We start from the raw sequence: 204794 nt of genomic DNA on the forward strand, positions 1-204794 counted from the left end.
CGATTCGATCAAACTGAGTGCTGCACCGGATAGTGTGAACGAAGGCCAGAGTGCTGTTATCACCGCTACTTTCCCGCATAACTGGAAAGCCGGTAAAGACTGGGTGATTAATCTTGCTAAAAATGCGGTATCGTCTACCGTGGCTGATAGTCGCCATGGCGCTATACCAGCTACCGTAACGATTGCGAACAATACAAATGCCGGCACTACAGGTGCTATCACTACCAGCACTAATGCCATATTGGATGATGAGGGTGCTATCATTGTGGATGGCAATAACGGCAATCAACAGATGCCGGCCAGCAGTACTTCTATCTACATTAAAGATCTTACGGAAAAACAACCCGGAGCCAGGAAGATGACGCTGACTCCCGATGCTACACTGGTACCGGAAGGTAATAAAGTGATGGTACATGTATCGGTGCCTTATGCTTCCACCAAAGATGTGACAGTGCAGCTGGCGGTTAACAATGCAGCGACTACGGCAAAATCCGGTGACGACTATACGTTGTCGGCAACATCTTTTGTATTGCCGCATGGCGCTACTTCTGCCGACTTTGAACTGCTGCAAACCCTTACAGATAAAGTGCTGGAGAATAGTGAAACCCTGGCGGTAAATGCTACCGTGACGGGTTATACGGTGAATAACCTGAGTTTGTCGATCAAAGATCTCACCCGCACAGATCCGGCTAATCTTAAGCTGAATGTGACCGTGTTTAAGTCGCCACTGGTAGAAGGAGACAACGGCGCAGTAACGATCAGCTTACCAGCAGGGGTTACCACTACGATACCTATTCAGATCCAGTTGCCACAAACCGGCGGTACTGCCGAGGCAGGGCCTGATTACGGGCTGGCTACTGCGGTAACCCTGGATAGCAGCAGTGTGAGTACCCTGTTAAATATTAAGAAAGATAACTTTACAGAAGGCCCGGAAACAATTATGATTTCTGCTGCAGCGGCTGATGGTATCAGCACCTACAATATTGCGATGCCTGTGTTGACCATACAGGATGATGCAGCGCAATATCCATTGCCATCAGCGATATTAATACACACCAGTATGGCGGCAATTGACGAGAATGGACAAGGTACTGTATTGAGTGTACAACTGCCAAATAATCTGCAGGCCGGTAAGGATATTACAGTGCATGTTAATAAGGACAATACGCTGAGTACTGCCATCAATACGGATCATACCACATTACCATCTCCTTATGATATCGTGATCAAAAAAGGACAGAATGCCGGCACACATCCGTTTGTACTTAAAGCATTGAAAGACCTGATACTGGAAGATGATGAAACCGTGGTGTTTAAAGGAAGTATTACGGATCCTGTTTTCAATACAGCTGCAGTGAAAGATACTGTAGTCACCATTAAAGACAGAACGCATGATGATCCGGCCACCGGACTCATACATCTTACCGCAGTAACTACGGGTACGCACGTACTGGAAGGCAACACTTATACGATGAATGTTGCGCTTGCGCCAGGTGTTACTTCCGGTAAGGATATTAAGGTAGCAATAAATACAGGCGCGGGTTCTGTGGCAACAGCAGGAGACATCAGCAGCTTGCCTGCTACCGTAACTATCCCCGCGGGTGCAGCCGGCGTGAACTTTAGCTTCCAGGCTAAGACCGACTTTATACTCGAAAAGCCGGAATTATTATGGATCACTGCAGCGCCGCAGAATTTTGCAGGCATGAAAGGTGATAAGTTATCAGTTACCATTGACGATGCCACCAGGCTGGATGTGAATAACCTGAAAATGGAGGTGCGTATAGACTCGTCCGTTATGCAGGAAGGAAACAGCAGCGATGTAACAATTGGATTTATAAACAGCCAGATCACTTCTTCGGAAGATGTTATTGTCAATATCTCCAGGAACCTGGTATCTACTGCAGATGCAGCGGATTACAGCGGCCTGCCTGCACAGGTAACACTTGCTGCCGGCGAGCATAATAAAGTATACCAGCTGAAGCTGACGGATGATAAGGTACTGGAAGGAGACGAACAGCTGCAGCTTATTGCCCAGTTGGGAACTGCGGGTTATACCCTTTCACAACCAGGATTGCTGCAGATTCCGGAAACAGGAGATATGCGGGTATTATTGACGAAAAATACGGATGCTGCGGAACCGGCTACGAATGGCGCTTACACCGTTAAGTTGCCAGGTAATGCTACCGCCGCAGCAGATGTGAAAGTGGTGTTCTATGTGAGCAGCATTGTTGGTACAACCAATATAGCACCGATACAAACAGCGGCAGTGATACCGGCAGGGCAAAACAGTGTATCCGTTCCCGTGAATGTGATAGACAATAAGGTGATTGAGGGGGATGAACAGGTAAAAGTATCGCTGATGCTGGCACAAATGAAACGCTTTGGTAAGAATATAGCGTTTGATGTGAACGACCGTGATACGGTATCGTTAACGGTGCATGACGATGAAGCAGATGCTCCGGGTCGTGAAATGAAAGTGGAGAAAACCACAGATGCCACTGAGCCGTCGACTGCAGGCACCTTCCGGGTTCACTTTACAGATACGCAGTTATCGGCCACCAAAGATGTGAACGTGGCTTATACCATTGGGGGCAGCGCTATCGCAGATACCCGCTACCGGAAACTGAGTGGTACGGTATTAATTGCTGCGGGCCAGAACGGCGCCGACATTAAAGTAGATCCGATCGATAATACCATTGTGGAAGGAGATGAAAATGTACAGGTGAAACTGACAACAGTGAGCAGTAGTCTTGCAGGTGTTACCTGGCCATTATCGGCTACTGCCACAGCGGATGTGATCATACATGATAATGATACCCTGCTGGTGGAATTGTCGGCCACTGCCAGCTCCGTAGCAGAAGGCAACGCGGTACAGTTTACACTTACCTCACCGGCATCGGCCGCGCATGATATCCCCATCCGGATACAGGTGACCCAAGATGCAGCACGCACCTTTACGGCGGGTGAAGGCACCGTAACTGGTAACATTGTTACCATCTTAATGCCGGCTAATGCTAAACAACACACCTTCACCATCACTACCGGAGATAACGATATTAATGATGACGACGGCTATCTGAAAACGACCATTCTGCCATTTATTGGTGGCAGCAGCACACTGGTGTATAAGGCGGGCGACAAGGATACCGCAAGGGTAACCATCACCGATAATGATCCGCTGACAATGACCTTTACCGCTGATAAATTCAGTGTGAAAGAAGGTAATAAGGGAGAAAATACACCACTGCGGTTCAATGTACAGTTAAGCAGACAAAGCTCACGTGCCATCACAGTGAACTATGATTTCGAGGAGTCGACTGATGGAGTATCTTATCCTTATATGGACTTTAAAGCTACACCGGGCGTTGATTTTGACAATACTGTCAAACAAACGGTGATTGCTCCGCTGACCACTATTGGCCAGATAGCGGTTAACATTAAAGGGGATACCACCTTTGAACAAAATGAAACCTTTATCCTGAAGATGATTTCGGTAACCGTGCCATCAGGTCAGCATGTACCGGTGATCGGTGATCCTGGTAAAGCCACTGGTATACTCCTGAACGATGATGCGATGTGTAAAACCTGTGATACTGATGGAGATGGATTAACAGATGGACAGGAAGATATAAACGGTAATGGTGATCCGTTTGACGACGACACAGATGGAGATGGTATCCCGAATTTCCTGGACCTCGACTCTGATGGGGATGGGGTATCAGATGCTGTGGAGAAATTCACCACCGATGGTCGCCAGATCAACAACAACAGTGGTAAGATCCGCGTACATCCGGCCATATCACCGAATAATGACGGTTTAGGCAATGATGTGATGTATATCGAGAACATTGAAAAGTATCCGAACAACGAGGTAGTGATATTTAACCGTTGGGGTGGTACAATATTCAAACTGAAGAATTACGATAATAAGTCCAACAACTTCAGGGGACGTTCCAATGCCGGCGGTAATGTGGGTAATGATGTGCCGGATGGTTCTTACTTCTATAACATAGAGGTAATGATTGATGGTAAGAAAGAGCGTTACACCGGGTTTATTGTGATTAAACGTTAATGGACATACGAAATTTATTAGTGAGATGAGTTTGACAAAATTTTTAAGCTGATACCTATGAAAGAGCGTCTTATGAAAGCTTTAGGGGTTGCTATCTTCTGCTGGTGTTGCTGTTTGCAGGCGACTGCGCAACAGGAACCACTGTATTCGCAATACATGTTTAACGGTATGATTATCAATCCGGCTTATCCCTCTATGGACGAATCCTCCAGTCTTACAGCGGTGGGGCGTAACCAGTGGGTAGGGGTTGATGGTGCGCCTAAAACGGCCACAGCTTCCTTCTATACGCCTATTAAGGCCACCAATACCAGTTTTGGTGTTTCGCTGATGAATGAAAAGATCACCGTGAATTCACAGACGGAGGTGAACTTTAACGTTTCTCAACGGGTAAAGCTCAATGAAAAGATTTACCTGGCTATGGGAATCAAGGGAGGTATGTCGCAGTTCCGGGAGAATAACAGCGCACTGTCGACCACGGATCCTGCGTTTGCGCAGAATCAGAGTTATTGGAAAACAGATGTAGGCTTTGGGTTTATGTTGTTTACTGACCGGTTTTTCATCGGGATATCTTCACCTACTTTCAAAAGCTTTGACCTGGGGAATAGTGTGAATAAAGTAGTGGTCGCTTCTCACTATTACCTGCAGACAGGCTACCTGATCAATATTAACGATGATGTAAAGCTGAAACCCAATGTGCTGTTAAGACAGGTGAAAGGAACCGGGTTCCAGTATGATCTGAATGCGAATGTGTTGCTGAAGAACCTGGTGTGGCTGGGAGCCTCATGGCGTTCGGAAAAAACAATGACCGGTTTGGTGCAGGTACAGGCCACCAAAAACCTGCAGATCGGTTATTCGTATGACACGCCTATGCAGTCGAACCTGAAGGGCGCGCAAACGGTGTCGCATGAGTTGATGGTGAACTACCGTTTCTCGTGGTCGAAGTGGAAAGTGGTGGCGCCAAGGTATTTCTAATAATAAAAAATCAAGAATAGTATGCGAAAAGTTAATTTCTGTTCCCTCATACTTTTCCTGAGCATTGTTTCCCTGTTTGTTTCCTGCAGTTTTGTTAAGGATCATGTTCAAATGGGAGGCTTAGGGAGTATGGCCAAAGTAAAGCGTGCCGAGCGTCTTTACAAAAGGCAAGAATACGAGCGAGCCATCTCACTGTGTAATGAAGTCATTAATAATGGAAGTAGTGAAGAAATATTGCGAAGGGCAAAGTTACAATTAGCGAGGGTTTATTTTGAAACCAGGCAGTTTGAAAAAACCATTAGTCTGTATGATGAGCTGTTGTACAAACCGGAAAAAGATATACTGGTAACAGATGTTGCCAATTATATTGATCTGCTGAAGCGCACCGGCAGGGTTGTGAAAGCCCGGCAGATAAGCGAGGTGTATGCCAACAACTATAAGAACAACGCCCGTTTTGCCAACCTGCAGGCATCCCTGGTAAACTATTATAGTTTTTTCAACCGCGATTCTATGGAGAATATCCGGGTGGATAGTTTACGGTTAAACTTGCCCGGGTATCAATACGGGCTGGCATTATACCAGAGCAACGTGGTATTCCTTTCCAATGATATAAAGAAGAATGAACAACAATCTTTCTATACCAATTCCAAACTATACCAGATTTCAGAAGATGGGGTAGAACCTTTCAACAATAGTTTGAAGGGTGTTTTACAAGTGGGACCTGCATCGTTTTTTGATAACGGGAAAAGAGTCATCTATACTTCCAACCGGTTTACCGATGTGAAGAACGATAAAAATTCCTATATCAATTATAACAATGGTACCCAGTTGTTATCTGCTATTTATCAGCCTGAACACGATATGTGGAGCAAACCGGTACCGGTTAAACTGGGAAAAAACACGGAATCTTACTCTTTCCTGCATCCATCAGTTGCACCGAATGGTAAACGTTTGTACTTTGCATCCGATATGCCTGGCGGTCAGGGTGGTACAGATATCTACTACGCTGACTGGGACAAAGAGGAAAAGCGGTGGAAAGCGCCGGTGAACATGGGTACGCAGGTAAATACCAATGGAAATGAACTGTACCCTTTCGTGGTGGGTGATAAATTGTTCTTTTCTTCTAACGGCCTTCGTGGCTTTGGCGGACTGGATATATTTATGATCAATATCAAAAAAACGGAAGAAGGTACCGTACATTTGCCGTATCCTGTGAATACACAGTTTGACGATCTGAACCCGGTACTGGACGAAAGCAAACTGTTATTATACTTTACATCAGACCGTTCGGGAGCGCATGATAATGATCATATCTATGTGTTAAACCTGAAGAAGAATCCTTTGAAACAGCTGGACCTGCCTTATCCCGGCAAGCCAGTAAAAGAAGACGACAAAGTGCCTTATACCATGAATCAGACGGACAGCCGTCAACAGCTAACTTTAGTAGGTAATAAACAGTATGATCACCAACCTGTACAACAACAGGCGGCTCCTGCTGTTGCAAAACCTGTTCCCGCAGTAGCCGTTGCCGTTACCCCTGAGCGTAAGGTGGTGGATTATTCCGATGATATAAAAGACAGTTCTCCTGAAGTAATTCCCTGGCAAACGACCAACCCCGGAAATGGGAACGCCGGTTCTTCATCTGCCAATAATTATACTACTACTGTGCAGGTACAGACCGGTCATGCTGCTTATAGCAGCCCGGAACTGGTTTCCTGGCAACATGCCGGCAATACCACTTCCGCCTTTAACGGTGGCGGCTATACGCTGGTGAAAGACAGTGCAGTGAAAGCGCTGGAAACGCTCTGGAGAGTACCGGGCGTGATTTACTATGACCTGAACTCTTATGTTCCGCAGGACCAGGAGTGGCGTAAGCTGGATTCTATCTTCCAGATATGGAAAGCCAATCCGCGCCGTATTATCCTGGTAAACGGCCATACTGATATTATCGGTACAGAAAGATACAACCTGTCGCTTTCAAAAAGCCGCGCCGTATACATACAGGAATGCCTGTTGAGCAGGGGAGTGGATGCAGACAAAATAAGGATCAATTACTTTGGTTCCACCCGTCCGGTGTGGGTAGCCAGGCAATATAACCTGAGCAGCGACAGGGATGTATTTATACACCTGCAGGGTGTGAACAGAAGATGCGAGATCAGGATTCTATAATTTATTTATCGGTTATTTTTTGCGTATATCAAACTAATACAAATGAACAAAATTTCCTCACTAATGCTTTTACTGGCGATGGGCACACAAGCCTTCGCACAGGAAATGCCTGTTGTGTTTAACAAGAGTTTTAGTGCTCCCAAAAACCAGTATAAGAAACTGGCGATTGCGGAGAACAATACGATTGTTGCTATCGGCGGCGGACTGGATAATGGTTGTATCACCAAATTATCCGCAACAGGAAACCTTATTTACAATGCCAAACTGAATAAGGGCGGACTGGTGGCTTACCAGGACCTGCTTTTATTGCCTAAGAATGAGCTGGTGGCAGTAGGTGGTGGTACCATTGCTTATGGCAATGCCCGTATTACCAAATTATCGGCCACCGGAGAAGTGGTATTTGACAAGAGTATTGGAAATGGTCAGGGTGGTTATTTTACCCGTATCATCACAGATCGTCATGGTAATTATATCACCGTTGGGGTGGATGGCAGCAAGCCTGCACAGGCACGCATCACCAAAATGAGTCCTGACGGTAAAATTGAATTTGACAAAGGATTTGGAGCACACAACGTATTTACCAATGTATTGATTGATGAAGATGAAAACATTGTTGCTGTAGGTGGCGACGTGGGTGACGGACAGGGAAAAGCATACATGGTAAAAGTAGATGGTAAGGGAGAAAAACAATTTGAGCTTTCCTTTGGTAAACCTGGCGCTACCTTTGAAAAAATGTTGTTGCTGGAAGATGGCGCTGTACTGGCTATGGGCGGTGGCGCTTATGGCACGGGCAATGCCAGCCGTATTGCAAAAGTGAATGCGGAAGGACAGGTAGTATTTGACAAAGAGTATAGCACTGTTGACGGTAAATTCAATGCCATTAAAGTAAATGACCTGGGTCAGATCTTCGCCTGTGCAGAAGAAAAAGATAAAGGCCGTATTGTGAAACTGCGTCCTGATGGAACCGAGCTGTTTAATAAAGAAACAGATGCTGCTTTATACGCATTGGAAGTAGGTAAAAATGGTAAGGTAGTAGCTGCCGGTGGTAACGTTAGCAACAACACCGGTAAAATTGTAAAACTGCTTCCTGATGGAACAGCAGTGGTAGACAAAAACCTGGGTGCTGTTTTTCAGCACCTGTTGCTGACCGAAGATGATGAAATTTGTGTGGTGGCTAAAGATGGCTACCGCATGATTAAGCTGAGCCCTGATGGCGACATGATGTTTGACAAGCAACTGGGTAAGTATGACGCAAAAACCAGCCTGGCTTCTTTGCTGATGAGCCCTTCCGGCGAAATCATTGCAGCCGGTGGCGGTGACGAAGATGGTAACCGTATTATCAAGATCAGCCATGGCGTATCGATCAATGATATTGCTGTTTCTGAGCCGCTGAATGGTTTATCTAATGCTACCCTGACCATTACTTTGTCCGGGTTTTTGAGAAGCAATGGTGTTCGTACGCCCGTTAACGTGCATTACAAAACCATCCCGCATAAAGGTGGTGCAGGTGCGGCCGATTTTGATGTAACAGAAGGTACTATTTCTTTTGTACCATCTGAATTTGCAGCTGGCGCCATTATATCCAAAACCATCCAGATCCCTGTAAAAAGCGATAACCTGCTGGAAGGCAAGGAAGCTTTCCACGTAGAAGTGATGGATGCATCAGAACTTTATCTTACTAAATCAAAAGGAGAAGTAACTATCCTGGATCAACCGGCGATGGTGAAATTTATTGGCGGCAACAATGGCGCAGAACCTGCAACAGATGTCGTGTTTTCTGCCGGTTTATTTAAAAGAGATAATACCCCGTTGATAAATGCTACTTCCAAACCAGTTCGTTTAACCTACAAGTTTGGTAATGGTACCGCATTGCCTGGTGCAGATTTCGTGAGCAGCATCAAAGCACCGTTTGTGATCGACAGTGGTGCAACTACTGCCAGTCTGAGTGTAAAAGTAAAAGACGATAACCGCTTTGAACTGGCGGAAACCGTGGTGTTGGTACTGAGCGAAATTAAAGCAGAAAACGAAGCGGTGGTAGGTTACAACGGCGATGTCACTTCTATTTCTGCCTCCCAGTACATACAGGATCAGGCGGCTTATATTACCCTGGTAAAACTGACCGACGCCAATGAATCGGCTACTGCCCCGGTGAGTATGTTTAAATGTATTTTGGTAAAAGCGGCTGACCAATCTGTACAAACCAATTGTACCGGCAGTGATATCAACATCTTCTTTGGAGTGGATTCTGCCAGTACCGCAGCGTATGGTAAAGACTATGTGATCATGAATGGTGACATGGTGAAGATTACCGGCGACTGTGCCTTCAGCGAAACCGACATACAGGTGGCGCTGGTAAATGACCGTGTGAAAGAGATTGATGCGCTGGTGGCGGTTAGATTGCGGGATGCAACAGCAGCTGCCAACGCAGGGGTATTGAAAATTTCCCCTGAACTGAAGTTAAACAAAGCCATAGCAGTTATCCATGATGATGATAACGACGAAGGCACCGTGCTGACAGCTAAATAATAACGGCTTGGATCAATAACCGATATACGCGCTTCAGGCACACCTACTTCCCGCATAGTTTACTATGCGGGAATTTTTTATTGAGCGGAAGGCCAAAAGCGGAAAGCAAAAAGCTATTGTAGCGATTGGCAGGAGCGGATATTAAACTACCTGGCGTCCCTGTCAATTGCTACAATAGCTTTTTGCTTTTCGCTTTTGGCCTTTTGCAATTAAAAAGCAGCATCTTTTATATTAAAATATAAAAGATGCTGCTTTTTTTTAGTATAGATAAAACCACTGATTAACAGTTATCGTACATAACCCTATAAAACAATGTATTTTAAGAGTTGTGTCTTTTAATGGTTAACTTGGGAATAGCCTGGTATCTCCTTACCGGGCTTTTTTTATAGCGGTTTACGCATCACAAAGTCTTCCATCAGGTAGCCATTACCGATATCCGTATTTTTCTCTTTATAAACGCTGAAGCCTTGTTTTTCGTAGAAGAGTTTGGCTTTATTAAAGCGGTTTACATCCAGTTCCAGGATGCTGGCGCCGCTTGCTTTTACACGTTCTGCCACTTCCGACAGCAGAAATTTCCCCACGCCCTTGCCCTGGTAGCCGAGGTCCAGGTATATTTTATGCAGTTTATAAACATCGGGTGTATCTGTGGTGCTATAGGCGGCAAAGCCGATTGGTTTCTCTTCGTCGAGCAGAATAAGGAAGCGGTGCTGCAGCTCGCTGATTTGTTTGGTCAGTGCTGCGGTGCTGTACATCATCACGATCATATATTCGATCTGTTCCGGTGTTAATATGGGCTGGTAAGTTGGGCGCCATATTTTTTCCGTCAGCTCCTGTATAACCGGGATATCATTTACTGTTGCTGTTTTGATATGGTACATAGTGTTATAAGCTATTATGTTCCCTGAGGATATTTTCGATGGTTTCTTCCAGGCGGTCCAGGGGGGTATATCCCCTGGCGCAGAGGTAGAGTTGCTTGCCGGTGTCGAGGATGGCGGCGGGGTATCCGGTGATGCCCCAGTTTTGTACCAGCTGAAATTCCTGGTTGGTTTCGTAGCGATAATGTTCCTCGTGCAGGCGGCTGATAAATTCATCTTCCGGCAGGCTGAATTTTTTTATGAGGGAGCGGTAAGTGCTGTCGTTATTCAGGCTCTGACCGTGATAGTTGAGGGCTACCTGCATATCATGGGCGAAGGTGAGGGCATTTTCCGGCTGGTATTGTTTAAATACGGTGAGGGCGATGCTTGGTTTCTCCGAATCCATGATTTCTTCCGAAGGAAGCAGTTTTTCCAGGAAAGCCTGGCCAAACTTCACGCCTGTCATGGACTCTACATTGGTATGTTCCCGTTGGATGTAGGTGGCCATGGAGGAGAACGGGTGGCGGTTATCGCCGGTGATCATTCCGCCGGAGAGCACATCGAACGCCATGTCGCCATTACTGCGTTCCTGCAGCTGCTGCACTACCGGTGTAAATCCGTAGCACCAGCCGCATAGCGGGTCAAAAATATATATAAAGCGCATTTTAGCTGTTAACTTTTAGCAGTTAGTAGTTAGATGTTTGTTGGTCAAAGGTAGTTAAAAGCGGAAAGCGGAGACCCCAAACCGGGGCCCTAGCTTTCGGCATTATCGGGGCTGTGTTCCTCCTCAAAAAAATGCTGTTCATGCAGTTTTTTCGAGAGGGCTTTGTCTTTTCGTATAGCCCTGATGGATAGTCGCGCCGCAAAAAACAGGGTAATTACGGAGGCGCCCATAAGGAAGATATTATTCCCGAGGAAGAGGAAGAAATCGAAGCTGCCGTGGAAGAAAACCGCTATCAGCAGGCCCTGCAAGAGGAGGAGGCTGCTTTTATGCGGAATAAACTTCGCCATGCCGGCATAATAACCCATGAGTATAGCAAAGGTAGCATGTGCAGGTACAGAGAGGAACATGCGGGCCACGCCGGTACCGAATCCATAGCGGCCTACATAGGCGATATTTTCCAGTGTGGCAAAGCCCATTCCTATCATTACGGCGTACACAATACCATCCATTGGTTCGTTGAAAGCTTTTTTGGGATAGGCATACAGGCGCAAGACCAGGAATTTGGCCAGTTCTTCCGATACGCCTACCACGCCATAGGCAAAGGCGGCGGTGCCGGCGATGGTGCCGTTATTTTCGCGCAGGCCCAGCGTAAGGGCGAGTGCTTGTACACACAGGGGCAGTACTACGCAGCCCATGCCCAGCAAAAAGCTTTTTATCAGCAGTCCGGCGGGCTCCCGGTCGTATTTATCCATGAGATAGATAAACAGGCAGATGGCAAATCCGGGAGCTACCGCCAATCCCAATAGCATCATGGAAGCAGATTTTTTTGTTGTCTGCGTTGCAGCAGGTAATCGTTCAGCATGTCAACAGTGTAACTGCTTAGATTGTTTGCTTTGGTGATACCGCCTTTCTGAGCGGCGAGTGTGCCGTAATGTATATCATTGAATCCGTGTATGCTGTGGGCGTCAGGGTCGATGGAGATCATTACCTTTTTCTCTATGGCGTATGGGAGCCAGGTCCAGTCGATATCCAGGCGGCGTGGGTGGGCATTGAGTTCAATGACCACGTTGTTGGCGGCGCAGGCGTCGATAACGGCTTTATGATTTACCGGGTAACCGTTGCGGCTCAGCAGCAGCCGGCCGGTCATGTGCCCGAGTATGGTGGTATGTGGATTTTCGATGGCTTTCAGCAGGCGGGCCATTGCTTTTTCTTCTGTCATTTTGAGATTGGAATGGACAGAGGCAATTACAAGGTCAAATTTTGCCAGGATTTCGTCCGGGTAGTCCAGTGCGCCATCATTGAGAATATCCGATTCTATGCTTTTAAAAATGCGGAATGGCGCGAGTTTTTTATTCAGTGCCTCTATTTCTGCATGTTGCGCGAGTACTCTTTCAATACTCAGCCCGTTGGCATAGAAGGCGGTGCGGGAGTGATCGCTGATAACGAGGTATTCAAGTCCCTTTGCTTTGGCGGCGAGGGCCATTTCTTCGAGGGAAGATTCGCCGTCGCTCCAGTTGCTGTGGGAGTGGATGATGCCTTTGATATCAGCTGGCTGGATAATTTCCGGCAGTTGATGTTGTTGGGCCTGTGTTAGTTCATTGTTGCCTTCGCGCAGGAAGGGCGGAATAAAGTCCATGCCGGCAGCGCTGAAAATAGCTTCTTCGGAGGGGGCGTGGTGAAGGAATGCAGCGCCGCCTGCGGTATTGAATTTATCTATAAACGCCGGGGAGCCGGTGGTAGTAAAGAGTTTGGAGTAGAAGTTTGCCGTATCGCAGCTATGAGTGATGATTTTCAGTTTTTCATCGAGTTGCCACACCAGGTTATCCGGGTTGGTGGTTACCAGTTCGAAGCCCGGGAGGGTAGCCAGTTGCTGGCTGACGGTTTCCGTGGGGGCGGCGATGAGTACTTCTATTTCATCGATGATGATGCTGTGGCGGCGGAATGCGCCGGTGACGGATACGGGTATGGGGGCCAGCAGTTGTTGGAGTTGTTTTTCCAGTTGCTGACCGATGGCGGCTACTTCCGCATAGAGGAAGCGGTGCCGGTTGGAGAGATAGAATTCTATGTTTTGCCGTATGCTTTCCTGGGTTTTGGCGCCAAATCCTTTGAGGAGCATGAGGCGGTTTTCGTTACAGGCATAGAGGAGTTCCCCCATGGATTCTATTTCCAGTTCTTTCCAGATGGTGGCAATTTTTTTTGGTCCCAGGCCTTTGATCTTCATGATTTCGAGGATACCGGCGGGGGTAATTTCCAGGTAGTGATTGAGCAGGGAAAACTCCTGGGTTTCCAGCATTTCGAGAATACTTTTCCCGGTAGATTCCCCGATGCCTTTGATGCGGAATATTTCATCCTTTGGGGTTTCTTTCAGCTGCGAGGGCAGTTTTTCTATGGTAAATGCCGCGCTGGCGAAGGATTTGGCTTTGAAGCTATTTTCTCCGTGAATATCCATCAGTTTGGAGAGCAGGGAGAAATTATCGGCGATTGAGTAATTATCCATGCGGTAAAAATACGGAGATCATGTGGATTTTTGTCTTGCCCAGGATTAGATTGATTTAGATGATTTAGATGATTTTTTTATTGTGATTATAATTTGATTTTTAAAAGATTCAGGAAGATATCAATAAAGATTCGCTTATATCTTCCCGAATCTTTTAAAAATCAAATTATAATCACAATAAAAAAATCATCTAAATCATCTAAATCATCAAAATCATCAAAATCATCAAAATCAATCTAATCCTGGGCAAAAAAAAAGATCCTGGCGATATCGCCAGGATCCTTATAACTACATTTTGTAAATCCGATCTTAGTTAGCCGGAGTTGCAGGAGTTGCTGGAGCGGCAGCTGGTGCTTTTTTAGGAGCGGCTTTCTTCTTAGCAACTGGTTTTTTAGCTGGTGCAGCTTTCTTTGCAACGGCTTTCTTCTTAGCTGGAGCGGCTTTCTTAGCAGCAGCTTTCTTTTTAGGAGCAGCTTTCTTAGCAGCAGCTTTCTTCTTAGGAGCAGCTTTCTTAGCAGCAGCTTTCTTAGGAGCGGCTTTCTTAGCAGCAGCTTTCTTAGGAGCAGCTTTTTTAGCAGCGGCTTTTTTAGGAGCAGCTTTCTTAGCAGCAGCTTTCTTCTTAGGAGCAGCTTTCTTAGCAGCAGCTTTTTTAGGAGCAGCTTTTTTTGCAGCAGCTTTCTTAGGAGCAGCTTTCTTTTTAGGCGCAGCTTTTTTAGCAGCCGCTTTTTTAATTGTTGCCATTGTTTTTTGAATTTGGGTTAGTAAAAAAAAAGGGTATTAAAAAAAACTTTATGGCTAACACTGATTAGGCTTCCGCCTGAGCAGTGGTATCAAATGCTTTAACAGAAACGTAAGTCTTGTTTTCGCGACCTTTTCTGAATTCCACTACACCGTCTGCAATTGCGAAAATGGTAAAATCTTTACCAACGCCTACGTTTTGACCTGGATGATAAACAGTACCTCTCTGGCGAACGATGATGTTACCGGAAGTAGCTGGCTGACCACCAAAGATTTTCACTCCCAGCCTTTTGCTGTGGGAGTCACGGCCGTTCTTTACACTACCTTCACCTTTTTTATGTGCCATTGTATAATTACTTTAAACTTGTCTAATAAAAAAATTCAGCTTAAAACGAATTAAGCTATTTCATTGATTTTGATTCTTGTAAAGTGGGTTCTGTGACCAACTTTCTTTCTGAAGCCTTTTCTTCTCTTCATCTTGAAAGCGATGACTTTGTCACCCTGAACATGAGCCAGAATCTCTGCTTTTACTACTGATTTTACATCAGTGCCTACGGACAGCGTACCAGCATTATCTGTTAACAGTACATCGGAAAACTCCACTTTGTCTCCAATATTTCCTTGTAACTGCTGTACAAAAATTTCCTGGTCTTTTTGTACTTTAAATTGCTGACCTGCGATTTTTACAACTGCAAACATAATTATCCAAAATATAATTTCCGCAAAAGTAACCTTTTGTTTTCTAATAGACAAAGTTTTTCGGTCTTTTTTAAATCACAATGTATAAACACATGTGAAGGACCGACAAAAGCTTAATCTTTTCAAAGATACATACTTTCTTGAATTTTAAATTATTTTAACAAATTATACTTTGCTGGGGCGGGCCGCTGTATGCACATCTTTATGCTATTTCCGGATCATTTAAAAACAGCTATCTTGCTGTGCAATGCAACGCAAATTTGTATACTTTTGTCGTTTACGCGAACAAACGCAGATGAGGGAGGGAATTACGAATGACGAATTATGAACTACCTGATAGGGGCCAGATCCGCCACTGTCAGGTAGTTCATAATTCGTAATCCGTAATTTTTCTCGCTTTAGTCTCTCAATCATAAAACAACAGGCATGAAGTTTAAATCACTGCTGGCCAAACCATTTGCTTCTATCGTACATAATAAGATAAAGAAGGAAATGTTAAGGGCGGTAGAAGATCAGGATACTATCCTGCAGGAGCTGATAAAGACAGGCAAAAAGACAGAATTCGGGGCAGATCATCATTTTAATGCTGTACAAACCCATGAAGAATTTAAGCAGGCTGTGCCTTTAAGGGATTACGAGCAGTTTAAGCCATATATAGAAAGAATAAAGGAAGGAAAGCAGAATGTACTGTGGAAAGGACAGCCGATTTACCTGGCAAAGACCTCCGGTACCACCAGTGGTGTAAAATATATACCCATCTCCAAAGAATCTGTTAATAATCATATAGATACAGCACGTAATGCATTGCTGAATTATATGGGAGAAACGGGTAATACCGCCTTTGCGGATGGAAAAATGATCTTTTTATCCGGCTCCCCGGAGCTGGAAAGGGTAGGAGGCATTCCTACCGGCCGTTTGAGCGGGATCGTTAACCATCATATTCCCCGTTACCTGCGCACCAACCAGTTGCCGTCGTACGAAACAAACTGTATAGACGACTGGGAAACCAAGCTGGACAAGATAGTGGAGGAAACCATTAACCAGGATATGACCCTGATCAGCGGGATACCGCCATGGGTACAGATGTATTTTGACCGCCTGATGGAACGCAGCAATGGCAAGCGGATCAAAGAGATATTTAAAAATTTTGATGTGATGGTGTACGGCGGGGTGAATTTTGAACCTTACCGGGCCAAATTGCTGGCTTCGATAGGGGGCCCCATCCATACCGTGGAAACATTTCCGGCTTCCGAAGGCTTTTTTGCCTTCCAGGACTCCCAGGAGCAGGACGGACTGTTACTGAATACCAATTCCGGGATCTTTTATGAATTTATTCCTGCACAGGAAATTTTCAATGAAAATCCTACCCGTTTGTCGCTTAAAGATGTGCAAACAGGCGTAAATTACGCCATGGTCATTAATAATAATGCCGGATTATGGGGTTATAACCTCGGTGATACCGTGAAGTTTATTTCCACTAATCCATACCGTTTGCTGGTGACCGGTCGTATCAAGCATTTTATTTCTGCATTTGGAGAGCACGTGATAGGAGAAGAAGTGGAGCATAGCCTGATGAAGGCGGCGGCAGAAGAAAATGTGCATATCACAGAATTTACTGTAGCCCCGATGGTGCAGACCAATGGTGAGTTGCCATACCATGAGTGGTTTGTAGAGTTTGAAAATATGCCGGCGAACCTCGCTGCCTTTGCGCAGAAAGTAGATGAAAACATGCGTCAGAAGAATATTTATTATAATGATCTGCTGACGGGTAATATATTGCAACCCCTGAAGATAAGGACTGTCCGTAAACAGGGCTTTATCGATTATATGAAAGCGATTGGAAAACTGGGAGGTCAGAACAAGGTACCTCGATTGAGTAATGACAGGAAGCTGGCAGATGAACTGACGGCTTATTTACAGCAGTAACCGGCGATTCAAAGCGTAGCAGCTGTTTGGTTATTACCGGCAGCTGGTTCTTCATTTTTTGTTAACTGTAAAAAAGTAAATCACCGTAATGAATAAACGAAAGATTGCCATATTCGGATCAACCGGATCCATTGGCATACAGGCACTGGAGGTGATCGCTGCGCATCCCGACAGATTTAGTGTAGAAGTACTCACCGCACAGCAGAATGCAGACCTGCTTATTGAGCAGGCGCTGAAATTCAAGCCCAACGCGGTAGTGATAGGCAGTGAAGCGAAGTATAAGCAGGTAAAAGACATTTTATTTGATAAAGGCATTAAAGTATTTGCCGGTCCGAAGGCCATGGTGGAAGTAGCTGCCTGGAGCTCTATTGACATGGTGCTGGCGGCTATCATGGGATTTGCAGGATTGGCGCCTACTTTATCTGCCATTGAACAGGGGACCCCGGTGGCATTGGCCAACAAGGAAACCCTCGTAGTAGCGGGAGATATTGTGATGGCGACTGCGCGCAGGAAAAATGTGCCCATTATCCCGGTGGATTCTGAGCATTCCGCTATCTTCCAGTGTTTGCTGGGAGAGCCTTTCAGCAAGGTAGAGAAGGTAATTCTCACTGCTTCCGGCGGTCCTTTCCTGGGTAAGAAACCCAATTTCCTCATCAATGTAAAGAAAGACCATGCCCTGCAGCATCCTAACTGGAGCATGGGCGCCAAAATAACGATCGACTCCGCCACCCTGATGAATAAAGGGCTGGAGATGATTGAAGCGCGTTGGTTGTTTGGCCTGGCGCCGGAAAATATCGAAGTGGTGATACATGCACAATCTATCATCCATTCCATGGTGCAGTTTGTAGACGGCTCCCTGAAAGCACAGATGGGATTGCCGGATATGAAACTGCCTATTCAGTATGCCCTGGGCTATCCTGACCGTTTGGCCAACGATTTCCCGCGGTTTTCTTTCCGGAACTATCCTTCGCTCACTTTTGAACAGCCGGATACCAAAACATTCCGTAACCTGGCGATTGCCATTGAAGCCATGCATAAGGGCGGAAATGCTGCCTGCGTGATGAATGCTGCTAATGAAGAAGTGGTGAATGCCTTCCTGAAAAACAGGATCGGCTTCCTGCAGATGACCGAAGTAATCGAGGAAACGCTGGTTAAAATACCATTTATTGAAACCCCGACCCTGCACGATTATTACGAATGCGATAATGCCGCACGCGAACATGCTGCTTCCCTTATCAATTCTATCGTTATATAAATTGTCAAATAAAAATTAACAAAGAGTTTTGCCGGAATATGTATTAAAACTGATATATTAGGCAGATTAAAGCAGAAAAAATTAAATGACTACAGAGGTAATATTGGTGAAAGCCGGACAGTTATTACTGTCACTCTCTATTTTGGTAGTATTGCATGAGTTAGGCCATTTTATCCCGGCCAAGTTGTTCAAGACCAGGGTGGAAAAATTCTATTTGTTCTTTGATCCATGGTTTTCCCTTTTTAAAATCAAGAAAGGAGAAACGGAATATGGCGTCGGCTGGCTACCGTTGGGAGGATATGTAAAAATATCCGGGATGATAGATGAGAGTATGGATAAAGAGCAGCTGGCTAAACCGCCGCAGCCCTGGGAGTTCAGGGCAAAACCGGCCTGGCAGCGGTTGATTATTATGATTGGCGGGGTAACCGTTAATATCCTGCTCGCCTTTTTCATATATGCGATGCTGTTATGGCATTATGGAGAAAGTTACCTGCCGGTAAGTGAAGTTAAATACGGTATTCAGGCCGATTCCCTGGCAAAAAGTATTGGTATCAAAGACGGGGATAAGATCCTGACCATTGACCACCGCGCTATCAAATCGTTTGAATCCATTCCCGGAGATATCATTCTGCATGAAGCTAAAAGTATACAGGTAGACCGTGACGGGCAGGAAGTAAATATTCCTATCCCGGAAGGTTTTGTGAGAGGGCTGCTGAAACAGAAAGTACCTTTTGCGATGCCGCGTTTCCCGTTTGTAGCTGACAGCGTATTGGCCGGAAGCGCCGCTGCCAAAGTAAATGTGCAGAAAGGTGATCAGCTGGTAGCCATCAATGGCTTGGCCGTTCCATATTATAATGACTTTGCCAAAGAGATCCGCAAGCATAAGAACGAATCCGTAATTGTGAGCGTATTGCGGGGAAAAGATACGATCAATATGTCGGCCCAGCTGTCTGAAAAAGGCGAGTTTGGCGTATATCCAAAAATTCCGTTCACTTACGCCACCAAACATTTTACCTTCCTGGAATCGTTCCCCGCAGGGTTTAATAAAGGCATCGATAAGCTGATGGATTATGTAAGACAGTTCCGTTTGATCTTTGTTTCCAAAGAAGTAAAAGTGACAGAATCAGTTGGTGGCTTTGGCAGCATTGCCAATTTGTTCCCGGAAGTATGGGACTGGGTTTCCTTCTGGCAGCTCACCGCTTTCCTGTCTATTATCCTGGCATTCATGAATATCCTGCCTATTCCGGCGCTGGATGGTGGTCATGTGCTCTTCCTGTTGTACGAAATCATCACCGGCCGCAAACCGAGTGAGAAGTTCCTGGAATACGCACAGATCGTAGGCATGGTGCTGTTGTTCAGTGTGTTGCTGTTTGCAAACGGACTGGATATCTGGAGAAGTATCAGTAAATGGTTTTCTTAACAACAATGGATAAATTGTTTTAAAGAAAGTTGCAGGAGTAATTCTTCTGCAACTTTTTTATTTGATACAGGAAGAAAAAATCGTATCTTTGTGTGCTATTTTACCGGGGATGCCTGGTTTTGACAGCATAGATCTTTGAAAGTGTAAGCATGCCGTGCGTTGGATAATTAGCACGATAATCTGAATATTCAAACTCTAATTGGCGAATCTAATTACGCCATGGCTGCCTAATCAGAGATTAGACATCCATTATAGCCGCCTGAAGTTGTTGCCTTATGCGACTTCCGCCGCTGAATCATAAACCCATAGGGATAGGTATTCATGGTTTCTGTGAGTGAATACTGAAGCTACAACGGATACGGACACGGTTGGTTAGTTACGCCCCTGCCAGGTCCCGACAACTCAATGCGTAAATAAGCATGTAGAAAGCTTTCGGCGAATATGTTTGGACGCGGGTTCGATTCCCGCCATCTCCACCTTTGGACGCGGTTTCATTTTACCGCTTTTCAAGATTTTAAAAGTCACTGATTTTCAGTGACTTTTTTTATTTCTATAAGCTCAAAAAAGGACATTATTGTTGATAATTCGGTTAGTAAATCGGTTAGTCTTTTGTCTGCGGATTCACTAACCGAATTTTTCGGAAATCAGTGAAGATCTTCTTAGTAAAGGAGGGTTCGATCCCGGAAAAATAGGTGTTTGTCGATCCTTTTCCGGCTTAATGGCAAACCGACAACAAACCAACGGAAAAGCCTATACGCCAGATTAACAATAGAAGGTGTTCGATCCTCTTTGAGGTAGTAGCAGATGCCACGGCCCAGCCGGATAATCTTCTTTTCAGCTGTAAGCCGGTGCAAGGCAAGACGCACAGCAGAAAAATCTCCCAGGGCGCTTTCTTGTTTCCATGCCAGATTTGAGGACTTACTTATCAAGGTCGGGCGCTATCTCCCTGACCGCTGCACTGGTTGAAACTGGAAAATTTTTTCTATCCAGTGGGCCCATGTAGTTAAGCACACTATTGCCGGTTGCTTTGCCGGTTATAGCTGTCGAGGCCTGTACAGTAGCAATACTGCTGCCTTCCATCGAAATCAAAAAGTCCTGGGTCTTCAATTGTGCTCCCTTAAATATTGAAGAGCCTTCCACTTGAAGTTTGGCCTGATCGGCATGGCCCTTTAAGATAAGGGTGGCTGAGGCATCTATTTTTCCTTTTAGCAAATGGAGCTGAACTTGTCCTTGTAAGCCCGAGGAACCACTGAGATTCAGCTCAAGTTCCGGCTGCTTAAATGTTCCCGCTAATACAACATTAGCTGATCCGCTGAGCTGTATATTCTTTAATTGTGGCATACTGAGCCAGACCGAAATCTTGTTTGGATTTTCACCGGCTTGCATACCGGTGTGAACGCCGGAATATCCCCAGTTATAAGCGTTGTTTTCTTCCAGACGAATGGTTAATATACCATCTTTGACGGTTGTTTGTACAAACTTGAAGATCCTGGTTTCCGGTACCCCAACTTTTACCAGTGAAGTGCTTTCATTGGTGATCACTATATCGACCGATGCATCTGCGATAACCGCATTAAAGTTACCTAATTTGCGTTCCTCGATCACAAGCTTAGTTGTTGTATCCCTAGGAGCAGAAGCTTGTAGATCGGGAAGGTGGAATAAGCTAAAAAGGAGAAGACTAACGAAGGCTTTTGGATAATTTTTCATGATGCCAGATTGAAATGAATAATATTGATTATGTATTCGTTTTGATTGAAATGGCTATTGTTGATCTATCCGCTCATTACTGAGTTTTTTAACTTCAGGCTTGGCTAATGTTTTTCCGAAGGAATAACTGAGTGCAATAGAAAAATATCTGGATTTAATCTGAGTATAAGCATACTGCTCATAATAAGCTGAATTGATTGTATAACCGTAGTTTTTGGTTTTGAATACATCGTAAATATCCAGGTTCATCGTCAGCCGCTTACCAAACAGGCTTTGCTGGATGCCTGCATTGACACTGCCAATACCTCTTCTTTTAGCCTGGAATTCATAACTATTGGAATTATAGAAACCTGTTAAGCGAAAGAGCGTTTGTGGACTAAGTGTAAAAGTATTGCGCAAAGAACCCGAGAAGTAAGGTTTAGGTTTATAATAAATATTGTTGAGGCTATCAGTGCTTAAATACCCATTGGATAGACCGATATACGAATTGAGCTGCCACCAGCTGGTGATTTTATGACTGTAAATGACCGACAGTGCCAGATTTTTCATGTCAGTCGCATTGGTATTGGTGGTAATGACATGGTTATATACCGGGCTATAGGTCGTAATGGGATAGATATAGGAATCCTTCGTCTGGTTATAAGCCAGTGTCAGGATGATCGAATTGGCAGAAGTCCACTGGTTGGTGTACTGCAATTCCAGTTTATTGCTGTAAGCAGGTTTTAAAAAAGGATTACCGGTTTGATAATTATTGGGATCGGAGATATTCACAAAAGGATCTAACAGATCATAAGGCGGACGGTCAATTTTTCGGGCATAAGAAAAATCTATACTTTGGAAATCTGATAATTTATACGAAAGGGTCGCATTGGGAAACAGATTTCCATAGTCCTGTCTATGAGCCTGTTTAGTCGTGCTGCTGTTTATCCGAACGGTCGAATATTCATAGCGCAATCCCAGGCTGTAACTTAGCTTTTTAAAATGCTGTGTATACAGGGCATAAGCAGCGGAAATATTCTCTCTATACTTTAAACTACCGGATAAAAGCGGGGCTCTGTTAAACTCAGTGGTAGCGAAATCAAAAAGGTCTACGGAATTATCGTTGTCAATCACCGAGTAGGAGGCTTTTAGCCCGAAAGCAAGTTTGCGTTCAGCACCTAAAGGTAAAGTATAGTCTGTCTGTACCTGCGAAGATTTATAGATCCGGTTAGCATTACTCTGCTGGAGCAGCGAACGTCCAAAGTCAGGCTCCTGATCAGGGGAGAAATAGGAACGCGAGAAGTAATTAAATGGATTAAACCTGGTTTTGGTATAAAAACCACCAAGACAGAACTGCTCATCTTTTTGTTTGAAATTCCTGGTGTAATTCAGATTATAGGTATAATAATTTCCATTGTAATTGACCTTTTCATCCTGTAAAAAATAGCCCGATGGTTTACCCTGCCGATCCAGATTATCCGACCGGAGTATGGTTGGGAATCTGTTGTGAAATAAAGGAAAGTTAGCAGCAACATTGAGATAACTAGTGGAATCAATGGCATAGTTAATTTCAATCCTGGGATTCAAAACTTCTTGTTTTTGTGGCATTTGCGCCCGCTGAATGTTGACGGCATTCTCCGGATTACCTTGTTTGTTTTGAATATAGTTGTTCCGCAGATACAGGTCTTTGCGATATAAATAAGTCAGGCCAAATGAATAGGTAAATTTATTTTTCGTATAATCTATATTCAAGCCATTCCAGGTACCCGGTAAGGTTTCATATTTGGAAGCGATAGTTCCAAAGAAACCCTGACTGTATTTGTTTTTTAATTTAATATCAATTAGACCACCACCGGTGAGGGCATCATATTTAGCTGAAGGATTGGTATTGACGGTGATGGCTACTATCCGTTCAGCGGAGATGCCTTTCAGGTAATTCTGCAATTCCTGACCGGATAAATTTAGCAGTTTACCATTGACCATGATCCGGGCAGTATTTCCTTTGAGCTTGATATCATCACTTTCTGCACTCACTCCCGGAACTTGAGCCAATAAGTCCACTGCTGTCCCGGTTTTGTTGATACTTTTGTCATCGGGATTAAACTGGAAGCCACCTCCAAAACTTTCAATCAGATTTTTTCTACCACTTACGGTCATTTGTTCTAATCTAACAGACTTAGGTTGCAGCAGAATTTGCCACACGGTATCGATGTTGCCGGATGAGAGATGAACATCTTTGGAGTAAGCCAGATAGCCCATCATGCTTACCCCTAAAGTATATGGCCCAGTGAAGATTGATCCTATGACTATCCTTCCGTTTTCATCCGCTTGTTGGGAAACTGTTTTCCCTTGTGCAGACTTTAATGAAACAATGGCATAAGGGAGCGGTTGACGATTATTGCTGTCAGCTATCACAGCTTTAAAGGATATATTGGAGACTTGTTGCGCAAAGCCGAGTATTGGAATGAGCATGCCGATGGCTACTAGAAATGATTGTTTCATAGCACCTAAGATTATATTAAGCAGTAAAATAGTAGTGGATTAAGTTCCCGTTGTAATGTTTCCTTAGCGGTTTTCTGACAAGGCACGAACGCTTTCCAGGTCGATCTGATCCCCGATGAAGCTACTGACTGTCAAATGCCCCCAGGCTATAGAGACAACCGCAATTTCTTTAATGAGCTGTTTGCCGCGTGTATAAATAATGACGGTAGAATTGGCGGTTACTTTACGGTAATATTGGTCATAACGCCGGTCTTTTTTGACTTGCTGATCTAATTGTTCAAGCATGCTGCTTGTAAATTCAGGGGTCACCGGCATGCTTAAATTCTTATAGGTTTTAACCTGTTTCATGATTCTGGCGATAGAAGGGTGCTTCCAGGCTTCCTTATCATTCAACCTTTTTACCATCGCTTCTCCCATCATCTGGGCGTCATAGCCCGGCATTTTAGCATAGGTGGTAAAATAGGCATCAACAAAGCTATCGTCAGCTTTACCACTGTTCCTTTCCTGACCAAAGGCCAGGTTAAAGGAGAGCGATAGGAGAAGCAGGATGATAAATTGAGCTTTCATAATTAATTGTTTAAGCCGGGTATAACCGCGTTTTTAACTGCGTTATTCAGATTTGCGTCGGCCTGATTCAAGAGATTTGAAATTCGCATCAGGTCTGCCTCCACATTTTGTTGCAGCAGGGCTTCTGCTTTGTTTCTTTCATAGCGCCTATAGCTTTGGCTGATCGCAACAGTCGTTAACGCGAGAATTGCCACGGCAGCGACCTGACGCAGCGTTCTTCTCCAGACTGATAATCTGTGGATACGGCTTTCTGATGAAGAAGTCCTGAACTCCTGTATTGGAGTATCCAACAGCTTAAATTCATTTACGGCTTGAAAAAAGGGCTGCTCGGAGACCTGTTGCGCAGGATGCTGTTCCAGGTATTGCTTTAAAGCGCGTTCTTCCGCCAGGGTCGTTTCTGCCGCGTAGTATTTTTCTAATAATCGTTTCAGTTCCGCTGCTTCCATCATTTCTGAGTATTTGTTTTGATAAATTGTCTGCCCCTGAAGAGGTAGACCTTCACTTGTGATGCTGAAATCTCCAGAATCTCTGCAATCTCTTTGTATTCCAACTCCTCGACTTCTCTTAAATAAAGGATGTTTTGTTGCAATTGGGGTAAGGGTTGGATCATGCTGAGGAATTGATGCTTCAGATCATCGATCACCATATGCTTTTCAATCTCATTGGGCTGGGGTTTCTCCGTCAACTCACCCAGTTCCAAATGCAATCGTCGCTGCCGGGCCTTTTGGAAGTTCAGGTAGGTGTTGCGGGTGATCCGCATCCCATAAGCTTCCATGTTTTCCCATCTTTCCCATTGTTCCCGCATTTCCCATATTTTAATCAACGTATCCTGATGAATATCCTTAGCATCGCTCACATTTTTAGCGAGCGAATAGGCAAACCGATACAGTTTGGATTGACTACTCAAGAACTTTTCATACAGGCTTTGGTTCATATCTATTAGGGAGACAATTTGAAATCATCAAAAGTTACAATTCTTGAAAATTTTTTTTTGACCCGGTATATTATCGAAAGCTGATAACTTTCAGCTTGCTATTTAATCGGCTTCAGGTTGGAAATATGAATTGAATGCATGATTCTAATTTTAAGCATAAAGATGATAACATTCTAAATAGAAAAGAATGAACAATTCAATATTTACTAAGATTAAGGGAAATCCAGCGGTTAAAGTAATCGCTTTCTTACTCGTGGCACTAGCGATAACTATAAAAATCGGTGTATTAGGGTATGAATTTGTTCAATGACTAAAAGCGCATTAATCTACCGTGTTAGGTAAGCACTACGGTTCCCAACCAAGTTGCTATTTCACAATTTGCGGAGATTAATCCCAATGACTTTATAATTAGCCTTAAGTTTAATTGTTATTAACAAACCGGTAACAAAAGTAGTACTGTAGCCCCGGATTAATACTCCCGATTATGTGAATTTTTTAATATTATTGTGGTTAATACCAAGACTAATCAGTTAATTGCCAACCATAAATCATCATAGCGATCGCCAATTACTCCTGCAGATATCTGAAGGGGATGAGCAGGCATTTGCTACGCTTGTAAAAATGTATTCCGGTCTACTTTTTACATATCTGTTCAAACTCACCAAAGATCGGGATATAGCATCTGATGTGGTGCAGGAGATTTTCACCCAGTTATGGCTGACCAGGGAATCGCTAAAAGGAGTGGAAAGTTTTCGTTCCTGGTTATTTGTCATTTCCCGGCATCACGCAGTTAGGATGCTGAAAAATATCGATCGGGAAAACAGGATAAGGCAAGAATGGCATCAGCTAACGCAAACCAATTCTATAAACGATGAAGCGCGGGATCAGGCTTCTTTAAAGGAGGCCTATGATGCATTGGTGAATAAGGCCATTGACCAGCTTCCACCGCAACAGAAGAAAGTTTGGATATTAGCCCGGATGAAAGGAAAGAAATATGCTGAGATAGCAGGGGAAATGAATATCAGCCGGGAAACGGTAAAAAAGTATCTTCAGATTGCCTCTTCATCTATCGTAGATCATATCAAAAGTCAAGGCCTGCCTATCATCATCGCGTTCCTGATTATGGAATTGTAAATTTTTTTTCCATCCGATACCCCCTTTTTTATGGAAGCCTACTCCTAAGTAAAACACGCTTTCTTTTGAATCAAATTAATTGGCCGTGAATAGCAGACTGCAACATCTTTTGGAACAGTGGTCAAATGACCAGTTTACCGAGGCAGACAAACAGGAGCTTATTGAGATGCTGCGATCGGCATCTGCCGAACGGGAAATCATTCCTGTACTCCAGGATATGTGGGAAAAGACGGAAGATGAAGGTCTGTTCAGCGAGGAGCATCAGCAAACGATCATCAAAAATATCCTGGACCGTTATCCGGCGGGCGAGTTGCCGGATAAAAAGGAGATCGTGCCGACTATGTATGCTATTCACCGGACTCATTTTATACGAAGATGGAGATGGGCTGTGGCGTCGTCTGTAGCGCTTATAATAGGAATCGGGGCTTATTATTGGTATCAGCATATGCAGGGGAAACGACCGGTTGATATGGTGCAGTCAACAACGCGTGTTCAGCCTGGCCAAAATGGCGCGCTCCTAACCTTATCGAACGGGTCGCAAGTACTTTTAGATACCTTACAAAACGGTAGAATAGTATTACAGGGGGGAGTTGTAGCCAGGATCAGGAATGGGATACTGCTTTACGAAGGAACGGGATCGGAAGTACAATACAACACTATTTCTACTCCGAAGGGCAGACAATTTCAGCTGCAATTGTCGGATGGGACCAACGTGTGGTTGAACGCAGAAAGCTCAATCCGTTATCCGGTGACATTTGCGGGTAATGAAAGACTTGTTCGTATTATAGGAGAAGTTTTCCTGGAAGTAGCTCAAAATCCCTCCATTCCTTTTCGGGTAGACGTTAATGGAAGTACCTGGCTTGAAGTACTCGGAACGAGTTTTAATGTGAATGCTTATGAAAATGAAGGGGCTATTCGGACTACGTTGCAGGAGGGATCTTTGAGGGTAGTGGGGGATCGGTTCAACGGGCATTTGCAAAAGGTGCTTTCCCCCGGACAGCAGGCCCTGACGACCAAAGGGAATGCGGATATCCGGGTGTTTGACGATGTAAATGCCGCTTCAGTTACTGCCTGGAAAGATGGCGTATTTGATTTTAATAATGTTCCGCTGGAGGAAGCTATGCGACAACTGGCAAGATGGTATGATATTGAGGTGGTTTATCAACAACCGGTTCCGAAAGTGCAACTGGGCGGTACCATAAAAAGAAGCCTGCCCTTTGCCGATGTTTTGTATTTCCTGGGTAAGGTAGGTCTTCACTACAAATTGGAAGGAAACAGGAGGTTGATTGTACTTCCGTGATGATTTTTAGATTTATAATTTGATAAATATCATAGTGATGAAATGATAGATAGCTGGCCGTTTAACAAAAGCCGAAGATGTTTGAACATCCCCGGTAGGTATAAGGTCAGCCAATGAAGCAACTTGATTCGAGATAACTGCCATTTACCAACCAAACTATTTACGAAGTATGGAATTTTTTGCTTTTCACCAGCCGTCGGGGCTTGGATTAGCCCGGCGTGGCTTTATCCTTCACACCGTATCAACCAAAATGCCGTTAGCAATGAAACTAACATTTTTTTCATTGATTATTTTTTTTATTCAGTTGCAAGCTGCAGGACAGTCGCAACCTATCACGGCGAACTTACACAGTGAGCCTTTGCGTAACGTGTTTAAGATTATTGAAAAACAAACGGGAATGACTGTTTTCTATAATGAGGAACACATTAAGAATACCCACCTGGTGACTATTGAAGCTCGCCAGATGCCATTAGGTGATTTTTTAACCATCATTTTAAAACCTGAGAAACTCGATTATGAAATAAAAAAGAATAATGTGGTGGTAAGCCGGATTGATCCCGGAGTTCCTGAAAAAGATGGGAACCGATCTGGTCCTCAATTGCCAAAGATGAAAGTATCAGGAACCATCACGGGTTCAGATAAAAAACCTTTACCGGGAGCCACCATCCGGATAAAAGGCAGCCAGTACCTGGTTTTGAGTGATGAAAAGGGGATGTTTCAGATAGAAGCTGAAAAAGGGGCAATACTTTTGGTAAGCTTCGTTGGCTTTAGTGAAAAAGAGGTGAAGGTTAATGATGCGCAAATGATATCGATTGTGCTGGCGCCTTCGGAGCAAAAGCTGGATTACGTGGAAATTGTTTCTACGGGCTATCAGAATATTACCAGGGAACGAAATACGGGTTCTGTGGCAAAAGTGGATATGAATACCGTTGTTAACAGATCCAGCAGCACCAATATCCTACAAAGACTTGACGGGTTAGTACCCGGTCTTGTCGTAAACAACACACCCGGAGGAGAGCCACTGCTGATTCGTGGTTTAACTTCGCTCAACTCTACAAGATCTCCATTGATCGTGGTGGATGGAGTGGAATTACCAAGTGATAATACCAGTGATGGATCACGTAACAATGTATTGAATAGTGCTAACCCGATTGCCAATATCAATCCCCAGGATATTGCAGATATCACTGTACTGAAGGATGCCTCTGCTGCTTCCATTTGGGGGGCAAAAGCAGCTAACGGAGTAATCGTCATTACTACCAAAAAAGGGAAAATGGGGCAAAAATTACAGGTGGACTATGATGGTTATTATAATTTTCAGGGTAAACCAGATCGCGGCTATATTCCAAAAATGAACAGCCGGGATTTTATTGCTACCGCAAAAGAAATCTTTCCTCAATTCGCACCTTATTATGACTGGAATACAGTACAGGCATTGGCCCCGGTTCCTCCCCATCTGCAAATTCAATATGATGCGTATCGGGGGCTAATCACCAGTGCGCAGGCCAATAAGGCGCTGGATAGCCTGGCAGCCATTGATAACAGGGGGGAAATTGCTAATAGTTTTTATAGAAATGCAGCCACTACCAACCATACCGTTTCCCTTTCAGGAGGAGGAGACGTTTACGGTTTTTATGGATCGTTCAGCTATACCGGCATTCAGAGCAGTACACCGGGAGAAAGGAACAACTCGTATAAATTAAATGTCAGGCAGGATTTCAATTTCAGCAAAAGGCTACAGTTGTCAGTGGTCACTGATCTTACCAATACGGTAATGAGCACTACCAATCTCGGTATAGGGATTATAGCGCCGGATGTTTCCTTTGTACCTTATCAGCGTTTTCTCAACGATGCGGGAAGTCCGCTGCCAGTAAACTTTCTGGGAAACTACAGCGATTCCCTCAGGCTTGATTATGCGGCCAGGAGTCGCGTTAACCTGGATTATGTTCCCCTTGACGAGTTCAACAGAGGGTATTCTAAAAGCAGCAACATATCCGGAAGGGTGGTGGGCAGTGCGAAATTACTTTTGCTGAAGGGCCTGCGGTTTGAAGGTACTTATGGTTATCAGACATTTTCGAGGAACAGCCGCACTGTTCAGTACCAGGAAAGTTATGCGGTACGAGACCAGCTTGTTGGTTTTACGCAGGCTCCCAATATAAGCAGCACCCCCAGGTATTGGTTGCCGAAGGACGGAGGGATGCTCAACGTGAATAATGCGTCTCAGAAAAACTGGACAGTAAGAAATCAGCTGATATTCGACCAAAACTGGGATCCGCACCAGATTACCATTATGGCGGGACAAGAAGCAACAAGCGCTACGCCAGTTACGTCTACAGCAACGTATTACGGGTGGGATGATCAGTTGCAGGTTTCCCGTCCGGTAAATATTGATACGTTAATGAAAGGGATTAAAGGGACGGTACCAGGCAGACTGGGGAAAGTATTACCGGAAAATAATGTAGGTGGGGGAGAAGGCGCTATCGCAAGAACAACCTCTTATTATTCCACCGTAGGATATATGTATCAATGGAAGTATGCGCTGAATGCGAGTTGGAGGATTGACGAAAGCAATTTATTCGGCCTGGCCAAATCTGCTCAAAACAGGCCGGTTTATAGTATAGGTGGCAAATGGTTGATGAACAGGGAAGACTTCATGAAATCGCTTGCATGGCTGGATCGACTGCATGTGAGGTTCACCTATGGAATAACGGGTAATGCACCCAGGCCCGCACAGGCTGCCTCTTTTGATATCCTGCAAGCCTCTTCAAACGTAAACTATGTAACAGGCGTAGGTTTAATTGTCGGCACACCGGGTAACGATAAGCTTACCTGGGAAGGAACAAGGGTTTATAACACAGGGCTGGATTTTACTGTTTTGGGTGGCAGATTGGGAGGTTCAATAGACGGCTATATAAAAAAGACTACAGACCTGATAGGTTCACTGATGACGGCTCCGCTGACCGGATATCCCACTGTTATTGGAAATTACGGAGACCTTGAAAATAAAGGGATCGAATTCAGCCTGAATTCTCTTAACGTCATTTCCCGGGATTTTAACTGGAATACCGCCCTGAACCTCTCTTACAATAAAAACAAGATAACGAGGATGGCAGCAGCCAGTGCTATCACAACTGGTACTGATATGATCGGTACCCCCTTCGTGGAAGGTAAACCTGCATATGCCGTATTCGAGTTTATAAATGGTGGACTAAACGCTGCCGGAGATCCGCAAATTATTCAGGCCGATGGAAAAATCCTTTCTGATAAAAATGGATCCAAACCAGAGGATGTTCATTTGGCGGGAACCTCCCAACCTATTGTGACCGGTGGATTATTCAATACTTTCTTTTATAAGGGTTTTCAATTAGGCATTAACATCAGCTTTAATTTAGGGCATGTGTTGTTCCGGGATTTCAATGGAGTTTGGCAGGAACCTCTGTACCAAAACAACATCCAGCCTGAATTTGCCAATCGCTGGAAAGTGCCGGGAGATGAGAACAGGACAAATATCCCGAGATACGCCTATAATACCACCATTGATAACGGGAGAAATATCTATTACTACACCTACTCTAACCTGAATTCATTTGACGCCTCCTATGCAAAGATCAGGGAGATCACGCTTTCCTATGACGTGGCCAAGGGATTGGTCCGGAGAATACACGCGGAAGGATTAACTTTTAGAGCACAGGTATCCAATCTTATGCTCTGGAAGAAGAACCACCTGGGAATCGATCCCGAGTTTCAATCACCAGCAGGTAACAGGAATATTCGCACAGGACAAGGCACCATTACCATTGGTGCACACCTTACTCTTTAATTAAACCAGCTTTAAGATGATGAGATCCATTCATAAGGTATTAATACCGTTTCTATTTATACTACTGCTAATCCAGACCTCATGCTCCAAAGACTTCCTGGAAATTGAGCCTAAAGGCTCCCGCGTGGCCAAAACAACATCGGACTACGAGCAATTGATGAACGCCGTGAGTCTCCAGGTACTCTATGCCGCATCTTTGTACCAGGGCGATGAAATGGCAGCTCAGCAAACTTATATGGATGCCGCTTCGATCAGAACGCAACGGTTGTTCAGATTTGAAGAAAGGGTGTATGATGACGATCAGTTACCATCCGAAACCTGGCATCTCGGCAGCATCTATACCTTCAATAAAGTTATTAACGAAGTAATGCAATCACAGGGAGGAACAGATCAGCAAAAGAAGGCGATCCTCGCGGAGGCCAAAGTAGGCAGGGCGCTTTGCCATCTTTATTTTCTTTCTGATTATTCCTTACCCTATAATGCGGCTACCGCTGCTACCGATTTAGGTGTGCCACTGCTGACAAAGGCAGATGTAACGCAAACAACGTTTGTGCGGGCTTCCGTTCAGGAAAGCTATGATTTCATTATAAAAGACCTGGTAGAGGCATTGCCAGATCTTGGCCCGTTAACACACCGGCGGAAGTTTTCCAGGATAGCGGCCGAATTCATACTGGGCCGTGTTTATTTGTATATGGCAAAGTTTGATGAAGCCAGCACACATGTAGATGCGGCATTTGCGGAACTTGATAAGGCTACCATACCCCTGGCATTATACGATTACAATACCGTGCTTGATCCTAATGAAATTGACTCGTGGCTTCCGGACTTTGGATTTGGGCTTTCCAACTACCCACTGGCAGCGAATAATGCTGAAGTGATGTACAATCTCAGTATGATCAATTTTCAATTACAACAAGCCAATACCTATGTATTTTCCCCTGAAACAGCAGCATTGTACGATCCAATGGATAAACGGCTGCTGCTGTTCTCCGGAAATGAAATGTTCAATCCGGACCAGGTATTTCCGCGTGGAATGAGGCGCTATTCAGCGTCTCTCTTCTCCGGGTTGGAAGTAGGTCCTTCTTTACCGGATCTTTATCTCATGCGCGCAGAGCTAAAAGCAAGAGCGGGCAATCTTACAGGGGCAAAGAGCGATCTGGAGTTTTTGCGCTCTAAAAGGATGCCCGCAAATATCGTAGCCATTCCTTCGAGCATAGCGGGAGATAAGGAAGCGCTGGTTCGTTTTATCCTGGACGAACGTATCCGGGAATTTGCCACTTCCGGCATGCGCTGGATGGATATGCGCCGCCTTTCAGTAGACCCTGTTTATGGTAATACGGTTAAGTATACACATAAACTTTATGACGATGCCGGTAATGTAGTGGCAATATATACGCTAAAGCCGGAAAGGTTTGCCTTGAAATTCGGCCAACGAATGCTGGCCGAAAACAAGGGATTGATTGAAAATAAGTAAACGGATGGATATGAATAAAACAATCATTGCAGCAGCTTTCATGCTCATGGCCGCATCGGTACATGCACAGGTTGCTTGTATTATAAAAGGAGAAGTAGCAAAGGGACATCCGGCAAAGCGTGCCGTGATAGGTTATGAGGATGATAAAAAATATAAAACCGATACGGTAAATATTAAAGGAGGTCGGTTCGGGTTTACGGCTTCCGCTTTAAGGCCGGCGCTGGCACAAGTTACGCTGCTGGTGCCACCACCGCCGGGGAAACGCCGTCACAAAGAATCGGAAGAGAACGAGGATCAGTATACGTCAAAAAATATGGCCCTGTTTTATCTGGAAGAAACGATCCATGTGCAATTTGATACTGCCGGCATGGCAACTGTAACCGGGGGAGGCAAAGAACAACGGGCCTATGAAGCTTTCGTTGCTTTTGGTAAGGAAAACGAGAAGAAGGATAAGGAAGCACTTTCTTTTGAAAAAATGGTGACTGCTTTTATTGAGAAATATCCTGATGCGTATATCAGTTTAGACATGATGGAAATGTTTGCGGGCGTTATTCAGCCGTCAACGTTTGAACCTATGTATCTGGCGCTGAGCCCAAGGCTTAGGAATACAGACAAAGCTAAAGACTGGAAAACAAAGCTGGATGAAGCGAAGAAGTTGGATGTTGGTCAGCCGTCGATCGACTTCACACTAAACGATGTACAGGGAACACCCGTTTCTTTGTCTTCTTTCAGGGGGCGCTATGTTTTGCTCGACTTCTGGGCAAGCTGGTGTGGACCATGCCGGGCCGGCCACCCCGAATTGATTAATGCTTACAACAAATTCAAGGGTGATAAATTCGAGATACTTGCCGTGTCTCTGGATGATAAAAAGGCTGCCTGGATGAAGGCCATCCAGGAGGATAAGTTGCCGTGGAAACAAGCCAGCGACTTAAAAGGTTCGTCGAGTAAAGCGGCCAAAATGTACAACATCACCCAGATCCCGCAAAACCTGTTGATAGATCCTGCAGGGGTGATTGTTGGCAGAAATCTTACTGGTAAAAGTCTTGAAGAGAAGCTTTCTGACGTACTGAAATGAATACTATAAAATAACCTGTTTAAATCATTGCCTGTAACTGTGGCAAATACAGGACAAAAATGAATGATCTATGAGAAAGATGTTTTTAACCGCTTGCCTATTTGCTATGGCGTTGGTATCCTATGCGCAGGATTTTACAGTAAAAGGTAAGATTGAAGGGATCGATAAGTCTGTCAATATCACGCTCTCATATGGCGGGAAAGAATTAACGCAGGTATCAGGGGATGGTGCTTTCTCTTTTAAGGAGAACTATATACCTGTTGACGCCATACTAAAAGTTACGCCCCATCATCCAACGCTGGCTATGACAGATACGGCTTATTGGTCCTGGGCGATGACGCAGACACATTTGGTAGGAGTAAAAGATTTCTTCCTCGAAGGAGATGTCTCCATAACAGGAACCGTTCAGGAGATGACGGTGCAAGGTATAAACCAGGAAATGTATCAGGCATTCCACGCGAAGGAACGGGCGTTAGAAAAAGCGCAGGATTCACTTAGGGGCATGGGGAGAAGTAATAAAGGAAATGATTCGGAGGATGATGATACTGAAACGGAACCTGTTGAAAGGGAGCCGTCAGCCGCTGAAAAGCAGTTGTTGAAACAAGTGAATGAGCTAAGACTACAGTTTGTTGCTCAGCATCCCGATAGTTATTTCAGCCTTAATCTGGCGAGCGAACAAAGTTCGGGTGATGTAGCCACCTTCAACCGGATGCTGGGTCTGCTGAGTGAACGGATGCGTAAAACAACAAGATATGCCGGTTTGAAAAAAATGTCCGACGGTTTCGCGATGAGAAAAGTAGGCAATCGTGCGAAAGGATTTACATTAAAGACAGCTGGAGGCACGCCGGTCTCTTTGTCATCCTATAAAGGCAAATATGTATTGATCGATTTCTGGGCAAGTTGGTGCGGGCCTTGTCGTGCTGAGAACCCCAACGTTGTACGTGCTTATAAGCAATTCAAAGACAAGAATTTTGAGGTGTTGAGTATTTCGGTGGATGCCGACAAGGTTGCCTGGCTGAAGGCTGTAAGAGAAGATGGATTACCGTGGACGCAGGTGATCGATTTGAAAGGAGGCCATTCAACAGCGATGGCTTACGCCGTTACTGGTATTCCTGATAATGTATTGGTAGATCCGAAAGGAACTATCATTGCGACCAATTTGCGTGGTAAATCCCTGCAGGCCGCATTGTCTAAATTCCTTAAGTAAGAAAGGGAAGTTGTTGAGGAGAAAGAAGATGAAAACCCGTTGATGCCGACTGTAATCATTCAAAATTTATAAAACTGTTTAATTTGAATCTGATGAAAATGAGAAAGTTAATCTTGCTGTTGTTGATTTCCAGTTCTGTTTTCGCACAACAGGCAAAATCCACGAAATATAACTTTCAGGATTTTGCTTTGATTGTGAATGTGGAAGACCAGGAGAGGCAATACAATGAAATGCTGAAAGCAAACCCTGTCGACCCGGCGAAACCGACCATGTATGGGGAATATCGTGCGCAACTGGCACTAGGGTGGCTCACCAGAGGTAACTTTGAGCGGTACTGGTATTATAAGAATACCAACCCGAAATTCAGTGTACTCCAGCTTACCTATCTGGCCTACGCAATGGAGTATCTGCTTGATGCCAATAAGAACCCTGCTGAATTGGAGAAAGTGTCAGGAGGAATATTGAAGGATATTGAGGCTGGAGCGATAAGCGATGAAATAGGAAGAGCGCAGCCTATTATGGAAGTAAATGCTACTGTCAATGCCCAACTAGGGAATATAGAAACTGCTGTGAAACTGCTGGCTAAGTCATCGGAGGTCAAAGGGGCTATTCGTGATATGAAATATTTCAGGGATTCAAAAGCCAATTACCTGAACCGTTATGCCATCGTGATGTCGGCAGCCGGCAAAAATCAAATCGCATTTGATACGCTGAGCAAGGCTTTCAGGGAAGCTGAGTCCAATCCGGTTATGGTGAATACGTTCAGGGAGGTTTATAAAAAATTGAAGGGTAATGAAACTGGTTTCGAACAATATCTCAAATCCTTGCAGGACGAAGCTTATGAGGAGTGTTACAAAGAGGTGGAAAAATCCTATATCGCATCTTCCAAAAAAACACTGGATGGTTTTTTCCCAAATCCCCGTAAGGAGGAAGGCCCAATGAAGCTCTTTGAGGCCAAGCAACCTGTAAAAGATATATCATTGCTGGATTTGAACGGCAAATCCGTTAGTCTTGGCGACTATAAAGGAAAGGTATTAGCTTTAGATTTCTGGTCTACGTTGTGTACGCCTTGTGTAGCGGCTTTCAGCGGATTTGAACGTGTGGTGGCTGATTATAAAAAAGATGTATTTCAAATGTTTGTGGTGAATCTTTTTGAAGATCAGGCTACTGTAAAATCATTCGTGGCAAAAAAAGGAATAGCCCTCGATGTTTTACACGATGAAGAAAACAAGGCATACAATATTCAGGGAACCCCCACTAAAATCGTTTTTGATCCTTTGGGTAATATAAGGTTCTATAGCGCCGGATATGCTGGTTCTACGGACAGGGAATATTATAAATTGAAGTCCATGGTGGAGATCACGAAAGCCAGGTACAAAGGATAATATAACGGACAGCCATCAGATTTGATGGTAATTGAATTTAGAAATTCTAAAATGGCTTTCACCCTGTAACTAGTATGTATGAGATCAGTGTTTTTTTTGATATTAATAAGCCTTGCCGCTATTTCCGGGTTTGCGCAGAATTCCCACCCGGTTTCCTGGAAATTTAGCAGCGAATCCACCGGGCCACGCACTTTTAAAATTAATTTTGTGGCTTCCATCAAAGAGCCTTTTCATATTTATCCCCAGTCTTTTGATGGTGGATTGGGCATGCCTACTACTATTTCGTTCGAGGAAAATGCCAACGTTGAATTGATAGGAGAGATGGAGGAAAAAGGTGTTGAATCTTCAAATGGAGAAGCGGTAGCTTTCTACGCGAAGGCTGTTACGTTTTCACAAACCATTAAACTCAAGACTGACGTGAAAACAACACTGCGTTTCCGGATCAAATACATGGCTTGCAACAATCAAATGTGCCTTCCTCCATCATCGAAGGAATTTACGTTGGTGATAAACGAAAAAGGGGGTGTTGCTGTTGCAACCGAGGAGGAGAAGATAAGCCTGATATCGGATAAACCTGAAGTGGCATTGAAATATGAGGATTTTGTGTTGCCCGATACAGAAGGAAAAAAAGTCTTTACCAAAGTAATTACATCGGGGAACAAATATACGTTCATCGATTTCTGGGCGAGCTGGTGCTCGCCATGCAGGGCGCAGGCTAAAGCGCTTGTGCCGCTCTACAATAAATATAGCAAGAAGGGTTTTGGTGTAATTGGCGTTTCTCTGGATACGGATGCGGCAGCCTGGAAAAAGGCGATCAAAAACGATGGTTACACCTGGACCAATCTCAGTGATTTGAAAGGGTTTGATTCCCCCATTAGTAAAAAATATGGCATTAAAGCTATTCCCAGGAATTTCCTGATCAATAACAAAGGTGTTATTGTAGCCAGGGACCTCCACGGAAAAGAGCTGGAAGCAAAACTAATGGAACTGTTTAACTAAATGACAGGAGTTTTCCTGATTGCAGCGCATTAACCGACTGGCGCAATTCCTACCGGAATTCGCTTATTAAATCCAATTAAACCTACCTGAATTGAAAAAGTTATTTATAGCCGGGTTGTCAATAATACAACTGACAGCTTTCGCTCAGGGTAATAGTAAGTTTACCATCAAGGGTAACTACCGTACCGGTAATTCTTCCGGAAAGGCATACTTAGCGTATACGATGAATGGTAAATCCATAATTGATTCTGTTGAGTTGAAGGACGGTTTTTTCAAATTTGCAGGCAAGACATCCGCTTCGCCCGTGCCTGCTACATTGACCTTTGATACAAAAGGTGTTGGGAGAACTGAAAGCCTGGAACAGATAACTGTTTATCTTGAGCCGGGTACCATTAACGTTAAGACGAATGGAGCCACAGTTATAGGATCACAGGTAACCGGAACCCCTTATAACAATGATTATAACGATCTTAATAACCTGGTTGACGCGGGCATTTCACATATGACTGACGAGGACAGGCGGTTCATGGAAGGAAAGGTGTCACCGCTGTCAACACAAGATTATGAGACCAAAGTGGCACAGTTCCGGAAGAGGTTCAGCGATATAACTTCAGATGCCTATGTTAAGTTTATAAAATCCCACACCACATCCATGCTAAGCCTGGAGTTGTTTCCTAAGGTTGCTTATGAGCAACGCTATGAGGTGGTGAAGCCTTTGTTTGATGGATTATCATCCAAAATCAAAAACAGTGCGGAGGGTAAGAAATTGGCAGGGAACCTGGAAAAAATGAGAGTGCTGGCAATAGGGCAACCCGCGCCGGACATCGAGCTTGCCGATACAGCAGGTAAGCTGGTTAAACTATCTTCGTTTCGTGGTAAATATGTGCTGCTGGACTTCTGGGCTTCCTGGTGTGGTCCTTGCCGGGCTGAAAATCCCAACCTGGTTAAGGTCTATAACAAATTTAAAGACAAGAACTTCACTATTATTAGTATATCACTGGATAAGTTTGATAGTAAGGCATTGTGGTTGGCAGCTATAAAAAATGATGGTCTTTCATGGCTTCAGCTTTCTGACCTGAAGTTTTGGGATAGTGCCGCCGCTAAATTATATGGTGTCCAGGCAATTCCTCAGAATTTTTTGATTGATCCTAATGGAATCATTGTTGGGAAAACCTTGGTTGGAAATTCGTTGGATGCTAAAATGAGTGAAATTTTTTATCCTGTAAAAGCTGTCAATTAGCGTAAATCCTAAAGGTTTAGCGATGGAGGATGTTGGGAAGGCGGCGGCTTTTTTAGAAGTTATCAAATTATATCATAATTTTGCGCTGAATTGATTAGCCTTTTCATCCTTTCAGTTGTTTTACTATGAAAAAAGTCATTGCTCTTGGGCTCATTTGTCTGTTAACCTGCACCGCAAAGGGACAGTTATTTGACCGTATTAAAAATAAAGTGAACCAAAAGGTCAATGATGCGGTAGACAAAACGATCGACAAAACGATCGACAAGACGGTAGATAATGTCGGCAAGAAGAAGGAGAAAACTCCTTCCAATGTTCCTGTCGGAAATGATAATACCGGCAATGCGGACAATACAGGCGTTGCTTCGACCCCATCAGTTGCTGCAGGCCCTAACCTGGATGTTAAATCCTACTCCAGATTTGATTTTGTTCCCGGCGCCAAAGTGATTGTCCAGGACGACTTTTCCCAGGATGCTATCGGCGATTTCCCTGCCCAATGGAATACGCGCACCAGCGGTGAGGTCGTAACGGTCAACAACCATCCCGGTAAATGGCTGAGCGTTAGGCAGGACGGTGTTTTTTACCCGGAGTATATCAGTAATCTCCCGGACAATTTCACCTTACAGGTAGATGTAATGGCGACCAACGGCGTTGCAAGTATCAGTAGCTTCAGCATTGGCCTGGTGCAGGCAAAAACCGATGATGAGAAATTTGCTGCAGGGGAATATTCTTCGCTCAGTATCCCGGGTTTCAAGATCAGCCTGTCGCCGGCTAACGGCAGCAGTTCCGGAGTAGGCACTTTGTCTTACAGCAGTAACCATGTCAGTTCAACCAGTGTGGATGCAGCAGAATTCCGCGTTCCTAAAAAGAATATGGTGACCGTTTCCATCTGGCGTCAGAAACAACGGATACGGGTATATCTTGACAGCACAAAGGCGCTGGATCTTCCCCGTGCGCTGGATGCTACCGCTTTATTGAATTCCGTGTTTTTCTCTGCCTATGCACCGGATTTCAGTAAGGAAGGAGGCGCCTATTTTGTAGGGAATATCCGTTTGGCTGTTGGCGCTCCTGATACCAGGAACAAACTGATCACTGAAGGTAAGTTCATCACGCATGGCATCCTGTTCGATGTGAACAGCGATAAAGTACAGGCGGCTTCCTATGGCTCATTGCAGGATATTGCCAATGTGCTCAAAGAAAATGCTTCCGTTCGTGTAAAGATCATCGGTCATACCGATGCTGATGGAGAGGACCAGCCTAACCTGGACTTATCCAAACGCAGGGCCGAAGCTGTAAAAGCCAGCCTGACCCAGGTATTCGGTATCGATGCCGCCCGCATGGAAACAGATGGCAAAGGAGAAACACAGCCTATCGATAACAGCAATACAACCGCTGCCAAGGCTAATAACAGGAGAGTAGAATTCGTTAAGCTCTGATTAAAAATATTGAACTAAATAAAAAGGCCCCGGTGTTGATCCGGAGCCTTTTTATACGGCGGAAGGATTAGTGTGCGGTTGTTTGCTGCGACTTTTTTGTTTCCTGATACTTCTTATTTCACAATCATCCCGGTTATTCCTCCTATTATATCATTTAAACTTACAGGCTTTTCGTTTTTCCAATAGGTGGCGATGCCATCAAGATAGCCACCCACATAAACGTCATTTCCTACCACTGTGATGGCTTTTACCCCGGCACCTGAAGCTTCGTTCCCATTGGTTAACCGGACTGCTGTTCCATTTTTCCAAGAAACAACGACATTGGCGCCGGCTTGGGTTCTGTCGATCCCGGCCACGTATACATCGTTGCCGGATGCGGCAATAGCACTGGCCCTGCAACCATTCGGAAGGGTGACATGCTCACCATTTTTCCAGTACGCCGCAACTTCTTCCCCGGCTGCATTGATTTCAAATCCCGCCACATACACGTCATTGCCGGATATGGCAATAGCATGAGCCTCTGCGCTCTTCCTGCCGTCGGTCAGCGCTGTTGCTTTTCCATTCTTCCAGCAGGTAGCCACATATTCTCCCTGATCACTTACCTGGTAACCGGCTATATAAACATTCTCTCCGCTAACGGCAATTGCATTCAATTTAGTGTCCTCCCCCAATGAAGTGCCGGTTCCATTTTTCCAATACATAGCGCGCTTTCCATCATTGCCGATCACATGCACATCTGAACCGGACACGCTGATGCCCGTTGCTTTGGCATATGTTTTCCCATCGCTGAGTGTGATCGCTTTTTTATTTTTCCAATAAGTGGCAACAGGTTCTCCTGCATCATTATCCTGATACCCGGCAACATACTCATCATTTCCGGATACTGCTATTGCCGACGCCCCGGCATGTGTTTTACCATCCGTTAACTGGATCATCTCTCCATTTTTCCAATAGGTCAGACCTCTTTTACCAGAGTAGTCATCATATACCAGTAGCAGCGAAGGAGATGACTGTGCCTGAAGAACAGCGCTGGTGACCAATAATAATAATAACAAGGGGCCTGCTAATCGTTTAATCTTTCTGATCATTTTTTACTTTTTGTGCGTGATATTTTTGTATACCAGGAAAACTGAGCTATTTCAAGCCCTCAAAAATAGGTGGTTAATGTTGGAAGTTTCATTTTTATACGACTACAGATATACTACTGTCGCCTCAACAGGTGGCTACAAAACGTCTACAAGGCCTGTTACAACATGTTATGCGGTGGGGGAAAGGAGCATGAAGTGAATATGCCTGATGGATTTTTGAAAGGGGATTTATTTTAGTACGTTATCCTGCCTAAATATTTTCACTGCAGTCACATTACGGCCATAGGCATTTAGTTTTAGTTTATTGTTTATTTTTTAACTCAAATTCTATCCAACATGAAACACTCTAATGGGAGCTACATTAGCTCCGTATGCTGTCTTGTAGCGTCAATGTTCCTCTTTTCCTCCTGCTCAAAGAAAGACAAAGATCCGAACGGATTATCGCCAACATCCCCTGTTAAGGAGATGACCAATTACCTGGTAAGCCAGGGGTTTGATGAGCAACATATTGTTTTTGACAAGGACCGCGTTGTTATCGAAAGTGATATCATCATGACCATTCCTGATCTTGAACAGCGCGTTGCTACCTGGAAAAGAGAAATCCAGGCGGGTGTACCTCAAACAGAACAACGGAGGAACACTTATATTGTAAGCAATGCTTATAATGCTAACATTAAATTCTACATCGACCCTGCAGTGCCTGCCAACTGGAGAACGGCAATACAGGGAGCGGTGAACAACTGGAATGCTGTGAACGGCACCCGTTTGGGGATGTCTATTGTAACCAGCCAGGCCAGTGCGAACACGCGGATTTTTATGGGTTATGAAAATTCAAACTGGATTGCCAGGGCCTATCTGCCAGGATCAGATAGCAAGCCCGGCGTAACCGTGGAGATCAATTCCAAATACAATGACCTGGCGGCCAGCCAGAAGTTGTTCGCAATCACCCATGAGTTTGGCCATACCATTGGCTTCCATCACACCAATCAGACTTCCGGTACGCATATTCCCGGAACTCCGACGGTAGATGCAAACTCTGTAATGAATTCGTTCGTGCTTCCATGGAATGGGTTTACCGCCGGCGATATTCTTGCAACGCAGATTTTATATCCGCAATAGACTGTAAGTGGGACCAGGTTTAGGGCTGGTTGAAGTATTTTCAGCCAGCCCTTTTTAGTTGATATTATTATATCACTATCTTGTGATAAGATTTTATTCCGCCCCGTAAAAACATCGATGGCCGCCAAACTGGCGGCCATCGATGTTTTTACGGAGGTGTTGTATACTTTATTTTACCGCTTCGCTTTTGAAAAATGTGTCCACTTCTTTCACCCATAAGTCCGGTGTTTCCATGGCTGCAAAGTGACCACCTTTATTCATGACGGTAAATCGTTTTAAATTTACTTTTCTTTCTGCCCATTCCTTTGGTGTAGGCGCATCGCCGGGGAATATGGCCACGCCGGTGGGGGTATTCACTTTTTGACCGGAGGCCTGTGGTTGATGGGCAGCTACTCCGTAGGTGCGCATCGAAGAGTTGATAGTTTGGCTCACCCAGTAGATCATGATATTGGTGAGCAGTTCGTCTTTTGTAAAGTGGTCTTCAATGGTGCCATCCGGTGTGCGCCAGGAATTGAATTTCTCCACGATCCAGGACGCTAGGCCTGTTGGAGAATCGTTCAGGCCAAAGGCCTGCGTTTGCGGTTTGGTGGCATGTAACATGGCGTATGCGCCTTCCCTGTACCACCATTGCTGGATAAATTGTCCGAATTCCTGCTCGGTTTTAGACATCTTGCTCCAATCTTCGGAACCATCAGGGTAGCCTACATCTGTCAGGTGGATGGCTGCTACGTTTTCAGGGTAGAGATTTGCGAGCGACTTGGTGATACCCATACCCACATCTCCGCCTGCCGCGAAGAACGTTTTGTAACCGAGTACTTCTTTCATCAGCGTTGCGAAAATTTTTGCCGAGCCATCGTCCGTCATGGCTACCCGGCTGGAGAAACCGAAACCGGGAATGGAGGGGATCACCAGGTTATAGTTATCAGTTAATAAAGGAATAACTTTATAAAAACGGTAGAAGCAATCAGGCCATCCGTGCACAAGCAGTAAGGTTTTGGCATTTGGGTTTTTGCTTTTGATGTGGAGAAAGTGAATGGTAAGACTGTCTATGTCTACCGTGAATTGTGGAAATTGATTAAGTGCAGTTTCCTGTTTACGCCAGTTGTACCCATTTTGCCAATAGGTAACGAGGCTTTGGAGAAATACAGGATCTGTACCATAATTCCAGCCTGCGTTTTCGGGTGCGTCAGGCCAGCGGGTCTGCCGGAGGCGGTTTTGAAGGTCATCCAGCACCGTTTGTTGCACGTTGATTTTGAAAGGTTTTACAGCAAACATATGATCATTGTTTTTAGGTTGCGCATTCGCGGTTAATGTGATAGCTACGATAGTCAGAAAAAAGATGATCTGTTTCATGGGTTTTTATTTATAGAACAAACTTAAAACCGGTTTGTGACAGCTGTAAGTCAGTTGACTTTCTGCAATCTAAAAAAAACTTTAAAAAAACAGTAAGGCAGGGATTTTGTGGCGAGGGAAAACTGTACCTGATATTTTATCTGCAGCATCACCTAAAAAATAGCATTATGGCAAACATCAAAGCTGTTGAAGGAGCGGGGAACCACCAGGTGGTTTCACCGGAAGAATGGCTGGCCGCAAGGCTTGAGTTGCTTGAGGCCGAAAAGGAACTGACCAGGCGCAACGATGAGCTGGCAAAGCGACGGCAGGCCTTGCCCTGGGTAAAAATCGACAAGGCATACCTGTTTGAGACAACGGAGGGAAAAGTAAATCTGGCTGACTTGTTCCGTGGCCGATCCCAATTGCTGATCTATCATTTTATGTTTGGGCCCGACTATGAGGCAGGCTGCCCAAGCTGTTCGGCTATTGCGGATGGTTTTAATGGGTTTGCCGTACACCTGGCCAATCACGATGTAATGCTGTGGGCGGTATCAAGAGCGCCGCTGGAGAAATTGCTGGGTTACCGGGAGCGGCTGGGCTGGACCTTTCCATGGGCGTCGTCCAACGGCAGCGATTTTAACTATGATTTCAACGTTACGTTTACAGAAGAACAACAACGTTCTGGAGATATTGACTATAACTACCGGAAACCCGTTTTTGAGTGGCGCCCCGGCCAGGAAGGTGGCGGTACTGAAGCCGAGGACAAATTTGCGGCAATGTGTGGAACAGATACCGCAACCTATCATCGGGAGAGACCAGGTATGAGCGCGTTTGTACTGGAGAATAATAGTATTTATCATACTTACTCCACCTACGCCCGCGGCGTGGATGCGTTATGGGGAATGTACCAGTGGCTCGACCGCGCTCCCAAAGGCAGGAATGAAACCGGTGTGTGGTGGCGCCGGCATGATGAATATGGCGAGAGAGCTTCCCCTAAAACCGGTTCAAAAGATTGTTGCGCTTAATGATCATCCATCTTCATAAATACTTAAAAGGCTATAAACCATCGATTTATAGCCTTTTAAGTATTTATGAAGATGGGAACTATTTCACCATCAATGCGGTTCCTTCAAACGCAATTCCTGGCCAGCCATGTGTCATAAATTGCCTGATATTTTGATGATCTGTCGCTTCCGGATGATCTAACACAGATTGATAATGTTCTGCAAACAGGTAAAGCGTGTCTTCTTTACTCAGGTTATTTAGTTGAGCAAAGGCAAACACTTTGGCACTTCCCTGGTTTTGTGTGGCTTCATTGTAGGCATCCCCGTTTTTAAAGGCTGTTGGCTGATGCTGATAAGCCGTTTCAATAAATTCAATTACCTCTTTGAATGGGAGCGTATTCTCTTTTAATTTTTTAATCAGTGTAATTATTTGTTCTTTCATATGATCTATTTAAAATCAACGGCAGACGGTGATTACCACCTGGCCTTTTCATTTGACACGCAAAAATAGACATTTAAAAATCTTTGTTATACTTATTCCTGTATTCAACCTGCATTAAAAGGGGGGAAATCTTCCCGGAAAAAGGGTGTTTTTCCCGTTGTGCTTATAACTGTATATCCTGAGATTTGTTGTAAAATGATGGCGTTAATGCTTAACTTATGGAACCTTGTAAGCACGCACTATTTATTTATCCTTAATCCAAAATTTACAGTTATGGCTGACCAAAAGAACCCCGGTATCGTTATTAATTTTAATGCAGAAACGAGCAAATTTAAAGTGAAAGATTTCGCAGGCGCGCAGGTAATCTGTTCAGAGAGCGCAGAAAATGAAATTGAGCTGGAAGTAAGATTTAAAATAAAGGTGAAAGGATTACTGAAGCCTGCACCATTTGACCCCAATGAGATTGACCCTATAGGCGAAAATCACCTTTACCTTCCATTTGACAATGCAGATGAGAAAAGCATTAATTACCTCGGCTTCAATAGCATCGTTAATGTGCTTGATCCGGATCCTGGTAGTGCACCTGCCATGCTTAGCTTCGGTTTCCCTAACTCGGGTAAAACCAGATGGGGAAAGAAAAGGTGGGGAATGGATTTTAAGATAGAAACATTGAAATCGAAGTTCCTGTAAAGTCCCCCTGGGGGACTTTTTTTATTGCTATACATAATCGCCCATGTCCATGGTCAGGTATAGTTTCACAAAATCATCCCAGTTTTGATTGACGGCAAATTTATTATCATAATAATAATCTAAGAGATCTTGCAACATCGGCTCCGTGTCAGTTCCGAGAATACGGTTTCTGCGCGGAAAGAAAATACCGAATGATCTTGGGTAATTAGGTGAGTCGTCCTGGTAAGTAGTAAAGGGCTTTCCAACAACGGTGCTGTCGGATGCTACTATTACTTTCTGCAGATTACCCTGCAGGGGGTATGGTATCGGTGTGCCCAGGCCTTTGGTCAGATCGGTCAGGAAATTTGAAAGATCCAGGAAAGCATATGCATCACTGCCCATACCGGCAAACGGACCATTATCACGTACATCATATATGTAGTAGCCAAGCTTTTTCTGGTTGATTTCAGCATTAATGCCGCTAATAAACTGTTCTGCCAAAGCAGATACCTCGTCGTATACCAACTGGTAATCCTTCAGGCTATTAAGAGACAATGCCACGTTCCCATTGTCGGCATTGGGAGCGTTCTGCTGTAGTGTTTTTTGCCGGATCAATGAATTCACCACCGTTTTAAAAAATGCTTCAACGGCGATACCCGGATTTTCTGTTAGCTTTTCGAACAGTTGCTTATAGGATAATCCATATGTTGGAAATCCAACTTCCGTAGAACAGAGATACTTGGTGACGTTCCTTAGTGCGTACCCATTTTCAATGCTTTGCATATAACAGTTTACCTGGATGATCAGGTCAAAGGGGATGTTATCAGTATACCGGAGTTGATATTTTTCCTGTGCTTCACGAAATTCCGTTGCTATAATGTCTGCCAGCTGAAAGCTGGTCAGGTAATTGATCACCGGTTGTTCGACTGTATAATTCTCAATGAGTGCGTTAAATTTTCCATTATACATTTTATTAACGCTCATTTTAAAATTATGGGCCCCGACAGGTTTAATCTTAAAATTGTTGGTCTTAAAATTATTGGCTGCAAACAAGAGTGCCTGGTTGATATCTTCTCCCATCTTAATTTCGAGCTGCTGAAAAAGGTGCGACAGATCCGGATCGTTTCCCATTTTCACATTGTGGGCAATTTCCATAAACCTGTTTTGCCGCAGGGCCGTGGTCATAATTCCAAAACCTGCGCCATGCCCTATTGTAATCATGAAATAGCGGCCGGATTGAACGGGAACGCCGTTGTCTTTTAAAACGTATTCCCTGAAGAAAACAGGCAGGGCGCCCGTTTCCCGGTCCGTAGTATAAAAGTCTTTCCCTTGGAGCGGTATTTCCCGTTCTGTTTGCCCTTTTTGATATATTTTTACCTTACAGGTATTATCTTTATCTAAACAAAGGAAAACGTACCTGGTGTTCTGCACCGAAGAATTAATGGACTCAAAAATTTGACCGGTAAAATTGTCAACCTCGTTCCCTACAAATTGAACTATTGCAACAATGGTTAGATCGAAAAAAGCCATAATCAGATTTGTTTTAGTAGTGATACTATTGGGGTTTGCAAATAAGATATGGTGTCAATCAAAAGAGATAGTTTCGCTGAATTTGTTTACACAGGATGACGGCCTGGCCTCATTAAATATAAGAAAAATTATCCACGATAAATTTGGTTTTCTCTGGATTGCCACGCAAGGTGGCCTTAGTCGTTTCGACGGCCATACCTTTACCAATTACCGGGCGTTTGACCGCAACCCATTGCATAGCATATTGAACAACGATGTGGCGGATATTTCGTTTTCGGAAGATGGCCGGAAGCTTTTTGCCGTAACGCCCTATGGCGGCGTTTCAATACTGGATGTACAAACCGGTAATGTGGTTAAACAATGTCCGCTGACCAGTCTTCCCGATGGTACCCCCATCACGGTTACAAAATGCATTGCCAACGGAGAAACACTTTTTATTGGTACAGATGAAGGATATTTCCTGAAGTATAGCTGGCCCCGGCAAAAAATTATGCAACAGGTATTTTTTAAAACCCCGGGGAAGCTGGCCTACATCATATCTAACTATATCTTATCTAAAAACCGCATCAGCATATTTTTGTCTACCGGCGAAACCTACCAGTATTCAACGGACCTGCAGCTTTTGGGTGTGAGAACATTAGACCCGCAGCCTGACCGGGTACAGGGCTTTGCGGTGAACCGGGTAATCTCATTGAGCGATAGCATTTATTTATTGGCTACCAATAACGGACTGCTTTGTTACAATATGGCCGCTAACATGCCGGCGGCCGCTCCTGCAGCTTATGTATCGATAGCCGCCTTTTTTAAAGGCACCCATTGCAGGGGGCTGTATCTTCATGAAAACAACCTGTGGGTGATCAGCAATAACCGTTTATGGAGATGTACGCTTAACAACCATCGGCTGACCGAGTATATTGCGGCCAAGGACCCTGAAATGCTGGCCTGGCTGAGTGAATCAAAGGGAGTGATGCAAACGGAAAGCACCCTGTATCTTATTTCCGGGAACGGGCTTGCCGTGATATCAGACATTGACGGCCCATTCACGGCGTATTATAAGTCTTCAGACGGCAAAGTGAAAATACCACTTTCCTATGCCATGTGTAGCGACCGGGATTCTGCGCTCATCATCGCTGCATCGGATGGCATTTACAGGGAATATCAACATGAACTATTTAAAATTTATTCCGGGCACGATGTGAATTTTGTTGCGCCGCTTACGCCTGATTTCCTGATGGCATCTGCATCCGGGAAAACTTTTCTGCTGGATCGCCGTTTCCGGGAAGTCAGCATTACAAGCGTTTTTCCTGAGTTATCACCGCTGGAGCACGATCTTATAATAAGCAGTGTAAATATTGGCGATAGCATCTTTTTGTTTGCCAGCGATAACGCCAACGGTATTTATTTCTGGTATCCAGGAAGAAAACGGCTGTTGACCGTGAACACCGCCAGCAGGCCTCTTTCTTTAAGATCCAATACCTTAAATACCTTGTATGCTACAAAGGATAAATCACGCGTTATTATACTGTGTGATAACCAGCTGTCGGTGTATGATATCAATGCCGGAAAAATTGTTCCCATTCCACTGGTAAACCCTGCCACCTCCCAGCCCCTCAATATTATGCTGGATATCTGCGAGGTGGGTAACTATTTCTGGGCTGCGGTGTATGGCACCGGTATCGTGCAACTGGATCGGCAATTCCGCATCGTAAAAATCTACGGACTAAAGGAAGGTTTGCCTACCTCTGAGCTCTACAAAATTATCCCGGTAGCTAACAAGTTGTTTGTATCTAGTAACCGGGGTATTTTGTTGTTTAATACGGATAACAAAAATGTGCGTTTGTTTACAAAAGAAGAGGGATTGCAGGCCGATGAATTTGAAGAGTATAGCGGTTTGGCGGCCAATGGTATGGTGATTTTTGGTGGTGTTAATGGTTTTACCAAGATAAAACCCGCCCTGGTCCGGGAAAATAAACAACTTCCTTTTTTTTATTTCACTCATGTTGCAGTTCAAACCAAGGATAAAAGCCGGCAGGCGGATTCAAGTGATCTGCTGATTGACCGGGTGGCGATCCCAAATAACTGGCTGCAGGCTACATTGTCTTTTAAAGGGATTAATTACCGCAATCCTTCAAAGTTATTTTATCAATATCGCATTAAAGAGAGAGATACCAGCTGGATAGACCTGGGCAGGCAGGACTTTATTACACTTATAGGAATGGGGCCGGGGACTTATCACCTGGAGGCAAGGGTGGCAAATGAAGATGGGTATTACAGCATGGTGAGGGGATTAATCATTACCATACAGCCGAAATGGTTCCAGACCTGGTGGTTTTACCTGGGCGTGTTATTGTTGCTGGGCGCGGTGATATACGGCCTTTATAAATGGCGTATCCGGCAGCTGCAGCAGCAACAGGAACGATTAAAAGAAATGCGGCAGGAGATTGCGGGCGACCTGCACGATGATATCGGCAGTGTATTAAATGCCATCAAATTATTTACTCACCTGGCAGAACATTCACCGGAGAAGCAAACATATTTTCAGCACATTAAAGCCTCTTTAAAACAGGCTTCGGAAGGTCTGCGGGATATGATCTGGGTACTGGATGATAATAATGACGGGGCGGATGAGCTGCTAAACCGGTTGCAGTTGCAATTGAACCCGATTATACAGGCGAGTGCAATTGAACTGGAGCTGAAAAGAAATTTTGAGCAACCGGTGATATTGGGTAAGAGGGAAAAGAGGAACCTTTTAATGATCACAAAAGAAGCGGTCAACAACAGTCTTAAATACGCCAACTGCAGTAAAATTACTATTGGGTTTGCAGTATTGGATGGCACCAGGACACTTTCCATACAGGATAACGGCCAAGGCTACTCGGAGCAAACGGTAGTGATGGGGCATGGCATAAAAAATATACGCTATCGTGCTAACCAGATCAGTTATGAGGTGCGGATTGAAACCGGACCGGGTAAAGGGGTTGTATTTACACTGGTTTCGCGGATTTAAATCTCGATCAGTTTATTTTTTATGGCGAATAGTACCAATCCAACCCTGGTGCTTATGTCCAGTTTTTTGAAAAGCGCATCCCTGTATCCATCTACCGTGCGCTCGCTGACAAACATTTCCTTTGCGATTTGCTGGTATGTTTTTTCGCTGCAGGCGAGTTTTAAAAACTGTATTTCCCGTTCGGTTAGTTTGGTAAAAATGGGCAGCGGATTTTTTTCGTCTACCAGGTGATTAATCGATTGCATCACCTTGCGGGTAACAAGGTCGTTATAATAATATCCCCTGCTCATGATTTCATCAAAGGCGATCTTTAATTCGGAGGGGTCTGCATCTTTGAGTATATATCCTTTTGCGCCGTGTTTGATCATTTTAATGATGGCTGCTTCCGATTCCAGTGTACTTAATGCCAGTACTTTGATATCGGGGAAATGCAGTCTCAGGTGTTCGGCCGTTTGGTAGCCATCCTTACCCGGCATGCTGATGTCCATCAGTACGATGTGGGGCAGGTGATCGGGATCGAGTTGTTTGATCAGATCGTCGCCATCTGATGCGGTGAACAATACCTGGTGATTGGGGAACAGGTTAATCACCACTTCCAGTCCTTTTCTGAGCATGGCGTGATCGTCGGCGATCGCTATATATCTTGTTTCTTGCATAAAAAATAAATTTGAATCAGGGGCGAGGCAACACTACAAGTTACAAAAATCAGTCGTTTTGGCGTTTGTTCATTTGAGGGTATCCGGAAAAGCAAATGCCTGAACCTATGCCCAGGCACCTGTTTTTGGGGCTAACACTTCCTGTTAGTTGCCAATATTGGCGGTAACGGCAAATATGCCCAGGAAGTTGCCGTTTTCGGGATCGTATTTTAGTGTGAGAGGCAACCACAGCGATTTGAAAACATTCACTCTTAACGTGGTGTTTAGCGTGAATACATGTTTTTCCGTGCCGGGAGCCACCGTGCCGAATTGCTGATCATATTGTGTAAAAAGTTTGAATTCCATTTTTGATTCTTTCTCTTCTGTTTGCATGAGTACTTTGTTTACACCCAGGCTGGCAGACAAAAATTTGTTATTGTAATTGCTGGTCTTTGACACCGAGTCGGGGCCAACTTTGAAAGAAGCATTGGCTTCCAGTTCCCAGGGTTTACGTTCGGGGTTGCCGGTGAGTCCTACGGTAAAATAGGTGGCAGCGTAGTATTCGGCTTGTTTACTTACGCGATCGTATGATACAGAAGGGCTGAATGTCCAGAGCGGTTTGTTGCGGTATTGGGCTGCGATGTCAGAATAAACGGTTTGGAAGGCATCTTCACCTGCTTTAATACGTGCGGTGTATTGGGCGATTTCTTCATCACTCATGGTAAAGAGCGCATTCCGTTCAGCAGCTACTCCCGCTATAAAATCGGGGTCATTCAACGCTTCTTTTACATAGGGGTGTAACTTGCTGTAGTCGTCCTGGGCATCCGCCTTGTTGATCGAATTTGTAATTTCCGTGTTAGTAGCAAAATTATTCATGGCTTCCGGGTGCCGGTGTGAAATAATATTATGCACACTTTTCTTAAACGCACTCATAAAGAAGCTTAACTGCCGCAGGCGCTGAGTATTGGCCATGTCCATCCGTGATAGGGTAACGTCCTTTTTATTAAGCAGGGTAATACTTAATCCACCGCTGTATTTAACGATATTGTTACTGCTGTCGCCGGTAATGGTAAAATTCAGTGATGTCCATCTCAGCCTTCTTTCTGCTTCATAGCTCCTGGCGGGCATGCCGTTATGACGGAAGATAGAGTCGAGGCCATAAAAGGAAGAATTCAAAGTAAAGCTATGCCCGCTGCCCAACAGGTTATCGAGACTTGCCCGGAAAAAGCTGGTTAATATATCTTTTGAGTTTGCGGTTCGCTGCTTGTTTACTTCCTTATTGATGGATTTCATACTGAAATCGCTTTGACTAAAGCCGATGGTAGCGAAAAGCAACAGGGCTATGGAGGCAATAAAAAACTTTTTCATAAGAATCGTTTTAAACGTTTGTTTGGATAACATAACCAGGAGTAAAGCTGGTGTTGGTGAATGAGGCGGTTTGCGGATTGGTATTCTGAAATTCGCCGCTGATTTTTATGTCAAAATCGCCTGGTGTAAACCCGGAGAAGTCAATGTTGTAAATGGTATCGGGTTCAAGATCTTTTAGTGTTTCCTTAAACGAACCGGTGTATGATTTTTTAAAATCATAAGGGTTAGGGAGTGCGTTGGAGCGGAATACATCGAGTACAACAAAGTCATTTGGGGTACCGCTGAATTTTCCTTCAATAGTTATCTTTTTCATAGTAAAGTGTTTAGTGCCTACTCTTAGTCCCGTTTTCGGCATACCGGGGTTATTTGAATAATGTATCGAGGAGTGACTGAACAATGCTCACCAGCAGCGGAGAGGAGGCCACGAGCAGGCCACTGAAATGCCCGAGCGGGTTCTTTAAGGCTTCAAACCACTTCGTGGGTGTTTGTTCAATACCCTGGAGATTTACTTCACTGAAGCGCATTTTTGCAGGTACGTATACCAACAGCATAATAATGGTATAGAGTCCGCCATACAGGTAGATGAAATCTGCCCGTGCAGGACTGTAGCCCCAGTCGCTGGCCAGCATTTTTACAAAGTCAAGTGAGTTCACGGTACTGAAAAGTGCGCCTGTGCAGAGTATCTGGAGTGATAACAGGCCGGCTGATAACAGGAAATAAGTTTGGAAAATGGCGGAGAGTTTTTTGAATAGCTCCGTTTGTTTTGTTTGCTCCTCCTGGGCCTGCAGCAATTCTTCCTGGCTGCTGCGCAAAGTATCCGCGTCTGCCTGGTCCACGGTGAGCTGCTTTTGTGCGGTTGCTTTACGGGCGGAGATCAGTGGTGTGGAGAAATAACTCAGCATGGAAGCGGTGTAAACGAATCCACCCAGGCAGCAGGCGCCGGTGATACAGCCAATGATTGTTATCCATGATGTGGTTTGTGTTATGTGTCTGTAGAAATAGAGGGGTTTGATGATATCGTCATCGTAAAAGGTGAGTCTCCAGATGACCAATGAAATCAATATGGATACCAATGCCGCGAGGCAAAGCAGAAAATAGTTTTTGTTGTTAAATTTCGGCACACCCTGGTCTTTGAACAATTTGTTGACCCGGTTGGCTGAATGCAGCGCGGTAGAAAATGCCAGGAAGCAGAAGCTGCAAAAGACAAGTACAAGTAGCATCCAGGTGCCCGCCTGCGGATATTTTGTAATAAATGCCACGTCGGATCTTGCTTTGCGGATACTGAACTGTGTACATCCCTGAAGTTTCAACGGAAGTGTTTTGTCTTTGAGTGTATAATCAACAAGGGGACTTACCCAGGTATAGCCATCTTTTGTAAATAATGTATCCCAGTATCTAATGGAGTCCGGTGTGACCTGGAAGTGCAGAACCTTGTTAACTGCATCGAATCCCAGGGAGTCTACCTCTGGCAGATCTTCATAGTAATCTTTATAAACATATAATTTCTCCAGGGTACTGGTATCCAGTTTTTGCTGTGCAATCAACGGGTCTGCGGACTGCTGTGTTTTCGCATCTCTTTTTTTGTCTGTCAGCGAATCCACTATTTTACGTTGTTTGCCTATTTTAGTTTCGTAGGCGCTGGTTGTGTCTTTTACACAGGACCAGGCCAACTGGCTGGGAGTATAAACGACTTCATGAAACACCGAAGCCGGTTTTCCATCAAACTGGAAGCTACCATAGAAAAGAAGGATGCAGCCTGCAAAGAATCCGGCCAAACCGGTCAGGGACAGATAGCCTACACGATAGTCGGGAGTAGGGGTTGAGGATGGAGGTTGGGGAATTTGTTCTGACATAAAAAACTATTTATGACTCAAATTTCCCGCTTATGGCGCCGGGATACAATCGGGAAAAGACGGAAAAAGGGGAGGGGGATTTCACGGGGGTACCTGCAAACGAGGTCCCCGGGATGAGCAGGAGGAGGTGTCCTGCCAGGGACAGTTTTAAAAATTCTTTTAAGCATCTGAATGAAAACAGATTATCTTTAGGGTACCAACCATTGCATCTATTTTTTATGTCCCAGTATGATATACATACAGATGAGCAACTCATAGCGCTGCTTAAGTGCGGTGATGAAGCGGCTTTTACTGAAATTTATGATCGCTACTGGAACCAGCTTTACAGATCCGCCTGTCGTAAGAAAGCGGATAAGGAGCAGGCCAAGGAAATAGTGCACGATGTATTCCTGGATATCTGGAAGCGCCGGGAATCGCTAACGATCGGTCATCTGTCTGCCTACCTGGAGCAGGCTGTCCGTTTCAGGCTTATCAATTACATCAACCGGAATAAGATCCCTGCTTTTTTTGATTTATTTGAAACGCTGCTCTTTTCCCCTTATGAGGCCGACCAGGTATTGAAGCAAAAGGATTTTATAAAGCTGCTGGAAGGTTGGATAGATGTATTGCCGGATACCCAGCGCCGGATCTTTATACAATATTTCCTGAAAGAGCTGTCTGTAAAGGAAATAGCTGTTGAAATGAACCTCTCGCCAAAAACCATACAGAATAATTTAAGTCTTTCCCTCCGCCATCTGCGTACCCGGTTTGGTACGTTGCTAACCATTTTACACTTTTTTATCTGACAGCGGAAAAAAAGTTATTTTTTTCCGGGAAGCTGCGTTCTTTTTTGTGACTATACTAAAAAGGCGTTTTATGCAGCTTTCTGACTGGCACCAGAAATATTTGCTATCCATACTCAAAAAATACGAGGCAGGGCAGGCGAGCCCGGCTGAAGTGCGTTTTGTTGAAAGTTATATGGATAGCCTGGATGACCTGGATAACGGGTCAGACAATACGGAGGACGGCAGCGGGCTGCAGGAAGAGATCAGGGCGGAGCTGTTGAAAAGCATTCGCCGGCCTGCTGGCGGCTGGGGAGAAATGCCTCTCGCAAAAGCGAAGCAAACGCCCTTCCGGCGCAGGATGCAGGTGTGGGCCGCCGCAGCAGCTATCGCTTTGCTGGTAGCAGGTGGCGGTATGTATTGGTGGCTGCAACATGCCACGAAAACGGTTCACCCGGAACTGGCGGCCAGGAAGGATATTGCGCCCGGAAGCAACGGCGCTGTGCTGCATCTTTCTGATGGCAGTACACTGGTGCTGGACAGTGCGGGTAATGGTACCGTGGCCGTACAGGGCCAGGTGAGGGTGGTAAAGGAGAATGGAATGATTAAATATGAGGGACGGGCCAGCGAGGAAGTATATAACGAAGTGACCACCGATAAGGGCCGGCAATGGAGAATGGTGTTACCGGATGGAACCGGGGTATGGTTGAATGCAGCCAGCTCTATCCGCTATCCGCTGAGTTTTAATGGCAAAGAACGAATCGTGGATATTAAGGGGGAAGTATATTTTGAGGTGGTGCATAACGAAAAGCAACCTTTTAGAGTGCGGGTAGGTAAACATGTGATAGAGGATATTGGTACGGCGTTTAACGTCAATGCCTATGCCGACGAGCCGGTCATGAAAACGACGCTTATAGAGGGGCTGATACGGATCAATGGAACATTGATGAAGCCCGGGGAACAGGCGGAGGCAAGCACAGGGCAGGAGCAGGTAACCGTGAGTAAAGTAGAGAACCCGGCCGATGCCATGGCCTGGATAAATGGCCAGCTTTCCCTGGAAAGTAACAACCTGCCGGCGCTTCTGAGAAAAATAGCACGATGGTATAATATCGAGATAAAAATTGAGGGAACGTTACCGGAAACCGGCTTTGTAGGCATGATAGACCGGAACGTAAATTTATCTGACGTAATAAAAGCACTAACTATTTATGGCGTTAACGCGCGCCTGGAGAACCGGACACTAATCGTTTCCGCTAAGTAAAAATTTATTCATCAACCAAAAATTATCTCATATGACAACAGGATAGTTGTTAGGCTACCGGTATGCCTGTAAAAGAAGGCCGGAAGTGATTACGACTCACCCCCGGCTGTATATTCAGGGTACCTTATCAACCAAATCTGCTTAAAGGACCTCGTTTTAAAGTACCACCCGAACAAACCAAATTTATGAAACTTATTGTTAATGGGAATGCCCCTGTGGGCAGGGGAGAATTATTGTCCCTTTTAATCTGGAAGATCATGCGGCTGACTATATTATTACTCATCATCGCACTGCATCTGAGCGCTAAAACCTACTCTCAGTATATTACTATCAAGCGGGAAAGCCTGACTATAAAACATGTGCTCGGCGAAATAAAAAGGCAGACCGGTTACTCCTTTATTGCGGATAATACGTTACTGGAGAATAATACGGAGCGGTATCTGCAGCTGAAGAACGTGACTATGAGAGAAGCACTGGATGCCTGTTTAAAGGGATTATCCTATACTTATAGTATAGAAGATCACCTTATTATTATCAGGCGTGTGCCCAACGGGATTTTTCCGTCCATTCCGCTGCAGATGCTGGTGGCCAGCACTATTCGCGGCCGTATTACTGATGACAACGGGAAGGCGTTGGCTGGTGTCAGCGTACGTGTGGAAGGGAAAGCCATGGGGGCTATTACTAACGAGAACGGGGAGTTTACGCTGACAGGCGTGGCAGAAAATGCTACCCTGATCATTGGCAGCGTAGGGTATGAAACGCAAAAGCTGAAAACTGCCGGCAAAAGTTATCTCACCATTGTATTAAAAACAAAAACCAACCTGCTGGATGCGGTAGCCGTAGTATCTACCGGCTACCAAACCATATCAAAGGAACGCGCCACCGGTTCCTTTGATGTGATCAGCAAATCGCAACTCGACAAACCAGCGGTTAATATTGCCCAGCGGCTCATCGGTACCACCGCCGGTATGCAAGCCAAACTGGACGTTGATGGAAATCCCACCTTTGAGATCAGGGGAAAAACCAGCTTATATGCCAATGCTACGCCGTTGGTGGTGGTAGACGGTTTCCCTATCCAGGGCGATTTTAACTCTATCAACCCGAATGATGTAGAAAGCGTGACCATCCTGAAGGATGCGGCAGCGGCATCTATCTGGGGCGCCAGATCCGCCAATGGCGTGATTGTTATTACCACAAAAAAATCGGCCCACGGCGTTCCGTTACGGGTGGAATTCTCCGCGTTTAGTCGCATCGGTAGTAAATTTGACCTGGGATATGTAAACCCATTGGCATCGTCTGCTGAAACAGTGGAATATGAAAAGCTTGCGTTTAACAAATGGGGTGGCATCGTGAACTCCGGTGATCTCATGTCCGACTATGGCGACCAATGGTCACAGGCCAGCGTGGCGCTGAGCGAAAACTATCTCGGCTACCTGTCTGCCGCCGACCGCGACGCCGTATTGGAAAAACTGAAGACGCAGGATAACCGTTCGCAGATATCGAAAAACCTGCTGGCTAACCCGCTGGATCAGCAATATAATCTTACCCTTTATGGTGGCTCTCAGCGTATGAGTAATGTATTGTCCCTGTTGTTCGGAAAAAGGCAATCGAACTTCAAAGGAACAAATGTGAACAATTACATGTTTAATTACCGCGCCAATGCCAACATATTTAAATGGCTGGACTTTAATGTCAACGCCATGTTGCAGTATAACGATGCGCATAACAATGGTGTAACGCTGGACGATATCCAGGGATTATCGCCTTATGATATGCTGAAGAATCCTGATGGTTCTTTGACTAATATCAGCCAGTATTACTGGCCAATACTGAACCGGTTTGTACCCATGAATAAATTTCCCTACCCCGACTGGACCTACAATCCAATCCAGGAAGTGGCTAACCGGGATATTACCGCCAAACAGTTAAACGCCAGGATGCAGGCTGGGCTCACATTCCGGTTGATGAAGGGGTTATCGTTCGACAGTAAAATTCAGTATGAATTGTTTAACACCTTTAACCGTGGGTTATACAACGATCAGACCTTTTACGTAAGAGACAGGGTGAATACTGCCGCCAGCTGGAACCAGTCCACCGGCGCCATTACCCTGAACCTGCCCAAAGGCAGCATACTCACGCAGAGCAGAAGCAAGGCTGAATCCTATAATTTCCGTAACCAGGTTAACTTCAACCGCAGGTTTGGAAAAGAACATGAAGTAAATGTGATCGCCGGGTCGGAAGTTAACAGTTTCGTTACCCAAAACTTTGGCAATCCAACTACCTACGGTTACAATGATCAAACCCTTACATTGGGTACATTTCCGAACGGGCCGGGAGGCACTTTTTCACCCATTAAAAACTGGCTGGGCTATAATCAGACCTTCTCCTACACGAATACATTCTCTTACGCAACAGAAAGATATTTTTCTTTCTATGTCAACGGCGCCTATACATTCAGGAATAAATACACAGTGTCCGGCAGCTACCGCACAGATGCGTCTAACCTGATCACCGACGATCCGCAGTATCGCTATGCACCTTTCTGGTCGGCAGGCCTGGCCTGGCAGCTACAAAAGGAACGCTTTATGTCGGCTATTTCCTGGATCGATTGGTTGAATGTGCGGCTCACTTATGGATTTAATGGTAACGTGGATAAGTCTACCGCCTTCCGCCCGTTGATTGCCACCACGGCCACGCCGGATGTTTATACGCAGGACTTTAAGGCTTCCATTTCCAGCTATGGCAACCCTACGCTCCGTTGGGAAAAAACAGGTACCTGGAACTTCGGTCTCGACTACACGCTTTTCAATGACAGGCTGCATGGTAAGGTAGATGTTTACAATAAAAAAGGCAGGGATCTTATTGCTGAATTATCCATTCCGGCGGTAAACGGCACTACCTCCCAGAGGTTAAACAATGCCGAAATGAGCAACCGTGGGATAGAAGTTACCATAGGTACCAGTCTCCCTATCAAAGGGAATGACATCATGTGGAGAGGGGATCTGAATTTTTCCTATAATAAAAACAGGATCACCAAACTGTTTGTAGCTAACTATCCTGCCTATACGCTGTTTTCCGGTGGCAGCGGCGCCTATGTGGAAGGAAAAGATGCGAGTACACTCTGGAGCTTCCAGTATGCAGGCGTATACGACAAACAACCTTATGTAAAAGGCGCGGGGAAGGACATGTATAACTTTACCGGCTGGACTCCCGGCGATGGCAGGGACTATATGCTGGATATGGGCACACAGGTAGCGCCTTACACGCTGGGCATGGTGAACTCCTTTAAACTGTACGATTTTGATGTATCGTTTATCATTACCGGAAAATTTGGTCATGTGTTTAATCGTATGTCGTTCAACTATCCCGTACTCTGGGGATCAAGGGTGTTGCCTAACAAGAAGCTGGGCGAAGTAATGAACGGCGACCCTATGAAGATTGTACCGTTGCCACAGAATGATGATGAACCTAAATTTTATTTCTGGGATCGTTTTTATCCGTACATGAGCTACCTGGCTGCCAACGCATCGCATATCCGCATGCAGGAACTGAACATTACTTACCGTCTGAAAAAAAGACTGACATCTGCGATGCACATTGGCGGACTGCAGTTCTATGCACAGGGTAACGATCTTTTTACCATCCTGGCCAATAGTTACGGAGAAGATCCGGAGTATCCGCTGGGAGGTATGAAGCCTCAGCCCAAATTTACATTCGGACTTAAATTAACGCTTTAAATCTGCCATCATGCTGATCAATAAAATATACCGCTTGTTGCCGGGTATGGCGCTGCTGACTTTACTCAGTTCCTGTGATAAATACCTGAATGAACAACCATCCAAAACTTCATCGCTCGTTGTAACTACCACCGCGCAATTGGATGCGTTGTTGAATAATTATGGCACCTTTTACCGGGAAGGTAACAGAACCGCCATTTATAGTACTGATGATGCAGATCTTCCACTGGCGTTGTATAATGCCCGCCCTTCCACATTTTCCATGGCGCAGGTGGAATTTACGCTCTGGGATATTAACAATCTCCCGGATGACGGCCGTGAATCGTTCTGGAGTAACGAATATAAAAAGATCTTTAACGCCAATATGGCCCTTTCCTATGTGGATAAAGTGACCGGCACCGAAGAAGAAAAAGCAGTGATAAAGGCAGATGCACATTTCATCAGGGCTTACAGCTATTGGGTACTTGCCAACACCTACTGTTTGCCTTATACAAATGCCAATAAGCAGGAAGCCGGTTTGCCCATCAAGCTGGGCACCGGTTTTGAAGAACCGGTAGCACGCCAGCCACTGGAAAAAGTGTATGACCTGATCGGGTCGGACCTGGCAGAAGCGTTAAAAACACCTGTATCACTGGCTGCTGGCGGAACACCCCGTCATTGGCGCGCCAGCAAAGCAGGCGTAAACGGCTTTGCAGCACGCTATTATTTAAACCGGAATAACTATGCAGAAGCACTGAAACATGCCAATGCAGCATTAGCGGAATACAGCCGGCTGGTGGATTATAATACGGAAATGAAGTATGGAAATGATGGGAACATAACGATTAATGCCGGTACGCCGAATGCACAAACGGTGACCATTAAATATCCGTATACCCATAACAACCAGGTGGATATGACAGACATGATAGGCTGGAAGGAGTTCCTGTATTTCAGGATGCTGAACCATGAATCGTGGTGGTATATACCCAGCAAGGCATTACTGGATTTGTACGACCATGATCATGACCTGCGTTATGAATATCATATCGTTGAAAATTATTCTTACGACCGTGGTTTGATCAAACCGGCGTACAGTTACCCCGGGTACGTTTTCTTTTTTAAAGACAGGATACCTTCGGGTCCTACCGTTGCCGAGATGTTGCTGATCAGGGCAGAATGCCAGGCGAGGAGCGGTAATATCGGCGATGCAATGACAGCCTTAAATACCCTGCGTGCAAAACGTATGAAGCCGGGGCCCTGGGTTGATGTTTCGGCGGCAGGAAAAGATGCTGCCATAAAACTGGTCCTGGAAGAACGCCGTCGTGAAATGCCTTTTACGCAACGTTGGTTTGATATCAGGCGACTGAATAACAACGAGGATCCAAATGATGATGTAGTACTCAGCAGAACATTTTATCCGTATAACAGCGCACAGGTAGCAGTGGGAGAACCCACCAGAACGTATACGCTGCCTAAAAACGGAAGACGTTTTGCCGCACCGCTTCCCCGCACAGAAATTATATCCAGTAACGGTTTAATTGAACAGAACAAATATTAAAAACCCATCCATATGACTTGTAAAAAAATTATCAATACCGGCGTAGCTATGCTGCTGGCAGGGCTGCCGGTTATACCCGCCCTGGCACAGGAAAGGAAAGCAAGTATCAGCGAGTTAAAAGCGGTGATAGCAAAGTACCCGGATAGCCTGGGAGCGCATCAGCAGTTTATTGAAGCATTCCGTAAAAGTATTCCCAATGCATCTTTCCGCAATGGAGATTCTGTTGTATCGTTATTGAAAGGACAGTATGCGCAGTGGGCAAAACAATTCCCTAAATCGGCCACAGTGCCGTATGCATTGGGAGCCGCCTTTGCTGATGTAGAAAGTCCGAAAGCAAAGCCCTACCTGTTAAAGGCCGTAGCATTGAATCCTCAGCTGGCCCCGGCCTGGATGGACCTTGCTATTGATGCCGACCGTTGGGGAAACCAGGACGGAGCAAGAGAATATATGGGTAAGGCATCGGCCGCTGATCCTTCAGATCCGGGGTATGCTTTTTATTATGCCATGGATTTTGAGCATGTTGACGGGAAAAAGTGGCGGACCATGTTGTATGACCTGGCCAAAAAATTTCCGCAAAGTGAACGCGGGGCACAGGGTTTATACTGGCTGGGCGCCAGGAGCAGGGATACTGCAGAAAAAATAATGGTGTATGAGCAGATGCGTGCCGCTTATCCGCCGGCAAAGTTCAGCTGGTCGTCGGGTGGCATGGAGGATCTGTTCAGCATCTACCTGAAAACCAATCCCGCAAAAGCGGCAGAACTGGCGGCTGCCCTGAAAGGCCAGGAAGGCTGGGGGGCAAAGGATACCCTGGCCGGGAAGATTGTAACGATAAACGGCCTGTTGCAGCAACAGCAATTCAGGGAGGCTGCCGGGATGCTGGCAGGCGTGAAGCTGCCCCGCTACACAAGGCTGACCACCTTTATCGCCCAGCTGAAAGCCCAGGCTGCGCACGGCATGGGAAATACAACGGACGCGTATAACGGACTGGCCACTATTTATGCCAAGGAACCAACAGATGATTTATGGAAAGGACTTGAAGTGTATGGAAAAGCCCAGGGCAAAGATCAGCAGCAGATAGAAAATGATATATGGCAGATAAGACAGCAAACCATTAAACCTGCGCCGCCTTTTAACCTCGGATTGTATACTTCCTCCGGAACTGCTTCCCTGGCGGATTATAAGGGGAAAGTAGTGTTGCTGACCTTCTGGTTTCCGGGTTGTGGTCCCTGCCGCGGAGAATTCCCGCATTTTCAAAATGTGATGGACAAGTTTAAAGGACAGGATGTGGCCTATGTAGGCATTAACGTTTCGCCGGACCAGGATGAATATGTGGTGCCGTTTATGAAAGGAACAGGTTATTCTTTTACCCCGCTGCGCGCTGATGATGATTGGGCAGCGAAGGTATATAAAGTACGCGGAGAGCCTACCAATTTCCTCATTGATCAAAACGGTCAGATGGTGTTTACAGACTTCCGGATAGACGGTAGTAATGAGCGGACGCTGGAACTGATGATTGGCTCGGTGTTGAAAAGAAAATAGTTTCCTTCAGCCCCATTTATATTTTAGGAGGCCACTGATTTTCAGTGGCCTCTTTTGTTGCCCTAACCAGTTACATCCTCTAATGCGCCAGATAATAAATAAAACCCGCGAATCGCTGGTTAGCACTCCCGGCGCTGTAGTTAAAGCATATATTTCGGGTATTGTTTAGCCTTAAATTCTCACCATATGTCTTTCACCCAAAAAAAAAACTACATAAGATTAGTATCCATTTGCATGTTGATGACCAGCATCATCTTTGTTGGTTGTAAGAAAGAAGGTGCCCAGGGACCGGAAGATAAGTACAGTGCCCTTTTTAAAGACAGAACCTGGAGTGGTGAATTTAAATATGCCAACAAGTTCATAACGGAGCCGTTTAATATGACCTTTAAAGGAGACGGTACTTTGATTTGGAGAGAGTACTCCAATACCTACGGTGGCAAGTATACCATTGATAAAAATGCCGGTATTATTACGTTTGGCCTTAATCCATCCGCCTCGCAGGTGTCAGCAAAAATTGCCTTAGAAGGAAAACTGACAGATTTTACCTTTAACCAAAGCGAATGGAGAATTATCCATAGCGAAATCAATAACGCCGAAACAGAGCGACAAATAGAAAATACGGCCTGGGAAGGAATTACCTATGATGAAGATGGGAACGGCAGAGGCGCACATTTCAACTTTCTGACAAACGGGCAGGTACATATTCCGGCAGGTGGCCTCGGGGTTAATTTTGAATCCACTTATTATTATTCACGTTCATCAGGAACACTGCGATTTCAACATGACAAGACTAGTGGCTCCATCAGGGTAGCGGGTACGTTATTTTTTGTATTTATGGCAGATAGCAGTCTGAAAGGATACGAAGTAAGGCAGCTGTGGGTCAACGGATCACTGAACGGAAGGTATCTCCACAATTTTACTGTTTTCAAACAATAGTGTTGATAACGTAACCATATCCCGGCCACCTCAATACTTTGCCCATGTTACATTATCGCGTGGGAGACAAAGACCGCGTCATGCGCTTTTAGCACCATTCTGTCAAACGAAAAGAATAAATCCCAAGTGCCGGAAGATACCGGTAACAGTCCTTGCGTACCTGCTTTCTTGTTCCCTCTGCGCGCAAAGCGTGCTCCGGCATACCTGATTTTCACCATACTACCAATCAAGCTAAGGCAAGATGCCCAACTACAGCACTATCCCCGTTGCTGCTGCTAAAGCTGTGTCAATTTATTTTTTGGAAGTTTCAAACCCTGAAATTATATTTGTAGGATAGTATAGTATAGAATAGAACAGAATAGTATAGTTAGATAAAAAGCGCGTTATGAATTTGGGTTACCATATTTCCACGATTCATTTTTTCCACCATTCGAATCCATTTACGTTTTAAATTAAAGAAAATGATTGCCAGACATTTGGTGAAATGCGTAATGGCATTTCTCTCCGCGTTTTGTTTGTGTGTAGCAGGTTATGCACAGCAAAAACCATTCAAAGGTAAAGTCATCAGTTCCACCGACAAATCGCCACTACCCTTTATATCTGTCGTAGTAAAAGGCACCACTACCGGCGCCAAAACAGATACCGAGGGCCAGTTTGTGCTCAGCGCCACCGGCGGGAAAAACACGGTAATAGTGTCCGGCATCGGTTTCCAGCAGCAGGAAGTAGTGCTGACAGATGATATGAATATCATCTCCCTGGTACCTGCTATTGAAAACCTGGGCGACGTGGTAGTAGTGGGATACGGTACGGCGAAGAAGGCTACCTTAACCGGTTCCGTGGCGGCAGTAAAAAGCGCGGAGATACTGAGAAGTCCGCAACCCAATATCTCCAACTCATTGGTAGGCCGTATGCCGGGGCTTATTGCACCCAATACCAGCGGTGAACCAGGGTATGATGATGCCCGCCTCCTGATACGGGGCATTGCCACTACGGGTAATTCCGCCCCCCTGATTGTTATTGACGGCGTACCCAATGCGCTCGGTGGATTTTCACGCCTAAATGCCAGCGATATAGAAAGTGTCAGCGTTCTGAAAGATGCGTCTGCAGCCATTTATGGCTCCCAGGCAGCTAACGGCGTTATACTGATCACTACCAAAAAAGGCGATGCAGGTAAAACAAACTTTAACTTCTCCCTGAACCAGGGTTTTATTAAACCTACCCGCTTACCGGAATTTGTAGATGCCGCCACCTATGCCGCCATCGTGAATGAAATCGGTTATTATAATAATCCTTCGCAGGGCACGCATCAACGTTATTCCGATGCAGAGATTGAATTATTCAGGAACGGAAAAGATCCCGTGTCCTATCCGAATACCGACTGGGAAAAGGAGCTGATGAAGCCACTATCGTCTCAAACCTCCGCCAACCTGTCCTTCTCGGGCGGCAGTAATAAATTATTGTATTATATCTCCGGCGGCTTCCTGAACCAGGACGGCCTGTATCGTAACAGCCCGCTGAACTATAAACAATATAATATCCGCGGTAACTTCGATATCAACTTCTCCTCCAAATTCAAGGCTACCGTACAGTTATCCGGTCGCCAGGAGGAAAAGACCGCCCTGGCTGGTTTTGGCGCCTCTAATGTATTTGAATTCCTTTACCGCACCTACCCAACACTGCCTGCTTACTATCCAAACGGATTGATGGGTGCCGGTGTGGAAATGGGTAAAAATCCACTGGCAATGGCGCAGTTATCCGGCGCGGATAAAAGACCCATCACCACGGGAAGCGTGATCGGTAAAGCCAGTTATGAATTCTTTAAAGGATTGTCTGTAGATGGGATGGTATCTATAGACAAGCGTTTTGAATTTGATAAACAGCTCGCGAAAAACTGGATCGTATACCAGTACGATAAAGGCGGGCAAACTTACAACCCGGTTAAAGGCGGTCCTAATAATCCTTCTTTATCAGAGAGCCAGATCAACTACACCCTGCTGAACTCTTTCCTGCGTTTGAGCTACGATAAACATTTTGGTAAACACCAGCTCAGCGCTTTCGCAGCGGTGCAACAGTCTAAAACAACCTACGAAACCTTTGGCGCGGCCCGTCAGAACTACATCACCACCCTGTTGCCGGAGCTGAGCCAGGGCGGTGCGTTGCCAACAGATGCCAGCAACTACGGCAGCAGTTATGTGATCAGCCGCAGAAGTTACTTTGGCCGTATCAGCTATAACTATGCAGAAAAATATTTGCTGGACGTACAGCTGCGTGAAGATGGATCTTCCATTTTTGCACCGGGAAAACAATATGGATTTTTCCCCAGCGCCATGGCTGCCTGGCGTGTTTCGGAAGAATCCTGGTTTAATAAAAACAGTGTTAATAGCCTAAAGATCCGCGCTTCCTACGGCCTGCTGGGTAATGAAAATATTGCCCCGGATCAGGGACCGGGTTATCAATACCTGCAAAACCTCAACCTGCAAACGAATGTGTTGAGTACGGTAACCAACGCCGGTCAGCCTTATGGCGCCAATATTCCGACCATTGTATATGCCAAACTGGCCAATCCCAACATCACCTGGGAAACCGCTAAAAAAGCCAATATCGGGATAGACGCATCGCTGTTTGATCATTTCAATGTAACGTTGGATGTATTCAGTGAAACCCGTGATAATATCCTGGCGCCGAGAAATTTAAGTATACCCGGTGTGAGCGGTATCAGCAGCAACCAGATCCCGGACGAAAATATCGGTAAGGTAACCAACAAAGGCTTTGAGGCATCGGTGATGTATGAAACCCGCTTCAACGAGGTGAAATTCAATATTGGCGGTAACTTCAGCTTCATCAAAAATAAAGTAATATTCCTGGATGAAGCTCCGTCTACGCTTTCTTACCAGAAAGTAGAAGGGCATCCGATCAATGCCGGTTTATACTACCGCAGCATCGGTATTTTCAGGGACCAGGCGCAGGTAGATGCCTTGCCCCATGCGCCGGGCACGCAACCGGGAGATCTGATCCTGGAAGATGTGGACGGCGATAAACAGATCACCGCAGCAGACCGTGTGAGGGTAGACCAGAACAACATCCCGCAAATCGTATATGGTATTACGTTAGGTGCATCCTGGAAAAGTTTTGACGTAAATATTTTGTTGCAGGGACAGGGGAATTCTGCACAGTACCTGCTCTGGGAATCCGGCGAATTTGGTTCCTTCCTGAAAGAATGGGCCGATAACCGCTGGTCTCCCCAAAATCCGGATGCTTCCTGGCCACGCCCGGTATCCCGTCCCAACTCCAGTAACCTGGGCGCCTATCCCAGCACCTTCTGGAACTGGAACACTTCCTTCCTTCGTCTTAAAAACGTAGAGATTGGCTATAACCTGCCAGCCTCCCTGTTATCCAAAGCATCTATTAAAGCAGCCCGTTTTTATGTGAATGGCTTTAACCTGCTCACCTTTACCCGTGTAAAACAAATAGATCCGGAAGGCACTGATGGCAGCGGATATTTTTATCCGCAGCAGAAAGTGTTCAACGTTGGCGTGAACGTGAATTTTTAAGGAGCGGAAACAAATCATTTATTATTTCAACTGTTAAGCAATGAAGACAAAACATATTTCACTGATCCTGGCAGCAGCGGGCCTTGCAGCGCTGGGAGCATGTAAAAAAGATTTCCTGGATACCACGCCTACCAGTATCATCACCGACGCGGCGGTATGGGGCGATTCCTCACTGGCTGAAGCCTACGTTACCGGGAGATATATCGGTGTGGGCGGTAACAACGACGGCGGCAAGCCGGGCTTTGGAAGGGCCTTTGAAGATGCCTGGATGAGCTCTGTAACAGACGAATCGATGGTGGTATGGGATAATAATACCTGGTTTGTACAACAAGGCGCCCTTACACCCGACAGAACAGGCTGGATGAGCGATACCTGGATCAGGAGCTACCGCAGCATCCGGGAAGTTAACTATGCGCTGGCCAACATCGACAAAGTACCGATGAGCAACTATGGAAAAGACCGGCTCAGGGGTGAGTTACATTTTATACGCGCCTACCGCTACCAGGACCTGATCCGTAATTTTGGTGATGTGCCTATTGTGGGCGACCGCGTATACAACCTGGAAGATACCAACTTCGATTCCCTGTATGTGCGTAAACCGGTACAGGAATGTATTCAATATGCCATCAGCGAACTGGATAACGCCGCTGCCCTGATGCAAAATAAAAGCTACCCGACCGGCCGCGGTTCCTATGAAGCAGCGCTGGCGCTGAAAGCGCGGTTGCTGTTATATGCAGCAAGCCCTTTATACACCAATAACGCCGGTACTACTGCCAAATGGGCTGCCGCCGCTGCTGCTGCCAAAGCAGTAATGGACCTGCACAAGTTTTCACTGTTTAATGATTATAAAACGTTATTCACCATCAGTGGAACTACGGAAGATATTTTTGAACGTGTATATTCTCCTACCAACGAACACACCAACCTGGAGCTGGTAAACGGCCCCAATGGCTATGGTGGCTGGGGTGGTAATACACCCATACAAAACCTGGTAGACGATTATGAAATGAAAGACGGTTCCCGCTTCGATTGGAATAATCCAGTGGAAAAAGCTAACCCTTATCAGAACAGGGATCCGCGTTTTTATGCCAGTATATTATATAACGGCGCCCCTTACAGAACCCGTACGGTGGAAACTTTTCTGCCTGGTGGTAAAGACAGCAAAGACGGTAACGGAAACTGGAATACCAGTCCTACCGGTTACTATGTAAGAAAATATATCAATGAAGGCAACCCGGTTGAAAACCCTAACCAAACGGCTTATCAGCCCTGGAAATATCTGCGGTATGCAGAAGTGCTGCTGAACTACGCAGAGGCGCAGAATGAAGCCGCAGGACCTGATCAGTCGGTGTACAAAGCGGTGAACGATATCCGCGCAAGAGCCGGAATGCCGCAGTTGCCGGCGGGGCTTTCGAAAGACAGTATGACCAGCCGTATCCGCAACGAGCGTCGTATTGAGCTGGCCTTTGAAGAACACCGGTATTTTGATGTGCGCAGGTGGAAGATAGCTGCTGTTACGGAAAATGTGCCCGGGTATGGCATATTGCCTGCCAAACAGGCCAATGGTACTATTGTATACAACAGGGTCATTGCGTTAGCCAACCGTAAGTTTGATGGTACCAATAACAAAAACTATTGGGTGCCGATTCCGCAATCGGAAATCAACGCATCCGGCAGAAAACTTCGTCAGAATGCGGGGTATTGAGACCCGTTATTGTTTTAAATTTTTTTTCATGATATCATTCATCCGTTTGAAATATGCCACCTGGTTATTTGTGATGGGTTGCTGCCGATACGCTGCCGCACAGGATTCCAGGCCGTTGATTATTCCTGTGGAATCAAAACACCAGGCGCTTGTGCTGCAGGCAGATGCCAAAGGACAATTGTCTGTTATCTACTTGGGCGCAAAGTTATCCACCAGTGAAGAGTACCGGAAGGTGCCGGCAGCTTATCAGCAAACAGAAGATTATTCTGAAGTATCCAATGCGGCCTATTCCACTGCAGGTACCAAAACCCTTTTTGAACCTGCTATTGCAGTGACCCATACCGATGGTAACAATGGACTCGATCTGCGCTATGTTAGCCACCAGGTAACGGCGCAGGGAGCGGATGTGGAAGAGATCAGCATCCTGTTGAAGGATCCTGTATACCCGTTTGAAGTAACACTGCATTATAAAGTATATAAAGCAACTGACGTAGTGGAACAATGGTCCGTGATCCGGCACATGGAAAAAGGCAATGTAACGCTGCAGAAATTTGCATCTGCCAATTTATACCTGAAGGCCTCCCGCTATTGGCTGAAACAGTATCATGGCGATTGGGCCAAAGAAATGCAACCCGAGGAATCGCAGCTGACGCATGGTATTAAAACCCTTGATTCCAAACTGGGCACCCGCGCCAACCTGTTCCAGCCGGCGGTGTTTATGGTATCGCTCGATCAGCCGGCTACGGAAGATGAAGGCCGCGTGTTATACGGCGCCGTTGAGTGGAGTGGTAATTTCCGGGTAGATCTTGAACTCGACAACCTGGATAACCTGCGTATTATAGCGGGTATCAATAATTATGCATCTCCCTATATTTTAACACCAAATACAGCTTTTGAAACCCCGCCTTTCCTGTATACTTTTTCTGACAAAGGGAAAGGAGATGCCAGCCGTAAACTGCAAAGATGGGCGAGGGATTATAAACTGCGGGATGGCAAAGGAGAACGGCTCACCCTATTGAATAACTGGGAAGCCACTTATTTTGACTTTGATGAAACGGCATTGAAAGGTTTGCTAAAGGATACGAAAGACCTGGGCGTAGACCTGTTCTTGCTCGACGACGGATGGTTTGGTAATAAATATCCACGCAACAGTGACCATGCAGGGTTGGGCGACTGGCAGGAGAACCGCAAAAAGCTCCCTCATGGTATTGGTGCACTGGATAGTATGGCGCAGCAAAACGGGGTGAAATTCGGTATCTGGATAGAGCCGGAAATGGTAAGCCCGCAAAGTGAGCTGAACATCCAACATCCGGATTGGGTACTAAGATTACCGGAACGACCGGAACATTATTTCCGTCACCAGCTGGTGCTGGACCTCAGTAATCCGAAAGTGCAGGATTTTGTTTTCCGGATCGTGGACTCCCTTTTTATCAAAGCGCCGAAGTTGTCCTATATCAAATGGGATTGCAATGCGGTGATCTATAATGCCTGGTCTGCCTACCAAAAGCAGCAGCAGTCGCAGTTGTACGTAGCATATGTAAGAGGCCTGTATAATGTGCTGGCAAGAGTACGGGCCAAATACCCGGCAGTGTCCATGATGCTTTGTTCCGGTGGCGGCGGTCGTGTGGACTATGGGGCGCTGCAATATTTTACCGAATACTGGCCCAGCGATAATACCGATCCGCTGGAAAGAATCTACATCCAATGGGAAAATTCTTACTTTTATCCCGCCATTGCGAGCGCTAATCATGTTACTGACTGGGGTAAACAGCCTATTAAGTTCAGGGTAGACGTAGCAATGATGGGCAAACTGGGTTTTGATATTGTAGTAAAAGATTTAAAAGAGAAAGACCGGGCTTTTTGCCGGGAGGTGATCGACAACTATAATATTTTGAAAGATGTGATCTGGCATGGTGACCAATTTCGCCTGGCAGATCCAAACCGGGGGAGCATAGCAGCTGTCATGTACCTGGATGAAAAGAGAGCAAAGGGAGTACTATTTAGCTACCTGGTAAATTACCGGTACGGACAGGGCAGTCCGTTGCCTATTCGTATGAAAGGATTAGATCCCGTAAAGAAATACCGCTTGAAAGAAATCAACCTTTATCCGGGCGAAGCCTCCACCATTGCGGAGGATGCCATATTTACCGGGGAGTTTTTAATGAATATCGGGTTTAACCCGCAGCTGAATCTGAAAAGAACCAGTGTAGTCGTGGAGTTTAAAGAAGTATCCTAATCATATATCTATGAATAATTTTCAGTTGGAAGAACATCCCCATCAACGTTTGAATATCTTAACCGGTGAATGGGTGCTGGTATCGCCACATCGTACCAAACGGCCATGGCAGGGAAAAGTAGAGAAAGTAAATAAAGAACCGCTGCCTGCTTATGATGCCGCTTGCTACCTCTGCCCGGGCAACAGCCGTATGGGAGGGGATGTGAATCCTGACTACAAAGCTCCTTTTGCTTTTACCAACGACTTTGGCGCACTCATGGCCGATACACCGGCAGGTGAAGTATTAACCGACAACTTATTACATGCCCGTGGTGTAAAAGGTACCTGCCGCGTTATTTGTTTTTCACCCCGCCACGATCTGACACTTCCTTTACTGGACACAGCAGATATCCGCAAGGTGATTACCTTATGGCTGGAAGAATACCGGCAACTGTCTGCCGACCCGGCGATAAAGTATATCCAGATTTTCGAAAACAAAGGCGACATCATGGGATGCAGTAATCCCCATCCGCACGGACAGATCTGGGCAACGAGTGATATACCCGCAGAACTGATTAAGGAAACATCTCACCAGAAAAAATATTATGATGCTACCGGCAAAAGCCTGCTGGAAAGCTATGTGACACTGGAACTGGAAAAGCAGGAGAGGATTGTTTGCGAAAATGAGCATTTTGTGGCGCTGGTACCTTTCTGGGCAGTATGGCCTTTCGAAACCATGATCGTCAGCAAGCGGCATGTACCGGATATGACCCATTTTACCGAAGCGGAGCATATGGCGCTGGCAGATATTTTAAAAAGATTGACCATCAAATATGATAATCTTTTTGAAACGTCTTTCCCTTATTCTGCCGGTATGCACCAGGCGCCGGTAAACGATGGCGCGCATCCGGAATGGCACTGGCATATGCATTTCTATCCTCCATTGCTGCGTTCAGCTTCCGTAAAAAAATTTATGGTAGGCTATGAATTACTGGCCAGTCCGCAGCGCGATATCACACCGGAGTGGGCTGCAAAGAAATTGCAGTCGCTGCCGGAAGCACACTATTCCCTGTAAAAATTTGTAAGTATAGAAAAAAGATAATAGCTTAGTAGGATAGCGTAGTACAGACCCGGTGAGTTTACAGTGAACAATCATTAACCTTAAAAAAAGAAGGCGCTCCTGCGGGAGCGCCGGCAATTTTCCATACATGCAGGACGTATACGAACAGATCCACGAGCTGGAAGGAATCCCAGGTTTATCCAAGCATGAGCAATTCGTTCATGGGATTATCAATGCCATCAATTCAAAATTGCTGTCAAAAGGGGATGCCTTGCCTTCCGTTAATAACCTGATCGGTGAACTTGGATTTGCAAGGGAAACAATTGCCAAAGGCTACAAGGAGCTGGTGGAAAGAGGTATCGTGGTATCGCGTAACCGGAAAGGATTTTTTGTAAGCAGCGATGATACCGGGCAGCAACTGAAGGTGGCATTGCTGTTGTTTGCATTTGATACCTTCCAGGAAACGTTCTATAAAACGTTCCGGGCCAACCTGGGAGAGAATATACAGCTGGACGTATTTTTTCATCATAATAACATCGAGGTTTTTGAGAGTATCGTTACAACGGTGAAAGGCCGTTACGGCATGTACGTGGTAGCGCCTATTCCGCATCCTAAAACGGCGGAAATCCTGAAGGTACTACCTATGGATAAGTTCCTGATGATTGACCGCTACGAGCCCATGAATGCTGACTACTCCTACATTGTACAGGAGTTCGGGGAATCGTCCTATAAAGCATTTACTACCTTAAAAGATACGATCCGGAAGTTTGATGAAATGATCTTTTATTACCGGCCGTCTACCGATACGCCGATTGAAATACTGAAAGCGTTTAAACGCTTTATCAAGGACAATAAGATCAACGGTGTGATTAAAACAGAATATGTACCCGGCACTGTTGCGAAAGGAAAAGTATATTATACTATCAATAATACGGAGTTGTGGGCTATCCTGAAAGATTGTGTGGGAAAGAAACTGACGTTGGGGAAAGATGTGGGTATCCTGTCTCACAATGATGATGTAGTAAAGGAAATTATCTGTAATGGTATTACCACCTATTCCACCGATTTTAAGCTGATGGCGGAAAAAGCCGCTGTTTTTGTACTGAACCGGGAGAAGATCCAGGAAGTGCTGCCCACGGTGCTTATCAGGAGAAAATCGTTGTAGACTGTTGCGGGTACAGTACTAATAGTCGCAGAAAGAAGCCGTCTCAATATGAATGTTGAGACGGTTTTTTTATTTTACATGATTAGAACGATTAATGGATAGTTTTTTTTAAAAAAAGTAACGTTAACAGTCCCGTTAATGCATTTATTAAGTCGTTTGTTAACCTGGTCCGCTTTTCTTTGTATGACTACTATTGCTGAGCATCCTGAAAACACCCGTTATCCGTCATCAACATCCCACGTATATGAAAAGAAAGATCTATTTGTTTGTACTATTGGCAGTTGCCTGTGTATCGGGTAGCTGCAGCAAATCGTATTTACCAGCGGAATCTTCTGCGGAGCCCGGCGATGGTAAGGCAAAAGTTAATATAGCCCTTGCCGTTACTCCCGGTGCACCGGGAGATCCTAATCTCCGGTATTTTGGCCGCTGGGATTTTAGCAATTCCAGCCAGTATAAAAGTTACTGGGGAGGCGCTTATGTCCGGATGAAATTTACCGGTACTACGGTAAAGATCAGGGTGGGTAACGCCACCAACTATTTTGCAAAAATTGACAACGGTCCCTGGGTGAGTTATCTGAATGCCAGCGGTACCATTAATTTAACGTCTGTGGCCTTATCGCCGGGTATGCATACGATAAGTGTGGCGCAAGGGAAGGATTATAATTACCTGTTCGGCTTCCAGGGGTTTGTACTTGATCCCGGCGCCACTACCAGTGTGCCTGCGGCATCCGGCCGGTTGATTGAGTGGATAGGGGATTCTATCACCGCCGGTTATACAGATGCGCAGGCCAATGTTTCCGGTTATCCGTGGGTATGTTCCGAACTGCTTGGTACGGAGCATACCCAGATTGCCTATCCGGGTATTACACTGGTAAGTGGATATGCCACGCAGGGCAGTATGGAGGTCCAGTATTTTAAATTGCAGAACTCTTCTTACACCAATTCTCCCGGCTGGGACTTTACACGGTACACGCCCAGGATCGTTGTAATCAATCTCGGTACAAATGATAATAACAAACAGGTGCCGGATGCACAGTTCCAAAGTGCCTATATCTCTTTCCTGGCTAATGTGCGTACTAAATTTCCACAGGCCGAGATCTTTGTGCTGAGAACTTTTATTGGCGTGAAAACCGTGCCTACTGCGGCTGCCGTTAATGCGAGGATCGCTGCGGGCGATAACAAACTGCACTACATCAACACCAGCGGCTGGCTTAGCACTGCCGACTATACGGATGGGTTGCACCCCAGCGTGGCCGGAAATATTAAGGCGGCTAACCTGATAAAACCAATCCTGGCGCCATACCTAAACTAAGGTGCAGTTACATTGTGCGATATCACATTTCTTTTTCACCAAATCTCAACCCACGTAGTTATGAAAACATCCTCTTTTCGAAATTTAACGTCTATGAATTGTTTAGCGCTGTTACTACTCCTGTCAGTGAGTTGTACAAAAAAGATGACACAGGAACCGGATACGGCTAGGCCTGCGTCTGTTCACCAGGCCAGCCTGGCCGCCTTCCCGGTATCGCCTGTTGGCGATGTGGTAGGCAAGCTGGTGGTAGGCTACCAGGGATGGTTTGCCTGCAAAAATGATAGCTCGCCGCGTAACAGCTGGGTACACTGGGGCAGCAGTCCCGGTGGCAATGCGCCATCTCCCGGCTATCAAACCTTTGAGCTCTGGCCGGATACGCGGGAGTACACCACTACTTTTGCTACCGGCTATGCGAACCTTGGGAACGGGCAGCCAGCGAAATTGTTTTCTTCCTGGACCCGGCAAACCGTTAATACGCATTTCCGCTGGATGCAGGAGTATGGTATTGACTGCGCCGCCATGCAGCGCTTTGGAAAAAGTGATGCACAAAAAGATGGTATTGCGCAAAGGGTAAGAGATGCAGCGCAAGCTTACAACAGGAAATTTTACGTGATGTATGACATCTCCGGATGGACAAATTTCCAGGCAGAAATAAAAACTGACTGGACTAACGTGATCGTAAACACGCTGCACCTGACCAGTTCCCCCGCTTATGCCAAACAAAACGGTAAGCCGGTGATCTGTATCTGGGGACCGGGCGTAAGTGGCCGCCCGGGTAATGTAACCTCGTGGCTGGATGTGATTAATTACTTTAAAAGCCAGGGGTGTTATGTAATAGTAGGCGGGCCGAGGGACTGGCGTGGGCAAACCGCTAACCTCCCGGCTTTTGATGCCTGTAACATGATAATGCCCTGGGCTACCGGCACTTTTTCCAATATTGCAGGCGCCAACAATTACGCCAGCGTGGTAGCAGCCGATTTTGCCTATTGCAATGCACATAATATCGATTACCAGGCGGAAGCCTTCCCGGGTTTTGCCTGGTCCAACTGGAAGGGTGGCGCTCCTAACCAGATACCACGTTTGCATGGTGACTTTATGTGGCAGCAGTTTGCCAACATCCGCAATGCAGGCGTGCCCAGTGTGTATGTAGGGATGTTTGATGAATATGATGAAGCTACCGCCATTGCCAAGGCGGCGGAAAATGCTTCGATGAAACCGACTAATCAATATCTCCTATCGCTCGATGCCGACGGGGTAGCGGTATCGGCCGATTTCTACCTGCGGCTGACGCGCGACGGTGCAAAAATGATCAAGGGGCAAACGGGCCTGGTATGGTCGCACCCAACGAGTCATCAGTGATAAGGGAGCGAGTTGTGTCTTTATAAAAATAACCGGCCCGGACATGTATCCGGTCCGGTTAATTATGCTTCCACCGGTTCTTCCTGTTCTACGATTTCATGAATCAGGCCCAGGTAGGCGTTCCCCATCTGCTCAAGACAGAAAGTCTCTTTCGCTCTGCGGTAGCCTGTTTCAGCGAGCTGCAATGCCAAACGCTTATCGCTTAACAGAAGATCCATGGCCAGGTATATATCTCCCGGATCCAGGTACCGGCTGCCTTTTTCATTATACCGGATGGGTACCTTTAAGCAATCTACCCGGTCATCAAACATTTCATCCAGTCCATCTACACCACTGACTATTAACGGTACCTGCCAAGATCTCATTTCAATAGCGGTGAAACTACATTGCTCCATAAGAGATGGTAACACCCCGATATCGGCTATGGCATACCATTTCATTACCCAATCCCTGGTCAGGTAATCGGTTAATGTTACTTTTGACCAATATGGCATAGCTGCTTTTATTACCTCGCCCAGTGTACCAGTGCCTGCCATTACTAACCTGGCGTCAGGATGTTTTGCCAGCAGCTTTTTAAATGCTGCTACCAATGGTATAACGCCTTTATTGGGCGCCACTCTTCCTGAGTAAAGTATGATTTTCTCGTGTGGGCCAATACCTAATTCCCGCCTGGTGGCCTCTTTGTCGATACCTGTTAACTCAGGCATTTTTATACCATTGTAAATGGTGATCAGTTTATCCGGCGGCACCTCGAGATGCCGGCTAAAAAAGTTTTGCGCATGATGGGTTACAGTAATGGTTTTATCGGAGCAATTGACAAGCTCAAGTTGATCGAGAGTGATGCTGAATGCTTCTCTTGAAAAATTGATATTACCGTTTTTCCATTCATTTGCAAAAATATCATCTGCTACATTCCTGTAATCCTTCCATAGCCAGCCATGATGAACATACATCACCTTACAGGGGTAGTAATCCCTGATATGATGAAGTAGCTGCAACTCGCCCAGGGAATTGAACCAACATACCATATTTTCCTTATTTCTTAAATATGGGTAAGATAGCTGGATAATTCTTTGTGCCAGTGACCGGTTAATTTTGGTATGTTCGTTGGCGAGGAATAACCCGTTTTCCGGACAGGGAATATAGATCATTTCAACCCCGTCCTGCTGCACAACTGTACATTCGCTGTATTTTTCGGTTTCGGTAAAAACAATTGTTATGCTGATGTCCGGACTCAGTTTCAAGTAGTTCAGGAGTTCGAACATATGGGTACCAATTCCGAAAAACCCCTGCATTCTGTCACAATAAAAAAGGACCAGGTTTATTTTTTTATTCATCGATGCTGGTTTTAGTACGTTTTTATTTACAGATCACTTCTTTCAAATACCATCAGGGAATTGCAGAACCACTGATAGTAGGCGCTCAGCCTCAGTTTATTTTTGCTCCGGATATTCTCTTTAAATCCATAAGTTTTCATTCGATTGATGACATATGAATTATTGCGGCAGTTTACGTGCCCGTCGCCATCCTGTCCTTCTACCGCCCAACTGAGGATAATCAATCCGGATGCGTTACTGGTAAGGTTTTCTATGAATACTGTTTCGAATGCTTCGGGGATATGTTCGCCTACTTCCAGGCAGAGAACACAGTCGGCAGGCGTTTCAAAGCGAACCGGTCTTGCAAGGTCCAGTACCGAACAGGCGGTACCGTCATTCAGTATTTTCATAGAAATAGCCGGGGTATTAGGGTTGCCGTCATACCCGGTAACATTGAAATTTTGTTGCCTAAGCTCCTTTACGTAATAGCCCGGACCGCATCCCAGATCGATGATCGTATTACACTGCTGCTGTTTTAGCAGGTCGGCAACAGCGTCACACAGGCGATGGTCAAAACAGTGTCCTTCCTGGTCGGTACTTTCCCAGAACCCGGTTTCATGTATGCTAAATGACATATGGTTGTTGTTTAAGCTGGTTTAATCCGGTAATCCATGACCATCCTGCTATTTCCTTCTCGAGCTGTGCTTTGGTCATGCCACATATTCTTAAATACTGGGTATAACTGTTTAATTCATGCGTGTCGTCCAGGAACCAGGAATTTTCAGCTCTTTCATGCCATAAATGATAGAGCCGGCCATCAGCACGATGTACCTGGTATCCCAGTTTCCTGATTCTTTTAATCCTTTCCGCATCATCATGGCCCCAGCCCCTGATATGTTCATTTTCAAGACCGCATTTGAGATAGGTTGACTTGCGGAAAACAAAGCAACCACCTACAGAATTACGGGTATTAATATGATAATAGCTGTTACCCTCTTTTAGTAAGCTAATATTCCTATGTCGGAGAAGTAATCGTTTGCTGTATATATCCAGATCGGTGAAGGTGCCATCGTATGGTAAAGAGAAATGTACGGTACCGGACCTGATATGGTTAATAGCGGAAAGCAATTGCTCCGGGGGAATAATCACGTCAGCATCGTACAGCACGCAAATTGGGGCTGTGGATAGGTTTATCAGCTGGTTGTTGATGGCGGTACGGGCAAAGAGTTTATCCGTGTTATACTGGAAAACGCAATTACATGCTGTAGTGATGTCCTTACTCAGCTTAGATACCTGGTCATTTTCGCATATGTAAATAGCAGTGGAAAAATATGATTGCAGGTAACTTACAATGTATGCCAGGTTTTCCAACCTGCTGGCACTGTCTATACGAATGGGAATAAGAAAGGCAACATCCTGCAGATCTGTAAGGGTATTGTTCATATAGAAAATATCAGTTGTTAATACCAAAAATTGATAGCCAGGAATAGTCGCCCGATTCAATGCTGTGTAGCGGCAAGGCCAGCGAGGGAACGCCATTCTCCAGACCGGTGCGGACCGCATTTACGCTGCGGTCAAATGGGAATATTTCTTTCATTGACCGCTTACCCAGGTTTGAATATAGCTGTTGGAAAAGTTTGTCGCTTTGTGTGACCGATGCAGCTCTTTTATACCGTACCGCCAGTTTTTTTGCAAACAACATTTGGAGCGGAGCGGCAATATCTACTGTTTCGAAGTTTGCGGCTTCAAATTTGTTAAACCAGGTATCGAGATGCAGTAGGAATGTTTCGCTGTTGATGAGATCACCAGGCAGGCCTGCAATTTCGGAAAGCACAAGATAGCCGGTTGCATCTGGCAACAGGTTGCCGCTTCCCACCAGCTTATCCATTAAAATATTGGCGAAGCGGATTAGCAGCGAGGCTGTTTCCGGCTCATAGATATTTTCTGCAGTAACGTTACAGAGAAAGCAGAGAATGCCAGGTAACCCGGTAAAAAAACTGGTATTCGTTACCGGTATATGTCCGCCCTGGTATAAGATCCAGATCTGTTCTACGCATGCAATTACCGCTTCTTTGTATTTTAGCATCATCAGTGGTGAAGAGGGTGAAGAAGAACGGATCCTGTGAAGGAAATAAAGCCCTAAACCACTCAGTCCTTCGGCGATACCAGCCTGTTTTAATGTGCCTCCATATACCAGCCCCAATAATTTAGGTTCTACCTCTTCGAGAAGGTCCGATACATTCTCCTGCAGGTACCCGGATGAAGCCAGGAACTCCAGCATAACGCCCATTCCAGAAAGGCCGTTGCCGAAGGTAAGCGGTGTAAATACGCTGGTTTGCAGCAGCATTTCCTCGAGGTGGGTATAGGCAATATGGTCAATCCAGTCAGCTTCAAACTTTGACCTGTTCAGGTATAAATACAATATGGCGGCTGACTTACCATTCAACAAACCAATGGTATCACTGAAACTTGTATTCAGAATAAGGTAGTTAATAAAGCGATGGCGGCAGGAGCGGTCTACGTCAATATCAATTTTCATGGTGCATAATATTTAAGCTGGAGAATGGATCTAATGCGAACCAGGTGGCTGGTTTGTCGTTGTTTTAATTTTTATTGATAATGAATTTCCGGGCATCTTCAACGGCCGACTTTCCTTTTACTTTTCTGTCGGCATACTTCCTGTCAAAATTAAAAGATATACCTGCACGGATATTCATCATATCATTGACAGCGTAAGATTTGAAAAGAGTATTTGTTGATTTGAGAGAAAATTTGTTAGTATACAGCACATCACTCCAGTTGAGAAACAAGCTGAAATTTTTCCGAACGGGCATGGAAAAGCCCATATCCAGCTGTCCGTATGGCCGGAGGGAAACGACATCAGTTAGCTTTTGACCGCTGATAAAATAGAATTCGGCGCTTATTGCCATTCCTTTTGTATTTGTATAGTAAACACCGGTATTAACAAAACCGGATAGGAAGGAAATATCGAAGGGGTACAGGCGATCGTTGTTGTTCCAGTGCTGGAATTGCATGATTGCATTGATAGCAGCATAGATATTTTCGCCAAAAGATTTATTGTAAGATCCACTCAGTACAAATTCGTTAGCTGTTTTCAGGTTAATAAGACGGTCGCCAACAAAATTTAAGCCGGCATCAAACAGGGAGTAGTGCATGATCTTATTTTCTGTATAGCTCCAGTATAGTGTAGTTGTTATATTTTTTAAAACTGGGAAGGAAGCCCCGACCTGGTGTGTGGAATAGGGCATTATGGATGCGTTACTGACTTTATCGGACAGGCCGTCCTTTGAATCGCCGGCAAACGCAAATGAGCCGGCATAAGGGGTACGGAAGGTTTTGTTATAGAAGAATGTCAGGTAATGATTATTTTTTGTTGCAATAGCGTATGTGATGGCCGGCAACAGGCTGGTAGCCCTGAAGGTATTTTGACGATCTGCACCCGCGTCTTTATTGTTATAGTGATAACCCACCACTTCAATGGAATAGGTCAGCATATTTCCCTTCCTGAAAGTATTTGTTCCTGACAGGTAGCTTCTGAATTGTGACTGGACGATGTTATTCACAAAGGAAGAATCGGTATTGGCACTACCTGGCAGATGATAGCGGTATTGTGTGCCTACCGGATTAGAAAGGCGGTTGTATGCTGTCCTGAATTTTATTAACCAGTTTTTTTTCCTGCTGCTGGTTATTTCTATTTTACCAAAATAGAAGCGCGCATTATTATCCTGGTTTGTCAGCTGGTTGCCGGAGACCGTATTGAAGGTATAATTGTTGTTGTTATTCAGTGTGTTGTTGGTGGCGGTGAGTCCGCCATTTACATCCATATTCAGTTTGCCGGAGTCCAATGATTTGGACAGATAAAGATTATGCGTAATCAGGAACAACCGGTTTTTATCGCAGGAGCCGCTATTGATCAGCTCATGCGCAGCAGAGGAGGTTGATTCACCGGAATTGCTGCTACGTTCCATTTTTAGTTCCTGTTGTATGCCGGCCGTAGTGGTGGGGGAAAGCGATGTTTCAAATAGTGCGTAAGATCCGGCGTACTGTTTTTTAGATTTATATGCAGACTTGTTGTCGAATCGCTCGGAAACGCCCTGCCGGTTTGAGTTGAAACTACCTTCAGTATAAGGTTTCCGGTTGTCGGTACCAGCTTCCGTGTAAATCTGTAAGCTGGAGTGGCTGCTTTGCAATTTAAAAGAAGGAGTGATGGCGCCAAACACCATTTTTCCGACAGTAATACTTCCATCAGCAGCAATACTGTAACCAGGTGAGTTGTTGGGTTTGAGAAATATGTGCATTTCAGCGGCGTTGTACTGAACCGTTACCCGCCTGATATCTTTTGCCGGCAACCGCAATAATTTTGCGTTATCTATTAAAATACCTGCAGAAGTATCGGAGGCGTGCAGATAAAGATGGCGGATAGCGTTGCCTCTTACGGAGATATCGTTTTCCATCACATATACCTCCGGTATAGAACGGATAATGCTGGCTGCCTTTAGCTGCGGAGCCAACATGGCTTTGCCGGGTATAAATTCAGTGAGGTCGCCCGCCTGCCGGATACTGGATTGGGTGACTGCATTTACGGTAACCGTATTCAGTAAGGTAGATTTCGGGTTCAAAACAATGTCTTCTATATTTTCGTTTGCAGGAATGGCCATCGTTTTTACATATACTTCAGCTGAAAAATGGGTTACCTTTAGGGTAACATGACCTTCTTTGCCGGCGTTGATACGAAAGCTGTAATATCCCGCTGAATCAGTGATATGGCAATTCCAGAGGGTATCATTTCCCATGGTGGAGACACAAATATTACAGCCTGCAACAGGTTTTCCCATATTGTCAACAACTCTTCCCTTTATCGCTACCTGTCCAAAATGGACCTGGCAGATCAACATCAGGAAAATTATCAACAGGCTACATCGCATTTCCGACAATTTTCAGGTTCTCTATTATATTGGAACTGGTATCCCTCACCGCTATTTCAACCAGGAATGCTCCCTTTTTACCCTGGGTGTTCAGGATAACCTTTAATGTATCTGCCACATTTCTTTTCAGTAATTTTGATTTATTGCCCGTCAATAATGTACAACCGCAGGATGGTTCAAAATTGATTGTCTGGGAAGTTTGCATCCGGTCATCACCTTTGAAATTAAAGTTTACAGGATATAAAGAATCGCTCTTTACTGTGCCCAGGTTATATTCTTTTGAAAAAAAGATAACCGGGTTAAATGACGCTGCTTTGAGCTTTTCGCTTACGGATTTCTTATGGAAGAAGTATCCGAAGCTGGCTAAAAGCATAATAACTGAGACGGCGAAGAGTATTTTATCTTTCATATTGTGCGATATAGAATTTTATGGAATCCTGGTTGAAGTATGCGGAGGCCTTGGGTTTACAAATGAATTTGGTATCGTCCAGGGGTAGTGAGATACCTTCTATTTCTTCCTGTAACGGAAGTGATCCGCGACAGCTCATATCATTACCGATGACCATCAGGTAGCATTTGCGGTATTGCGCAAATAGTTTGCCCCTTTCCGCCGTACTTACTGTATAGTCATACAACTTATTGTACTGTGCTGAATCCAGCCCCTGTGCATAGGAAACGAAGATGCCATTGCTGGTCATTTGCATGCCTGTTATTTGCGGGTTCTGACTGGTTAATGCTATAATATCTTTTGCTTTATTACTACGCTCCAGGCCACTGATGGTAGTATTAAAAAGATGTCTGAGGCTCCAGACGGAATCCTTTGAAATAGCGTGGTTTTTCAAGGAAAAAAAGTAAAGAAGGGTATCTGGTGAAACGGCCATTACACCTGCATTTTTTTCCTTGTTGTAATCGAAGAATACGGAAGATTGCCCCATATTTTTATGCGAGAATGAGGAAATATCGGGCAGTTTGCAGGTGGCATATTTCTTATCCCTGAATAAATACAGGGATATGGGAGATAGCTCTGCCACAGCATCTGTTTCCGAGTTGTATTTCGGTTTATCTTTTGAAAAAAGCTGCGATAACATAGCTGTGTCACCGCCGTCTGTATAAACTATTCCCATTTTATTATAAGCAGAATAGGCACCGGATATTTTACCGCAGAGGAACCGGTTGATCAGTTTTTGGCTTTGGATGTTATACACCAGTATTTCATTCCGATAGGTGGCATAGATGTTTCCGTGAAACAGCGCCACATTATACATACCTTCCTTACTATCCAGCGGGTTCAGGTATTGGCCAAAGTCAATTTTGTTTGAGATTGACCGGGAAATCATGTCATAAACAATCACTGTTTTAGCGCCACGTGCCGGCATAATTAATAACTGTTCTTTATTATCTGACAATGCAACGGGGATATATTCATTAAAGCCGCTCACTTTGTCTTTTAATACAAATGAGTCTACTATATTAAGCGTCGATTTTCTATCAATTGTAGCGCCATTGACAGTATGTTGCTCTGTATCCCATCCGCCTTTGCAGAATGCAAAGAGGCTGATGACGGTTAATATGAGAAATGATTTTGTGCGCAGGGTCCCATTCATTTTAAGCTATATTTTTAATGGCGAATCAGGGGAGTGGTGAAAATGAGGAATGCTTCCCTGACCGGGGAAGCATTCCTTCATCATCATTAGCTGATGCAGTAGCAAGTGCTGGCTGGTGCTGTACAGTCGCATGCGGGCGGAACGCCGATTACGATTGCACCCGGTTTTTTGGCGGTAGTAGCAATAGCTTGTGATTCAAAAGAAAAAGAGGTAATCAAACCTACTGACATTGCAGTTACAGCAGTTGCTACGCTGATTTTTTTCAGGGCATTTTTTTGTTTCAACATACGTGAAGTTTTTAATGATTAAGAAAAGAAAAAAAGACTTTGTCTTATATATTTTGCAGACAATAACCCGCTGTTCCGGTGGCGTTTACTCCAACGGTAAAAATGTGACGCAAAGAAATATCTTATCTATCTGGAACTGGTGGCATGTGACATACAATTGTTTCCAATAGAAGAAAATATGCTTCTAATCTGCCTGTTGGGCAGGTATATAAAGCGTTAAACAGAAGAGGCGAACATCACCTTCGACGGATCAGTTAATTTGTTGACTGGCTGAACATAAACGTAAAGGATTTAAGAAATTACAGGACTTCTTTTATTCCTGCTCATCAACGTGCTTATAATGTTATTGGCGCTGAGCAGGCCAAAGCGGGCTTCGTTACATGCTGTTGTTACAGCAGTAAATAGTGTCTCTACAGGTCATAGTTTAATGATTATGCGTTCACTGAATTGTCAGATTTTTTCATTGCTTATTATTTCAGTCCTGTAAAATTGATTGCAGGGGTTCGGAATAGTATTTTGGCATCAGTTCCAAATGGCTCGTCGATTTCGTCTTTTGGGTACTATTTCTTTTACCGGGTTACACAGGGTCGGGTTACACGGGCTGCATATCTAAGATAGATATTTTTTCTAAGAAAGATTTATTTCCGCAAGATTTTTTTTAAGGAGAACAATTTGTTTTCAGGAGAGGTAAGATTGTTTATTGTTTATGTCAAGATTGTTTATTTACCTGAGTATCATTTTCAGGGAAATGGATATGTCGGGGCCAGTTTAATGATAAAGTAACGGGCCCGGACGTATGCCTTTATTGTATTTATGCGGATACTAAACTTTCAACGCCTGCCTGTTTCCTTAAATTCATTAATGCATAGCGTACCCTTCCCAAAGCAGTATTGATGCTGATGCCCACGGTATGTGCTATTTCTTTATAACTCAGATCGGCATAGTAACGAAGTATCAGTGCCTCGCGTTGCTGGTCAGGCAGCCGATCCAGCATGACGTTGATTTCTTCGGTGATCTCTGCTTTGATCATCCGCTGTTCCTGGCTATGCTCTGATAGTTCCATGCTATCGCCCAGCTCGTCGTTGTAGCTAACAACTACCTGTGGCCAGGTATGTGCTTTTCTGAAATGACTGATGCACGCGTTGTGGGCGATTCTGACTGCCCAGGCGAGGAAGCGGCTGTTATCCACATAGTGGCCGGATTGTAGCGCGTTTACAATTTTTATAAATACTTCCTGGAAAATATCTTCTGCCAGGTTACGGTCTCTCACCAATAGTACAATGGTGGTGAAGATCCTGCTTTTGTGGCGGTGTACCAATGTGGTAAACGCCGGGTTGTTTCCTGAAATATACAGGCGGATTAACTCCTGGTCTGTAAGGTTACTATATAGGTTCATGCTGGTTTCGTATAATGTTGTCAATGGATTTTGAAATGGGGCCGCCTTCAAAAAGGCAGCCCTGTATATACTGGTGGTTGTATTAGCCAACCTAGTCCTTAAGATTTAAATATTTTTTTACCTGGCTGTAATCGTTCCAGTCAATACCCGCGGCTGATCTGGCGTTTACGCCACCTGGAATAATCACATACCGGTACTGGTAACGTTTGTCGGTAGCGGTGGTACTGATAGGTGCGTTGGCAATCAGGTCAATTTTACCGGCAGAAGCTACAAATCTCACGAGGTAGCCATATTCATCGACATATGGTAATGGCTGTACGAAGGAAGTAGCGGCAGTACCCAGGTTGATGTATACGTTGATAGATGCATTAGCTAATAACGGGGCAGTAAGTTTAGTGGCGGTAAGTGTATAGCCGAACAGGATGGTATTAATACTGCCATCCTGATTGCGGATGGTATCCACGGGTGCAAACTTAACGTCCTGCCAGGCGGAGTAGATCACATTGGCGCTGCCTGCAGCACCTGAATCGCCTTTAGGCCCGGTGGAGCCGGGAATACCTGCAGGTCCGGCCGGTCCGGCAGGGCCAGCGGGTCCCTGTGCCCCATCTTTGGAGCAGGCCGCAAAAAATAGTACAACAGCAGTGATGAATGCATAGGGCATAAAGCGTGTAACCTGTTTCATAATGACAATTGTTTGTTTTTTTTATTGATGAATGAAAAAATAAAAGAATGAATGTTGTTACCATACGTTCCGCGGGCAGGTGTCGCCGTACTTGTTGCCCAGCAGAAATCCGATCATGATTTCATGCGTACCTTTAGTAACGGTGTTTAAGGAAGATGCCGTATAGTCGTAAGCGTAACCGATGTTGAACTGCGAGCTGATGTTGACGCCAAACATGGCTGCCACCCCGTCATGCAGCCGGTAAGAGGCTCCCAGCCAGAGCCGGTCGCGGTACATAAAACGGGCGTTGATATCTATGCTCAGCGGCATGGCAGTAATCATTTTTAGCATTACTGAGGGCATCACATTGAGATCGTCGTTTATCCATAACCGGTAGCCCGTTGTAAAGAACAGGTGTGGCACCAGTTTACCGCTGTAAACAGAATCACCTACTACCTTTCCGTTATCGAACCCTATTTGCTGCGGAATAATATTCTGCACTGACAAGCCGGCGAAATAATCGGCGGAGTAAAGCCATAGTCCTGCATTGACCTCTGGTTTCCATTTGTTTAATACACCGGAACTACTGCCAAGCACAGGATCGGAAGGATCAAAGAAGGTTATTTTGCTGGCGTCGAGACTTACCTGCTGCATCCCTATCCCGATACCGGCGCTCACGCTGGTCCTGGGAGAAAGGTTGATATGATGCGCGTAGGCGCCTGTTACGGAAAACCGGTTCAGCGGCCCGGTTCTGTCGTTCAGGACAGTGATCCCCACACCGGGATGCGGAGCCGGCGTGGTATAGTCCTGCCAGTATGCCTTTCCCCGGGGATTGTTGCCTTCGGGGTCGAACCCGGTAGGAGAGGCGGTGCTGTAGTCCGATTTACGCAAAGGTCCCTGCAGGGTGAGGTAACTCGTTACCGGCGAGCCTTTCATACCTACCCACTGATGCCGGTGACTTAAACGCAGATCCCAGTAATTTTCAATGCCTGCCAGCGCCGGATTGAGAATAAATGGATTCATGATATACTGCGTATAATGTGGTTGTTGCTGCGCCTGTGCAAAATGCAGCAGCAGCGCAAACCATCCTGTGAGCACAATGTTTTTCATGGATCAGTAATTTTAGGTGAAACAGCCGGGCTGTTACTTTTTAATAATGGTAAAAGCAGTTCTCCTGTTTTTCTGTCTTCCTTCCGGGTTGTCGCTGCCATCTTCCAGTGTATTCGGTGCTACCGGTTGGGTAGCGCCATAACCTATATAAGTGAGTCGTTCCCGGTCAATACCTTTGCTCACCAGGTAATCCACACAGCTCTTGGCGCGGGCTTCAGACAGGCGCTGGTTTAGTTTTGCAGCACCTTTACTATCGGTATGTGCACTCAGTTCTATGTGCATTCCGGGATTGGCGCTGAGGAGATCGACCAGTTTATCTAACGAAGCATAGGAGGCTTCCTGTAAGGTGGCCTTGTTGAAATCGTAATACACATTTTCCAGCACTACCGGTGCTTCCGGCGTAATGATCTTCACCAGGCATAATACCGGTATGGTCATAGTGGTGGTGTCATCATTAGCCGGCAGGGTTACCTGTTGCGAATTTGTCGTATATCCTTCTGCGTTGGCAACCGCTTTCAGCGGCAGAAATTCAGGGATGCTAAAGGCGTAACTGCCATCCGCCCCGGTTTGCCGGGTAAATACCACTTTATTGCTGATGGTATCTATGATATTGACGGCAGCTCCGGCCAACGGAGTCTGGTTGTCGCACGACACCACCGTTCCACTGAGTTGTTTTAAAGGCCTGTTCTTGTGTACAAAAAATAATTCCAGGCAGCATTCTGCGGCACGGTCTGTACCCAGGAGTACTTCATCCAATAGATTTTTGTTGTTGCTCCTGCTGGTGAAATAGATATCATCCTTCACCGAATTCACCGGGTACCCCATATTTACAGGGGATTTCCAGTTACCAACATTTCCTTTGCTGGAGAAGAAATCATATCCGCCCATACCGATCCGGTTATCTGCCGAGAAGATCAGGGTGCCGGTAGCTGCGTGGTAAAACGGCGCCTGCTCATTACCCGTCGTGTTGATAACTTCACCCAGGTTGCCTGTTTGCAATGGCTTGCCATTTTCATCCAGCGTAGCATACCACAGGTCAAAACCGCCGTATCCGTCGGGCCTGTCACTGGCGTACAACAATGTTTTTCCATCTCCCAGCAGATACGGTTGCTGGGTATTATTACCTGCGGTGTTTATCATCGCATCCATGGGTACCGGATCGTTCCAGTGGTCCCCGTTTTTGCGGGCAATATAAATAGCGGATATTTTTTTGCCATGGTCTATATGCCAGCGGGTGAGCAACAATAGCTGGCCGTTGGGTGATAGACATGCGGCGCCCTGGTGCAGTCCTTCCGGCTGATCCAGCTGCAGCAAACGGATATTGGATACCTGTCCGGCGTTGTAATCGGCCGTATAGAGGCGATTGATATAGGTATGATTTTTCTGGAAAGAACTATCCGGCCTGGTAGAGGTGAAAACCAGGCTGCTGGTATTGCTCCACAACGGGGCATAGCTGGCGCCGGTGGTATTCAGCGCCGGTGGCGCTTTTATTACGCTGTACTCCGACAGGTCTTTTTTATGTAACTGCGTAGTGATAAATTCCAGGTTTTGCAATTCTCTTTTTGCGGCCTCAGTGAATTTATCGTTGGTGCTATGGTCGTGAAGGAAATTGCGGAACGCCTGGGTGGCTTCATCATATTTAGCCAACGCCCGCAGGGATACTGCGTAATAATAAGCCGCCAGCGGAAAACTGGTCTTGTCCAGTTCCATTACTGATTCGTAATGTGGTGCAGCTTTACCATAATTATGCAGGTTGCGGTAGCTCTCTGCCAGTTTGTAAACGGCCTGTTGCTCGCTGCTTACCTTTACTGTTTTATTTTTAGTGACGGATACCGCTGCATAGGGCTTATAGGTATCCGGTTTCACGGTTTTATTCCGGGAGCCGAGGTACTTTTCGTAATAGGTGGCAGCTGAATTGTAATCGGCTTTACTGTAGTATTGATCGGCTGCTTTCAGGTAGTTATACGTAAACTGCGCGTACGATGCCATAGCCGATAACAGCACTGCCGAGGTAAAGAATATTTTTTTCATGGGATACTGTTGCTTTAAAGTTGATTACAATCTTGGACAAACGAATTCCACATCAGGTGTTCTTACCGACCTGCGGCCGATGAACGTCAACGATATTTCAAAACTGTTGGAGCCGCGCGCCATTTTGCTGAGGTCGGATGTATTGATATCATAGCTGGCGCCCAGCATCATGTTTTTATAAATGAATCCCGCATGTGTGGTGATGGCATCTTTATACCGGTAGTTTAGTCCAAGCAGGAAATCAGTTCCGGGAGCGGCATTCAGCTGGCCATAAGCGCCGATCATTTTTTCCTGGGCAGGTCCCTGCTGCATAAAAAGGAAGTTAGGAGTAATACTCAGTATATCCGACAGGGTTAGTTTTACGCCACCGTGAACATTGAAACGCATCGGGAAGCGGGCATCACCTTTTGCACTGAACTGGTCCTGTGGTTTGGTGAGATGCATGACGGAGAAGCCACCATAGATATTGAATTTTTTCCCCGGGGTAGCGTCATAGTACAAGGCGCCGGCGCCGGCATCAAAGGAGGCGGCGGAGGTGCGTGTAAGCGCATCGGATACCGGGTTGCCGGGGTTATAACCGGTTACCGGATTCCATTGCTCTCCATAGGTTAGTTTGGAGGGGTCGAACCTGCGTTGTATCAGGCCGAGCTGCAATCCAAAGTTCAGCTGATGGTAGTGGGCCGCATCCAGTTTTACCCCGGTATAGGCTGCACTTACATAGGCGGTGGTATAGTTGTAACCGCCATCGCCGGCAGTTTGATTTAACACACTGGCGCCAATGTTGATATTACGGCTGGTAGGTATTTCCCCGCTGACGCCATACGTTTTAAACGGACTGATGTTACCCCACTGGGTGCGATAAATGGCCGCAATCCGGTAGTCTCCGTCAAATACGCCTGTCAGCGCAGGGTTTAACCACGACGGGTATACGTAATACTGCGAAAAGTGAGGATCTGCCTGTGCCATCAGCCGGGTGCCCGTGCATGTGGCGACTACAAAAAGGACCAGGGTTGCAATGATTGTTCTCATTTACAATATAATTTGATGTGAATGATTTACTTTACCTGATAATTGTTACATAACCTGTTATAGGCGCCATGCCTGCCCTGAGCCGGATTACATAGTAGTACGTGGCCATTGGGAGTACATTGCCTTTGAACCGGCCATCCCACGGTACGTTGTAACCGGTAGAGCGATAAATTCTTTCTCCATACCTGTTGAATACTTCCACGGTACTTTCTGCATAATCAGCCAGGTTGGTGATGATCCAGGTATCGTTGATATTATCGCCGTTAGGTGAAAAGGCAGTGGGGGGCGCTACCGGTTTCAGCACTTTCACCGTCATGCCGTCGCGCGCCATACAACCGTGTTTGCCAATAGCCGTCAGCGTATAGGCGGCATCGTGCATAGCGGGGATTACGGGCGACAACAAAGTAGGATCGGGGAAATCTGCCGCCGGGGCCCAGGCAAATTGCAGGTTTACAGAATCGTTGGCTACGGGTTTAAAGCTAATGACGGTACCCTGTGGCACCACAAAAGACGGTCCCGCATCGATTACCGGTTGCAGGTAAACAATAACGGTGCTGCTGTATGCAGAAGATCCGCAGCCCGATTGGTTGGCTACCTGGAGTTGTACGCTGTATTCACCTGGCGCCGTATATTTTTTCACCGGGTTTTGTTCGGTGGAAACGGTTCCGTCGCCAAAGCTCCATTGCCATTTGTTGATGCTGCCGGTAGCATCTGTGCTCTGATCTGAGAATACATTGTCGGTGCCCTGGCAAAGCGTATCCGGTGTTACCTTAAACGAAGCAGTGGGCTGTCCGAAGAAGGCACTCAGCGTTTTGGCAGCAGAATCTTTACAACCATATGCGCTGGTGGCCACAAGTTTTACATCAAATGGTCCAAAGGCCTTGTATTGCCAGGTTGGATCTTTTGCGGCAGAGCCGGCGCCGCCATCACCAAAATTCCATTGATAGGCGAGGCTTGTTTTATCTTTCACAGTGGTGAGGTTGGCAAAAGCAGCGTTACCATCCGGCATACAAACTTTAGCAGGAAGGCTGAAATCAGCTACCGGTAAAGGATGTATCGCTATCATCGCTTTGGCGGTATCGCTGGTACAATTATGATCACTTACTGCTACCAGTTTTACGAGGTAGTTGCTGTCTTTCTGATAAGTGATGGTAAAAGGATTGTTATTGGTGTTGTTTTTCTGTGTGCCGTCTGCCAGGTCCCATTTCCAGTTGGCAATGCTGCCGGACGGGATCGTAGAGTGATCGGTGAACACCGTATTTTGTCCCAGGCAAAGATCTGCGGCTGCTGTGAAAGCTGCTGCAGGTTTGGGATACACTACCATCGTAGTGGAAATGGAATCGCTGCAACCGCTATCGGTATTAAATACGTACCAGATAGTATGTGTGCCTGCCCCGGCGCTTGCCGGTGTGAAGTTGCCGCTTGAATCCGTGGCAGGACCGCGATAGTAGCCTTTCCCGGTTACCCCGTTTTGTATGGCAGCTTTACCGATGGCGACAGTTCCCGGCGTATTTACACAAACTCCTGTCAGTGCAGCATATGCCAGCTGTGGTTTTAGTTTAAAAGTAGCCGTTACCGTAGTATCTTTCGTACAGCCTTTATCGGTAGTAACACTGTATTTAATAGCATAAGTACCAAACTTCGTATAGGCGTGTGTGGGATCTTTCACCGCGGCAGTATTTGGATTTGTGCCTGTAGCATTGGGATCACCAAAATTCCAGGCATGTGCGGTCAATGTTTGCGCATCCGGTACGGTGGCGCCGCTGGTAAATTGTACCAAACCTCCTACCGGTAAGCAATCGCCGGGATAGCTAAACAAGGGGGTAGGCTTAGCATATACGGTGACTGTTTTGGATACCGTATCACTCACACACAGCTCGCTTACTTTTACCACATGTTTGATGGTGTAAGTATTATGATCTTTGTAGGTGATCGTTTGTGCGGCGCCGGTAGTGGCAGTTAGCACCGAGTCGTTGCCAAAATTCCAGTACCATGATTTCAGCGGTGCGGTACCGCCATATGTGGATGCATCGGTAATTTTCAGCACGCCTGCTTCGCAGAGTGTGGCGGCATCCGTGGAGAATATTGCTACGGGCTTAGCCACAGTAGCTACCTGGAAAGCAGTATCTCCCACACAACCATCCCTTGATATAACGGTCAGCTTAACTGCGGTGGCGCCTACCGGGAATACTTTACCAACGCGTATGCCGCTGTCTTTTACCGCCCCCGGGAATTCCCAGTTCCAGCGGTCAATCAAAGGAGTTTTCAGGCTGGTATCTCCCTTAAAATACACCGTGTCCAGCGTACACCCGGTATGCGCATAGGTCATTACAGCACGGGGCTTGCCTTTCACCTGGATGGTAAAGCCTACTTTTTCCGTGTTGTTACAATTTTCTATGCTGGGATGTGTTGACATCACCGGGATATCATATTCACCGATGGTGCTGAACTGGTAAGTGCCGGGTAAGGAATATTTATAGTAGGTAATACCATTGACCAGCACTGTGCCGGTATTGACCGGGGCATTCACCGTTACATCGGTGTTGGGTGTAATAGCGGTGCCGAGGGCGCTGAGCTTCCATACCATTTTGGTGGGCTTGTAAGCCATTAAAATGGATAGCTCCACCGGCGTATTGGTACAGGTAAAATCATTGGATGTTTTGGAGGTATCATAACTGTTATGAATAGATCCTATTGCGTTGAGGTTATTGATCAGCGTGCCGGCATTGTAACCATAGCTTTCCACACTACCCAGGCCATATGTTACCGCAGTAAAGGCGGAGTCGCTGCTCACAATACATTGTGCCGGTGCGGCGGCCCATCTTTTTATCACCACCGTATACCCGTTCAGGTTAGGGTGCGGATAGGCAAAATCATACAGGGGGCTGCCATCAATACGTAACGACGTAAGACCCGCTGTAGGAATGATCATGGTGAGATAGTTGGTTTCTATAAACTCCCGGTCGTTCCGGTAAAAACCAATGCGTTTAATAGCCTGTTCTACCGGGCTTACATAGATCATTTCCGGATCACCGAGTCCGCCGTTATTACCACAGGCGCCGGAGGAGGACATGAACTGTGCTACCAGTACAGGTTTGTTAGACTCAATATAATCGGCAGTGTTGCTTACAAACTCGTAATACGAATTGGCGATCAGGCCGGTAAGGGTAACACCATTTCTCTTTACGACAGTAGTCGGATCTTTTACTGCGACCTTATAAATGTTATACTGCAGCGTGGATGGTATATCGTCTTCCGAAGTGGGCGCTGTCAGGTAGCGTTTACCCCATGCCTGGAAAGGAAAGATCTGTTGGATATTATTATCGCCGCTGCTGCTGCTGTTGTTACAGGTGATAGCGGTGCGGCTGCTGCCGGAAAATACCGCTACGGGATAGCATTGTCCCAAAGGGTTACCGATGGACTTGATAGTGGTACCGGTTAGCTGCCGGCCCTCACCGCCGCCAAGAGAGGCGCCTACCAGCTGGTAAATATCGCCGCGGTTCAATGTAACGGTGAAGGGGACCCCGGCGGGGCGGCCATTACGGGTGAGCACAGCTGGTGTTATTTCCACCAGGGTATTATTCTGATTAGCGATCACAAACATCCAGGAGAAACAGTCATCTGCATAGTTCTGCATGCTGTTCACCGAGATATAAGAGTAGCCCCAGGTTTCTTCCGGCATTAACATGGTAGCGCCTGAAGAGGCGCTGCCATAGATATGCGCATAGGCTACGATGGGCACATTACTTTGTATGTGAATAGACTTACCGGTAAAGATTCCCTCTCCGCCGGTGCCGCCAAAAGAAGGCGGAAGGGAATAGAGCCTGGCATCAATAGCGCCCGATTTCGGAATCAGGTCTGATGCAATCACCGTATTGGCCGGAATATTATAGGTACGTGTCCAGCTGGTACCGGTGATACTAACCGTAACGGTAGCCGGCTGTTCAGCACTGAGATACAGGATCATTTCCTGGCTGTTGCTTTGCCCCATTTCCATGAACTGATGGTGTCCGTAGCCCACCCAGAAGTCTTTTCCTTTATTGGAAAGATTCTGGGCGTATGCAACAGTGGCTACGAACTGAAACAGGCTCAGGGATATGGCAAGCAAAAGTGCTTTGTGATATATTAGCTTGGTTGACATCTGCTTCAATTTTTCATCTTGAAATGATTATTGTTTGATGATCATCTTCGACGTCCTGGTTCCATCTTCAAAAATGGTTTTCAGCATATATGCTCCACTCATGATATCCTGCACATACAGCTGGTTACGTTTGCCCGTTGTCGTTACCTTTTTAACGGCTTTGCCGTCCATGGTGTAGAGTATCAGTTGCTGAACGGGTTTGCGTGATTGTATATTCAGGGCTGCTATTACCGGGTTTGGATATACAAGCACTGATCTGTTGTTGGCAGCGATACTGTCCATTCCCTGCGGAGGCAGGATGGTTGCATTGGCACGAGGCCAATGCAACATCATACATCCTGTGGCAAACAACAGTTTTGCTATAGTGATTTTTTTCATATAACTGTTTTAGCGGATCAGGTTAATGACTCCTTTCTTTTCTGTTTTGCTGCCATCCGTGAGGGTAAGGTGACATACATAGATGTACACGCCGGAAGGCAATGCTTTTCCTTTGTATTGTCCATCCCATCCTGTTGTTTGGTTATTGGATTCAAATACTTTTTCACCCCACTGGTCAAAAATGGTCATGTGCATTTGTTTGATGATATAGCCATATACCAGCAGCACATCATTTTTGCCATCATTGTTGGGCGTAAACGTATTTGGAATGTAAATGCCGTCCGGTAAGGTTTTGCCTTCTGCAGGCAGTGATTCCTTGTCTTCGCAACCTTTGGCCCGAACGATCAGCTTAACTGTCTGCACCGGTTGTAAACCACCGATAATATGTACCAGCCCTTCTCTGCCCGATGAAGGCAGGGTCCAGGTGGTGCCGCCATCAACAGATACTTCATAACCGGTGGCGTTGGCGATGGCCTTCCATTTAAACCGGATCATATTCACCCCGGTACTGTCTACTGTAACTACCGGTGTAGCGAGAACAGGCAGCACATGCACAATGGCTTTGGCGCGGGCCGCTCCGGGACATCCGTGGGTGAGTGTTTCGAGATAGTAGATACCGTCGGTTGAAACGTTATTGATCGTATAGTCGTTGCCGGTATGCAGGAGGTTACCTGCAGCCGGTGCGTCGTACCAGTTATACAACACGCCCGGTTCCGGATTTTTAGCCGACAGGGTTACATTAGTGCCACTGCATACCGTCATGGAGTCTTTTACGATCTGCGCAATAGCAGGCGCGTATACTTCCACTTCTTTGGTGGTGTCGCCTACGCAACCTTCAGCGGCTACAATACTTAATTTTACCTGTTTCACGCCGGGGTATCTGTAGTATTTCAGGGTGTCTTTTGCGCTACCCAGGGTAGAGTCGCCGAAGTTCCATTTCCAGCTGCTGATCGCTACGCCGTTGCTGGTAGCTGCGGTTCCTTTGAACAGGGCGCCGTCGTTTAAACAACCGGTGTAATCAACACTGAAGTTTACTACCGGTGCGGGGATCACTTTTATCTGCAGAATACTTTCGAAGCTGTTGCTGCAGCTTTCAATGTCCGGATGTGAAATCAGGATAGGCACATCATACAAGCCGGGTTTGCTGAAGACGTAGTCAGCAGGTACGGTAAAGCGATAGTATTTACGTTCATTGCTGATCATGGAATCTACCGGTACCGGGTTGTTTTGTACGATGTCTGTTTTAGGCGCCAGGCTGGCTACCTGGCTGAATTTCCAGGTGATGCTGGTTGGTTTCACCGGTATCAGCATGGAGAAGCGGAATGGTGTTTTGGCGCAGGTGTAGGTATTGTTCTGACCACTGTTGTTCATCACGTTGTTGAATGATGGCAGGATGTTCAGATTTTTTACCAGGGTACCGGCGTTGTAGCCATAGCTTTCCACACTGCCAAGACCATAAGTGATGGCGGTAAAGGCAGAGTCGCTGGTAACAGTACATTGTGCCGGTGCGGCGGGCCAGCGTTTCACTACTACCGTATAGCCGCTGGCATTAGGATGCGGATAGGTATGGTCAAACGTGGCGCTGCCATCGATCAGCAGGGAAGATATTCCTCCCGTTGGTATAATGAGGGTCAGGTAGTTGACGGTGATCGCTTCCTGTGTATTGCGGTACAGCCCCACTTTTTTGATACCCTGTTCTACCGGGCTCAGATAAATCATTTCCGGATCGCCGTTGCCATTGGTATTGGCGCAGCTTCCGCTGGACGACATATACTGGGCCACCATGATGGGCTGGTTGGCTTCAATGTTGCTGGCCGTATTGCTTTCAAACTGGTAGAACCGGTTATTGATCAATCCGGTTAATGCGGTGCCATTTACTTTTACCGCGGTAGCAGGATCTTTCACCAGTACGCGGTAGATATTGGTCATAAAGGAAGCGGCGCCGCTACTGTTGGAGGTAGGCGCTGTAAGGTATTTTTTACCCCAGGCCTGTGACGGGAAGTTTTGCTGGATCAGGTTATCGCCTGAACCACCTGCTGCCCCGCCGCAACCAATGCCGGTACGGCTGCTGCCGGAGAATACCGCCATCGGATAGCATTTGCCGTCTTCATTGATCACAGACCTTACACGGCTGCCCGTGAGATCGTATCCTTCGGAGCCGCCACCCGGCATCATCGCACCGAGTACCTGGTACACTTCTCCCTTATTCAGTGTAACCGTGAACGTTGTATTGGCTGGTTTGCCGGCCAACGTTGGTACGGAAGGCGTAATTTCTACTTTGGTATTATCGTAGTCTGCTATCACATAGAACCAGGAATAGGTATCGGTACCGTAATTCTGCCTGGACGACATCGTGGCATATTCGTAACCGTAAGTACCTACGGGCAACAGCATGGTGGCGCCGGAAGAAGCGCTGCCATAGATATGTGCATAGGCTACAATGGGGACATCACTTTCTATACTGATGCCTTTATCAGACAAACCCTCTTCAATAAGACGGGCATCATTTAAACCATTCTTTGGTATAATTTCCGTAGTGATGGTTTTGTTGGATGGAATATGGTATACGCGTTCCCAGCTGGTACCATTGATACGTACAGTAACATTGGCAGAATCCTGTGCATTGAGATACAATACCATGTTCTGGGAATTATCGCCGGTGAAGAACTGGTGATGGCCATAGCCTACCCAGAACCTTGTACCCCGGTTGGAGCTGTCGGCCGGTTGCAGTAACTGCGTGTTTGTAACGCCGCCGTTCAACCCGGTGAATTTATCCAGGAAATGCAGCGAGCTGTCCCTGATCACATTCGGGATATCGTATACATGGCTTAGCGAATCTACGATCCAGGTATTGGTATTGTCGGTACGGCCCATCCTGATGTCTTTCTGACGTTTGATAAAGCCTTGCCATGGATCGAGATAGAACTGATCGATATTAAAGTTGTATTGTCCGTTGGCCGGTGTTACGTCCACATCGGTATAGAAATACATATGTGCGGTACCGTTAGCCAGGTTCGGAGGCTTAATACCGGAGTAACGTCTTACTGCAATATTGGTAGGGATAGCAGTACCCGGGTTCCAGGTGATTTTTGTTACGGTATCTGTACCAAACATAAATGTTTGTGTAACGCCAGGCGCCGCAGCGGCGGGGAAGGCAGGTAACACAGGTGGCACCGCTGTTGGCAGGAATTCATATGCGCCCATATCGGGTACGCCATCGGTCAGTTTAACCGGTCTGGCGGCGCCGTTGATATCTTTATCGTTACCTTCTATCTGCACACCACGGCCATGGATAGCCCATACTTCAGGGTTGGCGATAGCGGGTTGCAGCGTGGTATCATTGACAAACGCAGGTTTGTAAACAATAGAATTGATATCGAGGGTATCTGCGCTGATATAGTCATGCAGGGTAGCATAGGCGCCTGCCGGTGTGGCCTGTTTTACCAGTATGGTGCCCTTGGTATACAGCGTGTTGTAATCGCTCTTCAGGTAGAGCGGGTTGGCCACATACATAGCCACGCCACTGGTATCCGATGCGAAGATGTTGTTTTTGATCTTTACATTACCATAGTAGGTACTGGTATGCCTGAAGTAGGCGGCGTAGTTGTCGCCCGTAGTAACAGCGGAGCTCAGCACGGAGTTGTTATAGTAATTGAGATTGGAGCTGCTTTCGCTGTAAATACCATAGGCATTGGTGCCACTTGATTTCAGACTGATCACATTATTGGAAATAGTGGCAGCTTCGGTCTGATAAACTTCCAGTCCGCGTACATCACCGGTGATATTTCCTCTTGCAGTAATGCGGTTACCGGTAACCAGGCCTTTTATACCTGCGTTGGCTTCTGCACTGTTCAGATAAATACCATGGATATCATCGGCGGTATTGCTCATGCTGATTTTATTGCCGGAAATAATATAGCCGTTGGTGTTATCTGTATGAATACCATAAGCGTCGGAGGCAAGGTTACCGCTCATGTTCACCTGGTTGCGCTGAATGATCAGGCTGTCGGTGTATTCGACATAGACGCCGTTTACATACGATTGATCCAGTTTATTACTGTCGAGTACCAGGCCGGGTGTAATGTAACTGTAGGAGGCTGACCAGTAAATACCGTTGGCGCCGTTGGTGATCGTATTGCCACTGATCACGTTGCCGGTACCGGTGCATTCGTCTCCGTATATACCGCTCACCGCGGTGCTGGTGCTGGTGGTAGCCGGCAACGGAATGATACAGGCGGCAATGCTGTCATAAGAAGAGGTGTTGGTATATACCACGCCTCTTGCATTAGCGGTACCTGCCGGTTTAATGGTAATAGCTTTCCAGGTAACGTAATCTACACTGTCCAGCTTCAGTACATAGTTTAATGCACTGGTGCCGGTGTAGGTGAGTGTTACGGCAGCGGCATTGTATGTTTCGCTGCTGAAGGTAACCCTGTTTACCGCTGATGCACCGGGAATATGGTGCATGGTAATTTGTTCGGTGTAGGTACCTGTTTTTGCCAGGAAGGTAACGGGACCGGCTATACCGCATTCCAGTTTGGAAACAGCGCTGCTGAATGACTGGAAGTTGGTGGTGCTGGTAGGCAATGCCGGGTTAATGGTATAAACACCTGCCAGCAACGGTGGATTCAGGTTAGCCTTTACCGTAGTAGAATAGGCCGTGTCGGTACCTCCGCACACGATCCGGCAGCGGTAATAGTTTTCAATACCAATGGTAGTATTAAATACGCTCACGTACAGTGTATCGCTGGCGTTTACCCATGGACCGGAAGCAGCAACCGAACGTTGCCACTGATAGGTTTGGGTACCACCGGTGCTGTTGCCTGTGAGGTCGAGCTTAATACTGGTGCCCATACATACCGGTGTAAGCGGGAATACACTGGATGTACCAGGTACTACAGGCTTGCTACAGTTGGGTATGCTCACTTCGTAAGCTCCCATATCCGGCCTGGTGGCGCTTCTGTTTGCACCGAGTATGTCTGTGGTAATGCCCACCGCTTTGCCCGTGTTATCAAGGGGAGATATTACCGGGGCATAGTTGCCGGCAACCGGGTCGGCAAATACGGGCGGAACAGCGAGTGAATTGCTGTCCAGTTTGGTACCGGCAGTCCATGCCGCCAGGGTTGCATAGTCAGCACCGGTTTCGCCGGTGTAAGCGGTATTGAAATCACTTTTTACAAAGATGTCATTGTAATTGGAAGTCATTACAGTACCGTTGCTAATGCTCAAACCTGTTCTGTTGCCCTGCCCTGACCTGCTCACATCGAGGATGTTATCATAGAACTGTATCCCTGTGGCAGTACCTGACTGGTAGAAGCCGGTGCTGTTGTTGGAAGAAGGATTATTACCATTGTTCAGCACAATAGTATTGTGATAGTAGTAGATATAATCGGCGCTGTAATTGGAGAAGCCATACTGTGTGCCATCCCCGCTGATATCGTATACCAGGTTGTTGAAAACCTTAGCAGGATTGGAGGAGGTGGCATCTGCATAGGAAAACTCAATTCCATATACCGTGGAAGTACTGGCAGGTGCACCGCCCAGCATATTATGGATGCGGTTATTACTCACAACTATATCTGCGGCCTTGTTTTCCACACCGATACCATATATGGAATAGCTGTCGCTGTTGCGGCCAGGCCTGGAGATATCGTTATGATCTACCAGTGTATTAGTAGCATAACTCAGGGAGATACCGGTTTCGTAAAACTCTGTAATGGTATTGTTACTGATGCTGTTGCGCGTAGCTGGGGCTGCGGTTTCTGCATAGATCGTGATACCATAATACCCGCCGGTAATTTTATTTTTTGAGAAGATGTTACCGTCGCAACCGTTATTGGTACCGCTGGTAGGACTGGTTTCACTGCCATTCACTACGATACCGGCATATTCGTTGTAGGTAGCGGTGGCATCTGTCAGGATATTACAGCGGGTAACTTTGTTGCTGTCGGCATTGTTCAGCAGTTGTACGCCATAGCCATAATCACCGCCGGTAGCATCTATAGTAAGACTGTCAAAAGTAATATGATCGGCGCCCCGCAGTTTGATCACCGCTCTTTCATTATCATCGGCAGGCGCAAATTTTATCGTATTACCGTTACCGTTAAAGGTAATGGTATTGACAGCGGACGTGCCTGCGATAGAATCCAGCACCAGCTGTTCCAGGTACGGACCGGAAGCAGGTGTTACATTAATCACAATGGGTCCTTGTATACCGCATTCCATCGCCGCTTTAGCTGCATTGAAGCTGATAAAGTTGGTAGCGCTGGCAGGAACATTTTTATTGATGGTGTAGGTTCCTGCGGGGAATGCCTGGTTTACGGTGAGCAGTATGGGTTGCGAGTAAGCGGTATTGCCACTGCAGGTAACGGCTACACGATACCAGGAGGTGATCACTGCCGTGATCACGGTATCGGGATTGCTGAGCACACTTCCAACCGGCGTGTAGGGGCCGGCAGCAGCAGCTCTCTGCCATTGGTAGGTTTGTCCCAGTCCAATGGAGTTGTCCGTCAACGTTAAAGCTACTTTCCTGTTTACACAAATCACCGAAGGACTTACCTGTGCATTACCGCCCAATGGTGGCGTAACACAGGGGCCCGGCGTGAATTCATATGCCCCGATATCCGGTGTGCTGGTGCTCCTGACAGCATTGTTAATATCGACGGTGATATTTACCGGTGTTCCTTTATTATCGATAGAGGCGTTGGCCGGTTTATAGTTGCCGCTGCCGGCAGATACGAACAAGGGATTAGAGCTAACGGAGTTGCTGTCCTGCTTAGATGCTGTTTGCCAGTCGAGCAAACTGGCGTTGTTGGCGCCATAATACCCGGTGTTATTGGTACCTCCGCTAGCCGCCAGGTAGTAATCGTTCCTGTTGGCATGAATGGTACCATTGGTAGCACCGAAGTAAATGCAGTATTTATTGCCGCCGCCGGTGCGTGTTACCGAGATCAGGTTGTTTACAAATTCAACGCCGTCTGCTTTGGAGGTCTGGTAAAACCCGCGGGTGGTGTAGGTAGCAGAGGTAGTGGATGCACCGTCCAGCGCAATGGTATTATGATAGTACCATACATTGTCTGAACCGGAGTTATAGATACCATATACATCTCCCTTACCCGTAAAGTTATGCAGCAGGTTATTACTCACCACATTTTCCAGCTGCGACAGTGCGTCGGTGCTGGAAAAATAGATACCATAAGCCGTGCTGGTGCTGTTGGGGGCGCCGCCGAAAGGATTGCGGATAATGTTGCGGGTGATGTTTGCTTTTGTGCTGAGATCTGTAAAATAGATACCGTAGAATGAAGTGACATTGCTGCGGGTAGCTCTGCTGATAGTATTGTTTTCGATCAGGGTGTTAAATGAGCCGGTCACATAGATACCATAGCTGTAAAAGTTACTGATCTTGTTATTGATGATTTTATTATTTCCGTTGGCGAAGGTATTGCTGCCTGTCAGGACAACACCATAGTATCCGCCATTGATATTGTTATCTGCGAAGGTGTTGAAATCACATTTTGCTTCGCCGGTAGAAGTAGCAGAAGTAGAGTTGCTGATAACGATACCTGCATTGCTGCTGGACGAAGAGGTAGTATCCAGTAAAAAGGTACAGTTGCGGATAGCATTATAATCTGCGTCGTTGGTCAGATGCACTCCCCATCCATTATTGGTGCCGGTGGGTTTGATCACGAGATTATTGAAAGTGAAATAATCGGCATCAGAGAGTTTGATCACCGCAGGTGATGCAGCGGTGCCGCCGTAAGTGAGCGTATCCCCGTTACCGTTAAAAGTAATGGTATTGGTGGCAGAGGCGCCGGGAACAGGGCTGATCAGCAGCTGTTCGTTATAGGCGCTGCTGCCTGCTGCTACGTTGAATATAACAGGACCATTGATACCGCATTTGATCCAGTTATAGGCATCGTTAAAAGAAGCGAAGTTGGTGCCGCCTGTAGGCAATGCTTTGTTGATGGTAAACGTACCGGATATTGCCAACGGCGAGTTGACTGCTACGCTGTTGGAAGTAGCGGTGGCATTGGAGGCAACACAGGTTACCCTGCAACGATAGTAGGTGGTAGCCGCTTGCTTGGTTTCCAGCCTGTTGGTGGTATCGTTGGGAATATCTGTCCAGGTAGTATTATTGGAAGATGATTGCCATTGATAATGTATCCCGGATGCGATCGTGGTACCGGATAGTGTAACAGTAACCTGGCCATTCATACAAACGGTGGCGGGACTGGCGGTGGCAGTGCCGGCAGTAGGTGTGCCGGTACACGCAACAGCAGGCGTCCAGGAGAATTTTATATCCGGACGGGTGGTCATGCTACCTGTATTACTGGTACTGGTGGTACCGCATAAATAGTTGAGTCCATCGGTTCTGTAGGTATGGGAGCCGTTAAAGGAAAGACCTGTTGTAAAAGGTATTTCAGGGTTATGGGTATACGTAGTGCGCGCATCTGAATCAGGGGCGCCGTTACATATTTCCACCACGATATTGTCAGTTCCGTTCCAGAAGAAATTGGAAGCAAATGTCAGGATATTGATACCTGTTTTAGGCAGGTAATCTACAGGGCCGTACACCTGGTTGCTGACGGTAATCCAGCTGGTGCCGCTTAATGTAGTATCGGAGGTGACGCCGATTTTAATCGTGTATTGCTCAATGGTATCGGTAGCATTGAGATTAAGCACATTAAATTTCAGGCCGCTGATCACACCGGGCGCCATGCCTGCTTTATGGAGTTCGGCCGCACGGTAGAGAAACTGGGCGCGGCTGCCTTCGTAGTAATCCTGCATAGGGCAGGGATATCCCAGGTCTGTATTTCCTGAAGTGCTGTTGCCAATACTGATATCTGTTTGGGCCGATAACCTGGCTACCAGCATCAGCAGTACTCCTATAAGTAATGTTGTTTTATATAGATAACGAACAGTACAATTTCTCATATGAGGCTGTTTTTGGATTTTGTTGTTGCGGTTAGAAAGTCTGCCAGCTGATCCACGATTTGCCATCTTTTGCGTTGACCATATCATAGGTGGACGCGCTGGTTTGTACCAGGTAGTAGCCCTGCGGTTCGGCCATCCGTGTTCTTGTTTTTTGCACGGCGGTAACGTAGTTGGCGGGATCTCCATAAAAACCATCGTCGTTGAAAACAATCCGTCCATCGTTGGTGAAAGAGGGTGCGCTGTAACCCGGACCAAACTCTATACTGTTCTGCCCATTGTCCTGCCTGATTACAAACCCGAGGAGATCCAGTGAAGTGCCGGGGCCATTTATTTGCGGGTAATAGGTGAGAAATGCATAGTTCGGCAACGCGGTAATATGATAAGCATCGTCTTCGCCATCTGCATGGAAGCCGCTAACGGTTACCCAGTACTTTTCATTCTGTAATGCGTATCGGTACCAGCGTTTAGCCGCCGAAGGGTCAATCACCAGCGGGGTAGCCGTATTGGTGATGGTGGCCGGCTTACCGTTAACAGTAAAGGTGATGGCCCCATTTTCCCACTTCACCTGGTCAAAGCTGCTGATGACGGTATTATTAACCTTGAATGCAGGCATCAATGTGATACCGGCAGGCGTATAGGTGTAACCGGTAGTTACCTGTTGCGGTTTCCCGTCGGCAATCCAGCTAAAGGTGATCCGGTGCAGGTATTGATCGATGCTTACATCATAGTCGCCGGAGTTGACAGACAGCCGGTGAAAGTAGGTGAGCAATGCGCCGATACTGTCTATAGACCGGTTGATTTTATGCTGCAGGTAGTTGGCCTGGTCCTGTTGCGTAGCTTTTATCAGCACTGCTTTGCTGCGGTTGAAGCGGCCGGTGAGCCAAACGGAATCGCCCTGGGCGCCGTTGATGGCAAACTCAAAGTCGGAACCGAGCCCATTGCCGTATGTGCCACCGTTATGACTGGCATCCGGATCGCAGAGTACATGCAGATAAGAGTAGGTATCGAACAACAGGCAGGGCTGCTGTAATGCTTTCAATCGCCAGCTGCTCTCACGTACGTTATCGGTACTGGTGGCATCGAAGTCGGAAAACATCTGTACCCGGTTGGCATCAGAGAAAACAAAATAGAAGCTGTATACGCTTCCGGGAACGCCTGCCGGATATACCAGCGCCTTCCAGCCATAGGGGGCGCTGGTAAGCACCCGCTGGTAGTGTGACAACGTATCGTTGATGCGATCATCCGGGGATTTATCGAACACGGGATCTGTTTCCTTTTTACAGGAGCTGATACCGGCCAGGATGAATAATAAAAAGATCAGGTTATTTCTCATACTATTATTTTTACGCTTGCGGCGCGTTGCTTTTTAATAGAGTAACTGGTTGATTTCTCTTCTTGTGCGTGTTTGAAGGCTATAGAAGTCGATATGCCATACAATAGAGAAGTAGCTCACTACGAGCGCTTCTTTTTGTCGCAGCCGTGATTGTGCTTCTGCTTTTGACACGCCGTTGATGCTGGTGCCGTTTGGAATACTATTGACAACGGCATCAAAACCAGCCTTTCCTTCTACCAGCATGGTGGAAATCATTTCCACAAAATCTTCATCAAAACTGGCCATGGAGTAGGGGGTAACAAAGCCATCGCGGCGGGCTTCCATATCAGAAATGTTGTTCCAGTTACCGGTATAGAAGCCGGCGCAAACGCGCTTAAAGGCAACGGGATACATCACCGTTTGGTGCAGGATATGCCCGAACTCATGTTCTATTACATGGAACATTTGTTTTACGTTGGCAGAATCAGAAGGCCGGTATCCTTCCATTGATTTGGTAAGGAAATCGTTGACGAGGTACAGCACTACCTTGCGGCCGCCTTCTGCTGTACCAAGCGTAATGGTGCCGTTTTCGTTCCAGCTGGCGCTGCCCGACAGTATGAAATATTTGGGGCAGTACTTTTTGAAGAAAACAGCGCCGGCTTCAGCGATATAGGTATTCATCCATACTTTCTGAATAGCCGACATGACCGGTATTATCTTTTCTTCTTTGGGTGGCACCAGTGTTTTGTTCAATTCAAATTCGAACTGGTCCCATTTGTATTTTACGGCAATATTAAAAGGCACGGTCAGGGTATCATGCAACCATTTATCCAATGGTGAGTTAACCCAGGTATCGCCGCCAAGGCCGGGAATATTTTCCACATTGCCCGGGTCATCTTTCTTGCTGCAGGCCAGCAGCAAGCACAGGGGGATGATGAGTAATAATGCTTTCATTTTGTTGATGTATTAATGTTGGTTGTATCGCTATGTTATCTCGGGTTTAATGCTATTCCTGAAGTGGTGGCAGCTGCCGGGATCTGGAACAGGCGGCGGTTGTCATCGGCCTTCAGTTCCAGTGTTTGTCCTTCCCTGGTAATGTGTATCACCGGCATTTTATATCGTTGCAGGTCAAACCAGCGCTGTCCTTCCTGCAGGTACTCGGCCCGCTTGAAATCCAGGATGGTGCGGATGGAGGCGCCCCTGGCGTCAGCGATGCCATAAAATTGCTGCATGGCCGACAGGGTGATGGTATGTTGCGCGGCGTTGTAATTCCTGATACGTTTGCTGGCGAACAGATTCAGATCTGCCAGTACAGCGCTGGTGTTGTTAAGCCAGGCATTGGCTTCGGCGCGGTTAAACAATACTTCTTCTGTTGTGAACAAGGGCGTCATCACATAGGGCTGCCCGATGGTGGCATTCACAGAATTTTTCACGAAGTATTCTGTTAGCTTCGGTACAAAATAATCCTGCGAGCCATAGTAGTATAATGGATACGACCATGCACCACCGGTTACATTGCGACCCAGTATCTGGGCTTCATGTACATAGTCGAGATCGTAGCGCATCCTGCCGCCGTTGCGGCCCCACAGGGAAGGCGCTTCTGCGATCAGGAGGTTGGCTTTTTCGCTGGCATTGGCGTAGAGATCAAAGATCTGCGCGGGCGACATGCTGGCATAGGTGCCGTTCCATTGACGCATGTTGTTGGCCACATCGTTATTGGAAAAGGTATGGTCAGCATAGGCTATTACTTTCGGATAATCTTTCTTAAAAAGATAAAAGCGGGTGGCAAAGGCGTAGGCGGCACTTTGATTAAAATGATAACGGGGAACGCTATACGCATCATCGCTGATAAGCGGTAAGCCGGATAGCAGATCCTTTTCCACCATGTCATATACGTAGGCAACTGTCTTACGTTCGTATTGCTTTATCACCACGGTTTCCGGTACGGTTACATAGGGAATGCCGGGATCATTGGCGGCGGTGGCGGCATCATAGCTTTTGGCAAAAATGTTTACGAGCATAAAATGCGCATAGGCTCTTGCCAGCAAGGCTTCACCCCGCTGATGTTTGTAGGCGGAGGGATCGGCCGCTTTTTCACAGGCTGTTAACGCCTGGTTGGCGGCGGCGATGGCGGTGTAACAGGCTTTCCAGTAAGCTTCAGGGGAATCTTCCTCAATCCACTGGATGTCATTAAACGCGTAGGCGTCCTGGTTAGGACGATAGTATATACCAACACCTTTATCGCCTACATTGTCTGACATGGCTTCACACATGGTGATGTAGCTGGCCTGCGGGTAGGCGGTTCCAAGGAGTTTGCTCACCTTGGCCGGTGTGCTGAGGTCCGTCCAGGTACTGTCAGGTACCTGTTCCAGGTACTTTTTGCATCCTCCGGCAAGCAGTGAGGTAATTGCCAATACGCCGATGATGACGGGTTTTATTTTTCGTTGAGTGGTAAACGTTATATAACAGGTTGACATATATCCTTTTTTAAATACCAACTTTTAATGAAAATGTGAATTGCTTCTGAATAGGCTGCGCTACACCGCCGGCATTGAAGAACTCGGGATCCTGGCCCTGCAGCCTTTTGTCTGCATAGAGCAGCCAGGGATTAATGGCAGCGGCGCTTACCGCTACGTTGCTTAACCCGGCACGCCTGGTGAGTTCTCCGGGCAGCTGGTAGGTCAGCGACACTGTTTTCAGCCGGATGAAATCACCTTTGGCCACTCTTTCCGTCGAGTAGTTGTAATTGTTGTAGGGATGAGCGCCGTTGAGCAATATTTGTTCAAAGGCATCCAGTATAGATGGAATATGTGTGGTGCCTTCATCGCCCGGCATCACCCAGCGATCGTAAAATTCCTTGGGCATGGCATCAAGGTCGGAGTAGCTTGTTTTGAAGGCAGGGTACAAGCGGATCTTATTGCCAAACTGGTAAGTAAAAAATATATTCAGTGATAAAGCTTTATAGCGGAAAGTATTGGAGAAACCACCGGTAATCGGGGGATCCACCGGACCCTGGTATACGAGGTGACTGGTGTTTAATGATTGCAGGTCTACGTCGGCACTCTTTGCGCCATTTTGATTAATAAATGAAGGAGCGCCTGACTTGGGATCGAGACCGGTATACTGGAGCGAGAAAAGGCTGTGTACCGGGTACCCTTCTGTGTTACCGCCTTCCGCCACTACGAGGTCAAAGATGCCGGGGATATTTTTTGCGTTGGTAATTTTGTTGGTGCTGTAACCAAAAGTAGCGTTGGACTTCCAGTTCCAGTCTTTAGTCCGGATGATATCTCCGCCCACCATTATTTCTATACCCTTTGAATTCATATCGGCATAGTTGGCGGCTTTAAACATTTCGCCACCGATACCGGAGGTTTTGATGCGGCTGATCAGGTCAAAGCTTTTACGTGTGTAAGCGTCGATGCTGAAGTTGAGGCGGTTATTAAAGAATCCGCCGTCGATGCCGATGTTGGTGGTATAGAGTTTTTCCCAGGTGAGATCGTCGTTCTGCAGATGTGACAGCCGGATAACGGATTCTACTTCAGACAGGTGCGGACGATTGGTATTAACGGTTTGGTATACGATATTGGAATTGGTAGCGGGTCCCATGCTGGCGGTTAAACCGTAGCTGGCGCGAAGGGTCAGGTAGTCCAGTTGCCGGATGCGTGCTGCAAAACTTTCCCTGTCTATATTCCAGGAACCGGCAATGCTCCAGGTAGGGAGCCAGCGGGCTTTTCGGGATTGTCCCAGCCGGTTGGAGCCATCGTAGCGCCCGGTGGCTGTAAAGTTGTATTTATTGTTGTAGGCATAGGTGCTGGTGGCGTAGAACGCGGCGAAGCGGTCATAGTCCCTGCCCATACCGAAGTAGGGAAAGTTACTTTCTATGGTTTGTTTGAGTATACGATAATCGGTAAAGGTGGCGCCGCCATTTTCATACTGATAGCCATAGCCGGTGTTGGATGCGTTCTGTCGGTCGGCGTATTTTACCTGTTGTCCTACCAGGACATTCAGCTGATGTTTTTGTGCGAAGGTGTCGGAGTAGTTGAGTCCGTTGCGGAAGTCGTAGTTCAGCAGCTGGTCTTCTGTGCGGTTATAAAAACCTCCGGCCGGCAGTACTACAATCGGCAATGCATCCGGGTTATCGGGGTCACGATATAGAAATTTATTTCTTTCGGCGATGGTGGCGTTGCCGGCTGCGCGGTAGGCATTGGCCATATTGGCATTTTCCGTGATCTGGTGTTCCCTGGAAGATTTCACATACCGGATAGCGCCGGTAAATTCGTAGCGGATATTTTTGGTCAGTTTCCAGGTGAGGTCGCCCTGCAGGCGCAGGTCCATCATGTTGAGGTCGAGATAATTATTTTTGAGTTCGTTGATGATATTGAACGGTGCATAATTTCTTCTGAAGTATTCCAGTCTTCCGCTTTCGTCATAAGCGGTTAATGTGCGGCTGGTATTAAGCGAGTAGCTGAATGGATTGATGTCAAAATCGCGGTCGTACTGGCCTTCAACCGGGTTGCTGCTGCGTGTCAGCGCCCCCGGCGCTTTCTGGCGGCGAACGGAAGCCAGTGTGGAGAACCCTGCGGAGAGCCTGTCGGAAAGTTTATAGCTGTTCCGGTAGTTGAGTGTATAGCGTGTTACTTTATCCGCCAGCGTCCATCCGTTGTCACTAAAAAAACTGGTAGAAAAATACGACTGTGCTTTATCGGTTCCTGATGAGATGCTGAGGGAATGTTCCTGCACAAAATTATTCCGGAAGAGGAGGCCAAACCAGTCGGTGTTGGCTTTGGCGTAGCGCAGTAAAAATGCTTTGCGGTGTTCAGGATCGTTTTCTACGGGAAAGTTACCGTTGTTGTCCGCATCCAGTTGTTCATACAGTTTACCAAATACGCCGATATCGCCCTGGGAAAGTATATCCGAGTTGAGGATACCTTTTCTTTCCAGTTCGGCCAGTACGGACATTTGTTGTCCGGAGTTCATGATATTGAAGTTGCGGTAGTTGGGTTTCAGCTGCGTACTGAAGTTGCCGCTGTAGTTAATAACGGGCTTGCCTGCACGGCCTTTTTTGGTGGTGATTACTACCACACCATTCATGGCACGGGCTCCATATAGTGCTGCTGCGGCAGCGTCTTTAAGAATGTCAAAGCTTTCGATGTCGTTGGAGTTGAGGCCGGCTACTGCAGAACCCAGCAGGGTGGTGGGATCTCCGCTGGAGAGCTGGTCGTTGGAGATATTGACCACATCTTCCAGTACCACGCCATCTACTACCCACAATGGCTTGTTATCGCCATTGATGGAAGTAGCTCCGCGGATGCGGACTTTGGGTGCGGTACCAAAAGTACCGGAAACGTTCTGGATGGCTACGCCGGCTACCCGTCCTTCGAGCATGCGGCTCACATCGGTGAGTCCGTCGATTTTTACATCTTCTCCTTTGAGCCTGGTGGCGGCGCCGGAGAATTTTGTTTTATCGATGCTCTGGAAACCGGTGACTACCACCTCCTGCAGCCGGGTAGGCTTTTCTTTCATCACGATGGTGAGCACGCCGCTTTTGAAGGAAGCAACGCTGATTTCCTCTGTTTTGTAACCGGTGTAGTTAAATACCAGGATGGCATCGTTGGCTACTTTTTTGAGTTCAAATACACCCTTTTCGTTGGTGGTGACGCCGCGGGAAGTGCCTTTGATCATGATACTGACACCGGGGAGCAGCTCTTTCTTTTCGTTGGTAACCATGCCTTTAACATCAGTAACGGGAATGGACATACGCAGTAACGTACCTGTAACTGATAGTGAAGCCGGTTTTTTGCTGTTGTCGTGCTTAATAACTACGCGGTCGTACATCACGCTGTAGGAAAGAGCATAGGGCGTCAGCAGTTTGTCGAGCAGGTCGCCTACTTTCTCATTATGCGCATTTACACTTACCTTATTCACATCCAGGGCCTCATTGCCTACAAATACAAAGGAAACTTCAGCGAGATTGCCGATTTTTTCCAATGCATCTTTAAGGATGACATTCTTTAGTTCGATCGTGATTTTTTTGTCGAGCGCATCCTGCAAGCCGTTTCTGGCATGGGCTTTTGTTACTGCGAGCAGGAGTAGTAAGCAATAAATAAATGAAGTTTTTCTACGGAACATAAGTATATTTTATTGGTTTCGTTCAGGCCATAGGATCTCCGTTCCGGTTTCTGGCTAAAACCGGGCAATAGACGGACAGCTGCATGCGCAGGTGTTTTTTAATTGACTGTATGGTGGCTGTCTGTTAGCCGGACAGTAAAGAGTTAATCGGTATCATGTGCGATGCAGTTTTTGGTTGAAAATAATGTTACAGTCTATAGCTATGGTAAGTATGGGCAACAGGCAGCCATTTGATTCAATGTGTTGCATTGATCAATCAAGTTAACCAGCATGAAGTGCATTCAGGCTAAAGGCCACCAGGATAGTATACCAGACTTATAGTGTTTTCTTTCTCAGAACCGGGTTCAGTTTCGTTGATAGCAATTCATTTTGAATATAGTTTGGTTAACGATATTTCGGTTGTTTTCGTTTATTTGCAGTTCCCGCCAACAATGATATATCCGTTGCCGGTACTGTCTTTCCTGACTTTGGTATCTAATGAAAAAGCGATTAATGCAAGCGCTTTATCTACATCATCTGTTGTATTAAAAGAGCCATAAAATCTGCACTGTGCGGATTGTTGATCTGTTACCACCGGCACGTTATAATAGCGTTGCAGGTCGGTGGCTACTTTGGATAAAGGGTCTCCTTTGTAAATAAATTTGCCGCTCATTTTCTGTGTAAAAAAACGTACGTCTTCGGTGGCGTCCTGTAGCTGCAGATCCTGTGATGCCGGGTTGTATACCGCTCCCTTGTTGGCGGTGAGCACCAGTTGCCCGTTTTTATGGGACTGGTTTTCACGGGTATTTACCTGCACCATCCCGGATACTACTACTACTCTGGCCATTTTCCCTTCGCGTACTTCCATATTAAAGGAGGTCCCCAATACGGTTGTGTTAATCAGCGAAGAGGAAATAATAAAAGGATGCTTCGCATCGTGGTTGATTTCAAAAAAGGCTTCTCCCTTTAATACTACTTCCCTGTTCTTGCTGTCGAAGTTTTCCGGATAGCTGATGCTGGAGGCCTTTTCGAGATGCACCACAGAACCGTCGGGTAACTTCACTGTTTCTCTTGTTGTGGTAGTGGCGAATACCTTTTGTTTTACCCGTTCCTGTAATAGCATATACCAGGCGGCGCCCGCCAGCAGCAATACCACGGCTGCTGCGGCAATTTTTTGTTTATACAGACGGAATATACCTTTGAAAGAACTATCGTTGATGCCTATACGCTGGTGGATATTTTTCAGCATCCGTTCGGACAGGCGTTTGTCTAATATTTGTTTTGCCGTTAACAAGTCGGCTTCAAAATACTCTGTGGCTGCTGTTTCCAGCTCTGAAAGATCGTTGGCTTCCAGGTAATCCGCCATCCACTCCTGCTCTGCGGCAGTCCAGGTGTCTTTCTTTAACAGTTGTTTGAGATATTCCTTTCTGTTGGGCACTAGCGTGATGGTTTAATCTAAATACGCGTGGTTGACAAAAACGGGTGGGTCTTTTCCGGATTTTTTTTGAGAAATACAAATATTAATTTAAACATAATATAAAATTCATTGGTTGAATTAGGAATCATGGTAGTTCAGGAATAGCAATAGCAGTACAATATATTTATGGTCCCCGTTGCGTTGCATATAATCATTCAGTTTGATCATGGCGGCCGATAGATGTTCTTTTACTGTATTCCGGGAGATATTGAGTTCATGGGCTACTTCTTCATAAGTTTTACCTTCCAGTTTACAGCGGGTAACAATGGTTCTTTTTTTGGGAGATAATTTTGAGATGGCCTGTTCCAGTAAATGATACTGTTCTTCGTCGATGTTCTTTCGCTCAATGGCTACGGGGTCATCGGCATCGGCCTGGAAGACGTTTTTATGAAAAGCCTGTTCGCGGAGTTTCTTTCTCACGAAAGAAACACACATGTTAAAGCTAATCACAAATAGCCATCCGCTGACGGATTGGTCGGGTTGTATGTCCTGTCGCTTTTCCCATAGGCGGGCAAATACGTCCTGCAGGATATCTTCTGTTACCACCTCATCTTTCACAAACTTGAAAATATTGCGGTACACCGCCTGGTGATATTTCCAGTACAAGGTATCAAAGGCGCTTACTTCATGATTTTGTAATCGCGTTACTAATTCAGCATCTAGTATATTCATATTTCTTCTTTTATATAAATCATATCGTGGAATACAATTTATATGGCTAGAAAAAAGCCAGGTTTCCCAAAGGCAATGGCCATCAATTCTGCTGTATAAATTAGTAACAAATATTATTATTTAATAAAGAAATTCGTATTAACTATAATTATAAATCGTTATAGGCGTATACAGAAGGATAAGCGCAAACAAGGTGGCGTGTTGGTGGAGGGCTGGGAGCGGGTTTAGGGATGAGGCAGGCATTTTTGGTTGCGGCAATTCAGATAAATATGCCTTTGTTGGGAAAATACGGTTCGCAGTTCTGAGGAGAAATGAATAAATTCTTTCTTTTTTATTTGGAATATGGCTATAATAGAGGTTGTTCCTTTTTGGATGAACATACTTATTCAGGCATGGGAATTTATTCCGGCTTCTTTGGTAAAAAACTTAAACGTTGTAAATATATGAGACTGTTAATCCTTATATCACTGATCAGTAGTTTTTTAAGCTGTAACCTGGAGAACTCAAAATTTGTACGAAAGAAAATTGATAATAATGACATCTCCATAAAATGGTATTATTATAGTTACATCACCAACGGCAGCCCCGACTTTGTAGTCGTGGAAAAAAATGGCAAGGAGAAAGAGATTTACAAAGCAACAGGGACTGTTTTGAATGTGATGCTGAAAGACCATAACATTGTCCTGAGGACGGTGGGACCATCGGAAAGTATGATATTTACAAAGCATGTAGAGGAAGAAGTATTTGGATATAAGATTACGTTAGATACTACGGGTACTTATCACGAAAGGAGATTAATACCTGATGGAATAAAAGAAGGATGGTGGTAGAAAAGTAAGCGCACCCTTTTTACGCTGACAAAAAAGGGCACGCTTTATTAATTCATTTTATTCATGAAACACCGGCATCGCAGGGAAGAACCATCCGTTATAGGTCAGCGTTTTTTTCAACGTAGCCGTGCTGGCATCATAGATCAGCACCCTGTTGATACTCCCGGTGAACGATCCGTTCAGCGTAGTCACCACCAGCTCATTCTTCTCTTTATTATACGCAGCGCCTGCACCATAGAAATATTGACCGGTTGGCAGCGTAATAAACGGCGTGGTCAGCGACGCAGCGTTGCCAATCACATAGCGGTATAATTGTGTGCCGCCGGCAAAACCGTTATTACGCACGATGTATACGGCGCTGTCCTGGGTAGAGGCGGTAATGCCCGCATGGCGCCATGCACCCCATGGCGACGGAACCGTGAATGGCAGTTTGATAGCGGTACGGGCAAGGGTTGACGGGACAATGCGGATCAATGAATCTGCATTGGTAGCATATACGGCTCCGTCTTTACCCGCAGCAAAAGCGAGATTGGCAGCGCCGAATTTTTTCACCACGGCATAGGTGCTGCTGTTCAGCGCTACGATACCATCTGTTTGAGATAATACAAAAATATAACCGCCTGCTTTCAGCATATCGCCGGTATAACCCGCCACGCCGCTTATTTTGGTGCCTACCGCCAGGGAAGGCAGCGTAATGGGATATACGCCGTCGCTGGCGCTTAACAGGCCATGTGTAGCATCTACCCCCAGGAATGCATGCCCGTCGTTGCCGGGAAGAGTGGCAATACGACCTGTTTCTACCATGGTGCCGCCATCAGTTACCACGAGCGGGCCACCGGCCTTTACCACGATGTAGAGTTTGTCGTTGAAGAAGGTGGCAAATTGCAATGTGTTGGAGGGGCCGCCTAATGCACCGGTAGGATTTTCCAGCTGGTAAACATTTTGAACGAGACTATCGCCGCTGTAGGAATAGAAATGCAGGTCGCCGGTGCCATGGCCAAACCATCCTTCGTTGGCAATAAAGAAACCGTTCGCATATTTACCGGTGATCAGCGATGCGGTAACACCGGTTTTGCTGTTGGCATCCAGCTTTTGGAGCTGTGACGGCTGCAGTGCATCTTCTTTTTTACAGGAAGCGACGAATAACGCAAGGGTTACAAATAAAGAGGACAATAACTGTTTTTTCATATACACGTTGTTTGATTGATGACATACCTTTCCCTGTCCGGATTTTTGGTCCGGAAAAAAACAACAGCAACTCAGCGCCGTAATGTTAACAGCGTAATGCGCCCAGGGGTAAATAATACTTACACAATAGAAATATAATGCCTGTTATAGGCTTACATTCCCGGCCTTTCACCCGAAAGCGCTGAATGATTGATCACATCTGGCAGGTCTTCTGGCTTTCCTGCTTTCCCGGGGAACCTTCCCATCTGCTGGGCAGGCAGACAGTGGTATGGAGTATCCGGAAAAACGATTCATGTTAATCATGAATGCAGGATCACAGCTACGGGGATAGCTCCGGTATTACACCGGATTCCCTTTTAATCCGCCGGAGGCGGAACCAATTGTGGATGCAAACGTACGTGAAGTATCAGTAAAATCCAAAAGGAAGGAAGTGGTGCTGCAGGACACCGGAGGGTCAAAAACAAAAAGGTGTTTCTTTTGAAACACCTTTTTGTTTTATAAAGTATCCGGATCAAATCATCCCTTCATCTGCCATGACTTTGTTTTTGTAAAAGCTCTTATGCCCTGGTGCGATAACGTGGCGCCAATACCTGAATGCTTCCTGCCGGCCCATGGCAGTCCCGCAGTTACGCGGTCGCAGCAGTTCCAGTAACCGGTGCCGCTGTTGATCTGCGACAGGATCGTTTCTGCCCTTTCCTGGCTGCTGGAATATACAGATGCTGTTAGTCCGTATTCAGTATCATTCATCAGGGTTATCGCTTCTTTATCGGTCTTTACTTTCATGATTCCAATTACGGGACCAAAGCTTTCTTCCTGCATGATCTTCATTTTGTTGTCCACATCTGTGAGGATGGTGGGTTCAAAATAGTTGCCATCATGCACAATGCGTTTGCCACCGAGCAGCAGGGTGGCGCCTTTTGCCCGGGCTTCATTCACCTGGTTTTCCAGGATCTCTAATTGTTCCGGCCTGGTGAGTGCGCCAAAGTATACGCCATCGTCGGTGGGGAAACCCAGTTTCCAGGAGCGTACTTCTTTTACAAAGGCGGCTACATATTCGTCGTACACATTTTCGTGTACGTATATACGTTCTACGGCACAGCAGCTTTGCCCGTTGTTGTAAAAGGCGCCGTCGGCGGTGGCGGCAGCAACGGCGGCAATGTCAGTGATGTCGTCGGCTACGTAGAGCGGATCTTTGCCTCCCAGCTCCAGCTGACAGGGCACCATTTTGGCGGCCACTTTTTCGTAGATGTATTTACCGGTTTTATAGGAGCCGGTAAAAAAGTAACCGTCACATTTTAATTTCAACATGAAGTCGCCTACTTCTTTCCCGCCGATGGCTACCCTGAATGCATTTTCATTCACGCCGGCCCTGGCTAATAGTTTTTCTATTTCAAGGCCGGTAAGGGTAGCATATTCCGATGGCTTGTAAAGCACAGCATTACCAGCCAGCAGTGCAGGAATAAAAACATTTACGCCTACGAGATACGGATAGTTCCAGGCAGAGATATTGCAGATCACGCCCAGCGGTTCATAGGAAATTTTTTCTTTCAGATTTTCGGTGTTGGTGACCCATTCATCTGAAAGATATTTTTCCGCATTATCCAGCATCCATTGGATGCGGGTTCTGGCGCCATTGATTTCATTACGGGATTGTTGCAGTGGTTTGCCTGTTTCTGAAGTGAGTATGCCGGCAAGTTTCTCTATGTGTTTTTCCAGCAGCTCACTGAATTTGGCGATAATTTTTATACGGTCGGCCAAACTGGTTTTCACCCACTGGGCTTGTCCTACTCGCAGGAACAGGAATTTATCCGTCAGTCTGGAGTCGATGTCTTCCCGTATAGATTTTAATAATGCCCCGGTGGCAGGATTCACGATTCTCATTTTGTATGATTTCTTACAGCTTTAATAAATTGTACTTTGATCTGTTGCGAAAGCGGATTGGCTTCTTTTCCAGGCATTCTCTCCGGATGCCACTGCACGCACAGCATAAAAGCTTTGTTTGTTTTATCCGCGAACTCTATTCCTTCTATAATATCATCGTCGGAAGTGGCGCTGATCATCAGGTTTTTTCCCAGGTGTGCCGGGTGAATAGCCTGGTGGTGAGCGCTGTTCACCTGTCCTTCTTCCTGGCCGGTAACGGTGTGGAGCAGCGTGTTTTTCCGGATATGTACCTTATGTATTTTATCGGCAATATCTTTTTTGTGTACCTGGTTGGCGGCTTCTCCAATGTCTTCATATACTTTACCGCCTTCAAGAATATTGATGTACTGTAATCCGCGGCAAATGCCCAGTACGGGGATTTGTTGCTGCTGTGAATATTCGTAGATCTTTTTTTCGAAGGCATCTCTTTCCGGTGAAAATTTTGCCGGCTGATGGGGATAGTTTTCTGCCCCGCCATAGTAGGATGGTAATACGTCGATCCCGCCCGTTAATACAATGCCATCGCAGGCAGGCAGGTCCTCGATATTGTTACTGAGATAAGAGAGGATAACCAGTTCTATGTCATCTCCCAGATCTTCGGGGGTGAACCAGTTTTCATAATTGGGGGCACTGGCTTCGGTTAAGCTGATCCCTATCTTTTTCTTCATGTCTATAGCGCGTTTAGGTACAACTGTTTGAAATCTTCCCTTGATACCGGTTTAGGATTATTGGGATGGGCAAAGTCGGCCAGGGCCAGGTCTGCCAGCGTTTCTACATGTGTTTCTTTTACGCCGATATCACGGAGGTGATGCGGGATATTTACTTTTGTATTCAGATCAAAAAGATACTGTACTACGGCATCGCCTGTTTCTTCCTTCAGCTCCAGGGTTCTGGCTATGCGGCGGAACTTATCTTCAAACCCGGCAATATTGAACTGCATGCCATAGGGAATGTTTACTGCATTGGCGAGACCATGATGTGTATCCAGCAGCGACGACAGCGGATGGGCCAGGGAGTGTACCACACCCAGTCCTTTCTGAAATGCGATGGCGCCCATCATAGAGGCCATGAGCATATTGCTTCTGCTTTCAATGTCGGGCTGGTTGGTAGCTTTTACGAGCGATTTATTGATAAGATAGATACCTTCCAGCGCAATACCATCGCACAGCGGATGCGGATTTTTTGCGAGGAATGCTTCCATGTTATGTGTGAGTGCATCCATGCCGGTAGCGGCGGTAATAAATGGAGGCAGCTCCATGGTGAGTGCAGGATCAGCAAATACTATTTTCGCCATGAGTTTAGGCGAGAAGAGAATTTTTTTCTGGTGGGTTTCGTCATCTGCGATGATCGCACTTCTGCCCACTTCGCTGCCGGTGCCGGCGGTGGTAGGTACGGTAATGAAATGGGGCACGTCGTTCGTCACATAGATATCGCCGCCAACCAGGTCATCGTATTTAAAAAGATCTTCCCGGTGGTTAATACGGAGCACAATAGCCCTGGCTACGTCGATCGCAGCGCCGCCGCCAATCCCGATGATGCAGTCGCGGTCTGTGGCATCCCACAGGTCTGTGCCTTTATACACATCACTCTTTACCGGGTTTTTGTGGATATCACTGAATACTTCCACCGACAGGTGATGTGCATGCAGGTCGGCTGTAATCGCTTTGAAAAAGGAGAGACCCGCAACAATTGGGTCAGTAACGATCATGGGTCGTTTAAGCCCGTTCTGCTGCAAGTAAACAGGTAATTCTTTTATAACGCCTGCGCCAAAACGGATGGTGGTCGGAAAATTATACTGGTATGCCATATGCTGATGCTTAGATGATTTCAAAATATCTTTTCAGTTCCCAGTCGGTCACTGCTTTTGCGTATTGTTTCCATTCCCATTCCCTTGTTAACGTAAAATGTTCCACAAAGGACTCGCCAAATAACTCTTTCGCTACGGCCGACTGCTTCATTTGTTGTGTGGCCATATGAAGGTTCTGTGGTAATACACCATTGGAGGTGTCTTTGTACCCATTGCCAATGGTCGCTTCTTTTGTCAGGGAAAGTTGATGGCGTATCCCGTATAGTCCGGCGGAGAGACAAGCGGCCAATGCCAGGTAGGGATTGGTATCTGATCCTACAACCCGGGTTTCCAGCCGGGTGGCTTTACTGTTGCCGGGTAATGCCCGGAGGGCAACGGTTCTGTTATCGATGCCCCAGGTAAGCGTAGTAGGCGCCCAGGCGCCCTCCACGAGGCGTTTGTAGCTGTTCACCGTAGGCGCTATCATCGGCAATATATGTGGTAAGCAATGTAACTGTCCTGCTATATAGCTTTTCATGAGTGCGCTCATTTTATGCGGATCCTGCTCATCATAAAATAAATTGCGCTTGCTGTCCTGATCCCATAAACTCTGGTGTACATGCCCGCTACAACCGGGAAGGTTTTCATTGATCTTCGCCATGAAAGTAGCAAGTATGCCATGTTTATACGCTATTTCCTTTACCGCCGTTTTAAACAAAACGGCTTGGTCGGCCGCCGGTAAAATGGCGGCGTATTTAATCGCCGCTTCGTATACGCCTGGACCGGTTTCTGTATGCAAACCTTCCACGGGGATATCAAATTTTACCAGCAGTTCAAAGAGACTGCTCATAAATTCGTTCTTCAGCGCGCTGCGCAAAATGGAATAACCAAACATGCCGGGCGTTAAAGGCGTCAGGTCCTGGAACTTTTTCTGATGCGCCGTATCTGGTGTTTCTGCAAAGTTAAACCATTCAAATTCCTGCGAAAAATAAGGTGTAAATCCGAGGCTGACGGCATCATTGAGCACTTTGCGCAGTAGTTGTCTCGGACAGGTATACACGGCGGTATCATCTTCCATTACAAAATCACCCAGGAAAAAAGGCACATCATTTTCCCAGGGTATTTTACGGAAGGTGCTGAGATCTATTTTTACCTGGGCATCGGGGTAGCCGGTATGCCAGCCGGTGTATTTAACGTTGTCATATACTACGTCGCCCATGTCCCAGCCAAAGGTGACATCACAGAATCCCAGCCGGCCTTCCACTACAGAAGCAAACTTTTCTGCCGCAATATATTTTCCTCTTAGTACCCCGTCTATATCGGTGACCGCTACTTTTACCTTGCCTGAAGGATGCTGTTTTATATACGCTAATATTTCTGATGTAGTCATGTATGGGCGGGTTTAAATATTTTATACAACAAAAAGGCGATGGCTAATATGGAAAAATAGATCACTCCCAATGTCAGATTGAAAATGAACATAGCAATAATAGACACCGTGGCAATTACCAGCGATATCAACGGGAACCATGGATAGAACGCCACTTTGAAGGGACGTGGCAATGTGGGTTCCCGTTTTCTCAATATGATAATTGATACCATGGAAATGATATAAAGGGTGAGCGCGCCAAAAACGGATACGATGATGATTTCCGATGTTTTACCGGAAAGCAGGGCTAAAATACCAATCACCATATTACCGATGAGCGCATTGGCGGGCGTATGAAAGCGCCCTGATATTTTTCCCAGGAAAGCAGGCATATTGCGTACGCGGCCCATTTCGTAGGTAGAGCGTCCGGCCGCGAGGATAAGCCCGTGAAAGGAAGCCACCAGCCCGAATAAGCCTACGGTGATCAGCAGGTGATACATAGGGTGATTGGCGCCTGTTATTTTTGCCAGCGCCAGGGGGAGGGGAGAATCGGAAGTTTCGCCGCTGATGCCGTTTTTGTAAACGATGGCTTCCCATCCGGCGATACCCGTAGCGGTAATAAATATAAGTATACACAATATAGCCAGGGTGAGGATGGCCCAGCCAAAGCCTTTGCTGATATCCCTCTGCGGATTCTTGGTTTCTTCCGCCACGTTGGCGATACCTTCAATACCCAGGAAAAACCAGATGGCAAAAGGGATAGCGGCGAAGGCGCCGCCCCAGCCGTTGGGAAAAGCGTTGTGGGTAAGGTTGACAGCCTGGAATCTGGGAACAGATAACCCGGAGAAAAGGAGCAGTTCTCCTACGGCAAAAATGGTAACGATCACTTCAAAGGAAGCCGCTGCTTTCACCCCATAAACATTTAACGCGGTAAACACAAAATAGATAGCGATGGCGCTGGTAAGGATAGGTACTTGTGGAAAAAACGCATTGAAATAAGCGCCGATAGCGAAGGCGATGGCCGGAGGCGCCAATATAAATTCGACTACCTGGGCAATGCCGGCAATAAAGCCGATATTTTTTCCCATTGCCCTGTTCGCATAATCAAATACGCCGCCCGCTTTTGGAATAGCGCAGGCCAGCTCCGCATAACTGAATGTAAAGGTTACATACATCACCATGATCACAAGGGTGGCAATGGCCATCCCCCCGGTGCCACCCTTTTCAAGTCCAAGATTCCAGCCGAAGTACATACCTGAAATAACGTATCCTACTCCAAGCCCCCAAAGCATAAAGGGGGTCAGTGTTTTCTTTAAACCCTGGTTTTGTGTCATTTGAAAGATCTCTGTTGTGTGTATGTGTAATATAATATAAAATAAAATATTTTTTAACGAAGTATTTTGGGAGAGAATTTAATAGCGGGGTCGTTTATCTTTACGTACATATCTACATATTACCACATGAAACTGATCGCAAACGGGCGCATATGGATTGAAACGGAAGAAGGCCCTTTTCTGGGCTATGGGAGAATTGAACTGCTGGAGAAGATCGGTGAGCTGGGCTCGCTGAGAAAGGCGGCCATTGCCATGAAGATTTCTTACCGGCAGGCCTGGGATTTTGTAGACCAGATGAATAAACGCACCAACCGCCCCCTGGTAGTGTTTGAAAGGGGCGGTAAAAATGGCGGAGGGGCTGTACTGACGAAGGAAGGAGAACAAGCTATTGCATTATTCCATCAGCTGAACAATGCCTTCCAGGATTTTCTGGCGAAGGCAGTTGCCGGTATCAATAAATAGATGCCTATTCTTTTGCAAATCGTACGGTCATACTTCTTACCTCCCAGATCCAGCGTGCAGGTTTCTTTTCACCCGGTACTACAATACGGAATGGTCCTTTGCCGGCTGGCAAAGGTTGACCATCCATTTTATCAGCCAGTATAATCACCCTGCTGGCAAAGGTGCTGTCCAGCTCAGGCAGGGAAAATAATACTTCATATCCATCGCCTGATTTTACCAGCAGGTACTTCGACATATTTTCTCCCCGTAACTGCGCACCCAGTGTAACACCCGCCTGCTGCAGGATTTCGTAAACCGGTACGCCCGAGTACCGGTGTTCTTTTCCATCCCGGTCGGCGGCGGTTACTTCCACATTTTTCATGCGGCCAATATCTGCTGCTGTCAGCTTCAAAGGGCGGCTTACTTCTCCTTCAACGGAAATACCGGTCTGCGCCTGCACAGCGGAGGTGAATAGAACAGCGGTTGTAATAAAGGTGATAAGTTTATGCGTCATGATCTGTTAGTTAAAAGGATTTGAAAACTGCGGGTTGCTGATAAATGCCGAATCTGTGAGCAACTGTAAAAAAGCAATGATATCTTTCTTTTCACTACTGCTGAGCTTCAGCGCAGTACCTCCCGCTTCGTTGGAGGTATTGCGGAGTACCGGGCTGAGAGCAGCACTGTTGATAATATGATCGCTGTAATGATCCAATACTTCCTGGAGCGTGCGAAAACGGCCGTCGTGCATATACGGGGCGGTCAGCGCAATATTGCGCAGGGTAGGCACCCGGAACCGCCCCCGGTCTGCCGCCAAACCGGTCAGTTTTTCCCTGCCGGGATCGGCTGGTAAACTATCCAGCCCGTTATTATGAAACGTTTCTATAAATAACTTCGGACCGCCATGGCAATGAGCACAGTTAGCGCCGCGGATATTTTTTTCCGGATCGGGCGCCCGCATAAACAATTGCATGCCGTTCATCGCGGCGGCATCGGGTTGATACTGTCCGGCCAGGTAACGGTCGTATGGCGCGCCGGCAGAAATCAGTGTTCTCTCGAATTGGGCCAATGCTTGTATGATCTGTTGTCCGCTGATGCTGTCGTTGCCAAAGGCGGCACGGAAAAGTCCCGGATATAGGGTGGAATGTTTTAATTTTTGTGCCGATGTTTCCAGGGACTGTCCCATTTCATGTGGGGCGGTGAGTGGCGTAAGCACCTGTTGCTCCAGGCTGCCCGCCCTGCCATCCCAGAAAAAATTCCTCACCCATAACAGGTTGGCGAGCGACATGGCATTACGGTCTGTAGGCACCTGGTCAACCCCGGTGCTAAAAGTTTTGCCGTCTGTAAATGCCAGCCGCTGCTGATGACAACTACCACAGGAAATTTTGTTACCGGCAGAAAGCCGTGTTTCGTAGAACAGTAAACGTCCCAGGTAAACGCCTTCCCGCGTGAGCGGATTGTTGGCCGGTATATTGATCCGGTTACCAAAATATGCCGGGTATTCAGGCGTGAACGGCGTTGTTGTATAAGCCATCCGGCTACCCCGGAAGGGGAGAGCCGCTAGTCCAAGTAAAATAATGTACCCGCATTTATTCATCTCACTAAAAATAGGAATAATTGAAGAGCGCTTTTGCAAAATAGTTTCTGCCCTGTTCCGGATAGCCTTCCGTGAGCATATAATTTTTATCAAAGATATTATTAACGCCGCCCTGCACCTTCAGCCAGGAAGTGATCTTTATCAGTGCGCCGGCATTCAGCAGGAAAAAGCCGGGTGCCTGCGTGCCATAGCTGGTGCTATACCTGGCTGCATCGTACTCTCCGTTCAGCAGGAAATCAAACCGCGAAATATTATACTGCAGCCAGCCCACCGTTTTATGCTCTGGTACATCCGTAAAATGAAGATTAGGATTGTCGAGGTTTTTTCGCCTGATAAAGGTATAGTTGGCGCCCGCTGTAAAGTTAACGGCTACACGCCAGGTAATTGCGGCTTCTGCTCCGTAATAGGCCGCCCTGCCTTTGTTTTGTGATTGCGACAGCCATTGGTGTTTTGCCGTATCATACACTACATTGCTCACATTCTGGATAACGTTGTGGATACGGTTATAAAATACCGATCCATCCAGCGTCACATTTTTGATCCGTGTATCGTTATACTGCAGCGCAAAATTCAAAGTATTTTCCGGTTGCAGGCCAGGGTTGGGAATAGCCGTTCCCAGTTTATAAGAGTAACGGTCTTTGATGGTCGCGAACCGCGTCATACGATCGGCGGAAAAAGTAAGTAAGCGTCCGCTGATAAAAACATACATGAGCTTAACCTGTGCGTTCACCGCATGGCTGTTGTTCGAAGGAAAATCGGTGATGGTTTTTGTTTGACTGTTATAATTTTGCGCTTCCAGGCTTTGGCGGTAATTAAACGCTGCGCCACCCTGCAGCGTCCAGTGTTCATTAAACGTATGCTGATCAGTAATACCGGCGGAGAAATTATTATCGGCCGATCTTCTTTCAGGTTCTCCTTCATTATGCTCCCGGTGTACATCCTGTTTGAAATGTACCGATGCTTTTAAAAGGTTGGCGGCAGATAGCGTTTGCCCGTATTCGATATTGCCGCCAAACGTATAGTCGTTGTAGTAACTGCTGAAGGCATATGGTTTTTTCTGTGTCGTATAACTGGCGTCATCAAAGCTCTTTAACAGGTTTACAAAACGATCGTAGAACAGCCTGGTTTTGAGGCTGCTCTTTGCCGTCAGACTGCTGTTGGAGAGAACGTAAATACTTTCTTTGTTCCATTTGGGCCATTGCCAGTAACGCGGGCTTTTGTACTGCGAATTCAGTGTATCCGTTCCCGTATATACCGGCGATCCTTTGCTGCCTTCCTGGTGAACGTAGCCGACGGCCAGCTCATTTTTATCGTTTGGCGTGTAACCAAGTTTGAATCCATATCGCCAGTCGTTATTATAGGAATTTTCCCGCTGGTGTCCATCTTCTGTTTTGGTAGATGTGAATTGGTTGGAGAGGTTATAATAATCGCGCTGGTAGCGGGACAGGTCGGCCTGCAGGTAGAATTTTTTCATGCGGCTGCCGATGTTGATGGCTTCTTCATGGCCACCGGTGAGCCAGCCGGCAGTGGCATTGATATCCAGTTTGTGTATCGGTTTGGAAGAAATGAGATTGATAACACCGCCCATGGTGTTGGGACCATACAGTACAGAGGCGCCACCTTTTTCCACTGTTATTTTAGAGAGATTGAAAGTGGTAAAACGGGCGAGATCCACATACCCGTCATAGGGCACATATACCGGCACGCCATCGATGAATACAGGTGTTTGCCGGAGATCAAAACCGCGGAGATAGATCATGGATTCATTCCGCGGTCCTACGTTCGACTGGGTGATACCCGGCAACAGGTTAAGGGCCGTGGCGGCATTGAGGCGATGGAATTGCCTGATTTGTTCCATGGTTACTGTGCTGGCGGAATCGAACCGGTTGCCCCGGGCAACAACTTCACCGAGAGAAAATATCCTGTTGCTGTCTTGTGCCGACTGTGCATGTACCTGTGTGATAACAGCCATCAGCAGGAGAATAGTCGTAAACGTCTTTTGCATGTAATTGTGGTTGATAATTTTCGTTATTCATTTTTTTGAATAACGATAGAAAAATGATAACAATTGTTGCGATAACAATAAAATAATGACAATAAAAGAGTTTGGAAAGTAGGGTGTATGAAATGCAATGATAGGGAGAAAATGGGGAAATTGCAACTATGGGTGTTGGAGAAAGATAATAATATGCGGAAATAATGTCTGAAAAACACTTATTTTAACCGTTGGTTTAAACAAGAAATTCCATGTTAAGAAACAAACCAGTACTCAGTTTCCTGCTATCGCTAACAGTACTCTCCGCATACGCACAGTCATCCGCTATACAACTTAATCAATGCGGTTTTTATCCGTACGCGCCTAAAATTGCCGTCGTTACTGTTCCTGTAACGGCTAACCGGTTTTACATTGTCCAGCAGCATGATACCGTTTTCCGGGGCATGCTTGGTAACGAGCAAAATTCTGCCTGGTCCGCCACAAAAACAAGGATCGCCGATTTTTCCGCCCTCACAAAACCGGGGCGTTACAAGGTGGTGGTACCTGGTGTCCCATCGTCATATGTGTTTACTATTGGCAACGATGTGCAACAGGCGGCCGGCATCGCGAGTTTAAAAGGCTACTACTATCAGCGCACAGATATGCCGTTGGAAGAGCGCTTCGCGGGGCAGTGGCGCCGCGCCGCCGGACACCCGGATACCCGGGTACTGGTGCATGCAGGAGCGGCCAGCCCGTTGCGGCCGGCAGGTACGGTGATAGCAACACCCGGCGGCTGGTTTGATGCCGGCGACTATAATAAATACATTGTCAATTCAGGTATTACCATGGGCACGCTGTTGTCGGCCTATGAAGATTTCCCCGGTTATTTTAAGCAACTGCCTACCAATATCCCGGAAAGTGCAGACGCAATACCGGATATTCTCAATGAAGTGATCTATAACCTGCGCTGGATGCTCACCATGCAGGATCCTGCTGATGGAGGGGTGTACAATAAGTGCACCAATGCTGCCTTCGATGGGATGGTGATGCCGGGGGTAACAAAAGCGCCACGGTATGTAGTGCAGAAAGGGACTGCTGCCACGCTGGATTTTGCCGCTGTAGCAGCCCAGGCAGCACGGGTGTTGAAAACATATGATGCTGAACTGGCCGATAGTTGCAGCCGGGCGGCCGTCAAAGCCTGGGGCTGGGCATTGCAGTTTCCCGCGTTGGCGTATAACCAGGATAGCCTGAATAAAGTATTTCAGCCGGCAATCACCACCGGCCCTTATGGCGATCGTTTCTTCCAGGACGAATGGTTATGGGCCGCAGCTGAACTATACCTCAGTACCCGCGATCCCCAATACCTCCAGGTAGTACAACAGCGTATAGGCGATCCGGTGAGTTTGCCCGCCTGGTCCAACGTAGGCATGCTGGCTTACTATTCCTTTCTGAGGAGCAAGGACCTGCCAACAGCGGCAGCCGGCATCGCCGGCCGGATGAAGCAGCGTTTACTGGCATTGGCCAATGGTTACGTGGAAAAGGAAAGCACCAGCGCTTTCCGGACGGTAATGGGACAAACAGCCCGTGATTTCATATGGGGCAGTAACTCCGTGGCGGCCAACCAGGGTATTGTATTGCTGAATGCGTATATGCTTACCCGTGACCAAAAGTATATAAACGGGGCGTTAACCAACCTGGATTACCTGCTGGGCCGTAATGCCACGGGATATTGTTTTTTAACGGGCATCGGCAGCAAATCGCCGGTACATCCGCATCACCGGCCTTCGGTAGCGGATGGCATAGAAGCGCCGGTGCCGGGATTGCTGGTGGCAGGACCTAATCCGGGTATGCAGGATAAATGCCATTATGAGTTTACGGCCCCGGAAACAGCTTATGCAGACATTGATTGTGCCTATGCTTCCAACGAAATAGCGATTAACTGGAATGCCCCGATGGTATACCTCGCTAATGGCATAGAAGCATTAAAACAACAGGCCGGCTACGTTCATACACGCTGAGCCATTTCACTTCTCGTATAGGAAGTTTGGTCAATATTTCCCGTTATAAACGGGGAATGAGGAAATTGTACGCCTTTACGGCAAAAATCTATTACCATATTCCGGGAATTGATGCTTAAATTACAGGGGTATAAACCGATGCTTAGATGAAACCTGGAAAAATAATCCCCGCCGCTATCACCATCTTCGGCGCCAAAGGGGATCTGACAAAAAGAAAGCTGATTCCGGCACTTTATAACCTGTATACCGATAAACATCTGCCGCCCTTATTCACCATCTATTGTGTGGATTTCCTGGCGGAAGATGAAGCAGCCTTTAAACAGGATCTGCTGGCAGGTATTAACGAGTTTAGCCGGAACGGAAAGGCCGATGAGAAAGAATGGGAAGGATTTGCCAAAAACATTCATTACCTGCAGGGTGATTTTCTGAAAACAGAAACTTATACCAATCTCAAAGATCAGCTGACGGCCTTTGAAAAAAAGCAGAAACAAAGCAGCACCCGCGTATTTTATTTCGCAGTAGCTCCCCGCTTTATTGAAATCATCGCAGAAGGACTGTATAAACATGATCTTTGCAACCGCGATGGACTCGATCGTATTGTGGTGGAGAAACCTTTTGGTACAGACCTCGACAGCGCCAAAAAGTTAAATCGTTTCCTCGGAAAACGCTTTGCAGAAAAACAGATCTACCGTATCGACCATTACCTCGGTAAGGAAGCGGTACAAAATATTATGGCTTTCCGTTTTGCCAACTACGTATTTGAACCACTGTGGAATAAAAAATATATCGATCATATACAGATCAGCGTGGCAGAAGAAGTAGGCGTGGGCAAACGCGGCGGATACTACGATGGCAGCGGCGCCTTGCGCGATATGGTGCAAAACCATCTTTTACAGTTGCTGTGTATTGTGGCCATGGACTCCCCCAAATTCTATAAATCTGAACTGATCCGCGATGCCAAAGTAAAAGTGCTGAAAGATATCAGGCAGTATACACCGGCACAGGTGTTGAAAAATGTGATCCGCGGGCAGTATACCGCGGGCAATGTACATGGCACACCGCGGCCTCCGTACCGGAAAGAAGAACATGTATTATCCACTTCCAATACAGAAACCTTTGTAGCAGCAAGATTATTTATCGATAACGAACGCTGGAAAGGAGTGCCTTTCTTTTTGCGCACCGGTAAATCTATGCCTGTACAGTCTTCCGTGATTGTAATACAGTTTAAAGATTCTCCCCATAAAATTTTTAAAGATGATATCACGCCCAACAGGCTTATCATCAGTATACAACCGGAGCTGGAAATAAGTTTGTTGTTTGAAAGTAAAGTGCCGGGGCTGAAAATGAAACTGAAGCCCGTAGAAATGGACTTTACCTACCAGGAATCCTATACCGAAACAATCCCCGAAGCATACGAAGCATTGCTGCTCGATGTGCTGGATGGTAATCCTACTTTGTTTATGCGTGCCGACCAGGTGGAAGCTGCGTGGAAAGTGGTAATGCCGATTGTGGATACCTGGAAAAAATATCCGGCCAAAGAACTGCATCTGTATAAAGCAGGTACCTGGGGACCTACCGCTGCAACCGTATTACTAAAACCTTATGCAAAAGATTGGTTCCGGTTATCGGCCAGGGAAGAGAGTATAAAGTAAACGCATATACGAAAACGCCTCCGCACAAGGAGGCGTTTTTTTTTTGCTTTGAAAACCATATGTTAACCGTTAGATCCGCCGGAATAGTGATCAGCAGCCAGATACGGTTGTAACTGCTTATCTGTCAATATTATTGTGTGTTCTACTTATCGAGAAAATAAATTTCCATTTAGGAATCTTATTTATTTATACTTTTATTTCATTGAGCGTAAACAACGACTTTTTGAGAGTACCCTATCACGAAAAAAAGGATTTTTGAATCAATTCCGCTATATGTTAACAAGCTAGTTTTTTACCCGAAACCTTGTGTTTGAGATTCTGTGTAACCCGAATTAAAAAGAGCATTTATTTTTTTTCAACCAATAACCGTATCAGTATTACTGCTGCATTGATGTGCTGTAAATCATGATTTTTTACGAACTGTCAACTTAAAACAAAGCCGTTTCCGCGTGTCTTGTTTTAACGGAATGCTGGATGCTATTCAGCTATCGATGCCGTATGGATACCTATGGAATTTGTATTCATATCTACCCAAAAATAATCCCCATGTTAACATCTCTATGCGCTATTTCATTACGGCGTTATAAAGGTTGCCTGCTGCTGGTATGGATGGCTGTTTGCAGTCATGCCGCAAGAGCACAGGAAACAAATGCCGGCTTTCCGAAAGACAGTGCGGCAACGGTGAATGCTCCTCCTGTTCCCTCAAAACTGGCTGCTCAATCTTTAAGAAAATGGTCCGCTTACAAAGCGCAGCTGATGCGGCGATCCGGGAAACAACTGAATGCCATCAAGAAAACAGATCTCGACATCTACCGGAAATTGTTTGCCTTCGACAGCATCGCTGCAAAGAATCTCTACCCGGAAGGGCTTGAAAAAATGTATGACGACAAGATTGCCGGTATTAAATCGAAATCTTCCACTGCCCTCAATTCCGTGACGGGAGCGTATCAGCCTTATGTAGATAGTTTACGTGGCATCCTGTCTTTTGCCGACAAATACAAGCTGGGGGGCGCCGCTGGTAAAGTAAAGGAGTCACTGGCAAGTATCAACGAACTGCAGGGAAAACTCCACGAGGCCGACCAGGTCAAAGAGTTTATACAACAACGGAAAGCGATGATCAAGGAATATTTATCGCAATACAAATCACTGCCCTCGGGCTTAAAGGATTCGTACGATAAATTAAACAAGGATCTCTACTATTATTCCGCACAACTGAGGGAGTATAAGGAGTCATTAAATGATCCCGATAAAATGCTGAAGAAAACGCTGGCGCTGATGAATAAGGTGCCTGCTTTCAAAAGCTTCATGGAAAAGAATTCCATGCTGTCGGAATTATTTGGCGGCTCTGCTGGAGCAGAGAGTGTGCTGAGAGGCAGCGCCGACCTGGTAACGCGGGAACAGATACAATCGCGCATACAGACACAGCTCACCGGCGGAGGCGCCAGCGCTGCCGGCGCCCTGTCGCAGCAACTGAGAGCCGCCCGTCAGCAGGTAGATAACCTGCAATCGAAGGTGATGGCTAACGGGCAGGAAGGAGGAAACGTAGATCTTCCCGATGGCTACACTCCCAATAACCTGAAAAAGAAAACACTGTGGCAACGGCTGGAGTATAGCTGGAACCTCCAGAATTTACCGGCTACCAATGTATTGCCGGTAATATCAGCGCTTGGTCTCAGCGCCGGATACAAAATTTCAGAAAATGCTGTAGCCGGTATTGGCGCTGCTTACCAGCTCGGATTGGGTAAAGGTATCAATGAACTGAAATTAAGCAACCAGGGCGTAGGACTGAGAACGTTCTTTGATATGAAACTGAAAAATACTTTCTGGCTGAGTGCTGCCGCAGAAGAAAACTATATGCATGAATTTTCAAAAATAGAGGAGATCCGGCATTTGCAACACTGGCAAAAGAGTGCGTTAATCGGCATAATGAAGAAGACAAAGATCGGCAAGCAAACGAACAGTATACAGGTACTCTTTGATGTACTGGCCAGCCAGCAGGTTCCCAGAGGCCAGCTTTTGAAAATCCGTCTCGCACATAAATTATAAAACCCTTCCCTTTAAACATTCAATAGCAATGCCCTATTCATTAAAATTGCTCAAAAAACTAATGGCGTTCATTGCCTGCTGTTTTTTCCTGGCGCCTTCCTATGCGCAAATAAACAGCGGCCTTGTACTGCCATCGCCTAACAACCGTTTTCTTGGAAATACGGCGGCTTTATCTTCTACCTCCGATGTAGGGGTAGACTTGTACACAGGATCGCTCATGGTAAACGTTCCGCTTTGCCAGGTGGTATCCAAAGACTTAACCATCCCTGTTTCCCTCAGCTATATCGGAGGCAAAGGGATTAAAGTACAGGACTTTGCCAGTCAGGCTGGATTAGGCTGGCTGGTAAATGCCGGAGGCAGCGTATCCCGCGTGGTACGCGCGTTTCCCGATGAACAATCAAACGGCTACCTCGGAACCGGGCATGCTGGTCAGCAGGTGGCTGCCTGGAAAGTCAGCGGCGCCGCATTGCCAGGCTCTTTTACTACCACACCGCCAACAAGCGATGGTGAACCGGATGTGTTTTTTATTAAAACACCCTTCTTCAGTTTCCAGTTTACATTCGACGAAAATGGTAATGCAGTGGTGTCTAATAACAATGGCGTGAAAATTATTCCCCGGAATTTTTTTAGCACCTCCAATTATTCCAACAGCTCTTTTGAGGCGATCGATGAAAATGGTACCCACTACTATTTTGGTTCTACCAGTGCATCAAAGGAGTACACGAATGCTACCATCTATGGCAATTCCAATACTTTCCCCAGTTCCTGGTACCTGGATAAAATTGCCACCTTCAATGATAAGGATGTAGTTACTTTCGATTACACCGCGGCGCCCGGCAACGACGCCCTGAATCACTATGGCGGCACCGTTACCTGGAATGCCTTTAATTCCAACTACGATACAGCCACACCCGTTACTACCACACTGGTACCACCGAAATATCTTTCCCGGATAAACGGTGGCTATGGAAAAATTGACTTTACCTATGCGTTTGATCGGCTCGATGATCCCAATGCTGCCAGGTTAGTCAACATCGTTCAATCCATTAATCAAACACCTTTTACGCTGAATACCTATACGTTTAGTCAGAGCTATTTTGGCTCGCCTTCAACCGACGCTAACCGCCTCCGGTTAAGACTCGATAGCATCCGGGTAAAGGGAAGCACCAGCACCACGGCTACTCCCATTACGATCCGCTCCTTTACCTATAACCTGGATCATCCCATTTCCAGCCGGAAAGCCTTCGCAGAAGTGGATTTATGGGGATACCAGAATTTTTATATACCAAAAACATTTACGCCTTTCCCGGGAAACAACAGGGACCCGGATCTGGCAGGTACTTTACTGGGTGTGTTAACAGGTATTAAAGAATTATCAGGAGGAAGCTGGAACATCCAGTTTGAACTGAATGACTTTAATAACAGCAATGCCAATAAAACGGTAGGCGGACTGCGTGTAAAACAGTTGTCCCAAACAATGCCCACCGGCGAAAACCTGTACAAGACCTACAGCTACACAGACGCAAGTAATATTTCTACCGGCAGGATATTCAGTCCTTCGTATACAATTATCGGGTATATCTGGGGTAGCGGTATAGGCGCCATTAACCAGGTGTTGTCTGAATGTCCGTCTGAAGTATATGACCTGAATGGAAATTTTGTTGGTTATTCTTCTGTAAAAGTTACAGAAAAAAATGGAGGCTATACCGTAGCTACCTTCTCTAATTTCAACGACTTCCCGGATTTGCTGAACTACCTGGATCCGCAACAGCAGAATGCAGTGCCGGATGTTACCTCTTCCACCAGCTATGCCTTTAAAAGGGGATTGCCACTCAGTGTAACCGTTTACAATGCGGCCAACCAGAAGATTTCGGAAGACCTGACACCGCTTACGGCTTATACAGCGTTAACCAGCCCGGCAGGGAAAAAATCATGGGGATATAAATGGAATACGGTATCGTATAGTCTGCCCGGTACTTCAGGGTATAATTCCTACAGCTCTGTTTATTTTACGCCCTATGAAAACTACCGGCTTACCACGCAGGTACACAGGGATTATGACCAACTGAACCCGTCGGCATTTTTGGAAACAACCACTACCTATACCTATTCCGCCGCCGATCTGCGACAGGTGAAAACCGCTACCACCATCGATTCCAAAGGGCAAACTTTTGTGAAAACCGTTTATCATCCGGGCGACAATGACATACCCCGGTTGGCAGCAGGGGAGCAGACTATTGCTACCGCCCTGGCAACCGCTAATAACGTAAGTGCGGTCATCCATCAAACGGAAAATAAAAATGGCAGTACAAGGGAAACACATAATACTTATACCGCTACGCAGATGGGAAGCGTACAGAATTTGTACCTGACTAAATCAGATCTCTATATCGGCGGTACCGCTATCAAACAGAAAACATTTAAGTATGATCCTTCTTCTTCCAATCTTTCAAGTGTAAAATTAACAGGAGGAAAGGCTACTGCTTACCAGTATGGTTATGATAACCTCTTACCCATCGCTGCCATAGATAACGCGGAAGATAATTTTACCATTTCATCGGCGCTGACCACGCAATATGGTTCAGTATGGACTACCGGTAACCAATACACGGCAACATTCACCAATGATGCGGTGGGGAACATTGTGTTGTCAGCCGTAGCATCGCCGGGTGAAACCTATAGCATCAACTATACTTTATCCGGCGCCGGCTCCGCATCCGGTACTTTATGTATCGCCCGATCTTCCACCACCTGTTCCAGCCCTGAATCGGTAACATTACCTAATATGCCGATAGGGAATTATACGATCACTGTTTCGGCGCAAGGTGGCAGCTCACCTTTCCACGGTGTGGGATATAGTTATAGTTACCTGAAGCCGGTGGTTACCGCTGCGCGCGGCTTTTTCTATGAAGGATTTGAGTCCGGCTCCAATACCATCCAGGGAAGCGCCCATGGAGGCAGAGGCTACTTCAGCGGTACTTACACCGTTAATTTCCCATTGCCGGATGCGCGGAAATATTTCCTGCAATACTGGACCTGGGTCAATGGCAAATGGTCCATCAGGCAGCAGGTATACACCGGTACTGTAGCCATTTCCGGCGTATTGGATGATATCAGGGTATTCCCTTCAGATGCCCTGCTCACCACCTTCAGCTATGACCCTCAGGTAGGAAAAATCAGTGAAACAGATCCTGCCGGTAATACCGTTTCCTATGAGTATGATGGATTGGGCAGGTTAAGTATTATCAGGGATAACGATAAAAATATTATCAGTAAAACATGCGTCAATTACTACGGTGGTCCTAACGGTTGCCCTGATGCACCGGTATACACCAATACGGTTTATACCAGGACATTCACCCGGAATAACTGTGCTGCCGGATATGCGCCGGGAGATGTAGTGTATACTGTTCCGGCCGGGAAATACAGCTCTGTCATCAGCCAGGCAGATGCCGATCAGCTGGCCGCCAACGAGGCTAACCTCAACGGGCAAACGAATGCCAATACGCTGGGCACCTGCTCGCTGATCTATAACAGCGCAGCTAAAAGCGGCGACTATACAAGGAACAATTGCCCCGTTGGATTTAACGGCACCACGGTTACCTATTCCGTTCCCGCTGGCCGCTATACTTCTATCATCAGCCAGGCAGATGCTGATCAGAAAGCGATCAACGACGTAACCACCAACGGACAGAATTATGCCAACACCAACGGATTGTGTAATTCTTCCCAGGTTCAGAAATATGGCTCCTTAACTTATAATGGCACCACGTCGGCTACCTTCACTTCTACGATACCCGGCGATATCAATTTGTCATTGAACGGAGAGCCACTCTATTACTATTCAATCTCCTATTCGCTTACTGGCGCAGCTTCCAGGAGTGGTACCCTGTGTGTGACCAGAACAAGTTATACCTGCGGTTCTCCGTCCAGCATTGTATTGAGCAATATGCCTGCAGGAACCTATACTATCAGTATATCTTCCAGCAGTGGCACTTCTCCTTACCGGACGTTAAACTACAGCTACTGGGGAGCGCCGTGATATCACGCGTGTTCACCGTACTAAGTCAGGGATATATGATCTGTTCCAAACAAAAAAAATATTATGAAGAAAAGTTTCATGCCATATAAAATGATCACTGCCGCAATTGTGTTGAGCTGCATATTGATCTTCCCTCTTCAGGCAAGAGGGCAACAAACACCACCGGCTCCTTATACGAGCCAGCTGCCGGTTAACAGCGTGCGTACCTGGAAAGCAAAAATTCCTATCGCTGCCGCCTCGACTATCAGTACAAAAACCAATGCGGAAGTAGAGCAGGTAACGGAATATACCGACGGATTGGACAGGCCCATTCAAACAGTGGTGAAACAAGCCAGCCCGGGCGGCTTCGACCATGTGATACCACATGTATACGACCTCTACGGAAGAGAACAGCTTCAATACCTGGCGTTTCCTTCCACTACTACCACCGGGGATATGAAATTGAATCCCATCCAGCAGCAGGTAGCCTTTTACAATACTTACCTCGCAGGGCAGACCGGAGAAACCAATGTGGGGGCCAGCAGCTTAAACTGGGCATACACCCAGCAGGCATTTGAAGCTTCTCCGCTCAACAGGGTTACTTCCAGCCTGGCAGCCGGTGCTAACTGGGTGGGCACCGCCACGCATACCACCAGTTCCCTTGCAGTTACCAATACCACCACAGATGCGGTGCGTATATGGAACGTAGCGGCTGCCCGCGGTAGTCTGCCTGCTACAAGCGCGGTATACGCGGCGGGTAAATTGTTTAAAACAATTAATAAAGATGAACAGGGACATCAGACAATAGAATTTAAAGATAGCTACGGACAGCTTATCCTGAAAAAAACACAGCTGACCGCCACTGCCGACAATGGCGCTGGCAGCGCACATGCCGGCTGGATAAACACCTACTATGTATACGACGACTATGGTATGGTACGCTATATTATACCAGCCGCCGCAGTTAAACAAATTGATGGCACCTGGTCGGTAACACAGGCATTGGCGGATGAGTTGTGTTATCGTTTTGAATACGACAATGCAGGGCACCTGGTCATCAAAAAAATACCCGGTACACCCGCAGCAGGTGCGGGCGAAGTAAGAATGGTGTATGATCAGCTGGACAGGTTGGTGATGCAGCAGGATGGAAACCTGCGCTCACAGCAGAAATGGGAATACTTTAAGTATGATAATCTCGACCGTCCTGTAGAAACAGGTTTGATCACCGATCCCACTAATTACAATAATCTCGACGCACACCTCAATGCGGCAAAGGTCAGTACTGCTTATCCCAATGTTGCATCTTATACTTCAGAGATGTTGCGACAAACATTTTATGATGATTATTCCTGGATGAACAGCACTACTGCTTCTACACTCACTGCTACTATCAATAGTACGGCCAACGGAACAGGCAACAGTAACTTCCTGACGTCTTATAATACTGCTCCCGATTATGCACAGCCCATGACCCAGAGTATTATGACTGCGGGCAGGCAAACCGGTAGTAAAGTGAAAATTATTGGTACTGCCAGTCAGTATGAATACACCGTGAACTTTTATGATGACCGTGGCAATAATATCCAGGTGCAACGCATCAACATTACCGGCGGTACTGATATTGCCACCAGGCAGTATAACTGGCAGGGACTGGTGATCGGTGACCTGGCTACGGAAAACAAAGGAGGAACCAATGCACAAACGCATCTGCTGTTTTCAAAAAATACTTATGATGCCAACAGGCGCTTGCTGACGGTGACCAAAAAACTCACTTCCGGCGCTATTACCACTACTTCGGTGATAGCTTCCAATACTTATAATGAACTGGGTTTACTGAAAAAGAAAGTGCTGGCGCCTGCCTATAACAGCAACGCCGGCCTGGAAAGCCTGAACTATGATTATAATATCCAGGGATGGCTGCTGGGAGTAAACAGAACTTACTTATCCAATGCCAGCCAGAACTATTTCGGATATGAAGTAGGATATGATAAGGCTGCGTCTGTGGCAGCGGGCAATAGCTATACCACACCTGCATTTAACGGCAACACCGCCGGCGTAACCTGGAAAAGTAAGGGAGATGGGATCAACAGGAAGTTTGATTACACCTACGACAACAGTAACAAGCTGTTAACATCACCATTTCTTCAGAATTCAACAGCAGCTACCTGGGACAAAAGTTATATCGACTTTTCGGTTAACAATATAGGTTATGATGTAAATGGAAATATTTCCGCGCTGAACAGAAATGGTTTCCAGCTTGGCGGTTCCGCTACCATCGACAATCTTACCTATTCGTATATGAATGGTAACGTGAGCAACCGCTTACTGAATGTGATGGATGCCGCCAATAACGCACAAACAACGTTAGGCGATTTTCATTATCCTACCGGTAAAACATCTGCGCAGGTAGATTATACCTACGACGCGAACGGGAATTCACTTACAGATTATAACCGCGGCATCACCAGCAATATCAGTTATAATACACTGGACCTGCCCCAGACTTTCAGCATTGGCACCAAAGGCACTATACAGTATGTGTATAATGCATTGGGGGAGAAACTGCAGAAGACAACCACGGAGAATAACGCCACTGTTAAATACAATAACGTTAGCTATACTACTAACGTAACCACCACTACGCGTTATATCAATGGGTTTACTTACGGATCTCTTGCTTACAGTAATGCCGCCCTTGCCCCGTTGCAGTTTACAGATAAGTTGTTGTTTGTAGGACATGACGAAGGTCGTATCAGGGCGCTTTACAACAATGCCTCAGCGCCCGCTACACTCACCGGTTACGCTTTCGACTATTTCGTTACCGACCAGCTGGGTAATACCCGTATGGTGTTGACGGATGAAGCGCAAACTGATGTTTATCCCGCCGCCACCCTGGAGAATGCAACCTACAATGGCGGAACTGCACAGGCTTTTGAAAGCCAGTTTTATGATATCAAACCGGCCAATATAAAGTCAGGTACCACACTGCCATGGCTGGCCAGCGCCAGTGGCGGGGTTTACCAGAACCAGAATAATAATGGAAATCCAACTAATACCGTAAATCCTTACAGTAATACAACCGCCAACAGTGATAAGCTTTACCTGCTGAACGGACAAACAGGCGATAAAACAGGATTGGGGATAACGATCAAAGTGATGGCGGGCGACAGAATTTCCATCTTGTGTAACAGCGTATGGCATAGCACAGGTGTAGCACCCACCAGTTATCCCATTACTTCTGCGCTGGCGTCGTTTGTAAATGCCTTCGCGGGTACAGCAGTGGTTACTTCCAGCTTGCACGGTGTTAGTACCAACCTTAATAGCGTAAGTGCTACAACGGTTCCATTAAACACCATGCTGGGAAGCACGCCTAATCAGCCTAACCCAACGGTAGCGCCCAAAGCGGCTGTTAACTGGATATTGTTTGATAACCAGTTCCGGCCCGTGAGTAATGGTACTGACCTGGTCAGCAATTTACCGGATGTGGTAAAGCGCCATTCGAACCTTAGTCAGCCAATGAGCAAAAGCGGCTATCTCTACATTTACTGCAGCAATGAAAGCAACCTGGATGTATATTTTGATAACCTGCAGGTGGTGAATACGAGAGGGCCATTGCTCGAAGAAACGCATTATTATGCAGATGGATTAACCATGGCCGGTATTAGCGACAGGGCGTGGAACAAGCTGCCCAACCGCTACGGCTACCAGGGGAAAGAAGCGCAAACGCAGGAGTTTACGGATTATTCCGGTTTGGAAATGTATGACTTCGGCGCCAGGTTCTATGATCCGCAGCTGGGCGCATGGCATAATCCGGATGCTTCCGATCAGTATGGAAGCCCTTACATGGCCATGGGAAATAACCCCGCGATGTTCGTTGATCCTGATGGAAAAGATGCGATACTGGCTGCTATCATTATCACCGCGGTATTCTCCGGGTTGCAGAAAGGGTTATCAAATGTTATGGATAACAAGAGCTTCTTTGGTGGATTCTGGCGTGGCGCCCTGGTAGGAGGAGCTTCAGCGGCCCTTTCGGCCTACTTCCCCGGCGGCGGTTCGTTTATTGAGCAAATTGCCTGGGGAGCAGGAAAAGGTGTGGTGATGGGGGCAGTGAGTGCAGCAGTATACAATGAAAACCTGTGGAAAGATGTGCGTAACGGGTTTATCTCCGGTAGCATCACGGCTGCTGCTTCCGCAACAAAAGAATCTTATACCAATATGAAAGCCGGGTACGGATGGGGTACCAACGATGGCCGGATGAATAAGATGGTAGGGGATTTTAAAAATGCAACTACGGACGCGGCAAGAATCGCGGCAGGAGACAGGGCAACCGGCTATGTGGCGGAGAAACTGAATATCTCCAAAGCCGATGTGAGATTCTCCCTGTCGCAGTCTAACCAGATGGTTATAAAAGATGTTCAGCATGGAACGATCACCATTGGCCCTGATGCATTTAAATTCCATGGCGGATATTTAAAGCAAACTATCAAGGGGGCGTACAAAGACTACATGAAAGAATTTAAATTAAACCTGAAGGCGCCTTCCGTGAAACCTAAAACAGGCTTTACTTATGTGCCTAATAATGATTTCATGTTCAGGGATCTGTTATTTACAGAATCGTTCCTGCTCATGGGCGGTAAATGATGTGATTACCGTAAAAAAGAAACGGCGCCTTTATACAGAGGCGCCGTTTCTTTTTTATGTATAATGATCCTCAGGGCGTATACGTTACGCTGCTGCCGTACAATATGTTGGAAACACCTGAAAAATAAGTATGCTTATCGGTACTGGTGAGGTTATACCATAAATACACACCATAGCCATTATTTTTTGTTTGTGTGGCCAGTGAATTAGCGGTGCTCTGACTGGTGGCCTGGATATCCACTGCAGCGGGTCCCAGGTTGCTCTTAGGTAGTCCTGCTACATTTGGCACAGAATAGCTGCCATAAATAGCATTCCAGCTGTAGTTAGCTAAGTCGCCTATTTTTTTACCACCCCAGGAAAGCCGGGAAGCTGCCGGGCCATAGTAGTAAAATGAAATGATTTTGGAAGGCATTAGTTTACGCAGTTCATCCACCAGCATTACAAAGGAACTGTCGTTGGGTTGTGTAGTACCGTTGTTGCCATACTCTGCGTATTCATCATCAAAATCAATTCCATCCAGGCTGTAGTAAGTAACGGTGTCGCTGAGTTGTTTTGCAAAGGCGGCAGCGGCAGTTCTGCTGGTGAAATTACAGAAGCCGGCGCCCTGGTGGTTACCCAGTATAGAGAGCAATACTTTCATGCCTTTGTTCTGTAAAGGCACTATTTGTGTAGCCCTGTTCACCAGCACATTCGATACATTGGGATTGTTGGATAATACCGCCTTGTGGGTGGTGGTATTATAGTTGATGTTGGCAGCAAAGATGATGGCAATGTCAAACAGTTGTTGTCCGCCGGTAGTTAGCGTGTACTTGCCTGTATTCAGTAAACTATTGCTGTTTACTTCTACATAACAAACAGATTTGCCACCTGCTTTTGTAACAGTTTCAGTGTGGGCGGATGATTTACCTCCGCTATTCAGCGGATCGTTTTTTTTGTCATTTTCTTTCCGGCAGGAAGTGGTGAAAAACAGGGCTGCAGCCGCAGTAGCGCCTACGGCCATCAGCCGCAGGGTGTGGAGTTTGGGTTTCATTACCAACGTGTTTAGATGATTAAAAAAATGGGTTCAGTTTTTGGTTGTGGGTTTCCAGGCTTGTGGATCTAATAACAGGTATGCTCGTGCAATGCTCAGGCTAACGTTGAATGTTATATAACCGGTGACTGGCAACCTGGCCAGCCACCGGTGGGTGGAATATTATTTTATTTGCCGGTATCCCACCAGAGGCGTGTACCGCCATTATCCCCGGTGCCGCCCAGCAGTTTAACGCCTGCTGCAACGGTGGCGGGATTGGTGTTGTATTCATTTTGCGGATAAGGCAATCTCCTGATTTGTACAGCAGTTGAGATGGCGCCGCCGCTGTTGTTGTGTATTACAGGGAACAACTTTGGAAAGCTTGTCCTGCGGAATTCTGTCCAGGCTTCCTGTCCTTCAGGGAACATGGCCAGCCATTTCTGAGTAATGATACGTTCCAGTTTTACGCTATCCCGCGCAGCATTATCCCATTTAATGGTGATCTTAGACGGGTTGGCAATGGTGTCCTTTAACCTGGGGTCAACAGAGGGGGCAGGGCGGCTGCTGTCATTGTTAAGATAACCGCCTGGCGCCGCTTTCCACTGTGCCATAGAAGTGGTAATACCTTGCTCATATAACTGTTGCATGGTTCCGCCTGCGTTGGACCAGCCGCGGTATACCGCTTCTGCCCGCAGGAAATATACCTCTGCCGCTGTCATCAGTTGCACCGGTGTTTTCAATGTAAAAGAGGGCGTGCCGTCGTTGGTATTGAGAGAGGAATAACCAACATAATCTTTTTTATCATTAGCGCCGGTGATGCTGCCCATGCGGATACCAACATATTGGGCGGGAAAAGTAGCATCGGTTGATTTATCCATGTACTTTCCTACGCGCGGATCGTTAAAGCCGGTCAGGAAGCATTGCAGCGTGGCATTGATACGGGTATCGGCCCAGTTCTGGGCAATAAATACCAACGGGTTGGTGAAATCGCCGGTTACCTTTACCAGCATGTTATCGGCATTGTCTGTCAACACGCCGCCATTGGCAGGGTCCATCGCTTTTTCAGCTTCCTGTTTTGCCATATTCTTGTCGGCCTCGGAGATGTGCATGGCGAGGCGTAAGCGGAGTGAATTGGCAAACCGCAGCCATTGGGTAAAGTTACCGTTGTATACGAGGTCAAAGCTTCCGAAATTAAATGGCAGGGCCGTGCCGCTGCTGATCTGGGTGCGTAACGCTTTGCTGGCGGTATCCAGTTCCAGGAAGAAACGTTTGTAAATATCCTGTTGGCTGTCGTAAGGAACAGTGCCCGTCTCACCAACACGGCTATACGGAATAGGGCCGTAAATATCAGTTACACGACTCATACCTGTTACCTGTAAAATTTGCGCTACTGCCCATACTGCCGGGTAAGTGTTTTCAATACCTGTTTTCCGGAGCCTGGCAATAGGCGACATAATGCTCAGGTAGCCTACTTTATAGGCTTCTCCATTCCAGCCGCTTACCAGTCCGTAGTTCATATTGGTGTTACCACCAAATGGATTGGGCGACATAAAGTAACCGGAGAAACAATCTGCATTCAGGTTTTGCTGCACCTGGAAAGAGTTCGGATCTCCACCACCGGAGAAGTTGTAAATAGCCATCTGGGTAGACTTCAGATACAGGCCCAGGTTATTAAAATCTGCGGCCAGCTGATCTTCTGTTACGCCGGTATTATTCGTATTATATCTTTCGAAATTTTTTGTACATGCACTCAGGCCAGCCACCAGCAATGCTACCCCGATCCATAAACCGGATTTGTAGCTATGCATTTTATTTGGAAATTTCATCGTTTGTCAGTTTTTGCGTGAATGATTTTAGAAAGAAGCATTTAATGTAAGACCATAGCTGCGGGTAGCCGGTAACATAAACACATCTACACCTCCAAGTCCGTTTGAAGTAGACATGGTTTGCTCAGGATCAAAAGGTGCTTTCTTAGAGAAGTAAAACAGGTTACGGCCGGTCAGTGAAAACTTCAGCGTTTTCAAAAATGAATTGGATACCGGTACGGTATAACCTAATGCAGCTTCTCTCAGTCTTACAGTGGTAGCGCTGTACAGGTACTCTGCGGAAGCGCCTTCTCTGCCGCCTGCTACTGAATACCATTTTTGTGCATCTACGGAAGTAACAGGTTGTTTATCCGCACCAACACCGTTTACTTTAACGCCACCGGCATCGCGTGCATCGCCACTGGCTTTGGATACGCCATAGTAATCCATCATCGCCTGGGTAACTGACATGACTTTACCGCCAAATTTACCATCGATCAGGAATGACAAAGTGAAGTTGTTATATACAAAGTTGTTATTCCATCCCAGCTGCCATTTGGTATTGGCATTGCCGAGGTATACCATGTCGCCGCCCTGTTTAATAGGCTTGCCGTCTTTATCGATCATTACGCGGCCTTCTGCATCGTGCTGCAATACCGTACCATAAATATCACCAAAGGAACCACCCACTTTAAACTGGGAAGCATAGTTGGCGCCTGAAGCGCCGCTTAATGTAAAGCGGTCCGCCAGCGGCGACAGCTCTATGATCTTATTGTCGTTAGTGGCAAAGTTGAATCCTGTGTTCCATTGCAGTTTGGTATGACGCAATACGTCATAACGCAATATCGCTTCCACACCCTGGTTCTGAATGTTACCCGCGTTAATAAAGTAAGTATCAAAGAGGGTAGCATTAGGTGCATTAATCTGCATGGTTTGGTTGGTGGTATTTGTTTTATAGTAGGTGAGATCTATACTCAGTCTGCTATCAAAAAAACGCCATTCTGTTCCCAACTCCAGTGATTTTGTTTTTTCGGGTTTCAATGTACGGAAAGGCGCGGCTACGCTAACAATGGGTGTACCGCCGGTACCTAATGTGTTAGGCGCAGGATTACTCTGGTAAGTTAAAGGCGAGTTACCTACTATGGCGTAGGAGCCGCGTACTTTAGCATAGGTAATCTGTTCCGGCAGTTTTGTCAGCTGGCTCAGTAATACGTTTAAACCGGCAGAAGGATAGAAGTAAGACATCTGCGGCGTAAACGCCAGGTTAGAAGCCCAGTCGTTACGGGCAGTCAGATCCAGGTACAACCAGTCTCTATAAGAAATGTTGGCGCTGGCAAAAACTGATTGCCATTGTCCGTGATTTTCCAGTTGTGTACCGGAATTACGGCCATTGAGTGTTTTAATATTCTGAACAGTGAAAACGTTCGGTATATATAAACCATCCTGTCCGGAGTTAAGGAATACGCCGGTTGTTTTTACATCGCGGATGCTTCCGCCTACAACGCCTGTGATTTTAAAATCATTTACAGGTATGTTGAAGTTGGCAATCAGGTCACCATACTGTTGCGTGGTGGTACTGTTGTTGTAATTGTATAAACCATTGGCCGGGGCTACTGCTTTCTGCGAGCTGGCGTAGATTTTTTGTTCATATACATCGCTGATACGGTCAATACTTCCTCTTGCCTGTACATTCAGCCAGGAATTGATATCGTATTTCAGGTTGGCATTAGCCAGTATCCTGTTGCGGGTAAGACTATTGGTATTGCGGTTCAGAATCCACCATGGATTCTGCTGCACATCTTCATCAAATGGCCAGTTTTGTGCGTTCAGGAAGTTCCTGGAAGGATCTGGTTTTTCGAACTGATCTTTATAAGGTCTGATATCCTGGCCGCGCGGGAACAAATATAAGCCAGTAAGCGGATTGAAATACAAACCGGAAAGTGGTGTGTTGTCAATCTTCTGGGTCATATAATTGATGTCGGCAGAAGCGGTCAGTTTATCATTGAGGAATTTTCCTGTTTCTTTAAAGTCCAGGTTATGGCGGCCGAGTTTATTGCCTGGCTCTATGCCCCTGGCAGAGGTATTGGCATAAGAGAAGTAGGTCTGCATTTTCTCTGAACCGGCGGAGAGACTGATAGCGTTGGTAAAATTGGTGCCATTCTGGAAAAAAGTAGAGAGGTTATCAGGAGCACTGTTGATTTTATCTCCCCAGCTTTGAGCAGAACCTTGTTTGGTGGTATCGTAGTGATTCTGGAATTCGGGCTTATAAGCTGCCTGGGTAATGTTGAACCCGGAGGAGAAGTTGATCACAGTGCGACCGGCTTTACCGCTTTTGGTAGTAACGATGATGACGCCGTTGGCGCCCTGGCTGCCATACAAAGCTGCTGCGGAAGCGCCTTTCAGCACCGAAATGCTTTCTATGTCTTCCGGGTTCAGGTTGGAGATAGGATCTCCGCCATCGTAGGCAGTGCTGCCACCGTATATGCTGGTAGGCTGGTTGGTGAGGGTATTGTTCATGGGTACCCCATCGATTACATACAGGGCCTGGTTGCTGCCGAGTCCTGATTTGTTACCGCGGAGAATTACCTTGGCGGAACCGCCTACACCGGAGGCGCTGGAGGAAATCGTTAAACCGGCTACTTTACCATTCAGGGTGTTTACCAGGTTGGCGTCTTTTGCTTTGGTGAGCTCCAGGCCATCAAGTTGCTGGGTGGAATAAGTAATGGATTTATCGGTTCTTTTAATACCGAGTGCCGTTACTACTACTGCCCCCAGCTGGGCGTCCTGGATGGCCATGGTTACCTGTATATTGGTTTCGGTGCCCACGGTGATCTGTTTGGTTTCATACCCCACAAAGCTGATGATCAGGACATTGCCGGGATTGGCCGCTACACTGAAGGCGCCTTCCACATTGGTGACGGTGCCTTTGGTAGTACCTTTTACCTGGATAGATACACCGATGAGGGGTTGTCCTTTGGCATCGGTAACCTTTCCCTGAATGGTGATGGGCTGTACCGCTTCGATGCCTGTTGCTACTGTGGCGGCTTTGGGGCTGATCACGATTGTTTTGTCTACGATGCTGTAGTTAAACAGTTTGTTATTCAAACAGGCGTTCAGCACCTCGGAAAGGGTGGCCTGATTCATATTCAGGTTTACCGGAGGTGCTTTCTCCAGCAATTTTTCGTCATAGATAAATTCATAACCTGTCTGGCGGCTGATACTGTTGAACACATCATAGAGCGGAAGGCGCTTCCCTTTGATGGTAACAGACTGGGAGAATGTTTTGGCGCTCAGATTAAGGGTGAATACCAGTGTCAGTATTGCAGTTAATCTCATAATTAACAATAATTTTCTTTGCATAGGCCCTCCTTTACAGGGGACTTTGCAGGTACCAAGTAGTTCCATACTTTTGTGTTGTTGGCTTAATAATTCAATTTTCTAAATGATTCAGGGAGTTGGGTTGCCATCTATCGCCGGGAGCATTGCAGTGCTTCCGGTTTTTTTACAACCGGTAGTGGAATTAATCACGTCTTCATAACATACAATAGTTTTAAAATGATGAATTCATAAGTGGACAAATAGCATTGTTTACTGTGGATCGTATGGCCTTACCAGGATCCTGTTGTCGTTAATATCAAAGTGAACGCGTTTTGTTGTTGACAGTATTTTGAACAGGGAGCCGGCATTTTCGCGCCGGGAAATGATCCCTGTTAAACGGATGTCTGACAGATCACCCTCGTACATGACTTCTATATTGTACCACCTGGCTATTTGCCGCATGATGGTTTGTATGCTGGTATTGCGGAAGCGGAATTTGCCGTCTTTCCACGCGAGTGTTTGTTCCAGGTCTGCTTTTTCGATCAGGAAGTCCGGGCTGCCTTTACTGAGGTTACCGGCGAAACCGGGTTTCAATATACTTTTCATATGGCCGTTCACCAGTTGTACGGCGCCGCTTTCGAGGGTAGTGGTAATGGCTTCTTCATCCGGATAGGCCATTATATTGAAGCTGGTACCCAGCACATTTACATCCATGTTGGATGTTCCCTTTACTTTTACACGAAACGGTTGCTGCGCATTGGCGGCAATCTGGAAGTACCCTTCTCCCGAAATCTCCACCAGTCTTTCTTTCCCGGTAAAAGCAGTAGGGAAGCGGATGCTGCTGGCGGCATTTAACCATACCTTGCTGCCGTCGGCCAAGGTAAGCTGGTATTGTCCTCCGCGCGGCGTTACCACCGTATTATACACCACTTCTGAAGGAGCGCCTTCCGGTTTATAGGCCAGTCCCTCGTCTGTATTAAGGATGCTGGTATTGCCCTGTTTGGCCAGTGCACCAATATTGGCACTGTCGAGCGGAATGGTTTTACCATCTGCGAGTACCAGCATCGCCTTGTTGCTGCCGGGTTCCAGGCTCTGCCTGCTTTCGGTGGCTACCGGTGTGGCGGGCTGCTGCCATTTTATATAAAGACCGCCAGCTGTTAATACCGCGCCGAGCACGGCTGCTGCCGCTGCATAACGTAGGATACTGATACTGCGGGTTGTTTTTTGCGGTGCTGGTTGCAGGATGTTTTGCAGTATCGCTGTTTCATCTTCCTCTTGCCAGCCACTGTCTGGTACCGCACTGTAAAGGGCTGCCAGTATATCTGCTTTGATTTCCGGCTCATAATCGCCGTCTGCCACAATGGTTTTAAGCCGCAGCAGTTCTTCCTGGCTGATCCGGCCCTGTTTGTATTTTTCCAGTAATAGCTGTACTTCCGTCGTGGACATATTCAAAGTTTAGGAAGGTTGATAGGGGTAAAGACGAGCGGCAAACAAAAAAGGAGTATCCCGGGTAAAAATTTTTTTGGGGGCGGGGGAGAAGGGAACCGTTAGCGGAATAACGTAATCAAAATCAATAGCAGGGGCAGCATATCATTTTGTATCCGGGCCTTTACAAAAGCGCGTACCGCGTTCATGGCCAGGCTCATTTGTTTTTTAACGGTGTGAACAGAAATATTCAGCTGCATGGAGATTTCTTCGTTGCTCCAGCCCTGTTTTCTGGCCAGATATACTTTCTTCCTTTCGGGGGGTAAACCAGCTACCGCCTTATCTAGTATCGCATCGTATTCCCGCTGTAACAGGAGATGGTCCGTATCGTTTTGGGTGGCGGGCTGGTTCTTAACATGAAGGTCGTAAGCTTTCAGGCGCACCAGCTGTTTTTTGAAACCATCATAGATATGGTTACGGGTAAGGATAAAGAGATAGTCGCGGAAGCTTTTTACCTGCTGCATATCAGCTCTTTTCAGCCACACTTTCATGAATACTTCCTGTACAATTTCTTTTGCCAGCCCGTTATCTTTCAGGTAAAGCATGGCCACATCAAATACCTGCTGACTGTAATGCCGGAATATAAGGGTATAAGCCTCCCCGTCGCCCGTGGCAACCCGCGCTAGTAGTTCTTGCTCATGCGGTAGGGAGATATTTGGCAAAGTTGTTGGTTTATACGCCCTTACAAAATCAATAAACAGGGTAAATTTAGGGGACCGGAAATTAATAATAAAATAATTTATACAGGGAGAGACCTGGCGCGGAGGATTTACAAATTAAATGAAATTATTATGTAATTTCAGCAGATGCGGGAACGTTATTCAGAGATGTCACTGCAATCGTCACTGCAGTATCTGCGTATTTTGCTGCTGTCACACAATAGACACGAACCGGGGTTACTACGCATTTACAATGCGCTTGCAAGGTATATATTACACTCATAATACTAAATGCTACCCTCTTATGAACGATTTTAAATTCTGGCAGATTATTGAAGACGCCTGGGCTGCATCACCATCTCTACTGGAAACACGGAACATGGTATTAAAAACCAATGACGCCATTCTGATAGAAGATCTGACCGGGGAAGTATACGGTGCTATTACCAATAATATCCGGGATCTGTTACTGGAACTCAATAAAGAAGAACTGACCGCTTTTAATCATCTCATGGAAGAAAAACTCTTCCGGATAGACAGGGAAGATATTCATGAATACACGGACGGATCTGATGACGGATTTCTCTATTGCCGTTGTTTTATTGTAGGGATGGGCAGGGGTTATTATGAAATGATTGAAGAAAATCCTTCCAAAGCTACCTGTGATGCAGAGGCCGAAATAGTTGGATTCATTGGCTATATGGTATACCAGGAATTATTTGGCGAAGAATTTGAACGTAACACCATACACTGTATTGAAACCTGTTCCAACGCAAAAGGATGGGAACGCGAATAAAAAGGATAGCTATGGCAGAAGAAATTTATGGTATCGATAAAGATCATGCACATCCCAGGGCAACCGAACTGATTCCGGAAGATTTTTTCTGGGATTGTATGGATGAACTGGCGCCTTTTGGCTCCGAGGAAGGAGATGTTGCGCTGGCCGATTTCCGCGAATGGCGGAGATTCAACCGGACTACACCGCTGATGGAGTACCTGAAATCTGTGGTCGAGTCGCTGGGGAATATGAGATTTGAAGACTACAATGAAGAGCTGCTTGACAGGGATCAGATGAAATGTCAACTGGAAGACCCCTCATTTAATCACGACTACTACATCTTTGCCCTGGATACAACTATTATCGCGGCAGGATTTGGACAACTGGTGGATGAAGGAACCATAGATGCAGCCATCAGACCTGTGGTCAGCATCGCGCTTGAACGGCAAATTGCCTGGTCGTTGTTATCAGAAAGCTGCTCCTATGCAGAACAGCATATCGGTTATCTGAATATCATGCAACGCGCACTGGAAGAAATATAAAAGTGTGCATTAGTTTTCTCAAATGATGTCGGAATTCCTCTTTGATCAATATTAAAGCAGCACATAGAATATAGCTGCATGTTTGTTTCCCGCATCTCCGTATACGCCCGATTCTTTATTACTATTAAGCTGAAGGAAAGTTTATTTTCAAGTTAAAATTCACATGATGTAAATGAAGGTAAACCTGCCTATTTTAACTTTTAAGTTAAAATAAGGCGGATTCTAATTATCTTTGTAAAGCAGGCAATAAGTGAATTACGAAATAGTAGAACTGGAAAATTTATCAGGTAGCCAGGCAACCATCTATTCTGTGATAATGGAAAATGATGAGGTTACCCTCTTTGATCATTTCATACTTGAAAATAGTGCCACAAACAGAGATGAAGTGAAATTTATTTTGGGAAGATTACTGGAAATAGGAGAGAACACCGGGGCCAGAGATATTTTCTTTAAACACAATGAAGGGAAACCTGGTGATGGCGTTTGTGCTTTATATGATCTTCCGGACAGTCAACTTCGTCTGTATTGTATAAGATATGGTAACTCAGCAGTGCTGCTGGGTGGAGGAGGCCCTAAATCGCGCAAAATAAGATCCTGGCAGGAAGATCTCAAACTCTCCAGGGAAGCCACTAATATGATAAGAATTTCAAAGGATATATTAGAGAGAATGTTGGATGGTGAGATAAGATGGTCCGGAGATGGTATGCAATTATTAGGAAACTTAATTTTTTCAAATGATGATGAAGCATAAAAAATCAGCAAGAAAATATAATAGTGCACCTGCTGGTAATTTGTTAGGAGAAATTAGCGCCCTGGAGGCAATGCAGTTAAAAACTAAAATGTCTTTGGCAGCTCGCCTGGATGACCTCCTTAAAGCAAAAGGCTTAGGGAAAAGTGAATTTGCGGAAATTGTAAAAAAGAATCCATCTGAAATTACGAAATGGTTAAGCGGAACACAAAACTTTACGCTTGATATTTTAGTTGAAATAGCGGTAGCCTTAGGTGTTCCGGTTACCGAATTATTTGTGGAGAAAAAAGCAGATCGGATAAATTGGATTCATCTTTCTGTAAACGTTAAAGAAGTGGAACAAAGCATTCAGTATAAAACACCTTCATACATTGTAGAGAGTGTTCATGAGCGTTGCTGGCATAATGAACAGGAAGTCCATCCATCCCACGTTGTATTTACTGATAAATTATGTCAAAAATAAAACAGGCCAAACATTTTTCTGAATTAAAGTTGGAAGCAATTGAATTGCTGGGCAATTCATTGCATTTGCCCGGTTCTGATATATCATTGAATAGTTTTCATTTCAATATTGATATTGATAATAAAGCAGATCATGATAGTATGCGGTTGTTTGCAATTATCAGTATTGAAATATTAAGTGAAGATAAAAACCATATTTTAGGAGCGGTCGCACTCAGCTGTATTTACACAATAAATAATTTTGATGAACTTGTAAAGAATGATTCAGGACAGATCACGGGTATGCCCAAAAAGTTGATAGAAAAAATAAATGCTATTTCCTTAGCCACTACCAGAGGCGTTATGTTTTCCATCTTCAAAGGAACATTTTTACATAATGCCTTGTTACCAATTATTGATGCTCAAACAATTCCAGCCTGACACATGATCACACTCAATGATAAAACATACACCTGCCCGGTCGATGTTACACTGGGCTTTATTGGTGGTAAATGGAAACTGCTGATCCTTTTTCACCTGCATTATTTCACAAAAAAAAGCTACGCGGAAATCAGGGATAACCTACCCGGTATCTCAGAAAAAATGCTGAGTCAGCAATTGAAAGAATTGGAAAGGGACAGGTTGATCGAAAAACAGGTCATCTCGAAAAAGCCCTACAGGGTTGAATATAGTCTCACCACAGAAGGGAAATCTCTTTCTCCGCTGTATGAGTTTGCCAGCAAATGGGGAATAGCTTACCTGGAAAAGCATGGTATCGACTATATCCGGGATCAACATTTATATAAATAACTGCCTAATGATGCGCTGCCGTAATAATTTCCCGCTCCACGCCCGGCAGTTCCATAACAAATGCAGCACCATAGGCAGTACCCGGTGTTTGATAACCCGGTTTCCACTGATCGTTAAAGATCTTTTGCGCTATCAGCAAACAGCTGTGCATGGTAACGGTATAACCATCCGGACAACTTAATTTTACGGTCGCTTTTCTCCCGGCGGTATTATATACCTGCCCCCATACCAGGCTGTAAGCCTCGCTGCGCATGGCGTCGGTAGGACCCGCCGGCCGCCGGTCAATTTTCTTTTTGATAAAATTCCGCATCAGCGGCGTACGCAACAACCAGTTGAATAAACCCTGTAATTTTAACAGGCGGTATATGTTGATGGAAATGGCCGTGTAAGAAGTGATATTAGGGATACGGGTACTGAAATAGGCGGTAGACACATCTCCCCATGGAATGCTCATCGTAAAAAGTTTTTTGGAGCCAAAGTCAATCCATCTGCCCTGATGCCCCAGCGGTGCATGGAGAATACGGCCTCCTCTTCTAACAGCACCGCCTTCACCCAGTTTATACGCCATCGACATCGCTGTACCATGTGAAACGCCGGCTCCCGATGCGGCAAATGCTAACTTCAGATCGCTGGCATCAGGCATCAATGTTTTTAATAACACCGCTATGCAATCCGTTGGCACCACATCAAAACCTGCTCCCGGTAACACCATAATACCAGCCTCTCTGGCGGCCTGGTCGTATTCCCGCAGCATTTCAAAAACGCCGATATCACCGTTGATATCCAGGTAATGGGCGCCAGCCTGTATACAGGCCTCTACCATAGGCCGGGCGGTTAAATGAAATGGACCGGCGGCGTGGATCACAAACTTTACTTCCTTTAATGCCTGTATAAGCGCAGTAGTGTCGTCCAGGGAAATTACCTTGTAAGGCAGTTCCAGCCTGTTCGACAGCTCCTTTAACGGAGCTTCTCTTCTGCCCGCAAGAATAGGTTGAAGATCATATTGCGCTGCATACCTGGCGATCAGTTCGCCGGTGTACCCGTTAGCGCCGTAAAGCAGGAAGGAGTTTTGTTGCATCCCGGAAAATACGAAGAAACCACGTGTAATGAACGGTTGGCTGAAATAAAGTATTTTCCGGAAGATGATAAGCAGGTACAGGCCTTTCTTTTCTGCAAATGAAATCCTATTTTGTATTAAACCTGTATACGCAATTATAAACCTGTAATTAAAACCCGCATTATGAAAATGCTATCTGTATGCTTTGCGCTGCTGCTTTCCTGCCTGGGAGTGCTGAAAGCGGAAGAATCACCTGTCGGCGCCTGGAAGTCAGTATCGGGAGATGTTACCTCCGTATTGCTGATCACGCCTACCTGGTTTACTGTTACCAATTACGAGGAGAAAAGTTTTATCGACAGCTATGGCGGCACCTGGAAGCAGGGCCGCGCCGGAGAAAGTAACATCACCATCTATTTCAATACAGCCAACCCTTCACAGGCGGGGCAAAACGCCAATGTACCGGTAACCATCGAAAATGGCCGCCTGGTAACCAGCAACCCCGGTGGTGGCAAACAGGAGTGGACCCGCATCGATGACGGCGCCGGCGCCCTCGCCGGTAACTGGCGCATCACCTCCCGGGAAACAGATGGTAAAATGAATCCTATTCCCTTAGGAGCACGGAGAACATTGAAAATCCTGACCGGCACCCGCTTTCAATGGGTCGCTATCAACGTTGACTCCGGCGAATTTTTTGGCTCCGGCGGCGGTACCTATACTTTTGAAAATGGTACCTACACGGAAAAAATCGAATTTTTCTCCCGTGATAACTCAAGAGTAGGCGCGGTACTTTCTTTTAAAGGCGCGGTTAACGGCAATGACTGGGATCACAGCGGACTTAGCTCCAAGGGCGATCCCATCCATGAAGTATGGAGCAAGGAATAAAAAAAGAATTAGGAATTAGGAATTACGGATAGTCAGGAAGATCTTCCCGATTATCCGTAATTCCTAATTCTTTCATCACCACCCTATGCCGTAATCCTCTCCATGATTACTGCTGCCACCCCATAAACTACCATGTGCCCGGTCTATAAAAATCGCATTTACAGGCCCGCTGGTACGATCGCCAAAGCTGAGATGGTAACCCATTTGCTCCAGCGCTTTGCGCGTTTTTTCACTGGTATTATTGTTCAGAAGAATGCTTCCCGGACGGGGTTCCCGGTCTTTAATAGTAGTGCCGCCCAGCGATAACCACAACTGGTTGGTATTAATGTTAGCCGCTTCAGTGGCCTGTTGTACCGTCATTCCGAACTCCACCACATCCAGGAAAAATTGTAACAGGTTCTGATCCTGGGTATCGCCACCCTGTACGCCGAAGCAAAGAAAAGGTTTACCTTCTTTCAGGGCAAGGGAGGGGGTAAGTGTCACCCGGGGCCTTTTACCCGGAGCAATTACATTGAACGGACACAGTGCCGAATCCAAAACAAAGCTTTGCGCGCGCTGGCTCATGCCTACACCGGTTTTACCGGCAATGCAGGCCGGCAGCCATCCTCCGCTGGGTGTAATAGATACTACCCATCCTTCTTTATCAGCCGCTTCCACGCTGGTGGTTCCTCTCCACAAACGGTCCATGTAGGCACTGTCTGTTGTATTGGAGGCATATATATGATCAGGGTCCGGGGCCGTCTGCAAAGAAGCCAGGTGTGTTTGTTCTGCAGCGTGTTCGCGGAAAGTAGTGGCATCGTGTTTCGGCACAAATCCTCCGGGCTTACGGCCGCTGGTAGTATCTGTCAATAGCCCGCGCTCTTTTAGTAAATGGAGGTACGGATTTGTTTTCCCTATATAAGGATACGGATCACCGGGACCGGCGCCGGCATCGTTTTGTGCCGTATTGATCTGTTGTGCCCTGGCTTTTGCATAGTCCTTATTCAGCAATCCCTTTATAGCCGGATTGGTATTAAAGGCGGGATCTCCATAATAGAAATCACGGTCGGCAAAAGTGAGGTTCATCGTTTGATACAGCGTATGGATGTATTCGGTGGAATTATATCCCATCGCCTTCAGGTCAAAATTTTCAAGGATATTAAGACTTTGCAGCAGCATTGGCCCCTGCGTCCATTCCTGGAGCTTATATACTTCTATGCCTTTATAATTTATATGCAGTGGCTCTTCTTCTACGGGTTTCCACCTGGCCAGGTCTTCCAGGGTAATTAATCCACCCTGTTCCTGGCAGCCACGTACAAATTCCCGGGCAATATCACCTTTGTAAAAACGGTCGTAAGCGGCCATAATTGCCTCTTTACGGCTCTTGTGCTTACGGAGTGCGTCTTGCTCTGCTTCCACCATTTTCGTGAGCGTGGCCAGCAGGTCTTTCTGCACAAAAATTTCACCCGCTTCCGGCGCTTCTCTTTTTTGGCCGGGATGTGTCAGGAAAACAGCCTTACTGTAAGGCCATTCTTTAATATATTTTTTGCCGCGTTCAATGCTGTTGGCGGTTTGTGCTTCTATCGGGTAACCGGCGGCCATTTCCATGGCCGGGGCCAGCACTTCCTTTAAAGAAAGCGTGCCATATGCTGCCAGCATGTAACAAAGCCCTCCGGCGGTACCAGGTGTTACGGCCGCCAGCGGCCCATATTCCGGTGGGAAATCATATCCTTTGCCTTTGTAAAAGGCAGGCGTGGCGCCGGTGGGCGCTACACCCAATGCGTTGATGGCAATTACTTTCCCGTTCTTCGGATTATAAATAAGGGCCTGCGTTTCACCGCCCCAACTCAGTACATCCCACATGGTACAGGTGGCTGCCAGCATAGCACAGGCGGCATCTACGGCATTGCCTCCCTTCTGGAAGGTCATGGCGCCTGCCGTAGCCGCCAGCGGTTTGCCGGTAACGGCCATCCAGTTTTTGCCGTGCAGCGGCGGCTTCTGCGTTTGCTGAGCCTGTGTGCCGGAAAAAGCACCCGATAATAAGGCGAGGATAAGTAAGCGTTTCATACAACTAATTTAAAGCATTATTTTAACCGTCGCGAGTAGCTGACCTGTATGCCGCATGGTATGCTCGGCTGCATGGAATAGTAGTCCCAGCACGGTAGAAGGCAGTTGCTTCCTGCCTACTCCCCGGAATTCAGTGAGGGTCGCTTCCGGGGTAATGGATAATTGCAGCAGTGCCTGGTGTACCTGTGCATTGAAGCGGTCGAGTAACCCGGGAAGCGTGTCTGTCGGTTTTCCTTCGTTGCCCAGGTAGGCCAGCTGTTCCGCCGTCAGCGCTTCCGCGCGGGCATAAGTCAGCAACCGGTCCAGCACCCCGCTGATATGCTGCAGGTGAAAGCCCGGCGAAGCCACGTTGGCAGGTCTTTCCCATAAACGCGCTTCCGGAAAATCCTGCATCAGGTCATTTACTTCCAGGTTAGCCTGCAACAAAGCATGGGCAACCGGCTGCAGTAACGGGGGGATATTGTCTACCGGCCCGCTCATCCAATATTCAGTGGCCATTGTCTCTTCCTTTGAGTACCGGTGTTATTATACTTCTACGGCATCGTATACAATCACCTTTTCCCACAGATGTCCGCAGTTTTTAATAAACTCCAGGTGGATAGGGTGAGTCTGATAAGTAGCCTGTCCTGCCAGGTCACTGAAAAACATCAGTTCTGACACTGCCCAGCTGTTATCCACTACATCCCGTTTTTCGGTACTCGCTGTCACGCCTACACGTAACTCACGAACGGTTTCAATTTTGGAGAGGGTTTTCACACCGGCTATCAGCTTGTCGCGGTCTTCTTTAGAATCCGGGTTCTTCAGCCAGAAGAAAACATGATGTACAATCGGGTATTTCTTATCCATATTTGTTGTGGGGATTGCTGCTGCAGCTGCTGTACCGGCGGCAAGCGCTGCTGCGGTTCCTAAAAATTTTCGTCTGTTTGAAGTGCTCATATGGGCCAGTTAAGGCGATGAAAATAATAAAGATCTGCGATTTATTATAATAATGCCTGTCAGGTGCACACTTATCTGTTGGTCTGCTAATGGCTATCCCCCTGGCAACGGCTCATTCCCTGAATTGTGACAAACGGCAGCGGCAAATAGACTTTTTTCCTTTATTTCATACCGGATTCAGGTAGTTTCATCCCATTTTGTGCCTGCAAAAAGCGGCAAATGCTATTATTGCTGTAAATATTGCTCCCTATGAATCAATTTAAGAAGATTGAATTCGGCATCGTAACAAGCATTTTTATATTGCTTTTGTTTTCAGTACTGTATCCCAGTTTGATCTATAATGTGTTTGAACTGCAGGATATTTACGGAACAAAGTTCGCCCAATATAACCAGGTGTTCGACTACTACATCCATTACCTGCTCCCGGTAATGGGGCAGATGGCGTTGGTATACGTGACGTTCCTGTTGGTAAATTTTATCATCGTACCTAAATTTCTTGAAAGGGAACGATGGGTAATCGGGGTGCTGATGTTACTGCCGTTGGGTGTATTATATTTCTTAATCACCATTGTATGTAATTCCTGGTATAATGGCTACCTGTTAGGGGTATACGATACGGTGCGCGGAGCACATATGCATTTTACCAAATCGGCTTTCATCACTACGGTGTTTTCCACAATTATGTATGTGGTGTATTATTATGCACGGAAGGTTTTTTTCCAGGAACTCTATTCCCGCTTCAACGCTGATATGGCTTTCCGGCAAATGATGATTGAGATTTTATGGGCTTCCGGGCTGTTTGTGGTGTTGTTCTGTTTGTCGTTCAGCGACTCCAGGGATATGGCGCTGATGATCTTTTACTTTGGCCCTTCGCAGATCGCGGTATTTTTCCTGCTGCGTTACAAAGTGTTTCCGGATTTTGTGGATACGCATCAGAATAAGGGTTTATTAATACGCGACCTGGCCATTACGATATTGAGCTGCAACGTATTGATGGCGCTGATCTCCAGGGCATTGGTACACCGGAATGGCGGATGGATCGCTGCATTGACATTAAGCGGTATTGCCGTGTCAGTTGGACTGGTATTGCCTGCCTGCTGGTTCCTGTTCCGGTCCCGCAAAAAGCACCAGCAAACGGTGGTCACCCTGAAAAAAGCATTGGGACGTTCTGCTGCCGACCTGGACTTTTTACGTTCCCAGATCAATCCGCATTTTTTGTTTAACGCGCTCAACACGCTTTACGGTACTGCTTTGCAGGAAGAAGCGGCCCGCACCAGTGAAGGTATCCAGAAGCTGGGCGATATGATGCGTTTTATGCTGCACGACAATCACCAGGAAAAGATACCGCTCGACAAGGAAGTGGCCTACCTGCAAAATTATATTGCCCTGCAACGGCTGCGCGTATTATCATCTCCTGATATCCTTATAGAAGTAAATGTAGACGAAAGCCAGTGCCAGCATGAAATAGCGCCGATGTTGCTGATCCCTTTTGTGGAAAATGCCTTTAAACACGGTATCAGTTTACGGCATCGTTCACGTATCGTGATTTCGCTGAGCTGTACTGCGGAACAGATCTTTTTTGATGTATATAACAGCGTGCATCCACGGCCGGAAAATGATCCGGAGCGTGAAGGAATGGGCATTGGACTGAATAATGTAAAAGAAAGACTGGCCTTATTATATCCACGCCGCCATGAGCTGAGCATCCGCCAAACGGCAACAGAATTTTTTGTCCACCTGACTATTGATGTTAATAAAATTGATATTAATAAATAAGAAGATGAAGAAAGAAGAAGAGATGACGACCACTGCGCCCGATGGCATGACCAGGTTTCTATGGTGGCTTTCTGCGGCAGATGCAGATATATTAAAAGATTGCAAAACAGAAAAAGAACGTTACCGTATTATTGGTATATCCGTACTCGTTACCTGGATGTTTGCCACGCTGGCATGGGGATATTTCTTCTCCACTATTGTTAACGATGATATGGTGGTAGCCGGTCTGGCATTGTTTTTCGGCTTTGCTATTTTATCGGTCGACCGTACCCTTATTGCCGCCATGTCGCGCGGCAATGGCGGCATAAAGGTAATGCCGGTTATTTTTCGTTTAGTCCTGGCCGTTACCATAGGATTGTTTATTTCGCAGCCGGTGGTATTAATGTTATTTAAGAAAGACATTGATGCACAACTGGAGCTGAGTAAACAAACCAAGCTCGATGCCTACCGTGAACAACTGGTGAAGCTCAATGCAGCTCAGAAAGCTGCCCTGCAGCAGTCCATGGATGAGGGCAAGTTGTTGTTGTCGCGGAAAGAAGCAGAACTGAAAGTGTATAAAGACAACTACATCAAAGAAACAGATGGTACGGGAGGCTCGGGCAGAATAGGGGAGTCGGCCATTGCCAAAGTGAAAAAGTTGGCCTGGTTGAAATCGGAAGAAGAGCTGCAGGCTATGCAGCGAACCTGGGAGCCGCAGCAGCAACAGCTGCAGGCACAGATGGCCAAAATGCATAGTGTGGATAGTTTGAAAGAAACCGTTTATCTCAGTACACTCACCAACGGTTTCCTGGCGCAGGTGGAAGCATTACACGAATTAACAGAAACCCATCCGCCGGTAAAGCAACGTTACCGGCTTATTGTTTTTATTATTACCCTCATAGAAGTAATGCCGTTGCTCAGTAAAATCCTGATGCCAAAAGGAGAATACGAAGAAAAACTGGCTGCAGCCACCGCCCAGGGCGTAGCGTCCGCACAACTGGAAACCGATGCCGGTAAGGCATTGCAGGAGCACTATCAGGCTGCTGCACTCCAGGCTGATAAGGAAACAGTGGATCATCTCTTTGCCGCTACCGGCGACATCCGCAAAGAGCAGGCGGATGCCCTGGTAAAAGAATGGCGTAACCGCGAACATAGCCAGTACCAGCATCTCTGGCAACAGGCAAAAAAATTGTTACTGGGTAAAATTATGTAAATCCCTATCTTGCTTACAGGTAAAAATAGCCATATGAAGCTGACTGCTATTGCAATAGATGACGAACCGGTGGCGCTGGCTGTTATAAAAAATCACGCCGCCATGGTACCCTTTCTGGAAATGAAAGGCTTTTTCACCAACGCATTCGATGCCATCGATTTTTTAAGCAAAGAAAAAGTAGACCTCCTTTTCCTGGATATCAAAATGCCCGATATCTCCGGGCTGGATTTTTTGTCCAGTCTCCCTTACCCGCCCATGACGGTTTTTACCACCGCCTATTCAGAACATGCCGTGAAAAGTTTTGAACTGGATGCTATTGACTACCTGCTGAAACCCTTTTCACTCATCCGTTTTATGAAGGCGTGTAATAAAGCCAATAACCTGTTACAGCTGAAGCAGAACGGTACGCCGGTCAGCAAAGAACAACCGGACTACATTTTTGTAAAAAGCGGGTATGAACAATTTCGTATTGTGCTGGAAGACATCCTTTACCTGGAAAGCGCGGGCAATTATGTGAACTTCATTCTCACCGACCGCAAACTCATTTCCCGCCTGTCTATGCAGGAGGTGGTAGATCTGCTTCCTATTGCGTTATTCACCCGGGTACACCGTTCCTACATCGTTGCCAATAACAAAATAGAACGTGCAGACCGGAACGCCCTCTACATCAAGAATATTCCCATTCCTATTGGCGCGGCGTATGCGCCCGCGATTGAGCGTATCCTTAATTTATAACAGGTAGTTTCTTTGCTTGGGATTTTTTTTGCTCAGGATTAGACTGATTTTGAAGATTTAGAGGATTTTTTTACTTTTTTGATTTTTAAAAGATTTTATGAGATATAAACAAAATCCGCCTCCGTCTTCCAAAATCTTTAAAATCAAATTATAATCACAAAAAAAATCCTCTAAATCTTCAAAATCAGTCTAATCTTGGGCAAAAAAAATCCCGGGCAAAGAAACTCCCATAAGTTTTTTTGTCAAATTGGACCAATTGGTCTAATTTGGACCAACAATGGGGAAAGCGGAAAAAACACGACAGTTCATCATAGAAAAGGCGGCGCCTATTTTCAACAGGAAGGGGGTGGCCGGTACTTCTATCAGTGATATCCTGAAAGCCACGCGGCTGGCTAAGGGCGGCGTGTATGGCAATTTTTCCTCCAAAGAAGAAATTGTGATGGAAGTGTTTGACTATATCGCCGGCGAAGAGAAGTTACAGTTAAGAAAGGTGACTGCTACTGCCAACACTTCGGCGGGCAAGTTCGAAGCCCTCTTTGAATATTACAGCACTTTCCCAAAAAATCAACGGGTAGCCGGTGGCTGTCCCATGCTTAATTTCGGGGTAGAAGCCGACGATACTAACCCCGGGCTGAAAAAGAAAGTGAGCGAATTGGTGCTGTATTATGAATCCCGCATCGCCAAAATGGTACAGTATGGGAAAGATAACGGCGAGTTTAAACCCGAATGGGATGAAAAAAAATTTGCCGTGAAAATGTTTACCATGCTGGAAGGAGCCATCCTGGTAAGTAGTGTGCTGGGACATAATAAACAGATGCTCGTGGTATTGGACGCTTTAAGAGAAGAAATGAAACATCACTCGCTGTGATTTTTTTATTGCTAAAAAATAAACCAATCGGTCTAAAAATGCAACACCAGGTTTTACCATTGTCGCTGCGTATGGCAGGTGCGGTATTATCCGCCATGAGCCGCCCGTTTCCGGGAGCTACCGCCAGGTTATTTTACCGCCTGTACTGTACGCCGCCAGGGCTCAAACTGCGGCCAACGCACGAGCAGCTGCGCGATCAGGCAGTGCTGCAATCGCTGGAGGTAAGCAGCTATCCTTTTGATAACAGGCCTTTAAAAGTTACCACCTATCGCTGGGGCGCCGTCGGTCCCAAAGTATTATTGCTGCACGGCTGGGGTGGTAGTCCTTTCCATTTCAAACAGCTCATCGCCACCTTGTTGGAAAATGGCTACCAGGTAATCGCTTACGATGCGCCCGCCCACGGGTTATCTGATGGCAAACGCACCAACCTGGTGCAATGGATGCATGTACTGGAACAGGTAATTCAACAAGAGGGAGAGTTACATGCCATTGTCGGACACTCCTTCGGTGCACTCAGCGCCGCACTGACGCTGTCGCGCAAGGAAGTAACCGTACCCAAACTGGTACTGCTGGGCGCCGCCTTAAGCGCCCCTGTATTCTTCGATGAAACCCTGCGTCTCTTCCGCATCCATCCTACCGTGATGCCTAAAGTACACGCACTGATCCGTCAACGGCTGCGGGAAGACCTCACCGAAATGGACATGCATCGCTACATCAACGGCATCAAAGCCAATAATATATGGATCGCCTACGATACCACCGATACACTGGCCAAATCCACAGAAATAGATGAATACCTGCAGTTGTACCCGTCCATACAATCGCTCCGCATCACGGGCGACGGCCATTTCAGGATCATGCGCGATGCGGCTGTACTGACAGGTATGGTTCGCTTCCTGTCTGCCTCCTGACATAAAATAAAAGTGCATACGTACCAAATCCGGGTTGTTTGCCTTATCTTGTGGGCTTCCCGTTAATTCGCTGGTGATATGCATGGTATGACAGACAAAGAACTGGTTGTCCTGGTGCATTCGCAACCCTTGGAGGCGTTCCGGCTCATATACCAGAGGTATTGGGATCCGCTTTTTAATATCGCCTTTAAGAGACTGCAGGATGCCGAGGAAGCCCGTGATATGGTACAGGAAGTGTTTGTAACCGTGTGGGATCAGCGTGCACTGCTACAGCCGCGGGAATCACTGTTGCCCTACCTGCAGGTAATACTGCGTAACCGCATCTTTAATTTGTATGCCCGCAACGAAGTAAAGCTCCGCTACATCGTAGAAGCGCAATGGCAGGCTACTTTCACCCACAATAATGCTCCCCAGCAACTGACCCTCAAAGAGCTGCAGCATATTGTCGACGATGCCATTGCCCAGTTGCCCCCACGCATGCAGGAAATATTTCTGCTCAACCGGGAAGAACAACTGTCACCAGCCGAAATCGCCGAACACCTGTCCCTCTCCGTTCAAACCGTAAAAAACCAATTACACAGGGCCACTGAAAAAATGCGAGAACATCTCCGTGGCAAAGTAGATCCAACGCTGCTTGTTATCGTCATTTCCATACTCACCGGGAAGTAGCGAACCAGCTGTTAGCTATTAGCTTTTAGCTTTTAGGCAAATGCAGCGGACTTTTTCTTGCCCAGGATTAACTGTGATTATGATGATTACAGGATTTTTCCTTTGATGATTTAAAAAGATTAGCGAAGACAGTAGCGAGTATCCGCTTTTGTCTTCGCTAATCTTTTTAAATCAAAAATAAAATCTATAAAAATAAAATCCTGTAAATCATCAAAATCAGTTTAATCCTGGTAAAGACAAAATCCGCTCATCAGGATAATCATAATAATCACACTAATCAAAGTCCTTTTTTCTATAAATACTTTTCAATAGCTTTGCACCCTCGTGGTTAAGAAAATGTTAAACGCGCGACAACAAAATGCTTGTGAAGATTTTACCTGTGTCTGTATTTATTTAAAAAAACTACACAAACTCTTTGTAGCAACTTATCATCATCCTTTGTAGCCCGGCCCTTGCTGGGCTTAACTATTGGGGTTGTACCCCACAGGCATTTCTATGCGGTTACCTCCCGCAAAAGATGGCAGTTATCACCAGCAGTGGTCAGGATACACCGTTGCCCTGTATATAATATTGTATACATCACAATAATACTCCAACTATGCACGCAAGTTACAGGAAACTGTTATGGCTACTCCCATGCCTGGCCCTTTCGGCACAATGTCTTTTAACCCTTGATGCTTCGGCGCAAAAGAAAAAAGGCGGCTGGCTGTTCGGAAAAAAAACACCCGCGGCAGCAGTAGATACTGCCGCTAAAAAGAAACCCGATACCAAAGGACTTAAACCTTATAAAGAGGTGATTACCGCTGATGCGGTTTCTGCTAACGGCCTGTTTAAAGTACATCGCGTAAAAACGGAATACTATTTTGAAATCCCCCTGAAACTGCTGGGCCGCCAGCTCCTGGTGGTCAACAAACTCTCCAAAGTACCGGAACCGCTCAACGATGCCGGTGTGAATAAAGGAATGAACTACGCTAATATGGTCATTTCCTTTGAGCGCGATACCACGCTCAATAAAATCTTCCTCCGCAAACAAAATCCTTTCCTGGAAGTACCTGCCAACAACGCCATCGCCCAATCTGTCGCGGATAATTTCATCCCTTCTGTGATCGACTATTTTAAAATAGAAACCTATAATGCAGATACAACAGCGTTTGTAATCAACGTATCCAAAATTTTTGATGGCTCCAATAATAGTATCAACAACGTATTTGATGCACTCGGAATGGGCAGCTCTCCTATCAAGGACCTTTCCCGTATCCGCGCCATCAAATCTTTTGAAGATAATATTGTCGCTAAATCCGAACTCACCGCAAAAATCACCGGCGTGGAAGTGTCTATTGAAACCACTACCAACATGGTACTGCTAAGTGAACATCCGATGACGCCCCGCTTCGCCGACAGGAGAGTAGGCCTCTTCACCACACCACGCTGGTATTTCAGTGATGAACAGCATAAGCTGGAGCAAAGAGACCTGATCACCCGCTGGCGTCTTGAACCCAAACCGGAAGATATGCAGCGCTACCGCAATGGGGAACTGGTGGAACCGCAAAAGCCCATCGTTTATTATATAGATGCCAGTACACCGGCAAAATGGCGCCCTTATATCAAGGCAGGGATTGAAGACTGGCAGAAAGCCTTTGAAGCTGCCGGCTTCAAAAATGCCATTATTGCGAAAGATGCTCCCGTCAACGATGCCGATTTTGATGCAGACGATGCCCGCTACTCTGTGGTAACCTATGCTGCTTCTGCCAAAGCCAATGCCATGGGCCCCTCTGTAACAGATCCCCGCTCCGGTGAAATACTGGAAGCAGACATCATCTGGTGGCACAATGTTATGAGCACCCTGCATTCCTGGGTACGCATCCAAACCGGCGCCATTGATCCGCGCGCCCGCACCAACCATTTCAGCGATTCCCTGATGGGACACGCTATCCGCTTTGTTTCCAGTCATGAAGTAGGTCATACCCTCGGACTGCAACATAACATGGGCAGCTCCTTTGCTTTTGATGTCGACTCGCTGCGCTCCCCGGCATTTACTGCGCGCATGGGAGGAACCGCACCATCCATCATGGACTATGCCCGCTTTAACTATGTAGCACAACCCGGCGACAATGTCACACAGATCACTCCGGCTATCGGCGTATACGACAAATTCGCCATCGGCTGGGCCTATCGCTATACCGGCGCTAAAACACCGCACGAAGAGCTGCCTGCGCTGAACCAACAGCTACGCGCACACGAAAATGACCGCCTGTACGCTTTCGGCGAACAACAGGATATACGCGATGCCATTGATCCCCGTTCCCAGATAGAAGACCTCGGCAACGATGCGGTAAAAGCCAGCAGGTACGGACTGCTGAACCTGAAACGCATTGTTCCGCAGATTCTCAGCTGGACCCGCGAAGAAGGTGATAACTACGACGAAGCTGGTAAAATGCTGAACAGCGCCATCGGCCAGTGGAATCAATACGCTTATCACGTACTGGCCAATGTGGGTGGTATCTACATAACGCCTACGGTATATGGTCAGCAACAAAATACCTACCAGCACGTGGAAAAGAAAAAACAACAGGATGCTGTGCATTACCTGGTGGCAGAAGTCTTTAACACCCCGGCCTGGTTATTCAGAAATGATATTTACACCAAAAGCTATCCTATCAAGGAAAGCCCCATTGGCAATATCGAATACGGTGCGTTAGTATATGCGAAAAGCCTGCAGTCATACCTGTATTACGACCTCCTCCGCGATGAACGCCTGTCCCGGATGCTGGAAAATGAAGCGGCCAACGGTAAAACAGCATACACCGTTTCAGACCTCATGACCGATATGCACAATGGCATTTTTGCAAAAACATTGCGGGGGCAGGCACTGGATATCTATGAGCGCAACAGTCAGAAAGGCTTTGTGGATGCACTGATTGTAAGCATCGACAAATCAGTGGTACGTACCGAAGTGAAGAAATTACAACCGGAACAACAGCCGGCAGCGATGGAAAATTTCTGCACGTTTGCTTCCCAGCCACCATTGCAGGAAGATCGCGCTTCCCGTAATATGATGTACTTCGCCGTAAATCGTGTATCCGATGCCGTAAGCGCCAAACGCGGTGAACTGAGCCGGTTGCTGCAACTGCTTCACAGCAAAAAGAATAATGCCGACCGTGCTACCGCAGATCATTACAATGATCTTATTATCCGTATCAACCAGGCTTTAAATAACAAATAATCTATCATCTGTTTACATGAAAAAAAATTCAGTTTTACTACAGACACTATGTTTGGTACTGGCCGTTTGTATTTCCCCTTGGTGGGCGCAGGCACAAAACAGTCCGCGTATTATCAAAGGTAAAGTGGTGGACGCAGTGTCAGGAGAAGCGCTGATAGGCGTTTCCATCTATGCCAGCAGCAAAACCATCGGCACCACTACCGCTACAGATAATATTATAGAAAACATCAGCATTGGCGCTATCACCAACGAAAAAGGAGAGTTTTCCCTAAACCTCCCGGATTCACTGAAGGTGAAACAACTCACAGTGAATTATATGGGATATGAAACGCGGCTGGTAAACATCACCGGCAGTAACAACTATCATATTACATTGGCCACTTCGGGTAAAAACCTGAATGAATTTGTATTCACAGGTTACCAGCATATCCGGAAGAACAGGTCCACCGGTGCGGTCGACAAAATTGCCATGGATAAAATTGACATTGGCGGTGTGATGAGCGTAGAGCAGATGCTGCAGGGGCAATTGTCCGGTGTAGCCGTGACGGCCCTTTCCGGCGCTCCCGGCCAGGCTGCGAAGATCCGTATCCGTGGTACTGCTTCTTTACAGGGTACCCAGGATCCCTTGTGGGTAATTGACGGTTTACCGGTAGAAGGAACCAACCTCCCAAAACTCGAAGATGCCAAAGCCATTGATCAGCTGTATACTTCTTCTATTGCCGGCTACAGTCCTGCCGATATTGAAAGTATCACTGTACTGAAAGATGCCGCAGCTACCGCTATTTACGGCGCCCGCGCTGCTAATGGCGTTATCGTTATTACTACAAGGTCAGGCAAAAAGAATGAACGCTTATCGGTGAACTACCGTAACAACTTTACATTTACGCAGCAGCCTAACCTGGATCGACTGAACCTGATGAACAGCGACCAGAAGGTAAACCTGGAACTGGATCTGTTCACCTCCGACTTTACCTATCTGCCGGACAACGGCGAAGTATATCGTATTCTTCATAAATATGGCGTGACACCGGAAGAGTTGACCAGCAAAGGGTTTGATGGCATCAGTGCCGCCGCACGGAATGAAATAAATGCATTGAGAGGAATTAACACCAATTGGAACGACCGGCTGTTCCGCAGTGCTTTCACGCAGGAGCACAGCGTGAGCATATCCGGAGGCAGTGATAAAGCATCCTATTATTTCAGCGGTGGTTATTACGATGAAAAAGGCGCCACCATTGGTACCGGTGCGCAACGGTACAACATTACCTTTAAAACAGATTATGACCTGTCCGACAAATTGAAATTCTCTGCAGGTATTTTCGCAAATCAACGCACACAATCTTCTTTCCTGACCAACAGCTCCGGCAACACCAACCCTGTGAAATATTCCAGGCTGGCTAATCCTTATACCCCCGCTACAGATGCAAACGGGAATTATGTATACGACAGGAACATTATTGGAGATGAAAGCATACTTGATTTTAACGTGCTCGAGGAACGTGCCAATACCAGCAACAACATCAAAACACAGGCTGTCAATACCAGCTTTAAACTGGACTATGAGGTGATTCCTCGTTTGCACATCAGCTCTCAGCTGGGCATACAGTCAGAAAATACTTCTTCTGAGCAGATAGCGCTGGAGAACAGCTACTATATCAGGCAGCTGGCGGATATCCGCCAACGCTTTGACCCTGCTACCGGCGAAAAAACAACCTATCTGCCCAAAGGTGGTATGATTAATAACGGTGAACAGAGAATGCAGCAATATACCCTGAAAACATTAGCGGAATATAGTTTCAGCATCAACAAAAAACATGAGTTCAATGTAATGGGTGGTAATGAGCTAAGACGGATAAAAGATAGACTCAACACTACCGTAGGCTATGGATATGACCCCAAAACATTGGGCACACTACCGCCAAAATATCTTAGCGAAAGCGAAATAGAAGCGTTGTATAAAGACAGGCACCAGTTCATTGAGAATGCATTTGTATCTTTCTTTGGTACCGGCAGCTATACCTATAATAATCGCTATACGGTGGGCGGAAGTATCCGTTTCGATGGTTCAGACCTGTTTGGAGTGGATCCAAAATATAAATACCTGCCCCTGTGGTCTGTAAGTGGCCTCTGGCGCGTAATGGAAGAACCATTTATGAAAAATGTACGCTTCCTGGATATGTTGAATGTACGTGCATCCTATGGTTTGCAGGGTAACATCGACAAAAATACCTCACCCTTTGTAGTCGGCAGATACATTAATGCATCTATTCTGCCGGGTAACACTTCCCGGATGATCCTGGTGGAAGCGCCACCCAATGCGAAACTGAGATGGGAGAAGACCATCAATAAAAATATTGGTATCGATTTCGCCGTGTTGAAAAACAGGGTGAATGTAACAGTGGATTATTACGACCGTCATGGTAAAGACCTGATCAATGTGCTGGCCCTGCCCCTGGAAACCGGCTTCCAGACCATGAATGTAAACTGGGCCGAAATGCGCAACAGGGGAGTGGAGGTAAGTATTAACACCCGCAATATCACCCGCAAGGATTTCCGCTGGTCTACCGACTTCAATTTCTCCTACAACAAGAATACCGTTTTACGGGAAACCCTGCCCGACAACGCTTACTTCCCTTCCAGGGAAGGTAGTTCGGTAGGAACCATTTGGGGGCTGCCATATGCCGGAATTAACCAGCAGGGTATGATCATGGTGAATTATCAGGGTAAGACAGAAACACTGTCTGAGCTGTTGCAATTACAGGACGATTTTGCCGGTGATCCCGACCTGGGAGGATTGTTCCCTTACACCAGTCTTACAAATGCCCAGATGCGCAGCTTATTCAGCAATATGGGCTCCGGTGATCCGCTGTATACCGGCGGTTTGAATAACAACTTTACCTATAAAAGATTTGACCTGTCAATCGGTTTAATGTTCAATCTGGGTCAGAAGGTAAAGGTGGAACCTCCTTATAGCCCCAATCTGTACAACCGCGGCACCAATAGCAGTACAGCTATACTGGATCGCTGGACAGTGGCGAATCCCAATGGCAAATACCCGGCATTGTTCGGAAATACCGCTGCTACCAACCCGGATCTGAAACTCATGGGACATTGGCTGCAGGATAATATGTACCAGTACAATTCCCTGGGCTTATGGATCAGGGACGCCGGTTATGTAAGGGTACGCAATATTACAGTAGGCTACCGTTTGCCGGAAGAAGTAGGCAACAAAATCCGGATGAAAGGATTAAAGATTACCGCGGAAGCCAGGAATCCATTCGTGTTTGCAAAAAACTACGAAGGCTACCTGGACCCGGAAACCATGGGAAATATCTACGCACAGCCTATTCCTAAAACATTCACCATCGGCCTTAATGCCTCATTCTAAAATACAGCAACATGCGTAAAATTATATATGCCACCGGCCTGGTATTAACAATGGCAACGATGTCATCCTGTAAAAAATATCTCGACATTGTACCGGTAGGAAAGGTGGTTCCTACCACTGTGGAGGATTTCACCCAGGAACTGGATATCGCTTATTTAACTACAGACCTTGATAAAGGACTGGCCGGCTACCGTGGAGATGAAATCACTGTAAACGAAACCCGCAGCAGGGATGTAGACCTGATCCTCAATAACTTCCTGTGGGATGAAAATGGTCCTGCCAAATCACTCACTTATGGATGGAGGAATAAGTACCAGCAACTTTTTTATGCCAATCATATTATTGAAGCAGCACCCGCTGCCACAGGAGGCAGCAGTGCCCAAAAGGCCCAGTTGCTGGGAGAAGCTTATCTGATGCGCGCCTATGTGCATTTCAACCTGGTAAATCTCTATGGCAATGCCTACAACGAAGCTACCGCCGCCACCGATAAGGCAGTGCCGGTAATTACGGAAGTGGATATGGAAAAGGTAGCCCGCAGAAATACGGTGAAAGAAGTATACACCCAGGTACTGGCCGACCTGGAACAGGGATTATCACTGGTAAACGTGGATGCTTTTGAAACTGCACAATCCTATAAATTCAGCAAGACTGCCGGTATGGCTATGGCTGCACGTATTTATTTATATACGCATCAGTGGGAAAAAGCATTAAATGCCGCCAAGGCCGTGCTGGAAAAAAAGAATACGCTGGCAGACTTCAACACAAGCAATACCTTGCCCACCCTGTATAACTCTATTGAGACCATACAGGCCTTTGAGCAGAATTTTAATGCGGTGCTGGTGCAAACCGCTTATGTGTCCGACAAACTCTTTTCTATGTACAATACCACGGGCGATTTACGCCTGAAAATATTTTACGGAAAAGACAGCAAAGGTAAAAATACGGTCGCCAAAACCAACTTTGGCAACAACTACCGGCAGTCTTTCCGCGTGGCGGAAATGTACCTCATCGCCGCAGAAGCCGCCGCACAGCTGAACCAGCCCGAGGTAGCCCGTAACTACATCGACCAGCTAACACAACGCCGCCATACGCCGGCATTCCATGCCACAGAGCAAATCCGCCTGGCTACGCTGTCCGGCAAAGACCTGCTGCAGGAAATATATGATGAGAGATTCCGTGAGCTGTCTTTCGAAGGCCACCGCTGGTTTGATTTACGCAGAACTTCACAGCCGGAGATCGTTCATACGCTGAAAGGGAAAAGCGTTACCCTGAAGGCCAACGATCCCCGCTACACCATACGGATTCCTATGGATGCCGTTGCGAACAACCCGTTGTTAAACGAATAAGGTTTTTTCGCATCCTGTTTTAAGAGGCGAGCCAGCTTTAGCTGGTTCGCCTCTTATTTTTTGCCTGAAATTTTTTTTTATAACCACTGGTACGATCGGGTTAGCTCCCTGTACTTATCCGTCAACCAACCACTATGCTCAATCACCGGTATATCCGTTTTTTGCTGCAAAAGCAGCTACAGGAAGGCCTCAGCGAGGAAGAGGAAATGTTTTTACAGCAATGGTACCAAAGCATGGATACCATGCCGGCAGAAATGCCGCCGGCGCAACAACGGGCTGCCATGAAAGAAGAAGGCTGGCAACAACTGGCGGCAATATACCAGCAACCCGCACCGGTAAAGCATATCCGCCGCTGGCAACGAGCAGTATGGCCCGCCGCTGCCGCGGTACTGCTGTTGATCGGCCTGAAATTCTTCTGGCCTAAACCGGTAGTCCCGAAGCCTGCTGCCTGGGTGTCGCTGGCATGCCCCGTGGGGCAACGCCTGAAAATGGTGCTGCCGGATGGCTCCGCAGTATGGCTCAATAGCGGATCCAGTGTGCAATACAACCCCGACTTTGTGCATCACCGCGAATTCAGGGTCCGCGATGGAGAAGTATTTTTTGATGTAGCCAAAGATGCTGCCCACCCCTTTATAGTAAATACAAAGAACCTGGCCATAAAAGTATTAGGTACTTCGTTTAACGTAGCCGCCTACACGAAACTGACCCGCGAAAAAGTAACCGTAACCACCGGTAACGTACAGGTGCTCGATCAGCAACAATGTAACATAATACTGGGCGCAGGCCAGGAAATAGTATACAATAGCGGCAAAACCACTTTCTCCACACAAATGGTGGATGCTGCACAGTCCAACAGCTGGCGTAACGGCGACATATACCTCACGAACGTAACCCTGGAAGAACTGGCCCTGAAACTGGAGAATATCTATGGCTACGAAATCATATTCACCAATAGTAAAATGAAACAGTGTATCAACAGCCTTCATTTTAACGAAAAAGAACCTGTCACCAAGGTACTTGACCTGTTAAAACTGATCGATAAGATTACCTATACCATTCAAAACCGAAAAATTACTATCAGCGGCCAGCCTTGCTGATAACGGCGACTTAATATTCATATCAAATACCATCTATTATGAACAATGGATTTCTACCAACCAACATCTACCGGCAAAAATGGGTGAAAATAATGCTGCTCTGCGGACTGCTATGTTCGGCCGCCCAGCTGCAAACATATGCCCAGTCATATTTGCAGAAACAAACCACCATTAATTTCAGCTACGAAACAATTGCTTCCTGCCTGAAAAAGCTGCAGATAAAAAGCGCTGTCAATATCTCTTATAATGAAAGTGATGTAAAAAAATATTCTGTCAACACACTCACCTTCACAGACGCAGGCATCACCACCATCCTGGACCAGCTGCTGAAAAATACCGACCTGCAATACCGTACCATGAATGATGGTATTGTTATTTTCCTGAAAGCCGACGTCGCCGCCAACGCCGCCATGCGAACCATTTCCGGAACGGTGAACAATGCAAAGGAAAAAGTACCGGTGCCCGGCGCGTCCATATTGGTAAAGGGTACCACCCGCGGTGCTGCTACCAACGAAAATGGTGAGTTTACCATCAAAGTACCCGCTGATAAAAATATCCTCGTAGTGTCTGCTGTCGGCATGCTGTCACGCGAGCTGGTGATCACTGGTGAAACAATGGACGTGCAGTTGTCTGAAGACGCCAGAACGCTGGGAAGCATAGTGGTAGTGGGGTATGGGCAGGTGAATAAAAAAGACCTCACCGGTTCCGTATCCTCCATAAAAACAGACGACCTGAAAAAAATGAACAGCACCTCCTTCGATGCTGCCCTGGCAGGGCGTACAGCCGGTGTGAACGCGGTGAAAGCTACCGGCGCTCCCGGTGCTGTAGCATCTATCCGTATCCGTGGTGGTACCTCCGTTTATGGTAACAACGAACCCCTCTACGTTATTGATGGCGTACCTGTGGAAATAGGCAACGGGCAGGGAAACGCACAATACGCAAATGATGTTTACAGGCAAATATCTCCGCTGGCCAGCATCAACCCTGAAGATATTGAAAGCATGGACATCCTGAAAGATGCCTCTGCCGCCGCTATCTACGGCTCCCGCGCGGCTAACGGGGTGGTAATCATCACTACCAAAAGAGGCCGCTCCGGCCCCAAGGCAGATATCTCTGTTGGTTACACCGCATCAGCGGAGAATTTCGCTAAAAAATATACCATGCTCAATGGGCCGGAATTCCTGCAGGTAATGCAAACAGCATACAAGAACGCCGGCAAGCCAACGCCAAAGGATTCTGTGCTGTATCCCGGCGCCAGCACTGATTGGCAGCACCTGCTTACCCGCACGGCAATGACCAACAACGTATACCTGAATATCAACGGCGGCTCCAATAACGGTAACACCCTGTACTCCGTTTCCGGTAGTGTTACCGACCAGGCAGGTGTTATCAGGAACAGCGGCTTTAAACGCTATAACCTGAGAAGCCGGCTGGAAACCACGCTGTTCGACCGTTTACGCCTCGGTACCAACATGAACTATTCCATCATGGAAACTACTTCCGGCAATACTTACTATAACGTAGTCCGTTATCGTCCGGATATTCCGGCGTATGACAGCCTGGGAAGATATGGTACTACTCCCGACAGCTCACAGGCCAACCCGGTGGCACAGCTAAGCCGTACCAACCGCGAGCGGAGCCAGAACATGATGATGTCATTTTTTGCAGAAGTGGAAGTATTGAAAGGATTAAGATGGCGGTCTGACCTCTCTTACAATATTATAAAGGGAGACATGTTAAACTATACCCCTTCCTCTGATGTATTCGAAATACGGAACAGCCGTACAGGCTCCAGGGAAGATTATACCAACAACAGCAGCTCCCGCATTTTTGATAATACCCTGTCTTACCTGAAAAGCGTCGGCAGCCATAATCTGAATGCCGTAGCGGGGATGTCGTTCCAGCAAAGCAAGAGCGATTTCACCAATATCAAGTCCAATAACTTTTCAGACGATGAGTCGCTGAATCACCTCGGTGGCGCCAGCATTCTCAATACCTGGTCCAGTGGTGGCACCATCAGCGGGTTACAATCCTATTTCCTCCGCGCCAACTATAATTTCGCCGGTAAATATTATTTCACCTTTACAGGCCGCGCGGATGAATCAACTAAATTTTCACCTGGCAACCGCTGGGCATTCTTCCCGTCTGCAGCACTGGCCTATCGCTTGTCAGAAGCCGGATTTATGAAACCCGTTTCCTGGCTGGAAGATCTTAAGCTGCGTGTATCATTGGGAAAAACCGGCAGCGCCAATTTTTCTGACTTCCAGTACACGACCTTGTTCACCTCGGGTAGCTTTTATGCCCGGAAAAATGGCATGATCGTTAATGATGTACCCAACCCCGATATCCGCTGGGAATCTACCAATCAGCTCGATGCCGCGATGGATTTTTCCATGTTTAAAAGCAAATTGAGAGGTACGATCGGCTATTTCAGGAAGTTTACCCGCGATATGATCCTGTACCGCAGTATCACCATGGAAACCGGTGCACGCCAGCAGTATTACAACGTAGGCGATTTCTCTAACCGTGGCTGGGAAGTACAGGTAGGAAGTGATGTGATCCGTCGCAAAAACTTCAACTATATCACCGATGTAAATATTACCCGTATCCGCAGCCGTGTGGAAAAACTCAATGGTGGTTTTGACCTGAACGGTGTATTGGTGGAAGGACAAAGCATGGGTTACTTCGAAGGATACAAAACAGCCGGTATTTTCCAGTCTCAGCAGGAAATTGACGACCTCAATAAAACAGCACCGGAAGGCTTTTACCAGTCGGCTAAAACCGCTCCCGGCGATCTTAAATTTGTGGATGTAAATGGCGACGGACGCATCACTGATGCCGACCGTGGTATCATCGGTAAATCAGAGCCTGATTTTTATGGCGGCTGGAACAATATCGTCAGGATTGGTAAATGGGAAATCACCGCATTCTTCAATTTCAGCATCGGTAATTCCCTGTATAATAACGGACGTAAATCTGTTATGCTGTTTACCAGCAATACTGCCAACTATGCGCGCGACATACTAACCAACTCCTGGTCTGCTTCCAACAAGGGCGCCGGTTTGCCCCGCCTCGTGAACGGCGATCCTAATGAAAATGGACGTGATTCAGATTTCTTCATCGAAAAAGCAGGGTTCTTTAAACTTAAAAATTTACAGATCGCTTACCTCTTTAATACCCCGGCATTGAATCGTGTGCGCATTAGCAATATCCGTGTATTCGTGACCGGTGGTAACCTGCTCACGTTTACACCGTATAAAGGACTGGACCCGGAAGTGAACACTGCTCCCGCCAGCAATTTCACGCAGGGGTATGATTCTAATATCTATCCGCTGACCCGCTCATTTACCGCAGGTATTAACGTTAATCTGTAAACGAAAAGATCATGAAACATTATATTATAGCTACTATTGTCACCTCTTTTTTATTTGCTTCCTGTAAGCTGGTAAATGTTACCGACGTATCGCCGGTGAACCAGCTGGAAGATGCCAACGCCATCACCTCTGTAGAAAAAGCACAAAGCGCCTTGTATGGCGCCTACGGTATCCTGAATGGCAACACGCTCGCATTTAACTATTATATGCCTGCCGCCGCCTGCCTCATGGGATTAACCATGGATCCCGTACAGGACGGTTTTGGTTATGCCGATAATAACCCGGCCACCAGCCATTACTGGCTGGAAAACATGTATTCCGGCGGCTATAAAATGATCAATATGAGCAATCATATTATCAGCAAAACATCCGTTCTGAGCGGTGATGATCCCCGTAAGAAAAGAATCATCGGCGAAGCCAAATATCTGCGCGCCATGAGCTATTTCTACCTGCTGCGTTTATTCGGGGAGTTTTATGATACCACCTCTAATTATGGAATGGTACTGCGACTCGATCCGGTAAAGGATGCGGAAGTATTTCCCCGCTCTGGTGTGAGGGCTACCTATGACGTGATCAACAAAGACCTGGATGAAGCCATCCTGGAAACAAATGATTTTACCAGCACCTTTTATGCATCAAAAATTGCTGCGAGAGCATTGAAATCAAAAGTGTTACTCTATCAGCAAAGGTATGCGGAAGCCGCTGCCATGGCTAAACAGGTAGCAACGAGCGGTCAGCGTAACCTGGAAGATACTTTTAAAACCATCTTCTCTAAAAAAATAAGAGATACCAGGGAAGTAATTTTCCAGACACCTTTTGATGCCGGTACCAATATCAACAACAAGTGCTATGCGTTCAATGCCTGGTTCGCTCCCTCTGGCTACTACATGAACTTTATGAAAGGTGATGCGCGCGAATCAATGGCCATCAGGGTAACTGGAACGCGCATACGAAATGGTAAATTTATCGCAGGTCAGGTGGATGGCGCGCCTTCTAACTCCGATACCGAATATTTTATCCGTCTCGCTGAAATTTACCTGGTACAGGCGGAAGCCATTGTAAGAAGCGGCGGCTCGCTGGCAGAAGCCAGGGAAGCGTTGAATATAGTAAGAAAACGTGCGCTGATGCCGGATATCACCATCGACGATAAAGCCGGTTTGCTGAACGCCATCCGGGAAGAGAAGATCCGCGAACTCGGTGCAGAAAGCGGGGAAGAGTGGTACGACCTGGTAAGATATGCCAGCAAAGGAGAGCTGGATATAAAAACATTTAAACCGGATTTTATGGGCAGGCAACGGTATATTTTGCCGATCCCGTTAAAATCAATACAGGCCTCCGGTAAAATAGTAGAACAGAATCCTGGATATTAATAATGGAATGTATGAAGAAGAAATTTTGGTCAAAGATGCTGTCGGCAGGCATGCTGCTCAGCACTTGCCTTACACTGCAGGCACAGCAAAGCGAAACAGGCATCGTTTTCCGGAAAGATGCTTTTACAGAAGTGTTAAAGGAAAGCGCCCGCACCGGTAAACTGGTGTTTATAGACTGCTATACCAGCTGGTGTGCCCCGTGTAAATGGATGGAGAAAAATGTATTTGTAAATGATACTGCTGCCGCCTATTACAATAATACTTTTATCAATTACAAAATTGATATGGAAAAAGGAGAGGGGCCTGCACTACGGCAACGTTACCAGGTACAGGTATTCCCTACCTATTTGTTCTTAAACAGCAAAGGCGACCTGGTACACAAAGCCACCTCCCGTATGGAAACAGCGGAGTTTGTGGAAGAGGGAAAGAAAGCACTGGACCCTAAGCGCTCCCTGGCAGCGATGGAAAAGGCATTTAATAATGGGCAGCGCAGTAAGGAAAACCTTCTCTCTTATGCACTGGCTTTGCAGAAAAGTGATCGTAATAAGTGTGATACGGTAACCAGGATACTGATGGATCAGTTAACAGAGGCGGATCTGCTAACACCGCTGGGGTGGCAGGTGATACAGGCTTTTGTATGGGATGAAAATGAGAAGCCGGGAAAGTATTTCGTTGCTCACGCAGATGAATACACGAAAAAGTATGGTGCAGTGGCTACCGGGAAAATACAGGAACGTTTGCTGAGCACCGCCTTGTATGGGTTGATCCGCAAAAAGGACAGTGTTGCTTTCTTCACCCGCCTCGCTCCCTGGCAGCAATCGCAGGATGCCGGCGTACAGCGCAAGGCCGTGATGATGGAAGCAGAATACTACGTGACTACGGCAGATGTTAAAAACTTTGTCCGCGTAACGGATAAAGGCTTGCAGGGAGTGCTGCAGCAGGATGACGCGGGACTAAGTTTCCTGGCACGCCGCAGCCAATACCTGGCAGCCGGCAACAAAGGCCTGCTGCAGCAGGCATATAAGCTGGCCAAACGCGCAGCGGTGATTGCACCTAACGAATACAGCAACCAGGGCACCCTGGCCAGGATCTGCCAGGAGCTGGGCAACAAGCCGGAAGCACTGGAAGCAGCGGAAGCCACCTGCCGGTTGTCGCTGCTCGAAACGTCCAAAATCCAGAAAATAGCACAAAAAGAACTGGACGAAATAAAACAGATGAAATAAAATCCGGATCTTCGGTGACAGCACTTTAAATATGCCCAGGTATATTACAGTTACGTCACTGCTCAATAAAACAAAGAAACGGGACCACTGGTTCCTGGATGATTATACCATCAATCCTTACAGCGGTTGTGCATTCAATTGCCTGTATTGTTATATACGCGGTAGCAAATACGGTATCAACCTGGCCGAAAAGTTGTCGGTGAAGGAAAACGCTTTAGCCATCCTTCGCCGGCAACTGGCTGCCAGGGCGCGAAAACAGCAACAGGGTGTTGTGGTATTGTCTTCCGTAACTGATGCCTACCTTCCGCTGGAAGAAAAGGAAATGCTGACAAGAGGCATCCTGGAGCTGCTGTTGGAATACCGTTTCCCGGTACATATTATCACCAAATCCCCGCTTGTACTCCGCGACCTGGACTTACTTCAACGTATCAACGAAAACGCCCTCTTGCCCCCCGATATGGCCGAATACCGGCACAAGGCATTTATCACCTTTTCTTTCAGCACTATTGATCCTGTAACCTGCAAACAGTTTGAGCCCGGCGCCCCCGATCCGGCAGAGCGGCTGCTGGCCATGAAAGCCTGTGCAACAGCCGGTATGATGACCGGCGTAAGTTTAATGCCCCTGCTGCCCTTTATTACCGATGTGCCGGAACAACTGGCACGCATGTACGCCGCTTTTCATGAACATGGCGCCCGTTATGTTTTCCCGGCTTCCATTACCCTGTGGGGCGATACTGCCGCCGACAGCAAGCAGCTTATATTACAGGCCATACAGCAATATTATCCGCAGTTGCTTGACAGCTATCAACGCTTGTTTGCCAACAGCGCAGGCGTTCCTGCAGCCTATCATGCCGCGTTACAGGAAGCAGCAGCCCGGGAGGCAGCCCGTTATGGATTGCCCGCCCGCATTCCCTTTGAGTAAACAACCGCAAAATTTTATGCGTGTAAACTTGCTTTCCCCCCTGTAAAAGAATATTTTAGAAGGGTGAATTTTAAAACCCACGTATATGAGTAATGTAAACAACCGCAGACAATTCCTGCGTCAAATGGGATTGTACACCATGGGAATGGGGATATTGCCCGCTGTACTGGCTGCCTGTAATGAAGGTAAATCGACCCGCAAAGATGATAAGGACACCTCGGCAACACCCGCTGCCGGCACATCGGAAGACATTGCCAAAGAACTTTTCTTTAAGATCTCTCTCGCGGAATGGTCTTTCCACAAAGCACTGTTTGCCGGTAAAATGAATCACCTTGACTTCGCTTCCCGCGCAAAGAATGAATTCGGTATCCAGGGTATCGAATACGTTAACCAGTTTTTCAAAGACAAGGCAAAGGATCAATCCTACCTCGGCGAAATGAAGAAACGCGCCGATGACCTGGGCGTGCGCAGCGTACTTATCATGTGCGATGAGGAAGGCGAAATGGGCGACCAGGACGTGAAAAAGAGACTGCAAGCCGTGGAAAATCATTATAAATGGGTAGAAGCCGCCGCCTTCCTGGGATGCCATTCTATCCGCGTAAACGCAGCAGGAGAAGGTAAACCGGAAGACGTGGCCAAAGCCGCCGCGGAATCATTAACCAAACTGGCCTCCTTTGGCAAGGAACATAATATCGGGGTTATCGTGGAAAACCATGGCGGTATGTCATCTAACGGAAAATGGCTGAGCGGTATCATGAAAACAGTGAACATGCCCAACTGTGGTACATTACCGGACCTGGGCAATTTTTGTATCAAAAGAAGCAAACCGGAAAATAATACCCCGGAAGCCTGGGCAAAAACTACCTGCCTCGAAGAATACGACCGCTATGAAGGCGTAACGGAACTCATGCCTTTCGCCAAAGGCGTAAGCGCTAAAACCTATGATTTCGACGCCGCCGGCAATGAAACCACCATCGACTATAAACGCGCCCTTACTATCGTAAAAAATGCCGGCTTCACCGGCTTTATGGGTATCGAATACGAAGGTGAACGGCTGTCGGAAGAAGAAGGAATAAAGAAAACAAAGGAACTGCTGATGAAAATCGGCGCAGGACTTTGATTCATGTGATTGATTTGATTATCCTGATAAACGAAGATCAACTGCTGAAGATAAAAGCGTAAGGCCCGTTTGATATTTATCAAACGGGCCTTACGCTTTTATCTACGCCACATTAACTAAAAGCTAAAAGCTAATGGCTAAAAACTGTTTTCAGAAACCTCACGGTTTGTCCATACGCATCCTCAGTAGCAACACTGTCGAAAATAGGATTGCTCGGATTGGCAAAACCATGATCGGCATCATAACGTTTAACCGTTAACGTTTTCCCGGCAGTCTTCATGTTTTTTTCAAATTCATCCACAATTGCCGGCGTAATGCCTTTGTCACGGTTGGCAAAAATAGCCAGTACCGGCGCCCGTAAAGTACGCAACGCTGTCAGTTCTTTTTCGGGCATGCCATAATACATCACTACACCCACATTTTGGGCGCCTTCCTGTAATCCCGACTGCAAGGATAGGCCGCCACCGAAACACCAGCCTACAGAGGCTATTTTGGCCGATTTACCGGCATAACCGATAGCGCCCTGTATAATTGCTTTTAGCCGTTTACCGGAAACACCCTGTACCAGTTTAGCAGCATCTTCCCGGTTAGTGGCAATTTTCTGATCGTAGAGGTCTACTGCCAGCACATTTACCTTTCCTCCCAGGTCGGTGTACAGTTTTTCAGATTGTTTTTTGATGTAATCGTTTAGCCCATACCACTCCTGGTATACAAAAATATACTGATCGGAGGGCATACTGGCTTTGAACAGAAAGCCATGCGCCGGTGTACCATCAGGTGCATCAAAGGTAACTGCTGTACCTATGCCGCCCTGGTAGGTATATGGCAGCGGATCTTTGTGCGCCATGCGGAAGTCTTCCCGGCTGGTCAGCGTAGCGAATTCAGCAACCGCATCGGTATGACAGCAGGGAGCTGTTTGAGCAAAAGCATTCACAGCCATAAAAAGCAGGCTGGTCACAAAGGATAGCTTTTTCATAACAGGTATATTTTGTACAGAGAAGTTACGAATTTCTTTGGAGCGGCTTTTGTAAAATAAAGTACATGGATCTTCAATCAGGTTACCCTTATTCATTAATACGTAATGGTCTTCCTTTCAATTATCCATGGCTGGAAGCAGATATTCGTACACACGTGGCAGTTATTGGCGGCGGTATTTCAGGCGCATTAACTGCCTATGCTTTGACAAAAGCCGGCATTCCCAATGTGGTGGTGGATGCGCGTACCATTGGTTTGGGCAGTACCGCTGCCAGTACATCGCTGTTACAATATGAAATAGATACGCCCTTGTACGCGTTGCAGCAAAAAGCAGGGCTGGCCAATGCCAACAGGGCTTATGAATTGTGCGCCGCCTCCATCGCAGAGCTGGAGGGCATCTGTAAAACCTTGCGTTTCTCTCATTTTGAGAAAAAACATAGTCTTTACCTGGCCTCCTGGCGTAAAGATGTAGCGAACCTGGTAAAAGAATACCAGGCGCGCAAAGCACTTGGACTGAAAGTTGAATGGTGGGATGATGCCAGGGTAACCGCCAATATGGGATTTTCCGCACCTGCTGCTATCTACTCACATACCGCTGCCCAAACAGATGCCTACCTGCTCACACATGCATTGCATCAGCATAATATCGGGCATGGCACCGCTGTATACGACCGCACGCCTGTTGTGGATGTGGGATTCAGACGGAGAGGCATCATGTTGAAAACCTTCCACGGACAACAGATTCGTGCCCGTTACCTCGTGATTGCTACCGGTTATGAAGTACTGCAGTATATAAAACAACCATTATTGAAACTGAATAGTACCTACGCGGTAGCAAGTGAACCAAACCATGCGGAGGAACAGTGGTACCAGGATTGCCTGATCTGGGAAACAAAAAGTCCCTACCTCTATATGCGTGTTACCAGCGATCATCGGGTGATAATAGGCGGAAGGGACGAACCTTTTTATAATCCCACCCGCCGCGATAAACTGATCCATCGCAAAGCGGCTACCCTGGAAAAAGACCTTCGCAGAAAATTCCCCGATCTCCGCTTTCTGCCGGAGTTCAGGTGGACAGGTACTTTTGGCAGTACAGCAGACGGCCTCCCTTTTATCGGCGCTTTTGCTCCGATGCCGCATACTTTTTTTGCGCTGGGATTTGGCGGCAACGGGATTACTTTCAGCCAGATGGCCGCTAATATCATCGCCGACCTGGTTCAGGGAAAGAAAAACCGCGATGCCGCTATTTTTTCATTTAACAGGAAAATAAATGACTGGTTATACTAAAAAGTAATCACTGCTTTATTATCACTGATTTTATATTTAAAGTGCTGCTGCTCCCCGATATTACGCAATACTTCGTCCAGGGTAGCATGATAAAAACGTGCGTCGGTGATCACAGGTGCGCGGGATGCATCTCCCTTCATTTCTATTTCCACACCAAACCATTCTTCCAGTACCCGGCCCAGCACCATCGGATTGGCATTGGTGATGTGTAAGGTATCAGATAACCAGGTTTCGAGTTCTTCCGGATGGTAGGTTTCTTTTTCCATCAGGTCTATTTCATTATTGGCGAGGATCATTTGTCCGCGTTCCAGTATTTCCGGCTGGTTATCGGTGGCAGAATGATAGGATTTGCCTACGCGGATTTTCCCGGTGAGCAGGTATACGGTGGCGCCATGCTGACTGGCAAAAGAACGCATTTTAAAAGAAGTACCCAATACCGTTGCCCGCAACTTGTCGCTGGTAACGGTAAATGTATCGGTAGCCGGGGTAACGCTGAAAAACGCATCGCCGTCCAGTATCACGGCACGGTTGCCCTGCCCGTAGTTTTCCGGTACCTGCAGCTCGGAAGCTGAATTGAGGATCACCCGGGAGCTGTCCGGCAACGTAACCGGCGTACGCTGACCTGTAGTGCCTTTATAGCTGGTGTATTTGATGCCCGGCGTTTGCAGGTTAACCGATGTATGTTCCGGCGCCTTGGGCTGGCAGCCGGCAAATACCATCCCTCCCAGCATGAGTAGCGTTATTGTTTTTTGCCATGCGGCATTGCGGGAGATAGTATCAGATTTAAATTGCATATTCCGGGAATTTTGTATGTAACAGAAAAATCCTAAAAGTAATAAAATAAACAGCGGTAAATAAGGGGGCCTAAACAATTTATGAGAAGCAATAGACAATATCGGATAACGCTGTTAAAAAGATATGCTGATATTATAATGATTTTTGTTTAGAAGCGGGACGCACCCTAACTTTGCGGCCCATGGAAAAGCAGCTACCTTTATCATTTGATAATACGGCTATTGCGTTTGAGGCAAAGACCGACAAAGCACTGAAAAAAGCCAACTTTCTCTTTAGCAATATCGGGAAACCCTGGTTGGTAAAATTCGGTTCAGTGATGACTCCCATCGCCTTTAAACTGCGACTGCCTGTTAAAGGGATTATCAAAAGCACTATTTTCTCACAATTCTGCGGAGGGGAAACCCTGGAAGAAGCTGCTGCCACTGCATTGCAGTTGGGCAACTATCATGTAGGCGTAGCATTGGATTACGGTGTGGAAGCAATGGAAGGGGAGCATAGTTATGATGAAGCAGTACCCGAATTTATCCGCGCTATTCAATATGCTGCCTCCAGACCGGATATTCCTTTTATTGCCATTAAAATAACCGGTTTTGCCCGGTTTGAGTTACTGGAGAAGATACACCGCAAAGAAACTTTATCTGCTGCGGAACAAGCCGAATTTACCCGTGTACGCAACCGTATTTTTTCCATAGCCGAAGCTGGCGCCCGTCATAGTGTTGCCATCCTGGTAGACGCCGAAGAATCCTGGATTCAGAACCCGGTAGATGACCTTACCGATGAGATGATGTCATTATTCAATAAAGAAAAAGTCATTGTGTACAACACCTTCCAGATGTATTGTCACGATCGCTATGCTTTTCTTCAAACCTCCCTGCAAAAAGCAGAAAAAGCAGGTTACCTCCTCGGAGCAAAACTGGTTCGCGGTGCTTACATGGAAAAAGAAAATAAACGCGCCACCGAAAATAATTACCCTACACCGATACAGCCCGGCAAAGAAGCCACTGACAAAGACTACGACGCTGCGGTAACATTTTGCCTGAACCACCTTGATAAACTCGCGGTATTCATCGGCACCCATAATGAAAACAGTTGTATGCTGGCCGCCCGCATGCTGGACCAGAAAGGTTTACCACATAATCATCCGCATGTAAGCTTCTCGCAGCTGCTGGGAATGAGCGATAACATTACCTTTAACCTGGCACATGCCGGTTATAATGTAAGTAAATACCTGCCTTATGGTCCGGTAAAAGAAGTAATGCCTTACCTGCTCCGCAGGGCGCAGGAAAATACGTCCATCGCCGGACAAATGGGGCGCGAGCTTGCGCTTATCAGGAAGGAAATGAAGAGAAGGGGAATATAACTAAGGGCTGAAAGGATAAAGCAAAAAGCTATTGTAGTGAATATTGAATCGCTACAATAGCTTTTTGCTTTATCCTTTATCCTTTCAGCTCACATTACAGATTACTTTCGTTTTGCGGCAACGGATATTTCGTCCAAATATCATCATCCGGCCTGTCTTTAGGCAATGTATTCAGCAGGTTATACCTTCTCAGATCAATCCAGCGATGCCCTTCCATAAACAGGGAATAACGTCTTTCATACAGCATCTCTGTAATGAGCGCTGCCTGGGTTGTTAGCCCGGCGTATGGAGGAAGGTTATGCGCCAAGCGAATGCGATTGATGGCTACAATGGCATCGGGGATGGCGTTTAGCTGAATTTTGGCTTCTGCATAGATCAGGATCAGTTCCTCATTGCGGATAACGCTGATGGGAGCATTCAGTGAACTCCAGATAATCACGTCGCGGTTGCCGGTTAAGCCACCCTGGCTGGCGGATGAAGTACGCAACGCTGTTTTGGTTTGCAAACGGTTATCGCCTGCAAGAATATCCGTTGCAAAGGTAGGATGTGATACCCTTACTTCACCGTTACCATTGGGCGCCAGGAACAAGGTGTTGGCGAGGTCACCGCCGTTGGTGGAAAAGGCGTGGTAAATGCCCTTGTTCTGATCACCATTAAGATCCAAAAAGGATTCATTCAATGCGGCAAGTGCTGAAGCCCATTGCTGCCGGTAAATATATACCCTCGCTGCAATGGCGCGGTTGAATTTCAGCAGCCCGGCTGCATCCTTGAATCCAAGAAATCCATCCGATAAAGGAAAGATGACTTCTGATCCGGTCAGGTCAGCCTTACCATCATTGAGGAATTTCAACACAGAGTCCATTACAACGGCAGGATCGGTGACAACACCACCCAGCGTACCGCCATTGGCCACCGGTATACGCGCGCCATTGGTATTGGTCAGGTTGATGTTCAACAGCAACTGGTATCCAATCAGCGTTTTTGCAAAACCGCTAAAGGCCTTCTTTTGCTGATCTGAAGCCACTTCTGTGCGGGTGTTTTTAATGGCATCCAGCAGGATGAAACATTGCCTGCTTACCTGGTATCGCGCAGCCCATGGGTTGGTAAGATAAAAGGTATTATTATCCAGTTGTTTGGTACCACCACCTAACAGGTCAGTAGTGTAACGTGGTTCTGCACTGGAGAAACGATAAATTTCCCTGCCTATAATACCCGTGCCGTCAATATAAACAGCAAGGGAATTACGCATTCCGGATTCAGCACCGGTTACCAGGTTAAATAAATCACTTCTCGACGGATCCTTTGTAATACCGTCTACAACTGGTGTATTAAGACTGTTGATTTCTCCCTTCTGACACGCATTGATGACCAGCAGCGAAACAACAACAGCTATCGTTGAAATATACTTTTTCATATTGAATAATTTTAGCAGAGAGAAAATGATCAGAAATCTATACCAACATGGAAGCTGGCTCTTTTGGATGCAGGAAAAGGCATCACATCCACACCGGTCGATAACCCGATACTACCACGGCTTTGAGAGGTAGTAATAGTGTTACTGCCGAAGTTGGATACTTCCGGATCATAACCCACATACTTGGTCCAGGTAAAGAAGTTATTGGCAGATACACCTACGCGTATGCCCTTCACATTTTTTGTATTTTTTAAAGGAACATTGTAATACAGGCCTATCTCACGGATACGCACATACGAAGCGTCCTGCACATAGATGGAAGCATCGCCGGCTCCCGGACGGAAAGCGCCCGCCTTGGTGCCGCTGATCATATCATCATAGTCAAAGGAAGTAGCACCCAGGTCGGTGAGCAGCTGGGTAAGATTGATATTATCCCCGCCTTTTTTCCAGTGGATCAGGAACCGGAGGGAGAAGTTTTTGAAAAGGGTCACTTCATTAAAGAAACTCATCTGGAATTTTGGTTCTGCATCGCCGATCAGTTTCAGATCACTACCCACGGTACCTTTGATCTGTGTGGCAGGAGCTCCTTCTTCCAGGTAAAATGTTCCCAGTGAGTTACCAAATGCGCCGATAGCATACGGAGGTATGATCAGCTTGGTTACTTTAGAACGGTTAAACCAGAAGTTGATGGAACTGTTCCACCGGAAAGAACGTGTGTTTACCGGGATGAGGTTCAATCCCAGTTCAAGCCCCTGGTTTTTCAGGTCACCACTGTTTTTCCATTCATTGGCATAACCGGAAGAAGCGGGCAATGCATGACGCAGTAATACGTCATAGATGTTTTTATTATAGTAAGTGGCTTCAAGACTAACACGGCCGTTCAACACACTGATATCAAGTCCTGTCTCAAATTCTGCCTGGCGTTCCGGTTTGATATCGGGGTTGCCCTGCAGGTTATCCACCAGTACGCCCGGGAAGCCGCCGATATTGCTGCCCAGCATACCGGTAAACTTACTGCCATAAGGCGGTACGTTGCCAGACTGGCCATAGGCAGCACGTATCTTGAGGTTATCGATGCTGGAAATATTCCAGAACTTCATTTTGGTAAGGTTCCAGGAAAAGGAACCTTTGGGAAATACATAATACTTTTGAAAGTCACCGTTGTTGGTGGACCGGTCAAAACGCACGCCGCCACTGACGGTCAGCGCCTCCATCAGGGAGAGATCTTCCTGGATAAAAATACCGTTGTCACGGAATTTCTGCCGGAATTGACGGGTAGTAGTATTGGCGCTGGCATCCAGGTTACTCTGACCGGATACCAGGTTGGTAGCACTGGTAACAATATTGTCCATGAAACCGGTTTCGAGCGTGGCGCCGACGGTACTGGTCAGGCTGAGGTTGGGATTGGGAGTAAAGTTGTTTACCACAAATCCGGCAATATTGGTGTTGGTGTTGTTCGTGTTTCCCTGGATGGAGTGACCTTGCAGACCGTTTTCTTCAAACTGCAGGTTACGTGGAAACAGGGCTGCTGTTTTGTAGTTAAAATAGTCAATACCACCGCGACCAATCAACCGGGTAGTAGAACGGTCGTTCTGTTGCAACTTTATTTCCAGGTTGGCGCCGCCTACAAAACGATTGGTCTTTTCATTGTTAGCCATCAGGTCACGGGTTTCCAGCGGGTTGGAAGCCGCAAATGGATTACGCGGGTATTCGCCCAGTGCGTTGGGATGCAGGTCTACAAAATCGGGCGTGGATGATAATGCCACCCCGTAGGATACACCATTGTTATCGTTGTTGGTGAGCCCCCTGTCTGCCGAAGACCCGATATAGTTGGTTGTAACGCCGAGGGATACACGATCATTGATTTTATGATCCACATTCAACCGGATGGAGTTGTTGAAATAGCCGGTATGTTTAACGATACCATCTTCCTGTCTCCTGTTACCGGAAAGATAGAAGGTTGTTTTTTCACCGCCGCCGCTGAGTGAAATGCCGGAGTTTAGTACCAGGCCTGTTTCTCCAAACATTTCTTTTTCATAGTCATAAATTTTTCCGGCGTTTTTTGCATCGGTGAACTGCTGTTTATACGCAGCTCTTTTTGCCTGCACAGCAGGAGAGGGGTTGTCGGCAGCTCCTGCCAGGTCGGCGGCTGCGTCTGCGGTGAAAGTACGCACACCCATCAGGTGTCTTACTTTGGTGAAACCAACTTCCTGGTTAAAGCTGATTTTTGTTTTACCGGTTTTACCTTTTTTGGTGGTGATGATAATTACACCGGCGGCTGCTTTTGCGCCATACATGGCGGCGGCGGAAGCGCCTTTCAGGATCTCTATGTTTTCAATGTCTTCGGGATTCAGGTCCGCGATGCGGCTGGAGGGGTTGTCCTGGTTATTGGGATTGCCTGAGGTAGCCGCGCCGGTAACATCATTTAACCCGGCGGGAATACTGCTGTTGTTAAAGAAAATACCATCTACTACATAGAGCGGTTGTGAGTTACCGAATACGGAAGTAATACCTCTCATTTTTACCGAGATACCACCACCGGGAGCGCCGGAGTTAGCGGTGATCAGGGCGCCGGGCACTTTACCGCTTAGTGCGGCATCAAAAGTTTGAGCAGGCGCCACACCATTGAGTTCCTGGCCGGAAATAGTAGCAACGGCATTGGCCAGGTTGCTTCGTTTTACGTTGGTGGCAAGTCCCGTTACCACAATTTCTTCCAAACGGGCGAAGTCCTCTTCTATGGAAATATTATATACCGATTCTCCGGTTTTCAGGGTAATTGTCTGACTTTTGTAGCCGGTGTAACTCACCACTAAACTCGTGGCACCGGCGGGAACGACCAGCGTATAAGCACCGCCGGGATCTGTAATCGTGCCCTTATTGGTGTTGGGAACACGCACCGTTACTCCGGGAAGAGGTTTGCCACTGACGGCATCCTTTATTTTTCCGGAAATGTTTTGTTGCGCAAATAGTGCAAGGGTACTGCACAGGCATAGCAGTACCAGCAAGCTGGATTTTGGTAGAAGCATAGCTTGTTTGGTTTAGATAATTGATGATGTATTAAAAGAGGTTATTTTTTCATTAACTGCTAATAGATTTTGATGATCAAATAGAATAGTAGTCCTTGATTTTGGTTGTATTATTGTTGTAAATGCTTTTGGAATTTGTCGCTACGATAGCGGCTGATACAGGTTTTTCACTACAGTCCACCGGACAGTTTTTCTCATAAAGCCTATCTTGTTGTAACGTCGAATTATTATGGCAGATTACGAAATTTTACAGGTATTTCCGTTTTTTTTGTTTGACTTAATTATGTTATATTTTTCGACTGTAAAACTTCGTAAATTGCGGCCTTATGGATCAGTATCTATCTTTATTACAACATATTATCAAAGAGGGCGCCGTTAAAACTGACCGCACCGGAACCGGTACCACCAGCTGCTTTGGTTACCAGATGCGTTTTAATTTACAGGAAGGCTTTCCGGTAGTGACCACCAAAAAGCTCCATCTGAAATCTATCATATATGAATTATTGTGGTTTTTAAGGGGAGATACCAACATTGGCTGGCTGAAAGAACATGGGGTGAGTATCTGGGACGAGTGGGCCGATAAAAACGGCGATCTGGGCCCCGTTTACGGCAAACAGTGGCGTAGTTGGGAAACCCGTAGCGGTCAGGTGATTGACCAGATCACTGAGGCGGTAAACACCATTAAAAACAATCCTGACTCCCGCCGTATCATCGTGAATGCCTGGAATGTGGGCGAGTTGTCCGAAATGGCACTCAGTCCCTGTCATTGCCTGTTCCAGTTCTATGTTACCCCGGCCGATACTGCCAAAGGAGAAACCCGCGGTAAACTGAGCTGTCAGCTATACCAGCGCAGCGCCGATGTATTCCTGGGAGTGCCTTTCAATATTGCTTCTTATGCCTTGTTAACCATGATGATGGCCCAGGTATGTAACCTCGACGCAGGTGATTTTATACATACCTTCGGGGATGTACACCTGTACAGCAACCACATGGAACAAGCGCAGCTGCAGCTAAGCCGGCAACCGTTCCCGCTGCCGGTGATGAAGATCAACCCGGATGTAAAAGATATTTTTTCTTTTAAATATGAAGATTTTGAACTGACAAACTACCAGTTCCATCCTGCTATTAAAGCTCCGGTAGCTATATAACCGTTTCCATATGCGTATATCCATTATTGTAGCGGCGTCGGAGAATAATGTTATCGGTATCAATAATATGCTGCCATGGCGCATACCAACGGATCTCAAATATTTCAAATCCACCACATTGGGGAAGCCCATCGTAATGGGCCGCAAAACATTTGAATCGCTGGGCAAAGCGCTGCCAGGCCGGCCTAACATCGTGATCACCCGGCAAACCGGCTATCAACCGGAAGGCGCCTACGTAGTAGGTTCTGTTGAAGAAGGTATTGAAAAAGCCAGGACATTCGGAGGAGAAGAGTTGTTTATTACCGGCGGCTCACAGATATTTGAACAGGCATGGTCGCTGGTGGAAAGGATCTACCTCACACGCGTATACGCAGTTGTGCGCGGTGATGCCTTCTTCCCTCAGGTGGATGGCGGTGAGTTTGAACTCGTGAGTGATGAACGTCATGAAGAAGATGAAAAAAATCAGTATGCGTTTTCCTTCCAGGTATGGGAGAGGATTTGAAGAATTCGTAATTCCTGATTATTATTTGAAAACAACGGTACCCATACCGTTGGTAAGCTCCTTTTCCAGGGCGTTGAGATGCTTCTGCATTTCCAGGCAGGCCATGATCTGATCCATTTCAGTTGCTTTCCTCGCTTCCTCCTGGTTTTCGAAAATCAGCTTTTTGATCTTACGCAGAATAAGATAATTGGTGGTGGAAATAGTATCCTGCAGATACGCATTGTCGCCGTATACGGTGTCAATTTCAAAACGATCTTTCCAGTTGGCGCTCAGATCCGCTTCTCTGTCTTCCAGGATATTGGCAATCTGTTTAGACAATACCTGGTCTTCGTGATAAAGGAACCAGCGCTTATCCTGCAGATTACCGCTGTCGTACAAGACTTTGTATTCTCTCAAAATCCTTTTTACCACATCGCTTTCTGCGAGCGCTTCAAAGTCATAGGGGAGATGGAAAATATAATCTGCTACAGTATTGTTTTCTTCTTCGCTGAAAGGCTTATCTCCAAAGCGCAGTAAAATTTTTACCAGCTCCTTTTCCTGTTTTTCGTGACCGCTGATCAGCGAATCTACCGAGACGCCGGTTTCTGCAGCCTCCATGGCGGCAATGGCCTCTTCGCTCAGTCCGTCGTCATCCGGTGCAGGATTGTTGCGGGCCTGGGCCTGCTCCCGTTTTACAAGCCGGTCGCGGATAAACTTATTGACCAGCTGTATAAGCCCCTGTTCATCAATATGCAGCAGCTGGCTGCATTGACGGATATAATCCTGCTGGCGGGTAAAATCTTCTGCCTTATCAATTTTTGAAATGGTTTCGGCAATTTCATTGACCAGCTGTGATTTTTTATTGCTGTCTGTTCCCACCTCCTGCATGCTGAGGTGGAGCTTAAACAGTACAAAGTCCTGTTTGTTTTCTTTGATGAATTCCCGGAATGCTTCGGCGCCGATCTTTTGTACATAGCTGTCCGGATCTTCTTTATCCGGCAGCAATACCAGCTTCACATTCAGCCCTTCTTCTATGGCCATATCGAGACCGCGCAGCGCTGCTTTTACACCGGCGCTGTCGCCGTCGTACAGGATAGTGAGGTTCTTGGTGTACTTCTTGATAAGCCGCAGCTGATCCTGGGTAAGCGAGGTGCCGCTGGAAGCCACTACGTTTTCCACACCGGCCTGGTGCAGGGAAATCACATCGGTATAACCTTCTACGAGTAAGCATTCATCGAGCTTGTCAATGGCATGCCGCGCAAAGTAGGTACCATACAGTACCCTGCTTTTTATATAGATCTCGTTTTCAGGGGAGTTGATATACTTGGGCGCCCGGTCGGATTTTACCAGGATACGCGCACCAAACCCCAGTATCTTGCCGGATTGGTTATGAATCGGGAAAATAACACGGCCCCTGTAATTATCGGCCGGTTGCTCATTACGAATGGTGACCAGCCCCGTTTTTTGGAGGTATTCCAGGTTATACCCTTTGTCTAATGCAGATTTTGCAAAAGCGTCAAAGGTATTCAGACAGTAGCCCAGCTGGAACTTTTTGATGGTTTCTTCCGTAAATCCCCGTTCTTCAAAATAACTCAGTCCTACATTCTGTCCTTCCTCTTTGTTAAAAAGGGTATCGGTAAAATATTCACGGGCATAGTTGTTTATGATAAACAAACTATCCGCCATGAGCTGGTACTGCTTCAGCTCCGGGCTTACTTCCGTTTCTTCCAGCTCTACCTGGTATCGCTGCGCCAGCCATCGCAACGCTTCTACATAGGAGTATTTTTCATGCTCCATGATAAAGCTGATGGTATTGCCGCTGGCTCCGCAACCAAAGCACTTATAGATCTCTTTGCCGGGAGATACGGTGAAGGAAGGCGATTTCTCGTTGTGAAACGGACATAACCCCAGGTAGTTGGCGCCACGTTTTTTTAGCTTAACGAAGGAGCCTACTATTTCCACAATGTCTATGCGGCTGAGAATCTGTTGTATGGAGTTTTGAGATATCACGGTGCAACTGCAAACTTAGCGAGAAATTATGAATTAAGAATTACGAATTACGTACTTCCCATATATCTCCCCGACAATCCGTAGTTCCTAATTCGTAATTCTTTATATTTGGTAGATTATAAACTAGCCAAATCAATCTTATTTATCAGATGAAAGAAGTATTTATAGTAGCTACGGCCCGCACACCTATAGGTTCGTTCAATGGCGCGCTGGCAGGCATTCCTGCTACACAGCTGGGTGCTACCGTTATAAAAGCAGCCCTGGATAAGGCCGGTATTGCAGCCGCTGCAGTCAATGAAGTGTATATGGGCAATGTGCTCAGCGCCAACCTGGGACAGGCTCCTGCCAACCAGGCCAGCCTGGCAGCAGGCGTACCCAATAATGTACCCTGTACAACGGTCAACAAAGTTTGCGCCTCCGGCATGAAAGCCATTATGCTGGGTGCCCAGAGCATTATGCTGGGTGATAACGATGTAGTAGTAGCCGGTGGCATGGAAAACATGAGCGCCGCTCCATACTACCTGGATAAAGCCCGTACCGGTTATAAACTGGGCCAGGGCAGCGTTATCGATGGTATTATCCGTGATGGCCTCTGGGATCCGTATAAAGATTTCCACATGGGCAACGCAGCAGAATTGTGTGCCACAGCATATCATATTACCCGGGAAGACCAGGACGCGTACGCTGTGGAGAGTTACAAACGCGCAGCAGCAGCCTGGGAAAAAGGTTATTTTAAGGAAGAAGTAGTACCGGTACAGGTACCTGGCAAACAGGTAGTTACCGTGGCAGAAGATGAAGATTATAAAAAAGTCATCTTTGAAAAAGTGCCTTCCCTGAAACCCAGTTTCCAGAAAGATGGTACTATCACCGCCGCCAATGCGTCCAACATCAACGATGGCGCTGCCGCAGTGGTACTGGTAAGCGGAGAAAAACTGAAAGAACTGGGATTAAAACCACTGACTAAGATCATCAGCTTTGCAGATGCTTCCCAGGCGCCGGAATGGTTTACCACCACGCCTGTAAAGGCCATCAATAATGCGCTGACAAAAGCAGGATTGAAAATAAGTGATATGGACTATGCAGAAGTAAACGAAGCGTTTTCCTGCGTGCCTATTGCCAATGCGAAAGACCTGGGCCTGTCGCTCGATAAAGTGAATGTATGGGGCGGCGCCGTAGCTATGGGACATCCCATTGGTTGCAGCGGTGCGCGTATTGTTGTAACCCTCAACTCCATCCTGCATCAGCAACATGCCCGCTATGGCGTAGCCGGTATATGCAATGGTGGCGGAGGTGCAAGCGCGATCATTATAGAAGCCATTAAGCCTTAGCGTTTAAACGAATGTTTTCTTGCCAGGGAGTTTTTTTTGCCCAGGATTAAACAGATTTTGATGATTTACAGGATTTTTTCCTTTTTTGATTTTAAAAGATTACCCAAGATATAAGCGAATTTGCTTGCATCTTGGGTAATCTTTTAAAATCAAATTATAATCACAATAAAAAAATCCTGTAAATCATCAAAATCTGTTTAATCCTGGGCAAAAAAAACTCCCTGGCAAGAAAACATTCGCCGCAATTCGTTAAAAGCTAATGGCTGGCAGCTAATAGCTCAAAGTAATCACCGTATCCCGTTTGTTCAGTTGTATCCTTACACTGTCGTTTGCCCGTTTAGCCATCCTGAGCGATGTCACCATCGTCTGTGGCGTTATTACGTCCGGCGTTACCTTCTCAAATAATAAGTATTTGTCTTCCACCAGGCTGTATACCGGGTAAACAGATAGTATACCGGTGGTTTTTGTTTGCAGCGCAAAATCATCGTCGATTTTGTAGCGCTGAAACTCACTATCCGACAGCAGGGTAATGGCCGCAACGAGGGTGATGGTGCGGAGTGGAGGCAACAGCAATCCCAGTAACAACACAAAAGGAAATCCAAAGAAACAGAGCAGGTAGGCATACCTGGCGTCATTGCCTGGCTTGGTAAGACCATAGAGCAGCATGCCGGTGCCGGCGTAGAGGGTAAAGAATATCCGTTCTGTTTGGGTACCTTTAAAACCGTAGCTGTTAAGCATCAGCAGCAGGCATAAAGCAGCCAGACAGCCGAATACCAGGTGAATGTGCCATAACAACCACTCGGCTGCCGGTGATTTTACCTTTTTGATCTTACAGGAAAGGGCCGCTAAAAAACATAAGGTCAGGATAGTAATGGTGATCATGACAGTGGGATATTGTTGGTAGGTCTCAATAAAGTTTAAAATATAAATATATATTATTTATTTAATAAAATACCAACAATATGTGTGTCAGCGGCATAATAATTATTAATCGGGTGTTTGCTTTGCTTTTTCGCTAACAAACAATATTTTTGCCCTGCCTTTCAATAAGGCATTTAAACTTTCAATTAAGAATAGCATGCGTCAGATAGCTTTCAGACAAGCCTTAAGAGAAGCCCTGCAGGAGGAATTTCGCCGTGATGAACGGGTATTCCTTATGGGGGAGGAAGTAGCCGAATACAATGGCGCTTATAAAGTGAGCCAGGGAATGCTGGATGAGTTTGGTCCAAAACGTGTTATTGACACGCCAATTGCAGAACTTGGATTTACTGCCATTGGAGTAGGTGCTGCTCAGAATGGCCTGCGCCCGGTTCTTGAATTCATGACCTGGAACTTTGCCGTACTGGCGCTGGATCAGATCCTCAATACCGCCTCTAAAATGCTCGCGATGAGTGGTGGACAGGTTGGATGCCCGATCGTTTTCCGTGGACCTAACGGTTCTGCCGGACAGCTGGGCGCTCAGCACTCTACTGCTTTCGAAAGCTACTATGCCAATATCCCAGGCCTTAAAGTAATTTCCGTTTCTAACCCTTATGATGCAAAAGGTTTGCTGAAAGCGGCTATCCGCGATGATGATCCGGTTGTTTTCATGGAGAGCGAGTTAATGTATGGCGATATGGGCGAAGTACCTGAAGAAGAATACATCATCCCGATCGGGAAAGCCGATATCAAACGTGCAGGTAAAGATGTAACCATCGTTTCTTTCAACAAAATGATGAAAGTAGCCCTGGGTGCAGCAGAAGAACTGGCGAAAGAAGGCATCGAAGCAGAGGTAATCGATTTGCGCACCATCCGTCCGCTGGATTGGTTCACCATCCTCGAGTCTGTAAAGAAAACCAACCGCCTGGTAATCGTGGAAGAACAATGGCCTTTTGCGAGCATCTCTTCTGAAATCACTTACCGTATCCAGAAAGAAGGTTTCGACTACCTGGATGCACCAATCCGCCGTATCACTGCACAGGATGCTCCTATGCACTATGCGCCAAACCTGGTTAAACTGTACCTGCCCGATATCGAGCGTACCGTGAAACTGGTGAAAGAAGTAATGTATATGAAGAAATAGCTTTTAGCCATCAGCAGTTAGCTGTTGGGCAGGAGCGAAGATGATAAAACAGAACGGAGCGAAGATTATCTTCGCTCCGTTCTGTTTTATTTATGTTAATAGCTGATAGTCAGCGGCTAGGAAAATAAATCACTCGACAGGTATCTGTCGCCGCGATCGCAGATGATGCTAACGATAACGCCGCTACGCAGTTCCTGGGATACCCGTACTGCCGCGGCCACGGCGCCGCCGCTGCTCATACCGCAAAAAACAGCCTCCTCTTTTGCGAGCCGCCGGGTCATTACCCTGGCTTCTTCTTCCGAAATATCCATGATCCTGTCTACCCTTGGTCTTTCGAATATTTTCGGGAGATAAGCCTCCGGCCATTTGCGGATGCCAGGGATCCTGGACCCTTCTGTCGGCTGGCAGCCAACAATCTGTATATCGGGATTTTGTTCTTTCAAAAAACGGGATACGCCCATAATAGTACCGGTAGTGCCCATGGCGCTTACAAAATGGGTTATCTTGCCGTCGGTATCTTTCCAGATTTCAGGACCGGTAGTTTTGTAATGCATGCCATAGTTGTCGGGATTGGCAAACTGATTCAGCATAAAATAACCGCCGCCGGCCACTTTCTCATTGGCATAGTCTATAGATCCTTCCATAGATAATTCCTTGGGAGTCAGCGTTACCTTGGCGCCATATACTTCCATTGTCAGCACGCGCTCCCGTGTGGCATCCGATGGCATCACCAGCTCAATCTCCAGGTTAAATAAACTGGCTATCATGGCCAGCGCAATACCGGTATTGCCACTGGTGGCTTCAATGAGTTTCATACCCGGTTTAATGTCGCCCCTGTCCAGCGCCCCTTTGATCATGCCATAGGCTGCCCTGTCTTTCACACTGCCCGCAGGATTGTTACCTTCCAGTTTGGCAAATATTTTCACCGCAGGATTTACTGATATATTTTTTAACTCTACCATCGGCGTATTGCCGATGAGATCTATGATGGAAGCCATTGTATTAGTCCTGGTTTGTATCTGAAAATTTATGTTCTGCCTTGTAGTAGATCCGCGAAAATGGCTCCACACTCTTTATCAGCCACACATTACCACCAATCACGCTGTGATGGCCAATCACGGTATCGCCACCCAATATTGTTGCGCCTGCATAAATCACCACATGCTCCTCAATAGTAGGGTGCCTTTTGCTGCGCGCCATGCTTTTTTCAATACTCAGCGCACCCAGTGTTACACCCTGGTATAGCTTTACATGCGGACCTATCACAGTGGTTTCTCCGATAACAATACCGGTACCATGGTCTATGCAACACCAGGGCGCAATTACAGCCCCCGGATGAATATCCACACCGGTACGGGAATGTGCCAGCTCCGTGATCATGCGCGGTAACACCGGTATTTTCAGGTTATACAGGGCATGCGCAATGCGGTAAAAAGCAATCGCATAAAAGCCGGGATAGGCACGGATAACCTCGTATATACAGGATGCAGCCGGGTCGCCCTGGTAAATGGCACCCGCATCTTTGGTCAGTTCATCGTAAATAACCGGCACCTTATTCATAAAGGCCTGGCTGAGAGAGGCCGCATCGGTGGGCAGTTGATTCGCCATAGATTGCAGTAACTGCTGCAGTTGCGCTTCCAGCTCATGACTGTATTGCTCCAATGCCGCCGCATCAGTGATCACCACTCCCTTATGCTCCGGAAATAACCAGTTCAACAGCTTGCTTACAAAATCATCTACTGCACCCGTAGCCGGATAGGCATTTGCCGCTGCCAGCTGGTGCCGCCGCTTCAACTCTTCAAGAAAATCATTCATATGCGGATCGAATTACAGGTATTGGCACTTTTGTATATCTTGAAATTACGCATAAATCCCGTAAAGGTAGTAGACTGTTCGGGAAAATACAACAACAACAGCTGTTAGCTGTTAGCCGTTAGCTTTTAGATGGAGGCAATATCGCCTTGATGGCTGCAAAAAGCAGGCAGTGTTATGCTATCAATCACCAGTTTCCCATCGCTCTTAACAACCGCTTGCTAAAAGCTAACGGCTAAAAGCTAAAAGCTTTATCCACTCCTCCGCCCCTTCCATCATAACATCAAATACAGGATCTTTGATATCATAATACGCATCGGCATTATCCGGGAAATATTTCGCCAGCTGTTGTTTTATGACTGCGTAGGCGCTGGCGGCACGGGGGTGAGCCCGCAGGTAATCGCGGCATAACAGCGCATAACGCTGGTTAAACCGGCCGTTTACCCGTATGTGCAGATTAACCCGCCTGTTTGTTTTAAAGTAAAAATGCTTTTCCAGTTCTGTATCAGCCAGGTCTTCCCTGCCCGGAGGCCGATGGTCGGCAAGATGCAGCTTTCTGATATATCCCAGCTGCTTCAGCGCCGCCTGAACCGGCACCTCCAGCGAGGCAACGGTCACCTGCACATCAATCACATCTTTGGCTGCCAGCCCGGGAATGCTGGTCGACCCAATATGATCCACCGCCAGCGCATAATCACCCAGGGCTGTTTTCAGTGCTGTGGCAATGTGGTTGTATTCTTCCGGCCAATGGTCGCTGTAAGGTATGATCTCAATTGTTTCCGACATGTTAAATGATATTAGATCTGCAATTTTAACTGATTAATCTTTATTTTTGCCCGTTGTATAAATGGCAGGTATTGCTGATCATACAAAACCAAACTTGACTATGGCTAACATTCTGATAATAGACGACGAAAAAAGTATTCGCAAAACGCTCACGGAAATTTTAAGTTATGAAGGGTATAAGGTAGACGAGGCGGCCGATGGCATGGAAGGATTTAAAATGTTCCAGGCGAAGTCGTACGATGCCGTTTTGTGCGACATCAAGATGCCGAAAATGGATGGGTTGGAATTTCTTGAGAAAGCGAAGGAAGTGAATGCAGATATTCCTATTATCATGGTGTCTGGCCACGGTAACATCGATACCGCCGTAGATGCCGTGAAAAAAGGCGCTTACGACTATATCTCCAAGCCGCCGGATCTGAACAGGTTGCTCATTACCCTGCGTAATGCCATGGATAAAACAACCCTGGTAACGGAAACCAAAACCCTGCGCCGCAAAGTAAACAAGGTGCCGGAAATGATAGGGCAATCAAGTCCCATTCTGAAGATCCGGGAAACAATAGAAAAAGTAGCCCCTACAGATGCCAGGGTACTGATCACCGGTGAAAACGGGGTGGGTAAGGAGCTGGTAGCCCGCTGGCTGCACGAACGTAGCAACCGTGCCTCCGGTCCTATGGTGGAAGTAAACTGCGCCGCCATCCCCAGCGAATTGATTGAAAGCGAGCTGTTTGGACACGAGAAAGGCTCTTTTACCTCTGCGGTAAAACAGCGGATCGGCAAATTTGAACAGGCCAGCGGCGGTACACTTTTCCTCGATGAAATCGGGGATATGAGTCTCAGCGCACAAGCCAAAGTATTACGTGCCTTACAGGAAGGAAAAATTACCCGCGTAGGCGGCGATAAGGAAATCAGCGTAGACGTACGCGTAGTGGCAGCTACCAATAAAGACCTGCTCCAGGAAGTGGATGGCAAAAATTTCCGACTGGATCTGTATCACCGTTTGAGCGTTATTCTCATCCACGTACCATCCCTGAACGATCGCAGGGATGATGTACCTTTGCTGGTAGATAGCTTCCTCGACAGCGTTTGCAGCGAATATGGTATTTCCCGCAAAGCGATCGATAAAGATGCGATGAAAGCATTGCAAAGCCATAACTGGACCGGTAATATCCGCGAGCTCCGGAACGTGGTGGAAAGATTGATCATCTTATCCGGTAAAACCATTACTGTTGATGATGTGGACGATTTTGTAGTGCCTGCCCGCGAAAAGAAAAAAGTAAGTTCTTAACCTGCTATATGCAAAAACACCTGTATCTGATCAGTGGACTGGGAGCGGATGAGCGCATTTTCAGCAATCTGCGCTTCCCCGCCGGCTACCAGGTGCATAACCTGCAGTGGATTACCCCGCTGCAGGATGAACCCATCAGCCAGTATGCTGCCCGCATGGCAAAAAATATTACGGCTGATGGGAGCATTTCTATCATGGGGGTATCTTTTGGAGGAATCATGAGCCTGGAAATAGCCAGGCATATTCCCGTAGAAAAAAACATCCTGCTTTCCAGTATAAAACTCAGCGCAGAAAAACCTCCCTACTATAACTGGGTAAAGCGACTGGGCTTATACAAACTCCCGGACCAGGTACTTTATCAACGCCGTAATATTGTAGTTAAAAGGTTTCTGAACATTGAAACCGAAGCAGAGCGCACACTGGTAAATGAATATCTCGCGAAGCGGGATTATACCTATATGCGATGGGCTGTTAATGCCATCCTGCATTGGGAAAATAACGAGATACCGGAAGGCCTCGTACATATCCACGGCGGTAAAGACATGCCTTTTCCCCTTAAATACGTGAAACCCACCCACGTTATCCCCGATGGTGGCCATTTTATGGTCCTCAACCGCGCAAAAGAAATTAACCGGATACTCGAAGAAACGATGAGCTAGTTTTTTTTGCCCAGGATTAAACTGATTATGATGATTTACAGGATTTTTTCTTTTTTGATTTTAAAAGATTAAGGAAGATATAAGGGAGTTTTTTGCCTGTATCTTCCTTAATCTCTTAAAATCAATTTGTAATCACAAGGAAAAAATCCTGTAAATCATCATAATCAGTTTAATCCTGGGCAAAAAAATCCTGGCAAAAAAAGTTAACAGCTAACAGCTAACAGCTGGTTCGCTATCTCCACGTTAGGTGGCAGCGGCTCCGTCAGTAACCGGGTTTGCGGACCGGCCAGCCATATTTTTACACCGGGATACAGCTCACTAAGTTGGCGGGCAAACCCATTCATGGCGGCTTTGGTGGTATTGGTAAGCAAATGGGTGTAAATATGTGTGACCTTCTTTGCCTGCATAAAAGGAGCCAGGTCGGCTAACGGCACATTGGGTCCGAAGCTGGTAACCATTTTGCCCTGCTTTTTCAACAGGTATTGTACATACAGTAACGGGATCTCGTGAAATTCACCTTCCGGTAAAAATAACAGGAAGTGCTCTGCGGCAGCGTAATTCATTGGCTGCCCGTCAATAGCCGTCATTATTTTGGTGCGGATAATACTGGAAGAAAAATGTTCCTGTGCAGGTATCACCTGGCCGGTTAGCCACAATACGCCTATTTTTTCAAGAAAAGGATAAATTACCCCGGTAATACATTTTTCAAACCCCAGGTGCAATACCTGGCTGTAAAAGATCCGCTCAAAACGTTGATGGTCGTAATCCAGGGTGGCCGCTATCAGCTCATTCACCGGCAACAGGGAGGATTTCCCGGCTACTGCAATTTCAAGGGAAAGTTGATTCTGCTCAGGTTCTGACAAAGCAGCTATGCGCGAGATCTTCATCCCGTGGTGGTATAAATAGGCAATGCGCAGCAACGTTTTCAGGTCATCACTATCATATGTTCTGTGATTGGTGTCTTTTCGCCTGGCCTGGAAAAGTGAGTAACGTTGCTCCCAGATCCTGATCGTATGTGCCTTTATACCGGTAAAGTTTTCAATATCCTTAATAGTAAATGTATTCAACGCAGGTATAGTAAAAAGTCAAATTTAGTTAATTCATTTGTGCCTGCCCTATATGGATAAAAATTATAATAAACGATCTTTTAATCTATTTTTAAGAAAACTTTTGTAAAGTAATCGTTACGGGCAAGCGACAGAATATTATATTTGCCTTTTTAAGCATCTAATAAGCGTAACTGAATGAACCTGGCATTTTGGAAAAAAAACAAAGACAGTCAGCCTAAGAAAAAGAAATCTGCGGTTAGAGAATGGTTAGACGCTGGTATCTTCGCTATTATAGCAGCCACCCTTATCCGCACCTTTATTTTTGAGGCCTATACGATCCCGACCCCCTCTATGGAAAAGACCTTACTTGTAAACGATTTTCTGTTTGTAAGCAAGATCAGTTACGGTCCACGTATCCCAATGACCCCCCTGGCAGTGCCTTTTGTGCATCATACCCTGCCTTTTACAAAATCTGCCAAAGCTTATTCTGAAGCGGTTAAATGGAAATACAGGCGTTTACCCGGCTTTTCCGATATTAAACGCTACGATGTGGTGGTATTCAACTTCCCGGAAGGAGATACCGTAGCCATAGATTCACCGGATCCGAGCTACTATAACATGGTAAGGGCTACTGGCTGGCAGTCTGTTCAGAACTCCTACGAAATCGTTCAGCGCCCGGTAGATAAACGCGAAAACTATATCAAACGTTGCATGGCGCAAGCCGGCGATACCCTGAAGATCATTGATGGCGCTGTTTATATCAACGGACAGGCAGCACCGGTACCTCCAGGCAGTCAGCATAAATACATCGTGGAAACAACCGGCGATCAGCTGAACGCCAGCCGTCTCGAAGAATTGGGCATTGCTACCACTGCGCCGGACTTTTACCAGATCGATGGCAGCAAATTCCTCTACAACCTGACACCAGCCAACGTGGCAGCACTGAAGCAATTCCCGATCGTTAAAAATATAACGATCTATGAAGATGCTAATTTTGGAGACTTTAACTATAACAGCATTTTCCCCCATGATACCGCACATTTCAAATGGACAGATGAAAACTTCGGCCCTATGTATGTGCCTAAGAAGGGAGTTACCGTAAAGCTGGAAGAAAGTAACATTGCTTTATACGACCGCATCATCCGTGTATATGAAGGCAACACACTGGAAAGAAAAGATGGAAAGTTTATTATCAATGGTCAACCCGCTGATACCTACACTTTCAAAATGAACTACTACTGGATGATGGGGGATAACCGTAATAACTCGCTGGACTCCCGTTTCTGGGGCTTTGTGCCGGAAGATCACGTGGTAGGCAAGGCATGGCTTATCTGGATGAGCTACGGAGAAGGGGGCATTCGCTGGAGCCGTATCTTTAGAAATATTAAGTAAGTAATTGTCGCTAAATATAATTTAAAGTAACTTACGGACCGGCATATCGCCGGTCCGTAGTTGTCTCAGCCCCCGCAATAACTGCCGGAAAAACGACCCAAAAAACTTTACATCGCTGATATGGAAAAACAATTGCTGCATATAGAATACCTGGTATACAACGATATCAACGGCCTGGATGATGCAGATGCCTGGTTACTGAAAGAGGCAAGGGAAGTTACTGCCCACGCTTATGCACCGTATTCACGTTTCCAGGTAGGTGCAGTGATCCGGCTGGCTAACGGTGAAATAGTGGCAGGCTCCAACCAGGAAAATGCCTCTTTCCCTATCGGTATTTGTGCAGAACGTGTAGCGCTGGCTTCTGCTGCTTCTGTATATCCCAATATTGATATCGATACCATCGCTATCAGTTATCACAATATCAATGGCGATAGCTCGCACCCCATTTCTCCCTGCGGTATGTGCCGGCAGGCCATTTCAGAATATGAAATGAAGCAGAACAGCCCTATCAGGCTTGTGTTAGGCGGCCTTAGCGGAAACGTATATGTGATCAACCGTGCCAATGACCTGCTGCCACTCTCTTTCAGTGGAGAGGAGCTAAACAGGTAATATCGTTATATATCATTTATTTCTATTTAAACAATAGCATTTGTAAATTATTTAATATATATATTTGTCGGCGCCGCTAAAGCACCGCGACCTATGAAACCCAGCCAGCTTTCCATCAGTATTTGTTCCATTTTGCTATCTACTGTCATGTATAGTGAACCGGCGGCTTGTTACTTTGATAAGCAACAAGAAAAGGCGGTAAACTACCGGTCAGGTATATACGCTGATAAAGATACGCTTGACATAGTGGCACGGAATCAGCGTTTGGCACACGACTTGTATGACAGGGGACTTTTTAAACGGGCAATTGTGCAATGGAAAAAAGTGCTGCACTTGCAACCATCCAATGCTTTTGCTATGTTTATGCTTGGAAAATCGTATATGGGTGCGGGTGAGCAGGAAAGGGGAGAGGCCCTGTGTGATAAAGCTATCTTGTTGGAAGAACAACCGTCAACTACCGATAAAATCATTTGCCACAGTGTAGAAGGGTTTTAAACAGCGCATAAAGGATAGGCAAGCTCCTTTTTTCGTTGCTGCTTACTGTGGTATTTTCTTCGGCAGCTTCGGCCACGGCGGCCGCAAGCTGCCAGCGCTGCGATCCGTAAGGCCCGCAGCGTTTTTATTAAAAAGAAA

At 46.4% G+C, this 204794-nt stretch carries 144 protein-coding genes, 1 other RNA gene and 1 riboswitch; of the genes, 75 read left to right on the forward strand and 70 right to left on the reverse strand.

Annotated elements, in window-relative coordinates; translation table 11 throughout:
* The 4 genes from KE626_RS22910 to KE626_RS22925 form a co-directional block, all read left to right on the forward strand.
* A partial coding sequence (locus KE626_RS22910) for a Calx-beta domain-containing protein (RefSeq protein WP_211975336.1) occupies positions 1–4072 on the forward strand: 4072 nt, incomplete at its 5' end.
* Positions 4073–4129: 57 nt separating this feature from the next.
* On the forward strand, positions 4130–5044 hold the full coding sequence (locus tag KE626_RS22915) for a PorP/SprF family type IX secretion system membrane protein (RefSeq protein ID WP_211975337.1): 915 nt from the start codon (positions 4130–4132) through the stop codon (positions 5042–5044).
* A gap of 21 nt (positions 5045–5065) precedes the next feature.
* Entirely contained in the window at positions 5066–7213 is a 2148-nt protein-coding gene (locus KE626_RS22920; protein WP_211975338.1) for an OmpA family protein, read from the forward strand.
* 42 nt (positions 7214–7255) lie between these two features.
* Positions 7256–9739, forward strand: a complete 2484-nt coding sequence (locus tag KE626_RS22925) for a Calx-beta domain-containing protein (protein WP_211975339.1) — start codon at positions 7256–7258, stop codon at positions 9737–9739.
* 383 nt (positions 9740–10122) lie between these two features.
* On the opposite strand, the gene KE626_RS22930 is transcribed toward KE626_RS22925, so the two are convergent.
* From KE626_RS22930 to rplU, 7 genes are all read right to left on the reverse strand, one after another.
* Positions 10123–10617 carry a GNAT family N-acetyltransferase gene (locus KE626_RS22930; protein ID WP_211975340.1) on the reverse strand — a complete coding sequence of 165 codons (495 nt, stop codon included), beginning with the start codon at positions 10615–10617 and terminating at the stop codon, positions 10123–10125.
* 4 nt (positions 10618–10621) lie between these two features.
* On the reverse strand, positions 10622–11257 hold the full coding sequence (locus KE626_RS22935) for a DsbA family protein (RefSeq protein WP_211975341.1): 636 nt from the start codon (positions 11255–11257) through the stop codon (positions 10622–10624).
* Between the two features lie 89 nt (positions 11258–11346).
* Positions 11347–12069 carry a PrsW family intramembrane metalloprotease gene (locus KE626_RS22940; RefSeq protein WP_211975342.1) on the reverse strand — a complete coding sequence of 241 codons (723 nt, stop codon included), beginning with the start codon at positions 12067–12069 and terminating at the stop codon, positions 11347–11349.
* The gene (locus KE626_RS22945; protein ID WP_211975343.1) at positions 12066–13754 is read right to left on the reverse strand and encodes a DNA polymerase/3'-5' exonuclease PolX; all 1689 of its coding nucleotides are present in this window, start codon (positions 13752–13754) and stop codon (positions 12066–12068) included. Before KE626_RS22945 ends, KE626_RS22940 begins: the two co-directional genes overlap by 4 nt.
* Before the next feature lie 309 nt (positions 13755–14063).
* Positions 14064–14495: a hypothetical protein gene (locus KE626_RS35220; RefSeq protein ID WP_211975478.1), complete on the reverse strand. Its 432-nt coding sequence runs from the start codon at positions 14493–14495 to the stop codon at positions 14064–14066.
* A 64-nt stretch (positions 14496–14559) separates the two neighbouring features.
* The gene (gene rpmA, locus KE626_RS22955; RefSeq protein WP_211975344.1) at positions 14560–14838 is read right to left on the reverse strand and encodes a 50S ribosomal protein L27; all 279 of its coding nucleotides are present in this window, start codon (positions 14836–14838) and stop codon (positions 14560–14562) included.
* A 50-nt stretch (positions 14839–14888) separates the two neighbouring features.
* On the reverse strand, positions 14889–15245 hold the full coding sequence (gene rplU / locus KE626_RS22960; RefSeq protein ID WP_246121200.1) for a 50S ribosomal protein L21: 357 nt from the start codon (positions 15243–15245) through the stop codon (positions 14889–14891).
* Between the two features lie 372 nt (positions 15246–15617).
* On the opposite strand from rplU, the gene KE626_RS22965 reads away from it, so the two are divergent.
* The 4 genes from KE626_RS22965 to ssrA all read left to right on the forward strand — a co-directional run bounded on the left by KE626_RS22965 (position 15618) and on the right by ssrA (position 20271).
* Positions 15618–17117, forward strand: a complete 1500-nt coding sequence (locus KE626_RS22965; protein ID WP_211975345.1) for a GH3 auxin-responsive promoter family protein — start codon at positions 15618–15620, stop codon at positions 17115–17117.
* 88 nt (positions 17118–17205) lie between these two features.
* Positions 17206–18372 carry a 1-deoxy-D-xylulose-5-phosphate reductoisomerase gene (locus tag KE626_RS22970; protein ID WP_211975346.1) on the forward strand — a complete coding sequence of 389 codons (1167 nt, stop codon included), beginning with the start codon at positions 17206–17208 and terminating at the stop codon, positions 18370–18372.
* A gap of 85 nt (positions 18373–18457) precedes the next feature.
* The gene (rseP, locus tag KE626_RS22975) at positions 18458–19792 is read left to right on the forward strand and encodes an RIP metalloprotease RseP (RefSeq protein ID WP_211975347.1); all 1335 of its coding nucleotides are present in this window, start codon (positions 18458–18460) and stop codon (positions 19790–19792) included.
* A 105-nt stretch (positions 19793–19897) separates the two neighbouring features.
* Positions 19898–20271: a transfer-messenger RNA gene (gene ssrA, locus KE626_RS22980) on the forward strand.
* A 439-nt stretch (positions 20272–20710) separates the two neighbouring features.
* Here the strand turns inward: ssrA and KE626_RS22985 are convergent.
* The 5 genes from KE626_RS22985 to KE626_RS23005 form a co-directional block, all read right to left on the reverse strand.
* Complete coding sequence (locus tag KE626_RS22985; protein ID WP_211975348.1) at positions 20711–21499, reverse strand: GIN domain-containing protein; 789 nt, start codon at positions 21497–21499, stop codon at positions 20711–20713.
* Positions 21500–21553: 54 nt separating this feature from the next.
* Entirely contained in the window at positions 21554–23980 is a 2427-nt protein-coding gene (locus KE626_RS22990) for an outer membrane beta-barrel family protein (RefSeq protein ID WP_211975349.1), read from the reverse strand.
* Between the two features lie 63 nt (positions 23981–24043).
* Complete coding sequence (locus tag KE626_RS22995) at positions 24044–24547, reverse strand: DUF4252 domain-containing protein (protein ID WP_211975350.1); 504 nt, start codon at positions 24545–24547, stop codon at positions 24044–24046.
* A 2-nt stretch (positions 24548–24549) separates the two neighbouring features.
* Positions 24550–24996: a hypothetical protein gene (locus KE626_RS23000; RefSeq protein ID WP_211975351.1), complete on the reverse strand. Its 447-nt coding sequence runs from the start codon at positions 24994–24996 to the stop codon at positions 24550–24552.
* Complete coding sequence (locus KE626_RS23005; RefSeq protein ID WP_211975352.1) at positions 24993–25481, reverse strand: RNA polymerase sigma factor; 489 nt, start codon at positions 25479–25481, stop codon at positions 24993–24995. The genes KE626_RS23000 and KE626_RS23005 overlap by 4 nt, the downstream gene beginning before the upstream one ends.
* A gap of 534 nt (positions 25482–26015) precedes the next feature.
* Between KE626_RS23005 and KE626_RS23010 the strand changes: the two genes are divergently transcribed.
* The 10 genes from KE626_RS23010 (at position 26016) to KE626_RS23055 (ending at position 40548) form a co-directional block, all read left to right on the forward strand.
* Entirely contained in the window at positions 26016–26615 is a 600-nt protein-coding gene (locus KE626_RS23010) for an RNA polymerase sigma factor (protein ID WP_211975353.1), read from the forward strand.
* An 85-nt stretch (positions 26616–26700) separates the two neighbouring features.
* Positions 26701–27915, forward strand: a complete 1215-nt coding sequence (locus KE626_RS23015; RefSeq protein WP_211975354.1) for a FecR family protein — start codon at positions 26701–26703, stop codon at positions 27913–27915.
* 262 nt (positions 27916–28177) lie between these two features.
* Positions 28178–31735, forward strand: coding sequence for a SusC/RagA family TonB-linked outer membrane protein (locus KE626_RS23020; RefSeq protein WP_211975355.1), 3558 nt, complete (start codon positions 28178–28180; stop codon positions 31733–31735).
* Between the two features lie 16 nt (positions 31736–31751).
* Entirely contained in the window at positions 31752–33209 is a 1458-nt protein-coding gene (locus tag KE626_RS23025) for a RagB/SusD family nutrient uptake outer membrane protein (protein ID WP_211975356.1), read from the forward strand.
* A gap of 10 nt (positions 33210–33219) precedes the next feature.
* A complete protein-coding gene (locus tag KE626_RS23030; protein ID WP_211975357.1) occupies positions 33220–34284 on the forward strand; it encodes a TlpA disulfide reductase family protein in 1065 nt (354 codons plus the stop codon).
* 70 nt (positions 34285–34354) lie between these two features.
* Positions 34355–35491, forward strand: a complete 1137-nt coding sequence (locus tag KE626_RS23035) for a peroxiredoxin family protein (RefSeq protein WP_211975358.1) — start codon at positions 34355–34357, stop codon at positions 35489–35491.
* Between the two features lie 98 nt (positions 35492–35589).
* On the forward strand, positions 35590–36876 hold the full coding sequence (locus KE626_RS23040; protein WP_211975359.1) for a TlpA family protein disulfide reductase: 1287 nt from the start codon (positions 35590–35592) through the stop codon (positions 36874–36876).
* Between the two features lie 78 nt (positions 36877–36954).
* On the forward strand, positions 36955–37875 hold the full coding sequence (locus KE626_RS23045) for a peroxiredoxin family protein (RefSeq protein WP_211975360.1): 921 nt from the start codon (positions 36955–36957) through the stop codon (positions 37873–37875).
* Between the two features lie 91 nt (positions 37876–37966).
* Complete coding sequence (locus KE626_RS23050; protein WP_211975361.1) at positions 37967–39115, forward strand: TlpA disulfide reductase family protein; 1149 nt, start codon at positions 37967–37969, stop codon at positions 39113–39115.
* Positions 39116–39240: 125 nt separating this feature from the next.
* Positions 39241–40548: an OmpA family protein gene (locus KE626_RS23055; protein ID WP_211975362.1), complete on the forward strand. Its 1308-nt coding sequence runs from the start codon at positions 39241–39243 to the stop codon at positions 40546–40548.
* 113 nt (positions 40549–40661) lie between these two features.
* Here the strand turns inward: KE626_RS23055 and KE626_RS23060 are convergent, their stop codons facing one another.
* Complete coding sequence (locus tag KE626_RS23060) at positions 40662–41636, reverse strand: hypothetical protein (protein WP_211975363.1); 975 nt, start codon at positions 41634–41636, stop codon at positions 40662–40664.
* A 336-nt stretch (positions 41637–41972) separates the two neighbouring features.
* Between KE626_RS23060 and KE626_RS23065 the strand changes: the two genes are divergently transcribed.
* A complete protein-coding gene (locus KE626_RS23065; protein ID WP_249207640.1) occupies positions 41973–42755 on the forward strand; it encodes a M57 family metalloprotease in 783 nt (260 codons plus the stop codon).
* A gap of 168 nt (positions 42756–42923) precedes the next feature.
* Here KE626_RS23065 and KE626_RS23070 read toward each other — a convergent pair whose 3' ends face one another.
* Complete coding sequence (locus KE626_RS23070) at positions 42924–44108, reverse strand: epoxide hydrolase family protein (RefSeq protein WP_249207641.1); 1185 nt, start codon at positions 44106–44108, stop codon at positions 42924–42926.
* A gap of 167 nt (positions 44109–44275) precedes the next feature.
* Here KE626_RS23070 and KE626_RS23075 point away from each other — a divergent pair, with 167 nt between their 5' ends.
* Positions 44276–45112 (forward strand): DUF899 domain-containing protein, encoded by an 837-nt coding sequence (locus tag KE626_RS23075; RefSeq protein WP_211975364.1) that lies wholly within the window; start codon positions 44276–44278, stop codon positions 45110–45112.
* 79 nt (positions 45113–45191) lie between these two features.
* Here KE626_RS23075 and KE626_RS23080 read toward each other — a convergent pair whose 3' ends face one another.
* Positions 45192–45533, reverse strand: coding sequence for a HopJ type III effector protein (locus KE626_RS23080; RefSeq protein ID WP_211975365.1), 342 nt, complete (start codon positions 45531–45533; stop codon positions 45192–45194).
* A 273-nt stretch (positions 45534–45806) separates the two neighbouring features.
* Between KE626_RS23080 and KE626_RS23085 the strand changes: the two genes are divergently transcribed.
* Positions 45807–46223 (forward strand): hypothetical protein, encoded by a 417-nt coding sequence (locus KE626_RS23085; RefSeq protein ID WP_211975366.1) that lies wholly within the window; start codon positions 45807–45809, stop codon positions 46221–46223.
* 27 nt (positions 46224–46250) lie between these two features.
* On the opposite strand, the gene KE626_RS23090 is transcribed toward KE626_RS23085, so the two are convergent.
* Complete coding sequence (locus tag KE626_RS23090) at positions 46251–47732, reverse strand: clostripain-related cysteine peptidase (RefSeq protein WP_211975367.1); 1482 nt, start codon at positions 47730–47732, stop codon at positions 46251–46253.
* A gap of 82 nt (positions 47733–47814) precedes the next feature.
* Here KE626_RS23090 and KE626_RS23095 point away from each other — a divergent pair, with 82 nt between their 5' ends.
* On the forward strand, positions 47815–50739 hold the full coding sequence (locus KE626_RS23095; RefSeq protein WP_211975368.1) for a sensor histidine kinase: 2925 nt from the start codon (positions 47815–47817) through the stop codon (positions 50737–50739).
* Here the strand turns inward: KE626_RS23095 and KE626_RS23100 are convergent.
* From KE626_RS23100 to KE626_RS23115, 4 genes are all read right to left on the reverse strand, one after another.
* On the reverse strand, positions 50736–51395 hold the full coding sequence (locus tag KE626_RS23100) for a response regulator transcription factor (RefSeq protein ID WP_211975369.1): 660 nt from the start codon (positions 51393–51395) through the stop codon (positions 50736–50738). The two genes, KE626_RS23095 and KE626_RS23100, sit on opposite strands and share 4 nt — an antisense overlap.
* 144 nt (positions 51396–51539) lie before the next feature.
* Complete coding sequence (locus tag KE626_RS23105) at positions 51540–52742, reverse strand: hypothetical protein (protein ID WP_211975370.1); 1203 nt, start codon at positions 52740–52742, stop codon at positions 51540–51542.
* Between the two features lie 10 nt (positions 52743–52752).
* Complete coding sequence (locus KE626_RS23110) at positions 52753–53055, reverse strand: hypothetical protein (RefSeq protein WP_211975371.1); 303 nt, start codon at positions 53053–53055, stop codon at positions 52753–52755.
* Positions 53056–53104: 49 nt separating this feature from the next.
* Positions 53105–54595 (reverse strand): hypothetical protein, encoded by a 1491-nt coding sequence (locus KE626_RS23115; protein ID WP_211975372.1) that lies wholly within the window; start codon positions 54593–54595, stop codon positions 53105–53107.
* Between the two features lie 218 nt (positions 54596–54813).
* Here KE626_RS23115 and KE626_RS23120 point away from each other — a divergent pair, with 218 nt between their 5' ends.
* The 13 genes from KE626_RS23120 (at position 54814) to KE626_RS23180 (ending at position 76736) form a co-directional block, all read left to right on the forward strand.
* Entirely contained in the window at positions 54814–55380 is a 567-nt protein-coding gene (locus KE626_RS23120; protein WP_211975373.1) for an RNA polymerase sigma factor, read from the forward strand.
* 70 nt (positions 55381–55450) lie between these two features.
* A complete protein-coding gene (locus KE626_RS23125; protein ID WP_211975374.1) occupies positions 55451–56617 on the forward strand; it encodes a FecR family protein in 1167 nt (388 codons plus the stop codon).
* A gap of 185 nt (positions 56618–56802) precedes the next feature.
* The gene (locus tag KE626_RS23130) at positions 56803–60354 is read left to right on the forward strand and encodes a SusC/RagA family TonB-linked outer membrane protein (protein ID WP_211975375.1); all 3552 of its coding nucleotides are present in this window, start codon (positions 56803–56805) and stop codon (positions 60352–60354) included.
* Positions 60355–60364: 10 nt separating this feature from the next.
* The gene (locus KE626_RS23135; RefSeq protein ID WP_211975376.1) at positions 60365–61894 is read left to right on the forward strand and encodes a RagB/SusD family nutrient uptake outer membrane protein; all 1530 of its coding nucleotides are present in this window, start codon (positions 60365–60367) and stop codon (positions 61892–61894) included.
* Positions 61895–61906: 12 nt separating this feature from the next.
* Positions 61907–63433, forward strand: coding sequence for a redoxin domain-containing protein (locus KE626_RS23140; RefSeq protein ID WP_211975377.1), 1527 nt, complete (start codon positions 61907–61909; stop codon positions 63431–63433).
* Positions 63434–63619: 186 nt separating this feature from the next.
* A complete protein-coding gene (locus tag KE626_RS23145; protein ID WP_211975378.1) occupies positions 63620–64369 on the forward strand; it encodes a hypothetical protein in 750 nt (249 codons plus the stop codon).
* 461 nt (positions 64370–64830) lie between these two features.
* The gene (locus tag KE626_RS23150) at positions 64831–67920 is read left to right on the forward strand and encodes a SusC/RagA family TonB-linked outer membrane protein (RefSeq protein ID WP_211975379.1); all 3090 of its coding nucleotides are present in this window, start codon (positions 64831–64833) and stop codon (positions 67918–67920) included.
* Positions 67921–67960: 40 nt separating this feature from the next.
* A complete protein-coding gene (locus KE626_RS23155; protein WP_211975380.1) occupies positions 67961–69625 on the forward strand; it encodes a RagB/SusD family nutrient uptake outer membrane protein in 1665 nt (554 codons plus the stop codon).
* A gap of 28 nt (positions 69626–69653) precedes the next feature.
* Positions 69654–71861: an alpha-galactosidase gene (locus tag KE626_RS23160; RefSeq protein WP_249207642.1), complete on the forward strand. Its 2208-nt coding sequence runs from the start codon at positions 69654–69656 to the stop codon at positions 71859–71861.
* A gap of 10 nt (positions 71862–71871) precedes the next feature.
* A complete protein-coding gene (locus KE626_RS23165; protein WP_249207643.1) occupies positions 71872–72915 on the forward strand; it encodes a UDP-glucose--hexose-1-phosphate uridylyltransferase in 1044 nt (347 codons plus the stop codon).
* Between the two features lie 133 nt (positions 72916–73048).
* Positions 73049–74065 (forward strand): GntR family transcriptional regulator, encoded by a 1017-nt coding sequence (locus tag KE626_RS23170; protein WP_211975381.1) that lies wholly within the window; start codon positions 73049–73051, stop codon positions 74063–74065.
* A 244-nt stretch (positions 74066–74309) separates the two neighbouring features.
* Positions 74310–75377: an SGNH/GDSL hydrolase family protein gene (locus tag KE626_RS23175; protein ID WP_211975382.1), complete on the forward strand. Its 1068-nt coding sequence runs from the start codon at positions 74310–74312 to the stop codon at positions 75375–75377.
* A gap of 93 nt (positions 75378–75470) precedes the next feature.
* Complete coding sequence (locus tag KE626_RS23180; protein WP_249207644.1) at positions 75471–76736, forward strand: glycoside hydrolase family 99 protein; 1266 nt, start codon at positions 75471–75473, stop codon at positions 76734–76736.
* A gap of 62 nt (positions 76737–76798) precedes the next feature.
* Here the strand turns inward: KE626_RS23180 and KE626_RS23185 are convergent, their stop codons facing one another.
* The 22 genes from KE626_RS23185 to KE626_RS23290 all read right to left on the reverse strand — a co-directional run bounded on the left by KE626_RS23185 (position 76799) and on the right by KE626_RS23290 (position 114138).
* Positions 76799–78073: a glycosyltransferase gene (locus KE626_RS23185; RefSeq protein ID WP_211975384.1), complete on the reverse strand. Its 1275-nt coding sequence runs from the start codon at positions 78071–78073 to the stop codon at positions 76799–76801.
* 26 nt (positions 78074–78099) lie between these two features.
* A complete protein-coding gene (locus KE626_RS23190) occupies positions 78100–78687 on the reverse strand; it encodes a class I SAM-dependent methyltransferase (RefSeq protein ID WP_211975385.1) in 588 nt (195 codons plus the stop codon).
* Positions 78677–79495 (reverse strand): galactosyltransferase-related protein, encoded by an 819-nt coding sequence (locus KE626_RS23195; RefSeq protein WP_211975386.1) that lies wholly within the window; start codon positions 79493–79495, stop codon positions 78677–78679. Before KE626_RS23195 ends, KE626_RS23190 begins: the two co-directional genes overlap by 11 nt.
* 10 nt (positions 79496–79505) lie before the next feature.
* Positions 79506–80591 (reverse strand): glycoside hydrolase family protein, encoded by a 1086-nt coding sequence (locus KE626_RS23200; RefSeq protein WP_211975387.1) that lies wholly within the window; start codon positions 80589–80591, stop codon positions 79506–79508.
* Positions 80592–80655: 64 nt separating this feature from the next.
* On the reverse strand, positions 80656–82998 hold the full coding sequence (locus tag KE626_RS23205) for a carboxypeptidase-like regulatory domain-containing protein (protein ID WP_211975388.1): 2343 nt from the start codon (positions 82996–82998) through the stop codon (positions 80656–80658).
* Positions 82988–83407: a DUF1573 domain-containing protein gene (locus KE626_RS23210; protein WP_211975389.1), complete on the reverse strand. Its 420-nt coding sequence runs from the start codon at positions 83405–83407 to the stop codon at positions 82988–82990. Before KE626_RS23210 ends, KE626_RS23205 begins: the two co-directional genes overlap by 11 nt.
* Positions 83397–84602, reverse strand: coding sequence for a hypothetical protein (locus tag KE626_RS23215; RefSeq protein WP_211975390.1), 1206 nt, complete (start codon positions 84600–84602; stop codon positions 83397–83399). Before KE626_RS23215 ends, KE626_RS23210 begins: the two co-directional genes overlap by 11 nt.
* Positions 84603–84688: 86 nt before the next feature.
* The gene (locus tag KE626_RS23220) at positions 84689–84889 is read right to left on the reverse strand and encodes a hypothetical protein (protein WP_211975391.1); all 201 of its coding nucleotides are present in this window, start codon (positions 84887–84889) and stop codon (positions 84689–84691) included.
* Between the two features lie 811 nt (positions 84890–85700).
* The gene (locus tag KE626_RS23225; protein WP_211975392.1) at positions 85701–86285 is read right to left on the reverse strand and encodes an RNA polymerase sigma factor; all 585 of its coding nucleotides are present in this window, start codon (positions 86283–86285) and stop codon (positions 85701–85703) included.
* Positions 86286–86376: 91 nt separating this feature from the next.
* On the reverse strand, positions 86377–86967 hold the full coding sequence (locus KE626_RS23230) for a hypothetical protein (RefSeq protein WP_211975393.1): 591 nt from the start codon (positions 86965–86967) through the stop codon (positions 86377–86379).
* A gap of 57 nt (positions 86968–87024) precedes the next feature.
* Positions 87025–88056 (reverse strand): PorP/SprF family type IX secretion system membrane protein, encoded by a 1032-nt coding sequence (locus KE626_RS23235; RefSeq protein WP_211975394.1) that lies wholly within the window; start codon positions 88054–88056, stop codon positions 87025–87027.
* A 33-nt stretch (positions 88057–88089) separates the two neighbouring features.
* Positions 88090–90087 (reverse strand): OmpA family protein, encoded by a 1998-nt coding sequence (locus tag KE626_RS23240; protein WP_211975395.1) that lies wholly within the window; start codon positions 90085–90087, stop codon positions 88090–88092.
* 24 nt (positions 90088–90111) lie between these two features.
* Positions 90112–91116: a PorP/SprF family type IX secretion system membrane protein gene (locus KE626_RS23245; protein ID WP_211975396.1), complete on the reverse strand. Its 1005-nt coding sequence runs from the start codon at positions 91114–91116 to the stop codon at positions 90112–90114.
* Between the two features lie 31 nt (positions 91117–91147).
* Entirely contained in the window at positions 91148–95257 is a 4110-nt protein-coding gene (locus tag KE626_RS23250; protein ID WP_211975397.1) for a PKD domain-containing protein, read from the reverse strand.
* 27 nt (positions 95258–95284) lie between these two features.
* Complete coding sequence (locus KE626_RS23255; protein WP_211975398.1) at positions 95285–95635, reverse strand: T9SS type A sorting domain-containing protein; 351 nt, start codon at positions 95633–95635, stop codon at positions 95285–95287.
* Between the two features lie 9 nt (positions 95636–95644).
* On the reverse strand, positions 95645–104569 hold the full coding sequence (locus KE626_RS23260; RefSeq protein WP_211975399.1) for a T9SS type B sorting domain-containing protein: 8925 nt from the start codon (positions 104567–104569) through the stop codon (positions 95645–95647).
* 31 nt (positions 104570–104600) lie between these two features.
* Positions 104601–105902 carry a DUF4302 domain-containing protein gene (locus KE626_RS23265; RefSeq protein ID WP_211975400.1) on the reverse strand — a complete coding sequence of 434 codons (1302 nt, stop codon included), beginning with the start codon at positions 105900–105902 and terminating at the stop codon, positions 104601–104603.
* Between the two features lie 33 nt (positions 105903–105935).
* Positions 105936–106835 carry a zinc-binding metallopeptidase gene (locus KE626_RS23270; RefSeq protein ID WP_211975401.1) on the reverse strand — a complete coding sequence of 300 codons (900 nt, stop codon included), beginning with the start codon at positions 106833–106835 and terminating at the stop codon, positions 105936–105938.
* A 35-nt stretch (positions 106836–106870) separates the two neighbouring features.
* A complete protein-coding gene (locus KE626_RS23275) occupies positions 106871–108358 on the reverse strand; it encodes a RagB/SusD family nutrient uptake outer membrane protein (RefSeq protein ID WP_211975402.1) in 1488 nt (495 codons plus the stop codon).
* A gap of 10 nt (positions 108359–108368) precedes the next feature.
* Positions 108369–112010 (reverse strand): SusC/RagA family TonB-linked outer membrane protein, encoded by a 3642-nt coding sequence (locus KE626_RS23280; protein ID WP_211975403.1) that lies wholly within the window; start codon positions 112008–112010, stop codon positions 108369–108371.
* Between the two features lie 409 nt (positions 112011–112419).
* On the reverse strand, positions 112420–113427 hold the full coding sequence (locus tag KE626_RS23285) for a FecR family protein (RefSeq protein WP_211975404.1): 1008 nt from the start codon (positions 113425–113427) through the stop codon (positions 112420–112422).
* Between the two features lie 117 nt (positions 113428–113544).
* Positions 113545–114138, reverse strand: coding sequence for an RNA polymerase sigma factor (locus tag KE626_RS23290; RefSeq protein WP_211975405.1), 594 nt, complete (start codon positions 114136–114138; stop codon positions 113545–113547).
* A 443-nt stretch (positions 114139–114581) separates the two neighbouring features.
* Between KE626_RS23290 and KE626_RS23295 the strand changes: the two genes are divergently transcribed.
* Complete coding sequence (locus KE626_RS23295; RefSeq protein WP_211975406.1) at positions 114582–114968, forward strand: hypothetical protein; 387 nt, start codon at positions 114582–114584, stop codon at positions 114966–114968.
* A 57-nt stretch (positions 114969–115025) separates the two neighbouring features.
* Here the strand turns inward: KE626_RS23295 and KE626_RS23300 are convergent, their stop codons facing one another.
* From KE626_RS23300 to eat, 6 genes are all read right to left on the reverse strand, one after another.
* Positions 115026–116156, reverse strand: a complete 1131-nt coding sequence (locus KE626_RS23300; protein ID WP_211975407.1) for a DUF5074 domain-containing protein — start codon at positions 116154–116156, stop codon at positions 115026–115028.
* A 184-nt stretch (positions 116157–116340) separates the two neighbouring features.
* Positions 116341–116552: riboswitch (cobalamin riboswitch) on the reverse strand.
* Between the two features lie 120 nt (positions 116553–116672).
* Entirely contained in the window at positions 116673–118037 is a 1365-nt protein-coding gene (locus KE626_RS23305) for an aldehyde dehydrogenase family protein (protein WP_211975408.1), read from the reverse strand.
* A complete protein-coding gene (locus tag KE626_RS23310) occupies positions 118034–118744 on the reverse strand; it encodes a gamma-glutamyl-gamma-aminobutyrate hydrolase family protein (protein ID WP_211975409.1) in 711 nt (236 codons plus the stop codon). Before KE626_RS23310 ends, KE626_RS23305 begins: the two co-directional genes overlap by 4 nt.
* A gap of 2 nt (positions 118745–118746) precedes the next feature.
* Positions 118747–119883, reverse strand: a complete 1137-nt coding sequence (locus tag KE626_RS23315; protein ID WP_211975410.1) for an iron-containing alcohol dehydrogenase — start codon at positions 119881–119883, stop codon at positions 118747–118749.
* Between the two features lie 10 nt (positions 119884–119893).
* Positions 119894–121252, reverse strand: a complete 1359-nt coding sequence (locus KE626_RS23320; protein ID WP_211975411.1) for a glutamine synthetase family protein — start codon at positions 121250–121252, stop codon at positions 119894–119896.
* Positions 121249–122565, reverse strand: a complete 1317-nt coding sequence (eat, locus tag KE626_RS23325; RefSeq protein WP_211975412.1) for an ethanolamine permease — start codon at positions 122563–122565, stop codon at positions 121249–121251. The genes KE626_RS23320 and eat overlap by 4 nt, the downstream gene beginning before the upstream one ends.
* Positions 122566–122691: 126 nt before the next feature.
* Here eat and KE626_RS23330 point away from each other — a divergent pair, with 126 nt between their 5' ends.
* Entirely contained in the window at positions 122692–123027 is a 336-nt protein-coding gene (locus tag KE626_RS23330; protein ID WP_211975413.1) for a winged helix-turn-helix domain-containing protein, read from the forward strand.
* A gap of 4 nt (positions 123028–123031) precedes the next feature.
* On the opposite strand, the gene KE626_RS23335 is transcribed toward KE626_RS23330, so the two are convergent.
* The 3 genes from KE626_RS23335 to KE626_RS23345 form a co-directional block, all read right to left on the reverse strand.
* On the reverse strand, positions 123032–123520 hold the full coding sequence (locus tag KE626_RS23335) for a molybdopterin-dependent oxidoreductase (RefSeq protein ID WP_211975414.1): 489 nt from the start codon (positions 123518–123520) through the stop codon (positions 123032–123034).
* Positions 123521–123526: 6 nt separating this feature from the next.
* Positions 123527–124537: a cytochrome-c peroxidase gene (locus KE626_RS23340; RefSeq protein ID WP_249207645.1), complete on the reverse strand. Its 1011-nt coding sequence runs from the start codon at positions 124535–124537 to the stop codon at positions 123527–123529.
* Between the two features lie 67 nt (positions 124538–124604).
* Positions 124605–126605: a TonB-dependent receptor plug domain-containing protein gene (locus KE626_RS23345; RefSeq protein ID WP_211975416.1), complete on the reverse strand. Its 2001-nt coding sequence runs from the start codon at positions 126603–126605 to the stop codon at positions 124605–124607.
* A 242-nt stretch (positions 126606–126847) separates the two neighbouring features.
* Here KE626_RS23345 and KE626_RS23350 point away from each other — a divergent pair, with 242 nt between their 5' ends.
* The 5 genes from KE626_RS23350 (at position 126848) to KE626_RS23370 (ending at position 140953) form a co-directional block, all read left to right on the forward strand.
* Positions 126848–128593, forward strand: coding sequence for a glycoside hydrolase family 9 protein (locus KE626_RS23350; protein ID WP_211975417.1), 1746 nt, complete (start codon positions 126848–126850; stop codon positions 128591–128593).
* 146 nt (positions 128594–128739) lie between these two features.
* Positions 128740–130245 carry a glucose-6-phosphate dehydrogenase gene (zwf, locus tag KE626_RS23355; RefSeq protein ID WP_211975418.1) on the forward strand — a complete coding sequence of 502 codons (1506 nt, stop codon included), beginning with the start codon at positions 128740–128742 and terminating at the stop codon, positions 130243–130245.
* A gap of 546 nt (positions 130246–130791) precedes the next feature.
* Positions 130792–132291, forward strand: a complete 1500-nt coding sequence (locus KE626_RS23360; protein ID WP_211975419.1) for a hypothetical protein — start codon at positions 130792–130794, stop codon at positions 132289–132291.
* Positions 132292–132319: 28 nt separating this feature from the next.
* On the forward strand, positions 132320–136333 hold the full coding sequence (locus KE626_RS23365) for a DUF5977 domain-containing protein (protein ID WP_211975420.1): 4014 nt from the start codon (positions 132320–132322) through the stop codon (positions 136331–136333).
* A 63-nt stretch (positions 136334–136396) separates the two neighbouring features.
* Entirely contained in the window at positions 136397–140953 is a 4557-nt protein-coding gene (locus tag KE626_RS23370; RefSeq protein ID WP_211975421.1) for a DUF6443 domain-containing protein, read from the forward strand.
* A 70-nt stretch (positions 140954–141023) separates the two neighbouring features.
* Here the strand turns inward: KE626_RS23370 and KE626_RS23375 are convergent, their stop codons facing one another.
* The 5 genes from KE626_RS23375 to KE626_RS23395 all read right to left on the reverse strand — a co-directional run bounded on the left by KE626_RS23375 (position 141024) and on the right by KE626_RS23395 (position 149232).
* The gene (locus KE626_RS23375) at positions 141024–141983 is read right to left on the reverse strand and encodes an endo-beta-N-acetylglucosaminidase H (protein WP_211975422.1); all 960 of its coding nucleotides are present in this window, start codon (positions 141981–141983) and stop codon (positions 141024–141026) included.
* A 167-nt stretch (positions 141984–142150) separates the two neighbouring features.
* Complete coding sequence (locus KE626_RS23380; protein ID WP_249207646.1) at positions 142151–143788, reverse strand: SusD/RagB family nutrient-binding outer membrane lipoprotein; 1638 nt, start codon at positions 143786–143788, stop codon at positions 142151–142153.
* Positions 143789–143815: 27 nt separating this feature from the next.
* Positions 143816–147103 (reverse strand): SusC/RagA family TonB-linked outer membrane protein, encoded by a 3288-nt coding sequence (locus KE626_RS23385; protein WP_211975423.1) that lies wholly within the window; start codon positions 147101–147103, stop codon positions 143816–143818.
* Between the two features lie 252 nt (positions 147104–147355).
* Entirely contained in the window at positions 147356–148531 is a 1176-nt protein-coding gene (locus KE626_RS23390; protein WP_211975424.1) for a FecR family protein, read from the reverse strand.
* Positions 148532–148632: 101 nt separating this feature from the next.
* Positions 148633–149232: an RNA polymerase sigma factor gene (locus tag KE626_RS23395; RefSeq protein ID WP_211975425.1), complete on the reverse strand. Its 600-nt coding sequence runs from the start codon at positions 149230–149232 to the stop codon at positions 148633–148635.
* A 301-nt stretch (positions 149233–149533) separates the two neighbouring features.
* On the opposite strand from KE626_RS23395, the gene KE626_RS23400 reads away from it, so the two are divergent.
* The 6 genes from KE626_RS23400 to KE626_RS23425 all read left to right on the forward strand — a co-directional run bounded on the left by KE626_RS23400 (position 149534) and on the right by KE626_RS23425 (position 152548).
* Positions 149534–150025 carry a DUF4240 domain-containing protein gene (locus KE626_RS23400; protein ID WP_211975426.1) on the forward strand — a complete coding sequence of 164 codons (492 nt, stop codon included), beginning with the start codon at positions 149534–149536 and terminating at the stop codon, positions 150023–150025.
* Positions 150026–150036: 11 nt separating this feature from the next.
* A complete protein-coding gene (locus KE626_RS23405; RefSeq protein ID WP_211975427.1) occupies positions 150037–150549 on the forward strand; it encodes a hypothetical protein in 513 nt (170 codons plus the stop codon).
* Between the two features lie 250 nt (positions 150550–150799).
* Positions 150800–151300, forward strand: coding sequence for a hypothetical protein (locus tag KE626_RS23410; RefSeq protein ID WP_211975428.1), 501 nt, complete (start codon positions 150800–150802; stop codon positions 151298–151300).
* A complete protein-coding gene (locus KE626_RS23415) occupies positions 151284–151760 on the forward strand; it encodes a helix-turn-helix domain-containing protein (RefSeq protein ID WP_211975429.1) in 477 nt (158 codons plus the stop codon). The genes KE626_RS23410 and KE626_RS23415 overlap by 17 nt, the downstream gene beginning before the upstream one ends.
* A complete protein-coding gene (locus KE626_RS23420) occupies positions 151748–152179 on the forward strand; it encodes a hypothetical protein (protein WP_211975430.1) in 432 nt (143 codons plus the stop codon). Before KE626_RS23415 ends, KE626_RS23420 begins: the two co-directional genes overlap by 13 nt.
* A gap of 3 nt (positions 152180–152182) precedes the next feature.
* Entirely contained in the window at positions 152183–152548 is a 366-nt protein-coding gene (locus KE626_RS23425) for a winged helix-turn-helix transcriptional regulator (protein WP_211975431.1), read from the forward strand.
* A gap of 4 nt (positions 152549–152552) precedes the next feature.
* Here KE626_RS23425 and KE626_RS23430 read toward each other — a convergent pair whose 3' ends face one another.
* Positions 152553–153626, reverse strand: a complete 1074-nt coding sequence (locus tag KE626_RS23430) for a saccharopine dehydrogenase family protein (RefSeq protein ID WP_211975432.1) — start codon at positions 153624–153626, stop codon at positions 152553–152555.
* A gap of 162 nt (positions 153627–153788) precedes the next feature.
* Between KE626_RS23430 and KE626_RS23435 the strand changes: the two genes are divergently transcribed.
* Positions 153789–154487, forward strand: a complete 699-nt coding sequence (locus KE626_RS23435) for a hypothetical protein (RefSeq protein ID WP_211975433.1) — start codon at positions 153789–153791, stop codon at positions 154485–154487.
* Between the two features lie 75 nt (positions 154488–154562).
* Here KE626_RS23435 and KE626_RS23440 read toward each other — a convergent pair whose 3' ends face one another.
* From KE626_RS23440 to KE626_RS23450, 3 genes are read right to left on the reverse strand one after another with little or no spacing between them, the layout of a single operon-like run.
* Complete coding sequence (locus KE626_RS23440; protein WP_211975434.1) at positions 154563–156533, reverse strand: gamma-glutamyltransferase family protein; 1971 nt, start codon at positions 156531–156533, stop codon at positions 154563–154565.
* Positions 156534–156542: 9 nt separating this feature from the next.
* On the reverse strand, positions 156543–157031 hold the full coding sequence (locus KE626_RS23445; RefSeq protein WP_211975435.1) for a DinB family protein: 489 nt from the start codon (positions 157029–157031) through the stop codon (positions 156543–156545).
* A gap of 27 nt (positions 157032–157058) precedes the next feature.
* Positions 157059–157469 carry a Dabb family protein gene (locus KE626_RS23450; protein ID WP_211975436.1) on the reverse strand — a complete coding sequence of 137 codons (411 nt, stop codon included), beginning with the start codon at positions 157467–157469 and terminating at the stop codon, positions 157059–157061.
* Positions 157470–157718: 249 nt separating this feature from the next.
* Here KE626_RS23450 and KE626_RS23455 point away from each other — a divergent pair, with 249 nt between their 5' ends.
* The 15 genes from KE626_RS23455 to KE626_RS23525 all read left to right on the forward strand — a co-directional run bounded on the left by KE626_RS23455 (position 157719) and on the right by KE626_RS23525 (position 180683).
* The gene (locus tag KE626_RS23455; RefSeq protein ID WP_249207647.1) at positions 157719–159245 is read left to right on the forward strand and encodes a sensor histidine kinase; all 1527 of its coding nucleotides are present in this window, start codon (positions 157719–157721) and stop codon (positions 159243–159245) included.
* A gap of 4 nt (positions 159246–159249) precedes the next feature.
* Positions 159250–160437, forward strand: a complete 1188-nt coding sequence (locus KE626_RS23460) for a DUF4407 domain-containing protein (RefSeq protein ID WP_211975437.1) — start codon at positions 159250–159252, stop codon at positions 160435–160437.
* Positions 160438–160470: 33 nt separating this feature from the next.
* Positions 160471–161172: a LytR/AlgR family response regulator transcription factor gene (locus KE626_RS23465; protein WP_211975438.1), complete on the forward strand. Its 702-nt coding sequence runs from the start codon at positions 160471–160473 to the stop codon at positions 161170–161172.
* A gap of 277 nt (positions 161173–161449) precedes the next feature.
* Positions 161450–162040 (forward strand): TetR/AcrR family transcriptional regulator, encoded by a 591-nt coding sequence (locus KE626_RS23470; RefSeq protein ID WP_211975439.1) that lies wholly within the window; start codon positions 161450–161452, stop codon positions 162038–162040.
* Between the two features lie 38 nt (positions 162041–162078).
* Positions 162079–162951, forward strand: a complete 873-nt coding sequence (locus KE626_RS23475; RefSeq protein ID WP_211975440.1) for an alpha/beta hydrolase — start codon at positions 162079–162081, stop codon at positions 162949–162951.
* Between the two features lie 78 nt (positions 162952–163029).
* Positions 163030–163620 (forward strand): RNA polymerase sigma-70 factor, encoded by a 591-nt coding sequence (locus KE626_RS23480; protein ID WP_211975441.1) that lies wholly within the window; start codon positions 163030–163032, stop codon positions 163618–163620.
* A 598-nt stretch (positions 163621–164218) separates the two neighbouring features.
* Complete coding sequence (locus tag KE626_RS23485; protein ID WP_211975442.1) at positions 164219–166843, forward strand: zinc-dependent metalloprotease; 2625 nt, start codon at positions 164219–164221, stop codon at positions 166841–166843.
* Positions 166844–166859: 16 nt separating this feature from the next.
* Positions 166860–170231, forward strand: coding sequence for a SusC/RagA family TonB-linked outer membrane protein (locus KE626_RS23490; RefSeq protein WP_211975443.1), 3372 nt, complete (start codon positions 166860–166862; stop codon positions 170229–170231).
* Between the two features lie 11 nt (positions 170232–170242).
* Positions 170243–171577, forward strand: a complete 1335-nt coding sequence (locus KE626_RS23495) for a RagB/SusD family nutrient uptake outer membrane protein (RefSeq protein ID WP_211975444.1) — start codon at positions 170243–170245, stop codon at positions 171575–171577.
* Positions 171578–171711: 134 nt separating this feature from the next.
* Positions 171712–172674: a FecR family protein gene (locus tag KE626_RS23500; protein WP_211975445.1), complete on the forward strand. Its 963-nt coding sequence runs from the start codon at positions 171712–171714 to the stop codon at positions 172672–172674.
* 38 nt (positions 172675–172712) lie between these two features.
* On the forward strand, positions 172713–176048 hold the full coding sequence (locus KE626_RS23505; RefSeq protein WP_211975446.1) for a TonB-dependent receptor: 3336 nt from the start codon (positions 172713–172715) through the stop codon (positions 176046–176048).
* Between the two features lie 11 nt (positions 176049–176059).
* Positions 176060–177418 (forward strand): RagB/SusD family nutrient uptake outer membrane protein, encoded by a 1359-nt coding sequence (locus tag KE626_RS23510; protein ID WP_211975447.1) that lies wholly within the window; start codon positions 176060–176062, stop codon positions 177416–177418.
* Between the two features lie 11 nt (positions 177419–177429).
* Entirely contained in the window at positions 177430–178641 is a 1212-nt protein-coding gene (locus KE626_RS23515) for a thioredoxin family protein (protein ID WP_211975448.1), read from the forward strand.
* Between the two features lie 31 nt (positions 178642–178672).
* Complete coding sequence (locus KE626_RS23520; RefSeq protein WP_211975449.1) at positions 178673–179563, forward strand: SPL family radical SAM protein; 891 nt, start codon at positions 178673–178675, stop codon at positions 179561–179563.
* A gap of 85 nt (positions 179564–179648) precedes the next feature.
* Positions 179649–180683, forward strand: a complete 1035-nt coding sequence (locus tag KE626_RS23525; RefSeq protein WP_211975450.1) for a sugar phosphate isomerase/epimerase family protein — start codon at positions 179649–179651, stop codon at positions 180681–180683.
* Positions 180684–180813: 130 nt separating this feature from the next.
* Here KE626_RS23525 and KE626_RS23530 read toward each other — a convergent pair whose 3' ends face one another.
* Positions 180814–181659, reverse strand: coding sequence for a dienelactone hydrolase family protein (locus KE626_RS23530; protein WP_211975451.1), 846 nt, complete (start codon positions 181657–181659; stop codon positions 180814–180816).
* 65 nt (positions 181660–181724) lie between these two features.
* Here KE626_RS23530 and KE626_RS23535 point away from each other — a divergent pair, with 65 nt between their 5' ends.
* Positions 181725–182945, forward strand: coding sequence for an NAD(P)/FAD-dependent oxidoreductase (locus KE626_RS23535; protein ID WP_211975452.1), 1221 nt, complete (start codon positions 181725–181727; stop codon positions 182943–182945).
* On the opposite strand, the gene KE626_RS23540 is transcribed toward KE626_RS23535, so the two are convergent.
* The gene (locus KE626_RS23540) at positions 182942–183739 is read right to left on the reverse strand and encodes a FecR family protein (protein ID WP_211975453.1); all 798 of its coding nucleotides are present in this window, start codon (positions 183737–183739) and stop codon (positions 182942–182944) included. The genes KE626_RS23535 and KE626_RS23540 overlap by 4 nt on opposite strands.
* Before the next feature lie 182 nt (positions 183740–183921).
* On the opposite strand from KE626_RS23540, the gene KE626_RS23545 reads away from it, so the two are divergent.
* Positions 183922–185100 (forward strand): proline dehydrogenase family protein, encoded by a 1179-nt coding sequence (locus tag KE626_RS23545; RefSeq protein WP_211975454.1) that lies wholly within the window; start codon positions 183922–183924, stop codon positions 185098–185100.
* A 94-nt stretch (positions 185101–185194) separates the two neighbouring features.
* Here the strand turns inward: KE626_RS23545 and KE626_RS23550 are convergent, their stop codons facing one another.
* Both KE626_RS23550 and KE626_RS23555 read right to left on the reverse strand, forming a co-directional pair.
* Positions 185195–186514, reverse strand: coding sequence for a RagB/SusD family nutrient uptake outer membrane protein (locus KE626_RS23550; protein ID WP_211975455.1), 1320 nt, complete (start codon positions 186512–186514; stop codon positions 185195–185197).
* Positions 186515–186543: 29 nt separating this feature from the next.
* A complete protein-coding gene (locus KE626_RS23555) occupies positions 186544–189540 on the reverse strand; it encodes a SusC/RagA family TonB-linked outer membrane protein (RefSeq protein WP_211975456.1) in 2997 nt (998 codons plus the stop codon).
* Between the two features lie 326 nt (positions 189541–189866).
* Here KE626_RS23555 and KE626_RS23560 point away from each other — a divergent pair, with 326 nt between their 5' ends.
* Both KE626_RS23560 and KE626_RS23565 read left to right on the forward strand, forming a co-directional pair.
* Complete coding sequence (locus KE626_RS23560) at positions 189867–190688, forward strand: thymidylate synthase (protein WP_211975457.1); 822 nt, start codon at positions 189867–189869, stop codon at positions 190686–190688.
* 10 nt (positions 190689–190698) lie between these two features.
* A complete protein-coding gene (locus KE626_RS23565) occupies positions 190699–191190 on the forward strand; it encodes a dihydrofolate reductase (protein WP_211975458.1) in 492 nt (163 codons plus the stop codon).
* 21 nt (positions 191191–191211) lie between these two features.
* On the opposite strand, the gene dnaG is transcribed toward KE626_RS23565, so the two are convergent.
* Positions 191212–193179, reverse strand: coding sequence for a DNA primase (gene dnaG / locus KE626_RS23570; RefSeq protein WP_211975459.1), 1968 nt, complete (start codon positions 193177–193179; stop codon positions 191212–191214).
* A gap of 149 nt (positions 193180–193328) precedes the next feature.
* Between dnaG and KE626_RS23575 the strand changes: the two genes are divergently transcribed.
* Positions 193329–194507 (forward strand): acetyl-CoA C-acyltransferase, encoded by a 1179-nt coding sequence (locus tag KE626_RS23575; RefSeq protein WP_211975460.1) that lies wholly within the window; start codon positions 193329–193331, stop codon positions 194505–194507.
* 270 nt (positions 194508–194777) lie between these two features.
* On the opposite strand, the gene KE626_RS23580 is transcribed toward KE626_RS23575, so the two are convergent.
* The gene (locus KE626_RS23580; RefSeq protein ID WP_211975461.1) at positions 194778–195389 is read right to left on the reverse strand and encodes a hypothetical protein; all 612 of its coding nucleotides are present in this window, start codon (positions 195387–195389) and stop codon (positions 194778–194780) included.
* 154 nt (positions 195390–195543) lie between these two features.
* Between KE626_RS23580 and KE626_RS23585 the strand changes: the two genes are divergently transcribed.
* Complete coding sequence (locus tag KE626_RS23585) at positions 195544–196569, forward strand: pyruvate dehydrogenase complex E1 component subunit beta (RefSeq protein WP_283093172.1); 1026 nt, start codon at positions 195544–195546, stop codon at positions 196567–196569.
* 116 nt (positions 196570–196685) lie between these two features.
* Here KE626_RS23585 and cysM read toward each other — a convergent pair whose 3' ends face one another.
* The 3 genes from cysM to KE626_RS23600 form a co-directional block, all read right to left on the reverse strand.
* Positions 196686–197567, reverse strand: a complete 882-nt coding sequence (gene cysM / locus KE626_RS23590) for a cysteine synthase CysM (protein ID WP_211975463.1) — start codon at positions 197565–197567, stop codon at positions 196686–196688.
* Between the two features lie 4 nt (positions 197568–197571).
* On the reverse strand, positions 197572–198384 hold the full coding sequence (locus KE626_RS23595; protein ID WP_211975464.1) for a serine O-acetyltransferase: 813 nt from the start codon (positions 198382–198384) through the stop codon (positions 197572–197574).
* Positions 198385–198609: 225 nt separating this feature from the next.
* Complete coding sequence (locus KE626_RS23600; RefSeq protein WP_211975465.1) at positions 198610–199167, reverse strand: GrpB family protein; 558 nt, start codon at positions 199165–199167, stop codon at positions 198610–198612.
* 100 nt (positions 199168–199267) lie between these two features.
* On the opposite strand from KE626_RS23600, the gene KE626_RS23605 reads away from it, so the two are divergent.
* The gene (locus KE626_RS23605; RefSeq protein ID WP_211975466.1) at positions 199268–200452 is read left to right on the forward strand and encodes a sigma-54-dependent transcriptional regulator; all 1185 of its coding nucleotides are present in this window, start codon (positions 199268–199270) and stop codon (positions 200450–200452) included.
* An 8-nt stretch (positions 200453–200460) separates the two neighbouring features.
* The gene (locus tag KE626_RS23610; RefSeq protein WP_211975467.1) at positions 200461–201111 is read left to right on the forward strand and encodes an alpha/beta hydrolase; all 651 of its coding nucleotides are present in this window, start codon (positions 200461–200463) and stop codon (positions 201109–201111) included.
* A 203-nt stretch (positions 201112–201314) separates the two neighbouring features.
* Here KE626_RS23610 and KE626_RS23615 read toward each other — a convergent pair whose 3' ends face one another.
* Positions 201315–202178: a MerR family transcriptional regulator gene (locus tag KE626_RS23615; RefSeq protein WP_211975468.1), complete on the reverse strand. Its 864-nt coding sequence runs from the start codon at positions 202176–202178 to the stop codon at positions 201315–201317.
* 177 nt (positions 202179–202355) lie between these two features.
* Between KE626_RS23615 and lepB the strand changes: the two genes are divergently transcribed.
* The 3 genes from lepB (at position 202356) to KE626_RS23630 (ending at position 204656) form a co-directional block, all read left to right on the forward strand.
* Positions 202356–203552, forward strand: a complete 1197-nt coding sequence (lepB, locus tag KE626_RS23620) for a signal peptidase I (protein WP_211975469.1) — start codon at positions 202356–202358, stop codon at positions 203550–203552.
* Positions 203553–203672: 120 nt separating this feature from the next.
* Positions 203673–204161, forward strand: a complete 489-nt coding sequence (locus KE626_RS23625; RefSeq protein ID WP_211975470.1) for a cytidine deaminase — start codon at positions 203673–203675, stop codon at positions 204159–204161.
* A gap of 93 nt (positions 204162–204254) precedes the next feature.
* Positions 204255–204656, forward strand: a complete 402-nt coding sequence (locus KE626_RS23630) for a tetratricopeptide repeat protein (RefSeq protein WP_211975471.1) — start codon at positions 204255–204257, stop codon at positions 204654–204656.
* The last annotated feature ends 138 nt before the right edge of the window (positions 204657–204794 follow it).

Source organism: Chitinophaga hostae, assembly GCF_018224885.1.
Lineage (GTDB): Bacteria > Bacteroidota > Bacteroidia > Chitinophagales > Chitinophagaceae > Chitinophaga > Chitinophaga hostae.

What these genes read in the sequence shown, in the direction of transcription:
- KE626_RS22945 (WP_211975343.1), bottom strand. Translation starts at nt 13,754, where the DNA reads ATGGATAATTACTCAATCGCCGATAATTTCTCCCTGCTCTCCAAACTG.
- KE626_RS23440 (WP_211975434.1), bottom strand. Translation starts at nt 156,533, where the DNA reads ATGAAACGCTTACTTATCCTCGCCTTATTATCGGGTGCTTTTTCCGGC.
- KE626_RS23375 (WP_211975422.1), bottom strand. Translation starts at nt 141,983, where the DNA reads ATGAAACCCAAACTCCACACCCTGCGGCTGATGGCCGTAGGCGCTACT.
- KE626_RS23280 (WP_211975403.1), bottom strand. Translation starts at nt 112,010, where the DNA reads ATGTTCCGTAGAAAAACTTCATTTATTTATTGCTTACTACTCCTGCTC.
- KE626_RS23430 (WP_211975432.1), bottom strand. Translation starts at nt 153,626, where the DNA reads ATGCAACAAAACTCCTTCCTGCTTTACGGCGCTAACGGGTACACCGGC.
- KE626_RS23605 (WP_211975466.1), top strand. Translation starts at nt 199,268, where the DNA reads ATGGCTAACATTCTGATAATAGACGACGAAAAAAGTATTCGCAAAACG.
- KE626_RS23550 (WP_211975455.1), bottom strand. Translation starts at nt 186,514, where the DNA reads ATGAAAAAGTATATTTCAACGATAGCTGTTGTTGTTTCGCTGCTGGTC.
- KE626_RS22995 (WP_211975350.1), bottom strand. Translation starts at nt 24,547, where the DNA reads ATGAAAGCTCAATTTATCATCCTGCTTCTCCTATCGCTCTCCTTTAAC.
- KE626_RS23310 (WP_211975409.1), bottom strand. Translation starts at nt 118,744, where the DNA reads ATGAAGAAAAAGATAGGGATCAGCTTAACCGAAGCCAGTGCCCCCAAT.
- KE626_RS22965 (WP_211975345.1), top strand. Translation starts at nt 15,618, where the DNA reads ATGAAGTTTAAATCACTGCTGGCCAAACCATTTGCTTCTATCGTACAT.
- KE626_RS23115 (WP_211975372.1), bottom strand. Translation starts at nt 54,595, where the DNA reads ATGTCAGAACAAATTCCCCAACCTCCATCCTCAACCCCTACTCCCGAC.
- KE626_RS23555 (WP_211975456.1), bottom strand. Translation starts at nt 189,540, where the DNA reads ATGCTTCTACCAAAATCCAGCTTGCTGGTACTGCTATGCCTGTGCAGT.
- KE626_RS23225 (WP_211975392.1), bottom strand. Translation starts at nt 86,285, where the DNA reads ATGAACCTATATAGTAACCTTACAGACCAGGAGTTAATCCGCCTGTAT.
- KE626_RS23405 (WP_211975427.1), top strand. Translation starts at nt 150,037, where the DNA reads ATGGCAGAAGAAATTTATGGTATCGATAAAGATCATGCACATCCCAGG.
- KE626_RS23300 (WP_211975407.1), bottom strand. Translation starts at nt 116,156, where the DNA reads ATGAAAAAACAGTTATTGTCCTCTTTATTTGTAACCCTTGCGTTATTC.
- KE626_RS23045 (WP_211975360.1), top strand. Translation starts at nt 36,955, where the DNA reads ATGAGATCAGTGTTTTTTTTGATATTAATAAGCCTTGCCGCTATTTCC.
- rseP (WP_211975347.1), top strand. Translation starts at nt 18,458, where the DNA reads ATGACTACAGAGGTAATATTGGTGAAAGCCGGACAGTTATTACTGTCA.
- KE626_RS23330 (WP_211975413.1), top strand. Translation starts at nt 122,692, where the DNA reads ATGAAACTGATCGCAAACGGGCGCATATGGATTGAAACGGAAGAAGGC.
- KE626_RS23190 (WP_211975385.1), bottom strand. Translation starts at nt 78,687, where the DNA reads ATGTCATTTAGCATACATGAAACCGGGTTCTGGGAAAGTACCGACCAG.
- KE626_RS23245 (WP_211975396.1), bottom strand. Translation starts at nt 91,116, where the DNA reads ATGAGAACAATCATTGCAACCCTGGTCCTTTTTGTAGTCGCCACATGC.
- KE626_RS23180 (WP_249207644.1), top strand. Translation starts at nt 75,471, where the DNA reads ATGAATTGTTTAGCGCTGTTACTACTCCTGTCAGTGAGTTGTACAAAA.
- KE626_RS23240 (WP_211975395.1), bottom strand. Translation starts at nt 90,087, where the DNA reads ATGAAAAAAATATTCTTTACCTCGGCAGTGCTGTTATCGGCTATGGCA.
- KE626_RS23540 (WP_211975453.1), bottom strand. Translation starts at nt 183,739, where the DNA reads ATGCAATTTAAATCTGATACTATCTCCCGCAATGCCGCATGGCAAAAA.
- KE626_RS23435 (WP_211975433.1), top strand. Translation starts at nt 153,789, where the DNA reads ATGAAAATGCTATCTGTATGCTTTGCGCTGCTGCTTTCCTGCCTGGGA.
- KE626_RS23105 (WP_211975370.1), bottom strand. Translation starts at nt 52,742, where the DNA reads ATGAAAAAGTTTTTTATTGCCTCCATAGCCCTGTTGCTTTTCGCTACC.
- rpmA (WP_211975344.1), bottom strand. Translation starts at nt 14,838, where the DNA reads ATGGCACATAAAAAAGGTGAAGGTAGTGTAAAGAACGGCCGTGACTCC.
- KE626_RS23545 (WP_211975454.1), top strand. Translation starts at nt 183,922, where the DNA reads ATGGAAAAGCAGCTACCTTTATCATTTGATAATACGGCTATTGCGTTT.
- KE626_RS23490 (WP_211975443.1), top strand. Translation starts at nt 166,860, where the DNA reads ATGAAAAAAAATTCAGTTTTACTACAGACACTATGTTTGGTACTGGCC.
- KE626_RS23530 (WP_211975451.1), bottom strand. Translation starts at nt 181,659, where the DNA reads ATGAAAAAGCTATCCTTTGTGACCAGCCTGCTTTTTATGGCTGTGAAT.
- KE626_RS23595 (WP_211975464.1), bottom strand. Translation starts at nt 198,384, where the DNA reads ATGAATGATTTTCTTGAAGAGTTGAAGCGGCGGCACCAGCTGGCAGCG.
- KE626_RS23165 (WP_249207643.1), top strand. Translation starts at nt 71,872, where the DNA reads ATGAATAATTTTCAGTTGGAAGAACATCCCCATCAACGTTTGAATATC.
- KE626_RS23120 (WP_211975373.1), top strand. Translation starts at nt 54,814, where the DNA reads ATGTCCCAGTATGATATACATACAGATGAGCAACTCATAGCGCTGCTT.
- KE626_RS23290 (WP_211975405.1), bottom strand. Translation starts at nt 114,138, where the DNA reads ATGAATATACTAGATGCTGAATTAGTAACGCGATTACAAAATCATGAA.
- KE626_RS23515 (WP_211975448.1), top strand. Translation starts at nt 177,430, where the DNA reads ATGAAGAAGAAATTTTGGTCAAAGATGCTGTCGGCAGGCATGCTGCTC.
- KE626_RS23480 (WP_211975441.1), top strand. Translation starts at nt 163,030, where the DNA reads ATGCATGGTATGACAGACAAAGAACTGGTTGTCCTGGTGCATTCGCAA.
- cysM (WP_211975463.1), bottom strand. Translation starts at nt 197,567, where the DNA reads ATGGCTTCCATCATAGATCTCATCGGCAATACGCCGATGGTAGAGTTA.
- KE626_RS23220 (WP_211975391.1), bottom strand. Translation starts at nt 84,889, where the DNA reads ATGTTGAAACAAAAAAATGCCCTGAAAAAAATCAGCGTAGCAACTGCT.
- KE626_RS23495 (WP_211975444.1), top strand. Translation starts at nt 170,243, where the DNA reads ATGCGTAAAATTATATATGCCACCGGCCTGGTATTAACAATGGCAACG.
- KE626_RS23425 (WP_211975431.1), top strand. Translation starts at nt 152,183, where the DNA reads ATGATCACACTCAATGATAAAACATACACCTGCCCGGTCGATGTTACA.
- KE626_RS22930 (WP_211975340.1), bottom strand. Translation starts at nt 10,617, where the DNA reads ATGTACCATATCAAAACAGCAACAGTAAATGATATCCCGGTTATACAG.
- KE626_RS23370 (WP_211975421.1), top strand. Translation starts at nt 136,397, where the DNA reads ATGAAGAAAAGTTTCATGCCATATAAAATGATCACTGCCGCAATTGTG.
- eat (WP_211975412.1), bottom strand. Translation starts at nt 122,565, where the DNA reads ATGACACAAAACCAGGGTTTAAAGAAAACACTGACCCCCTTTATGCTT.
- KE626_RS22985 (WP_211975348.1), bottom strand. Translation starts at nt 21,499, where the DNA reads ATGAAAAATTATCCAAAAGCCTTCGTTAGTCTTCTCCTTTTTAGCTTA.
- KE626_RS23060 (WP_211975363.1), bottom strand. Translation starts at nt 41,636, where the DNA reads ATGATCAGAAAGATTAAACGATTAGCAGGCCCCTTGTTATTATTATTA.
- KE626_RS23580 (WP_211975461.1), bottom strand. Translation starts at nt 195,389, where the DNA reads ATGATCACCATTACTATCCTGACCTTATGTTTTTTAGCGGCCCTTTCC.
- KE626_RS22970 (WP_211975346.1), top strand. Translation starts at nt 17,206, where the DNA reads ATGAATAAACGAAAGATTGCCATATTCGGATCAACCGGATCCATTGGC.
- KE626_RS23210 (WP_211975389.1), bottom strand. Translation starts at nt 83,407, where the DNA reads ATGAAAGATAAAATACTCTTCGCCGTCTCAGTTATTATGCTTTTAGCC.
- KE626_RS23145 (WP_211975378.1), top strand. Translation starts at nt 63,620, where the DNA reads ATGTCTTTCACCCAAAAAAAAAACTACATAAGATTAGTATCCATTTGC.
- KE626_RS23020 (WP_211975355.1), top strand. Translation starts at nt 28,178, where the DNA reads ATGAAACTAACATTTTTTTCATTGATTATTTTTTTTATTCAGTTGCAA.
- KE626_RS23360 (WP_211975419.1), top strand. Translation starts at nt 130,792, where the DNA reads ATGTTAACATCTCTATGCGCTATTTCATTACGGCGTTATAAAGGTTGC.
- KE626_RS23075 (WP_211975364.1), top strand. Translation starts at nt 44,276, where the DNA reads ATGGCAAACATCAAAGCTGTTGAAGGAGCGGGGAACCACCAGGTGGTT.
- KE626_RS23100 (WP_211975369.1), bottom strand. Translation starts at nt 51,395, where the DNA reads ATGCAAGAAACAAGATATATAGCGATCGCCGACGATCACGCCATGCTC.
- KE626_RS23520 (WP_211975449.1), top strand. Translation starts at nt 178,673, where the DNA reads ATGCCCAGGTATATTACAGTTACGTCACTGCTCAATAAAACAAAGAAA.
- KE626_RS23445 (WP_211975435.1), bottom strand. Translation starts at nt 157,031, where the DNA reads ATGGCCACTGAATATTGGATGAGCGGGCCGGTAGACAATATCCCCCCG.
- KE626_RS23565 (WP_211975458.1), top strand. Translation starts at nt 190,699, where the DNA reads ATGCGTATATCCATTATTGTAGCGGCGTCGGAGAATAATGTTATCGGT.
- KE626_RS23205 (WP_211975388.1), bottom strand. Translation starts at nt 82,998, where the DNA reads ATGCGATGTAGCCTGTTGATAATTTTCCTGATGTTGATCTGCCAGGTC.
- KE626_RS22935 (WP_211975341.1), bottom strand. Translation starts at nt 11,257, where the DNA reads ATGCGCTTTATATATATTTTTGACCCGCTATGCGGCTGGTGCTACGGA.
- KE626_RS23510 (WP_211975447.1), top strand. Translation starts at nt 176,060, where the DNA reads ATGAAACATTATATTATAGCTACTATTGTCACCTCTTTTTTATTTGCT.
- KE626_RS23345 (WP_211975416.1), bottom strand. Translation starts at nt 126,605, where the DNA reads ATGCAAAAGACGTTTACGACTATTCTCCTGCTGATGGCTGTTATCACA.
- KE626_RS23470 (WP_211975439.1), top strand. Translation starts at nt 161,450, where the DNA reads ATGGGGAAAGCGGAAAAAACACGACAGTTCATCATAGAAAAGGCGGCG.
- KE626_RS23270 (WP_211975401.1), bottom strand. Translation starts at nt 106,835, where the DNA reads ATGAAAGCATTATTACTCATCATCCCCCTGTGCTTGCTGCTGGCCTGC.
- KE626_RS23560 (WP_211975457.1), top strand. Translation starts at nt 189,867, where the DNA reads ATGGATCAGTATCTATCTTTATTACAACATATTATCAAAGAGGGCGCC.
- KE626_RS22940 (WP_211975342.1), bottom strand. Translation starts at nt 12,069, where the DNA reads ATGATGCTATTGGGATTGGCGGTAGCTCCCGGATTTGCCATCTGCCTG.
- KE626_RS23485 (WP_211975442.1), top strand. Translation starts at nt 164,219, where the DNA reads ATGCACGCAAGTTACAGGAAACTGTTATGGCTACTCCCATGCCTGGCC.
- KE626_RS23150 (WP_211975379.1), top strand. Translation starts at nt 64,831, where the DNA reads ATGATTGCCAGACATTTGGTGAAATGCGTAATGGCATTTCTCTCCGCG.
- KE626_RS23250 (WP_211975397.1), bottom strand. Translation starts at nt 95,257, where the DNA reads ATGTCAACCAAGCTAATATATCACAAAGCACTTTTGCTTGCCATATCC.
- KE626_RS23365 (WP_211975420.1), top strand. Translation starts at nt 132,320, where the DNA reads ATGCCCTATTCATTAAAATTGCTCAAAAAACTAATGGCGTTCATTGCC.
- KE626_RS23185 (WP_211975384.1), bottom strand. Translation starts at nt 78,073, where the DNA reads ATGAATAAAAAAATAAACCTGGTCCTTTTTTATTGTGACAGAATGCAG.
- KE626_RS23500 (WP_211975445.1), top strand. Translation starts at nt 171,712, where the DNA reads ATGCTCAATCACCGGTATATCCGTTTTTTGCTGCAAAAGCAGCTACAG.
- KE626_RS23025 (WP_211975356.1), top strand. Translation starts at nt 31,752, where the DNA reads ATGATGAGATCCATTCATAAGGTATTAATACCGTTTCTATTTATACTA.
- KE626_RS23035 (WP_211975358.1), top strand. Translation starts at nt 34,355, where the DNA reads ATGAGAAAGATGTTTTTAACCGCTTGCCTATTTGCTATGGCGTTGGTA.
- KE626_RS22925 (WP_211975339.1), top strand. Translation starts at nt 7,256, where the DNA reads ATGAACAAAATTTCCTCACTAATGCTTTTACTGGCGATGGGCACACAA.
- KE626_RS23170 (WP_211975381.1), top strand. Translation starts at nt 73,049, where the DNA reads ATGCAGGACGTATACGAACAGATCCACGAGCTGGAAGGAATCCCAGGT.
- KE626_RS23335 (WP_211975414.1), bottom strand. Translation starts at nt 123,520, where the DNA reads ATGACGCATAAACTTATCACCTTTATTACAACCGCTGTTCTATTCACC.
- KE626_RS23005 (WP_211975352.1), bottom strand. Translation starts at nt 25,481, where the DNA reads ATGAACCAAAGCCTGTATGAAAAGTTCTTGAGTAGTCAATCCAAACTG.
- KE626_RS23535 (WP_211975452.1), top strand. Translation starts at nt 181,725, where the DNA reads ATGGATCTTCAATCAGGTTACCCTTATTCATTAATACGTAATGGTCTT.
- KE626_RS23215 (WP_211975390.1), bottom strand. Translation starts at nt 84,602, where the DNA reads ATGAATGGGACCCTGCGCACAAAATCATTTCTCATATTAACCGTCATC.
- KE626_RS23455 (WP_249207647.1), top strand. Translation starts at nt 157,719, where the DNA reads ATGAATCAATTTAAGAAGATTGAATTCGGCATCGTAACAAGCATTTTT.
- KE626_RS23125 (WP_211975374.1), top strand. Translation starts at nt 55,451, where the DNA reads ATGCAGCTTTCTGACTGGCACCAGAAATATTTGCTATCCATACTCAAA.
- KE626_RS22920 (WP_211975338.1), top strand. Translation starts at nt 5,066, where the DNA reads ATGCGAAAAGTTAATTTCTGTTCCCTCATACTTTTCCTGAGCATTGTT.
- KE626_RS23110 (WP_211975371.1), bottom strand. Translation starts at nt 53,055, where the DNA reads ATGAAAAAGATAACTATTGAAGGAAAATTCAGCGGTACCCCAAATGAC.
- lepB (WP_211975469.1), top strand. Translation starts at nt 202,356, where the DNA reads ATGAACCTGGCATTTTGGAAAAAAAACAAAGACAGTCAGCCTAAGAAA.
- KE626_RS23305 (WP_211975408.1), bottom strand. Translation starts at nt 118,037, where the DNA reads ATGAGAATCGTGAATCCTGCCACCGGGGCATTATTAAAATCTATACGG.
- KE626_RS23140 (WP_211975377.1), top strand. Translation starts at nt 61,907, where the DNA reads ATGACTTGTAAAAAAATTATCAATACCGGCGTAGCTATGCTGCTGGCA.
- KE626_RS23505 (WP_211975446.1), top strand. Translation starts at nt 172,713, where the DNA reads ATGAACAATGGATTTCTACCAACCAACATCTACCGGCAAAAATGGGTG.
- KE626_RS23415 (WP_211975429.1), top strand. Translation starts at nt 151,284, where the DNA reads ATGATGATGAAGCATAAAAAATCAGCAAGAAAATATAATAGTGCACCT.
- KE626_RS23610 (WP_211975467.1), top strand. Translation starts at nt 200,461, where the DNA reads ATGCAAAAACACCTGTATCTGATCAGTGGACTGGGAGCGGATGAGCGC.
- KE626_RS23420 (WP_211975430.1), top strand. Translation starts at nt 151,748, where the DNA reads ATGTCAAAAATAAAACAGGCCAAACATTTTTCTGAATTAAAGTTGGAA.
- KE626_RS23090 (WP_211975367.1), bottom strand. Translation starts at nt 47,732, where the DNA reads ATGGCTTTTTTCGATCTAACCATTGTTGCAATAGTTCAATTTGTAGGG.
- KE626_RS23380 (WP_249207646.1), bottom strand. Translation starts at nt 143,788, where the DNA reads ATGAAATTTCCAAATAAAATGCATAGCTACAAATCCGGTTTATGGATC.
- KE626_RS23040 (WP_211975359.1), top strand. Translation starts at nt 35,590, where the DNA reads ATGAGAAAGTTAATCTTGCTGTTGTTGATTTCCAGTTCTGTTTTCGCA.
- KE626_RS23450 (WP_211975436.1), bottom strand. Translation starts at nt 157,469, where the DNA reads ATGAGCACTTCAAACAGACGAAAATTTTTAGGAACCGCAGCAGCGCTT.
- KE626_RS22990 (WP_211975349.1), bottom strand. Translation starts at nt 23,980, where the DNA reads ATGAAACAATCATTTCTAGTAGCCATCGGCATGCTCATTCCAATACTC.
- KE626_RS23525 (WP_211975450.1), top strand. Translation starts at nt 179,649, where the DNA reads ATGAGTAATGTAAACAACCGCAGACAATTCCTGCGTCAAATGGGATTG.
- KE626_RS23235 (WP_211975394.1), bottom strand. Translation starts at nt 88,056, where the DNA reads ATGAAAAACATTGTGCTCACAGGATGGTTTGCGCTGCTGCTGCATTTT.
- KE626_RS22915 (WP_211975337.1), top strand. Translation starts at nt 4,130, where the DNA reads ATGAAAGAGCGTCTTATGAAAGCTTTAGGGGTTGCTATCTTCTGCTGG.
- KE626_RS23155 (WP_211975380.1), top strand. Translation starts at nt 67,961, where the DNA reads ATGAAGACAAAACATATTTCACTGATCCTGGCAGCAGCGGGCCTTGCA.
- KE626_RS23000 (WP_211975351.1), bottom strand. Translation starts at nt 24,996, where the DNA reads ATGATGGAAGCAGCGGAACTGAAACGATTATTAGAAAAATACTACGCG.
- zwf (WP_211975418.1), top strand. Translation starts at nt 128,740, where the DNA reads ATGAAACCTGGAAAAATAATCCCCGCCGCTATCACCATCTTCGGCGCC.
- KE626_RS23340 (WP_249207645.1), bottom strand. Translation starts at nt 124,537, where the DNA reads ATGGCTTATACAACAACGCCGTTCACGCCTGAATACCCGGCATATTTT.
- KE626_RS23460 (WP_211975437.1), top strand. Translation starts at nt 159,250, where the DNA reads ATGAAGAAAGAAGAAGAGATGACGACCACTGCGCCCGATGGCATGACC.
- KE626_RS23600 (WP_211975465.1), bottom strand. Translation starts at nt 199,167, where the DNA reads ATGTCGGAAACAATTGAGATCATACCTTACAGCGACCATTGGCCGGAA.
- KE626_RS23175 (WP_211975382.1), top strand. Translation starts at nt 74,310, where the DNA reads ATGAAAAGAAAGATCTATTTGTTTGTACTATTGGCAGTTGCCTGTGTA.
- KE626_RS23055 (WP_211975362.1), top strand. Translation starts at nt 39,241, where the DNA reads ATGAAAAAAGTCATTGCTCTTGGGCTCATTTGTCTGTTAACCTGCACC.
- KE626_RS23320 (WP_211975411.1), bottom strand. Translation starts at nt 121,252, where the DNA reads ATGACTACATCAGAAATATTAGCGTATATAAAACAGCATCCTTCAGGC.
- KE626_RS35220 (WP_211975478.1), bottom strand. Translation starts at nt 14,495, where the DNA reads ATGGCAACAATTAAAAAAGCGGCTGCTAAAAAAGCTGCGCCTAAAAAG.
- KE626_RS23135 (WP_211975376.1), top strand. Translation starts at nt 60,365, where the DNA reads ATGCTGATCAATAAAATATACCGCTTGTTGCCGGGTATGGCGCTGCTG.
- KE626_RS23080 (WP_211975365.1), bottom strand. Translation starts at nt 45,533, where the DNA reads ATGAAAGAACAAATAATTACACTGATTAAAAAATTAAAAGAGAATACG.
- KE626_RS23085 (WP_211975366.1), top strand. Translation starts at nt 45,807, where the DNA reads ATGGCTGACCAAAAGAACCCCGGTATCGTTATTAATTTTAATGCAGAA.
- KE626_RS23630 (WP_211975471.1), top strand. Translation starts at nt 204,255, where the DNA reads ATGAAACCCAGCCAGCTTTCCATCAGTATTTGTTCCATTTTGCTATCT.
- KE626_RS23350 (WP_211975417.1), top strand. Translation starts at nt 126,848, where the DNA reads ATGTTAAGAAACAAACCAGTACTCAGTTTCCTGCTATCGCTAACAGTA.
- KE626_RS23260 (WP_211975399.1), bottom strand. Translation starts at nt 104,569, where the DNA reads ATGAGAAATTGTACTGTTCGTTATCTATATAAAACAACATTACTTATA.
- KE626_RS23160 (WP_249207642.1), top strand. Translation starts at nt 69,654, where the DNA reads ATGATATCATTCATCCGTTTGAAATATGCCACCTGGTTATTTGTGATG.
- KE626_RS23275 (WP_211975402.1), bottom strand. Translation starts at nt 108,358, where the DNA reads ATGTCAACCTGTTATATAACGTTTACCACTCAACGAAAAATAAAACCC.
- KE626_RS23475 (WP_211975440.1), top strand. Translation starts at nt 162,079, where the DNA reads ATGCAACACCAGGTTTTACCATTGTCGCTGCGTATGGCAGGTGCGGTA.
- KE626_RS23065 (WP_249207640.1), top strand. Translation starts at nt 41,973, where the DNA reads ATGAAACACTCTAATGGGAGCTACATTAGCTCCGTATGCTGTCTTGTA.
- KE626_RS23255 (WP_211975398.1), bottom strand. Translation starts at nt 95,635, where the DNA reads ATGAAAAAAATCACTATAGCAAAACTGTTGTTTGCCACAGGATGTATG.
- KE626_RS23265 (WP_211975400.1), bottom strand. Translation starts at nt 105,902, where the DNA reads ATGAGAAATAACCTGATCTTTTTATTATTCATCCTGGCCGGTATCAGC.
- KE626_RS23465 (WP_211975438.1), top strand. Translation starts at nt 160,471, where the DNA reads ATGAAGCTGACTGCTATTGCAATAGATGACGAACCGGTGGCGCTGGCT.
- KE626_RS23625 (WP_211975470.1), top strand. Translation starts at nt 203,673, where the DNA reads ATGGAAAAACAATTGCTGCATATAGAATACCTGGTATACAACGATATC.
- KE626_RS23385 (WP_211975423.1), bottom strand. Translation starts at nt 147,103, where the DNA reads ATGAGATTAACTGCAATACTGACACTGGTATTCACCCTTAATCTGAGC.
- KE626_RS23575 (WP_211975460.1), top strand. Translation starts at nt 193,329, where the DNA reads ATGAAAGAAGTATTTATAGTAGCTACGGCCCGCACACCTATAGGTTCG.
- KE626_RS23130 (WP_211975375.1), top strand. Translation starts at nt 56,803, where the DNA reads ATGAAACTTATTGTTAATGGGAATGCCCCTGTGGGCAGGGGAGAATTA.
- KE626_RS23295 (WP_211975406.1), top strand. Translation starts at nt 114,582, where the DNA reads ATGAGACTGTTAATCCTTATATCACTGATCAGTAGTTTTTTAAGCTGT.
- KE626_RS23200 (WP_211975387.1), bottom strand. Translation starts at nt 80,591, where the DNA reads ATGAAAATTGATATTGACGTAGACCGCTCCTGCCGCCATCGCTTTATT.
- KE626_RS23030 (WP_211975357.1), top strand. Translation starts at nt 33,220, where the DNA reads ATGAATAAAACAATCATTGCAGCAGCTTTCATGCTCATGGCCGCATCG.
- KE626_RS23400 (WP_211975426.1), top strand. Translation starts at nt 149,534, where the DNA reads ATGAACGATTTTAAATTCTGGCAGATTATTGAAGACGCCTGGGCTGCA.
- KE626_RS23230 (WP_211975393.1), bottom strand. Translation starts at nt 86,967, where the DNA reads ATGAAACAGGTTACACGCTTTATGCCCTATGCATTCATCACTGCTGTT.
- KE626_RS23070 (WP_249207641.1), bottom strand. Translation starts at nt 44,108, where the DNA reads ATGAAACAGATCATCTTTTTTCTGACTATCGTAGCTATCACATTAACC.
- KE626_RS23195 (WP_211975386.1), bottom strand. Translation starts at nt 79,495, where the DNA reads ATGAACAATACCCTTACAGATCTGCAGGATGTTGCCTTTCTTATTCCC.
- KE626_RS23390 (WP_211975424.1), bottom strand. Translation starts at nt 148,531, where the DNA reads ATGTCCACGACGGAAGTACAGCTATTACTGGAAAAATACAAACAGGGC.
- KE626_RS23315 (WP_211975410.1), bottom strand. Translation starts at nt 119,883, where the DNA reads ATGGCATACCAGTATAATTTTCCGACCACCATCCGTTTTGGCGCAGGC.